Raw genomic sequence first — 230686 nt, forward strand, 5'->3', positions numbered from 1 at the left:
GAGGTCGGCCAGCGCCAGCGCGGCACGGTCGGCCTGCCCGGAGAGCGCCCGGGCGACGGCGGCGTCGGCGGTGGCCGCGGCTTCGACGCGCTCGGCCTGCTCGGAGAGCTTGCTCAGCGCGCCGAGGTCGTACAGCAGGTCACGTGCGTCCTCTCCACCGGTGAGCACGCTCGTCGTGACGTCCGCGCCGCCGGACCTGGCCATCTGTGCGGCGAACTGCCCGGCCTGCGCGGCGCTCTGCTCGGCGATCTCGGCGTGCTCCTGGGCGTCCGCGCGGAGCGTCTGTTCCTTCTCGGCGGCGCGCTGGGCCTTCCGCTGTGCGACCGAGTACTCGTTGCCGCGTGCTTCGGCTTCGGCGACGGCGGCGTCGGCCTTCGCCCCGAGCTGCCCGATCAGGTCCTGGATGTCGGCGATCTGGCCGTTCTTCGCCGACTCCTGCCCGCGGGCGGCGAGGACGTCGTCCCACGAGGGGTAGGTCGCCGCGCTGGCCGGAGGAGCGTCGAGGACGACCGTGCCGGTCAGCCCGAGCAGGGCGAACCCGGTCACCGCCAGGCGCAGACGCAGGGCGGTGAGGGAGTGCGTGGGGCGTTGGGCGGGACGAGTCATCGAGGGCGAGCCTATACATCCGTACAGGGAAGACGCGAAGCCGACGCACCGCTGTGGAGAACTCTCGTCAGAACCCGCGGTCGCGCAGGATCGTCCCGGCACTCCCGACGACGTCCTGCTGGAGGGTCGTCCCACCGGCCGTACCGGCGTAGTCCCAGATGTCGAAGCCGGTGCAGTGCGTCACCGACGCCGGCGGCCCGAGGGAGTCCTCCACCGGGGTGGACCAGACGTCCCCTGATCCCACGACGACGAAGGTCGGCCGCGCGTCGCGGTACGCACCGAGGTCGACAAGCCATGGGTAGGTCTGGAACGTGTCGCGCACCTGGAGCAGTCCGACGTTCTCCGACGAGTAGGCGGCGAGCGGACGGACGGTCCAGAACTGCCCGACGCCGACGACGTCGCGCCCACCGGCCCAGTGGTCCAGGCAGGTCGCGGGGTCGTACGCCGCGGTGCGTACCCCCCGGAGCGTCGACGGCGCCATGGCCACACCCGCGGCGATGACGATCGCCGCGCCGATGGCGAGTGTCATCCGGACGCCACGGAGCGGCCGGTGCACCCGGGTCCGTCTGACCGCGGTCCGCGTCAGCTCGCACACCGCGACGAGTGCCAGGAGCGGGGCGACGACGACGGGTTCCAGGTAGCGCGGGGTCTCCGAGCCGGCGACGACGACCCCGACGGACACGGCGACGATCGTCACGAGCGGCAGCAGCGACGCGACGAGCACGGTGCGCGAGGTCCGCACCCGCCAGGCCCAGACCGTCCCACCGACGGCGAGCAGCACCCCGACGAGCATCAGGACGAGCCCGGCGTCGCCGAGCGCCGTCGCCGCTCGGGCATCGGTGAGCGACGCGAAGAAGCCGAGCGTCGTCGCCGCGCGCTCGGGGTGCACGTACGTCGAGGGGTCGAGCGAGACGAACGGTCGCAGCGGGATGCGCAGGACGTACCCGGCGACGGAGCCCGCGACGACGACCCCGGACAGCCACAGGGCAGGACGCCACGGCACCCGACGCGCGACACCGAGGAGCAGCAGCGTGACGACGAGCGGGGCACCCGACCACGGGACGTACAGGGGGTTCGACGCCGTGGTGCACGCGGCGACGAGCCCGAGCGTCACGAGCACGGCGACGGACGCCCGGCCGACCCGGATCGCCCGGAGCGCGAGCGCCGCAGTGGCGAGGAGCGCGAGGACGACCCCGTAGTAGTAGGTGGTCGTGAGGAGCAGGGACGCGAGCTCGAGCGACGTCGCGGACGCTGACGACTCGGTGAGCACGTGCAGCGTCAGGAACCCGACCGCGAGGGCCGACACCGCGATGCGTGCCGAGCGTCGAGCGGACGGCATGAGCTCGTTCGCCACCGCCCGCATGAGCGCGTAGACGCCCACGAGGACGAGCACGCCGTTCAGGGCCAGCGCCTGCTGCGGGGTCGCGGTGACGGCGGAGCAGACCAGGTAGACGGGCAGCTCCGGGAAGAAGAACAGCGCGGGGGACATCGCCCACTCGAAGGGCTGGCCGAGCTGGATCGACCGGACCACCATCGGCAGCAGCACCGAGTCGCCGTCGTACCAGAGCAGCGTGACCCTGGCCGTCGCCAGGACGTGCCGCAGCGCGATCAGGGCGAGCGCGACCGCGACGAGCGCCCCGATCGCCTCGCGCCCGAGCGCACCGGCGAGGCCGCGGAACCGGGATGCCCCGACCGCTGGGCGCGACGGTGCATCGAGGGACATACCCGGATCGTACCGACGCCGACCCGGGACGAACGGGCGGGCGGCTGACCGTCCGTGCAGGCTGGATGAGCGCTGCGTGGCCCGGACGGGCTACCCTTGTGCGCTGTGACGGACGCGCGCGAGCAGTTGATCGACCACATCACGGCCGAGGCGGTGTTCCACGGCGACTTCACCCTGACCAGCGGGAAGAAGGCGACGTACTACATCGACCTCCGCAAGGTGAGCCTCGACCACCGTGTGGCGCCGCTCATCGGACAGGTGATGACGGACCTCATCGCCGAGGTCCCCGACGTCTCCGCGGTCGGCGGCCTCACCATGGGCGCCGACCCGATCGCGAGCGCCGTGCTCCACCAGGCCGCCGCCCGTGGTGGCACGTACGACGCCTTCGTCGTCCGCAAGGAGCCGAAGGACCACGGTCGCGGCAAGCAGGTCGAGGGCCCCGACCTCCGCGGCAAGCGCGTCATCGTCCTCGAGGACACCTCCACCACCGGCGGTTCGCCGCTCAAGGCCGCCGAAGCGCTCGAGCGCGAGGGCGCGATCGTCGCCGCCGTGGCCGTCGTCGTCGACCGCGACACCGGCGCGAAGGAGAAGATCGAGGCGGCCGGGTACCCGTACTTCGCGGCGATCGGACTGGCCGACCTGGGGTTGTCCGCGTGACCGAGGAGCGTCCGGACGACGCGCACGAGCCCGACCAGACCGGCGGCCCCGACACCGGGGCAGACGGCCAGGAGGCTCGTCCCGCGTCCGCCACGGACGCTCGCTTCACGGGACTCCGCAGTGCCGCCGACATCTTCGGTGCGCCACGGAAGGCCGACGAGTGGCCGTCACGCCGTGAGCGTCGCGAGGCGGAACGCGCCGCCGCCGAGACCGGTGCGCCGCTGCCGGAACCCTTCACACCCGAGGAACCGGTGCCGGCCGAGCCCGCGCCGGCCGAGCCCGCGCCGGCCGAGCGTGCACCGGCCGAGCCCGCGCCGGCCACCCCGCCAGCGTCGTACGACGAGAACGCCACCCAGGCGATCTCGATGCCGGAGCAGCTCGCGGCACCGTCCCAGCCCGCACCGCCGACGTCCGACCCGGACCGCTCACTCCTCGGCAGCCGCATCCCGCCGGCCGCCGCCGTGCCCCCGACGTCGACCGCACCGCACCCCAGCTCGATCCAGCTGCCGACCGCGCAGGCGAACCGGGAGCAGCGTGCCGCCGAGACCCGGGCGATCGAGGACGAACGACGCCGGACGGACCCCCGCGGCGAGGGCCGTGACGACGTCGACTGGCTCGGCCGCGCAACCGGATCGACGCCGACCCCGACTGGCCCCGTCGTCCAGCAGCCCGTCGGTGTGGAGAACACGCTCCCGTCGTCCCAGGAACCCCCGAGCTTCACCGACCTGCTCCGCATCCAGGGCGCTGACGCCTCCGAGCGTCCGAGCGTCGGCCGTCCCTTCGACTGGGCTGTCCACGACGACGAGACCGGCGAGGTCCCGACGACCCTGACCACGAACTCGTTCGACACGACCGCGCTCGGCGCCGGCTCCTGGCACCTGGCGGACGACACCGAGGACGACGTGGTCTCCGGCGAGGTGCCGATCACCCCGGCCCCCGCCGTGTCCGCCCCGGTGGCCGCCGACGCTGCGACCACCGCGCTGCCGGTCCAGGAGACGGTCGAACCCGACCCCGACCGCGACCCCGACCCCACCGACAGCGGCAGCTGGTCGCTCGCCGACGAGGCCGCACGCACCGGCGAGGTCTTCCCCGGCGACACGGTGGACGACGCCGTCGACGACGCGGCCCCGATCGCGCCACCGCCCCTCGTCGAGCCGGCAGCGCCGAAGCCGAGGGCCGACGAGTACCCCGCGCACCTCCCGCCGGCCGTCGAGCAGGACCTCGACCAGTCCGAGTGGGACGGCCGCGAGACCAGCGACACGAGCGCCATCAAGGACCTCTTCGGCACGCAGGCCGTCGACCAGCTCGGCGGGACCGGCTACGACCCGCACGACACCGGCACCCGCATGATGCCCGCGATGGGCGCCCCCGCGCACGCACCGGCGCCCGGCCGCGCCCCGTCCGCAGCAGGCTCGCCCGTGCCGCCGGACGCCGACAGCGGCAACTTCATCAACGAGGGCGTCGCGCGCCTCCGCGGTGAGGGCAAGCGCGGCAAGCAGCTCCTCATCGGCGGTGCGATCGCGATCATCGTCGTGATGCTCGTCGCGGTGTTCCTGCTCAGCCGCTGGATCATCGGCAACAACATCGAGGAGAAGACCGTGCCGCCGACGAAGTCGCCTGCCGCGGCGTCGGCTCAGGTGACGACCGGCTCGTCGACGAAGCCATCAGCGCCCGCGACGGCTGCCGCGGCGCCGACGATCACCTTCGCGTCCTCGACCGCGGCACCCGGCCAGCACCCCTGGTACGAACTCGCCGGCGGGGAGTGCCTGACGCCGTTCGACAGCGCATGGGCCGAGGACTTCACGGTCGTGGACTGCGGCGCGGAGCACACCGCCCAGCTCACGGCGCGCGGGACGATCGACGGCGACGCCTACCCCGGCGTCGAGGCCGTGAAGACCCAGGCGGCGACCCAGTGCCAGTCCGCCGCAGGGCTCGACCTGACCACTGCCGCCCGCTTCGGCGACGTCCAGGTGCAGGGCGTCTACCCGCCAGACCAGGCGGCGTGGGACAAGGGTGACCGCTTCTGGTCCTGCTTCGTCACCCGCTCCGGCGGCGGCGCGCTGACGGGATCGCTCGCGCCGAGCGCGTAGCCGGCCACACGACGGACGGGAGGCTCCCCACCGGTCCGGTGGGGAGCCTCCCGTCCGTCATGTGGTCCGGTTTCAGGCCGTGGCCGGCACCTTCGCGGAGGCGTCGGACAGCGTCTGCAGCTCGTCTGCGGTGAGCGTCAGCTCGGCGGAGGCGAGGAGCGCCGGCAGCTGCTCGAGGTTCCGCGCCGAGGCGATCGGTGCGACCACGTCGGGCTGCGCCTGCAGCCAGGCGAGCGCGACCGTGGCGATCTCGGTGTCGTGTGCGGTCGCGATGGTCGACAGGGAGTCGACGACCTCTAGGCCGGCATCGGTGAAGTACCCGGAGACCTGGCCCTCGCGGTCCTTGCCGGCGAAGTCCTCCTTCGTGCGGTACTTGCCCGTCAGGAACCCGGCGGCGAGGGAGAAGTACGGCACGACGCCGAGGCCGTGCTCGTGGGCGAGCGGCGCGATCTCGGACTCGTAGGGCTCCCGCGTCACGAGGTTGTAGTGCGGCTGGATCGCGACGGGCTTCGCGAGGCCGTGCTCGTCCGCGATGCGGATCCACTCCGCGGCGCGGTCCTTCGAGTAGTTCGAGATCGCGGTGTACCGGACGATGCCGTCGCGCACGAGCTGGTCGAACGCGCGGACGGTCTCCTCGAGCGGGGTGTCCTGGTCGTCGAAGTGCGCGTAGTACAGGTCGATGCGGTCCGTGCCGAGGCGCTGGAGGCTCGCGCGCGCGGCCTTCGCGACGGTGTCGGCGCCGAGACCCTGGAACTCGGGGTGCTGCGAGCCCTTCGTCGCGATGACGACGTCGTCGCGCTTGCCGGACTTCGCGAGCCAGGAGCCGATCACGGTCTCGGACTCGCCGCCCGAGTTGCCAGGAGCCCAGGCGGAGTAGACGTCGGCGGTGTCGATGAAGTCGCCGCCAGCCGCCGTGTAGGCGTCGAGGACCTGGTGGGAGGTCGACTCGTCGGCGGTCCAGCCGAAGACGTTGCCGCCGAGGGCGAGGGGGAACACGGTGAGGTCGCTTGATCCGATGCGGGGCATGGGGGTCCTTTCGTGGTGGAACTGTTCGACCGCTCCACCGTAGGCCTCGGGTCTTGCGAGCGGCTCGGGGTCCGTGACCTCGGTGGCAGTGGGGTCGGTGGCAGTCGGCAGACTGGGGGCATGACCACGCTCTCCGACGTCCTCGCCACCGGCACCGCGTCCGCTCGACTCCGGGCGGTCATGGCGGCGGGGACCACCCCGGACCCGGCCGACCTCGACGTGCTCGTGGAGCAGTGCGCCGTCGAGCCGGACTTCCAGGTGCGGGAGATGCTCACGTGGGCGCTCATCCGGCTCCCGGCGGAGCGCGTCGTGCCGCGGGTGCTCCCGGAGCTCGAGCGCCAGGAGGCCCAGGCGCGGAGCCAGGCGTTGCACACGCTCTCGAAGATCGGGGACGGTTCGGTGTACCCGCAGGTGGCCGAGCGGCTCGGGGACATCGACCCCGGCGTCGTCCGCACCGCCTGGCGTGCCGCGGTCGTGCTCGTGCCCGACGACGGACGCGCCGACCTCGCCCGCCGACTCGCGGTGCAGCTCGGCCAGGGGGACTGTGAGACGCATCTCGCCCTGAGTCGCGCGCTCGTCGGAATCGGCGCGGACGTCGTCGAGCCGGTGCTCGAGGACGCGGCCGGTCGCGGTGAGGCCGTCCGGACGCACGCTGCGGACACCGCGCGGCTGCTGCACGACGCCTCCGCGGGGGCGTCGCTGGCGCTCGAGCGTGCTCGGCGCGAGGTTGCGCTGGGCCGGACGCGTTCCGCCAAGGGCTGAGGGCGTCCGCGGAGTTCCGGGGCGGGCGCACCAAGTCCCGGATTCGGGGTGCCGAACAGGGCCGATCGGCTTGCACATGCGGATCGGCGCGCGCCAGAGTGGGTGTCGAAGGGGAGTAGCTCCCAGCGCGTGCATCGACACACTGGCCATCACGACGATCGGCCCGGTGCACCACCTTCGACTCCGGTCGGGGCGAGCGAGACCTTCGGCCGTTCCGCCATGGCCGAAGCCGCTCCCGTGCGCCGCGTCATGGCTCGACCACGAGGACCACCATGACGAACACCCTGTCTCCTGCACCGGCGCGCGATCTGCCGGTGTCCCGGATGGGCGCGAGTGCCTGGGGTCGCATCGCGATCTGCATCGCCATCGCGCTGCCGGCCGTCGTCTTCCGGGTCGGCGGGTTCGCGCCGAACCCCGTCGTCGACCTGCTCGTCTTCGGCGCGGCCGTCGTCGCCGCGTCGTTCCTGCTCGCCTGGGCCGCCGAGGCCGCACAGAAGGACATCGCCGGCGCGCTGGCCATCGCGATCCTGGCGCTCATCGCCGTGCTGCCCGAGTACGCCGTCGACCTGTACTACGCGTTCCGCTCCGGGTACGACCCGTCGTACGAGCAGTTCGCCGCCGCCAACATGACCGGCTCGAACCGCCTGCTGCTCGGGTTCGGGTGGCCACTCGTGGTGATCATCTCGCTGCTCGTCGCACGGCGCTTCGTCCGCGCCGGGTCCCTGCCCGCCTCCGCCACCCGGGTGCTCGAGCTGTCGCGGTCGTCGCGGGTGGACATCGGGTTCCTGGCGCTCCTCGCCGTCATCGCGTTCCTCATCCCGCTGATGGGGTCCATCCCGATGTGGTTCGGGTTCGTCCTGCTCGCCGCGTTCGTCGTGTACCTGTGGCGCGCGTCGAAGGTGTCGGACGACGACGGTGAGGACGAGGAGATCGTCGGCATGGCCGGGAACATCGCGTCGATGCCGCAGCGCGCCCGGCGCTGGACGATCGTCGCGCTGTTCGTCGTGGCCGCCGCCGTCATCCTGTCCTCGGCGGAGCCGTTCGCCGACGCCCTCGTCGAGTCGGGCAGTGCGCTCGGCATCGACAGCTACTTCCTCGTGCAGTGGCTCGCGCCGCTGGCGACCGAGGCGCCGGAGTTCATCGTCGCGGCACTGTTCGCGCTGCGCGGCATGGGCGGGGCGGCGATCGGCACGCTCATCGCGTCGAAGGTGAACCAGTGGTCGCTGCTCGTCGGGTCGCTGCCGATCGCGCACGTCCTCGGCGGTGGCACGACCGGCGGGCTGCCGCTCGACTCGAGGCAGGTCGAGGAGTTCATGCTGACCGCGTCGCAGACCCTGCTCGGTGTCGCGATCATCATCGCGCTGCGGTTCCACCGCTGGTCGGCGATCGCGCTCGCGGCGCTGTTCGCGGTGCAGTTCTTCGTGACGGACACCAACGGGCGCTGGGTGCTGAGCATCGTGCACCTCGTCGCGGCCATCGTGGTGTTCTGGATCAACCGCCGCGACATCCTGCCGACGATCGCGGCCCCGTTCCGGCGCCCGTCGTCCCCGGCGCTGCGGTAGGGGCGGGGCGGGGCTCCGGGGGCCGGGGCCCGTCGAGGTTCGGTGTCCGTCGAGGTTCGGTGTCCGACACACCGTTCGTGATCGGCGAGTGGTCGGAGAACGTCGGTGCAGGCTGCACCGGGCGACGACTCGTGACCGTTCGGCGGACGTGAACGGGGTGTCGTGACCAGTCGGGTTCGCGCGCGCCGAGCTGAGCCGAGGCGATCGGACGGCACGGGCGGCCCGGCACGGCGGCACGCGCGGGCAGCGCGAGGCGAGCGCGCCCCGGGGTCAGTCGGCGTCGGGGGCCAGCCAGATCGCGGCGGCGGCAGCGGCAGGCAGGTCGACGAGGGACTCCGTGCCGTCCTCCGAGCGCCGGGACACCGCGATGACCCCCGCGTAGTCCCTGACCTGCTCCACGCGGAGGTGGGTGCCGAGCCCGACGCCGAGCTCGTCGAAGTACCGCAGCAGCGAGGGGTCGTCGTCCGACACCCGACCGACGGTCCCGCAGGCGCCGGGCGCGATCGTGCCGAGGAGCGCCCCGGGGGAGTCCGGCAGCGTGCCGTCTGCACGCGGGATCGGGTCACCGTGCGGGTCGTGCGTCGGGTGCCCGAGGTCGGCGTCGACACGGTCGAGGAACGTCTCCGACACCGCGTGTTCGAGCGCCTCTGCCTCCGTGTGCACCTCGTCCCACGTGTAGCCCAGCCGGGACACCAGGAACGACTCGATCAGGCGGTGCCGCCGGACCATCGCCACGGCGACCTGCTGTCCGAGGGGCGTGAGCACGACGCCGTAGTACGGGGTGTGCTCGATCAGGCCGTCGCGGTCGAGCTTCCGGAGGTTGCCCGAGACGGTCGACGCGGACACCTTCAGCGACGCGGCGATGTCCCGGGTGGCGATGCCGGTGTCACCGCGCTCGCGGGCCTTCCAGATGAGCTTGACGTAATCCTCCGCCATCGTGGACAGAGAAGGGAGTCGCATACCGCAATGGTACAAACAGGCATGGCATCCGAACGACGGCGCTGGCCCGTCCCGCCGTCGCTCCTGGTCGGCCTCGCACCCCTCGTGGTGTTCGCCGGCATCAGCGCCTGGCGGTCCCGACCGAGCGACGACTACCCCTCCCTCGGCGAGACGGTCGACAGCGTGGTCCGGGCGCTCGTCGTCCCGGAGGGCATCGCCGCGCTGGCGCTCGCCGTCGTCGTGACGGCGCTGGGCTGGTGGCGCATCGCGACGGTCGACACGACCAGGAGCCCGCTGCGCTGGACGTGGATCGCCCCGGCGCTGATCCTCGTCGTCTGCCTGGTCCGGCTGCCGCTCGTCGACTGGACGGCGCTCCCGTGGCACTACTTCCTGCTGCTCGGCATCGGCGTGCTGTTCGTCGGGGTCTTCGAGGAGCTGATGACCCGCGGCGTGCTGCTCGTGGGGCTCCGGCGGCGGCTGCCCGAGTTCGGCGTGTGGATCGTCTCGTGCGTGCTCTTCGGCCTGCTGCACCTGCTCAACGCCCTCGCCGGCGCCGGCATCGGCCCCACGCTGATCCAGGTCGTGTTCGCGGCGTCCTTCGGCTCCGTGCTGTACGTCGCCCGGCGGCTCTCGGGCGGCCTGCTGCTGCCGGTGCTGCTGCACGCGTTCTGGGACTTCGGGTCGATCGCGGTGTCGGCGACGGCGCGGGGTGACCTCGGCACGATGGCGATCGCCGGCGTCATCGGGATCGGCGCCTTCGCGGTGTTGGCCCTCGGGATCGTGGCCGGTGGGCTCGTCTCGTGGCGGGACGATGCTCCGCGCAGACTCCAGCGGCGGTGGCGCGACGTCCCCCCAAACCCGTTGGCCGAGCAACGCCGCCCCGTACCGGAGTGGTACGACCTGCGAACCCGCACAGACACACCGACCGGTTCACCTGCCTGACCCCGGCCGTTCCTCGGACCGACACCGAGCCTCCATACCGTCACGTCGATCCCAGTCGACACCGACGCCGTCGGTCCACAGAGAGGAGCGCCGTCCGGCTCCGGACGGCAACCACGCATGCGCACATCCGCACGCGCCATGGCCACGGGGGTGATCGTCGCGGGCGTCGCGACGGCCCTGGTCATCGGCAACCCGCTCACGGCCTCCGCCGCGAGCTACCCGAGCGACACCACGAAGCCGGACCTCGTCTCGCTGCTCAGCGGCTACGACGCGTTCTGGAAGTCCAGCGGCGTCAACGACCTGCACGGCACCGTCGTCGACCCCGCGACGCTCGCGAAGAACGACGAGCTGACCTCGTGGATCAACCAGAACGCGACGAAGGCGCAGCAGTTCACGGCGCTGCAGGACTCCGAGTACAACAACGCCACGAACACCGCCTACGACCAGTCCTTCACGGTGGCGCAGGGCCTCGGCGACGCGCTCGAGAAGATCTACGTCGACGGCCGGACGAACGGTGACCTGCCGCTGACGAGCGCCCTCATCAACAGCTCGAACGGCACCACCGGCGCCTACGTCAGCACCGGTGACGCCAAGGCGCACTTCAGCTACCCGCGTCCGTACCTGCCGGGCGCCACGACGGCCACGCTCCCGGCCGGCGACGACCAGACGGGCTGCGCCCCGGCCACCGTGAACGCCTCGTCCGTGACGCCGAACCGGGTCGGCAAGGCGTGGGCCAGCGCCGACGGCACGCTCGACATCACCCGCGTCGCGCCGCAGACCGACACGACGAAGGAGTTCTCGCCGAACGACGTCGTGCTCGACGCCGGCTACGGCACGAAGGGCATCTGCACCGGCGGCTCGTACCCGAGCGGCCACACGACGACGGCGTACCAGGCCGGCATCACCCTCGCGACGCTCGTCCCCGAGCTCGCGCCGGAGATCCTCGCCCGCACGTCGGAGAACGGCAACGACCGCATCGTCCTCGGCGTGCACTACCCGCTCGACATCATGGGCGGGCGCATCGACGGCGAGGCCGCGCTCGCAGCCCGCTGGTCGGACACCCAGTACCGCACGCAGGTCCTCGAGCCGGCCCGGGCCGAGCTCACCGCGTACCTCGAGTCGAAGTGCGGCGACACCCTGGCGAACTGCATCGCCGCGGAGAAGCCGTACGAGAACGACCCCTACGGCGGCAAGGCCATCCCCGGCGGCACGTCCCAGATCGTCACCGACCGTGCGTCGGCCGTCAAGGTCTACCACGAGCGCCTCGACTACGGCTTCGCCGCGACGGGCACGACGGGTCTCGCCCCGAGCGTCCCGACCGGTGCGGAGAACCTGCTCCTCACCGCGTTCCCGACCCTCACCGATGCCCAGCGCACCTCGGTGCTCGCGCAGACCGAGATCGCGTCGGGTGACCCGCTCGACCAGTCCGGCAGCGCGAGCGGCTCGTGGGAGCGGCTCGACCTCGCCGCCGCGACGAGCGCCACGGTGGCGGTCGCTGACGACGGCTCCGTGAAGGTGGTCGCCACCGGCGGGCAGGCCTCGGTCCTGTCCGCGCACCTCACCGCGCCGAACGGCACGTCGGTGCAGGCGGGCTCGTCGCTCGCGCTCGCCGGGACCGGCTTCACCGCAGGCGAGTCCTACCGCGTCGTGCTGCACAGCGACCCGGTCGTCGTCGGCACGCTCACGCCCGACGCCTCCGGCGCCGTCACCGGCAGCGTCGTCATCCCGGCGGGCACCGCTGCGGGCTCGCACACGATCGACGTCGTGGACGCGTCCGGTGCGTCGGTGCTGACCGACCCGCTCGCGATCACCGTCACGGCGGCGCCCGCCGCGGCAGGCGGGACCGGTACCGGTACCGGCACCAGCCCGGTGGCGACCGGCATCCACCTGCCCGTCGTCAGCGGCTGATCCACAGCGACCGGACTGGAGGCCCGGCGCGGCGACCCGACGCCGCGCCGGCCTCCACAGGAAGGCACCTCCACCCCATGCGCAAGCGCACCATCTGGACCACCGTCGGCATCGCGGCAGCGGCCGTCGTCGCCGCCGGCGCCGTCACGATCCCGCTCCTCGGTGGCACGCCCGCGCCGTCCTCCACCGCGTCGACGTCCGCCCGGCCGGTCGCCTCCGCCCCCGCCGTGCCGTCCGTGAGCGACTCCGCGCTCGCGGCGCTCCCGGAGGCGCAGTACTCCGCGGTCATCGGCGGGCTGATGCCGGTGCGGGACACCGTCACGACGGACACCGTCTTCCGGCTGCGAGCGGACGCGCCGCTGTTCGGCTCGGACCGAACGGAGCCCGTCGCCCGCTTCGCCGCGACGGACTTCCTGCGGCAGCCGACGACCGTCGTGGGGCTCCGCCGCGAGGGCCCGTGGGAACTCGTGCTCACCCCCGCCCGGCAGCAGCTGCCCTCCGCAGCCGGGGGATCGGCCGCCGCGCAGACCTCGGCCTGGGTGCCGGTCGCGTCCCTGACGGAAGTGTCGACGCCGACGTCCCGCGTCGTGATCTCGACGAAGGACCAGAGCGTCTCGATCGTCTCCGCGTCGGGCGCCGTGCAGCAGCGCTTCTCGGCCGGGGTCGGCACGGCGGACACCCCGACGCCGACCGACGTGACGGGGTACCTCGAGCAGCGCTACGTCGACCCGTCCCAGGGCACCGGCGACCACCCGATCCAGCTCACCTCGCTGCACTCCGCCGCGGCCGACGAGCCGTACGGCGGACACGACGGCGGGCTCATCGGCATGCACTGGAACGCCGAGACCTCCGGAGCGGTGTCGCACGGGTGCGTCCGCCTCGACGCCGACGCCGTGGCCGCGATCAACGCCCTCCCGCTCGGTACGCTCGTCACCGTGCAGTAGTGCCGCGTTTGTCGTCCAGCTCCCGCGCTCCCACAGGTTGCGCCCCGCTGTGAACACCGCGCCCCGTCGCGCCGGGGCGCGGTGTTCGTGCGGGGGCGCGATCGGGCGTCAGGACCTGCGGGCGACGGCGAAGACGCGCCGGAAGGGGTAGACCGTGCCATGCGGGCCCGTCGGGTACGCCTGCCGCAGACGGGCCGCGTACTCGGACTCGTACGCACTGGACAGCGCGCCGGAGGGATCGGCGGCGTCGAGGGCGGCCAGCGCCGGGCGGAGCCCCGTGCCGCGGACCCACTCGAGCACGGGATCCGGGCCCTGCAGGAGCTGCATGTAGGTCGTCTCCCACGCGTCCGCGTGGAAGCCGTTCGATTCGAACAGCTCGAGGTACCCGGCGGGGCCGAGCACCGGATCGGCGCGCAGGACGCCGTCGAGCACGCTCGCCCACGGACCGTCGGCCGCGACCGCCCGCATCAGCGCGTGTGACGGGGAGTCGAAGTTCCCGGGGACCTGCATCGCGAACCACGACCCGGACGGCATCGCGGCGAGCCACCCCGGTAGCAGCGACACGTGCGACGGGACCCACTGCAGCGCGGCGTTCGTCACGACGACGTCGTCCTCCGCGGTGGGGGACCAGTCCTCGATGGCACGCTGCTCGAACGACAGGTTCGGATGCGCGGACGCGATGCTCGCCGCATCGGCGAGCATCTCCGCCGAGGAGTCCATCCCGACGACGCGGGCCGACGGCCAGCGTTCCGCGAGGGTGGCCGTGAGGGCCCCGGGACCGCAGCCCAGGTCGACGACGCGACGGGGAGCCTCCCGTCCGATCCGGGCGACCAGGTCGTGGAACGGACGCGACCGCTCGTCGCTGAAGGCCGCGTAGCGGTCCGGGTCCCAGCGCACCTACATCTCGACTTCGATGGGTTCGGTGCGGACGAGTTCGTGGACGCCGGAGATGACCTCGCTCGGGCGGAACGGGTAGCGGTCGATCTCGGCCTGGTCGCTGATGCCCGTCATGACGAGCACGGTGTGGAGCCCCGCTTCGATGCCGGCCTGCACGTCGGTGTCCATGCGGTCGCCGATCATGCCGGTGTTCTCGGAGTGCGCGCCGATCCGGTTCATCGCGGAGCGGAACATCATCGGGTTCGGCTTGCCGACCACGTACGGCTGCTTGCCGGTGGCCTTCTCGATCATCGCGGCGATGGCGCCCGTCGCGGGCAGGACGCCCTCGGCGCTCGGGCCAGTCGCGTCGGGGTTCGTGACGATGAAGCGGGCGCCGTCGCGGATCAGGCGGACGGCCTTGGTGATCGCCTCGAACGAGTAGTTGCGGGTCTCGCCGACGACGACGTAGTCGGGGGCGGTCTCGGTCATGATGAAGCCGGCCTCGTGGAGGGCGGTGGTCATGCCGGCCTCGCCGATGACGAACGCGGAGCCGCCCGGCATCTGCGACTTGCAGAAGTCCGCCGTCGCGAGGGCGCTCGTCCAGATACGGTCCTCCGGCACGTCGATGCCGGACCACCGCAGGCGGGCGCTGAGGTCGCGCGGCGTGAAGATCGAGTTGTTCGTGAGGACGAGGAACTCCGTGCCCTCGTCGAGCCACTGCTGGATGAGTTCCGGGGCACCGGGGAGCGCCTGGTTCTCGTGGACGAGGACGCCGTCCATGTCCGTCAGCCAGCACTCGACCTCGTCGCGGGTTGCCATGTTCCTCACCCTAGTGCGCGCCGGTCGCGGCGCCGCCCGTGGCCGGCTCGGAAAAGGCCGGGAGGCTCGGATCGGCTCTTGCGCGCCGCTCGCGGACCCGAGATGGTCGAGACACCGAACGTCGTTCGGCTTTGCCGTACGATTTTCGAGACCCGTACCGAAACTGCGGGACCCGTCCCGAACCAGGAGAACCACCCGTGCTCGTCGAACCCGGAAGCCCGTCCGCCACCCCACGACCGACGGCCGGTGACGCCGTCGTGCCGGCGGCTCCGCGACGACGTCGGGGGCGGCCGAACGTGCTCACCCGCGAGCAGGTCATCGACGCGGCGACGGCGATCGCGAACGAGGACGGTCTCGAGCGGCTGTCGTTCCGTGCCCTCGGCAACCGGCTCGGGGTCGCGCCGATGACGGTGCACCGGACGATCGGCGGGCTCGACGACCTGCACGCGGAGCTCGTGCGCCGGACGGTCGACGAGTTCACGGCGACGTTCGTGTGGCCGACGGACTGGCGGGAGATCGTCCGCGTGTTCGCCACCACCTTCCGGGACCTGATGCGCACCCACCCGCTCGTGCTCGAGTCGCACAGCAGCCGGGCGCCGCTGGTGTCGAGCGAGTCGGACGCGGTCGTCGCGAAGGTCGTCGGCGCGCTCCGCTCCGCCGGACTGTCCGACACCGAGGCGATGTACGCGTTCTTCGTCGTGTACGACTTCGTCGTCGGGCACGCCGGGGTGCAGGTCGGTCGTGGTGACGCCGAGGCCGGGCGCCCGGAGCGGCACGCGCTCGTCGGCGAGATCCTCGGGTCGCACTCGTACGACGACCGGTTCTCCCTCGGACTGGACATCCTGCTCGCGGGGATCGAGTCCCGCGTCCGCTGATTTCCGAGGTCGACGAAACTCCTTGACACGTGGAGTGTGGAACGCCAGGATTTCACACATCAAACAAGAGGGGGGTCTTCGAATGACCGCATTGTCGCCGTCCGCCTGTGCAGCTCAGGTCTCACTGATCAACGCCTGGCGTTCCGCTCACCCCGCTGTTCGATCGAACGGCGTGATCATCCTCGCCACAAGCTGAAGTGAGCGGCGGAATGGCTCTCATGACCACGCAGCGCACACTGTTCGGCTCGTTCCTCGGAGGGCTGTTGGCGCTGCTGTCGGGCGTCGTCATCGACGGCGGGCTGTGGCTGTGGGCGTTCGCGTCCGTGCTCAGTGGCGACGGTGCCGTGACCATCGGGCCCATCGTCCACGCTTCGGCCATGGAGGGGTCTGCGACCACGGTCAGCGGTCCCGGCCTCTTGATCGTCCCGGTGGGTCTCGCGCTCGTCGGCGCTGTGCTCGCCTGGCTCATCTCGCGTCGATCGGCAACGGGTACCCGGGCGGCGGAACCCCGACGGTGATGCATCGCCTGCCTCGAGGGTCCCTGAGCCGGCTCGCCCGTACGCTGGAGCCGTGACCGACGAGCCCGCGCCGACCCATGAGCGCACGACGCAGGGGGTCGGGCCGCACCCGCGGCCGTGGCCCGACGATCCCCGGCTCGACCCGGAGCTGCTCGAACGTGGGGACACCCGCAACGTCGTCGACGCCTACCGGTACTGGTCGATGGAGGCGATCGTCGCTGACCTCGACACCCGTCGACACGGGTTCGACGTGGCGATCGAGAACTGGCAGCACGACCTGAACATCGGGTCGATCGTCCGGTCGGCGAACGCGTTCCTCGCGGGAACCGTGCACATCATCGGGCGCCGGCGCTGGAACCGTCGTGGGGCGATGGTCACGGACCGGTACCAGCACGTGCGGAACCACCCCGACGTGGCGTCCTTCCTGCAGGCGATGCGCGACGAGGGACGCCCGGTCATCGCGATCGACAACACCCCTGGTGCCGAGATGCTCGAGACCGCGGAGGTCCCCGCGCGCTGCGTGTTCCTGTTCGGGCAGGAGGGGCCCGGGCTGACCGACGAGGCCGTCGCCGGCGCGGACGGGCACCTCGAGATCGCGCAGTACGGCTCCACCCGGAGCATCAACGCGTCCGCGGCCGCCGCGATCGTCATGCACGCGTGGATCGTCCGGCACGCCACGCCCCCTCGCTGAACCCGTCCCGGGTCCGGCTGCCGAGTGCACAGAAGTGGCGACGTCCGGGGTGGTCCGGTGACAACGTCTGCGCACTCGATCGGGGCCGGGGCAGCGGATGCCAGCTCCGGCTGCCGAGTGCGCAGGAGTGGCGACGTCCGGGGTGGTTCGCTGACAACGTCTGCGCACTCGATCGGGGCCGGGGCAGCGGATGCCAGCTCCGGCAGATGAGTGCGCAGAAGTGGTGACGTCCGGGGTGGAGCGCTCACATCGTCTGCGCACTCGATCCAGTCCGGCACGAGCGGCACGTGCGGCACGTGCGGCACGTCCGGCACGTGCGGCACCCGCAGCCCCCGCCACCGGACGCGATGGGCGACACCTGTCCCCCGAACAGGGTGAACGGCGGGGTGAAAAACCCCCGAACGAGGGGTCCTCGACCTTCGCGCACCCCAAGATCGGAAGTGCTGGCCATTGAGGCGGTCGGCAATCCCTGATCAAACTGACCTGCACGCGTGGACCCGACCACACGAGGGGGTCTCCTCGTCGTGTCCGGAAGGTCACACACGTGCTGCTCGCGTCCCGTTCCCCTCGGCATCGGTCGGAATCCGTCGCGCGTCCCCGGTGGTTCCGCGGGATCGCGTTGGCCCTCGCCGTGCTCATCCCGACCACCGGCGTTGCCCTGGGCACCACCGGGGTGGCGCAGGCGGCCGTGGTGCAGTGGGGGAGCGGGGCCGATCAGTCACCGAACTACCAGGCGACCGTCAACGGCGACTTCACCATGACGGGCAACGGCGTCCTGGCGTGCTCGGGTACCGCGCTCACCGCGACGAGCACGAGCGGCAGCTGCACCGACCTGCACGCGAACAACCCGGGCACGGGCGTCACGACGTCGTACAACGACTACTTCAAGATGACGAACTCGAACACGGTGTCCGGGTTCACCACGAACTCGTCGACCGGCAGCGTGACGATCCCATCCGGTGCCACCGTGACGAAGGCGTACCTCGACTAGAGCGCGAACACGGGCGTGTTCACCGGCTCGGGCAACGTGACCTGCTCGGGGAACTCCGCGAACGGCTCGCAGTGGTACGCCACGCGACCGGACGCCGCGAACGGGTACCGGACGCAGGGCGTGCAGCTCAAGGTCGGCACCGGCGCGATCCGGACCGTGGCGCCCGATGCCCTCCTCGAGGACCCGACGAGCCAGGCGAGCGCGTTGTACTACTCGGCGAGCGCCGACGTGACGAGCGCCTTCGCGAACGCGACGACCGGTTCCGCGCTGAACGTCAGCGCCGGGAACATCTGGGCCGCGGTCGGCGCCGGCTGCTACGCGGGCTGGTCCCTGACGGTCGTGTACGACTACGGCAAGTACATCCCCGGCAACGCCGCGAGCGCCCCGCACAAGGTCATCTACTACCAGGGCCACGTCCGCGAGGCCGCGTCGGACAACCCGCTGACCGTGAACTTCACCGGCTTCTCGGCGCTGCAGTCGGGCGTGAAGTTCGGGTACACGCTGTACGAGGGCGACCGCGGCATCACCGGCGACTACATGCGGTACACCCCGCAGGGCGGCACCGCGACCGAGGTCCTGAACACCAAGGGCGCGAGCGGCAACATCGGTGTCGGGCAGGCGGACGGCTCGGCCAGGTACACGCAGACGAGCGACACCAGCGCGTTCACGAACCAGAGCGTCGACGTGCACACCCAGACGCTCTCCGGTGTCAACAAGGGCGACACGTCGATGACCCTGACGGTCGGGACGAGCGGTGACTCCTACCTGCTGCAGAACGCCGTGCTGTCCGTGCCGACGGCGGCGCTCAGCGTGTCGAAGACCCTCGACGGCTCGACCAACGACCAGTACCGGATCGCCTCGGAGAACACGGCCTACACGATCACGGTGACGAACAACGGGTCGGTCGCCCTGTCGAACATCCGCCTGACGTTCCCCGACACCGAGACGTGCACGCCGTCGTCCACCATCGCCGGACCGTTGGCGTCGGGCGCGACGGCCACGGTCCAGTGCACCGGTCCGCCGCCCACGGCAGCGTCGACCACCAGCTCGGTGACCGCGACCGGCCAGGTCGCGAGCGACACCACGGTGTCCGTGACCGACACCGCCTCCACGAACACGTACCTCTCCGCCCTCGGCCTGACGAAGACGTCCGCCCTGGCGAACGGTGCGACCGGCAAGGCTGGCGACACCGTGAACTACACCTTCACCGCGACGAACACCGGCACCGGCCCGCTGTCCGGCGTCGCGATCACGGACCCGCTCGCCGGGCTCTCCGCGCTGACCTACGGCTCCTGGCCGTCCGGAACTGCGGGGACGCTCGCCGCCGGGCAGTCCGTCACGGCCACCGGCACGTACACGCTGACGCAGAACGACGTCGACGCCGGCACCGTCACGAACACCGCCTCCGTCACGGGCACCGACCCGGACGGCGGCCCCAAGCCCACCGCGACCGCGTCGCGCACGCAGCCGCTCGGCGCCGCGAACGCGCTCACCCTGACGAAGTCCGGTGCGCTGGCATCCGGAGCGACCGGCAAGGCCGGCGACACCGTGAACTGGTCGTTCCGTCTGACGAACTCCGGTGCCCAGACGATCACCGGTGCGACGATCACCGACCAGCTCGCCGGCGTCTCCTCCATCGCGTACGGCACGTGGCCGCAGGGCACGGCCGGGAGGCTCGGGCCGGGTCAGTCCGTCACGGCAACCGCGACCTCGACGCTGACCCAGGCGCAGGTCGATGCCGGTTCGCTGACGAACACGGCCACCGCCGCCGGACGGAGCGCCACCGGCAGCACCGTCACCGCACCGACCGCGACGGCGACCGTGGCGATCCCCGCCGCGAACGCGCTGACGCTCGCCAAGACCGGTGCGATCGCCGCCGGCTCGACCGGCAAGGCCGGCGACGGCGTGACCTGGTCGTTCACGCTGACCAACTCGGGCAACCAGACCGTCACGTCCGCGAGCATCACCGACCGACTCGCCGGGGTGTCGGCGATCACGTTCGGCACCTGGCCGTCCGGCACGAGCGGCACGCTCGCCCCCGGGCAGTCCGTGACCGGGACCGCGACGTACGCGCTGACGCAGACCGACGTCGACGCCGGCAGCGTCGTGAACACCGCTGGTGCGTCCGCGACGGCCGCCACGGGTGGGACCGTCACCGCGACCGACGCGACGGCGACGGTCCGGGTGACCGATGCCTCCAGTCTGACCATCGTCAAGGACGGGAGCCTGGCGTCCGGCGCGACCGGGCGTGCCGGGGACACCGTGAACTGGACGTTCCGGGTGACCAACGGCGGCAACCGCACCCTCACCGGTGTCGCGATCGCCGACCCGCTGGCCGGGCTGTCCGCGGTCTCCTACGGCACCTGGGCGTCGGGGACCACCGGCAAGCTCGCACCGGGGCAGTCCGTCACCGCGACCGCCACGTCGACGCTGACGCAGGCGCAGGTCGACGCCGGGGCGATCACGAACACCGCGACCGCGAACGGCACGAACCCGTCGGGCACGGCCGTGACGAGCGGCCAGACCTCGAAGACGGTCAACGTGGCCGCGGCGCAGAAGATCGCCGTCACGAAGACCGGTTCGCTCGCCTCGGGTGCGACCGGCGGGGTCGGTGACACCGTGAACTGGCAGTTCAGCGCGACGAACACCGGCAACACCACGCTGTACGGGGTCGCGATCGCGGACGGGCTCTCCGGCATCTCGGCGCTGACGTACACGTGGCCAGGGACCAGTGGCCAGCTCGCCCCGAACCAGACGGTGACCGCGACGGCGACGTACAAGCTGACGCAGGCGGACGTGGACGCCGGCAGCGTCGTGAACACCGCGACGGCCTCCGGGAACACCCGCGCCGACGGCACCGGCTCCCCGGCGTCGTCGACGGGCTCCGCCGCGGTCTCCGTGACCCGTGCGCCCGGCATCGCGATCGCGAAGTCCGGGGCGCTCGCCTCGGGCTCGACCGGTGCGGTCGGGGACACCGTGAACTACACGTTCACCGTCCGGAACTCGGGCAACCAGACCCTCACCGGGGTGGCCGTCAGCGACCCGCTGACCGGGCTGTCCTCGCTGACGTACTCGTGGCCTGGTGCCTCCGGCCGCCTGACCCCCGGGCAGTCCGCCACCGCGACGGCGACCTACAAGCTGACCCAGAAGGACGTCGACGCCGGGGTCGTGACGAACACGGCCACCGCGACCGGGACCGCGCCCGACGGCAGCACCGCGACCAACTCCGCATCGGCCCGCACCACGGTGCCGGCGGCGCCCGGGATCGCCGTGTCGAAGACCGGGGCGCTCGCCGCCGGTGCGACGGGCAAGGCCGGTGACACCGTGGACTACACGTTCACGGCGCGGAACACCGGCAACCAGACGCTCACCGGTGTCACCGTGTCCGACGCACTCGCGGGTGTCTCCACGATCGCGTACGGCACGTGGCCCTCCGGCACCGCGGGCACGCTCGCACCGGGGCAGTCCGTCACCGCGACCGCGACGTACACGCTGACCCAGGCGGACGTGGACGCGGGCAGCGTGGTGAACACCGCGCAGTCGACGGGTCGTTCGCCCGCGGGCACGGCCGTCACCGTGTCGTCCCCCTCGACGCTCGTCGTGCCGGCGTCCGGCGCGCTGTCCTTCACGAAGGCGGGCACGGCGCCGGCGGGTGCCGCGGCCGGGTCGACCGTGAGCTGGACCTTCACCGCGCGGAACACCGGCAACGTGACGCTCACCGGCGTCACGATCACCGACCAGCTCGCGGGGCTCTCCGCGATCACGTCCTCGTGGCCGGGGGCCACCGGGCGCCTCGCTCCGGGGCAGACCGTCACCGCGACCGCCACGTCCACGCTGACGCAGACGCAGGTCGACGCGGGCACCGTCCGGAACACCGCGACGATCGCCGGCACGACCCCGTCGAACACCGTCGTGTCCCAGGCCACCGCGGCCAGCGTGTCGATCGACCGCACGGCGTCGATCACCGTCACGAAGACCGGCTCGCTCGCCGCGGGCTCGACCGGGACCGCCGGCGACCGCGCCGACTGGACGCTCCGCATCACGAACACCGGCAACACCACGCTGACGTCCGTCGCCGCGACGGACTCGCTCGCCGGGCTCTCCTCGTTGACCTACACGTGGCCGGGGACCGCCGGGACGCTCGCACCGGGGCAGTCCGCGACCGCGACGGCGTCCGGCACGGTGACCCAGGCGGACATCGACGCCGGCTCGGTGACGAACACCGCGACAGCGTCCGGGTCCGGTCCGTCCGGCACGACGACTGCGACGGCGCAGGGTTCCGGCACGATCCCGCTCGCGGGCTCGCCGGCGCTCGGCTTCACGAAGAGCGTGGCGACGGGCAGCGGGTACACCGGCCGGGCCGGTGACACCCTCGTCTACACCCTCCGGGTGACCAACTCGGGCAACCAGACCCTCACGAACGTCGCGATCACCGACCCGCACGCCGGCCTCGGTGCGATGACGTCCACGTGGCCGGGCACTGCGGGTCGCCTCGCGCCGGGACAGTCGGCCACCGCGTCGGCGTCGTACACGCTGACGCAGGCGGACGTCGACGCGGGCACCGTCGCGAACCGGGCGACGGCCTCGGCGACGACGCCCTCCGGCACCGCCGTGACGACGCCCGCATCGGCATCGGCGGCGATCACCGCGGCGCCCGGCATCGCGGTCGCGAAGAGCGCCGTCGTCGGCGGGACCGGCCGGGCCGGCGACACCGTGACGTACCGCTTCGACGTGTCGAACACCGGTACCACGACCCTGACCGGCGTCGGCGTCAGCGACCCGCTGTCCGGGCTCTCGACGATCTCGTACGGCACGTGGCCCTCCGGCACCTCCGGCACGCTCGCGCCGGGACAGACCGTCCGCGGTACCGCGACGTACACGATCACCCAGGCGGACATCGACGCCGGCAGCATCGTCAACACCGCGACCACGACGGGCACGACTCCGGGCGGCTCCGCCGTGCGCGGCACCGGTTCGACGACCGTGACGCCGGCCGGTGGTGCGCCCGCGATCGACCTGGCCAAGACCGAGCGGCTCGGCACGACCGCCACCGGTGTCGCGGGTGACACCGTGCGCCTCGGCTACACGATCACGAACTCCGGCAACCAGACCCTGACGAACATCAGCCTCACCGACGCGCAGTCCGGGATCTCCGCGTTCACCTACGGCGCATGGCCCTCCGGCACCGCCGGACGGCTCGCCCCCGGGCAGTCGGTCACCGTCACCGCGACGTACGCGCTGACCCAGGCGGACGTCGACGCCGGCACGATCTCGAGCACGGCGACGACGACGGGTGTCTCGCCGGGCGGGACGACCGTCCGCGACACGGACACCGGCTCCGTCAGCACCAACCGCTCGCCCGCGGTCGCCCTCACCGAGAGCGGCACCGTCACGAGCGGCACCGGCGGCGTCGGGTCCGTCGTGACCTGGACGTACCGCGCGACGAACACCGGCACCGTGACCCTGTCCGTGCCGGAGATCGTGCATGCCCTCGGCGGCACCGTCACCTACGCCTGGCCCAACGCGCCGAACACCCTCGCCCCAGGACAGTCCGTCACCGCGACGACCACCTCCACCATCACGCAGGACGACGTCGACGCCGGATCCCTCGTCGACTCGTCGTCCGTCACCGGGACCGCCCCCACGGGCGTCGACCCCGCGACCGTCACCGCGACGGCGTCGGCCACCGTGACGACGAACGACGCCGCCCCCGGCCTGACCGTCACGAAGGCCGAGACCTTCGCCGCGGACGGCTCGACCACCCGCGCGGCCGTCGCCGGCGACCAGGTCGACATGCGCTACCGCATCACGAACTCGGGCAACGTCACGCTGACCATCGTCGGCGTGCAGGACGCCCAGCGCGGCATCTCGAGCGTCGTCTTCGCCGACGGCGACACCACGATCACGCTCGCTCCCGGCCGGAGCGCCACCGCCACGGCCAGCTACACGCTGAGCCAGTCCGACGTCGACGCGGGCGGCATCAGCTCCGTCGCGACGGCCTTCGGCACGACCCCCGCCGGCACCCGGGTCACCGCGACCGCGAGCGCCGGGGTCACGATCACCCCGACCCCGGCCGTGTCCCTGACGAAGACCGCGCGCTACGACGTCGGCTCGGACGGGGCCGTGCAGAGCGGGAAGGTCGGCGACACCGTCGTCTTCTCGTTCCTCGCGACGAACACCGGCACGGTCACGCTCGACGGGATCGCGCTCCGCGACCAGCTCGTCGGCCTCGCCTCGGCGACCCCGGTCACCGGCACGCCGACCCTGACGAACGTCGAGTGGTCCGGCGGTTCGGCCGGATCGCTCGCCCCGGGGGAGCGCGTCCGCGCCGTCGCCCGGTACACCGTCACCCAGGCCGACGTCGACGCCGGCTCGATCACGAACGCGGCGACGATCAGCGCCACCACGCCGACGGGCACCACCACGTCCGGCGACGCCACCGTCACGATCGCGACCGACGCCGACAACACGGCGGCGATCGGCATCGTCAAGACCGCGACGGTCCCCGGTACCGGCACGCCGAAGCCCGGCGACCCGGTGGACCTCGGCTACACCGTGACGAACACCGGCGACTTCACGCTGACCGGCGTGACGATCCGGGATGCCGGTGCGAACGGCGACGGCATCACGATCGGGACCTGGCCCTCCGGCACCGCCGGGCGCCTGACGCCCGGACAGACCGTCACCGCGACCGCCGTGCACACGTTGACCCAGGCGGACATCGACGCCGGCTTCGTCTCGAGCCCCGCGACCACCACGGGGACGCCAGCGAGCGGCGCAGCGGTCACGGCGACGAGCTACCGCACGGTGCCGATCACGCAGGTCAACACGTTCTCCTTCAGCAAGACGGGCGTCCCGACGGGCAGCGGTGCCGGCGCGGGCGACGAGCTCCGCTTCACGCTGACCGCCGCGAACACCGGCAACACGACGCTCGACCTGCTCCAGATGACCGACCAGCTGCAGGGCGTCGGCGTCCTGTCGTACACCTGGCCGGACCCGTCGAAGCCCGGGACGGTCCTCCCCGGGCAGCAGGCGACGGCGACCGCGGCGTACACGGTCAGCCAGGCGGACGTCGACGCCGGCAGCGTCGTGAACACCGCAAACGCGGTCGCCAGCCCGCCGACCGGAGCCGCGATCACGAAGACCGCAGCGTCGACCACCGCGACCGACGCACCAGCGCCGACGATCACGCTCGACAAGACCGAGGCGCTGACCGACGGGTCGGTCGGTGTCGCCGGGGACATCGTGCGGTTCGGCTACACCGTCACGAACACCGGGAAGACCACGCTGACCGGCGTCGGCCTGACCGACGAGCAGCAGGGCCTGTCCGGTGTCGCGTTCGGCGCGTGGCCGTCCGGCACCACCGGCACGCTCGCGCCGGGGCAGTCCGTCACGGCGACGGCGACGTACCGGCTCACGCAGGCCGACGTCGACCGCGCGGCGGCGGACACCGACGACCACGTGTCGCTCTCGAGTGCCGCGACGACGACCGCCACCGACCGGCGCACCGGTGCGCCGGTGAGCGCCACGTCCGACGGCCGGGTCGTGCTCGACCCGTCGAGCTCGGTCGCCACCAGGAAGACCGCGGCGACGGTCGGCGGCGGCGACATCCGCGCCGTGCAGGTCGGCGACGTCGTCCGGTACACCGTCACCGCGACGAACACCGGACAGACGACGCTCACCGCCGTCGCCGTCGCCGACCCGATCGCCGGGCTCGGTACCCCGACCACCACCTGGCCGAACACCACCGCGGGCACGCTCGCACCCGGGCAGGCCGTCGTCGTCACCGCGGACCGCACGGTCACGCAGGACGACGTCGACGCCGGGTCGATCGCGAACACGGCCACGACGACCGCGTCCACGCCCGCCGGCACCAGCGTGTCCGGCAGCGGCACCCGGACCGTCGTCACGACGAGCGGCGCCCCCGGCATCCGCATCGTGAAGGGCGAGCGACTGACCGACGGCGCCACCGGGGTGGCCGGCGACCTCGTCGACATGACCTTCACCGTGACGAACACCGGCGACGTGACCCTCACCGGCGTCGGGGTCAGCGACTCGCAGCAGGGTGTCTCCGGCGTCCGCTTCGACGCCTGGCCGTCCACGACCGGGCGACTCGCCCCCGGGCAGTCCGTCGTCGCCCACGCCACGTACACGCTCACGCAGGCCGACGTCGACCGTGGCTCGGTCTCGAGCACGGCGATCACGACGGGCACGCCGCCGCGGGGTGCCGCCGTGTCCGACTCCGACGACGGCAGCGCGACCGTCGCACCGCGCGGGTCGATCACCGTCGACAAGACCGCGACCCTCGCCGGGGCGACCGGCGCGGTCGGCGACACCGTCCGGTACGGCTTCCGCGTCGAGAACACCGGCAACGTCACGCTCACGGGCGTCGGCATCGACGACGTCCTGAGCGGGCTGTCCGCCGTGACGATCGCCGACTGGCCGTCCACGACCGGCCGACTCGCACCGGGACAGGTCGTCACCGGCACCGCGACGTACCGGGTCACCCAGGCCGACGTCGACGCGGGGAGCGTCGCGAACGACGCCACCGCGTCCGGCACCACGCCAGCCGGCGACACCGTCACCGCGAGCGACGCGGCCACCGTGCCGCTCGCCGCAGCAGCGCCGGGGATCCGGATCGACAAGACCGAGCGGCTCGCCGACGGGGCAGCCGGCGTCGCGGGCGACACCGTCCGGCTCGGCTTCACGGTCACCAACACCGGCACGGCGACACTGTCCGGTGTCACGCTGACCGACGCACAGCCCGGGCTGTCCGACATCGCGTTCGGCAGCTGGCCGTCCGCGGTCGGGACCCTCGCCCCTGGACAGTCCGTCACCGCGACGGCGACCGTCACGCTGACGCAGGCGGACGTCGACCGCGGTTCCGTCGCCAGCACCGCCGAGACCACGGGGACCGCCCCTCGTGGCACCACCGTGTCCGACACCGCCCGTGGCAGTGTCGCGCTGACGGCCCCGACGGGCGTCTCGGTCCAGAAGCAGGCGGCGTACCTCGGTGGCGGCACGGGCCGGGTCGGTGACGTCGTGGGGTACACGTTCACGATCACGAACACCGGACAGGTCACGCTGACCGCGAGCCGGGTCGCCGACGAGCTCGTCGGCCTCGGCCCGGTCACGGTCGCCGACGGTCCGAACGGCGACGGCACGCTCGCGCCCGGGCAGACGCTGACCGCGAAGGCCACCTACACCGTGACCCAGTCGGACGTCGACGCCGGGTCCGTCGTGAACCGTGCGACGGTCACCGCGACGCCGGCCCGCGGCGACGACGTCACCGCGTCCGACAGTGCAACGATCCGCACGTCCGACGGCGCACCGGCGATCGCACTCACCAAGACCGAGGAGCGCACCGGCACCGGGACGCCGACGGTCGGCGACACCGTGCGCCTCGGCTACACGATCACGAACACCGGCAACCAGACCCTCACCGGCATCGGGGTCGCCGACGAGCAGCAGGGTGTCGGCACCGTCGCCTACGGCGCCTGGCCCGGTGCGTCCGGTCGCCTCGCCCCCGGCGAGTCCGTCACCGCGACGACGACCTACGCCCTCACCCAGGCGGACATCGACGCCGGTCGCGTCGCGAGTGCCGCCACCGCCACCGGGTCCGCCCCGACGGGAGGCTCGGTGCGCGCCACCGACACCGCCGGCGTCGACCTCGTGGCGGCTCCAGGGCTCCGGGTCACCAAGGCGGGTCGGCTCGCGCCCGGTGCCACCGGCGCTGCCGGCGAGGGTATCCGCTGGACCTTCACCATCGCCAACACGGGCAACGTCACGCTGACGGGCGTCTCCGTCGCGGACGGCCTCGCCGGGATCTCCGACCCGACCGTCGGCACCTGGCCCGGCGCGACCGGTGTCCTGGCGCCGGGGCAGACCGTCACGGCGACCGCGGCGTCGACGATCGCACAGTCCGACGTCGATGCCGGGTCCGTCACGAACTCCGCGACCGTCTCCGGCACCGCGCCGGACGGCTCCGTCGTGGACGACTCCGACACCGCGACGGTGCAGACGGCAGCGTCCGGCCCGCGGATCGGCGTCGTGAAGTCGGCGACCCTCGCGGACGGTGCCACCGGTGCCGCCGGTGACCGGGTCGAGTACCGGTACACGATCACGAACTCCGGCAACGTCACCCTCACCGGGGTGACCGCGGCGGACGACCAGGACGACGTCTCCGCGATCGCCTACGGCACCTGGCCGGGCACCGCCGGACGCCTCGCGCCCGGGCAGACCGTGACGGCGACCGCCTCGCACGTGCTGACGCAGGCCGAGGTGGACCGCGGCTCCCTGACGAGCACCGTGACCGCGACCGGGAACCCGCCATCGGGTGACCGTGCCAGCGCCACCGACGCCGCGACCGTCGTGATCGTCCCCGACGCCGCGCTGGCGTTCTCGAAGTCCGCCGCGTACACCGACGGTGGCATCGGCCGCGTCGGCGACACCGTCCGCTACACGCTCACGGCGACGAACACCGGCACCGTCACGCTCTCCGGCGTGACGCTGTCCGACCGCCTCGCCGGGCTGTCCGCGATCGACGCGGACTGGCCGGGCACCGCTGGCACCCTCGCGCCGTCGCAGACCGTGACGGCGACGGCGGAGTACACGGTCACCCAGGCCGACGTCGACGCCGGCAGCATCGTGAACGCCGCCAGCGCGACCGGCAACCCGCCGGCCGGGGCACCGGTCACGGGCGCGGACAGCACCACGGTGCGCACCGCGGACCCGGCCGACGGCATCGCGCTGGTCAAGGACGAGCGGGTGACGAGCGGCACGGGCGTGGCCGGCGACGCCGTCACGTTCACCTTCACGATCGCGAACACCGGCAACCGGACCCTCGACGGCGTCACGCTCGACGACGACCAGGCCCGCCTCGGCACCGTGACCTTCGGCCCGTGGCCGGCACGCGCAGGACAGCTCGCACCCGGGCAGTCGGTCACCGCCACGGCGACGTACGTGCTGACCCAGGCCGACGTCGACCGCGGCTCGATCGAGAGCACGGCGACCACGACCGCGACGACCCCGGCCGGGGACGTCGTGCGCGACACCGCGACGGGTGGGGTCGACACTGTCCGCGCCGGCTCGTGGACGATCGACAAGCGCGGCGCGCTCGCCGACGGCGCCCGGGGCGTCCTCGGCGACCGGATCGACTGGACCTACCGCGTCACGAACACCGGCACGGTCACGCTGACCGACGTCGACGTCACGGACACGCTGCCAGGCGTCTCCGACCCGACGGTGTCCGCGTGGCCGAACGGCACCGCCGGCACCCTGCTGCCCGGACAGTCCGTCACCGCCACCGCACGCTCGACCGTCACGCAGACCGACGTCGACGCGGGCAGCGTGGTCAACCGTGCGACCGCGACGGCGGCGACACCGGACGGCGTCACGGACCCCGGCGCGCAGGACGACAGCGCCACCGTCGTGCTCCGCTCCGCCGAGCAGCGCATCGCCGTCACGAAGACCGCGCGCCTCGCGGACGGCTCCACCGGTGCCGCCGGCGACACCGTCGAGTTCGGCTACGTCGTGACGAACACCGGCACCGCGACGCTCTCCGGGGTCACCGTGACCGACGACCGCGTCGGTGTCTCGACCATCAGGGTCGACTGGCCGGGACGCACCGGGGTCCTGGCACCAGGGGAGTCCGCACGGGCAGTGGCGTCCACCGCGCTCACGCAGGCCGACGTCGATGCCGGGAGCCAGGCCTCCCGTGCGACCGCGACCGGGACCGGACTCGGCGGCGGGACCGTCACCGCGTCCGACTCGGCCGCCGTGACCATCGCACCGAAGCCCGCGATCGCGCTGTCCGAGCAGGGCGCCCTGGCACCGGGCGCGACCGGCGCCGTGGGCGACACCGTGCAGTGGACGTTCACCGTGACGAACACCGGTACCGTGACGCTCGACCAGGCAGCGCTCCGCGCGCAGCTCGGCGACGTGGCGTTCGGGCCGTGGCCGGGGGCCGACGGGGTGCTCGCACCGGGGCAGGTCGTCACCGCCACCGCCACGTCGACGATCACGCAGGCCGACTTCGACCGCGGCAGCGTCGCCAACCCGGCGACCGTCACGGCGACGGCGCCCGACGGCCAGGCCGCGACCGCCGACGCCTCCGCGACCGTGGCGACCGGTCCCGCCGATGCCCGCATCGGCATCACGAAGACCGCGGCGCTGCCGGACGGCGACACCGCGCCGCGGGCCGGCGACGTCGTGACGTTCACGTACCGCGTGACGAACACCGGCACCTCGACGCTGGACGGCGTCGCGGTCACCGACGCGCAGGACGGCGTCGGCACCGTGTCGTACGACTGGCCGGGTGCCGCCGGGGTCCTCGCTCCGGGGCAGACCGTCACGGCGACCGCGACGGTCGCGCTCACCCAGCGGGACGTCGACCGCGGGTCCCTCGGCAGCGCGGCGACCGCCACGGGCACCCCGCCGACCGGGCCGTCCGTCGAGGCGACCGCCGACGCGACCGTGGTGCTGCCCGGAGCGCCGTCGCTCGCGGTGACCAAGTCCGGCGCGCTCCGCGACGGCGCCACCGGATCGGTCGGTGACACGGTCGACTACACCGTCACCGTGCGGAACGCCGGGACCACGACGCTCCACGACGTCGCGGCGACCGACCCGCTGCCGGGGCTCGGCGCGCTGCGCTTCGCCGACTCGTTCGACGGCACGCTCGCACCGGGTGCCGCCGCCACGGCGACCGCCGCGTACACGGTGACCCAGGACGACATCGACGCCGGCAGCGTGCTGAACACCGCGACCGCCACGGCGAACCCGCCGACGGGTGGGCCGGTGACGGCCTCCGGTTCGGCGACCGTCGGACTCGCTGCCGCCGCCGCCGGGATCACCATCGACAAGACCCAGCAGCTCGCCGACGGGGCCGCCGGTCGAGCAGGCGACCGGGTGGCGTACACGTTCAGCGTCACGAACACCGGCACGGCGACGCTCTCCGGTGTCACGGTCGCCGACGGCCAGCAGGGGCTCGGCGCGATTAGCGTGCAGTGGCCGGGTGCGTCCGGGGTGCTCCGCCCCGGGCAGTCCGCGACGGCGACGGCGACCTACACGCTGACGCAGGCGGACGTCGACCGCGGGCGGATCGCGTCCACGGCGACGACCTCGGGCACGAGCGCCGCCGGGGCGACCGTGCGGGCGTCCGACGACGGCGCCACGACGATCTCCGGGACCCCGGGGCTGTCCGTGGTGAAGTCGGGGACCCTCGCGGGCAGTGGCACCGCCGGCAGCACCGTCCGGTGGACGATCGACGTGCGGAACTCCGGCGCGGTGACCCTCACCGACGTCGCCGTCACGGACGACCTCGCAGGGTTCGCCACGACGGGCACGACCTGGCCGGGTGGCGCGGGTGTCCTCGCACCCGGGCAGACCGTCCGGATCACCGGGACCTCGGTCCTCACGCAGGCCGACGTCGACGCGGGCGGGGTCGTGAACACCGCGCGCGCCACGGGCACCGGGCCGGACGGGACCTCGGCTTCGGCCGGCGGGTCCGCCACCGTGCCGACGCCGAGCGCCACGCCGGGCATCACGATCGTGAAGACCGCACAGCTCGCACCCGGGGCCACCGGCGTCGCGGGTGACACCGTGCGCTTCCACTACGTCGTGACGAACGGCGGGGACCAGACCCTGTACGGCGTCTCGGTCCGCGACGCCCAGGCCGGCGTCTCCGCGATCACCTACCAGTGGCCGGGCACCAGCGGCGTGCTGACGCCCGGGCAGTCCGTCACGGCGGACGCCACGTACGTACTGACGCAGGCCGACGTTGACGCGGGTCTCGTGACCTCGCCCGCGACGGCCACCGGGTACGCCCCGGACGGCGTGCCGGTGAACGACTCGTCGAACGCCGGGATCAGCCTGCCGACGGCGCCACACCTGACGCTCGTGAAGACCGGCGAACTGTCGGGGAGCGGCGCGGTCGGCGACACCGTGGACTACACGTTCCGCGTCACGAACGACGGCAACGCGATCCTGACGGACGTCGGACTCGACGACCCGATGGCCGGGCTCTCCGGCGTCACGTGGACGTGGCCGGGGACCCCCGGACGACTCGACATCGGCCAGACCGCCACCGGTACCGCGAGGTACACGGTCACCCAGGCCGACGTCGACGCCGGCACGGTCGTGAACACCGCGACCGCGTCCGGCTCGGGCCCGACCGGCGTCGTCGTCGTGAGTGACCCGTCCGGTGCCACGGTGCCGGTCGGGGACGCCGGAGCGGTCGGCGACCTGACGATCACGAAGACCGTGCAGTACGCCGAGGGCACCGACGGCACCGTCGGACAGCAGCTGCAGTACGGCTTCACGCTCGTGAACACCGGCACCGTGACGCTGCACGACGTGCACGTCGACGACCGGCTTCCCGGGCTCGGCACCGTCGTCTACGGCCAGTGGCCCGGGACGCCCGGCGTGCTCGAGCCGGGGGAGCGCGTCACCGCGACCGCCGCCTACACGGTCGGACAGTCCGACGGCGCCGCGGGTACGGTTGTCAACAGCGCGACGGCGATCGGGACGCCGCCACCCGGGGCCCTGCCCGGTGACGACCCGGTCGTGTCCGCGCCCGACAGCGTCCGGATCACCACCCGTCCCGCTGCGGGGGTCCCTGCCCTCGCGTTCACCGGGGCGGACGCCGCCCCGGCGCTGGCCGCAGCCGCCCTGATGGTGCTGCTCGGCCTCGCACTGGCGGTCGTCGGGAACCGCCGCCGCTCCAGGAAGGAACACCGATGACCCTGCGCCCCACGCGCTCCGTCTCCGTCCGACTGCTCGCCCTCGTCGGGGTCGCCGCACTGGGACTCGGCCTCGCCGGGTGCTCCGGTGACGCCCCGGACGGCAAGGCGTCCGCGTCCGCGTCGGCGTCCGCCACCGAGCAGCCGGCGATCACCGAGGTGCAGACCCCTGCAGGCGGCGACGGCGACTACGTCGGCGCGGTCAAGGACGTCCAGGTCACCTCGTGCAAGCGTGACGGGTCGTCGTGGTCCGTGAAGGGAACGGCCGAGAACCCCGAGGACAGTGCGCAGAGCTACCGCGTCTACGTCTCGCTCCTGAAGGGCGCGTCGGACACCCGGGCCGTCAAGGAGGTCGACGTCGACGGCGTGGACGCCAAGGCCTCGAAGGACTGGGACACCACCATCGACACGTCCGAGAGCGGTCTGTCGTGCGTCCTCCGCGTGGAGCGGTTCGCCGCCTGACGCAGTGACCCCGCTCCCGCGCCCGCAGATCGGCACGACCGGACCGGTGGTCCGGCGTGCCGACGCGCCCGTCGTGCACCGGCCCCGTCTCGTCGACCGCGTCGAGCGCGCGCTCGACGACGGGTGCCCGGTCGTCGTCGAGGGGCCGCCGCGCGCCGGGGTCACGACACTCGTCGAGGACTGGGCCGACCGGACACGACGCACGGTGGTGGTCGTCTCGGCCGGCGCGGGCGACGAGGCGGTCACGTCCGCGGTGGCGGTCGCCGCCGCCGGTGACCCGGACGGGAGGCACGCCCTCCTCGTCGACGACGCGCACCTCCTCGGGGCGGCCGGCTCCCGTGCCGTGGTCGAGTTCGCCGCACACGGTGCGCTGGTGCTGGCGGGCAGGGTCCCCGGGCCCGACGGGATCGACGACCCGGTCCGGATCGGGCCGGGCGACCTCGCCCTCGACGCCGCGGAGACCGCCACCCTGGTCGGCCGTGCGGTCGGCGTCGTCGTGGCACCCGCGGTCGTCGCACGGGCGACGGAGTCCGCGGCGGGCAACGCCGGCGTGCTGGCCGCCGCGAGCGGGCTCCTCGCCGCCGAGGACCGTCCGCCCGTCGACGTGTCCGCCAGGTTCCGCCGAGCCACCGACCGTGCAGCAGCGGAATGGGTCGAGGCGACGCTCGACGACCCGGGGCTCCGGGACTTCGCCGAACGTGCCGCGACCGCCGCGCACGCCCCGGCCGACCTCGTCCGGCACCTGACCGGCGTGACCGACCTCGTCGCGCCGTACCGAGCCGCTGTCGCTGCTGGGCTCGGCGCCGCCGGGTTCGGCGCCGCCGGGTTCGGCGGCGTCGACCAGACCGATGCGTTCACGTGGCACCCCGCGGTCGCCGCCGCACTCCGGCGTGCCGCCGCCCGTCGTGACCCCGAGGGGGTCAGGGCCCGCGCCGAGCAGGCGGTGGCGTGGTCGCTCGAGCACGAGGCGACCGTCCCGGCGATCGACGCCGCCGTGCAGCTCGGCGACCTCGACGTCCTCTCCGAGGTCCTCGTCCGCAACTGGACCCGCATCACCGGACCGGGAGCACCGGCGATCGCCCGCATCCTCGACCCGATCCAGCCGCGCCGAGCAGCCGACCACCCGGTGGTCCTCGCCGCGATCGCCCGGGCAGAGGCGGCCGCCGACCGGCACCACGCACGGGCGTCCCGCGTGAACGCCGCCGTGCTGCCAGCGATCGCCGCGCGGACGTCCGGCCTCCCTGCCCACGAGCTGCCGTTCCTCGCCGCCGTCGACGCCCAGGCGCGACGCATCGCCGGCGACGACCGTGGCGCCCGTCGCGCCGCGGCGACCGTGGGCCGGGCCCTCGCCGTGCTCGACGGTGACGCGCGCACGGAACTGGCACCGCGCCTCCCCTACGTCCTGCAGCAGGTCGCCGCGACCGCGCTGATGGACGGGGACACCGAGGGCGCCCTGGCGACGCTCGCCGGCATCGAGCCGGCGTGGGGGCCGGACGGACCGCTGCAGCAAGCCGCCGTCGACGGGCTCACCGCGTTCGTGCACGCCCTCGCCGGGGAGGTCGACGTCGCGCGACGCCTGCTCGAGGCCGGCGATGCGCTCGACGTGCCCACCGGGGTCCTGGCAAGCGCCGTCGTCGCGCTCGAGGACGGCGACCCCGACCGTGTCACCGGGCTGCTGCGGCGCATCGATCCACTCTTCGGCGCGTTCGAGCACTGGCCGATCGTGCTCGCGCTGCGTGCAAGGGCGACGACCATCTCGGGACGGGTGCCACCGGCGGACCAGCTCGCGATGCACGACGCCGAGGTGCAGCGCTTCCGGCTCCGGAGCGCGGCGACCGGGGTCGCGGCGCGGTTGCTCGCCCGCTCCCGGATCCGCCTGCAGCTCGCGGCGGGGCAGTTGCGGCACGCGGAGCGCTCCCTGGACGCGCTCGGGCCGGTGCGGGCGTGGACGGCGGCGGAGCACGTGGCGCTCGCGCTCGCCCGTGACGAACCGGACCGGGCGCTGCGCGTCGTCACCGCGGTGTCGGTGCGGTCCGGGTACGAGGCCAGGACGTCTGCGGTGCTCGTCCTCTTCCGTGCCGTCGCACTCCGGCGGACCGGCGACGTGCTCGGTGCCGTGGCGTCCTTCCGCGAGGCGCTCGACCTGTTCGAGCGGCACGGCATGCGCGGCGAGCTCCTGACGCCGCCGCGGGACGACGTCCTGCAGCTCGTCGAGGCCGCGGACGACCAGCGTGGGCGCGCCTACCTGGAGCCGTTGCTCGGGCTCAGGTCGGTGATGCCGGGACCGGACATCGCCGTGACGCTGTCGGGGCGTGAGTCGGTCGTGCTCGGGCTGCTGGCGGAGCCGCTCAGCCTGCCGGAGGTCGCGGCGGAGCTGCACGTGTCGGTGAACACCGTGAAGACCCAGGTCAGGAGCGTGTACCGGAAGCTCGGGGTCTCCGGCCGTCGCGAGGCCGTCGAGCAGGCGCACGGCCTCGGGCTCCTCGGTCGCTGAGGGCAGCGCCCCGTGTCGTGCCGCGCTCGTCGTGCCGCGCGTACCGTGCCGCGCGCCCCGCCCCGACTGGTCGCGACACCCCGCCGGCGTCTCGTCCAGTGGTCGCAACCCGTCGGAGCAGGCGACGCGCGCCGACCGATGGTGACCACTCGGCGGAGGTGAGCGGGGTGTCGTGACCGGGGGAGCCTCCAGGGCGCCGCGCGTCAGCGCTCGGCGGTGGTGCGGCGGGCGACCAGGCGGGGCTCCACCAGCAGTTCCGTCGCGGCGAGCGACGGGTCGGCGATGCGTGCGAGCAGGCGTTCGCCGGCGCCTCGGCCGATCTCGACACTGCGGTCGTCGATGCTCGTCAGGCCGACGTACCGCGTCGCGGCGACCGGGGTGTCGTCGTAGCCGATGACGGAGACGTCCTCGGGGACCCGGAGTCCGCGCTGGGCGAGGGAGGACATCGCGCCGAGCGCCATCACGTCGTTCGCGCCGAAGACCGCCGTCACGTCGGGGTGCTCGTCGAACAGCGCGGTGGCGGCACGGAAGCCGGCGTCCTCGGTGAGTTCCTCCGGCAGGGTCGACACGTGCACGGTTGCCGCCTCGCCGACACCGTCGCGGAACCCGGCGAGGCGTTCGGTCGCGGCCGCTGAACGGGCGCCCACGAACCCGAGTCGGGTGTGCCCGAGGCCGATGAGGTGTTCGGCGGCCATCCGTCCGCCCGCACGGTCGTCGTTCGCCACGGTGTCCGCGCGGGGGATCGAGACCCGGCCGCCGGCGATGACGAGCGGGGTCGAGGCGGGGATCGCGAGGTCGGTGTCCGGTTCGCCGGCGATGACGATGCCCTCGACCCGCATGGAGAGGAACCCCTCCACCGGTGAGGCGTCGAGTCCGGTGTTGAGGAACCGGTCGGCGACGACGAGGCGGTGCCCCTGGTCCTGCAGCGACTCGCGGAGCCCGGTGAGCAGGTCCACGAACCACTGGTTGCGGAAGTCGTCGAGCACGACGCCGACGGTGCGGCTGCGGGTACCGGCGAGCGACACGGCGGCGGTGGAGGGACGGTAGTCGAGCTCCTGGATCGCCTTGAGCACGGCGGCCCGTCGTCCGTCGCTCACCCGAGGGGAGCGCTGCAGCACGAGCGAGACGAGCGACTTCGACACCCCCGCCCGGGCAGCGACGTCGTAGATCGTCGCGGGTTTCGCGTCTCCCATAGTCAGCATCGACCTCCGGCTTGCGTCCTTGCGATCGTATCGGTGTCGCGCGCGCTCGCGCGCTCCCGCGCGCGCTCGGCGCTCCCCGCGCCCCGAGTGGCGGGATCGAGGGAACAGAAATCGTCGAGTCGGCATCCACCACCCGACGATTTCTGTTCCCTCGATCCGTGGGGAGCGTGCGCTGGGTGGGTGGCGAGTTCTCCACACGGGAGGCTCGGCGCCGGTTCTCCACGGAGTCGCACCTCCGGCGGATGCTGCGTCCGGAGCTGCGCACCGGTGGCGGGATGCGCCCACGACCGCTTCCACCATCGCTCCGTACGCGGTCGTTCGACGTGCACGCCGCCGACCGTGCGGGGGTGTCGCGCGAACGACTCCGCCGACTCGACCTCGAACGTCCGACCCGCTCCGTCCGGTGGCACAGCGCTGCTCCGCCGCAGGGTGTCGAACGCATCAGGGCGTTCCGCCCCGTGCTCCTGCGAGGACAGTTCGTCAGTCACGTCTCGGCCGCAGCGTTGTGGGAGCTCCCGCTTCCACGCGGCCTCGACGATCGCGTCCACATCAGCAGCATCCGACCGGCGGGGCAGATGCGGCGAAGCGGGGTCGTCGGGCACCGCGCCACTCCCGAACGAGCACAGGTCCGGCAGCGGTGGGGCATGCCGTCCAGCACTCCGGCCTCGTGCTGGGTCGAGTGCGGATCGTTGCTCGGCCTGGACGACCTCGTGGCCCTCGGCGACGCGATCGTCACGGAACCCCGGTGCGCGACGACAGCAGCGGAACTGCGACGGGTGCTCGCGCTGCACGGGTCCTGTCGCGGCGCGCAACGGCTCCGTGCGGCGCTCGAGCTCATCCGGGTCGGACCCAGTTCACCGCAAGAGACCCGGTGCCGCCTGCTCATCGTCCGGGCCGGGCTTCCGGAACCCGACCTGCAGGTCGACGTCTTCGACGAACGCGGGTACTTCGTCGCGCGCGTCGACATGGCGTACCCGGAGCGGCGCATCGCGATCGAGTACGAGGGAGACCACCACCGCACTGACCCAGGGCAGTGGGCGGCGGACATCCGCCGGTACCGGGAGCTCGAACGGTTGGGCTGGACGGTGCTGCGCTGGACGAAGTCCGACCTGACCGTGCACGGGTCGGCGATCCTGGCGCACCTCGCCGCACTGCTGGGCAGGCGAGGGTAGCGTCCGATGCATGGCGACGCTGCTCATCACCGGGGCCGCAGGCAGGATCGGTTCGAGTCTCCGTCCTCGCCTGCGTGCTGCTGGTCACGACCTCGTGCTCCTCGACGAACGGGTCCCCGTCGACGCGGTCGTCGACGGGGAGCGGTTCGTGCCGGGGTCGGTCAACGACGAGGACGCACTCGAGAACGCGCTCGTCGGCGTGGACACGGTCGTGCACCTCGCCGGGATACCCACCGAGGCCGACTGGGACGCACTGGTCGCAGCGAACCTCACCGGCACGAAGAACGTCCTCGAGCGGGCAGCGGCGAACGGCGTCCTGCGAGTCGTGCAGGCGAGTTCGATCCACGCCGTCGGCCGGGTCTCCGAGGACGTGCCCGCCGCAAGCGTGCCCGGTGACCGAGTCCCACGGCCGGATTCGTTCTACGGCGTGACGAAGGCCGGGATGGAACTCCTCGGCAGTCTGTTCGCCGACCGGCACGGGATGTCGATCGTCTCCGCGCGGATCGGTGCGTTCGGGGAGCAGCCCTCGTCGCGACGGGCGCTGCTCATGTGGACCTCGCCCGATGACCTCGTCCGGCTCGTCCTCGCGACCGTCGACCTCACCGAGCCTGGGCACCACGTCGTCTGGGCGCTGTCGAGGAATTCGGGATCTCCGGCAGACCTCGGCGCGGGGGAGGCCATCGGCTTCCACCCGCTCGACGACGCGGGCGCCGTGCTCGACGCCGACGCGATCGACGATCTCCCAGACGAAGACGCCCGGTGGCTCGGCGGTTCCTTGGCGACCACCCCGCTCGGCCGCCGCCCCCACTCCTGACCCGCCCGCGCGCTCCCGCCGCGCCCCCGCCGCGCCCCCCGAGGGAACAGAAAACGTCGGGTAGCGCCTGCCGACCCGACGTTTCCTGTTCCCTCGATGCTCGCTCGGGGACCCGAGGGACCCGAGGGACCCGAGCGCCCCGGCCCCCTACCCGATCAGGCTCGGGCGCAGGTCGCGCAGCGTGCGGGAGCGTCCCTGGCGGGCAGCGACCACGAAGGTGACGAGCAGCGCGCCGACGAGCCAGCACGCGAGCGTCCCCGCGTCCGACCACGCCGCACCCATCGACCCGCCGTACATCGTCTGCCGGAGTGCGTCGACCGAGTACGTCATCGGCAGCGCGAAGTGGAGCGCTGCCAACGGCCCGGGGAGCGTCTGCCATGGGAACGTCCCGCCGGCCGTGACGAGCTGCACGAGCATGAGCACCAGCCCGAGGAACTGCCCGACGGAGCCGAGCAACACGTTGAGCGCCATCAGGATCGCCGCGAACGTCGCCGACGCCAGCACCATCACACCGATCGTCGCCCCGGCGTGCACGACGTTCAGGTCGAGCGCGAACCGCACGATGAAGAACAGCGCCACCATCTGCACGATCCCGAGCACCACGGGCGTGAGCCACCCACCGAGGACGATCTGCAGCGGCTTGCGCACCGCCGTGATGGCCCGCTTGGAGATCGGCTTGAGGATGAGGAACAGCGCGTACATGCCGATCCACGCCGCCAGCGAGATGAAGAACGGCGCGAGCCCGGCGCCGTAGTTGTCCGCAGCCGCCACGTTGTCGTCGCCGACCTTCACCGGGTCGGAGATGACCGACGCCTGCGACTCTCGCTCCGACGCGTTCGACGCCGGGATCTTCGTCCGGCCCTCGTCGAGCTGTGACGCGAGCGTCGATGCGCCGTCCCGCAGCGAGTGCAGCCCCGTTGCCAGGGACTGCGCGCCGTCATCCGCGGTCGCGGTGCCGGAGGCCAGGGTCGCTGCGCCGTTCGACAGCGTCGGCGCAGCGGCAGCCAGCGCCGAGGTCCCGGAAGCGACCTGCGACGCCCCGCCCGACAGCGTCGACGCACCCGAAGCGGCGGTCGCGATCCCGGAGCTCAGGGTGGGTGCTGCGGCAGCGAGCTGCGACGCGCCGTCGGACACCTGCTGCGAGCCGTCCCGCAGCTGGTCGACCTTCTGGAGTTGGGTCTTCGCGGTGGTGAGGTCGGCCTGCACCTTCGGGTCGTCGAGCTGCTGCTGGACCCCTGCCTCCAGGACCGCCTGCACCTCTGGTGTGATCGTCACGCCCTGCTCGGCTGCGCGTGCAGCGACCGCGTCGACGACTTTCTGCGCGGACACGTCGTCGATGAACGCGAGCGCCGGATCGGTGGCGTCCGCCAGCGTCTTGTTGCCGGCAGCGACCTTCGCGGCGCCGTCCGCGAGTGCCGCGGTCTGTGCCGGCAGCGCCGCAGTCTGCTCCTTCGCCGATTGCAGCCCGGACGACAGGGTCGACGCACCGGATGCGACCTGCTGCGCGCCGTCGTTCAGCTTCGTCGTCTGGGCGGGGAGCGAGGCGGTGCCGGACGCGAGCTGGGACGCGCCGGAGCGCAGCTGCGACGTCCCGGAAGCGAGCTGGTCCGCACCGTTCGACGCCGTGGTGGCACCAGAGGCGAGCTGCCCCGCGCCGTCGACCGCGTCCCCGAGGCTGTCGCGCACGTCGGCGAGCCCGACGAGCAGCGTCTTCGCGGCCTTCTTGCCGACCTGCTCGGCCACGGCCGTGCGCATGGTCTTGCCCGCCTGCTCCGCGATCGTCGAGGCGAGGTACGAGTTCGTGTCCGCCGTCGTCATCACGAGTTCTGCGCGCTTCGGGTCGTTCGACTGCGCCGACACCAGGGATTCCGAGAAGTCGTGCGGGATCGTCACGACGAAGTCGTACGTGCCGTTGCGGACCCCGGAGCGGGCGTCCGCCGCCGAGGTCTTCGACCACTTGAAGTCACCGCCGTCGATGGCGCGCTTCGTGACGTCCTTGCCGTAGTTCACGGTGTCACCGTCGAGCGTGGCACCGGCGTCCTGGTTGACGATCGCGGCCGGGACCTGGTCGAGCTTGGCGTACGGGTCGCGGTTCGCCCACAGGTACGCGCCGCCGTAGAGCAGCGGCACGACCATGAGCGCGATGAACGCGAGCCGTGCGAGCGGGGTTGCGGTGAGTCGCGCGAGTTCCGCGCGGATGAGCGAGGTGGTGGTCACGAGCGGGTCTCCAGGGATTCCGACGGGAGGCTCGGCTCGCCTCCGGTGGTGCTGGTCGCGTCATCGGGACCTTCGGGTACAGCCGTGTCCTCAGTGGGCACGGGGATGGTCGCCAGGAGGCGCTCGGCGGTGGCCGCCGCGGCCTTCGAGGTGACGAGCAGGACGGTGACGCCGCGCATCGCGACGTCCCGCACGACGGCGAACCAGCCCTCGACCGAGCCGCCGTGACGTTCCGGGGAGGTGATCACGAGGCCGGTGACCCCGTCGCGGAGCAGTGCGAGCTCGACGAGCAGCCGCACGCGGACGTCGGTCGGCACGCGCTGCACGTGGGTGTCGGCGTACGCGGTCATGCCGAGTTCGTCGAGCACGGTGTCGACGTGCTCGCGGGAGGGACGACGCCCGGCGAACGCGAGCTCTTCGCGCACGATCCGGCGGAGCGTCATCACGGGGAAGGGTTCGGCGATCCCGGGGGTGTCCACGAGCGCGAACGCCCGTCGGATCGCCGCGGGGTCGTCGTGTCCGTCGACGAGCACGCGTCCGGTCTCGGGCTTCATGCGGCCGCCGGCGACGAGCGACGCCAGGACCGGCGCCTGCTCGGTCTCGACGGCGACGATGCCCGGACGGTGCGGTCCGGCGACGGCGGACACGACGGGGAGGGCCGCGCCGGGCTCCTCGCCGATGCCGGCGTGGTCGATCTCGAGCGTGGTCATGCGAGGTCCTCTTCGGAGCTGATGGGTTCGGTGAGGAGTGCGGTGCGCCAGTCGATGCCGGCCATCCCGAGTGCCGAGATGACGACCATCCTGCGCCCCTCGTCGTCCGGGGTGGCGGAGCGGGTGGCTTCGTCGAGGACGGCGATGCAGGCCCCCTCGACCAGCCGGCCGAGCGTGGCGGCGTCGACGTCGTCGCGCATCGAGCCCTCGGCGATCCCGAGCGCACAGGCGTCGCGGACCTGGGCCCTGAGCGGTGCGAACACCTCGGCGACGGACTCGCCGAACGGGCTCCTGACGGCGATGCGGGCCATCGAGCGGACGTGCGAGACCTCTGACCAGAGGGTGACCGCGATGGCGGCGATGCGGGCGGCGGGGGGCAGGTCGCCGAGGTCCGAGGAGGTCGGCATCGCGGCGGCGATCCGGGACGCCCCGGCGGTGACGACGGCGCGGACGAGGTCGTCGCGGGAGGGGAAATGTCCGTAGACCGCACGACGGGAGAGCCCGGCGACGGCCGCGATCGACTCGATCGAGGCGTCCGGGTCCCGCTGCAGGGCGGTCTTCGCGGCGTCGAGCAGTGCGGCCCGGTTCTCGGTCGCATCGCGGCGCGGAGCGCGGACTGGGGCGTCAGGACTGGTCACGCCACCCATCGTAATAACTTGCACACCACTGTGCAAGATCGCAGGAACGGGGTACCCCCGAACGGGGGACGTCCCCCAAAGTGCCGACTCCCGCACCTGAGCAGCAGCACATAGCTTCTGAGCAATTCCCAAGCAACACGGACGGAGCCAGGAGTGCGCCCAGTGAACCGTGCAACACAGGACCCGAACACCCCCAACCCGAGACGCATGACCCGAGTCGTCACCGCACTCGTCGCGGCCGGAGCCCTCGCCTGCGGCGGTCTCGCCGTCGGTGGCACGGCGTCTGCCGCGCCGGCCGGTGTCGCATCGGCCGACCTCAAGCTGTCGGCACCGCTGCGGAGCGCGAAGCCCCAGACGACGATCGCCGCCTTCGTGCGGACGACCGGCGAGGGAGCGCTCGCCGTGGACGCCAAGGCGAAGGGCGGCGACCTCACGCAGTCGAAGAGCCCGTCGGGCGCCGCGAAGCAGCGGCTGTCGGCGATCAAGTCGACGACCGAGGACGTCCGCGACGCCGTACAGTCCGCCGACGCCGACGCGACCGAGCTCTACACGACCGAGTACACCGTCCCCGGTGTCGCCGTCGTGGCCGACGTGGCAGCGCTCCGCAAGGTCGCCGAGCGCTCCGACGTCGAGAGCGTCATCCCGCTCACGCCGAAGAAGATCGTCGACCCGACCGTCAGCGACAGCGCCGACGCGGCCCCGAGCGGCGTCGACCCCGACGTCGTCAAGCCCGGCGCCGACGGCGTCAGCCCGAAGAACGCGGCGAGCGACGTCTACACCCGCGCCCTCGACGCGTGGCAGCAGACCGGCCACACCGGCAAGGGCGTGAACGTCGCCGTGCTCGACACCGGGCTCGACTACACGCAGGCGGACTTCGGCGGCCCCGGCACGACGGAGGCATACGAGCAGGCGCTCGCGAGCTCGAGCGCCCCGGACCCGAGCTGGTTCGACGCGAAGAAGTTCCTCGGCGGCCACGACTTCGCCGGTCCCACGTACAACGCGGACCCGGCCTCCCCGGCGTACGACCCGACGCCGAAGCCCGACGACAACCCGATCGACGGCAAGGGCGGCGACCACGGCACCCACGTCTCCGGCACCATCGCCGGGTACGGCCTCGACGCCGACAAGAAGACCTTCGAGGGGGACTACGAGAAGCTGACCACGCAGTCCGTGCAGGACATGTGGATCGGCCCCGGCACCGCACCGGAGGCCGGGCTCTACGCCCTCAAGGTCTTCGGTGACGGCGGCGGTTCGACCGACGTGACCGGTGCCGCGCTCGACTGGGTCGGCCAGGCACTGACCGAGGGCAAGGACATCAACGTCCTCAACCTGTCGCTCGGCTCCGACTACGGTGCACCGGACGACCCCGACAACGCCAAGATCGACGCGCTCACCGCCCGCGGTGTGCTGCCGGTGATCGCCTCGGGCAACGCCGACGACTTCACCGACATCGGTGGGTCGCCGGGCAACGCCGAAGGAGCCCTGACGGTCGCCGCGAGCGCCACCGGCCAGAGCCTCTACGACGGCGTCCAGGCGACCGCTCCCGCTGACGTCGCGAAGACCTACCGCGCGCAGTACTCGCAGAACTACCAGGGCACGCTGCCGGTCGAGGGTGACGTCGTCGTCCCGACCACGAACGTGGACGGCTGCGCTGCCTTCAGCGCGGACGAGGCCGCGAAGGTCAAGGGCAAGGTCGTCTGGCTGAAGTGGACGGACGGTGCGCTCGAGTGCGGCTCCGGTGTCCGGTTCAACAACGTCCAGGCCGCCGGCGGAGTCGGCGTCCTGCTCGCCGGGACGATCAACACCTTCGACAGCGGGATCGCGGGGAACGCGACCATCCCGGGTGCCGAGCTGACGGCGGACAGTGCTGCGAGCCTCCAGTCCGCTGCCCAGGCCGGGACCCTGCACGTGAAGTTCGCCGACGAGCTCAAGGGCTTCCAGCTCGCGACCGACGCCGACGCCGTGAACACGCTCGCGCAGTTCACCAGCCGTGGTGTCCACGGGTCGTTCGACGACATCGTCAAGCCGGACGTCGCCGGCCCCGGGGTCAACGTGATCTCCGCGGCCAACGGCACCGGTGACGGACGCATGTCGATGAGCGGCACCTCGATGGCGACGCCGGACGTGGCGGGCATCGCCGCGCTGACGTTCGAGTCGCACCCGACGTGGTCGGCACCGGACGTCAAGGCGACGATCATGAACACCGCGACGCACGACGTGCGGGACGGTGACGGGAACGCGACCCTGCTGCGGCAGGGGACCGGTCGCGTCGACGCGCTGCAGGCGGTCACCGCCGGCACCACGGTGCGCAGCGTCGAGAACGACCAGCTCGTCACGGCGTCGTTCGGTGTCGTCGAGGTCGCCTCGCCGACCACCGAGAAGCGCACGCTGCAGATCAAGAACACCGACGGTCGGCCGCACACGTACGACGTGGCCTACGAGTCCCGCGTCGCGCAGTCCGGCGTCGCGTTCTCGATCGACAAGCAGCGCGTCACGGTCGTGCCGCACGGCACCGCCACCGTCACCCTGACGATGACGATCGCCGACCCGACGAAGGTCGGGCGCACGATCGACCCGACGCAGGAGTCGACGACGCTCGGGTACCAGCGCGAGTTCGTCTCCGCTGCCACCGGTCTCGTCACGTTCACGCCGACCGACAAGAAGTTCAACCCGCTGCGGATCGGCACCTACGCCGCGCCGAAGCCGGTGAGCGCCGTGCACGGTTCGGACGTGTCCTTCGAGAGCGACTCGAACGAGACCTCGATCGCCCTGGCCGGCCGCGGTGTGACCGGAGCCCTCGTGGCCCCGTTCGTCCTCGGCGGGACCGACCCCCAGGAGTCGTTCCCGGACGGTTCGGCGAAGCAGTCGCTCCAGGCGGCGGACATCAGGGCCTACGGCGCGAACGCGTCGGACGGCACGCTGGCGTTCGGCGTCCAGACGACCGGTCCCGACGCCAACCCCGGCGCTGTGACCAACGTCGAGGTGCTCATCGACGCCGACCGTGACGGCACGCCGGACTACCTGGTGTACGACGCCAAGTCGGCCACGGTGGACGCCACGTTCGCGACGACGATCGACCTCGCCACCGGTGCGACGCTCGACTCTCAGCCGCTGAACGGGGGTGCGCCCGGTCAGGACGTCAACACGTTCGACAGCGCGGTGAAGGTGCTGACCGTCTCGCAGGAGGCGATCGGTGTCACCGGCGCGTTCGACTACTCGGTGCTCACCGAGTCGGCGTACGCACCGGCACTGGCGACGAGTGGCTCGTACGTGGTCGACGACACGAAGTCCGCGACGTTCGACCCGTCCGCACCGGCGCTGTCGTTCGGGGGAGTCCTCTTCCCGGACAGCGGCTCGATCCCGGTGACCCGCTCCGCAGGCACCTCGTCCGCGAGCGTGCTGCTGCTGCACCTGCACAACGCGGTCGGCGACCAGGTGGACACGGTGTCGGCGACGGTCGCTGCGCCGAAGCTGGCGCTCCGCGAGGGCAGTGCGGTCACGGTGTCCGGTACGCCGAAGGTCGGCAAGAAGCTGACCGCCGGGCCGGGCGACTGGAACGCGCGGGGCGTGAAGTTCTCGTACCAGTGGCTCCGTGACGGGTCCGTCGTGGAGGGTGCGACCACGAAGAAGATCAAGCTGGGCACGTCGGACGTGGGGCACACGTTCCAGGTCCGCGTGACCGCCACGGCGAAGGGGTACCAGGACGGCACCGCGACCTCGGCGTCCACCGCGAAGGTGACGCGCAAGTAGCCGGACCGGAAAGGGCCCGTGGATCGCCTCCACGGGCCCTTTCCATGTCCTCAGATGCGTGTCGCGGATATGTAGTTAGACAAACTAGCGAAACGGTGGCACGGTTGTCCCCATGCAGAACACGTTGTCGCAGCTCCGGCAGAACCCCGTCGAGTGGCGCCGTCGTGGCCTGACCCCGCCGGACGTCATCCAGGCGATGGTCAACGAACGGCTCGCCGAGCCGGGCCACAACGCCCCGATGACGAACCCCAGTTACGCAGACTTCTTCCGGTCCTGATCCCCGGCAGAAGAGACGCGCGGACGCGATCGGGTCGCGGCCGTGGATGAGAGCGACGGGAGGCGCGGTGCCAGCTGGCACCGTGCCTCCTGGTCGTTCCTGCGGTCGCGTCGGCCGCGGGGCGGTCCCTAGGGCACCACCTGCACGACCGTCCCCAGGGGCAGCGCGTCCACCATGTCGATCGCATCGCCGTCGAGGCGCACGCAGCCGTGGGAGACCGCGCCCCGGGCGACCGATTCGTAGTGGACGCCGATCAGCCCGCCGTCGTCCCCGCCGTACGGCTCGTCCGCTGCCGCGGAGTGCAACGAGGTCAGGCTGATGCGGTGGACGGTCTGGTCCTGCGCGGGGTCGAGGTAGCGCGCCTGCACGTACCCGGCGACGCCCGTCGGGGTCGGGGTGTCGCCGGCGCCGATGCCGGCCGGGAACTCGTGGACCGTCTTGCCGTCCGTGTCGATGATCGAGACGGTCTGCGCCCCGACGGACACGACGACGTGGTCGGCCAGCGCGTCTCCGCGGTGCAGCAGATCGCGCCGGATCCAGGCGACGGTCTGTGCGGCGGCCCCGCCCGAGGTCGTCGAGGGGAGCGCCTGTCGGCTCGGTGTCATGACGAGCGCCCAGTCGCCGCTGAACCGCACGGGCACGATGACCGAGGGATCGCCGAGGAAGTTCTTCGCCGCGAACCGCGCCACCGGTGTCGTCCTGTCGTCACCGTAGAGCGGGGCGTCGGCGTCGATCGAGTACGCGTGGTCGGCGGCCTTCGGCACGTCCGGCTCGTACCAGGGCAGGAGTCCGCCGATGACGGCGTCGTACCGCGCCTCGGGGAGTGCGGCGACCGCGTCGGCCGAGGGTGCACGGTACGGGGCGGCCGAGGAGGTCGCACTCGGCGAGGGGGTCGAAGACCTCGTTGCGGCGGCCTCGGCGTCCGCGTGGCAGCCGGTCAGGCCGACCGTGACCAGGACGGCGAGGGTCGCGGTCAAGGTGGCGGTGCGGCGGCGGGTGCCCGTGCTGCGGGTGGGGTGTTCCATCACGATCCCGTCGGGTGGGTCGGTCGGTGCTGGGGAGGGATGCGGAGAGCGGGGGCACGGCGCCTGTCCGCCGTGCCCCCGCTCGGTTCGATCGGGTCAGCCGCTGACGACCGGGAGTGCCGGGGCGCCCGGGTCGGTGCCGGTGACCGTCGCGGTGCCGGAGCCCGTCGTGCCGGTGCCGGAGCCCGTCGTGCCGGTGCCCGTCGTACCGGTGCCCGTGCCGGCGCCGGTGCCAGTACCCGTGCCCGGGGTCGTTCCACCGCCGTCGGTCGGCGTCGTAGCGACCGCCGGCAGCGTGATGGTGAACGCGACCTCGCCCTGGCCCTGACCGCCGCCGATCTGGTTGACGGAGAGGTTCTGCACCGTGGCCGCGGAGTCCGAGAACGTCCCCGTGGTGGTCCACGTGCCGTCGTCCGCGACGAGGACCTGCGGAGCCGCGCGGTTGCCGTCGGCGTCGAGGACGTTCACGAGGTCGCCGGGGGTGCCGGTTCCGGTGAACGTGACCGTGCGCGAGTCGACGGTGCTGCCGTTCTTCGGCGAGACGAGCGAGAACTGCGACGCCGGGGTGGTCGCCTCGGCTGCGGCCGTGAAGGAGCCCTGTGCCTGGATCTGGAAGTTGTTGTTCTCCTCCAGGACCGTGTACTCGTGCGAGTCCGTGTCGGTGCCCGGGATGTCGAACGTGAACGACCAGCTGCCGTCGTCCGCGATCTGGTGGCGGACGATCGGCGCCGACTGCGGGTCGATCTGGACCGTGTTGTCCGGGTTGCCCGTGCCGGAGACCGTGACCGTCCGGCCGGAGACCGAGTGGCTGGTGATCGCGAACTCGGGGACCGGCTGCTCGGCAGCGGCGGTGACCGTGGTCTGGCCGTCCTGGTTGAGCCCGTTCGGCAGCGTCTGCGTCACCGTGTAGGTGTGCGCGGCGTAGTCCGTGCCCGGGATCGTGTAGGTGAGCGTCCAGGTGCCGGAGTCGCCGATCGCGTGACGCGACGTGCGGAAGTTCTCGTCGAGCTGGATGTTCTCGCCGGGGGTACCGGTGCCGTTGATCGTGAGGACACGACCGTCGACGGACTGCGACGTGACCTTCAGGTCCGCCGGGTCGGCGTTCGCGGGGGCGGCGACGAGCGTCATGCCGCCGATCACGATCGCGGCGCACGCCGGGAGGGCCAGCGCCTTCTTGCTCCAGAGAGCCTTGTTCATCGTCGAACTCACTTCTGTGCCGCAGAGGGCACGGTTGTGGGGCGTCCCAGCACGTGGTTCATGCGGGATCGTGTCCGGCTCGGTTGCACGCCGGACGGGCCGCACGGGTCTCGTGCGGCGGTGGTCCGCACGCAGGGACGTGGGACCGATGAGAGGTGCTCCGCCGGGAACGCGGCGCACGATCGTGACGCTACGTCTGTGGAGTTGCTTTAGTACAGCAATGGAACCAAATGTCCCCCGTTCTGGGGACTCCTCGACGGGGCCTCGTCCGGAACCCGCATCAGGGGAGTCGTTCGATAGACTCGGGTGGACCACCGGCCCGACGGTCGCGTGAGGTCCTCCGCGAACGTGAGGAGAACCAGATGCCCGCAGCAGTCATCATCGGAGCCCAGTGGGGTGACGAGGGCAAGGGGAAGGCGACCGACCTCCTCGGCAGCCGCATCGACTACGTCGTCAAGTTCAACGGCGGCAACAACGCCGGGCACACCGTGGTCGTCGGGGGCGAGAAGTACGCGCTCCACCTGCTGCCGTCCGGCATCCTGACCCCCGGTGTGACGCCCGTGATCGGCAACGGCGTCGTCGTCGACCTCGAGGTCCTGTTCCAGGAGCTCGACGCGCTGAAGGCCCGCGGCGTCGACGTCTCGAAGCTCCGCGTCTCGGCGAACGCCCACGTCATCACGCACTACCACCGCACCATCGACAAGGTGACGGAGCGCTTCCTCGGCAAGCGGCAGATCGGCACCACCGGTCGTGGCATCGGCCCGAGCTACGCGGACAAGATCAACCGCGTCGGCATCCGCATCCAGGACATCTTCGACGAGAACATCCTGCGCCAGAAGGTCGAAGCAGCCCTCGACCAGAAGAACCACCTCCTGGTGAAGGTCTTCAACCGTCGCGCGATCGACCCCGAAGAGGTCGTCGAGTCGCTGCTGTCCTTCGCCGAGCGCCTGCGCCCGATGGTCGCGGACACGGCCCTCGAGATCCACCGTGCCCTCGAGCGGGGCGAGACCGTCCTGTTCGAGGCCGGTCAGGCGACGATGCTCGACGTCGACCACGGCACGTACCCGTTCGTCACGTCCTCGTCGGCGACCGCAGGTGGCGCGGCGACCGGTTCCGGCATCGGCCCGGGCAAGATCCAGCGCGTCATCGGCATCGTCAAGGCGTACACGACCCGCGTCGGCGCCGGGCCGTTCCCGACCGAGCTGTTCGACGAGTCGGGGGAGTTCCTCCGCGCGAACGGTTTCGAGTTCGGCACCACCACGGGCCGCCCGCGTCGCTGCGGCTGGTACGACGCCCCGATCGCCCGGTACACGGCGCGCATCAACGGCGTGACGGACTTCGTGCTCACGAAGCTCGACGTGCTGACCGGGCTGGAGACCATCCCCGTGTGCGTCGCGTACGAGGTCGACGGCGAACGCGTGGACGAGGTCCCCGTCTCGCAGTCGGACTTCCACCACGCGAAGCCGATCTACGAGGACTTCCCCGGCTGGACCGAGGACATCACGGGTGCCCGTTCGTTCGAGGACCTCCCCGCGAACGCCCAGGCGTACGTCCTGGCGGTCGAGGCGATGTCCGGCGCGCGCATCTCGGCGATCGGCGTCGGCCCCGGCCGTGACGCGATCGTCGTCCGTCACGACCTGCTCGGCCAGGACGTGGCCTGACGATGCGGATCCTGTTCGTCTGCAGTGGCAACATCTGTCGGTCACCGCTGGGCGCACAGGTCCTGGAGGCTCGGCTCGGCTCGGTGGCATCGTCGTACGTCATCGAGTCGGCCGGCACAATCGCCCAGGACGACATGGCCATGGACGGTGCGGCCGCCGCGCAGTCCGTCCGGCTCGGCGGCGACCCGTCCGCGCATCGGTCGCGTTACCTGACGGAGTCGATCGCCGCCGGCGCCGACCTCGTGCTGACCGCCGAGCGCTCGCACCGGGCCGACGTCGTCCGCCTGGCGCCGCGAGCCGCGAAGCGGGCGTTCACGATCAAGCAGTTCGCGCGGGTGCTCGACGGGCTCGAGCCGTCTGACCTCGCCGATGTGCACTCGCCGCAGGCCCTCGTCGAGCGGGTCGCGCGGCTCCGCGGCACCGTCGCGCCGCCGGCCGACCCCGCTGACGACGACGTCGACGACCCGTACCGCCGCTCGGAGTCGACGCATGCCCGAGTCGCCGACGAGATCGACCGGGCGCTCACACTGATCGCCGACGCCCTGCGCGCGGTCGCGTAGGGCCGGGCCGGGCGGGGCGGGCGGCCGGGCGCGAGACTCGGTCTGAGCGACACATCGCGCGGCTTCGAGCCCGAGGAGTGTCGCTCAGCGCGAAACTCGGGTGGGGGCGTCCGGTGCGGCGCCCCGGGCGAGCACGTGGCGGTCGCGGCTGGCGGCAGCGCCGGCGAACCCCTGGACGACGAGCAAGGCCAGCAGCACCCCGATCGGCACCGTCCACCCGCCCGTCGCGGTGTGCAGCAGCCCGATCCCGAGCGGCCCGAGGCCCGCGAGCAGGTACCCGATGCCCTGCGCCATCGTCGACACGTGCGCCGTGTGCCTGGCGTCCGGTGAGCGCCACACGATGTAGCTGAGCGACAGGCTGATCGCTCCGCCCTGTCCGAGGCCGAGGAGCGTCATCCACACCCATGCCCCGGCGGCGGGCGCGACCGCGAGCCCGACGAACCCCGCCATGCAGAGCACGACGACCACGAGCACTGGCACCCACGACGGCCGGATGCGCCGGGCGATCGCCGGACCCGCGATGCCCGTGAGGATCCCGGGCAGGCTCGAGTACGCCAGCATCAGCCCCGCCGTGTGCGCGGAGACGCCGGCGTCCTGCAGCACCGTCGGCGCCCAGGTCAGGAACGCGTAGTACGACAGGCTCTGCAGCCCCATGAACCCCGTCACGGCGATCGCCACCGGGTCGCGGAGGAGCGCCGTCATCCGGGGCTCGCCGGCCTCGGACGGTGTGTCGGCCGCGCGGTTCCGTCCGGCGACCCGCACGTGCCCCGGGTTCTGCAGCGCACGCGGCAGCCACACCAGGAACGCGAGCACGGCGGGGAGCGCCCAGAACGCCAGCGCCGGTCGCCACGATCCGCCGAACGCCACCATGAGCGGCACGACCGATGCCGACGCCACTGCCGCGCTGAGGAAGAGCATCGTCGAGTAGAGCCCCATCATCAGCCCGACCCGGTGGGCGAAGTCGCTCTTGATCGCCGCAGGCATGAGCACGTTCGCGACCGCGATCGCCGCCCCCGCGAGCACCGTCCCGCCGTACAGCGCCCACCCCTGCGGCTCGAAGCGGAGCGCGATGCCGAGTGCGAGGACGGCCATCGTCAGCCCGAGCAGCCGGTGCAGTCCGACGCGCCTGGTCAGCACGGGCGTCAGGAACGCGAACGCCCCGAATGCGAACACCGGGATCGTGGTGAGCAGGCTCGCCGCCGACGGTGTCAGGTGGAGCGACCGCTCGATCGCCGTGAGCACCGGCCCGACCGAGGCGACACCCATGCGCAGGTTGATCGCGATGAGCAGCAGCCCCGCCCCGACGTACCAGGCGGCGAGCACACGGCGGCGTCCCGCGGGCGGGGGCACGGTCACGGGGAGCGGAACGGAAGCGGTCGAGGTCATGCGTCCATCCGACCACCTGCCGTCCACTGCTCGGAACACGTACACTGCCGCTCGATGTCGAAAACCCGCCGCCTCGAGGACTTCGAGATCGACGACCGCCTGACCGACGGCCGGTCCGAGGCCGCGTTCCTCTTCGACCACGCCGAGACGACGACTTCCCACACCCACACCCGCGGCCACCTGGTGCATGCCGCCAGCGGGGTGCTGTCGCTCATCACCGACGACGGCGCCTGGATCGCCCCGCCCAACCGTGTCGCGTGGGTGCCGGCCGGCGCCGAGCACCGGCACCGGGCCCACGGGGTGACCGACATGCGGGTCGTGTACCTGGAGGCGGATGCGGCCATGTCCCTGCCGACCGGACCTGCTGTGCTGGCGGTCACCCCGCTCGCACGGGAGGCCCTGCTCGCCGCCACCGCGTCGGCACCGCGTTCCGAGGCGGCGCGGTCGCACCTGCGGACGGTCATCGTGGACGAGGTCGCGTCCGCGCCGGAGCAGCCGCTTCACCTGCCGGAGGCGCACGACGTGCGGCTGCGCCGCGTCGTGGTGATCGTCGAACGCGACCTGACCGTGGCGTGGTCGCTCGGTGCCCTGGCGCGGGAGACGGGCGTGGGGGAGCGCACCCTGACCCGGCTGTTCCGCGACGAGACGGGCATGGGGTACCGGCAGTGGCGGCTGCAGCTCCGGGTGCACCGGGCGCTGGTGCTGCTCGCGCAGGGGTGGTCGGTGACGGACACCGCGGCGGCCTGCGGGTGGGCGACGACGAGCCAGTGCATCGAGCAGTTCTCCCCGCTGGTCGGCATGACCCCTGGGGCGTACCGTCGAGACGTGGGGAGCATGGCCGGATGACCGAGCGTCTCAGGTTCAAGGCCGGGACCGCTGCCTGGCTGTGGTGGAGCGCGGTCGGGATCGTCCTCACGTTCGGCGTCTTGGGGCTGTTGAGCCGGTGGCTGCCGACGATGTCGTCGGTCGCCGCGGGCTCTGTGTTCGTGGTGGTCGCCGAGCGTCGGGTTCTACAGGTCTTCCCGAGGCGTGCGCCCCAGTGGCTCGTCACGGTTGCGTACAGCGCCACGTTCGTCGGACTCGGTCTGGTGCTCCCGGCGCTGTGGCCGGACACCTGGCAGCGGGACAGTGCGCTGGTCGGGCTGGTGATCGGCATCGTGGTCCTCTCGTTCGGGGTGGTGACCGCGGTGTTCGCGGAACGGTACGTCCCCCGGCGGCTGATCGATGCGGAGATCGAGCGGTACCGGCGGTCCGTCGAGGATGCGTGATCAGGCGACGGGATCGTGCCCGATCCGTTGACTCGGTGGACTGTCCGCTCCGCGAGTACCCCGGTGGGGGACGTGTACCCCGGAAATGCGTCGCACCGTCCCGCGAATCCGGGAAGTGGCGATGGCCCGTATGAACAGAACCCGTGAATCGACGGGGGTGGCTGGCGAGCGGAGGGGCCGACGCCATACGGTTTGAGGACCGCAGGATGTACCCCGGAACGTGACAGGAGCAGCGCGATGAGCATGACCGACAGCAGCACGAAGACGCAGCGTGACGTGACCCTCGACACCGACACCGTCGACACGATCGCCGTCCTCGAAGCCGAGACCGTCAGCGCCTCGCGGCCGGCTCGCGCCAAGCTCACCTGGACGCAGGAAGACGCCGGCGAGTGGATCGCCAACTACGGCGGCTACTTCGGCGGATCGGTCGACAAGCGCGACGGACACTACGTCGCCTCGGACACGTTCGGCCTCGTCGTCGGCGAGTTCGACTCGCTCGAAGACGCCCAGGGCCACCTCGCCGACCAGCTGCACATCATGCTGCCGCCGGTCATCCGTCCGGTCGAGTAGCCGAACACCACACCCCCTGAGCACCACACCCCCTGCACGTCCTGAGGAAGGAACCATGAGCATCGCCGAGTCCCACCGCCCCGACACCGAGGCGAAGCTGGACACCGAGACGATCGAGGTCATCACCGCGATCGAAGCCGAGGTCGTCACGCCGTCGACCCCGACCCAGGCGCGCATCATCTGGTCGCGCCCGGACACCGGCCTGTGGGCCGCGAACTACGGCGGGTACTACGGCGGCACCGTCGACCAGCAGGGCGCGCACTACTTCGTGTCCGACACCTTCGGGCAGTACGTCGGGGACTACCGCACGCTCGCCGAGGCCAAGGTCGCACTCGCCGACCGCCTCAGCCGAGTGCTGCCGGACGTCATCCGCGCGGCTCGGTAGCCGCAACCACCACGAGCTGACCGCCCGCGCAGCCGTCGCTACGCGCCGACGAGCTGTCCCGGTGCGCCGGTCAGCGCCGGTGCCGCCGCGACGGTATCGCGTCGCAGCGCCACCACGGTGACGTCGTCGTCGTGGTCCATCGACCGGGCGAGTGCGATGAGGCGCTCGACGATCGCTCCGGGGCTCGTGTCCTCGCGTGCGATCGCGGCGACGCGGTCGATCGTGTCGAGTTCGCCGCCGAACAGGTCGAGCACGCCGTCGCTGACGCACACCAGCACGTCGTCCGGTCCGAGTCGGGTCTCCGTCGCCGTCCACACCTCGTCGAGCCCCAGCCCGATCGGCAGATGCGACGACGCGAGTCGCTCGGCCGAGCCGTCCCGTCGCGCGATCACCGTCAGCCCGTGGCCGGCGTCGACCCACCGCAGCACGTCGCCGTCGATCCGGGCGTGGAACAGCGTCGTGAAGCCGGCCGTCGTCTCCACACGATCGGGGTCGATCGCGAGGCCCTGCGACGCCCGGTGCACCGCAGCAGCGGGATCCGGTTCGGTACGGGCGCTCCGCAGCACGGCGCGCACCGCGGCTGCGAGCAGCGCGGAACCGACGCCCTTGCCCATCACGTCGCCGAGCGTCAGTGTGAGGCCGCCGTCCGTCTCGTACCAGTCCAGGAAGTCGCCGCCGACGCTCTTGGCGGGCAGGCACGTCCCGGCCACGCGGTACCCGGGAACCTGCCCCACCGACCGGGGGAGCAGTGAACGCTGGATCTCGGCAGCCCGCTCGATCTCGGCCTGGACCACGGCCTCCCGGTCGCGCGACCGCCGGAGCTGCGCGCCGTGCAGGCGGCTGAGCTGGTTGACCACGATCGCGAGCGTGCCGTACGCGACCAGCACGACACCGAGCCGGACGAACTCGGTGGTGGGGTCGATCACTCCGGCGCCGAACAGGAACGGCGTCAAGATCACGACCGCCGTGCCGAGCGCGGAGTACAGGATGAAGCGCCGACCCTCCTGCGCGGCGAGCCACACCACGGGGAGCACCACGAGCGCGGTGAACACCGACGTGGACGATCCGGTGGACCACCGCAGCATCCCGAGCGCGAGGAAGTCGATCGCCGGCACGACGTTGACCAACGCGGGGACCGAGCGGCCGCGGACGCCGATCACTGCGGACCAGAGGGTGGCGACGATCGTCAGCGCGATCGCGGTGAACAGCCCGCCCTCGTCGCTCACCGTGAGCTGCGGGATCGTCAGGGACAGGACCGTCGCCATCGCGATGAGCAGCGCGAGCGGAGCCTGCTTCATCAGCGGCGTGAGGGACCAGCGTTCGAGGAGTCGGTTCAACGTGTGCATGGGTCGCCTCCGCTCGCTGCCCTGATCCGAGGGCCCGTCGTGCCCTGGTTCGGGGCACGTCTGGTGTTCGGAGTCCTCGCGATCAACGCTAGGTGGCGGTGTCGCGTGGCAGCACCCCCAGAGCGAGTGGGGCGGGCGCGCCAGCACGCCCGCATCGCGACCGGATCGGTCAGCGCGGCCAGGTCGCGACGACCGCCACGGCGTTGAACACCGCGTGCGCCAGGATCGCCCCGCCGATCCGGTCCGTCATCGCCACCAGGGTGCCCGTGAGCAGCCCGAGCAGGAACGTGGTCACGAACACTTCGAACCCACCGAGCGTCGATCCCCCGGTGGTGATCAGCACGTGCACGATCGCGAAGACGAACGCCGTCACGATCACCGCGAGGAACCGTGTCCTCGGCGTGAGCGCGTCAGCGAGTCGGCGCTGCAGGATCCCGCGGAACACGACCTCTTCGATGATCGGGCTCACGACGCAGGTGCCGATCGCCGCGACGAGCAAGAGCGCCGCTGAGGGTGGCCCGAGCGTGGGAACCGGGGTGAGTCCGGTCGTCCCGAAGAACGACAGGGACATGACTGCGTCGACGGCGCGGCAGACGACCACGATGCCGATCGCCGCGACCACGTCGGCGAGGTCGAGCCGGAACAGGGAGCGGACAGCACGCGTCCGCCGCAGGGCGACGACCGCTCCGACCACGAGCGGCACCCACACCGCGAGATCGCTCGCCAGCACCTGCGCGACCGGGTCCGGCAGACCCCCAGTTCGTGCGACACCGCCGACGATCCGTTCGAGCACGACCGCCACCACGATCGCCACGAACACCACGAGAACCGCGCGCTCCCGAGGGCGAGCCTGGACCTCGGGCGACGGCTGCATGGCATCACCGTAGAGGACACGGTGCGCAACCCGACACCCGTCGACCCGAGCCGGACGCATCCGTGTGGCAGTATTTCCCTGCCGATTGCTGGGAAAATCCCGGCTCGCTCGCGCGAGGGACCGCGCGGCCGGCGTCCCACGGGGAAGGCAGGCGCGTGGAACTACGCGACTACATCACGGTGCTGCGCAAGGGATGGGTGCTCATCCTGGTGCTGGCGCTGGTCGGCGTCGCCGCGGCAGCCGGCTTCTCGGTGCTCAAGCAGCCGGTGTACTCCGCTTCGGCCCAGGTCTTCGTCTCCACGCAGACGAGCGGCAGCGCGAGTGACCTCGCACAGGGCAACACCTTCACGCAGCAGCGGGTCCTGACGTACTCGAACCTCGTGACGACGCCGATCGTCCTGCTGCCGGTGATCTCGAGCCTGAAGCTCGACATGAGCGCCGACGACCTCGCGAAGCTCGTCACCGCCGATGCCCCGACGAACACCACGCTCATCGCCATCACCGTCAACGAGACCGACCCCGTGCAGGCCGCCGACATCGCGAACGCGACGTCGCAGAGCCTGACGAACGTCGTGCAGAACATCGAGGCCACCGACGCGAACGGCGCCAGCACGGTGAAGCTGACCCGCGTCAAGGAAGCCCAGGTCCCGAGCACCCCGATCAGCCCGAACGTGCCCGTCAACGTCGTCCTCGGCCTGCTCGTCGGCCTCGCGCTCGGCGTCGGCCTCGCCGTCCTGCGCGAGACGCTCGACAACCGGGTGCGCACCGAGGCGGACATCGAGAAGATCAGCGACAAGCCGATCGTCGGTGGCATCGCCTTCGACAACAAGGCATCGGAGCGGCCGCTCATCGTGCAGGTCGACCCGCGCAGCCCCCGCGCCGAGTCCTTCCGCACGCTCCGCACCAACCTGCAGTTCGTCGACATCGGCAGCGACGCCCGCACCTTCGTGATGACCTCGTCCGTCCAGTCCGAGGGCAAGAGCACCACCGTCGCGAACCTCGCGATCGCCCTCGACAGCGCCGGCTACAAGGTCATCCTCATCGACGCCGACCTGCGTCGTCCCCGCGTCGCCCAGTACATGGACCTCGAGGGCGGCGCCGGGTTGACCGACGTGCTTATCGGCCGCGCCGAGCTCGAGGACGTCGCCGTCCCGTGGGGCCGCGGCAACATGGTCGTCCTGCCCGCCGGCGAGATCCCGCCGAACCCGTCCGAACTCCTCGGATCGCAGGCGATGAGCATGCTCATCGAGCGCCTCGAGGCGCAGTTCGACTACGTCCTCTTCGACGCCCCGCCGCTGCTCCCCGTCACCGACGCCGCCATCCTGTCGAAGAAGGCATCCGGCGCGATCGTCGTGGTGGCGTCCGGCAGGACCATGAAGGGCCAGCTCGCGGGCGCCGTCCAGTCGCTCGAGAACGTCGGCGCCCCGATCGCCGGCTTCGTCATGACGATGATGCCGACCAAGGGACCCGGGGCCTACGGCTACGGCCGCTACGGCTACGCCTACGGGTACGGCACCGACGAGGACGAGGCCCCGAAGCCGCCGAAGCAGGCTCGCCGCGGTCGCGTCGGAGCGCTCCGGAAGGCGGAGCGGTGAGGGTGGTCTCCACGTGAGCCCGCGCCGAGGACCCAGCAGCCTCGGCCGAGCGATCTCGCGTCGCACCCTCGTCTGGGTCGGGATCGTCGTCGTCGCCCTCGTGGTGATCGACGTGGTCCTGGTCGGTCTCGCCGTCGCGCGCACTGCGCCCGCGACCAACGGCACGGCCGGTCCGATCCCCACCTTCTCCAGCACGCCGATCCCGACAGGGACCGGCACGGCTGCTCCGCAGCCCACCGCCACCAGCGGGACCGCGGCGATGGTCACGCCCGGCCGCCACCTGCTGTCCGCCACCAACGGCCTGGAGGCATGGCGAGCCTCCAGTGGGACCTGCGGCGGTGACGAGGCGGTGCTGCAGCACACCGTGGACGGCGGGAAGTCGTGGACCTCCGTCGGTCTCGGTGACGGTGTGAGCACCGTGCTGGCGCTCCGCGCCAGCAGCACGGGTGTCGCCGTCGTCGCCGGCACCGGTGACGACTGCGCCCCCACCGTCCGTACCAGCACGGACGACGGCGCCACGTGGAAGGACGGGACGGAGAGAGCGGCAGGCGCCGCCATCGGGACCGACGGTCTCCTCCTGAAGAGCGGCACCGTCGACGCACCCTGCCCGGACCCGATCGAGGTCTTCGAGGGCACCTACACGACCGCCGTCACCTGCGACGGCGAGGTCCAGTGGCGATCCGGCACCGGAGCGTGGGTTGCTGCGCCGATCGACGGCGTCCGGTCCCTCGCCGACGCCGGCAACACCTACACGCTCGCCCGCACCGGCATCGCGTCGTGCGACGGCGTGCAGATCGCGAGCATGCCCGCGGCGAAGGTCACCGCCACAACCGAGGCCACCGCGGTCGGCTGTGCAGCCGACGCCGATGCCAGCGGTGCGGTCACCGTTGCCAGGAGCGGCCAGCACGTGTGGCTGTGGGCCGGTGACTCGGTGCAGGTGTCGGGTGACGGTGGTGTCACGTGGTGAGCCGGGGCCGACCATGACGACGCAAGCCGAGCGGGCCGCCACCATCGGGCGCTCGACCCACGAGTGGAGTCGGGCGTACGGTCGCCGCGTCATCTTCACCGATCTGCTCGTGCTGATCTGGGTCGTCTTCGGCGTGCAGATCGCCTGGCTCGGCATCGACTCGGACCTCGCCGCGAACGAGAACGACCTCCGCCTGAGCTACACCGGCATCTCGGTTGTGGTCATCGCGGTCTGGATGGCAGCCCTGGCGATGTACGACACCCGTGGCGACCGCGTCATCGGGGTCGGCAGTGCCGAGTACCGCCTGATCGCCGACTCGAGCGTTCGGGTGTTCGGCCTGCTCGCGATCGCCGCTTTCCTCTTCCACGTCGACCTCGCGCGTGGGTACGTCCTCATCGCGTTCCCGGTGGGCATCCTCGTGCTGCTGCTGTCCCGGTGGATCTGGCGCCAGTGGCTCGTGGCCCAGCGAAAATCCGGCAACTACTCCGCGAAGGTCCTGCTCGTCGGTTCGACCGCGAGCGTCATCCACATCGGTGGTCAGCTCGCACGCTCGCCCGAGGCCGGTTACCAGGTGGTCGGTGCGACGGTCACCAGCGGCTCGGTGGGGGTCCTCAGCACCACGGACATCGTCAGCTACGGCGGCCTGGACCAGATCCACGAGGCCTTGGCCGAGAGCGGCGCAGACACCGTCGTGATCACGAGCGCCGACGACCTGCCTCCCGAACGCGTCCGAGAGCTCAGTTGGTCGCTCGAGCCGGGACGGCAGCACCTCGTCGTGGCGCCGAGCCTCACCGACATCGGCGGGCCGCGAATCCACACGCGCCCGGTGCAGGGACTGCCTCTCATCCACGTCGAGACGCCGACGTACGAGGGTCGAAAGCTGTACACGAAGCGGATCTTCGACGTGGTCGTCTCCGCCGTGCTGATCGTCGTCCTGTCCCCGGTGCTCCTGGTGCTGGCGCTCGCGGTGAAGCTGACCTCCCCGGGTCCGGTCCTGTTCAGGCAAGAGCGTGTCGGGCTGAACGGCAGCACGTTCACCATGGTCAAGTTCCGGTCCATGGTCGTCGACGCCGAGGACCGTCTGCAGGAATTCAGCGCCCTGGACCGCGCCGGAGGGAACAACGTCCTCTTCAAGATGAGGAACGATCCCCGTGTCACCCGCGTCGGGGCGTTCATGCGTCGGTACAGCCTGGATGAGCTCACCCAGCTCTTCGACGTCCTGGCCGGGAACATGTCCCTGGTCGGTCCCCGGCCGCCCCTGCAGCGGGAGGTGGAACGCTACGACCTGCACGTGCACCGTCGGTTCCTCGTCAAGCCGGGTCTGACCGGGCTGTGGCAGGTGAGCGGTCGATCGGACCTGTCGTGGGAGGACTCGGTTCGACTGGACCTGTTCTACGTCGAGAACTGGTCGATGACCGGTGACCTCGTGATCCTCTGGAGGACGCTCCGTGCAGTGGTTCGGAGCAGCGGTGCGTACTGACTTCGGAACAGATCGGGGACGGTCATGACGGGCCTCATCGTGCACGACTGGCTCGAGCGGCGAGGTGGTGCCGAGGTGGTGCTGGACGGGATGCTCGACGCGTTCCCCGGAGCACAGATGTTCGCGCTCTGGGACGACTCCGGCGACCGTTTCTCGAGCCGGACGACCGTTGACGAGTCATGGCTGGCCCGGACGCCGTTCCGGCGACACAAAGCAGCAGCGCTGCCCTTGATGCCACTGGTGTGGCGGGACATCCGGCATCCCCGGTCGTTCGACTGGATGCTGGTGAGTTCGAACGCGTTCGCACACCAAGCACGGGTGCGGGGTCAACGTGGCATCAGGAAGTACGTCTACACGCATTCACCCGCCCGGTACATCTGGGACCCGGCGCTCGACCAGCGGTCGGCAAGTCGTGCTGTTCGGGCAGTGCGCCCGCTCTTCCGCGCCTACGACCGTGGCGCCGTCGACAGGAGTGCGTCGTTCGCTGCGAACAGCCTGTTCGTGCAGGACCGGATGCGGCGTGCCTGGGGCGTCGAGAGCCGACTGATCCACCCGCCTGTGCCTGTCGAAGCGATCCAGGCGGTCGACGACTGGTCGACCGAGCTCACGGAGAACGAGGCCGTCGAGCTCGGTTCCCTCCCCACCGAGTTCGTCCTCGGCGTGTCGCGCTTCGTCCCGTACAAGCGGCTCGATGCCGTCGTCGAGTTCGCCGCTGAGGAAGGGATCCCGGTCGTGCTCGCTGGTTCGGGGCCCGACGAAGCCCGTCTCCGTCGGCTTGCGCTGGATCTCGGAGCGGATGCCCACTTCCTCATCGCCCCGTCGACCCCGGTGATCCGCACGTTGTACCAACGGGCGCTCGCGTTGCTGTTCCTCGCGGTGGAGGACTTCGGCATCGTTCCCGTCGAGGCGCTTGCGGCTGGCGGCCGGGTGATCGTCAACGCGTTCGGGGGAGCGGCAGAGTCCGTCGAAGACGGTATCTCGGGTGTGCACGTCCAGGCCGACGACCACTCCCAGATCCGGGCGGCCCTGGACGGCCTGTCTCGGCAGGACATCACCGGCGCTGCCGAGGAACGAGCGCGGCTGTTCGGCCACGCTCCGTTCGTCGATCGCCTCCGCGAGTGGGTCGGAGAGGAAGGCGATGGCTGACGTCTTGCGGCCGCGACTGCCCTCGGTCAGGGGCGGGACGGACTCGGCACTCGACCCGCACGACCGCGGCGCGACGCGCCTCGTCGCGTTCGCACTCCTGCTCGTGCTCTACTACCTCTCGTACCGGTACCCGTTGCAGATCAACTCGTCGACGACGAGCCCGTCCTACAGCGACACTCCGTCGAGCCTGCAAGCTGCGAAGTACCTGCTCTACGCGGTGCTGGTCGGTCTGACCGTCCTCTACTTCGGAACATCTCGATCCGTCAGGTCCTTCGCGCGGACCACTGTTCCGCCAGCGATCGTGCTCGGCGCAGCGAGCGTCGCAGTCTGGCCGGTCGCGCAGGCGATCCTCTTCAAGCGCCCTGACCTTGTCGAGAACGGCATCTTCTTCTCACTCAGCGTCGTGGTGCTCCTCGCAGCGCCGGTCATCCAACCGGCACCCGTCGTCCGGGTGCTGCAGTGGTTCACCGTCATCGCCATCGTCGTGAACGGGATACAGGTCCTCCTCTACCTGGCGATCGGCCGACTTCCTGCCCTCGCCTACGAAGGAACCATCTCGATCCGGTTCGGATCCCTCTGGGACGATCCGAACGGATTCGCGATCGCGATCGCCTTCGTGCTCCCGATCGCTGCGCTCGGCTTCAGGCGGTTCCGGATCCCGATCGTCCTGCTGCTCCTCGGCTCGTTGCTCCTCACCCAGTCCGTCACCGGGGTCGTGTCGACCCTCGCGGCGCTGGTGATCGTCTGGGTACTGCAACTCAAGGTCTCGTCGACATGGATCCCGGCGCTCCTCGTCGTGATCGCGGCCGGCGCTGCTGTGCAGGTTGCTTCGCTGGTGTCGAACCCGGTCGTCGAGTCCTTCGTCCAGGGCAAGGCCGGAAGCGTGCAGGGTCACCTCAACGCGTTCTCGGTCCTCTCCGATCTGGGCGCAGGTCAGCTCTCCGGGTTCGACCCGATGGCCGTCACGGTGGAGAGCGGCTACGTGGACATGATCGGTACCGAGGGCGTCGTCTACACCCTGATCTACGTCGTGATCCTCCTCGCCTTGCTCGTCCGGTCGATGCGCAATGCTCGTGCCTCGGTGATCGGCGGCCCCGGGCGCGCCCTGCACTTCGCATCCGCGACACTCTCCGTTGCGATGCTCGTCGGGCTCACGAACCTGCCCCTGCAGTCGGTCTTCCCACTGAACGCCCTCGTCGCGATCTCGCTGATCATCGAGTTCTGCGCTGAGCCCAGATCGGAGGTCTTGCGGTGAACCCGGTTCTCGACGGCAGATGGAGAGGGCATTTCGGCATCGCCCGGTTCGGCCGGGAAGTGCTTCGGAGGCTTCCGTCCGAATGGCCGCGACTCGATTCAGGGTCGCCATGGTCGCCGTTCCAGGGCGTGTCGAAGACCCGGTACTCGCCGGGATTCAACGTGTCACTGAGCCGGCGACAGATCCTCACCGTCCACGACCTCATCCACCTGGACGAGCCCGCTGAAGCATCGAGGGCCAAGTCTGCGTACTACGAGAGCGTGCTCAAACCAGCGATACGTCGGACCGGAATCGTCCACACCGTCTCCGAGTACTCCAAGCGGCGTATCGAGACGTGGCTTGCTGACGACAAGGTGCGGGTCGTGAACGTCGGGAACTCCGTGGACGTCGGTGTGTTCGGGGCGCTGGAACGGCGAGCACGACAGGAGGAATTCCTCTACGTGGGAAACCTCAAGCCGCACAAGAACGCGCGAGTGCTCTGGGAGGCCCTCCGCCAGCGCCCGGACTACCGGCTCACCGTCGTCACTGGCGACGGCGCCCAGGCGCGCCGTTGGACGGACGAGAGCGGCCTCGGGGAACAAGTGTCTGTCCGGACAGGCATGACGGATTCCGAACTCGCCGGCTTGTACGCCACTTCTGCGGGCCTGGTCTTCCCGTCGAAACTCGAGGGGTTCGGGCTCCCCGCTCTCGAAGCGCGTGTCGGCCGGGTACCGGTGGCCTTCGCTGCGAGCTGCGCGGTGGTCGGGGAGACAGTCGGCGAGTGCGGGGTGGGAGTCGTCGACGACGAGTCTCCGAGCGCTTGGGCCGAGAGCATGGACCAGCTGGCCGGTGGCGAGTGGAGCGGGACGTTCGCCCGAGCGTCCACACCGATCTCCTGGGACGAGGTCGCCGCGAACGTCCAGCAATCGATAGAGAGTGAACTCAGTGCCTGAACCGACCGGCAAGGTGCTCTACTGCACCGTCGTCGCCCAGAACTACCTCCCACAAGCGCTCGCGCTCTACGCGAGCATCCAGGAGATCGAGCCTGACAAGGAACTCGTCATCCTGGTCGTGGACGGTGACCGTCGAGACCTCGAGCAGGGCCGTCCGGGATTGCGTGTCGTGACCACCGAGGTACTCGGCCTGTCCGAGCGCCAGGTCCTGGAGCTCGCGGCGATCTACGACGTCGTCGAGTTCTCGACCTCCGTGAAGCCACTGTTCTTCAAGGCCCTCCTCGAGGAAGCGCCCACGGTCGTCTACCTCGATCCCGACATGATGGTCGTCTCGCCGCTCGCGGAGCTGGAGGGCTTGGTGGCGGAGCACGGCATCGTCCTCACACCGCACTTCCTCCAACCGATCGAGCGATCCGTGGACCACATCACCGAGGGACACGACCTCACGGTGGGGATCTTCAACCTGGGCTTCTGCGCTGTCGGGCGATCTGCGGTGCAGTTCCTCGACTGGTGGTGGTCGCACCTGGAGCGCGAGTGTCTGATCTACCCGCTCCTCGGGGTGTTCGTCGACCAGAAGTGGGTCGACGTCGGAGCGAACTTCTTCGACGCGCACTCGTTGCGGCACGGCGGGTACAACGTCGGACCGTGGAACCTCCACGAACGTCGATTCCAAGCCGAGGGATCGGGATACGCACTCGACTCCGGTGACGACCTGCGGCTCCTGCACTTCAGCGGGTTCGATCCCTCGGACCCGGAAGCGATCAGCGTGCGGCTGTCGGTCGACCTGCGCGAGGTCGGTGACGACTTCCCTGCGTTGCGCGAGGTCAGCCGGAAGTACGCCGGGCTCGTCAACTCCGCCCGCGGGATGCTCGGAGCGTCTCCGGAATACGGATTCGCACGGGATGCGGACGGCGGTGTCCTGACCAAGCGGACGCGTCGCACGTACCGGAAGCACCTGCTGGGCATGCCGATGGGGCGGACGCTCCCTTCTCCGTTCATCGGCAGCGAGTCCGCTCGGTTCCGAGCGTGGAAGCGCCGCGCCATCGGGGCGCGGATCGGACTGACGATCGGTGACGCCTCCCTTGCGGTCAAGTACTCGTTCCCCGATGAGTTCGCAGTGTTCAAAGCCCGCGTGCCGGGCTTCGGCGCGATCCGGAAGCGACTCCTGGACGCTGGCAGGGTCCGGCGATGAGTGCTCGTTCCACCGTCGCGGTCATGCCCGTGTACGACCCCGGCGAGGGTTTGCACGAGCGCGTCGCGGACCTCCGGCGCCAAGTAGCCGCGGTTGTGGTCGTCGATGACGGATCGCGCAAGCCGGTGGGGCAACTGAACGGGATCCCCGGTGTCGTCCTCCAGACCCAGGGCAACGCAGGGATCGCCGCCGCCCTCAACGCCGGCATCCGCAGGGCGCGTACGGAGGTGCCCGATCTCGGGTACGTCCTGACCGTCGACCAGGACTCGGAGCTCGGCGCGGACTACGTCGCCGCATCGATCCGAGCGATGACGGCCGCGCGAGCCCATGGACTCGACGTGGTCGCGACGGCGGCAGATCAGTACAACGACAGGCGAGCGGCGGCGGACGGCCGTGTGAGCGGACTCCGAACGGCCCTCCAGGTCGCGCAGTCCGGGATGCTCTTCTCGATGGAGGGCCTCGACCGGATCGGACTGTTCGACGAGTCCCTCGTGATCGATGCGGTCGAGACGGACTGGGTGCTCCGTGCGCGTCGACGAGGTGGACTCGTCGTCCTCGCAGACGGTGCCTCGATGCTCCATCCGGTCGGAGATCCGATGCCGATCACGATTGGGGGCCGCCCCGTCCGTATCGGCGGACGGACGCGCTCGTACTCCCACCACTCGCCCCTTCGGCGCTACTACATCACGAGGAATCGGTTGCTCGTCTACCCGCGGTTCACGCAGGTGGCCCTGCGGTGGCTTGTCCGCGACACGCTCGCTGAGAGCAAGACGCTCGCCGTGTCGCTCGTGCTCGGTCCTGGCAGGTCGAAGCAGGCGCTCGGGACGGCGATCGGCATCGTGCACGGTGCCCTCGGCGTGCGTGGGAAAGCGGCACCGTCGTTGCAGCGCACGTTGTCTGATCGGCGATGATGGCTCCGGTGCGCTCCCGACACGTCCGGGTCGTGGGGACCTACGCAGCATCCGTCGCGGTCTCAGCCCTCGTCACGCTCATCAGCATCCCGATCGTCATCGCCGTGGCCGGACCGTCGGCGTGGGCAGGTCTGGCAGCGGGACAGTCCATCGGAACCGGAGCCTCCGTGCTCATCGGTTTCGGGTGGGGGACCACGGGACCCACGGACGTCGCTCGGGCGGCCCCTGCCGAGCGTCCGCGGATCTACATCGAGTCGTACCGGGCACGGCTCCTGCTCACCCTGCCGATCGCGGTCCTCGCGGTACTCGTCACCGCGCTCGTCGTACCGTCCGCTCCGTGGGAATCGGCGCTCAACTGTGCCGCGTACGCGTGTACCGGCTTGCTCGCCGGATGGTTCTTCACCGGGACCGCGCAGCCTGGCAAGTTCGTCGCGTTGGACACTGCGCCTCGCGTGCTCGGGGGTGCAGCCGGCGTCGCGGCCGTCGCGATCGGCGCACCCCTGTTCTGGTATCCCGCGCTCCAGCTGGTCGGCATCCTGGTCGGGGTCGCTCTGTCCACCGTCACGATCGCAGGCATCCGTGGCGTGGCCGACGGTGTCCGTGTTCGTCGGTCGCTCACCGTCCTCCGAGGGCAGTCCGACGGACTGGTGCTGGCTCTCGTGTCGGCTGCGAATGCAGCGCTTCCCGCGATCCTCGTCGCGGGTCTGGTTCCGGCGGCGCTGCCCGCCTATGCACTCGCTGACAAGCTCCTGCGCTTCGGCACCACGGCGGCATCCCCCTTCGTCCAGTTCCTGCAGGGGTGGGTCCCGGGAAGCGGCCCTGACCGGGTGCGGAGCCGCGTGCGTCGAGCGGCGATCGTCGGCACCGCGCTCGTCGTCGTCGGCTCGGCGGCCTTCCTCGTCGTCGCCCCGTGGGCAGCCGATCTCCTCAGCCACGGCAGAATCCGGTTGCCCTGGGTGCTCGTCGCGGCGTTCGCTGCCGTGCTCGTGCTCCTGGTCGGCGCACAGGTTGTCGGTCTGGTGTGTCTGCTCGCTTTGGGAGCGGGCCGCCAGCTGGCGCGCTACACCCTGGTCGGCGGCATCGCGACCGTGCCGCTCGTCGTCGTCGGGGTCCTTTCCTTCGGGGCCGTCGGCGCTGCGGCAGCGGTAGCGGTCGGTGAGCTCATCGCGTTCATCCCGCAGTGCGTCTTGCTCGTTCGGAAATCGCGTGGCCCTGTGTCTGTAGCCACCACGCCGACGTCGTCCTCCTAAGCTGACTCCATGTCGGACCTGCCCGAGTCCCGACGCGCCACCCGGCCCCGGAGGTCCCGACCTCGCTACGTCCTGTGGAGCGTCCTCGCTCTGATCCTCTTGCTGCTGCTCGCTGTGGCGTGGGTCGGTGTGCGCGGAGTCATGGCGAAGAACGCTCTCGAGACGTCTGTCTCGAAGGTCGACTCGTTGAAGACCGAGCTGAGCAGTGGTGACGCTACTGGCGCAGAGCGGACAGCAACGGAACTCGAGCAGAGCGCTGCGCACGCGCGGTCCCTCACGGGCGATCCGGTGTGGCGTGCAGCGGAGGCCGTGCCGTTCTTCGGGACGAACCTCAGTGCCGTACGCCAGGTCTCGGTGATCGTCGACAACGTCGCGAAGGACGCAGTCCGCCCGGTCGCCGGTGTCGTCGGAGATGTCGACGTCGACGCGTTCAAGCCGACGAACGGCAAAGTCGACCTCGCACCCATCGTGAAGGCACAGCCCGCAGTGGCGAAGGCGACCACGACGCTCGCCGCGGCGTCGCGCGACGCCGACCGCATCGACACGAGCGGCACCCTGTCAGCGGTGACCGACGCCGTCAACCGGCTCCGAGCCTCCTTGTCGAGTGTTTCGACGCAGGCCGACACTGCGAACCGCGCGGTCGCGCTGGCGCCGAGCATGCTCGGCGACGGTGGTGCGAAGCACTTCCTGGTGCTGTTCCAGAACAACGCGGAGCTGCGTGCCGGCGGTGGGATCCCCGGCGCGGTCGCCGAGCTGACGGTCGACGATGGCGCGATCTCGCTCGGGCGGCAGGCGTCGACGTCGGACTTCGCGATCGCCGACCAGCCGGTGCTGCCGCTCGCGACGGACACGCAGGGGCTGTACGGCGGGATCACGGGAGAGTACATCCAGGACGTCACCCTGACGCCGCGCTTCGAGACGTCGGCGCAACTCGCGCGCGAGATGTGGAAGCAGAAGTACGGGGAAACGGTGGACGGTGTCCTCGCGATCGACCCGGTGACGCTCGGCTACATCCTCAAGGCGACGGGCCCGGTGCAACTCGCGACGGGGGACACCCTGACGTCGGACAACGCGGTGCAGCTGCTGCTGAGCGACGCGTACGCGAAGTACCCGGACCCGACGGTGCAGGACGCGTTCTTCGCGTCGGCGGCGAGTGCCGTGTTCTCGAAAGTGTCCGAGGGCGGATTCGACCCGAAGGCGTTCATCGCTGCGCTGGGTACCGGTGTGGACGAGGGGCGGGTGCGCCTCTGGAGTGCGAACGCCGATGAGCAGGAGCAGCTCGCTGGCACGGCGGTGTCGGGAGACCTGCCGAGGAGCGACAAGGACACGCAGCGTTTCGGTGTGTACCTCAACGACGCGACCGGCGCGAAGATGGACTACTACCTCGACAAGACGGTCGGACTGGGCAGCCAGGTGTGCCGGAAGGACGGCCGTCCGACGTGGGTCGTCGAAGTCACGCTGAAGAACACCGCGCCAGCCGACGCGGCGACGAGCCTGCCCGAGTACGTGACCGGGGGCGGAGAGTACGGCGTCACACCCGGCGCGATCCGGACAAACGTCGCCGTGTACGCCCCCACTTCGGGTGTCTACGTCCAGGCCTCTCAGGACGGAAAGGTCGCGTCCCCACAGACCGCAACGGACGGCAAGTACCCCGTCGCACAGTTCCAAACCCTGCTCTCACCTGGGGAAAGTACCACCTTGAAAGTGTCCTTCCTCGGCCCGGCCAGCGCAGCGCGCACCCCTGTCGACGTCACGAGCACACCAGGAATTAACGTGAACGATACGAAACACGTGGCAATTGACTGTGAAGACCCGGTAGGTTGAGACAACTTCGCCATAGCGACTGCATGGAGTTCCGGGCAGACCCGCATCGTCCTCGCGAAGCCATAGTTCTCAGGGGAGCCTCATGAAGAAGATCATCGCTGCCATCGTGCTCGCGTCCGCGGCACTGATCGCCACGCCGGCCGCCGCCAACGCTGCGGGTTACGTCCCGGCCTCGAATGTCTCGGTCTCCGGTTCCGCCGTGGCCGGTGGCACCGCGACCGTCGGCTTCGCGGCCGGCTCCTTCATCGCCGACGAGACCGTCACGGTATCCGTCACGGGTGCTGGCGCCGCCACGCTCGGCGCGCTGCCGACCACGACCGTCTCGAAGACCTACGTGGCCTCCTCGACCGGTGCCGCGACCGTCCGCGTGACGCTCCCGGCCGGCGCTTCGGGTACCTACTCGCTCACCGCGACCGGCGCCACGTCGGGCAACGTCGCGACCACGGCGCTCACTGTCGTCCCGGCCGACGGCGCTGCTGCGACCGCTGCCTCGGGTAACGGCACGCTCGCCTTCACCGGTGGCACCATCTCCGCGCTGGCCCTCTGGGTCGCCGGTGGGGCCGTCGTCCTCGGCGGTGGCCTCCTCGCGGTGCGCACCTCGGTGCGTCGCCAGCGCACGGCTGCCTGACCTCTGCTTGACACCACAAGGCCCCCGGAGCGTCCGCTCCGGGGGCCTTGTGGTGTCCTCACGATCGCATCTGCCCTGCCCAACCGAAACGAGCGGCGATGACCAACACCACTTTGCCGCGAAACGGCGTGCTGTCCGACGTGAGCATGCCCTCGACCACGGGACGTATCGCTTCGTTGCTCGGGCTGCGAGGCATCGCCGCACTCGTCGTCGTGATCCATCACTGCATGCTCCGCTTCCCGATCTACACGTCCACCTACTCGGAGCCCGCAGCCGTCCCTTCGGGCCATCCGCTCGCATGGCTGATGGTGCACACGCCGCTCCACCTCGTGTGGGGCGGAGGAGAGGCCGTGTTCGTGTTCTTCGTGTTGAGCGGCCTCGTGCTGACGCTCCCCGTCCTCCGGTCGGCGAAGTTCCGCTGGATCGCCTACTACCCAGCACGGCTCATCCGGCTCTACCTGCCCGTGTGGGTCGCGATCGCGTGGGCACTGAGCTTGTTCCTGCTGACCCGATCGATCGATCCTGCCGCGGGCGCAGCATGGACCAGTGAACGTGGCACGACCATCGACGTCAGACAGCTCATCGAGCGGTCGATTTTCCTCCACGACTCGAACTTCTACAACGGACCGCTCTGGTCGATCGTGTGGGAGGTGCTCTTCTCCCTGCTACTCCCGCTGTACGTACTGGTGATCGTCCGGTTCCGGATCGGTTGGGGCTGGAAGCTCGCCGCATCCCTCGCCGCAACGACCGTCGGCGCCTACCTGCGCAGTTCCCACCCACCGATCGGGAACCTGCTCCTTTTCATGTCGATGTTCGCCGTAGGGGTCCTCATGGCGGCTCATCTCGACGACCTCCGGACGCTGGCCGAACAGATCGCCCGCAGCAGGCGACCGAACCTGGTCTGGACCCTCGTGCTCGCGGTCAGTCTTCTCGGCCTCTGCACCTACTGGTTCGCGCTCCTCACGACTGGCAACATGCACTTCCTCGACATGACCGACACGGTGCAACTCGTCGGTGCGGCCGGACTGGTCTTCGTCGTGATTTTTGATCGACGACTGCGTCACGCCCTGGAATCCAGAGTGGTCCTGCTGCTCGGGACCGTGTCGTTCAGCCTTTACCTCGTGCACGACCCGATCATTGCGACGGTCGACTACCTCGGTGGTAACCGGGCGATCGACTTCCTCGTCGGCATCCCGGTGTCACTCGCCGTCGCGACGGCGTTCTACTGGTCGGTTGAGCGTCCGAGCCACAAGCTGGCACGGTGGGTGGCGCGTATTGTCCCGTCGCAATGAGCCGATTTGCGGGGCGGACGGGTGGTCAGTGCTTGCTCTGACGCGATGGCGCCGACCGGGCACGCGACAAAGTCGATGTCGTACGACAGCGGTTCTGTCGTCCGAACGCGCCTGCAACAGTTGCACGCGCGCGCCAGCGACAGATCCGCTGTCGTACGACAACGAGTCGTCGTTCCGAGTCGGGCGGCGCCCATCACCCAGCACGGCAGCCCTCAGCGAGCGCGACGCCGCGCACCCCACCCGAGCACCACGACCCCCACCAGCGCGCCGATCACCGCCCCACTCGTGTTCGACAGCACGTCGTCCAGCGACGCGAACCGCGCCGGCAGGAACACCGCCTGCCCGGTCTCGATGCACGCGCTGACGACGAGCCCGGCCGCCGCGCCGACCCACCACCGCCGCGCGCCGACGAGCAGCACCACGAGCAGCCCGAGCGGCACGAAGAAGAGCACGTTGGCAGTGAACTCGAGCGCCCCGTACCCGAACCAGTCCGGCACGCCGACCCGGTGCGCAGCGTCGAGCGCCCGGATGATGAGCGGATGCGCCCCCGCGTCCACAGGGGAGCCGGCGAACCCCACGATCAGCACCCCGACGCCGTAGACGACGATCACCCACCCTGCGACCCGACGACTGCGCGGCGTCGCCGGCGCAAGCGGCGCCCGCATCGCGGCGAGCACGAGCCACCCGAGCGCCAGCCCGACGACGATCGCGATCACGACCGACACCCACGTCGTGCCCGGAGTCGACGTGCGGAGTGCGAGGAGCCCGCCGAGCACCATCGCTCCGAGTGCAGCCCAGCCCGTCGCCCGCCGGGAATCGGTGGGCACCGCGAAGGCCACGAGCGCGGGGAACGGGATGGCCACCGCCGTCACGGCCATCGCCGTGACGAAGCCGTCTTCAACGGACAGGAGGCCGTGCCCGGCTCCCCGGAGCACTGTCACCACCGCGCGGAACGCCTCCACCGCCGCGGTCGCGACCCATGGCAGGGACGCCAGGGCGATCAGCACCGCGGTACCCGCGGCCAGCACCGCGCGGGCGAACGAGGTCCGCGCCGACGCCGTGCGGAAGGCCGAGGTCATGTCGGCCGACGTTACCGTGCCGGACCGTGACCGCTGCGTGGCACCAGTTCGGGGAGGGTCCCCCCTATTGGGGACCGCGATGTCCCCATCAGCGTGCGGGGAACTGCCAGGATCGGAGACGGCGGAGGACGCCCGAGCTCGCAACCGGAGCCCGGTGCGCGTCCGTCCGCCGAGCACGTCCCGACCCGAAAGAGACCGATGCGCCATCCCCAGGACACCCGTGTGCCCCGAGCCCGCCAGGGGCTCCGACTCATCGCCATGCTCGGCGCCACGCTCCTCGTGGGCGCCGGGATCACCGCGACGACCGCGGCCCTGACTGCAGCTCCCGCATCGGCCGTCACGGCGACGTCCAACGGCGCGTTCATCTGCGACCAGAACACGGTCTACGCGATCGACTCGACCGGCAAGGTCCTCGCCGTGGACGTCACGAACACCGCGAGCGCCGGCACCACCGCGGACGTCACGACGCTCGGCACGGACGCGAACAACGGGCTCGGCATCTCCCGCGAGGGCCTGAAGATGTACGCGACCTCGAACGGGCAGAACAACACCCTCAAGGAGTACGTCCCCGCCAAGGCTGATGGCACCGCGGCGGTCACGAAGACGATCCAGACCGACTCGACGCGCAACATCCTCCGCGGCGCAGTCGACCCGACGACCGGCATCTACTACTACGGCAGCGACACCGGGTGGCTCGGTGCCTACGACCCGAACACCGGCAAGAACATCGGCCAGGTCGGGCAGATCCCGATCGACCAGACCGGCGGCATCAAGTCCGGCAACGGTGACTTCGCCTTCAGCTCCCGCGGCCAGATGTTCGTCGTCGCCGCGGACAAGATCTACCGGGTCAACGTCCCGAAGCTCCCGACGACCGCCGGCGCGCCGACCATCAACGCGACGGAGATCGCGACGCTGCCGAGCGGCACCAACAGCCCGGGCATCGCGTTCTCGTCCGACGGCTACCTCTACGTGTCGAACTCTCCGTCGAACACCTCGACGGTGCTGTACCAGCTCGACCCGACCACGGGACAGTCGCTCCGGAACTTCTCGGTCAACGCGTCCTTCCGTGCGAGCGACCTCGCGACCTGCAACTACGCCGACACGGTGACCGGTGCCTCGAGCGTCGACGACCGGTGGAACTCCGGCGACCAGTTCGGCCTCGCCGTCACCGGCGGCGGCATCTCCTCGACCAACAGCGGCACGACCGCGACCACCAGCGGTTCGAAGAACGGCGTGCAGGACCAGCAGGCCGGCGCCGTGCTCACCACGCCGGGCAAGGACTACACCGTCACCCAGACCGCTGCGGGTACCACGAACCTCGCGAACTACGCCACCACGTGGCGGGCGGTGAACGTCAACAGCGGCGCCGAGGTCGCGAAGGGCACGGGGAACACCGCGACCTTCACCTTCCCGGCCGCCACCTCCTCCGACGGCACCGACGTCGTCGTGACCTTCGCCAACGTGCTGCAGCGCGTCCACGTCGCGACGGCGGCGGACACGTACTCCACCCCGGTGGACACGAAGCTCGACGTCGCGGCCCCCGGTGTCCTCGCGAACGACACCGGTGACGGTCTCTCGGTCACGAGCCACACCGACCCCGCGAACGGCACGCTCACGATGACCGCGAAGGACGGGAGCTTCTCGTACGTCCCGAACAACGGCTTCTCCGGCACGGACCAGTTCACCTACACCGCGACGGACGGCGGTGGCCGGACCTCGACGAGCACCGTGACGATCACCGTCGCGCCGAAGGCCGTCGACGACGCGTTCAGCGTGCACGCCGGCTCGACCGCGACCACCACGACGAAGCAGACCGGCGTCCTCGGTAACGACCGCGGCACCGGCCTGACGGTCACGAACCACACCGACCCGACGAACGGCACCCTGACGCTGAACACGGACGGCACCTACTCGTACACGCCCAAGGTGGGCTTCTCGGGCGGGGACTCGTTCACCTACACGGCGAAGGACACCGCGGGCTCGACCATCACGGGCACCGTGACCATCACGGTCCTGCCGACGGCGAAGACCGAGACGATCACCGCGACCTCCGGCTCCTCGACGAGCGCGACCGCCCCCGGTCTGCTCGGCAACGACCTCGGGTCCGACCTGGTCGTCACCGGCAACACGAAGCCCGCGCACGGTGACGTCACCGTGAACCCGGACGGCTCGTACACGTACACGCCCACCACCGGGTACTCCGGCCAGGACTCCTTCGACTACACCGTCACCGACGGCAACGGCGCGGGGAAGTCCGACACCGTGACGGTCACGGTGACCGTGCTGCCGAAGGCCGTCGACGACACCATCACGATCGGCGCGGGCTCCACGGCGACCACGACCACCCGCGAGACCGGCCTGCTCGGCAACGACCTCGGGACTGGCCTGACCATCACGAGCACCACCGCGCCGACGAACGGCACGCTGACCGTGGACAAGGCGACGGGGACGTACTCGTACACCCCGAACGACGGATTCTCGGGCTCGGACTCCTTCACCTACACGGCGACGGACAAGGCCGGGAACCTGACGACCGCCACCGTGCGGATCACGGTCACCCCGACCGTGACCGACGACACCGCGACCACGCCGGCGAACACCCCGCTGACGGTCGACGTGCAGCACAACGACCACGGGAAGGACCTCGCGACCTCCGTCGTGACGACCCCCACGAACGGCACCGCCGTCGCCCAGCCGGACGGCACCGTCCAGTACACGCCGAAGGACGGCTTCTCGGGCACCGACACGTTCACCTACACGGTGACCGACGGCCCCGGCCGCACCACGCAGCCGGCGACCGTGACGGTCTCGGTGACCCCCGTCGCGAACCCGGACACCGCCTCCACCACGGCCGGAGCCACCCTGACCATCCCGGCGGGGGACCTGACACGCAACGACGTCGGCACGACGCTCCAGGTCACGGGTGCGACCAGCACGAAGAACGGTGACGCGTCCGTCGACCAGGCGACCGGTGCCCTCACCTACACGCCGAAGGACGGCTTCTCCGGCACCGACACCGTGACCTACGAGGTCACGGACGCCTCCGGCCAGAAGAGCACCGGCGTCGTCACGATCGTGGTCGGTCCGACCGCCGCGCCGGACACCGCCACCGCGACGGCTGGCGAGACCCTGACCGTGTCGAAGGACGACGGCGTGCTCGCGAACGACAAGGGCACGGGCAAGCAGGCCGCGGTCGACCAGAAGCCGACGAACGGCGACCTCGACCTCGCGACCGACGGGTCGTACACGTACACGCCCCACGACGGCTTCTCCGGAACCGACACCTTCACGTACACGCTGACGGACGGCTCCGGCCGGACCTCCACGGGCACGGTCACCATCACGGTGGACCCGGGCACCGAGAAAGACGCGATCTCGACGAAGGCGGGCCAGCCCGTCTCGGTGACCTCCGGCGAGCTGACGAAGAACGACCACGGCGACGGCCTGCAGGTCATCGGCGCCCAGGGCGCTGCCAACGGTGACCTCTCGGTCGCCGACGACGGCACCGTCACCTACACGCCGCACTCCGGGTTCTCCGGCACGGACACCTTCACGTACACGGTCATCGACGCCCACGGCAACAAGGGCACCGGCACCGTCACCGTGACGGTCACCCCGGTCGTCGCGGCGAGCACCGGCTCGGCCACCACCGACGAGCCCGTCACGGTCTCCGACGAGGACGGCGTCCTGAAGGACTCCGACGGCACCGGCCTCGAGGTCACCGACAACACGCAGCCGGAGCACGGCGCCGCCACCGTCGGCGAGAAGGGCGGCTACACCTACACGCCGAAGCCCGGCTACTCCGGTCCGGACTCGTTCGACTACACCGTCACCGACCAGGACGGCAACACGACGACCGGCACCGTGACGATCACCGTGCTGCCGAAGGGCGTCGCCGACACCGGCTCGACCCCGGCCTCCACCCCGGTCGACGTCCCGGTCACGAAGAACGACTCGGGCACGACGCTCACCGTGGCGACCGTCACGAACGGCACGAACGGGACCGTCGGCATCACCGGACCCGGCACGGTGACGTACACGCCGAAGGACGGCTTCTCCGGAACGGACACCTTCACCTACACGGCGAAGGACTCGACGGGCGGCAGCACGCAGCCCACGACGGTCACGGTGACCGTGTCGCCGACCGCGAAGCAGGACCTCGTCACGACACCGGCCGGCACCCCGCTGCCGATCGCGAGCACCACGCTCACGGCCAACGACAACGGCTCCGGCCTCACCGTCACCGGCCACGGCGACGCGGCGCACGGCGACGTGACCACCGGCACCGACGGCGGCCTCGTCTACACGCCGGCCCCCGGCTTCTCCGGCACGGACGAGTTCACGTACACGGCCACCGACAGCAGCGGCCAGACGACGACCTCGACGGTCATCGTGATCGTCGGTGCGGTCGCCATGCCGGACTCCGGGACGACCACGACGAACGGCACGCTCACCGTGACCACGGCGAACGGCGTCCTCGGCAACGACCTCGGAACCGGTCTCACGGCGACGCTCGACCGGAAGCCGACGCACGGCGACGTCGAGCTCGGCGCGAAGGGTGGCTACACCTACACGCCGAAGAAGGACTGGTCGGGCACGGACACCTTCACCTACACGGCGACGGACACCGACGGCAACACCGCCACGGGAGTCGTGACGATCACGGTCACCCCGACCGCGGGAGATGACAAGACCAGCACCCCGGCCGGCAAGACCGTCACCGTCACGGGCCCCGGCGTCCTCGGCAACGACCACGGCACGAAGCTCACGGTCGTCGGCTCCGGCACCCCGGAGCACGGCACCGTGACGATCGCCGCCGACGGCACGTTCGTCTACACCCCGGCCGCCGGTTTCTCCGGCACCGACCACGTCACCTACACGGTGCAGGACGCATCGGGGCAGCGCACCAGCGCGACGGTCACCATCACGGTGGGCATCATGGCCAAGGACGGCAAGGCGACCACCATCGCCGGCACCGCGGTCGGCCGTGACGGTGCGCACGGTGTGCTCGCAGGCTCGGACGGTGTGGCGCTCTGGGCGAAGATCGACCGGAAGCCCGCGCACGGCACCGTCACCCTGCAGAAGGACGGCGCCTGGATCTACACCCCGGCCGCCGGCTTCACCGGGGTCGACTCCTTCACGGCCATCGTGACGGACGAGAGCGGACAGACGACCACCGTGACGACGACCATCACCGTCCTCGCCCACGCCGTCGCGACCGACGACAAGGCGACCGGCACGGCGAACCAGCCGGTGACGATCGACCCGCTCACGAACGACAAGCCGACCAGCGGAGCGACGTTCGACCGCGGCAGCCTCCACCTGGTCGACCCGAAGGGCGCACTCGTCGACAGCATCACGGTCGACGGCAAGGGCACCTGGACGATCCGGGACGGCAAGGTCGTCTTCACCCCGGTGGACGGCTTCACCGGCACCGTGCAGGTCGGCTACAGCATCGTCGACAGCGACGGCCAGCAGGTCCTCGCGACGATCACCGTGGTCTACCCGGTCGGACTCGCGGCGAAGGTCCACGCGGCCGAGCTCGCCTTCACCGGCACCACCGGCCTGGTCGGGCTGTCGCTCGCAGCGCTCACGCTGCTGCTGGCAGGTGTCCTGCTGATCGTCCGCCGCCGGATCCGCGGAACCGACTGACGCACCGGACGGGAGGCCCGGATCACGTCCGCCACACGGCGGACGTGATCCGGGCCTCCCGTCCGCTCCCCGGGCGCACCTCCAACGGGCCGAGACGCCGCCGACCCGCCGAGACGCCGCCGACCGGCCGAGACGCCGCCGGATCCGGCGGCGTCTCGGCGGGACCGAGGTGTGTCGCCGAGTGGCCGGGGCGTCAGGCGACGGGCTCGATGAGCTCCGGGCCGTTGTTCTTCACGCTGTTGACCGTGCGCGAGACCTCGTACTGCTCGAGGCCCGCCGCGACCGCGAGCGACTCGTGGTCGAGCAGGGACAGCAGGTCGTCGGTGTGCAGGTCGCCGCCGAGCCAGTCGTCGTAGCCGTCGGGCGTGAGGAACGCCGGCATGCGGTCGTGTACCTCGCCAGGAGCCACGTGGGCGTCCCGCGTGATGATCGCCAGGGAGAGCTTCCACTTGTCCGGGTCGCCCTCGGGCTTGGTCGGGTCCGGCCAGGCGCTCACGACACCGGCCATCGCCAGCGCGCCACCGGGTTCGTGCACGAAGTGGGGTTCCTTGCCGTCCTCGCGCACGACCCACTCGTAGTAGCCCTGCGCGGGGACGATGCACCGGTTCGTGGCGAACGCCCGCTTGAACATGCCGCTCGTCGCCACGGTCTCGATCCGGGCGTTGATCGGCTTCGGGCGCTGCTTGACGAAGTCCTTCGCCCAGCTCGGCACGAAGCCCCAGCTGATCTGCGGGAGTTCGCGCTCGCCGTGGCGCTGCCGGACCGCGAACACCGGGTCGGTCGGGGCGACGTTCCAGCTCGGGACGAGCCCGGTGCCGACGACGCCGGTGTCCTCGTCGACGTGTTCGGTGCGATCGGCGAGTTCACCGATGAGCTCGGGGAGCAGGTCGGCGGTGGTGTCGGAGACGACGAAGCGGCCACACATGCGCCCAGTCTGCCCCGCGCCCCCGACAGTGCGCCCGCGGACGTCAGTCGCCGGGGAGGCGGATCTTCGAGCCGTTCGGGGTGCGTCGGCGCTCGCGGGAGTGCGTCGCCGCAGGAGGAACATCGGGGAGGGTCGCCGCGAGGGCCCTGGCCCGCTCGACCTTGCCGAGCCGGATGACGTTCGCCACGGTCCGGGCTGCGGCGAGGATCCCGAGCCAGACGGGGAAGACCGCAGGAGCGTGGAGCAGGAGGAGCGCCCCGAACACGAGCACCGCCACCGCCGCGAGGACCAGTCCGCGGAACACCTCGGGCACCATCCCGGCGCGCACCGCTTCGGCGTCACGGAGCACGTCGTCCCGGTCGTGCGGGTCGATCGTCGGAGCGCTCTTCGCGCGGAAGTACTGCTCGATCGGGTCCGGCGCCGCCATCTGCGACCCCGACCAGTACAGGCGCGTGCCGTCGGCCGCTCGGGGTCGGAGCGGGACGACCGCCGCGCCGACGGCACCGGCAGCGAGGGCGAGCAGCGCTGCGCCGACCCAGGCGGCCGGGCTGTGGACGTTCGGCCACGGGACGAGCGAGCCGACGACGACGAGCACGGCGGCGGCGGCCACGGCGGTCAGCACGCCGACGAGCACCATCCGGCGGCGGCGCTCCGCGGGGACCGCCCCACCGACGTTCGCTCGGAAGACGGACCACCCGAGGGAGTGGGGGCTCATGCGGGCTCGCGGGCCGGTTCCAGCGTCTCGGCGACCGTCCGTACACGCTCGGCCCGCCCCAGACGGTGGAGCCATGTGACGATGTTGCTCGCGTAGACGACAAACCAGACCGGGATGAACCAGGAGAACGTCCCGAGCAGCAGTGCGGCGAGGCTCGCGAGCAGCCCGCCGACGACGAGCGGTGTCCACTGGGTGACGTCCTTGATCACGCCGCGGCGGTACAGCAGCGTGTCGGTGAGCACCGCCTCCCGGTCCTCCGGCCGCATCGCGGGCATCGTCCGAACGAGGTACCGCTGGACGCTGCCGCGTACCGTGCGAGCGGTGTCCGGTCGGACCTGCCGGCCGTTGATCGTCGCGGCGGGGTCGAGCGGCCGGCCGATCGGGCAGCAGGCGATGGCGACGAGTCCGACGCCGAGGGACAGCAGCGCAACAGCCAGCGTCGCGCGACCGGCACCGGGCCCGGTCCAGTCGAACGCGAGGTCGAGCCCGGTCATCACCGCGGCGGCGACGACCGTGGAGACGGCACCGAGCACGCGCGCGCGACGGACCTTGACGACGGACACGGCGTCATCGAAGTGGGCGCGGTAGGCCTGCCATCCGAGTCGGAACACGCCGTCCGTTCTACTCGGTGTCCCCGAGGATCGCTCGGACACGCCCGAGTCGGCGCGACCTCGACGGGTGTGGTCCCCGGAGTGGAGCCGCTCGTCAGGAATCGTCCAGCCTGGAGCGGTCACCTGCTGCCATGAGTCTCGACATCGTCTACACCGCCGTCGCCCACGCCTCCGGGGGCGGCCGCGACGGCCACGTCCGCAGCGAGGACGACCGGCTCGACCTGGACACCCGTCCGCCGAAGGAGATGGGCGGCAGCGGCGAGGGCACCAACCCGGAGCAGCTCTTCGCCGCCGGGTACGCTGCGTGCTTCCTCGGGGCGCTGCACGCGGCGGGTCGCGAGCTGTCGCTCGACACCACGGACGCCGAGGTCTCGGCCGAGGTCGGCATCGGCGGGAACGGGAACGGCGGGTTCGGGCTCGCGGTGGAGCTCGACATCTACGCGCCGGCGGTCGACCGTGCCTCGCGGCAGCGACTGGCGGAGCGGGCGCACGAGATCTGCCCGTACTCGAACGCCACCCGCGGTAACATCACCGTGACGCTCTCTCTCGTCGACTGACATGGACGTGCCCTCGCGCTGCCCGTGCCTGAGCGGCAACCCCTACGGCGAGTGCTGCGGACCCCTGCACGCGGGTGCCGTGGCACCGACCGCCGAGCGGCTCATGCGCTCGCGGTTCTCGGCGTTCGCGCTCGGGCTGCCGGAGTACCTGCTCCTGTCGTGGCACCCGAGCACGCGTCCGGCATCGCTCGAGCTCGACGAGGACCAGCGGTGGACACGGCTCGACATCCTGTCGACCCGGGACGGAGGCCCGTTCGACTCCCGGGGACAGGTCACGTTCCGCGCGTGGTGGCGGACCGACACCGAGCGTGGCACGCTCGAGGAGACGAGCGACTTCGTCCGTGAGCAGGGCCGCTGGTTCTACCTCGACGGAGTCGTGGCGTCCTGACAGGGAGCCCCATGCGCCGCGACATCACCGCCTTCGGCGCCCACTCGACGGCAGCCGACGTCCTCGACGGGATCGACCTGACGGGCCGCACCGCGATCGTGACCGGGGCGGCCTCGGGCATCGGTGTGGAGACGGCCCGCGCGCTCGCCGGAGCCGGAGCCACCGTGACGTTGGCCGTGCGAGACGTCGCGGCCGGGCGCCGCGTCGCCGATGACATCGCCAGCACCACCGCCCGGGCTGCCCCCGCGGTCGCCGAGCTGCACCTGGACCAGCCGGCGTCGATCGAGGAGTTCACCGCGGCGTGGGACGGTCCGCTCGACGTCCTCGTGAACAACGCCGGCATCATGGATGCTCCGGAGGACTACACGCCAGCCGGGTGGGAGTCGCAGTTCGCCACGAACCACCTCGGCCACTTCGCCCTCGCGCTCGGGCTGCACGACGCCTTGGCGGCGGCAGGTGCGGCGCGCATCGTGTCGGTGTCCTCGAGCGGTCACGGCTCCTCACCCGTGGTGTTCGACGACCTCTTCTTCCGTCGTCGGCCCTACGAGCCCGGCCTCGCGTACGCCCAGTCGAAGACGGCGAACGCGCTGTTCGCGGTCGGTGTCGGCCTCCGCTGGGCAGCGGACGGCATCACCGCGAACTCCTGCATGCCCGGTGGCATCTGGACCGGGCTGCAGAAGCACTGGGACCCGGACGTCCTGGCTGCCACGAAGATCGCCGCCGCGGACGTGGTGAAGACACCGGAGCAGGGCGCGGCGACCTCGGTGCTGCTCGCGACGGCACCCGAGCTGGCTGATGTGACGGGTCGGTACTTCGAGGACTGCCACGAGGCAGCCGTGGTCGACGCCGTACAGGACGGGCTGTACGGGGTGCTGCCGTGGGCGCTCGACACGCGTGACGCCGACCGCCTGTGGGACGTGTCGGTCGCGCTGCTCGACGCCGAGGCGCGCTCCCGGGCGTCCTGACGGCCCTGGCCCTCAGGCGCCGATCGTCTCCGGCAGGCCGACGGACACGCGCATCGCACGCCGGACGAGTGCCTCGGACGGCAGGAGCTCGTCCTCGTCCCCGGTCAGGAAGAACCGGATCTGGCCGATGGCCTGCTCGGTCAGCATGTCGAGGCCGTTCAGCACGCGACCACCTGCTGCCTCCCAGCGCGACGCGGCAGCGGTCGGCCACGGCTCGTACGCCACGTCGAACAGCAGCGCATCGGGGCCGGACGGCACGAGCGGCAACGAATCCGCGGCACCACCTGGGAGCGTCGACACGACGAAGCCGAGCGGTCCCGCCTGCTCGAGGTCCGCCAGGGGATGGACCTCGAGCGAGACGCCGAGTCGCGTGGCGAGGCCCACGAGGTCCCGTGCCTTCGTCGTGTCGCGGAGGAACACCCGGACGAGCCGGGCGCCGAGTCGCAACGACGCGGTGAGCGCACTCGCAGCGGTGGCACCGCCGCCGAGGATCGTGGCCTCGCCGGGGACGTGCCCGAGCGCCTCGACCGGACGGACGATCCCCTCGACGTCGGTGTTCGCACCCGCGCGGACGACCCGGCCGGCCTCGTCCCGGAACGCCAGGGTGTTCGCCACCCCGAGCTCGTCGACGAGCGCCGTGGTGCGATCGAGCATCGGCAGGACTTCGCGCTTCAGCGGCATCGTCAGGCTGAGCCCGCGCTGTTCCGGACCCAGCCCCGCGACGAACGCGTCCAGTCCGCCGGAGGCGACCTCGTGCCTCCCGTACGTGAACGGCACCCCGAGCACGTCGTAGGCCGCTGTGTGCAACGTGGGCGAGAGGGAGTGTGCGATCGGCGAGCCGAGCACCGCGAGGTGCGTGCGGGCGGGGTCGGGGAACGAGAGGGCCACATCGCCAGCCTAGTGTCGCGCGGTATTAGGGTAGCCTTACCTACGTGATCCGATCCTCCCTCCCCAAGCAGCGCTTCCGTCGCGTGCTCGCCGCGGCCGGTGCCGTCGTGGCCGCCTCGCTCGTCCTCGCCGGATGCGCTGGCGGCAGCCCGTCCGACACGTCCTCCTCCGGCTCGTCCGGCGACGGCGCCTTCCCGGTGTCGATCACGACCGGGCTCGGCACGACGACCATCAAGTCCCAGCCGAAGCGCGTCGTCGCCCTCGGCTGGGGTGACGCGGAGACGGCGCTCGAACTCGGTGTGCAGCCCGTCGGCGCGAGCGACTGGCTGGCGTTCGGTGGCGACGGTGTCGGGCCGTGGCTCAAGGGTGCGTACGACAAGTCCCCGAAGATCATCAACACGCTCGAGCCGAGCTACGAGGACATCCTCAAGCTCAAGCCGGACGTGATCCTCGACGTGAAGTCCTCCGGCGACAAGGACCGCTACGACAAGCTGTCCGCGATCGCGCCGACCGTCGCGATCCCGAAGGGCGCGTCGAACTACCTGGCGTCGACGAAGCAGCAGACCACGATGATCGCGAAGGCGCTCGGCAAGGAGGCCGAGGGCAAGAAGCTGCTCGCCGGCGTCGACTCCGCCTACGCCGCCGCACGCAAGGCCCACCCGGACTTCGCGGGCAAGACCGCCGTCATCGGTGCGTACACGTCCGAGGGCTTCGGCGCCTACGCATCGGCCGACAGCCGTGCGCAGTTCATGCAGGAGCTCGGCTTCACGATCCCGTCCCGCATCGACAAGGAAGCCGGCAAGGAGTTCTCGGTGCACCTGTCGAACGAGAACCTCGACCTGCTCGACGCCGACCTGACCGTGATCCTGCCGATCTACGTCGAGGCCTCCGCTGCCGAGTCCGACCCGCTGTTCCAGAAGGTGCCGTCGGTCGAGGCCGGTCACTACATCGTCTTCGACGACAAGGACGTGTCGTCGGCGTTCTCGATGGGGACCACCGCAGCGATCGAGTGGGCGCTCAAGCGCCTGCCGGACCAGTTCGAGTCCAAGCTGGGCTGACGCCGCCGAACCGACTGGAGGCCCGACTCACCATCTGCAGGACCGCATCCGGTCTGCACGTGGCGAGTCGGGCCTCCAGTGCGTTGCGGCCGGCGGTCTGCCGGACCGGTGCTGCGCTCCCGGCGCTGCTCGGATCAGCTGACGAACATCGAGCCGAGGAAGGCGAAGAGCAGGGTGATGAGCGGGAAGGCCCCCTGCACGAACGCGGAGTTGAGGTAGCGGCGGCCGGTACCGACGAGGACCACCGCGGCGCCGAGCATGCTCGCGGTCGCGAACACGATGAGCGTCCAGCCCGTCGCGCCGTTGCCCGTCAACGCGAAGACGACACCGAGGATCGCGCCGATCGCCAGGAACAGGTTGTAGAAGCCCTGGTTGAACGCGAGGGACCTGGTCGCCCGGGCTTCGGAGTCGGACGCGATACCGAAGATCTTCCGCACGCGGGGGCTGGTCCACGCCACCGACTCGAGGAAGAAGATGTACACGTGCACCAGCCCGGCGAGGACTGCGAACACACTCGAGATGACGAGGAGCACCGACATGGACTCCATTGTCCCAGGCTTCGCGCTCCCGACGTAACCGACACCTGGTGGCCAGGGTCCGGCCGTTAGGCTCTGGACATGAGCGAGTACGACGAAGCGGCCGTGGTTGAACTGCAGAGCATCCGGCAGAGCATCGACAACATCGACGCCGCCGTCATCCACATGCTCGCCGAGCGCTTCAAGTACACGCAGCGCGTCGGGTACCTCAAGGCCAGCGCCGGCATGCCGCCGGCCGACCCGGCGCGCGAGCAGATCCAGGTCGCACGCCTGCGGTCGCTCGCTGCGGAGTCGCACCTCGACCCGGCCTTCGCGGAGAAGTTCCTGAACTTCATCGTGGCCGAGGTCATCCACCACCACGAGCAGATCGCCGAGGGAGAAGCGTGACGCTGCCTGCCCTCCCGCCGCTGCTCGTCGGCTCGTACACGGCAACAGGGGGCGGTACCGCGACCGGGATCTCGTTCGTCGAGTCCGGGGCGGCGTCGACCGTCGCCGTGCTCGACGACCCGTCCTTCCTCGCCGTCTCGGGTGACCGTGTCTACGCCGTGTCCGAGACCGCCGACGGCTCCGTCAGCGCGTTCCGTCGCACCGGCAGCGCGCTCGAGCACCTCTGGGACGCGCCGTCCGGTGGCGACGCGCCGTGCCACGTGCGGGTCGACCCGTCCGGTGCGCTCGTCGTCACGAACTACGTCTCCGGCACCGTGACCGCGGTGTCCCTGGCCGCGGCCGAGTCGCTCGCCGCGTCCGTGCTCGCGAGCGACGGGGTCGTCGGGACGGCGGTGCACGGGGCAGGTGACACCGTCGTGGTGCCGTCCGCTGCCGTCGTGACCGCGGTGCTGCCCGACGTCACGGGGCCCGTCGAGGACCGGCAGGAGGGGCCGCACGCCCACCAGTCGGTCGCGACGCCGGATGGGACACTGCTCGTCGCTGATCTCGGCGGGGACGCCCTGCACGAGTTCCGGGTGGGGGCCCCTGGGGCTTCGGCCGGGTCGTCGTCTGCGTCGTCGTCTGCGTCGCTGTCGCTGTCGCTGTCGCTTTCGCTGGATCTGGTGCGGGTGCATCACGTGGCGCCCGGCGTCGGCCCGCGCCACATGGCCTGGTACGACGGTGACCTCATCGTCGCCGGCGAGCTCGACGGCAGGGTGCACCGCCTGCGCCGTGACGAATCAGGGGCGTTCCGGGTGATCGCATCGGCCCCGACGTTCGAGGGGGCCGTGGGGGAGTCGCTCCTCAGCCACATCGAGGTCGACGAGGCCGGTCTCGTGTTCGTCGCCGTCCGCGGGCGTGATCTGATCGTCACGCTCTCCGCGGCGGACGGGGGCCTGTCCGTCGTGGGATCAGGGTCGTGCGGCGGTGTCTGGCCGCGACACTTCGCCCTGGTGCCCGGGTACCTGCTCGTCGCCAACCAGATGTCCGACGCGATCGCCGTCCTCCCGCTCGGCGATGACGGCGTGGTGGGGGAGCCCGCCGGTCAGATCGCCGTCGGCAGCCCCGCCTGCATCGTCCCGCTGTAGCGGTCGCTCCGCGCTTCAGACCTCGATGAGGTTCTCGAACGTGCGGCCCTCGGACAGCGCTGCCACCTGACGGCGCATGAGCTCGATCGACCGCGGCACGCTGAGGTCCGTGTTGCCACCGACGTGCGGCGTCAGGACCGTGTTCGGCGTCGTCCAGAGCGCGTGCCCCTCGGGGAGCGGCTCGGGGTCGGTGACGTCGAGTCCGGCAGACAGTCGACCGCTCGTGAGCTCCGCGACCAGCGCGTCGGTGTCGACGACCTTGCCCCGTGCCACGTTGACCACGAGCGCACCGTCCGGCAGCGCCGCGAGCAGGTCGGCGTCGACGAGCCGTTCGGTCTCGTCGGTGAGCGGGGCGATGAGCACGAGGACGTCGGTCGTCCTGGCGATCTCCGGCAGTTCGCCGAAGGCGTGCACCTGCCGGCCGTCCTGCTCGCGGGCGGTGCGGGCGACCACCGTGACGTCGGTCCTGAACGCCTCGAACCGGGTCGCGATCGCGCTGCCGATGGCGCCGTAGCCGACGACCGTCACGCGTCGATCCGCCAACGACCGCGTCTGCCGGGCGTCCCAGACGCCGTTCGCGCGGTCGAACTGGAACTGCCCGATGTCCCGCAGCGACGTCAGGGCCAGGCCGACCGCGAGCTCTGCCGTCTCGTCGTCGTGGATCCCGCGACCGTTCGCCAGCAAGGCGTGGCCGGGCACGTGCGGCACGGCGTGCTCGTAACCGGCGCTCGGCAGCTGCAGCAGTTCGAGGTTCGGCAGGTCGTGGACGTACTGCCAGCGGTGCCGTCCCTGGAAGTAGAACGGCAGGAACGTGATGGCGACCTCGCCCGCGCGCGGGTACGGCGCTTCGACGTCCCACACGTCCAGCTCGATGCCGTCCGGCACGGGGCCGAACCGGTCGACGAGCTCGGCGAAGGGCAGCGTGACGATGCGATTCTGACTCACGGCGTTCGGATCAGCCGTCGGTGCGCGGCGAGAAGGTGCCGTCGGACGCCAGCGGGCCGCGGCCCAGGACGCCCTCGGTCACGGTCTCCTCGATCACGTCGCCGAACCGGGTCGGCAGGGTCGCGCCGTGCGTGCCGCGGAGTTCGTCCACGGAGGCCTCGAACGCGCCCTGGACCTCGAGCGCCTGGGAGGTGCCGTCGGTCACGCCGATGCGCAGGACCGGGAAGCCCCGGCCGTTGCAGAGACCCTGGAAGCGGACGTCGTCCTCCCGCCGGACGGTCACGATGACACGACCGGTCGACTCCGAGAACAGTGCCGTCGCGGTGTCGACACCGTCACGGCTCTCGAGCTCGTCGAGCACGACCCGGGCGCCGACGCCGAAGCGGAGCACCGACTCGGCGAGCGACTGGCCGAGGCCGCCGTCCGCCAGGTCGTGCGCGCTCGTGAGCAGCTGCTCGTCCGAGGCGGCGCGGAGCAGCTCGGCGAGGGCCTTCTCGCGGCCGAGGTCGACCGCGGGGGGACGTCCGCCGAGGTGTCCGTGCACCGTGCCGGCCCATGCCGAGCCGTCGAGCTCGAGGCTCGTGGTGCCGAGCAGGTAGATGTTGTGGCCGTCGTCCTGCCAGCCGGACGGGACGCGCTTGGCGACGTCGTCGATGACCCCCAGGACACCGACGACCGGGGTCGGGTGGATCGGGGTGGTGCCGGTCTGGTTGTAGAACGAGACGTTGCCGCCGGTGACCGGGATGCCGAGCTCCATGCAGCCGTCCGCCAGGCCCTCCACCGCCTCGGAGAACTGCCACATGACCTCGGGGTTCTCCGGGGAGCCGAAGTTCAGGCAGTCGGTGACGGCGGCCGGGACCGCGCCGGTGACCGCGACGTTCCGGTACGCCTCGGCGAGGGCAAGACGGGCGCCCTGCTTCGGGTCGAGCTGGCAGTAGCGGCCGTTGGCGTCCGTCGCGACGGCCACGCCGAGCCCGGTCTCTTCGTCGACGCGGATCATGCCGCCGTCGTCGGGGAAGGAGAGCGCGGTGTTGCCCAGCACGTAGGTGTCGTACTGGTTGGTGACCCAGTTCTTCGAGGACAGGTTCGGCGAGCCGAGGAGCTGCAGGAACTGGGCCTTGATCGCGGGGCCGGTGTCCGGGCGGTCGAGCGCGGACGCCGAGTCGGCCTGGAGAGCGTCGATCCACGTCGGGTAGGCGACCGGGCGGTCGTAGACCGGGCCATCGACGGCGACGGTGCGCGGGTCGACGTTGACGATCTCCTGGCCCTGCCAGTCGATGACGAGGCGCCCCGTGCCGGTGACCTCGCCGAGGACGCTGGTCTCGACCTCCCACTTGTTCACGACCGCCAGGAAGGCGTCGAGCTTCTCGGGGGTGACGACCGCCATCATGCGCTCCTGGCTCTCCGACATGAGGATCTCCTCTGCCGTGAGCGTGGGGTCGCGGAGCAGGACGTCGTCGAGCGAGATGTGCATGCCGCCGTCGCCGTTGCTGGCGAGTTCGGACGTGGCGCACGAGATGCCCGCGGCGCCGAGGTCCTGGATGCCCTCGACGAGCTCCTTCTGGAACAGCTCGAGGCAGCACTCGATGAGGACCTTCTCGGCGAAGGGGTCGCCGACCTGGACCGCCGGACGCTTGGTCGGGCCGCCCTCGGTGAAGGTGTCGGAAGCGAGGATCGACGCTCCGCCGATGCCGTCGCCACCGGTGCGGGCGCCGAAGAGGACGACCTTGTTACCGGCACCCGAGGCGTTCGCGAGGTGCAGGTCCTCGTGCCGGAGGACGCCGACCGCGAGGGCGTTGACGAGCGGGTTGCCCTGGTACACGGCGTCGAAGTAGGTCTCGCCGCCGATGTTCGGCAGGCCGAGGCAGTTGCCGTAGAACGAGATGCCACCGACGACGCCGTGCACGACGCGCGCCGTGTCCTCGTGCTCGATGGCACCGAAGCGGAGCTGGTCCATCACGGCGACCGGACGGGCACCCATCGAGATGATGTCGCGGACGATGCCGCCGACACCCGTGGCCGCGCCCTGGTAGGGCTCCACGTAGGAGGGGTGGTTGTGCGACTCGACCTTGAAGGTCACCGCCCAGCCGTTGCCCACGTCGACGACACCGGCGTTCTCGCCCATGCCGACCATCAGGTTCTCGGTCATCTCCGGCGTGACCTTCTTGCCGAACTGCCTGAGGTAGTTCTTGCTCGACTTGTACGAGCAGTGCTCCGACCACATCACGGAGTACATCGCCAGCTCACCAGAGGTGGGGCGGCGGCCGAGGATCTCGCGGATCTTGGCGTACTCGTCCGCCTTGAGCCCGAGGGCCTCGTACGGCTGGTCCTTGTCCGGCGTCGCGGCGGCGTCCTGGACGGTGTCGGGCTTGGGGCGCACGAAGGTCGTCACGGTGTTGTCGTTCCCTGCTGCAGTGGAGTCGGTCACGTCGGTCGGTGCCGTCACTTGACGAGCGTCGACTCGATCACGGAGGTGAAGAAGGTGAGGCCGTCCGTGCCGGAGGCCATCGCCGCGGGGGTGTCCGGGCCGAACCCGGGCTCCGTCGCGTGCTCGGGGTGGGGCATCAGGCCGACGACGTTGCCACGCTCGTTGGAGACGCCCGCGATGTCGTCGATGGACCCGTTCGGGTTCACGCCGACGTAGCGGAACACGACCTGGCCGTTGTCCTCGATGCGCTTGATCTCGTCGGCGTCGGCGACGAAGCGCCCGTCGGCGTTCTTCAGCGGGATGGTGATCTCCTGCTGTGCGGCGAAGCCGGACGTCCACGCGGTGTCCGCGTTCTCGACGCGGAGCTTCTGGTCGCGACGGATGAACTGCTGGTGCGCGTTGCGCGTGTGCGCGCCGGGGACCAGGCGGGCCTCTGCGAGCATCTGAAACCCGTTGCAGATGCCGAGCACTGGCATGCCCTTGCCGGCGGCGTCGATGACCTCGGCCATGATCGGGGCCTTCGCCGCGATCGCGCCGGCACGGAGGTAGTCGCCGTACGAGAACCCGCCGGGGAGCACGATGGCGTCGACGCCCTGCAGGTCGTGGTCGCCGTGCCAGAGCGCGACGGGGTCGGCTCCGGCGAGACGGACCGCGCGCTGGGCGTCGCGGTCGTCGAGCGAACCGGGGAACGTGATGACACCGATGCGCATGGAGGTCACTCCGCGTCGGCGACGGTGGTCTCGGCGACACTGACCGAGACGACGTCTTCGATCACGGCGTTCGAGAAGATGTCGGCCGCGATCTCGCGGACCTCGGCGAGCTTGGCGTCGTCGACGGGGCCGTCGACGGTCACCTCGAATCGCTTGCCGATGCGGACGTTGGTGAGGTCGTTCTTGCCGAGGCGGGCGAGGGCGTTGCCCACCGCCTTGCCCTGGGGGTCGAGGATCTCGGCCTTCGGCATGACCTCGACGACGATCGTTGGCACGTGTTCACTCCAGCACGGGGGGTCGGGTGGGACCCGACCAGTCTATGCGGCGCGCGCGGCGCGCCGGACCGGGTTGTGGAGAACTCCTCCAAGGCGTATATTCCAAGTCGAATAGTCCGTATGGAACACCGACTGGAGGCTCGGATGCCGTCGCTCACGCCGCTCGCGTTCGCCGCGCTCGGACTCCTCAACGAGGGGCCGATGCACCCCTACGAGATGTTCCAGACCATGACCTTCCGCGGTGACGAGCGGAACGTGAAGGTCCGTCCAGGCACCCTCTACCACCAGGTCGGTCGGCTGACCGACCTCGGCTACGCCGAGGCCGTCGGGACCGAGCGCGAGGGCAACCGACCGGAGCGCACCACGTACGCCATCACCGACGCCGGCCGCACCGCGCTCGCCGAAGCACTCCGGCAGATGGTGGCGGAACCCGCGGACGAGTACCCGGAGTTCCACCTCGCGCTCGCCGAGCTCGAGAACCTCCCGGTCCCGGAGGCGGTCGATGCCGTGCGGGCCCGTGTCGTCGCCCTCGAACGCGAGCGCGACGACATCGACACGGCACTCGCCCGCGTCCACGAACGTGAACTGGCAGAGCGCTACTGGCTGGACGTGTCGTACGTCCATGCCATGCTCACCGCGCAGATCGAGTGGCTCTCCGCCACCGTCGAACGCATCGCGAGCGGTGACATCCCCTGGGACGGCCCGGCCCATCCCGACGACACGACTTCCCCCCACAGCAAGGAACCCTCCGCATGACCACCGCAACGAACCCGCCCACGACCGAGAAGAAGCCCTGGCCAGCGCTCTGGGCCCTCGTCGTCGGGTTCTTCATGATCCTCGTCGACTCGACCATCGTCTCCGTCGCGACCCCCACCATCGCCGCGAAGCTCGACGCCGACATCAACGCCGTCATCTGGGTGACGAGCGCGTACCTGCTCGCCTACGCCGTGCCGCTGCTGATCACCGGACGCCTGGGTGACCGCTTCGGCCCGAAGGTGCTCTACCAGACCGGTCTCGTCGTGTTCACGCTGGCCAGCCTCTGGTGTGGCCTGTCCGGCTCGATCGAGATGCTGATCGTCGCCCGCGTCGTGCAGGGGCTCGGCGCCGCGATGATGACGCCGCAGACCATGTCCGTCATCACGCGCATGTTCCCGCCGCAGAACCGCGGCGCGGCCATGGGCCTCTGGGGTGCGACCGCCGGCATCGCCTCGCTCGTCGGACCGATCGCGGGCGGTCTGCTCGTCGATGGGTTCGGCTGGGAGTGGATCTTCTTCGTGAACGTCCCCGTCGGCGTCGTGGCCTTCGTCCTCGCGCAGCGCCTCGTGCCCTCGTTCGACCGACACCAGCACCGCTTCGACGTGCTCGGGATCGTGCTCTCCGCGGTCGGCCTGTTCCTGCTCGTCTTCGGCATCCAGGAAGGCGAGACCTACGACTGGGGCACCATCACCGGTCCGATCTCGGTCTGGTCGCTCATCATCGCCGGCATCGTCGTGCTCGCGGCCTTCGTCGTCTGGCAGGGCGTGCAGAAGTCCGAGCCGCTGCTGCCCCTCGGGCTCTTCAAGGACCGCAACTTCACGCTCGCGAACATCGCCATCACCGCGGTCGGCGTCGCGATCTCCTCGTTCGCGCTGCCGCTCATGCTGTGGGCGCAGGACGTCAAGCAGTTCAGCCCGACCCAGGCGGCCCTGCTCCTCGTCCCGATGGCAGTGATCTCCGCGGCGTTCGCCCCGCTCGTCGGCAAGAACCTGAACCGCTGGAACCCGCGCTGGGTCGCGGCGTTCGGTCTCGCGTGCTTCTCCGGCGGGCTGTTCTGGTTCGCCGGACTCGTCGCCGCGAACGCCGGGTGGCAGGTCATCCTGCTGCCGAGCGCGCTCCTCGGCATCGCGAACGCCTGCATGTGGGGGCCGCTGTCCGTCTCCGCGACGCGCAACCTCTCGCCGCGCCTGGCCGGTGCCGGCTCCGGCGTCTACAACACCACCCGGCAGATCGGCGCAGTGCTCGGTTCCGCGGGCATCGCCGCGCTGATCGAGGCCCGCATCACGGCGAACTTCCCGGCACAGTCGAGCGGGGCGTCGGCGGGCGGCGCCGAGCAGCAGGTCGGCACGCTGCCGTCGTTCCTGCTCGACCCGTTCTCGAAGGCGATGGGCCAGTCGCTCATCCTGCCGGCCGCGGTCCTCGTGGTCGCGATCGTCGCGGCGCTGTTCCTCGGCAAGCCGAAGCAGACCGTGGCGTGGGCCCAGACCGGTGCGGTCGCGACGCAGCCCGAGCCCGAGGCCGAGCCGGTCGCCGCGCACGGGTCGCACGCAGCGGCTCCCGCGCCGACCAGCCCGGAAGAGGAGCTGGCCTCGACCGACCACCACGGTCGTCACGCCGGCGCCTGACCCGCACGACCGAGAGCCCCCGATCGCCCAGCGGTCGGGGGCTCCGTCGTGCGTGCGCAGACCCTCCCGACCCCGAGTCTGCCCGACCCCGAACGACAGGATCGCTGTCGTACGACCTCGGTTCTGTCGCTCCCACGCGTGCGCAACAGTTGCGCACGCGGGGTTGCGACAACGTCGTTGTCGTACGACAGCGACGTCGTCGTTCCGAGTCGGCAGGGGGAGGGGCGAGTCGGCAGGGGGAGCGCCCGCGCCACCTCAGCCCCGCCGCGACAAGTGCGCCCGCGTGAGCTCGTCCATCTCCTCGTCGGAGAGCGCGTCGACGGCGCGGGCCTCGCGGCGATCGGTGCGCTGCCATCGCACGAACAGCGAGATGAGCACCGGGATGTCGGCGATCTCCGCGATGAACCAGAGCAGGTCGCCGGCCAGGTGCTGATCGCGGAGCGGCGACGGGAACCAGGCCGGACCCGATGCCATCACGGTCGCTCGATCGAGCACGTGGTCGGTGATCCGCATGACGATGCCCGGGATCGCGTCGAGCATGAGCTCCACGAACGCCAGCAGGAACTCCGCCGTCACGAAGGTGGAGGAGCGCAGCGCTCCCGCCTCGGACAGCGGTGCCAGCAAGCCGAACCCCAGCATCGGCACGAGCACCGTGATCGCGACCGCCCACACCGGGGACGTGCGGATCACTGCGGACAACGGGGTGAGCAGCACGCAGAAGAGCGCCAGCGCGACCAACGGCGAGACGATCGCGTTGCCGAGCACGCGCACCGGACGCGACCCCATGACCACGGAGGCTGCGTGGGCGAGGTGAGCCGGGCCTCCCGTCCGGAGCAGCGCGAGCGGCGCTGCGAACGCGGCGAACGTCGGGACCGCGAAGAACAGCAGCGCCAGCCGCAGCACGAACGCCCATCGGAGTGTCTGGTCGTACTTGCCGACGATGCCGAACTGCAGGATGCCGAACAGCACCAGTGCCGCCGCGAACGACAGCGTCCGCCACCAGGGCCAGCGTGTGCCGCGTCGCCGAGCGGTGACGACCCACGAGCCGTACGCGACCGCCGCGACGACGATGAGCGCGGCGGCGAACGGGTCGAACTGCCAGGTGCTCCAGAACTCGGACGGTGACGGCGTGGGGTGCCTCCTGCGGATCGCGCTGCAGGATCATCCTCGACCCGGTCGTCCGGCACGGACGGTCGGATGCGGTGAGAACCGGTTCAGATACGCCGGACCCCGACGGCGGGGACCGTCCGCGACAGGCACCACACCCCCATCGGGATCAGCACGGCGCCGACGGCGGCGAGCCAGAACGACAGGTGCAGCTGCATGACCGCGAACGCCGGTCCGATCGTGCAGAGCACGGCCAGGGCGATCACGGGCCACGCAGGGCGGTCCGAACCGGGGACCAGCCGGGGGAGCGGGCGGTCGAACCGGCGGAGGCCCCTGGCGACCCCGAGTGCGGCGGCGAGCACCACGACGAGTGCGATCGCCCGGGTCGCCCACCACGTCGCCGATCCCGGGTCGGGGAACGGCACGCCGATGAACAGTGCGATCCCGTTCAGTGCGATGAACAGCGGCAGGTGCCAGAGGTAGATCGCCATGCCGTCGCGCCCGAGCACGAAGACGGTGCCCTGCGCCGCCCGGGTGCGCATCAGCCGGGTGAGCGGCGCGTGCACGAGCTGGACGAGACAGGCCTGCGCGATCGCCAGGAACGCCAGCGGCAGCATCGGCGGGTTGAGGTCCTGCAGCATGTCCGGCGCCCAGAGTCCGATCGAGGTCATCGGGACGAGCACCGCGTAGACGGCCGCGGCGATGCCGAGCAGCAGCACCTTCGAACGTCGGGCGAACCATCCGTCGGCCCACAGGAACCCGAGCTGCTGGGCGAAGAGCCACACCGGGCCGAGGTTGAGGAGCCCGACGTCGGCGACCCCGGTGGCCAGTCGGACACCGTCGACCGCGGCCGCGAGGACGAGGAGTCCGGCGAGCGTCGCCCACGGTGCCCGCTCGTGCAGCCGTGCCATCAGCGGGACGCAGCACTGGGTGATGCCGTACGCGGCGAGGAACCAGAGCGGCGACCCGATGCCGAAGGCGACCTCCGCCAGCAGGTCAGTCGGGGTGCCGAGCAGTGTCGCGGTGCCCAGCCCGATCGCCAGCACGAGGAAGAGCGGGATCGCCGGGCGGAACAACCGCACGAGCCGCGTGGCCACGTAGTCGCGAGGACCCCCACCCCGCTCGACGGTGCTCCGCCAGCCGACGGCGCTCGCGAACCCGCCGACGACGAAGAACAGCGGCATCACCTGGCCGATCCAGGTCGCCGCGACGTACCAGTCGAGCTCCTGGAGTGGGCTCGTGACCCGGATGCCGGCGTCGTCGGCCGCGACTCCGACCATCGTGACGTGCACGAAGACGACGAGGACGACACATGCCGTCCGGATGAGGTCGACGACCAGGTCACGCTTCGCGATGATCCCCCGGACGTCCACGCTGGTCAGTGCCTGCTGAGTGGACATGCCGGGACGCTACCGGCGGATCAGCGACTCCCAGGCCCGTTCCAGGTGATCGCGACCAAACCGTGACACATCGTATTCCGGTGTGGGAATGTGTCTGGCTGGTGACCAGCCGCGAGAACTCGTTGTACAGTGGTGCTTGTCTTGACCGCTGCAAAAGAAGGGTTCGTGATGGACGTCGATGCCGACCTGCTCCGCGACGCCGGTCTGCGCGTCACGACGCCGCGACTCGCGGTCCTCCGTGCCACCGCCACGATGCCGCACGCCACCGCGGACGACATCGTCACGGCGCTGACCGCCGAGTTGCCCACGACGAGCCACCAGGCGGTCTACGGCGTGCTCGCGGCGCTCACCGGCGTCGGACTCGTCCGTCGCATCGAGCCGGCGGGCAGCCCGGCGCGCTACGAGCGGCGTACCGGTGACAACCACCACCACATCGTGTGCACCATGTGCGGCGCGATCGAGGACGTCGACTGCGCCGTCGGGCACTCGCCGTGCCTGACGCCGTCCGACACGCACGGCTTCGCCGTGACCACCGCAGAGGTCACCTACTGGGGGATCTGCGAGCGGTGCGCAGCGGCCGAGCGCGACGACGCCACGACCGTCATGGCCTGACCCCGCGCCGCGCGAGCGGCCTGACCCCGCGCCGCGCGAGCGGCCCGACCCCGCGCAGCACGCGCCAGGCGGTCCACCCGCCCCACAGACAACCCGAGCATCCCTGACCGAACCAACCGTTCCACCAAGGAGGAACCGTGTCCGAAGAGAACACGCCGACCGGCACCCCCACGACCACGACGAACAGCGGCGCGCCCGTCTCGAGCGACCAGCACTCCATGGGTGTCGGCGCCGACGGCCCCCTCGCGCTGCACGACCACTACCTGGTCGAGAAGCTCGCCCAGTTCAACCGCGAGCGCGTCCCGGAGCGCGTCGTCCACGCGAAGGGCGGCGGCGCCTTCGGTACCTTCACCGTCACGCAGGACATCAGCCGCTTCACCCGCGCGGCCTTCCTGCAGCCGGGCAAGCAGACCGAGATGCTCGCGCGCTTCTCGAGCGTCGCCGGTGAGCAGGGATCCCCGGACACCTGGCGCGACCCCCGTGGCTTCGCGCTGAAGTTCTACACCGAGGACGGCAACTACGACCTCGTCGGCAACAACACCCCCGTATTCTTCATCCGCGACGGCATCAAGTTCCCCGACTTCATCCGCTCGCAGAAGCGCCTGCCGGGCTCGCACCTCCGCGACCACGACATGCAGTGGGACTTCTGGACCCTGTCGCCGGAGTCGGCGCACCAGGTGACGTGGCTCATGGGCGACCGCGGTCTGCCGGCGTCGTGGCGGAACATGGACGGCTTCGGCTCGCACACCTACCAGTGGATCAACGCCGAGGGCGAGCGCTTCTGGGTGAAGTACCACTTCCAGACCCAGCAGGGCCACAAGACCCTCACGCAGGAGGACGCCGACCGCATCGCCGGCGAGGACGCGGACTTCCACATCCGCGACCTCCACGAGGCGATCGAGCGCGGCGACAACCCGCGCTGGACCCTCAAGGTGCAGGTCATGCCCTACGAGGACGCCGCGAGCTACCGCTTCAACCCGTTCGACCTGACGAAGGTGTGGCCGAAGGGCGACTACCCGCTCATCGAGGTCGGCACGATGGAGCTCAACCGCAACCCGGAGAACTACTTCGCCCAGATCGAACAGGCGACCTTCGCACCGTCGAACTTCGTCCCCGGCATCGCGGCCAGCCCCGACAAGATGCTCCTCGCCCGCATCTTCAGCTACGCGGACGCGCACCGCTACCGCGTCGGCACGAACCACGCGCAGCTGCCGGTGAACGCCCCGAAGAACGAGGTCCACTCGTACTCGAAGGACGGCGGCATGCGCTTCGACTTCCAGCAGTCCGAGGTCCCGGTCTACGCACCGAACTCCCTCGGTGGTGCACACGCCGACCCGAACGCGACGGACGACGTCCCCGGCTGGGAGTCCGACGGCGCGCTGCAGCGTTCCGCCGCGACGCTCCACCCGGAGGACGACGACTTCGGCCAGGCGGGGACCCTCGTCCGCGAGGTCCTCGACGACGCGGCCCGCGAGCGGCTCGTCGGCAACATCGCCGGGCACGTCTCGAAGGTGACGCGCGACGACCTGCGCGAGCGGGTGTTCCAGTACTGGACCAACGTCGACGCCGACCTGGGTGCGCGCGTGCGCGCCGCGGTCGCGCCGAGCGCGCCGGGATCCAACGAGGACCCGGAGAAGGTCGCGGTCGAGGCGTAGTCGCCGGTCCCCACGAGACGGACGGGAGGCACGGTGCCAGCTGGCACCGTGCCTCCCGTCCGTCTGTTGGGTGCGTCTCGAGCGCCTCCGCGCCTTGCCGACAAATGCACACGCGGGCGCGTGCGCACTTGTCGTCCTGCTGCGCAGGAGCCGCTAGACCTGCTGGCCGTTCAGCCAGATGTCTCCGGCCGGCCAGTCTTCGAGTGCTGCGGCCACCGGCCGCACCATCCAGCCGCCCTGCTCGGTGTTCGAGATGCCGGCGCCCTCGGCGGTGAACGCCGAGAAGGTGCCCACTGCGTCGGGGAACTCGTGCCAGCCGAGCTTCGCGTAGAACGGGATGCGGTTCTCGCCGGCGCCGAGGAAGCCGTAGGGGACGCGGAGTCCCTCGAGGACGGCGTGCGCGCGCTCCATGAGTTCGCGGCCGACACCCGTTCCCTGCAGGCGGGGTGCCACGGCGACGAGGCCGGTGTCCCCGACGAGGACGTCCTCGCCGCCGACCGTGATGTACATCCGGCGGATCCCGACGTGTGCCAGGACGACCCCGTCCGCGTCGCGTGCGATCACCCGGCGTTCGGGCTGCATGCCGGACCAGCTCCGGCCGCCCACGTACCAGTGCGACCAGTCCGGGAACGCCTGCCCCAGCATCGCCGCTACGCCCTCGTGGTCGGGGAGCGTCAGCGTGCTCTCCTCGACCACCTCCCACCGGATGTCGTCACTCATGGGTCCATCCTGCCCGCCGCCGTCTGGCCGGGGCGAGGGGCGGCGGCGGGCGGCGGGGCGGCGGCGGGCGAGGGGGCGGCGGGGCGGGCTGGTGTGGTCCGCCAAAGCGACAGTCTTGCGCGGCCCGAGCGAGTGCAGTCCGCGAAAGCGACAGATTCACGGAGAAGTTTCGCGGCGTTCTGTCGCTTTGGCGGACCGCGGGCGGGCGGGCGGGCGGGCCGCGCGGCGGGCGAGCCGCGCGGCGGGCCGGCCGCGCAGGTCAGCCGCGACCGGGGGCCGTCACCTCGATGCGGTTGGCCCACGGGTCCTCGAACGCGACCGTGCGGCCGTCGTCGGCGGTCTGCACGCCGGTGTCGTGCATGCGGGCGACCAGCGCGCCGAGGTCGTCCGCGGCCGGGACCTCGATCCGCACGAGCCCCAGCCCGAGCGCGAGCTGCCGACGTCCGGCGCCGCGGGAGTTCCACGTGTTCATCGCCATGTGGTGGTGGTAGCCGCCCGCGCTGACGAACAGTGCCTCGCCCCAGCCCGCGGTGGTCTCGAAGCCGAGCGTGTCGACGTAGAACGCCCGGGCCGATGCGACGTCCCCGACGGAGAGGTGCACGTGGCCGACGCGTCCGGGTCGGGCCGCGGCGTCCTGGAGTGCCTGCTGGGTGAGGTGCTCCTGCAGGAACGCGTTCGGGTCGACGTACTTCGTGTCCATGTCGACCATGCCGTGCGTCCACGACCACGCGGTGCGGTCCCGGTCCCAGTACAGCTCGACGCCGTTGCCCTCGGGATCAGTGCAGTAGAACGCGATGCTCACGAGGTGGTCGGCGCTGCCGGTGAACGTCTGCGGGTACTTCGTCGCGACGGAGTACAGCGCAGCCGCCAGGTCCGCGCGACTGTCGAAGAGGATCGCGGTGTGGAACAGACCGGCCTCGTGCGGTCCGGCGTGCTGCATCGCGGGTGCGTGCTCGAGGATGACGATCGGCGTGGCGCCCCGACCGAGCACGGCGATGCCGCCCTCGTTCGAGAAGAGCGACAGGCCGATGCCCTCGCGGTAGTAGCCGATCATCCGGTCGAGGTTCGCGACGCGGAGGGTGACGGCACCCATCCCGGTGTCGGCGGCGAGGAGGTCCTGCGTGTGCATGGGATCAGTGTGCGCTCATTTGGTTGACGCGTCAACCAAATGGCATCGCACTCGGCGTCCTGTCGGCGAGGTGCGCCCGGACAGGGCCAAGATGGTGGGATGCCCCGCTCACGACCTGCGCGCGACCGCGGCCGCGCGCCCGACCGTGTCCGCGGTCGTCGACCGGACCCGGGGGCGTTCCCCGTCGAGCAGATGCGCGACCGGATGTCGTCGTACATCTACGGCAACATCACGGTCCTCGCCGCCGCGATCGCCGTCGACCCCGCAGCGATCCACCACGGTTCGGCGGTCTGGGCCGTCCTCGCGACCGCGGTGCTGACCTACCTGGCGCACGTGCTCTCGCACCTCGTCGCGCACGGGATCGGCGACGACGAGACGGACGACGACGCGCGCCGGGAGTCCGTCGTGACGATCGTGCGCAACGCGAACCCGATCGCGACGTCCGGGCTCATCCCCGCCGTGCTCTACGCCGCGGCCTGGGTCGGGTGGATCCCGGCGCCGTGGGCGCAGACCGCCGCGCTCGTCATCCTGGTCGTGCGCATCGGCATGGTCGGCGTCTTCATGCAGCGGTTCAGTGGGAAGCGTCCGACGTTCCTCGGGCTCTGGGGCGGCATCGTGCTCGCCGCGGTCGCCTTCGTGATCGGACTCGTGAAGGTGGTGCTGACGCATTGAGTGAGACGTCGACCGAGCGGAAGCGCCCCGGGTGGAAGTTCCTGCGGGACCTGGTGATCATCGTCGTCGCGGCGCTGCTCGCCTCGTTCCTCGTGAAGGCGTACCTGGTGCGCTCGTTCTACATCCCCTCGGCATCGATGGAGAACACGCTCCTGGTGGGGGACCGGGTGCTCGTGAACGAACTCGTGCCGAAGGCGGTCGGCCTGCAGCGCGGGGACGTCGTCGTGTTCCAGGACCCGGGCGGGTGGCTCGGCCCCGGAATGGGCGACGACCTCATCAAGCGCGTCATCGGGCTCCCCGGCGACACCGTGTCGTGCTGCGATGCCGATGGCCGGCTGCAGGTCAACGGACACGCGGTCGACGAGCCCTACGTGGTGCTGCGGAGCGGCTCGAACCGTGTCTCCGGCCAGGACTTCACCGAGAAGGTCCCGGCCGGGCAGATCTGGGTGATGGGCGACAACCGCTACGACTCCGCCGACTCCCGTGTGCACGGGACGGTCCCCGAATCGGACGTGGTCGGGCGGGCGTTCGTCATCACCTGGCCGGCGAACCGGTGGTCGGTGCTGTCCCGGTACGGCGACGAGTGGGACCAGGTGCCCGACGCGGGCTGATCCGGTAGCGTTCCCTCGGACTCTGCGGACGGGAGGTCAGCGATTGGCGGACCAGGATCCCTTCGAGTACGTCACGGGCGGCGACGACGACGTCATGCTCCGGCGGATCGGGACGAGCGGACCCCAGACCGGCACCATCGGGCCCCGACCGACCCACGTGCTGTTCTGGCTCGCCGACGGGCACGCCGTCGTGACCGCCGACTCCGGTGACCGGTGGGAGGTCGGACCGGGACGGCCGCTCATGCTCTCCGCCCCCGTCGCGTACGCGTTCGACACGGACGCGAGCCGGATGACCCTGCTCCACCTCTCGCCGGCGTTCCTCGCCGCGGTGGCCGCACGAGGAGAGGACGTCGTCGATCCCGAACCGGGCGAATTCGTCCAGCCCGAGGCCTCCGACGTGCGACTCGAGCCGCTCCGGACCCTGCTGCGGGAGCTGACCTCGCAGATCCTCGACCCGGAACTGCCCGATGCCGAGCGACGCGCGGTGAACCGCCGGGTCGCCCGGGTCGTGCTCTCGACGTTCACCCGCTCCCGGGCCGACGTCGAGAACCGACTCCGTCGCGCGGTGCGGTTCGTCCACGACCACGCCGGAGACGACGTCACGGTCGGTGACCTCGCACAGGCTGCGGGGCTCAGCGAGCGCGGCGTGCAGGACCTGTTCCGCCGGACCCTCGACGTCACGCCGATGCGGTACCTCCGCGAGGTGCGACTCGACCGGGTGCACCTGGAACTCCTCGCCCGCCCGGCGCGCGGTGTGGTGACGGTGCGGGACGTCGCGGGGAAGTGGCAGTTCGCGCACCTCGGGCGGTTCGCTGCCGCGTACCGGGAGCGCTTCGGGGAGAGCCCGCACGAGACCCTGGTGCGGTCGGAGCCGCGCGACCGGGTCTGAGGGGCGGTCAGCAGCCGCTGGACGTCAGCGTGACGTCGGTGACCTCGCCGCTGTGCACGGTGGCCTCCTGCGGGCAGAGCTCGTCCGCGCGGACGGTGACCTTGCCCACGGCGACGCCGGCGAAGTCGACCGTGCCACCCGCGAAGACCCGCTGGTGCGCAGCGATCCGGCCGTTCGGCACGGAGACCTTCACCTCGTACGGGTGATCCGCCTCGTTGCCGGACACCGTGACGGAGATGCGACCGGTGGAGTCCTGGGCGCCGCACCCCGTGAGGGTCATGGCTGCCGCGAGACCGAGGACGAGGGCAGCGGGTGCGGAGCGGCGGAACACCCCACCAGCCTAGGCGTCAGCGAGCGGATGCCGAGCCCGAGCCGGAGCCCGAGCCGGAGCCCGAGCGCGACCCGAGCAGCCACCCGTTGTCGGCGGCGACCCGCAGCGCCTCGGTGGCGTTCCTCGCCGCGGTCTTCCCGATCGCCGCGGAGAGGTGGTTCCGCACGGTGCCCTCGGACAGGTGGAGCGCCCCCGCGACCCCGGCGACGGTCGGCGCCGTGCGGAACGCGATGAGCACGTCGGTCTCCCGCGGGGTCAGCGGCGACGGTCCGGCGGCGAGGGACTCGGCCGCGAGCACCGGGTCGACCACGCGGAACCCACCGGCGACCCGGCGGACGGCGTCGGCGAGCTGTTCAGCGGGGGTGTCCTTCACGACGAATCCGGACGCGCCGGACTCGAGCGCGCGTCGGAGGTACCCGGGACGCCCGAACGTGGTGACGATGAGCGACCGGCACGAGGGCAGCGACGCGGCGAGCTGGGCAGCGGCGGTGAGTCCGTCGGCCCCGGGCATCTCGACGTCGAGCAGGGCGACGGTGGCACCGGATGCACGTGCGGCGTCGAGCACCTCGTCGCCCCTGGCCACCTGCGCCACGACGTCGATGTCGCGCTCGAGGGACAGCAGGGACGCCAGCGCTCCCCGGACGAGCGCCTGGTCGTCGGCGAGGAGCACCCGGATCGCTTCGGTCATCGTCGTCCTCGCTCGACCCGGAGCAGGAAGCCGCCGAGGTCGCTGGTGCCGGTGGTGATGGTCGCCCCCACCGCGTCTGCGCGTTCGTGGAGCCCCCGCAGGCCGTTGCCGCCGAGCACCGGACCGCCGCCGAGCACCGGACCGGCGGCGAGCACCGGTCCGCCGCCGAGCACCGGACCGCCGCCGAGCACCGGCCCGGCGGCCGGGACCGCGAGCAGGCCGGTGCCGTCGTCCTCGATCGTGAGCGCGGTGCGGGTGAGCGTGATGCGGACGGTCGACGCCGATGCGTGCCGGATGACGTTCGTCACGCCTTCGCGGAGGACCCAGGCGAACAGGCTCCGCACGTCGGTGGCGGCGACGGTCTCGTCCGACGCCGGCGGGACCGTGCCGGTGATCGACGCGGCGGACAGCGCCGCGCGGGCGGACACGAGCTCGGCGCCGAGCGACGCCTCGCGGTAGCCGCTGACCGCCTGCCGCAGCCCCTGGAGCGCTTCGCGGGCGAGTCGTTCGACGTCCTGCATCTCGGTCTTCCCGCGCTCGGCGTCGACGTCGACGAGGCGTGCGGCGAGCTCGGACTTCATCGCGACGACGGTCAGCGAGTGCCCGAGGACGTCGTGCAGGTCGCGCGAGAACCTGGCGCGTTCCTCGACCACGGCGAGCCGGGTGATCTCGTCCTGGGCGACCCCCAGCCGGTCTTCGGCTTCGCGCTGCCGCCCGAAGAACAGCATCGACGCTCCGATGGACACCGTCACGACGGGTGCGAAGAGGATGCCGTTCGCCGCGGCCGTGCTCCAGCCGATGGCGGTCACGACGGCGAACTCCGCGAGGCACACCGCCGCCACCATGACGACGACCAGCCAGAGCCGCGCCGCGACGAACCCGCAGAGCGCGACGACGAGCAGCCAGGACCACACCGCGGCCGGCCCCACCGGGACCAGGAGCAGCCCGGCGAAGAGCGCCATGCCCGCGAGCACCACAACGCGGCCCGACAGGGAACGGCGCCACAGCAGCTCCGGGACGAGCATGTACGCCGCGTAGAAGCAGAGCAGCGCCGCCGTCGCCACGACGCGGTCGGCGACGGACCCGCCGTTCGTCCACACCGCGACGAGGAGCAGCGCCTGCCAGAGCAGCCCGAAGACCGCGCCGCCGTACCAGCGCTTCCGCGCGACCCGGACCTCGTCCTCGGTCGGCCCCGGTGCGACGGCCCAGGGGAAGGACCGGTCGAGACGCGGACGGGAGGCCCGGTGCGCGTCCGCCGCGCCCCGTGCCTCCGCCGTCCCGGTCGCCTGGTCCATGTCGGCCAGCGTAGAGCGCAGCGTCACTGGCACATCATCACCGGCACATCATCACTGGCGCGCCGCGTCGCGGCGGTAGCGCCACATGATGACGGCCCCCAGGACGATCGCCCAGCCGAGGAGCACGAGCGCCGGTTCGAGCATGCCGCTCGTCCCCGTGGCGCCTGCGCCCATCTGCCCGATGCGGTTGAGCCAGTACGACGGCATCAGGTGCGCGACGTCGCCCATCCAGCTCGGCATGATCGACAGCGGGACCCACAGCCCGCCGAGGATCGCCAGGCCCATGAACACGACCATGAACAGCGGCTGCGCGAAGTTCGGCTTCGCGAACTGCCCGATCAGGATCGCGATGAGGGCGAACGGCACGACGCCGCACCAGATCCCGAACCCGGCGGCGAACCAGCGCATCGGGTCGAGCGAGGCCCCGAGCGCGAGCACCGAGACGAGCGTCGTGATCGTGATGGAGATCGCGGCGAACGCCATCGCGGCGATGACCTTCGACACCAGGAACCCCCAGCCGGACAGCGGCGTCACCCGGAGCTGGCGGTTCCAGCCGATCGAGCGTTCGTTGACGATCGCGAACGCCTGGCTGAGTGCCGCCATCATCGCGCCGTACGCGGCCATCTGGAGCGTCGTGACGACGAGGTACTGCAGCCCCGTCGTCGGGTCCTTCGTCGAGCCGTAGGCGGCCCCGAAGACGAGGAGCATGACGACCGGGACGGCGAACGTGAACACCATCGCGCGGACGTTGCGCATCTGGCGCTTGGTCTCGAGGAGCACGTACCGGATCGGCATGCGTCCGCGGACGTCGGTGGTGGGCAGCGGGGCGGCGATCGCCGCGGCGGTGGTGGTCATGCGCTGATTCCGGTCTCTTCCGACTGTTCTGGCTGGTCTGCCGTGAGGGCGAGGAAGGCGTCGTCCATCGTGGAGGCGACCACCTCGATGTCGTGCGCCTCCGGGAACGAGGCGAGGAGGGCTCTGAGCGTCTGGTCCGAGCGGTCGGTGCGGAGCGTGACGGAGCCGTGACGGGCCTCCAGTCCGACCGTGCCCGGCAGACCGCGGAGCGCGACGTGCGCGGACTCCTGCACCCCGCCGAAGCGGATCGTACGCGTCGCGGCGATCGCCTTGATCTCGGACGGCGTGCCGTCGGCGACCACACGACCTGATCGCATGATGACGATGCGGTCGGCGAAGGTGTCGGCCTCGTCGAGGTAGTGCGTGGCGAACACCACCGTGCGCCCGGCGTCGGTGAACTCGCGCATCGACGACCAGAACACGTGCCTCGCCTCGACGTCCATCGCCGCGGTCGGCTCGTCGAGGACGAGCAGGTCGGGGTCGGAGATCACGGCGACCGCGAAACGTGCGCGCTGAAGCTGCCCGCCGGACAACTTGTTCACCCGGCGACCCGCGATCTCGGTGCACCGTGCGCGCCGGAGCGCCTCGTCGACGGGCATCGGGTTCCGGTGGGCGGCGCCGACCAGCGCGACGATGTCCCGGACGGTCATGTCGGGGAGCAGCGCACCACCCTGCAGCATCGCGCCGACCCTCCCGTCGACGACGGCGGCGCGGGGGTCCTCGCCGAAGAGCCGGACCGAGCCGGAGGTCGGCGTGGAGAGCCCGAGGGCGAGGTCGACCGTGGTGGTCTTGCCGGCGCCGTTCGGACCGAGGAGGGCGACGACCTCGCCCGGACGGATCGTGAGGTCGATGCCGTCGACGGCGGTCACGGCGCCGAAGCGCTTGCGGAGACCGCTCAGCTGGATGACTGGTGTGCTGTCCATGACCCCAGCGTCGTGCGGGCGGGCGCCCCGTGCCTCTGCCGGGCGTCACGGATCGACCGTGACATCCGTCACGGGTGACCCGTGCACCGGTTGTCCCGTGCACTGCTTGTCCCGTGCACTGGGGGCACTGGTCCGCAGGACGGGGGACAGGCGGTGTCCGGAAGGCGCGTTAGCGTTGGTGCATGACCGGTGAGACCGCGACGATCCTGACGCCCGACTCCGCATCGGAAGCCGTGCGTCGCGGGGCGCTCCTCGCCGCGCTCGACGTGGTGAACGGCAGCGCCGAGGAGCGGTTCGAGCGGATCACCCGCATCGCACGAGAGGCCTTCGGCGTCTCCGGGTCGTTCCTCAACCTCGCCGGTGAGACCCACCTGCTCCTGAAGTCGCAGCAGATCGAAGCGCGGTTCGACCCCTTCATCCCGCTCGAGGACACGTTCTGCGGTCGCACGCTCGGGCAGGACGGGCCGGTCCTCGTCCCCGACGCGAAGGCCGACCCGCGCTACGCGGACCTGCCGTCGGTCACCGGCGACCCGAACGTCCGGTTCTACGCCGGCGTCCCGCTGCGCGTCGGTGCGGACCAGCTCAAGGTGGGCACGCTCTGCCTCGTCGATCCCGTCCCGCGGACGCTCGGTGCCGACGACCTCGCCCTGCTCGAGGAACTCGGGACCTGGGCGGAGCGCGAGCTCGCCGCCGGCGTGGACGAGGACCGGATGCGATCGGTGCTCGCCGGGCTGTCGCCGCGGGAGGTGTCGGTGCCCGGCTACGCGATCTCCGGGCTGTCGGTGCCGCACGGCGTCGTCTCCGGGGACTTCCACGAGTGGCACGTGTCGGACGGTGCGCTGTACGTGACCGTCGCGGACGTGATGGGGAAGGGCATGTCGGCCGGGCTCCTCGCCGCCGGCATCCGCGGGGCCGTGCTCGCCCGCGGTACCGCCGAGCCGTCGGCGGCGATCACCGGGGTCGAGGCCCAGGTGGCGCCGGAGCTCGGTCGCGCGTCGTCGTTCGCCACGCTGTTCCACGGACGGCTCGACCCGGCGTCTGGCCGACTCGACTCGGTCGATGCCGGCCACGGGCTCGTGCTGCAGCTGCACGCCGACGGCACCGAGACGATCCACCGGTCGCTCGACCTGCCGATCGGCCTGCACCCGTCCGGGGTTCCGCGTTCGACGGGCTCCGTGCTCCTCGAGCCGGGTGACACGCTCATCGTGGTCAGCGACGGGGCGCTCGAGCTCTTCGACTCCACGCTCGCGTCGCTCTCGAGGCTCGGCGGCGTCTACCGTGCGTCCGGGTCGTCGCAGGAGTTCCTCGAGCGGGTGCGAGCGCGTGCGGCGTCGCACGACCCGGGCGACGACCTCACCGTCGTCGTGCTCTCCCGCGACGCCTGACGCGCGACGCGCGACCCTGGCGGACGGGCGCGGTCAGGCGCCGAGGCGCTCGATGAGCTCGCGGTAGCGGGCGGCCGTGCGCTCGACGATCTCGTCGGGGAGGACCGGCGGCGTGCCCTGCTTGTTCCAGTTGGCGCTGAGCCAGTCGCGCACGATCTGCTTGTCGAACGAATCGGTGCGGTTGCCCTCGGCGTAGGTCGTGGCGTCCCAGTAGCGGCTGGAGTCGCTCGTCAGGACCTCGTCCCCGATGCGGATCTGACCGTCGGCGTCGTGCCCGAACTCGAACTTGGTGTCCGCGATGATGACACCGCGCTCGAGGGCGATCGCCGCCGCCTCGGAGTAGACGTGCAGCGAGCGGTCCCTGAGCTGCGTCGCGACCTCGGCGCCGACGAGCTCGACGGTCCGCTCGAACGAGATGTTCTCGTCGTGCTCGCCCTGGGGCGCCTTGTACGCGGGCGTGTAGATCGGCTCCGGCAGACGGTCGCCGTTCGAGAGCCCGGCGGGGAGCGGCACGCCGCAGACGCTGCCCGACTCCTGGTACTCCACCCAGCCACTGCCGACGAGGTAGCCGCGGACGACGCACTCGACGGGGAACATCCGCAGGGGCATGACGTGCATGGAGCGGGAGGCCACCGAGTCGGGCACCGGGGAGCTGGTCGCCGTCGGGGTCAGCAGGTGGTTCGGGACGTCGCCGAGCTGGGTGAACCAGAACCGGGACAGGCGCGTGAGGAGCTCGCCCTTGCCGGGGATCGGCGGCTCGAGTGCGAAGTCGTACGCGCTGACGCGATCCGACGCGACGAGGAGCAGCTCGGTCGCGGTGGCGACCGAGGCGGTGTCGGCCGGGACGTAGAGCTCGCGGACCTTGCCGGAGGAGACGTGCTGCCAGCCGTCGACGGCGGGCGCGCTCATCGGGTGACCTTCGCGGCGATGTCGGTGCGGAACTGGGCACCGTCGAGCGTGATGTCGTGCAGGCCGGCGTAGGCACGGTCGCGGGCTTCGGTGAAGTCGGAGCCGGTGGCGACGACGCTGAGCACGCGCCCGCCCGTCGCGACGAGGTCGCCGTCCAGCAGGCCCGTCGCGGCGTGCAGCACGGCGACGCCGTCTCGGGCGTTCGCCGCGTCGATGCCGGTGATCGGACGGCCGGTCTGCGGGTTCTCGGGATAGCCCTGGCTGGCGAGGACCACCGTCACCGCGGCGTCGTCGCGGAACTCGGGCTCCGGAGCGCCGCCGAGCTGACCCGTCGCGGCCGCCAGCATCAGCGCGCTGAGCGGGGTCGCGAGGCGGGGGAGGACCACCTGGGTCTCCGGGTCGCCGAAGCGCGCGTTGAACTCGATGACGCGGACGCCCTGCTCGGTGACGATGAGCCCGCAGTAGAGGAGTCCGACGAACGGCGTGCCCTCGTGCTCGAGTCGGCGGACCGTGGGGAGCGCGACGAGGTCGGCGACCTCTGCCACGAAGGCGGCTTCTGAGCCCCATCGGTCGGCGAGCCACGGCAGCGGCGAGTACGCGCCCATGCCGCCGGTGTTCGGACCGACGTCGCCGTCGCCGAGACGCTTGTAGTCCTGTGCGGGGCTGAGTGCGCGGACGTCGTGACCATCGCTGAGGAAGAAGAGCGAGACCTCTTCGCCGTCGAGGAACTCCTCCACCACGATCGGGCCGTGCTGGAGCCAGTAGGTCGCGTGGTCGATGGCGGCCTGACGGTCCTCGGTGACGAGGACGCCCTTGCCGGCGGCGAGCCCGTCGGCCTTGACGACGTGGGGTGCGCCGAGTTCGTCGATCGCGGCGACGGCTTCGTCGATGGTGCCTGCGGAGACCGGGCGGCCCGTCGGCACGTTCGCCGCCGACATGATGCGTTTGGCGAAGGCCTTCGATCCTTCGAGCGCTGCAGCGGCCTTGCTCGGCCCGAAGACCGGGATGCCGCGGGTGCGGACGGGGTCCGCGACACCGGCGATGAGCGGCGCTTCCGGACCGACCACGACGAGTTCGATGCCGTTCTCGATGGCGTACTCGGCGACGAGGGGACCGTTCGTCGGGTCGAGCGACACGGTCTCGACGTCGGCGGCGATGCCGGCGTTGCCCGGTGCCGCTGTGATGACGTGGCCGGCCTGTTCTGCCAGGAGCGCCGTGATGATCGCGTGCTCGCGGGCACCGGAACCGAGGACGAGGATTCGCACCCGATCACCCTACCGAGCCCGACCGCCGCCTCGCGATGCACCGGCTAGCCTGTGGACATGCCGAGCAGGACCATCGACGACGCCGAGGGAGCCGTGGCGCTCCGAGCCGTGCTCGCCGGTGCGACGGACCGGCCGACGACGGCGACGGCGGTCAGGTGGACGCTCCAGCGTCTCGCCGAGGACGTCCCCGGGAACAGCGTCGAGGTGCGGGTCCCGCCGTTCGCAGCCGTCCAGGCGGTCCCGGGTCCGAGGCACACGCGCGGGACACCGCCGAACGTGGTCGAGACCGACGCGGCGACGTGGATCGCCCTGGCGACGGGCACGCTGACCTGGACCGAGGCGGTCTCGGCAGCGCGGGCGAGTGCGTCGGGCGCGCGGGCGGACCTCACGGCATACCTGCCGGTGCGGACCGGCGTCTGACGACACGCCGAGTGCATACCGATCGGCATCGAATTAGGTAGTCCCTACCGATGTGGCACAGCGACCCGGGCACGTAGCGTGGGAACCGAGTTGAAGTCGCCGGGATTCGGACCCGACCCGAACGGGTCCGAACCCGGCGACAGCGACCACCGTACGCGATGTCCGGCCCTTCGTGTGCACCATTCGGCGTGGCGTGCTGCATTCCGCAACGGAACTGCGGTTCCCGGCCCGCAGAGCGCGCATCAGAGCAGCTCGGCGAGTTCCGACCGTGCGTGCAGGTCCCACTTGCCGAACACGCGCGACAGGTGGGCGTCGATCGTCCGGATCGACAGCCCGAGCTGCTCGGCGATCCGCCGGTTCGAGAGCCCCTGGGCAGCCAGTACTGCGACCTCGTACTCGCGGTGGGTGAGCGGAGGACGCTGCGCCCGACCCGCCGTGACGGCCATGCCGTGCGTCGCGAGGACGGCTTGCGCGTCGGCGATCCGCGTGCGGTCCCGCGACCGGATGGCGTCCGCGTACTCGACGATCGCGCTCGCGAGCGGGCCGTCGACCCGCGTCGCTGCTTCGCGCATGCGGTCGAGCGACGCGGTGGAGTCCCGCCCGTTCAGCATGTCCATCGTGTAGTGCAGCGTCTGCGCGTACAGGACGTGCATCCACGCCCCGCTCGCGGCCGCCCGGTCCATCAGCTCGTCGGCGTGCCGGAGCCCAGCGGGGTTGCCGAGCACCGCCTCGGTCCAGCAGATGGTCGTCGCGATCTGTTCCCCGGTGATGCGCATCGCCCGGGGCGGGGTCGCTCGGGCGTGCTCGAGTGCGGCGTTCGCCTCCTCTGCCCGGCCCGAGAACGCGTACGCCATGGCGAGCCGTGCCCAGGGGTAGGCGCCGAAGCCACCGTGGTCGGCCACCGCGTACCGCTCGCACGCGGCGGAGAATGCCGTGATCGCGTCGTCCCATCGGCGCTGCCCGATCGCGAGGTTGCCGGCACCGATGAGCTCGAGGGTGAAGTCGTACTTCAGGAACGGGCTCGAGTGGTTGAGCGAGACCTGGGTGATGAGGCCGTCCATGTCGCCCCGCCACACCTGGACCTGGTGCAGCACGGACATCAGCTCGCCCACACTCCACGGTGCCTCTTCGATGTGTGCGGTCGCGGTCGTCAGCGCCGCCGTGCCGAGGCGCATCGCGTCGTCGAGCCGGCCGGCCGTCGCCAGTGCCATCACGGCGCACGGCGCGAGGCAGAGGAACGACATCGGCACGGTCGGGGCGTCCACGATCCCGGAGCGTTCGATCTCGGCACGGATCTCCGCGAACCGACCGCCCCAGCCGAGGTGCGACAGACGGAGCAGGCGGAGCCGTTCGGCGGCGTCGGGACCGACGAACCCGATCGCGACGTCGGTCAGGGCGACGGCCGCCAGGGTGTCGTCGTCGTGGAACTGCCGGATGTTCGCGAGCGTCTCGCACGCCTCGATGACGGCGTCGTCGTCGACAGCGCCGGCACCGGCGATCGCCCACGCCGCCTCGGCATCGGCACGTCCGGCCTCTCGACCGTCGCTGTAGCCGTGGGCGAGCGACCGCAGGCAGAGCGCGGCCACCCGCTGGGTCGGCGAGAGCTCGGCCCGGAGTGCGGCGGTGGCCAGGGCGACCGCGCTCTCGAGCTCCTGCAGCCGCACGGCGACGTGTGCCGCGTCCAGCAGCTGCGGCACCGGCGGCAGCACCCCGCACTCGAGCGCCCACAGCGCAGCCCGGAGCCGAGCGGCCGGCAGTGCCCCGGAGTCGAGGTCGGCACGGAAAGCGTTCGCGCGGGCGAACAGCATCGTCCGGCGCGCGACCGGCACCAGGGACCGGACGACCTCGCCGACGAGGGGGTGCGACGGCCGGACCGCTGGGGCGCCCTCGTCGAGCGAGTCGATCCGGACGAGTCCGAGCGCCACGACCCGGTCGACGTCGCCGCCGCTCACCAGCCCGAGCAGTCGGGACAGCGGGATCGGGTCGGCGAGCGCGACGATGTCGACGACGTCGCGGAGGTCCTCCGGCAGTGCGCCGAGTTCCGTGCGGTACATGTCGGCGAGGCTGTTGGACGCGGTGATGCGCCCGCGCCAGTACCAGCCGGACGCCGTGTGCTCGAGGGCCCCCGACGTCAGCGCGGCACGGACGACCTCTCGGAGGTAGAGCGGGTTCCCGGCGGTCGCCCGGTGCACCCGTTCGACCGACGCCGCCTCGAGCGGGGCTCCCAGCGCCTGGCCGATGAGCGCCGCGGTGTCGTGGACGTCGAGCGGGTCGAGGTCGATCCGCTCGAGGACGTCGTCTTGCCACAGTGCGCGGAGCGGCTCGGCGAGCGCGGCGAAGTCGCGGCAGGTGAGCACGATCCTGGCGCCCTGGTTCCGCACGAGCCACGCGACGTACCTGGCGGAGATCGCGTCGAGGTGGTCGGCATCGTCCACCCGCAGCAGCAGGTCGCGGTCGGCGAGGTCCGCCGCTTCGCGCAGCCGTTGTTCGGCGCCCGCCTCGTCGGCGAGGAGCTCCTCCGGGAGCTCACCGAGGCGCTCGGACACGGCGCCGAACGGCATCGACGCCGCGGTCGCGACGGCGGTGATCGGCACGACGAGCGTCCTGCACTCGGTATCACGTCGTGCGACCCGGTCGGTCACCCGTGCGGCAGCGGTGCTCTTCCCGAGCCCTGGTGCGCCGACCAGGGCGACGCTGCACCGGTGTTCGGCGACGACGGCGACGGCGCGGTCCTCTTCCCGCCGCTGCGCGATCGGCCACGAGATGCGCGCCGGGACACCAGGGTGTCGGTCAGCCGCCGTCGATCCGTTCACCCCGCGTCACCTCCACCCGTGGGATACCACTCGATCCGCTCCATCCTCTCGCGGATCCGCGCGCGAACACAGGCCGGAGCACGTCCCACAGTGGGGGACAATGGACTCGTGAGCAACACCGATCGACCCGACGACGCTCCGGTCCCGACGCCCGGCACCGTCTCCTCCTCCGACGAGGTCACCATCCGACGCGCCCCGAAGTTCGGCGTCTTCATCGTCGGTGGAGCGCTCCTCGGCTTCGTCGTGACGCTGATCGTGATCTCGCTCACCATGAACCTCGACCGCGGCGACCAGCAGGAGACGCAGAGCTTCGGCAGCCTGGTGGGGTACTTCGGCCTCTGGGGCGTCGCCATCGGCGGGTTCGTCGGCGCGGTCGTCGCGATCGTCCTGGACCGCGTGCTCTCGCGCCGTGCGGCGCGGCTCACCGCGGAGCGCGTCGAGGTGGAGATGCCGCCGGAGACCGTGGAGGGCGAGATCGAGGACCACGGCGACCAACGGCCGTAGCCGCAACCAGACCGACCGACGGGAGGCTCGGTGCCAGCTGGCACCGAGCCTCCCGTCTTTCTGCGGTGGCGTGAGCCGCCGGATCAGCTGAGCTGGTTCGCCTCGACCCAGGACAGGTACTCCGGGCTCACCGTGCCGGTGACGTACTCACCGGTGAAGCAGCTCATCTCGAGGTCCGTGACGTCGGAGCCCTCGATGATGGCGTCCCGCATGTCGCCGATCTCCTGGTAGATCAGGTGGTCGCTGCCGAGCACCCGGTTGATCTCGGGGATCTTGCGGTCGTGCGCGATGAGCTCCGCGCGGGTCGGCATGTTGATGCCGTACACGTGCGGGTAGCGCACCGGGGGAGCGGCGGAGGTGAACGTGACCTCGTTCGCGCCGGCGGCACGGGCCATCTCGACGATCTCCTTGCTCGTTGTGCCGCGCACGATGGAGTCGTCGACGATGAGGATGTTCTTGCCCTTGAACTCGGACGACATCGCGTTGAGCTTCTGGCGCACGGACCGCTTGCGCTCCGCCTGCCCCGGCATGATGAACGTCCGGCCGACGTAGCGGTTCTTGTAGAAGCCCTCGCGGTACTCGATGCCGAGCTTCTGTGCGACCTGCATCGCTGCGGGGCGGCTCGAGTCCGGGATCGGCATCACGACGTCGATGTCGCCGGTCGGGGCGTGCTGCGCGATCGTGTCAGCCAGACGGTTGCCGAGGCGCAGGCGGGCGTCGTAGACGGAGATGCCGTTCATCACCGAGTCCGGACGGGCCAGGTAGACGTACTCGAACGAGCACGGGACCAGGCGCGGGTTCGCCGCGCACTGGCGGGCGTGCATCGTGCCGTCCATCTCGACGAAGATCGCCTCGCCGGGAGCGACGTCGCGGACGATGTCGTACCCGCCGGACTCCAGCACGAGCGACTCGGACGCGACGACCCACTCGGACTTGCCGGCGTCGTCGAACTTGTGGCCGAGGATCAGCGGGCGGATGCCGAACGGGTCGCGGAACGCGAGCAGTCCGTGCCCGGCGATCGTCGCGATGGCGGCGTACGAGCCCTCCACCCGCTGGTGCACGCGCTCGACGGCGTCGAACACCTGGCCCGGGTCGAGGTCGGCCCCACGCACCTGGCCCTGGAGCTCGTGCGCCAGGACGTTCACCAGGAGCTCGGTGTCCGAGCTCGTGTTGAGGTGCCGGCGGTCGATGTCGAAGAGTTCACGCGTCAGTTCCCGCGTGTTCGTCAGGTTGCCGTTGTGGACGAGGACGATGCCGTACGGCGCGTTCACGTAGAACGGCTGCGCTTCTTCCTCGTTGCTGGCGGCACCCTTCGTGGCGTACCGGACGTGGCCCAGTCCCATGGTCCCGAGGAGGGCGCGCATGTCACGGGTGCGGAAGGACTCGCGGACGTGCCCGCGGGTCTTGTGCATGTGGTGGATGTGACCCTCGACCGTGGCGATGCCCGTCGAGTCCTGTCCCCGGTGTTGCAGGAGGAGCAGAGCGTCGTAGATGGATTGATTAGCAGGCCCCTGCGCAACGAGGCCGACGATGCCGCACATTCGCGGTGTGCTCCAGACCGTAGAATCGGGTGGTACCGAACAAGTCTGCCATGCCACGACGGAGGACTCCGCATGCCCAACCCGTACGCAGAGGCCGGGGTCGACACCGCCGCAGGTGATCTGGCCGTCGAGCTGATGAAGTCCGCAGTCGCGGCGACGCACAACGACTCGGTCCTGGGTGGTGTCGGTGGGTTCGCCGGGCTGTACGACGTCTCCTTCCTGAAGGACTTCTCACGGCCGCTGCTCGCGACCTCGACCGACGGCGTCGGCACGAAGGTCGCCATCGCGCAGGCGATCGACAAGCACGACACCATCGGTCAGGACCTCGTCGGCATGGTCGTCGACGACATCGTCGTGGTCGGTGCGAAGCCGATGTTCATGACCGACTACATCGCGTGCGGCCGGGTCGTGCCGTCCCGGATCGCGGACATCGTCGCGGGGATCGCTCGCGGCTGCGCCGAGACCGGCACCGCGCTGGTCGGCGGGGAGACCGCTGAGCACCCCGGGCTCCTCGGGCCGGACGACTACGACGTCGCGGGCGCGGCGGTGGGCGCCGTCGAGGCCGACTCCGTGCTGGGCGCCGATCGCGTTCTCGACGGCGATGTCGTCCTGGCGATCGCGTCCTCTGGTCTGCACTCGAACGGGTACTCGCTCGTCCGGCACATCCTCTCGACCCGCGGGGTCGGGTACACGGACTCCCTGCCGGAGTTCGGCGGGCTCGTGGGTGAGGCGCTGCTCGAGCCGACCCGGCTCTACACCTCCCCGCTGCTCTCCGTGATCTCGTCGAACGTCGGTGCGGTCCACTCGCTCTCGCACGTGACCGGTGGCGGCATCGCGGCGAACCTGGCACGCGTGCTGCCCGTCGGCTCCTGGGTCGAGGTCGATCGTTCGACGTGGGAGCCCCTCCCCGTGTTCCGCGTGCTCGCCTCCATGGCGGGGACGCCGATCGAGGACACCGAGAGCACGTGGAACCTCGGCATCGGCATGTTCGCGGTCGTGTCCGCCTCGGCTGCTGCGTCGGTCGTCGACGCGCTCGGGGCGGCCGGGCTCGCGGCGTGGCAGGTCGGCACGGTGTCGATGTCCGCGCGGGACCTCGACGGGTTCGAGCAGGGGGCGAAGGGCGTCGACGGCGGCGCTGTGCGGCTCGTGGGGAGTTACGCCGGCTGAGTCCGCGCGGGCGTCGTCGGGTCGCGGTGCTGGCTCGACGTGGTCGCCCTGTCGACGCAGAACGACACCGCCGTTGTCGTACGACAGCGAGCCTGTCGTTGGTTGCGGGCGCAGGTTGTTGCGGGTGCAAGGTGCGACACATCCGTTGTCGTACGACAGCGAGCCTGTCGTTCTGGGTCGCGAGGGCGAGCGCCACGCGGAAACGCCGCGTCACCCCGGAGGGTGCGCGGCGTCAGCTGACCGGGAGGTCAGGCGGACTTGTTCTGGTCCTGCTGGGGCTCGAACTCGTCGTCACCCTCGAGCTGGTCATCCCCGTATTGGTCTGCCCAGCGGTCGACGTAGGAGTTCTCGTCCGAGTCGTGCCCGGCGGAGAGCTCGCGTTCGAGCGCACCGTAGTTCGTCTCCGGGCTGAAGTACTTCAGCTCCCGGGCGACCTTGGTGTGCTTTGCCTTCTGACGGCCGCGCCCCATGCGTGACCCCCTCGTGATCGGCTCGTGTCCGGTGCTACGGGAGACGAGTCATCACCCGGAGAATCCGAACGGTTCGTGGTTGGAAATCTGCCGATCACTCTACCATGTACCCCTATCTGGACATGGCCGAGCGGTGCGCGCGTCCAGCAGAATCGGATGTGATGACGGACGCGACACCGACCCCTGACGACCAGCACGCCCGGGTGGTCGTGATCGGTGCGGGGCAGGCCGGTCTCTCCGTGGCCTACCACCTGCGCCGGCTCGGTCTGCGGCCGGGGAGCGACGTGGTCGTCCTGGACCGGGCGCCGAGCACGGGCGGCGCGTGGCAGTACCGCTGGGAAGCGCTCCGGCTCGGGTCGGCCCACCGCGTGCACGACCTCCCCGGCATGCGGGCGATGGGCCTGCGGTTCGACGACGCCGATCGGTCCCCCCCGCGCGCGACGTCGTCGGTGAGTACTACCGCCGGTTCGAGCAGCACTACGACCTCCAGGTCCGACGGCCGGTCACCGTGACGAGCGTCACCCGTGCGGGAACCGGACTGTGCGTGACGACCCGGACGCCCGACGGCCGTGTCGCCCGGATCACGGCGGATGTGGTCGTCTCCGCGGCTGGAACCTGGGGCACGCCCTTCGTCCCGTGGTACCCGGGGCGCGACACCTTCCGCGGGCGGCAGATCGACACGACCGAGTACCGGTCGGCTTCGGAGTTCAGCGGGCAGGACGTCGTCGTGGTCGGCGGTGGGACGAGCGCGATCGGCTTCCTGCTCGAACTCGACGGTGTCGCGCGGTCGACCAGGTGGTTCACCCGTCGACCCGTGGAGTGGTCCCACACCGCTGGGCTCGACCTGGAGTCGGCGGTCGCCGCGGTGGACGAGCAGGACCGCGCGGCCCGGGCGGGGGAGACCCTGCCGAGCATCGTCAGCGGCACGGGCGTCCCGGTGTCACGCCGCATCCGCGCGGGGATCGACCGCGGGGTCCTGCACCCGGAACCCGTGTTCGTCGCGATGGAGCCGGACGGGGTGCTCACCCGCGAGGGCGAGCACGTGCACGCCGACGCGGTGATCTGGGCGACCGGCTTCCGGGCCGACCTCCGGCACCTCGCACCGCTGCGGCTCCGGACATCGGGCGGAGGTGTGGTGGTCGCCGACGGGCGGTCGGCGGACGAACCCCGGCTGTTCCTCGCCGGCTACGGTCCCCAGGCGTCGACGATCGGCGCGAACCGGGCCGGCCGGCTCATCGCACGCCAGGTGATGGACGCGCTCTCGCGCTGAGCGACAGTTCTCGGGCGCGAACCCACGAGAAGTGTCGCTGAGCGCGAAACGGGGGTGGGGGCGCGAGGCGCGAAACGGAGCCCGGACGGCGCCCCTACGCGGGCAGCGGCTCCGCGACACCACGCCGACGCCGCGACGCCCGCAACACCAGCGCATCGAGCGACAGGCGGCCCGGGCCGGTCAGCGCCACGGCGAGGGCACCGGCGGCCAGGACGAGCACGTACTCGAACCCGCCCTCCTGCGAGAAGAACCCGGCGGACGCGTGCGCCAGGAACCCCGCGACGACCATGTCGACCGCGAGCAGCACACCGACGACCCTGGTGGCGACCCCGAGCACGAGGAGCGCACCACCGACGAGCTCGAGCCCGGCGACCAACGGCGCCGCGATCGATGCGAGCGGGACCCCCATGCCGGCGAAGCCGTCGGCGACGGCGGGGATGCCCTGCCCGAACTTCTGCGCGCCGTGGGCGATGAACACCACGCCGAGGACGACGCGGAGGACGGTGAGGCCGATCGAGGTCGATGTCGTTCGCATGGCCCCGACCGTAACCAGTGACGTGTCATCGATCGCCCCTCGTTCGGGGGTCTGCCCGGGTATCGCCAGGACATGCCCAGCCCCGGGTCCCCAGAACGACGGACAGCGCCGACGACGGACAGCGCCGACGACGGACAACGCCGCCGCCGGCGCGACGCGTCAGGAGTCGCCGCGCCCCGTCTTCGACTGCAGTCGGTCGATGTGCTCCGAGGCCTCGGCCTTGGTCAGGTCCGCGGGGAGCTCCTCGCCGGCTTCGCGCGCCAGCGTGTCGAGGTAGCTCCGCTGCGGCCCGGTCATCGGCTCGTCACCGGTGACCCAGGTCTCCGGGTCCTTGCTCGCGTCGGTCGTGGGGTCGGGGCGGGCGCCGCCGAGGGTTTCACCAGTGCTGTCACTCATGCGCGGGACGCTACGCGCGACCCACGACACCACGGTCAGCCCGAGCGCCCTCACGGGGGACAAACGACAGCCGGACAGCCGGACAGCCGGAGAGCCGTCAGACCGGTACCGCCGTGTACCGCACCAGGTCCGGCCCGACCTCGTTCGCCGCGATGGGCACCGACCGCCCGTCCCGGGTGATCCAGAGCGTGTTGCCCGGCTCGTCGAGCCGCTCGACCGGGGACAGCGACCCGTCCAGCAGCACCGCGGCGGACACGCTCACCCGTCCGGACGCGGGCCGCGGCGGGAGCCCCGGCACGTCGTCCGCGTACGCCGGGTACGCCCCCGGAGCCAGGAGCGGGCTGATCGGTGTCGTCACGATCTCCACGCCGGCCGCGCCGGAGGCGGTCACCGCGTCAGCGGTGACGACGACCAACCGGACCACCTGGTCCTTCGGCAACGGCAGGTCCACGACCCCCGACCCGGCCAGTGTGCGGAACGCGGGCCGACCGTCGGGGCCGAGGTGGGCCTCCAGGCCGTCGATGCGGACGCGACCGCGTCCACGCGTGTCCGCGTAGGTGCCGGGCTGCAGGTCGGAGCGACGCGCCTCGAGCGACGACACCACGATCCGGTCGGGTCGGTACCAGTCGCGGAGGGTGGCCGGGTCGACCCAGCCGATGCTCGCAGAGCCGACCGGCCGCTCGTCGAGCGCGCCGATCGGGTGCTCGCCGCGCACCGCGACGAGCCCCTCGTACCGGTCGTCGGAGTGGTCGAGGACCTCGACGCGCTTGGACACCTTGCCGCCGTGGCCGTCGAACGTCGCGAAGGTGCGCAGGTCGGGTGCGTCGGTCATGGGTTCAGATCGTATGCCGGGAGGCGCGGATCACTCCGCAGACGTCGGCGTGCGTCCGGGGGACGCCGGCACCAGGACCTGCATCTCACCGGTGCAGAGGGCCGGGTCCACCCCGTCCGCCGGTCCGGCCGGGCGGCTCGCGCGACGCGACTGCATGCTGGCGCGCTGCGCGGGACTGAGGAGGTTGTTGCGCTGGTCGGAGCGGAGGACGCGGTCCTCCTCCTCGCTGCGGAAGACGCCGTTCGGCGAGCGGCGGAGTGCCGGTCGGACGGGCTCCCCACGGCGCTCCTGGCCGGGGAACGGTCGCGAGCGGCGGCCGTAGAGCAGTTCGGACGAGTCGAGGAGCCACGGCACCAGCGCCACGGTGACGCCGTGCACGAGCAGGAGCTTCTTGCGGATCCGACGGCCGCGGTGGTTGTGGAGGAGTCCCTCCCACCAGTGGCCGACGACGAAGACGGGGGTGTAGACCGTGACGACCTCGGAGCCGTGCTCCATCCGGTGTGCCTTGATGTACTTGATCAGCGGCATCGAGATGTCGCGGTACGGGCTCGGGACGATGGTGAGCGGGACCTCGATGCCGTGCTCGGCCCACTGTTCGACCAGGAGTGCGGCTTCGGCCTCGTCGATGGAGACGTGCACCGCCTCGAGGCCGGCGTGCTTCGCGGCGATGGCGTAGTCGAGCGCCTTGAGCACCGGCTTCTGCAGCTTGTTCACGAGGACGATCGCGTGGTCGCCCGTCGCGCCGAACTCCGTCTCGACGTCGGCTTCGATCTCGTGCTTGACGTCGCGGTAGTAGCGGTTCACGCCGAGCATGAGCACGAACAGGACCGGCATGATGACGAAGACCAGCCACGCCCCGTGCGTGAACTTCGTGATCGTGACGATGACCAGGACGACGAAGGTGAACGTGGCGCCTGTCGCGTTGATGAGCCGGGAGCGGATGACCTGGCCGCGGTTCAGCGGTGGTTCGCCGTCGGCCGCGGCGGTGTCGTCGTTGCGTTCGCGGTCCTCGCGCAGCAGCCGGGTCCAGTGCCGCACCATGCCCGTCTGCCCGAGCGTGAACGACACGAAGACACCGATGATGTAGAGCTGGATGAGGCTCGTGACGTTCGCCCGGTAGACCACGAGCAGCGCGGCCGCGACGAGCGCCAGCACGATGACGCCGTTCGAGTAGATGAGGCGGTCGCCGCGGGTGGAGAGGGCCTTCGGCGCGTAGGAGTCGCGCGCCAGGATCGAGCCGAGCAGCGGGAAGCCGTTGAACGCGGTGTTCGCGGCGAGGAGCAGGACGGCAGCGGTCGTCGCCTGGATGACGAAGAACAGGATCGTGTTGTTCCCGAACGTCGCCGACGCGATCTGGGCTATGAGGGAACGCTGCGGTGTCGTGGCGCAGTTCGCGAAGCCCTGCAGGTCGCACGCGCTCTCGGCGTAGTGCACGCGGGACACCAGCGCCAGGGTGATGAGGCCGACGAACAGGACGATCGCGATGCCGCCCATGAACACGAGCGTCATCTGGGCGTTCTTGACCTTCGGTCGGCGGAAGGCCTGCACGCCGTTCGCGATCGCCTCGACGCCGGTCAGCGCCGAACAGCCGGACGCGAAGGCACGGAGGAGCAGCAGGATGAACGCCGCCTGCGTCGTGTGCTCGACGTTCTGCACCGTGTACGCGGCGGACTCGGCCACGGGGGCGTTCCCCGCGAGCACCCGGATCAGGCCGGTCACCACCATGACGAACACGCTCGCCACGAACAGGTAGGTCGGGACGGCGAAGGCCTTGCTCGACTCCCGCACGCCGCGGAGGTTCGCGGCTGCGAGCAGGATGACGAAGACCAGCGCGAGTTCGACGCGGAACTCGTTGAGCACCGGGAGCGCGGAGATGATGTTGTCCACACCGGAGGCCACCGACACGGCGACCGTCATCACGTAGTCGACGAGCAGGGCACTCGCGACGACGAGCCCGGCCTTCTCGCCGAGGTTCCGGTGTGCGACCTCGTAGTCGCCGCCGCCGGACGGGTACGCCTTGATGAGCTGCCGGTAGGAGGCGACGACCACCAGCAGCAGCAGGACCACGAGCGCGGCGACCCACGGCGCGAAGGTGAGGAACGACATCCCGCCGAGCAGCAGGATCATCAGGAGCTCCTGCGGCGCGTACGCCACGCTGGACAGCGGGTCGCTCGCGAAGATCGGCAGTGCCAGGTGCTTCGGGAGGAGCTGTCCTTCGAGCTTCTCGGAGGGGAGGGGATCCCCGATCAGTCGCGACTTCAGCGACCGGATCTCGTTCGTCACGAGCGGCAAACCTACTCAATTCCGGGCGCGAGTCAACACGGGTCGAGGGGTCGGTATTCCGCTTCCGTCGAACGCGACCTCGGCGGATCCCCCGAAACCCCTTGCGGTTGACGCAGCGTCAACCTCTACCGTCGTCTCCATGAGGGAATCGACAGACACGGCGTCGCCAGCTGCCAAAGCCCCGCACGGCATCGCCGACGTGGCGCGTTCGGCTGGGGTGTCGAGCAGGACGCTCCGGCACTACGACGCCATCGGACTGCTCCCGGCCACGGCGGTCGGCGACGGCGGACTCCGCCGGTACGACGACCGTGCGCTCGTCCGGTTGCAGCGCATCCTGCTGCTCCGGGGCCTCGGGCTCGGGCTGCCGGCGATCCGCGAGGTCCTCGACGGCGAGCTCGACGACGTCGCCGCCCTCACCGCGCACGTGGCGTGGCTGGAACGCGAACGGGACCGTCTCGCTCGGCAGCTCGCCGCGGTGCGCACCACCATCACGAGACTCCGGAAGGGAGAGGACATGAACACGGACGACACGTTCGACGGTTTCGACCAGTCGCGGTTCCGCGCCGAGGTCGAGGAACGCTGGGGTGCGGACGCGTGGCAGCGCGGCACGACCTGGTGGGACGCGAAGGACGCAGCCGGCAAGGAGGCGTTCCAGGCCGAGCAGCGCGCCATCGCCGTCGACGCGGCAGCGCTCGCCGCATCCGGTGACGGGCCGGCGTCCTCGCGCGGGGTCGCGCTCGCGCGGCGCCAGTTCGCCTGGCTGGCGCAGGCGACCCCGCCCGCCGAGCTCACCGCGGAGCGCTTCCGCACGCTGGCCGACATGTACGTGGCGGACGAGCGGTTCACCCACGCGTACGAGTGGGCGGGCGCCGGCGCGGCACGAGCGCTCCGCGACGCGATGCACGCGTTCGGCGACGCGGAGCTGTAGGCGGGGGCGTGGGACGGTTTGCTCCCGCACAACCGAAAACACTCCGCACCACGGGTTTCCGTGGTGCGGAGTATTTCCGGTTGTGCGACGAGCGGACGGGAGGCGGGGGCCGCCTCCGCCCCGCCGGCGTGGGACTCAGAGGGACTTGCGCAGGTCCTCGAGGCCGTCGCGCAGGCGCGTCACGGTGTCCGCGGTGAGCGTGCCACGTGTCGCACGGCGGCGCAGGTCGGCGCGGACCTGCTGCCGGAACGACGACAGTGCCATCTCGAGCTCGCGGAGGGCGCGGGCGCTCTCGGACGGGACGGAGACGGGTTCCTCGGTGTTCGTCGACTGCGCGTTCGTCGACTGCGCTGACGCGGCGAGGTCGGCGCGGAGGGACCGCATCGCGTCGCTGACCGAGGCGCGGACACCGTCGGCGAGGGACTTCACGGAGTCGTTGACGCCGGCCTCGAGCGAGGCGATCTCCTCCGCGCGTGCGGTGAGCTCGGCGCGCCCCGCATCGGTGATCGCGTAGACGGTCTTGCGGCCGTCGGCGGTCTTGGAGACGAGGCCGTCCTCCTCCAGCTTCGCGAGGCGCGGGTAGACCGTGCCGGCGCTCGGGACGTACGTGCCGCCGAAGCGGTCCCCGAGGGCCTGGATGACCTCGTACCCGTGCATCGGGTGGTCGGCGAGCAGGACGAGCAGGTACAGCCGCAGGTGGCCGTGAGCGAAGACCGGACTCATTCGAACACCTCGCTCTCGGTGTCCGCTGCCGTCGTCACGGGCGGGGCGTGCAGCACGGCGATGTCCCCGGACACCGAGTTCACCCGGAGGTCGAGCCACTGGCCGGAGAGCTCTCCGCCCTGCTTGACGTACGAGCCCCTGACGCCCTTGATCTCGGCGTCGTCGAACTGGAGCTTGCCGGACGCCGTGCTGACGGTGCACCGGAAGGCGACGCCGTCCTCGAGTCGGACGCTCACCGAGCCGGACACCGTGTTGACGCGCGCCGAGTCCGGCGTGCCGTGCAGGTCGAGCACGACGTCGGCGGACACACCGTCGGCCGAGAACCGCGGGATCGCACCGGTCGCGACGACGTCGCCCGAGACGGTGTGCACCGTGAGGGCGCCGTCGAGGTCGCGCATGGTGGTCGCGCCGGACACCGCGTTGACGGTGACGTCACCCGCGACGCCGTCCACGACGACGTCCCCGGAGACGGTGTTGAGCGTCGCGCCGCGGTTCGTGCCGGACAGCAGTGCGCCGGCCGAGACGACACCGAGGGTCACGCCGGCGTCGCGGGGGACCAGGATGCTGACGTCGGCGTGGGCCTTGCCCCGGAAGGACTTCAGGAACCCGATCGGGTCGTCCCAGCGGATCTGCGGGTGGTCGACCGTCAGGGTGTCACCGTCCAGTTCCACCTTCAGCGGCTTGCCGGACACGCTGTGGACCTCGACGCGTGCGGTGGGTTCGTCGTGTGCGACGACGTCGACCTGCCCGCCGACGAGGCCGACGCGCAGTGACCGGACGATGCCGGTGTCGATGACCTTGGGCTCCTCGACGAGCCACTTCTCCTGAGCCATGTTGTCTCCTCGAACTCGCGATGTATCGCGTCTGGTGACGACACGTTATATCGCGTCTCGCGGATCCGCAAGAGCCGCCTGGAGCTCCGACGTCGTCACGGCCCTGGAGCCGTCACGGGACGGGCGTGGGCTCCGTGGCGGGGGTGGGGCGGGCCTCCAGGCCGGGTGCCCGGTCGGGGCTCCACGGGAACCGGCGGAAGAGCGGCATGAGCGGCTGGACCATCGGGCCGATCGCGAACGCCGCGATCACCGTGCCGACGCCGACGTCCCCGCCGAGGAACCAGCCGACGATCACGACCGTGACCTCGACCAGGGTGCGCGCGAGCCAGATCGGCCAGCCGAGTCGCTCGTGCAGCCCGACCATCAGCCCGTCGCGTGCCCCCGTGCCGAACCCGGCGCCGATGTAGAACGCCGTCGCGACCGCCAGCAGGAGCAGTCCGGCGACGAAGAGCCCGATCCTGCCGAGGAGGTCCGCCGGCGTCGGGACGAGCCAGAGCACCAGGTCGGCCGACGGGCCGATCGCCAGGGCGTTCAGCAACGTGCCGATGCCGGGCTTCTGGCGGAGTGGGATCCAGAACAGCAGGATCACGCCGCTCGAGACGACGGTGATGAGGCCGAACGACCACGGCACGACGTTCTCGAGGCCCTCGGTCAGGACCGTCCACGAGCTCACGCCGACGATCGCCCTGACCTGCAGCGCTGTGGAGGCGCCGTAGAGGAACAGGCCGACGAAGAGCTGGACGAAGCGGAGCGTGAGGGCGGTGGGGCGGGACATGGCTCTGATGCTCGCGGTGATTGGACTGCTGGTCGAGAGCCAATTGCGCTAGCGTGGATCCATGACGCCGGTCCTCCTCAGTTCCCGCTCCGCAGCGCTCCTGCTCCACGAGTGGCGCGACGGCTCCGACGCCCCCGCGTACGAGGCCCTCGCCGATGCGATCCGCGTGCTCGTGATCGACGGCAGGATCCCGCTCGGCGCCAGGATGCCCGCCGAGCGTGGGCTGGCGGAGGCGCTCGGTGTGTCCAGGACCACCGTGGCGAACGCGTACGCCCGGCTGCGCGACTCCGGGTACCTGGTGTCCCTGCGGGGCTCTGGCAGTGTCGTGCGGTTGCCGCGGGACCTCGCGGGGCGGCCGGACCCCGAACGGCTCGGCGGGGTGGTGTCCGGCGACGTGCTCGACCTCCGCAAGGCGGCCCTGCACTCCGCGCCCGGTGTCGCCGAGGCCGTCGAACGGGCGATGCGCCACGTGCCGGCGGCGCTCGCCGGCATCGGGTACGACACCGTCGGGGACCCGGGGCTGCGTGCGGCCATCGCGGCGCGCTACACCGCTCGCGGTCTGCCGACCGACCCGTCGGAGATCGTGGTGACCATCGGGGCGCAGCACGCGATCGCCCTGCTCGCGCGGGTGCTCGTCCGTCGCGGCGACGCCGTCCTCGTCGAGTCGCCGACCTACCCGCACGCGCACGAGGCCTTCCGCGAAGCCGGCGGGCGACTCGTCGGCGTGCCCGTCGACGCGCGCTCGGGATGGGACGTCGGGGTGCTCGAGACGGCGTTGCGGCGGTCGGCGCCCGCGGTGGCCTACGTGATGCCGGAGCTGCACAACCCGACGGGGGCGACGATGTCGGCGTCGGTGCGGTCCGTGCTGCTCTCCGTCGCGGCGTCGACGGGCACGACGGTGATCGCGGACGAGACGATGGGGGAGCTGCGGATCGACGGGGACGCTGCTGTGCCGTTGGCGGCGTTCGCCGGTTCCGGTGCTTCCGGTGCGTCCGTCGGTTCCGGTGGGTCCGCCGGTTCCGGTGCTTCCGTCGGTTCCGGTGGGTCCGCCGGTTCCGGTGCTTCCGTCGTGATGATCGGGTCGGCCGATAAGGTCTTCTGGGGCGGCCTGCGGATCGGTTGGATCCGCGCGTCGCCCGACCTGCTGCAGCGTCTGTTACTCGCCCGGCCGACGGGCGACCTGGGCACGCCCGTCCTCGACCAGTTGGTCGCCAGGGAGCTGGTCCCGCGGACCCACGCCGTCCTGGAGGCTCGGCGCGAGTACCTGAGACAGGGTCGCGACGAGGTCGTGGGGGCGTTGCGCGCGCGGCTCCCGGAGTGGGACGTCCCGTCCCCGGCCGGCGGCTTGACGACGTGGGTCGGGCTCGGCCGGCCCGTGTCGAGCGCGCTGGTGCTCGCGGCGCGTGCCGAGGGGGTGGTGCTCGCGTCCGGTGGGGTCTTCGGGCCGGACGGTGGCTTCGAGCGGTTCCTCCGGGTGCCGTTCACCATGCCGCCCGCGGACCGGGTGCGGCTCGTCGACGTGCTCGAGCGGGCGTGGGACCGGGTCGGTGGGGCGTCGTCGGGGGTGCAGGGGTCGTTGGCCGCTGTGGTGTGACGTGGTCGGTCGTGGGCTCTGGGTGCGCAGTGGTGGGTCATCCGATGGGGTGACGTCGGTTCGGCCCGTGGGGTGATGTCCTCGTGTCCGGGTTCCGTCATGCTCGACGGCATGACCCCGCTCGTGTCCTCCCGCCCCGTTGCTCCGGTGCCGACCGTGCCCGCGTTCGCCCGGCTGACGATGGCGCTCGGTGGCGCGCTGCTCGCCGGGGTGCTCACGTCGTACGGGCAGGCGGTGCCCGGGCTGTCGACCGTCTCGAACTCGGCGGGCCCCTGGTTCGTCGTCGCGGTCGCGTTGCTGCTGCTCATGGGGGTCCGCGTCGGCCGCGTGGGGCTGCCCGTCGCGATGGTGTCCGGGGTGGTGCTGCTCGAACTCATGCACGTCGGCTACTGGGCGACGTCGAACCTCCGCGGGTACCCGGACTTCCTGTCGATCACGAACTTCTGGGTGCTGATGGCGGTCCCGGCCGGGGCGCTCGCGGGCGCGGTCGCCGTACTCGTGCGCTCGGCTGACGGACGGTGGCGCGGAGCCGCGTTCGGCGCCGTCGCCGCCGTGCTCATCGGTGAGGGGATGCGCGCGCTGCTGCGGGTCGCGGCGACCACCGGGGTCGTGGCCTGGGTCGTCGAGATCGCGGTCGGCGTCGCCGTGCTGATCGCCGGGGTCGTCGTCGCGCGCTCACCCGCCGGACGGGTGGTCGCACTCGGCGTCGGTGTCGTCGGCACGGTCGGGGTCCTCGGCGCGTACCTGTTGCTCGGCGGGTAGCTGGCCGTTCTCCACCGATCTGCTCCCCCGTGAACCGCGGCAGGGACTTGCTGCGAGGATCGGACCGTGCACCTCCTCTCGGTCTTCAGCCTGCGCAACCGTGCGCTCATCGCGCTCGTGACGATCGTGGTGGCGATCTTCGGCGGGATATCGCTGTCGAGCCTCAAGCAGGAGCTCATCCCGAGCGTGCAGTTCCCGCAGATCGCGATCGTCAGCGCGTACCCGGGGGCCACGCCGGAAGTCGTCTCGAACGACGTCTCGACCAAGATCGAGCAGGGCATCCAGGCGGTGCCGGACCTGAAGTCCACCACCGCGACGTCGTCGACCGGCCAGAGCGTCGTCTCCGCCGAGTTCGACTACGGGTCCAACTTGGCGAGCGCCGAGGACAAGATCCAGACCGTCGTGAACGCCCTGTCCCTGCCGGACTCGGTGCAGACGCAGATCGTCACGGGGTCCTTCGACGACCTGCCCGTGATCCAGCTGGCGGTGTCCGGCGGCGGGGACCAGGAACAACTCGTCGACCGACTGAACGCCACGGCGGTGCCCGACCTCGAGAAGCTCGACGGGGTGCGCGAAGCCGATGTGTTCGGCAACCCGGGTCGCCGTGTGCTCATCACACCCGATCGCGACGAGCTGGCGGCGCGTGGGCTGTCCGAGACCGCGATCTCCGATGCGCTCGACGACAACGGCACGCTGATCCCCGGCGGGACGATCACCCAGGACGGCTCGACGCTCTCGGTGCAGACCGGGCAGCGGATCGCCTCGGTCGCGGACATCGAAGCGCTGCCGCTGACCGGGGGTGCTGCGGCGTCCACGATCGGCGACGTCGCCAAGGTCGCCATCACCGAGTCGCCCCGCACCTCGATCAGCCGGGTCGACGGCGAGGAATCGCTGACCATCGCGATCACGAAGACCCAGCAGGCCAACACCGTCGACGTCTCGAAGACCGTCCGCGACGCCCTGCCCGGCATCGAGTCGAAGATCACCGGGGACCCGGAGTTCACGGTCGTGTTCGACCAGGCGCCCTACATCCAGCAGTCGATCGACTCCCTCGCCGAAGAAGGGCTGCTCGGCCTCGGGTTCGCGGTGGTCGTGATCCTGGTGTTCCTGCTCTCCGTCCGGTCGACGATCGTCACGGCGATCTCGATCCCGACCTCGGTGCTGCTCGCCGCGATCGGCATGCGCGCGGCGGACTACACGCTCAACATCATCACGCTCGCCGGACTGACGATCGCGATCGGCCGCGTGGTGGACGACTCGATCGTCGTGATCGAGAACATCAAACGGCACCTGCAACCCGGGGTCGATCGGCGGCAGGCGGTGCTCGACGGGGTGCGCGAGGTCGCCGGCGCGGTGACGGCGTCGACGCTGACGACCGTCGTCGTGTTCCTGCCCGTCGCCTTCGTCGCGGAGCTCGTGGGGGAGCTGTTCCGGCCGTTCGCGCTCACCGTGTCCATGGCGCTCATCGCGTCGCTGCTCGTCGCGCTGACGATCGTGCCGGTGCTGGCGTACTGGTTCCTCCGCGCGCCCAAGGGGCACAAGCACGCGGGCACGGGGACCGCCGTCAGCGGCTCGGCCACGGACTCCACGCTCCGCTCCGCCGACGACCTCCACGACGCCGGGGCTCCAGACCGCCTGCGCCGCGGCTACCTGCCGGTCCTGCACTGGGTGCTGCGGTTCCCGCTGCTCGTCGTGCTGCTGGCCGTGCTCGTGCTCGGCGGAACCGCGGCGGCGGTGCCCTTCGTGAAGACGAACTACCTCGGCGACTCCGGGCAGAACACCTTCACGGTGACGCAGGACCTCGACCCCGGTGCCTCGCTCGACGTCCAGGCCGACGCTGCCCGCAAGGTCGAGGCGCAGCTCCGGGCGGTGAGCGGCGTTGACACCGTGCAAACCACGATCGGGTCGAGCGGGCAGTCGATCCAGGCGGCGTTCGGGGGCTCTGGCACGGCGTCGATCCAGTACGCCGTCACCACCGACTCGGACGCCGACCAGACCCGCATCCAGTCGGACACCCGCAAGCGTCTCGACGGGCTGTCGGACGCCGGCACGATCTCGCTGTCCTCGTCCGGCGGCGGCTTCGGCGGCAGCAGCGACATCGAGGTGGACGTCACGGCGCCGAGCCAGGCGCAGCTCAGGACCGCTGCGGACAAGGTCCTCGCCACCATGCGGGACGTCGCGCACACCACCGGGGCGTCGAGCAACCTCTCGGCGGCCGAGCCGTACCTGGCCGTGCGGGTCGACCGCTCGAAGGCGGCGGCGCTCGGGCTCACGGAGACCCAGGTCGGCGGGATCGTCGCCGCGGCAGTCTCCCCGCGGGACACCGGCACGGTCGAGATCGGCGACGCCTCGCTCGACGTGTACATCGCCGACCCGGAACCGCCGACCACCGTGCAGGCGCTCCGCGACCTGTCACTGCCGACGTCGACCGGCGTGGTGCCGCTGTCCGACGTCGCGACCGTCGAGCAGGCGGACGGCCCGACGTCCGTCACGACGTCGGACGCCGTCCGCACGGCGACCATCACCGTGACGCCGGACTCCGCGAACCTCGGGGCCGCCGTGCAGTCGGTGACGTCTGCGGTCGACGACCTCGACCTGCCGAAGGGTGCCTCGGCCACGATCGGCGGCGTTGCCTCGAGCCAGTCGTCGGCGTTCAGCCAGCTGCTGCTCGCCGCGCTGGTCGCGATCCTGATCGTCTACGTGGTGATGGTGGCGACCTTCCGGAGCCTGCGGCAGCCGCTGCTGCTCCTGGTCTCGGTGCCGTTCGCCGCGACCGGGGCGATCCTGCTGCAGATCGTCTCGGGCATCCCGATCGGGGTCGCGTCGTTGATCGGGGTGCTCATGCTCGTGGGCATCGTCGTGACGAACGCGATCGTCCTCATCGACCTCGTGAACCAGTACCGGCGCCGAGGACTCCGCGTGCGGGAGGCCATGATCGAGGGCGCGACGAGACGACTCCGGCCGATCCTGATGACGGCGCTCGCGACGATCTTCGCGCTGCTCCCGATGGCCGTCGGGCTCACCGGGCAGGGCGGCTTCATCTCGCAGCCGCTCGCACTCGTGGTGATCGGCGGACTGGTGTCCTCGACGCTGCTGACGCTCGTGGTGCTGCCGGCGCTGTACTTCCTCGTCGAGCGGGGGTTCGAGCGACGAGCGGACCGTCGGGCAGCGGCGGAAGGTGGAGCGGCAGACGGTGCAGGTGCCGACGGTGCTGGTGCCGACGGTGCTGGTGCCGAGGGTGCTGGCGTCTAGCGGTCGCCCTCGGCGGGGTCGCCCGCGCCGGAGAACCACGACACGAGGACGCAGGTCAGCGTCGTCAGGAACACGATCGCGCTGAGGCCAGCCACGATCGAGGTGTGACCGGTCGCCGCACCGTACCCACCGAACGCCATCGTCACGAAGAACGACAGCCCGAGGAGCAGCTCCGCGGCGGTGCGGACGGGGGAGTGCTGCTCCCAGGTGGTCGCCGGGCGTGCGGGGCTGGTCGTGGTGTCGGTCACCCCGGAAGTCTCCGCCGACCTCGGCTCGACCGGCAGTCCCGACTCCGGGTGCCACCCACCCGGGGTACGCGCGCCGTCCGCACCCCTGCCGACCGCCCGCGCCGCCGCGACCCTTCCGCCGCGACCCTGCCGCCAAAGCGACTGTGTCCTCGCAGTGTTCGGCGTGCAAGTGTCGCTTTCGCGGAACCCTCCCCGCGTCACGCCTGCCGACACGCGCCGCGCCCGCGCCCGCGCCGCCCGCTCAGCCCAGGTGCCGCCGCAAGAACGACACCACGCGCTTGCTCATCGCCTCGTCGAGCTGCGCGATCGAGTGCGCCGTCCCCCGCACCGCGACGAACGTCACCGGGACGTCGTGGGAGCGCAGCGTCGCCGCGAAGTCCTGCGATTCCCACAGCGGGATGAACTCGTGCGTCGAGTGCCCGATGAAGAACGGCGCCGTCTCCGACGTCACGTTGTACGAGGGCGACGCCCGTTGCGCCGCCGGGCACGCGTCGTACGCGCTGCACCCGAGGTACAGGAGCTGCTTCCGCTGGAACGACGCAGACACCCCGTCCGGCTCCGTCGACCGCGTCGTCAGGTCCGTCGGGCCGCTCAGGTCGACGACCGCGCGGATGCGATCCCCGGCAGCGTAGGCGGGGGAGGCGTGGTCCTCCACGGCCAGCATCGCGGCGAGGTTCCCGCCGGCGCTGCCCCCGAACACGCCGATCCGGTCGACGTCGACGTCGTAGGTCTCGAGCGTCGTGGGCCGGTACACCCAGTCGAGTGCCCGTCGCACGTCGTCGAGCCCGGCCGGGAAGGGGTCCGTCGGCGCCAGCCGGTAGTCCACGTTGAAGGTGACGAACCCCTCGGACGCGAGGTACTGGCAGACCGAGCGGTACGCCGCGGTGGCCTTGTCGCCGTGGGACCAGCTGCCGCCGTGCACCATCAGGACGGCGGGGCGGGTGCCGGCCGACGCCTTCTCGAGCGCCGAGGGATCCGGCGTGGCGGACGCCGAGGCCCCGGTCGCCCTGGACGCGGTCCTGGTCGGCGTCGTGGTCGTCTCCGGTGCGCTGTCCGCGGGCAGGCACACGTCGAGCTGCTGCAACCGGTCCGACCCGTACGGCACGTCGGAGACGACGTCGATGCCGTGGTACCGGAGCGACAGCGGGTAGATGACGGGATCGGCGGTGACGGTGGCGTTCTCGTCGCCCGTCGGATCCGCGCTGCACGACGCGATCGCGCCGAGCGCCACGACCGCGGCGACGAGCGCGAACAGCGTGCGACGGCCTGACCTCATCGCCGACAACGGTAACCCGAGCGAGCGGACGGCGCATGACACCGTTCACCGACGAGTGCCAGGATGAGCGGACACCCACCGCTGGAGGACCCGTGAGTCGACGCAAGGCCTGGAACGCCGATCCGGAACCGCTCCTGCGCGTCGACGAGGGCTTCCGCCTCGCCGACGTCGACCCGGAGGGCACGCCGGGCTTCCCCGGCCGCAAGATCGACGGGCTCGAGGCGCTCGCCGCCGGCGCCGACCGCCTGGCCGCGCTGCAGGAACGACTCTGGGCAGCGGCGACGAGCGGAGACGAACGCCGTGTGCTCCTCGTCCTGCAGGCGATGGACACCGCAGGCAAGGGCGGCATCGTGTCGCACGTGATCGGTGCCGTGGACCCGAACGGTGTGCACTACGCGGGCTTCAAGGCGCCGACGGCCGAGGAGCGCGAGCACGACTTCCTCTGGCGCATCGAGCAGCAGCTCCCGTCCGCCGGGCAGATCGGCGTGTTCGACCGCTCCCACTACGAAGACGTCCTCATCCAGCGCGTCCGCTCCTTCGCCCCGCCGGAGGAGATCGAGCGGCGCTACGGCGCGATCGTCGACTTCGAGAACCGGCTCGCCGAGCAGGGCACCACGATCGTCAAGGTGATGCTGCACATCTCGAAGGACGAGCAGCGCGCCCGGCTCGGCGACCGCCTCGACCGCCCGGACAAGCACTGGAAGTTCAACCCGGGCGACATCGACGAGCGCCTGCTCTGGGACGACTACCAGGACGCGTACCAGATCGTCTTCGATCGGACCTCGACCGCCGTCGCGCCCTGGTACGTCGTGCCGGCGAACCGCAAGTGGTACGCCCGCCTCGCCGTGCAGCAGCTCCTGCTCCGCGCGCTCGAGGACATGCACCTCTCGTGGCCCGCCGCCGACTTCGACGTGGCCGAGCAGCGACAGCGGCTCGCCGAGTCCTGATCCGCACCGGCCTGGAGGCCCGGATCACCTCCGCCACGGACCCTCGGACACCGGCGGGGCTGGTTTCCGGGCGCGTGGTCGCGTAGACTCGCTCGGTCGGCCTTCGACACCGCGGCCAGTGAGCCGCGGACGTGTTTGGGTGTTGTGTAGTTCGAGGGCTGGAATCACGTCGATCCGACGACGGGATGAACCCCCTCTCCACGAACCGCCCCCGCCGATGTCGCTGCCGGGCTGCGTGGCATGTCCGCACCCCGGAAAGCAACCATGGCCCCGTACGACAAGGGCGCGAACTCGCGCGCCTCCGACCGCCCCCGTCACCCGAACGGCACCCCTGCCGCCCGCAGCAGCAAGCACCGCGGCTTCCGCGCTGCCGAGCCTGCCGCACCGCGCCAGAAGCAGCGCTGGGACGCCGAGGACCGCCGCAACCGCTCGTCGCAGGGCGAGCGCACCGGCCGTCCGAACTGGGAGCCCCGCGACGGCGGACGTTCCTCCTGGGAGCCCCGCGGCGCCGGCCGTCCGGCCCGTGGCGACGACCGCGCGCCCCGTCGTGACAACGACGACCGCGCCCCGCGCCGGTTCGACCGCGACGACCGCGCGCCGCGTCGCTTCGACCGTGACGACCGCGCTCCCCGTCGTGACAACGACGACCGTGCCCCGCGTCGCAACTTCGATCGAGACGACCGCGCTCCGCGTCGCTTCGACCGTGACGACCGCGCTCCCCGTCGTGACAACGACGACCGCCCGCGTCGTTTCGACCGCGACGACCGTGCCCCGCGTCGCTTCGATCGTGATGACCGTGCACCGCGTCGCTTCGACCGTGACGACCGTGCCCCGCGTCGTGACCAGGACGACCGTCCGCGTCGCAACTTCGACCGCGACGACCGCGCTCCCCGTCGTGACAACGACGACCGTGCCCCGCGTCGCTTCGACCGCGACGACCGCGCTCCCCGTCGTGACAACGACGACCGTGCCCCGCGTCGCTTCGACCGCGACGACCGTGCGCCGCGGAAGTTCGACCGCGAGGACCGCGCCCCGCGCAAGTTCGACCGCGACGACGCCCCGCGCAAGGGCTTCGTCCCCGCGGACGACGTCAAGCTCGAGAAGCTCCAGGCCGAGGCGACCGTCGCGGCCGACGTCGAGGGCGTGACCTTCGCGGACCTCGGCATCGGCGGCAACATCTCCCGTGCGCTCGGTGAGCTGGGCGCGACCAGCCCGTTCCCGATCCAGGCCGCGACGATCCCCGACGTGCTCGCCGGCAAGGACGTCCTCGGCCGCGGCCGCACGGGCTCCGGCAAGACCATCGCGTTCGGAGCGCCCCTCGTCGAGAAGCTCATGGAGCACGGCGGCGGCACGAAGCGCAAGATGGGCCGCGCGCCGCGTGCGCTCATCCTCGCCCCGACCCGCGAGCTCGCGCTGCAGATCGACCGCACCGTGCAGCCGATCGCCCGCTCGGTGGGCCTCTTCACGACGCAGATCTACGGCGGTGTCCCCTACGGCCGCCAGGAGGGCGCGCTCGAGCGCGGCGTCGACATCATCGTCGGCACCCCCGGTCGCGTGCAGGACCTCATGAACAAGGGGAAGCTCGACCTCAGCGAGGTCGTCATCTCCGTGCTCGACGAGGCCGACCACATGTGCGACCTCGGGTTCCTCGAGCCGGTGCAGGAGATCCTCGAGGCGACCGCCCAGGTCACCCCGCAGGGCAACCGGGCGCAGAAGCTGCTGTTCAGCGCGACGCTCGACACCCAGGTCGCGGCGCTCGTCGAGCAGTTCCTGCACGAGCCGAGCGTGCACGAGGTCGCCGGCGAGGACCAGGCGTCCTCGACGATCGACCACCGCGTGCTCGTGGTCGAGCAGCGCCAGAAGGACCAGCTCCTCGAGGAGCTCGTCGCCGGCGACGGCAAGACGATCGTCTTCGCCAGGACCCGGGCCTACGCCGAGCGGCTCGCCGACCAGTTCGAGGACGCCGGCATCCGCGCGACCTCGCTCCACGGCGACCTGAACCAGTCGCGCCGGACCCGCAACCTGCAGCTCCTCACGAGCGGTCGGGTGAACGTGCTCGTCGCCACCGACGTCGCCGCCCGCGGCATCCACGTGGACGACGTCTCGCTCGTCGTGCAGGCCGACGCCCCGGACGACTACAAGGCGTACATGCACCGCTCGGGCCGCACGGGTCGTGCCGGCAAGGAGGGCACCGTCGTGACGATCGTCCCGCGCGGACGTGTCCGCAAGATCGAGGGCATCCTCGAGCGCGCCGAGATCGAGGCCGACCTCGTCCAGGCAGCCCCCGGCGACGGCATCGTGTCCGAGCTCGCCGCGCGGTAGCTCCCGTCGGAGTCGAGACGCCCCAGGCACGACGAAACGCCGCCAGAAATGGCGGCGTTTCGTCGTGGAGTGAGTGTCTCAGGAACGGGACGGCGTACCGGGGAGCCGAGCCGAGCCTCCAGGCCGCACCGCTCAGCGGTTGAAGAAGAGCAGGCCGCGCACGTAGCCGGCCTGGCCAGCGTGCTGCGTGCAGTCGTTCAGGATGCTGACGATCCGCGCGCCGGCGGTGACGGGCGGGTCCCACGCGTCGTCGACCACCGGGTCGAGGTCGTCGGGCCCGAGCGTGCCGAGGTAGGCGACCGTGCGTTCGTGCACCGCATCGAGGTACCCGGTGAGCAGCGAGGCGGACGCGCGCACCTTGCCGACGTCGTCGCGGGACATGCCGTACCCGAGCGCCTCTGCGGGGAACGGCAGCCCGAACCGGTCGTACCAGCCGTCGGCGGTCCAGACCTGCTCGCTGCCGGCGAGGTCGGCGATCTGCGCGTCCTGGCCCCTGGCGATGTGCCATGCGAGCCACGCGAGGGTGTTCGCCCCGGCTGCCGGGCGTGATGCGAGCTGGTCCTCGGAGAGCCCCTCGACGGCACGGGCGACGGTCGACGGGACGCGGGAGAACGCTTCGATGAGGACTTCGGAGGGGGTCATGCCCCCGAACCTACGCCCGGCTGTGGGCGGCCAGTTCGGCGTCGAAGGCCTCGAGCACGTCGGCGAGGAGCCCCATCTGCGCACTCGGCACCGCGGCCGTGAACGCGTCCCGGTAGATGTCCTTGACCTCGTCGACGGCACGGACTCCCTCGTCGAGGATGACGACCTCGACACTGCGCCGGTCGTTCGGGTTCGGGACGCGTCGGACGAACCCACCGCGCTCGAGCCGGTCGACGAGCGACGTCATCGCGCCGGTGGAGAGCCCGAGGTACGCGGTCGCCTCCTTGGGGAGCACACTGCCGCCGGGACGTGCGGCGACGGAGAACAGGAACCGCAGGTCGGTGAGCCCCAGGCCCCTGGCGGATGCTTCGTCGTGGACGAGTCGGGCGTGGTGGATCTGCAGGCGGCGGTAGACCTCGAGCACGCGCTCCAGGTCGGTCGACGGCGCAGCGCCGGTGACGGGGGAGAACGGCGCCGTCGGGTCCTCGGGGACGACGGCGGTCACGCGGAGGCTCCCGCGTGCAGTCCGGAGCGGCGTTCGAGCGCGTCACCGAGCCGGGCGAGCGCGTCGGCAAGGGGCTGCCGTTCCTCTGGCGTGGTCACCTCGCGGAAGGCCGCCGTGTAGCGCGCACCGATCTGCTGCGCGACGGCGGCACCGGAGGCCGTGAGGTGGATCAGGATGCTGCGACGGTCGTCCGGGTTCGGGCGGCGCTCGAGGTGGCCGCGCTTCTCGAGCCGGTCGATCAGCGACGTCATCGCCCCGGTGGACAGCTCCAGGTACTCGCCCGACTGCTTCGGGGTGACACCCTCGCCGTCGGCCGCCGCCAGGAAGAACACGAAGCGGCTGTCCGTCGCGTTGAGGCCGCGCGCGACGCTCTCGTGGTGGAGGACGCGTGCGTGCTGCATCTGCATGAGGCGGAAGGCGGTCAGGAGTCGGCCGAGGTCGGTGTCCTCCACCCCGTCGGTGGTGCGGCGCCCGACGGGCACGGGCGACGCGATCACGGGCGACGCGATCACGGGCGACGCGGTCACGGGGGAGGTGGGTGCGGGGGAGGTGGGTGCGGCTGGTGCGGTCGGCGCGACTGCGTCGACTTCGAGTGTTCGGGTGTCCGTCATCGGGCGGCTCTTCTCGGGTACGTGTGACGCCGACGCCACGGGTCTGCCGTCGTGCTGCTCATTGAACAAGTATCTCACTCGTCGAACTACCCCCAGCAGTGGGGGGTTGTCTCGGCTTGTGAGTGGCTTGGTTGGCAAGTAGCTTGATCGTCGTAGCAACGGAGCACAGCACCACCACGGCACGTAGCGCGGCCAACCACCGCGGCCCCGGCCGAACCAACCGATCAGATCTCTCGACTTCCGGAGTACCGCCATGTCTCGTGTCACCCCTCGCGCCGCTCGTCTGGCCGCCTGGATCGCCATCCCCGCCGCACTCGTCGCATCGGGTGTCGTCGTCTCCACCGCCTCGTACTCGGCGTTCTCCGCCACGACGGTGAACCCGACCAGCAACTGGACCGCAGGCAGCGTGGCCCTCACCGACGACGACAACAACACCGCGCTGTTCACCGCGACCGGCCTGAAGCCCGGCTCGACCGGCTCCAACTGCATCACCGTCACGTCGACCGGCTCGCTGGCCTCCACGGTCAAGCTCTACGGCACGAACGCCGCCACCACGAACGCCCTCGCGTCGAACATCACCATCTCGATCGACCAGGGCACGGGCGGGGGCTTCGGTTCCTGCACCGGCTTCACCCCGGCGAGCACGAGCGGCAACCTCTACTCGGGCACGCTCGCCGCGTTCGGCACCGCGTCCACCAACTTCGCGACCGGCGTCGGCACCTGGGCCCCGACCGGGTCCGCGTCCGAGTCGCGTGTCTACCGCGTGACCTACACCGTCCCCACCTCGGCCCCGAACTCGATCCAGGGCGGCACCGCCTCCCTCGGTCTCACGTGGGAGGCCCAGAACAGCTGAGGCTCGGAACCGACGCCGGGCGCGTGATCAGCACGCCCGACCGGCTCCACCGGTGACGTCCGGGACCGGACCCGATACGGGCCCGTCCGTCACCCCCAGCACGCCCCCAGTCGAAGGCAGTCATGGTCAGCATCGAAGTCAGCGGTGGACGCACACCGCACGATGCGCTCCGTGACGTCGTCGACTGGGGGCGTGTCGTCGTCGCCACCCTCGCCCGCGGCATCGTCGCGACGCTCCTCGGCCTCGCCCTCTGGGCCGCCGCGCCCGCCGTGATCGGCTGGCACCCCACCACCGTCATGACCGGCTCGATGGAGCCGCGGCTCGCTCCCGGCGACGTGGTCGTCTCCCGCCCGGTCGCCCAGGCGGAGATCCGGCTCGGGCAGATCCTGCTCGCCGACGACCCCGACCAGCCGGGGCACCTCCGCATGCACCGCTTCGTGCAGGCCGGACCGGACGGCACGCTCGTCACCAAGGGCGACGCCAACCCGCAGCGCGACTCCACCGCGATCGACCGGGCGGCCGTGCACGGGGTCGCCTTCCTCCGCATCCCGTCCATCGGCGCCCCCATCGTCTGGCTCCGTGACGGCGAGTGGCACAGGGTGGTCCTCCTCGCACTCGCGGTCACCGCCGCCCTGTTCCTCTGCACGATCGACGGCTCGCTGCGTCGGCTGGCATCCTCGTCCTCCGATGGTGACGACGGTGACGGTCCGGCTGCTGCCGACGGCCTGGAGGCTCGTCCCACCTCCGCCCCGTCCGGCGCCGCCGACGGCCGGTCCGGTCGTCACGCGCAGTCCGGTCGTCACGCCCAGTCCGGTCGTCCTGCGCAGTCCGGTCGGCACCTCCTGTCGCGTCGCGCGCTCCGCCGTCGTGTCCGGTGGGTGCGGCGCCTCCGTCGTGCCGGTGGCGCCGCCGCGGTGGTGCTCGTCGCTGGCGGCCTCGGGGTGCTCCTCCCCGCGCAGGCCGTCGCGGCACCGTTCGCGACGACGACGGTGAACCCGACGTCGTCGTTCGCGGCCCTCACCGTCCCGCAGGCGACGACGCTCGCGTGCACCGCCAACGGCGACGGTTCGGTGAACATCGGGTTCGCGTACGGCGGTCCGACCGCGACGTCGTTCTCGGTCATGAACGGCACGACGGTGCTCGCGACGGGCACGACCACCCCGGTGAAGGTCGTCGGCTCCGGGATCCTGAGCCTCGGCCAGGTCTACACGGTCACCGTGCGGGTCAACTTCGTCGGCAACTGGACGTCGACCAGCACCGCGACCGCCCGGATCCAGACGGCCCTCGTCGGCACGAACCTCAGCTGCGCCTGACTTGTCCACAGCCGGTGGCGCGGTGCCCCGGGATGTCCGAGGACGGCGCTACCGTGACGGGCATGCGCATCCTGCACACCGGCGACTGGCACCTGGGCCGCACCCTGCTCGGCGCCGATCTGCTCGAGCACCAGGCGGCGTTCCTCGACCACCTCGTCGGGGTCGTCGTGCAGCGGTCGGTCGACCTGGTGGTCATCGCCGGGGACGTGTACGACCGTGCGATCCCGCCCGTCGACGCCGTGCGCATGCTGTCCTCGACGCTCGAACGACTCGCAGCGGTCGCGACCGTCGTGGTGACACCCGGCAACCACGACTCCGCAGCCCGGTTGGGGTTCGGTTCCGGAGTGATGAACGCCCGCGTGCGGATCCTCGCCGAGCCGGCACGCATCGCCGAACCGGTCCTCGTGGACGACGCCGACGGGCCGGTCGCGGTCTACGGCATCCCGTACCTGCAGCCGGACATGGTGCGGTACGCCCTCGCCGACGTCCCGGACGAACCCCTCGCGCGATCGCACCATGCAGTGGTCGGCGCCGCGATGGACCGGATCCGTGGCGACCTCGCACAGCGGCCCGGCACCAGGAGCGTCGTCGTCGCGCACGCCTTCGTCGGCGGTGCCGAACCGAGTGACAGCGAGCAGGACATCCGCGTCGGGGGAGTCGACCGCGTGGCCGAATCCGCGTTCGACGGCGTGGACTACGTCGCCCTCGGTCACCTGCACGGACCCCAGCGCGTCGGGGCCTCCGACCGGATCCGCTACGCCGGGTCGCCCCTGGCGTTCTCGTTCGGTGAGCGGCACCACACCAAGTCGGTGACCCTCGTCGACCTCGACGCCGCCGGCACGGTGACCGTCGAACTCGTCCCGACACCCGTGCCCCGCCGACTCGTGGACGTCCGTGGCTCGCTCGACGACATCGAGTCCGGGGTGTTCGCCGAGCACGCCGATGCCTGGGTCCGCGTCGCCGTCACCGACACCGTCCACCCGGAGCGGATGTACGCCAGGGTGAAGGACCGGTTCCCCCACGCACTCGCGATCACCCACGAACCCGCCGACGCTCCGGCGCGCTCGGCGTCCAGAGCGGTGACCGCGACGTCCGACCCGGTCGAGGTCGCTGCCGACTTCGTGACGTTCGCGACCGGCGGGGCCCCGACGGCCGAAGAACTCGTCGTGCTGCGCGAAGCGTACGAATCCGCTGCCGCCGCCCTGTCGCAGCAGGACGGCGCCGTGCACGAGGGGACCGTGCGCTGATGTACCTGCACCACCTCGAACTCCGTGCCATCGGCCCGTACCCGGACCTGGTCTCGATCGACTTCGCCGCGCTCGCCGCGTCGGGTGTCTTCCTGCTCGAGGGACCGACCGGATCCGGCAAGTCGACCATCATCGACGCCGTCGTCTTCGCGCTGTACGGCGGACTCGCCGGCTCGGACGCCAGCTCCGACCGGCTGCACAGCCAGCACGCCGACCCTGCGGTCGAGCCGTTCGTGGAGCTCGTGTTCGAGACCGGTGCCGGCGTGTTCCGTGTGCGGCGCACGCCGCAGTACGACCGCCCGAAGCAGCGTGGCACCGGCACGGTCAGACAGCAATCCTCGGCGCAGCTCGTCCGGCTCCCGCACCCGACGGACCCGGCGGGAGAGCCGATCTCCGCCCGCGCGCAAGAGGTCGGCGCCGAGATCGCCCGGATCGTCGGACTCGACCGCGCGCAGTTCCTGCAGACGGTGGTGCTGCCGCAGGGCGAGTTCGCCCGCTTCCTGAAGTCACCCGGTGAAGAGCGCAGGAAGCTCCTGCAGTCACTGTTCGGCACGGAGATCTACGACCGCACCGCCGACGAGCTCGCGGCACGGCGGCGGGCAGCGGCAGCCGAAGTGGAGTCAGCCGACGCACGCGTGCGAGACGCCCTCGCGCGCTTCGCCGAAGCCTCCGGTCGGACCACGCTCGATCTCCCCGGGGTCGACGAGTCCGAGGTCCCGGCGATCGTCCTCGAGCTCCGGCGGATCGCCGATGCCGCGGTCACGGCCCGGACCGCGGCGGCAGCGGCGGCCCGTGCAGCCGTCGAGCACGAGCAGTCGGTCGTCCAGCGCCGAACCGCACTCGATCGCCGCAGTGCCCTGCTCGCCCGGTCCGCGGCACTCGACGAACGAGCGGACGCCGTCGCCGAGTCCCGGGCCCGACTGTCCCTCGCCGAGCGGGCAGCGCGGGTGGTGGCGGTCGCGGACGGCCTCGATGCCGCTCGAGCACGTGCCGACACCGTCGCCGAGGAGCTCGCGGCGCTCCGGCTCCAGCACGACGTCACCGCCGACGACACCGCGGGGGAGCGTGACCGCCTCTCGGAGCTCGTCGGAGCCGTCCGACACCTCGTCCCCGTCGCGCTCGCCCTCCCTGAACGGCGACGGGCCGTCGACGACGCCCGCGCGCAGGCCGAGCGACTCGGCACTCGGCTCGCCGAACTCGACGCGGCGCTCGAAGCCCGTCCGGCGGAACGTGCGCGCATCGTGGAGGCCTCTCGCGCTGCTGCCGAGACGGCCGCTGACGCCGAAACCGCCCGTCACGAAGCCGACGTTGTGCGCGACCTCCGTCGGCTGGTCGTCGACCTCGCGGCGGCGCGTACACGCGTCCAGGCAGCGGAGACATCGGTGGCGTCGGCGCGATCGGCGGCGCAGGACGCCCTCGTCGCCGAGCAGCACCTGCGCGAGCGGCGCATCGCGGGGCTCGCCGGAGAGCTCGGTCAGGCACTCCAGCCAGGCGACGCCTGTCCCGTGTGCGGCTCGGTGGAGCACCCGGCGGTCGCCACGCCGCAGGACGACCACCCGACGCCGGCGCAGATCGCCGAGGCAGCGGCGACCGCGCGACGGGCGGACGATGCCCTCGCCACCGCGGCGACCACCCTCGCCGTCGAGCGCGCGGAGCAGGAACGGCTCACCGCCGCGGTCGGCAGCATCGAGCCTGAGGAACTCGATCGCCGTGCGGCCGTCGCGGACGAGCGGGTCCGGGCGGCGCGGACGGCGGCCACGACGGTCGCCGAACGCGAGCGGGACCGGGCCGCGCACGACGACGTCACCCGGGCCCTCGAACAAGACCGCAACGACGTCGACGCCCGTCGGCAGGTGCTCCTCGCGACGACCGCGAACGACTCGGATCGCGTGGAGCAGGACACCACTGCCGTCGTCGACGCCCTCGCCACCCTCGCCGGACACCTCGACGTCGAGCCGAAGGGACTGCCGGAGGCGGTGTCCGCCGTCGACGACCGGATCCAGGCACTCCGCGCGGTCGCCGAGGCGGTCGAGCGGGTCCGGATCGCCACCGCGGCCGTCGCGGAGCGTGCGACCGAGGTCACCGCGGCCGTCCGTGCCCAGGACTTCGCGGATGTCGCCGCTGCTCGTGCAGCGGTGCTCGGAGCGGACGACGCCGAGCGGCTCCGGACGATCGTCGACGATGCGGATCGCGAGCGCGCGGTCGTCGATGCCGGGCTGGCGGAGCCCGCCGTCGTCCAGGCTGCGGATGACGATCCGGCCACGATCGACCTCGACGCCGCCGGTGCCGAGACGTCCCGCACCGCGCAGGTCCTCGACGAGGCGACCAGGACGGCGGCGACGACTGGTGAGCGGGCGGACGCGAGCGAGCGGTGTGCCGGGGATTTCGAGCGTGCCGTGTGCGCGCGGGAGTCCACCTCGGCACGCAGCCGAGCGGTGGTGCGGCTCGCCGACATCGCTGCCGGGGTGCCCGGGCAGAACCCCACGGGGATCACCCTCGGCACGTACGTGCTCATGCGCCGCTTCGAGGACGTCGTCGCCGCCGCGAACGACCGACTCCGGACGATGCTCGGCGGCCGCTTCACGCTCGAGACCTCGGACGAACGAGAATCCGGTGCCCGAGCTCGACGGACCGGTCTCGCGCTCGCCGTCCGCGACCACACGACCGACACGACGCGTGATCCACGGAGCCTGTCCGGGGGCGAGACCTTCACGTTCTCGCTCTGCCTGGCGCTCGGGCTCGCCGACGTCGTCCAGGCCGAAGCCGGTGGTGTCGCGCTCGGCACGTTGTTCGTCGACGAAGGGTTCGGCACGCTCGACCCCGAGACGCTCGACGGCGTCATCGGTCAGCTGTCCAAGCTCACCGCCGGCGGCCGGCAGGTCGGCATCGTCAGCCACGTGGAAGAGCTCAAGCAGCGCATCCCGGAGCGGATCGCTGTCCGCCGTGCTCCGGGTGGTGGCTCACAGGTCAGCACCACGGTCTGACCCGAACACGAAGGCCCGGACACGAAGGTCCGACCTCAGGGCGTCGGCGTCGCCGAGGTGTCGACGGTGCCGTCGGGTGGGGGCAGGATGTCGGCTGCGACCCAGGGGAACACCCAGGTGAAGAGGACGAACACGAGTGCGGTGAGCAGCACGATCAGTTCGAGGACCTTGAGGGCGGTCGGGCCGGGCAGGAGTCGCCACACGAGCGGGAAGATCACTTGGGCGTCTCCGAGAGTTCCTTCGGCGTCCCCTCGGACGCGGGCATCCAGTAGTCGAGCTTGGCGTGGGTGATGTAGCGCTCCTTGGCGGACCACATCGGGTGGCAGGCGGTGAGCGTCAGCCAGCGGTCGTCGGCGGTGGGCTGGACGCCGGGCTTGTTCGGGACGGGTGCGATCGTCTCGATGTGGTCGGGTGTGACGATCTGGCTGTCGGTGACCTTGTAGACGTACCAGACGTCGAAGTTCGTGGCCTTGTCGGTGACGCGGACGACGATCGCATCGTCGGTCGTGAGTTCGGCGATCTGGTTGAGCGGCTTGCCGTAGGTGACGCGGTGGCCGGCGACGGCGAAGTTGCCTTCGGCGCCGGGCATCGCGGTGTCCTGGTAGTGGCCGAGTCCGATGGTGTTGAGGACCTTCTCGCGGTTCGTGCCCTCGCCGATGGGACGGTTGTAGTCGGCTCCGAAGCGCGGGATCTGCATGGTGCCGAAGACGTCCGTGACGTTCGGCGGCTCCGCGAGGACGGGTGCCGTGCCGCGGTGCTCGGTCCCGACGGTCGGCTTCGCCTTGGTCTGCCCGAGGTCCTTCACCAGGGAGGTCTGGTGCTGGTTCGCCACGACGTCGGTCCACCAGCCGGTCCACACCACGTACAGCCCGGTGACGGCGCCCGCGATGATGAGCAACTCCGCGATGAGCGACACGATCGCGCCGCCGACGGTCTGCCGAGGGCGAGGTCCCCGCTTCGTCCGGGCACGCTCGTCCCGCGCGCTGCGGCGCGAGGGAAGGGTCTCGTGTGCGGTCACGTGGCTCCCGATCCGGAGGGGACAGTCGTCGCGGTCCGACGACGCTCAGGTCTATCAGACCACGAGGACGCCGCGCTGACGGAGTTCTGCACACCCCAGTTAGCGTGGTGTCGTGCAGTACGTCATCCGGCAGTTCACCCCTGACGACACCGAGGCCGTGGTCGCCCTCTGGGAGACCTGCGGCCTGGTCCGACCCTGGAACGACCCGCGGAAGGACATCGCGCGCAAGCTCTCGGTGCAGCCGGAGCTCTTCCTCGTCGCGACCGACCCGGAGGGCGCCGACCGGCTCGTCGCCGCCGGCATGGCCGGGTTCGACGGGCACCGCGGTTGGGTCAACTACCTCGCCGTGCAGCCCGACCTGCAGGGATCGGGGCTCGGGCGGACGTTCATGGCCGAGTTCGAGCGGCTGCTCGCCGACATGGGCTGCCCGAAGCTGAACCTGCAGGTGCGCGCCGGCAACGAGCAGGTCATCGGCTTCTACGAGGCCCTCGGCTACGCGGACGACCACACGGTGTCGATGGGCAAGCGCCTCATCCCCGACGCCTGACGCCGCCCCGCCCGCCGCCCGCCCGCCTCCTGCCCCCGCCCCGTGCCCCGCCCCGTCCTCCGCGAAAGCGACAGATCCCGGCCGAAGTCCGGCGGCAGGCAGTCGCTTTCGCGGGGTGCACGGGAGTGTGTGGGCGGAGACCGTCGTTTCGGCGGGACGAGACCCCCGCCGGGGACGAAGCCGGTCAGGACAGGGCGAGCGCGACCGACGCCGCCAGCGCCAACCCGATCCCGAGCCCCTGCAGCACGGTGAGCCGCTCCCGGAGCACCAGGCCCGCGAGCACCACCGTGCCGATCGGGTAGAGCGCGTTGAGGACGCTGATCACCGGCAGCGTCGCCGGGTCCGTACTCGAGTGCAGTCCGGCCTGGATGAACACGTTCGCCATCGCGTCGAACACCCCGCACGCCACGATCACCAGCGCGAGCCGACGGACCGAGCCGCCGCGGGCCGTGGACCCGGCCACCCCGTCGGCCGCGGCCGACGACGCGACGACCACCGAGCCTCCAGACCGAGCCGGCCGAGCGGGCCGCGCGGGCCGCGCCGACCGAGCCGCCCGCGCCGACCGCGCCGCCGCCGCCGACCGAGCCGCCCCCGCCGACAGCACCGCCGCCGCACCCAGCAGGAGCGCCTGCAGCACCCGCGCGACCAGCAGCGGCGCGACCCCCGAGTCCCCAGGGGTCTCGTTGAACGCGAGCACGATCCCGCCGAACCCGCACCCCGCGACCGCCGCCGCGAGCACGCCACGCGTGGTGAGCCGAGCGCCCCCGGCGTCCCGCACCGACGCGACCAGCACGACCGCGACCACCGCGACCACCAGCGCGCCGATCGCCACCGGCGACAGCACCGTTCCCCTGATCAACGCGACCACCACGGGGACGACGGCGGAGAACACGGCGGTCAGCGGTGAGAGCACGCTCATCGGCCCGATCGCGAGGGCGGCGTACAGCAGCAGCACCCCGACGCCGCCGGAGACCCCGCCGACCGCTCCCCACAGCGTCGCCTGCCACGAGAACCGTGCCCCGACGACGACCAGCCCGACCAGGAGCGGCGCGATGCCCACGGCGGCGGCGATCGCGGCGACCGTCACGGGTCGGACGCGCCGCGACGCGAGCCCACCCAGGAAGTCCGCGAACCCGTACACGAGCGCGCCGCTGAGGCCGAGCATCACGGTGAGCACGGGTCCCATCCTGCCCCGCCCGGTAGCCTGCCCAGCGTGAGTGTTCCCTACCAGCGCATGTTCCGGGTCGACGGCCGTTGGCGCTGGTGGCGACCGCTCCTGGCGTTGACAGTCTTCCTCGGGTTCTACCTGGCGACGCAGGTCCTCATCGCGGTCGCGTACCTCGTGCCGATCGGCGTGCAGCGCGGCCCGGACGGGCTCAGAGCGTTCCAGGACCAGCTGTCGTCCGGCGCGCTCGACCCGACCGACCCGGTCGTCCTCTCGATGACGATCGTGTCGCTGGTGGTGCTGCTGCCGTCGATCATGATCGCGGTGCGGATCGCCCGACTCGGACCGATCGGACAGCTGTCGAGCGTGCGGATGCGGGTCCGCTGGGGGTGGATGGCACGCTGCCTGCTGCCGCTCCTCGTCCTGGCACTCATCATGGTCGGCATCCAGACCGCCGGCACGTACACGGTCGACGGGTCCGGGGTGCACTGGAACACCGACGCGATCGGTCAGTCCACCGTGACGCTCGGGACCCTGACGCTCACGATCGTCCTCGTGGTGCTGCTCGTGCCGTTCCAGGCCGCAGCAGAGGAGTACGTCTTCCGCGGCTTCCTCATGCAGACGATCGGCGCGTGGATCCCGCTGCGGAAGGCCGGCGCCGTCATCGCCGTGCTGGTCTCGACGGTGGTGTTCGCGATCCTGCACGTCCCGAACGGCTACAACATCTGGGGCATCCTCGACGTCGGGTCGTTCGGGCTCATCGCGGCGATCATCGTGCTCCGCACCGGAGGCCTCGAAGCCACGATCCTGCAGCACGCGCTCAACAACGTCACGATCTTCGTGCTGCAGGCGCCCGGGTGGTCGAAGATCGACCTCGACTCGTCGAACGGGTCCGCCGTCGGTTGGCTCATCACGCTCGGCACCTCGCTCCTCTACTGGGGGATGATCGAGTTCACGGCCCGGCGTTCCGGCCTCGACCGCCGGTTCCCAGGATCCGAGGCGCCGCGGTTCCGCGGCCCGGTGCCTGCCTGGGCAGGCGGGTCGCGCTGGGTCCGGCCGGGAGGCACGGGCTGGTCGGGCGCGCCCGCTCGCTCCGAGGGCGTGGCCGGCTCCACCGCCGTGGCCGACCCTGTGGACAACGCACTGGGTGTCGCCGGTCGCCCGTAGGCTCGTGGGCATGAGCACCACCTCGGCCGCTGCCGCGCCCCCCGCGGTGTCGCCGTCGCGCGCCGCCGCACTCGACGTCCTGCACCGGGTGTGGGGCTACGACGACTTCCGCGGCGAACAGGCGGCGATCATCGACCGCGTCGTCACCGGTGGGGACGCCCTCGTCCTGATGCCGACCGGTGGCGGCAAGTCGCTCTGCTACCAGGTGCCCGCGCTCGTCCGCGACGGCGTGGGTGTCGTCGTGTCGCCGCTCATCGCGCTCATGCAGGACCAGGTCGACGCCCTCGCGGCGAACGGCGTTAAGGCCGCGTTCCTCAACTCCACGCAGGGCCCGGACGAGCGTGCCAGGGTCGAGCGCGCCGTCGTCCAGGGCGAGGTGGACATGCTCTACCTCGCGCCGGAACGGCTGCGGCTCGAGTCCACCCGTGCGCTGCTCGACCGTGCGCAGATCGCGCTCTTCGCCATCGACGAGGCGCACTGCGTCGCGCAGTGGGGCCACGACTTCCGTCCGGACTACCTCGAACTGAGCGTGCTGCACGAGCGCTGGCCGACCGTGCCACGCGTCGCCCTGACCGCCACCGCCACGCCGCAGACCCACCGCGAGATCTCCGCCCGCCTCGGGTTGGACGACGCGGCGCACTTCGTCGCGGACTTCGACCGGCCGAACATCCAGTACCGCATCGAGCCGAAGACCGGGGCGCTGCAGCAGCTCCTCACGTTCATCCGGACGGAGCACAAGGGCGACGCCGGCATCGTCTACTGCCTGTCGCGCAACTCCGTCGAGCGCACGGCCGCGGCGCTCGTCGACCAGGGCATCCCGGCGCTGCCGTACCACGCGGGCCTCGACGTGCGGGTGCGGGAGCGCAACCAGTCGCAGTTCCTCCGCGAAGAGGGCATCGTGATGGTCGCCACGATCGCGTTCGGGATGGGCATCGACAAGCCCGACGTCCGGTTCGTGGCGCACCTCGACCTGCCGAAGTCGGTGGAGGGCTACTACCAGGAGACCGGTCGTGCCGGTCGTGACGGGCAGCCGTCGACGGCGTGGCTCGCCTACGGGCTGAACGACGTCGTGCAGCAGCGCCGGATGATCGACCAGTCCGAGGGGGACGCGGCGCACCGTCGGCAGCTCAGCGCGCACCTCGACGCCATGCTCGCGCTGTGCGAGACCATCGAGTGCCGCCGGGTGCGGCTGCTCGCGTACTTCGGGCAGGAGTCCACGGCGTGCGGCAACTGCGACACGTGCATCGCCCCGCCGGAGTCCTGGGACGGCACGGTCCCCGCACAGAAGCTCCTGTCGACGATCGTGCGGCTCGATCGAGAGCGCGGGCAGCGGTACGGCGTCGCGCACCTCGTGGACATCCTCGTCGGCAAGCAGTCGCCCCGCGTGCAGGAGCTCCAGCACGAGTCCCTGGCGACCTTCGGCATCGGGTCGGAGCTGTCCGAGGGCGAGTGGCGGACAGTGGCGCGGCAGGTCCTCGCGCAGGGGTACGCCGCGGTGTCCGGCGACGGCTACGGCACGCTCGTGCTCAGCCAGAGCAGCGCCGAGGTGCTCGGTGGACGCGTGCAGGTGCTCATGCGTCGTGACCCGGTCAGGGCGCCCCGTGCCGGCCGATCGCGCCGCCAGGTGGTCTCCGACATGCCGCAGGAAGCGCTCGGCCTGTTCGAGGCGCTCCGTTCCTGGCGTGCGGCACAGGCCCGCGAGCAGGGCGTCCCGGCGTACGTGGTCTTCAACGACGCGACCCTCAGGGGCATCGCGGCCGTTCGACCGTCCGACGTCGACCAGCTCGCCGAGATCTCCGGTGTCGGTGCCGCGAAGCTCGAGTCGTACGGACGTGCCGTGCTCGACGTGGTGGCCGCCGCCGAGTGACCCGCCGTTCCATGCCCCGCGCGGCATGGAACCCGTGGGCGCCTGACTACACTCGGAACCTCCCGCCACGAGGAGGCAGCAGGTGCCCGGTTCGACGATGTTCACCACCGTGCTCGCGCGTGCCGTGGTGGCGCCGCTCGCTCGCGTGGTCTGGCGCCCGAAGATCATCGGCCGCAAGAACGTCCCGAAGCGCGGCGCGGTGATCCTCGCGAGCAACCACCGGTCGTTCATCGACTCTCCGGCGATCACGATCATGGCGCCGCGCAAGGTCTCGTTCCTCGCGAAGCAGGAGTACTTCACGGGCAAGGGGCTCCGCGGCGCGCTGTCCCGCGCGTTCTTCGGCGGCATCGGTGCCATCGGGGTCGAGCGGGGAGCCGGAGCAGCGGCGCAGCACGCCCTCGACCTCGGCCTCGCACGGTTGCACGAGGGCGAGGCCTTCGCGATCTACCCCGAGGGCACACGCTCCCTGGACGGCCGGATCTACCGCGGTCGGACCGGCGTGGCATGGCTGGCGCTGACGAGTGGTGCGCCCGTCGTGCCCGTCGCGCTCACCGGCACCGAGGACGTCCAGCCCGTCGGTTCTCGGATCCCGAAGCTCGCCCGCGTGACGATCGAGTTCGGCGAGCCGATCGACCTGTCCACCTTCGGTGAGGCGTCGTCCGGTCGGGCGAGGCGTCACGCCACCGATGCGGTGATGGCGGCCATCCAGGAGATGAGCGGGCAGGAGCCGGCGAACGCGTACAACAACCCGCCGGCGACGATCGTCGAGCGGGTGCGACGCGTGTTGCACCGCGACGACCCGAGCGAGGCTGTCGAACCAGACTGATCGACGCGTCCTCGACGACTCCTATTGCACATACGAAATATCAGTGATTGAATAGGGCTGTGCCGATCGGCACCGCCTGACCGCCCGAACCGGACCAGGCGCATCGCAGACCTGACCCGGAAGGCACGCAGCATGTCGACCACGCCCCTCTTCGACTCGATCGCCCGCCACCGCGAGCGCCCCGTCGCCGTCCGCGCCACGGTCACCCCGGCGCCGACCTCGCCGACGACGGCCCCGGTCGACGCGCCGTCTGCGCTCGTCCCGGCCGCCCTCGTCGCCGCCATCGACGACATCCCTGCCCGCATCGGTGCCGCGCTCCCGAAGGGGTACGCCGTCGGCACCGAACAGCTCGCCCTCGTCGAAGCCGTCGCCGACGCCATCACCCGCGCCGTCGTCGACGCCGTCGTGACCGAGCTCGACCGGATCGTCGCCGACGGCGTCGTTCGTTCCTGAGTTCCGTCACGGCACCCGACATGACGATCGACGGCCTCCCGATGCGTCCGCGTGGCCCAGCTCGCGACGCGGCGAACGCAGCCGTCGCGTCCTCGATGTCCGGAGCGGCGGTGCCGACTCCCGCCGTTCCGGAACCCACGCCCGCAGAACGCCTCCGCCGGCGCGACACCGCGCGTGCTGCTGCGCCGACGATGCGGGTGACGCACGGATCCGGGGCGGAGTGGATCCGAGCCTCCCGTCCGGCCACCGTCGCGACGCCACTCGCCCGTCCCGACACCGTCCTGCCGCGCCGTCGTGACCTGCGTCCGGCGGGTCCCGCCCCCACCGTCCTGCCGAGCCGTCGTGACCTGCGTCCGGCGGGTCCCGCCCCCACCGTCCTGCCGAGCCGTCGCGACCTGCGTCCGGTCAGGCCCGCACCTGCCGCCCTCGCACTGCGGACGGCCAGACAGGCGCTCACGATCCCGCTGCGCAGCATCAGCAGCGCCATCGGCACCCCCAGGACCGTTCCGATCACCGCGACCGCGGTCGCTGCGTGCCTGTTCGTGACGGTCGCCTCACCGCAGTCCGCGATGGCGGCGCCGCCCGAAGACCGGGGGATGGCGGTGATGGACACGCAGGAGTACGTCGCCCCCGACGGCGTCGCCCTCTCCGTCGACCGCGACGGCTTCTCGATCGCTCGTGCTCCGCAGGCCGCCCGGGGTCTGGTCGGGGCTGCCGGCGTGCCTGCTCCTGGCGTCTCGGTGGTGCGACCGGTCGCCGGGACGATCCCGGCGGCCGGCGGCTTCGGCGGGCGCTGGGTGCAGGGCTGTGCCGCGTGCTCGACCAACCACCAGGGGCTCGACTTCGCAGCACCGACCGGGACCACCGTCGTCGCGGCGATGCCCGGCACGGTCGTCTCGGCCGGGGTGTTCGGCGGGTACGGCAACCAGATCCTCCTGCAGCACGCCGACGGCACCCAGACGCGCTACGGGCACCTGTCCCAGATCGGCGTCCGCGTCGGCCAGGTCGTCGCTGCCGGCGAGCGGATCGGCGCCGTCGGCAGCACCGGGGTGTCGACCGGGTCGCACCTGCACTTCGAGGTCATCGTCGGAGGCGTCCCGCGCGACCCCGCCGCCTGGCTCGGAGCCCGCGGCTTGCTCTGACCCGCGGCGCGTAGCGTGCGATGCGTCGACGACAGGGTGTCGCGACGGAACGGAGGACGCACGTGCGCGTGACGGTACTGGGAACCGGGGCCATGGGAGCCGGCGTGGCGGGGTCGCTGCTCCGCGACGGACACGAGGTCACCGTCTGGAACCGCAGCCGCGAACGTGCGCTGCCGCTCGGCGACCAGGGAGCGACGGTCGCCGACGACCCGGGCGCTGCCGTCGCGGACGCCGAGGTCGTCCTGCTGACCCTGTTCGACACCGACGCGGTGGTCGACGTCCTCGAGCAGTCCGCCGGCGAGGCACCGGCGACCGCGGTCTGGGTGCAGTGCTCGACCGTCGGGGTCGACGGCACCGAGACGATCGTGCAGATCGCCGCGAAGTACGGCATCACCCTCGTCGAGGCGATGATGCTCGGCACGAAGGCACCCGCGGAACAGGGCAAGCTCACGATGCTCGCGGCCGGTCCCGCCGAGGTGCTCGACCGCATCGATCCCGTGCTCGACGCGATCGGCGCGAAGACCGTCCGAGCCGGCGACCGTGTCGGCGAAGGGACCGCGCTGAAGCTCGCCGCCAACGCGTGGATCGCCTCGATCACGGCCGCGACCGGGCAGTCCCTGGCGATCGCGAAGGGGCTCGGCATCGACCCGGAGCTCTTCCTCCGGGCGATCGAGGGATCGGCGAGCGACTCCGCCTACGCCCACACCAAGGGGAAGTCGATGCTGTCGGGGGAGTACCCGGCGCAGTTCGCGCTGGACGGCCTCCGGAAGGACATCGGCCTCATCACCGAAGCGGCACGGTCTGCCGGCGTTTCCACGACGCTCCTCGACGCACTCGGCCGGGTCTACGCGGACGCGAGTGCCGCCGGGCACGGAGGCGACGACATCGCGGCGGTCGGGACGGCCTTCTAGCGGGAGCGGCGGAACCAGCCCCTGACACGGGCCCCGAGTCGCCCGACGGCCTCGTCGTTCATGGTGTTCGCGAGGTCGAACGCCTCTCGGGTCGGGTCGCTGCCGTCCCGGATGCGGCGGAGTGCGGCCTCGGCCCGCGCCCGGTTGTCGAGTTCGGCGAAGGGCATGTCGTCCTCGGGCACGTGCGTCCGAGGGTGATCGGTGTCCCGCGCCTCGCTCATGCGATCAGGCTACGCGCGGGATCCGGAGTCGACAGCGTCGACCATCGCGGTCATCTCGTCGAGGAACCCGACGATCACAGCGGCATCCTCGGTGGAGAGCCGATCAGCGACCCCGAGGGTCCTGGACTCGAGGTCGTCGATGACGAGCAGTGCCCGGCGCATCGCGGGTCCGGACGCGCTGAGGATGACGCCGCGTCGGTCGGTCGGGTCCGGGTGGCGTTCGACGTGACCGGTGCGGACGAGTCGGTCCACGAGTGCTGAGGTCGACGCGGCGGTGATCCCGAGCCGCTCCGCGAGTTGCTTGGCGTTCACCGTCCGGCCGGCGGCGTCGGCGTCGACGAGGACCCGCAGCGCCGCCATCGCGTTCTCGCCGATGCCGAGGGCCTCGCGCGCCCGGCGCTGGGATGCGCTCTCGGCGGTGCGGTACCGCCGGAGGGCGTTCAGCACGTCGACCGCGTCGATCCGGGATCCGTCGTCGTACCAGAACCCGGTGGCGCGTGTCGTCACCTCCGTCGTCATGGCGACAATGCTAGACGATCTAGTTAGAGCGTCTAGTGATGACGGCACGGGTTTCGGGCGCAACACCCGTGACGCGGCCCGGAAACACCGTTGCAACGAGGGGTCAGTAGGTTCGCGACATGCAGGAGCCGCGGTGCTGAGCCGACTCGCCGGGAGTGTGTTCCGCGTCGGTGCCGCGATCGAACGAGCCGATGTGCTCGCACGGCTGCTCGACGTGTACCTGGCGCGGTCCGACGCGGCCTCCGGTTCGGGGGAGCGGATCGTCAGCCGTGAGCTCCGCGTGGTCGCCGGTGCCACCGTCCGTCCCGCCACGGCCCTCGATCGGCACGCGACCCTCGAGTCCCTGGCCCTCGACCGGCACCAGCCCGCCTCGATCGCCGCAGCGGTGGCCGTGGCACGGGACGATGCTCGACGGGCCCGTGACGTCGTCTCCACCGAGCTGTGGGACTGCCTCAACGTCACGAGGTCCCGGATGCCGCGCAAGATCGCCGCCGGCCGGGAGCACGAGTTCCTGGGGTGGGTCCGCGAGCGCAGTGCCCTGGCGATCGGTGTCGTCGAGGGTGACGCCAGCCGCGACGAGGTGTGGGAGTTCTTCACGCTCGGCCGGTCCCTCGCACGGTGCGCCGCGACCGCGAGGCTCCTGGCCTCCGACCTGCTCGACCCGGAGTCCGCGGCGTCCTGGGGGACCGCGCTCCGGGCCTGCGGGGCGGGCGAGGCGTTCCAGCGGGCGACTGGGTCGGGAGCCCCCGCGTCCGAGGCGGCCGCGTTCCTGCTGCTCGACGACCGCAGCCCCCGCTCGATGCTCTTCCTCACGCTCCGCGCCGAGGAGTGCCTCGCCGACGTCGCGCCCGCCGCCGTGACCGAGGAGCTCGATGACCTCCGCGGTGCCCGCCGCGCGCTCCAGGCGCTGGCGCCGGCCGAGGCGATCGACGCGGCCCGCGCAGCGGGACAGCGGCTCGCGGCGGTCGCCGACCGCGTCGCCGGAGCGCTCGACGCACGCGTCTTCGCGGCGGCGGAACCGACGCACTGAGCGCAGGCCGCGCCGGACGGGAGGCTCGTGGCGGCCCCGCCCCGAGCCTCCCGTCCGGTTCCTGGCCGGGTCAGACGGCGCTGGAGCGGTCGGCGACCGCCTCGTCGCGCTCGAGGTCCTGCCGGATCTCGGCGCGCGATGCGCGCGTCCCGACCACCGGGATCGAGTGGGTGACGGCCATGTGCAGGCGGTTGTCGGCGTCGTAGCGCACGCGGTAGTGCTGGAACCGGACGAGCCAGACCAGGGCGATGGCGAGCGCGACGAACCCGGACGCGGCGCCGACGCCGATCGCCCACCTGGGGCCCCACGCGTCCGCGACCGCGCCGACGATCGGGGCGCCGATGGGGGTGCCGCCCGCGAAGATCGCCATGTACAGCGCCATCACCCGGCCACGCATCGCGGGCGCCGTGGTGGTCTGGACGAGGGCGTTGGCGGTCGTCATGAAGGTCAGTGACGCGAGCCCGACGAACACCAGGACGATCGCGAACGTCCAGTACGTCGGGGCGAAGGCAGCGGCCGTGCACGCCAGGCCGAACCCGGCGCTGGCGAACACGAGCAGCCGCATCCGTGGACGGTCCCGTCGTGCCGACAGCAGCGCGCCGAGCACCGAACCGATCGCCATCACGGAGTTGAGCAGACCGAACTCGCCTGCACCCTTGTGGAATTCCACCCGCGCCATCGTCGAGGTGAAGATCGGGAAGTTCACGCCGAACGTGCCGACGACGAAGATCATGCAGAGCACCACGATGATGTCGGGGCGTGTGCGGACGTACCGGAAGCCGGCGGTGATCTGCCCCTTGCCACGCTTTGCACGGACCCGGTCCGCGAGCTGTTCGGGGTCGACGAAGCGCAGGGCGCCGAGGACCGCGGCGAACGAGGCCGCGTTGATGATGAACACCCAGCCGGAACCGATCGCGGCGATGAGCACGCCGGCGACTGCCGGCCCGATGAGTCGGGCGGCGTTGAAGGACGCGGAGTTCAGCGCGACGGCGTTCGCGACGTGCTCGCCGGTGACGACGTCGGAGACGAAGGCCTGGCGCACCGGGGTGTCGAACGCGGCCACGATGCCGAGTGCCAGGGCGAAGGCGTAGAGCCACAGCAGCGTGGCGGTGTCCGTCACGACCATGATGCCGAGCCCGAGGCCGAGCATCCCCATCAGGGCCTGGGTCACCATGAGCGTGCGGCGGCGGTCGAAGCGGTCGGCGACGAGTCCGGTCCAGGGCAGCAGGAGGAGTTGCGGCCCGAACTGCAGTGCCATGGTGATGCCGACCGCGATGGCGTTGTCGTGCGTGAGCTGCGTCAGGACGATCCAGTCCTGCGCGGTCCGCTGCATCCAGGTGCCGACGTTCGACACCAGGGCACCTGCGAACCAGATGCGGTAGTTGCGTCCCGAGAGGGACCGGAACATGGCCGTCACTGGTGGGCCAGCCTCCTCATGATCTCGGTGGCCTCGGCGAGGACGCGCCGTTCGGCCGGGGTGAGTGCGGCGATGCGCGGTGAGAGCCAGCCGTCGCGGCGGCGGCGGGTCTCGACGACGAAGTCGGCACCGGCCGGGGTGGCGCCGATGAGGACCTTGCGGCGGTCGTCGCCGTGCCCGCCCTTGGACAGCAGCCCGCGGTCGACGAGCGCGGCGACGGTCTTCGTCATCGACGGGGGTGTGACGCCCTCGTTCCGGCTGAGTTCCGCGAGGGTCATCGGGCCGTCGCGGTGCAGCCGGGCGAGTGCCGAGAACATCGCGTCGCTGACCGTCGTGTCGGCCTTCTGCGCGCGGAGGGTCCGCGACAACCGGTTCACCGCGATGCGGAAGTCCGTGCTGAGCGACGCGTGCGGCGCGGAGCGTTTGGTGGTCTCGGGCATGGTCACGATCGTTAGCCTAGCAAATTAGTTCAGCGAACGAACTTGTTGCCGTCGGGAATCATCTATGCAGGTGTATCGTTCTGGACCGTAGACAACAGGTGTTGTCGAGGAGATTGGAGCAGTTCATGTCCGAGTTCGAGGGCAAGGTCGCCATCGTCACCGGTGGTGGCAGCGGTATCGGCGAGTCCATCGCGAAGGAGCTCGCCACCGCGGGCGCGAAGGTCGTCGTCACCGACATCAAGCTCGACGCAGCACAGCGGGTCGTCGGGGAGATCGAGCAGGCCGGTGGGACCGCCACCGCGTTCGAGGCGAACTCGGCCGTCGCCGCCGACAACGAGCGCGCCGTCCAGTTCGCGGTCGACACGTACGGCGCGCTGCACCTCGCCGTGAACAACGCCGGCATCGGCGCCGCCCCGCAGAAGATCGGCGAGTACGACATCGCCGCGTGGGACCGCGTCCGTGCCGTGGACCTGGACGGTGTCTTCTACGGGCTCCGCTACGAGATCCCGGCGATGCTGGCCTCCGGCGGCGGCTCGATCGTCAACATGGCGTCCGTGCTCGGCACCGTCGGCATCGCGCAGAACGCGGCCTACGTCGCGTCGAAGCACGCGCTCGCCGGGCTCACCAAGGTCGCCGCGCTCGAGTACTCGGCCCAGGGTGTCCGCACGAACGCGGTCGGCCCCGGCTTCATCGACACCCCGCTGCTGCGGAACGCGATGACCCCGGAGGCGATCAGCGCCCTCGAGGAGGAGCACGCCACGAAGCGCCTCGGCACCGACGCCGAGGTCGCAGCGCTGGTCCTGTTCCTGCTGAGCGACAAGGCCTCGTTCATCACCGGCAGCTACCACCTGGTCGACGGCGGCTACTCCGCCCACTGACCGTTCCGTGTGCAGGCTCTTTCGCGCGTAGGAAGTCGAATCGCGCGTAGGAGGTCGGAAGTTCCGACCTCCTACGCGCGATTCCGCTTTCCACGTCGGGCGACATGGGCAGGAACGCGCGTGGTTTCAGGCCGTGATCGCGTCGTGGGGGAGCAGGGCGTGCACTCCCCACGTCCGGTTCGCGACCTGGGTGACGCGCATGCTCACCGCGACGCTGGCCATCGCGAGCGCCTCGGAGCGGGTGATGCCGTGCAGGCCGGCGATCCAGTCGACCATCCGGTCGAGGGCGGTCGTCGTCGCGGCGTTCAGGTCGGCGTCGAAGCCGAACGTGATGCGCCCGGCAGGGGTGTCGGCGTGGATGCCGTCGACCGGAGCCTCGTCGAGGAGCGACAGCGTCACCGTCGCCGTCATGCCGCACTCGATCGCCGTGCCGGAGACCTCGCCGTCGCCCTGGGCCGCGTGTCCGTCGCCGACGAAGAGCAGCGCGTCCGGAACCGTGACCGGGAGGTACAGGGTCGACCCGGCGACGAGTTCGCGGCAGTCGATGTTCCCGCCGCCCAGCGGTCGCGGTGGGATGGTCGAGTGCTCACCCGTCGGTTCCGGCGGGACGCCGACGACCCCGAGGAACGGCGCCGTCCGGACGCCGAGACCGAGTTGGTTGCGGGCGACACCCGTGCCGGCGTCGATGTCCCAGAGGAGTGGGCCGCGCTCCTGGGTCAGACCGAGCGCCCGGTTGACGGGTGTGTCCACGCCGCCGGAGCCCGTGTAGCCCCAGTCGTCCGGGACGAGGTCGTCGAACCGCACGGTGAGGACCTGTCCCGGCCGGGCACCCTCGACGGCGATCGGGCCGACCAGGCAGTGCCCTCGCCGTCCGTCGATGAGCGTCGGCGGGTGGTCGCCCGCGTGCTGTTGGCGCTCCGTGTAGCCCGCCGCGCTCAGTGTGCGGATCGTCGCGGTGTCTCCGGGCGCGACGCGGAGCACCGGATGCCGTTCGGCGGTGAAGACGTCGATGGCGGTGTCGAGCGAGGCGTCGATGCGATGGGCGGTCACGGTCCGATCATCGCAGGCGAGCGTGCCGCCGGCTCGACAGGCGTTCCGCTGCGTCTCCGTCAGTGGAACTGGGGGATCGTCATCCAGATGCCGTACAGGACGGCGGCGATGCAGACGGCGAAGCACAGGCCGGCGCCGGCGAGGGCGATCGGGGGTGTGTGCCCGGACCGCGGGGTCTCCTCGCTGTACTGCGTCCGCTCGCCGCCCGTGTCGACCGGCTGCCCCGTCCCGAGCAGCCGCAGACCGAGTGTGTAGACCAGCACGACGCCGACCGCCGCCACGAACCCGACGCCCGCGACGATCGCGATGCTCCCGAAGTCGATGTCCATCGTCGTCTCCCGTTCAGCCCTTGGCCTCGACCGGCTCGCGCTCGGTCTCGTCCGTCGTGATGTCCTCGTGCGAGACCGGCCGGCGCTTCGCCAAGGTGGAGAAGGTGAGCCCGGCCGCGAGCGCCAGGACGGCGACGGCGATCAGCCCGATCACCGACGTGGACGCGAGCCAGGTCGCGAGCGCCCCGACGACCGCTGCAGCCGGGAGCGTGATCACCCACGCGACGACGATCCGGCTCACCACGTTCCAGTGCACGTCCGCGAGCTTCTTGCCGAGCCCGGAGCCGATCACCGAGCCGCTCGTGACGTGCGTGGTGGAGAGCGCGAACCCGAGGTGGGAGGACACCAGGATGGTCGCGGCCGAGCTGGTCTCCGCGGCGAAGCCCTGCGGGGACTGCACGTCGGAGATCTTCTTGCCGACGGTCTGCATGATGCGCCACCCGCCCATGTAGGTGCCCAGGCCGATCGCGAGGCCGCACGCCAGGATCACCCAGAGCGCTGGTCCGGTGCCGGCGTCCTGGTAGTTCGCGGCGATGAGGGTCAGCGTGATGACGCCCATCGTCTTCTGCGCGTCGTTCGTGCCGTGCGCCAGGGACACCAGCGAGGCCGAGATCGTCTGGCCGTGTCGGAACCCCGTCGCAGCGCCGTGCGTCGTGGCGTTCTTCGTGAGGGCGTACGCCAAGTAGGTCGCGACCAGGGCGATGACGCCGGCGATCACGGGGGAGAGCAGCGCGGGCAGCACGACCTTCGACACGACGGTCGCCCAGTCCACCGAGTTCAGGCCGGCGCCGATGATCGACGCCCCGATGAGCCCGCCGAACAGCGCGTGCGTCGAGGACGACGGCAGCCCGAAGTACCAGGTGGCCAGGTTCCAGAGGACGGCGCCGACCAGCCCGGCGAAGATCATCGTCGGCGAGATGTGGATGCCGTCCTGTCCCTCGCGGATGATGCCCTGCGAGACGGTCTTGGCGACCTCGGTGGACAGGAACGCGCCGACGATGTTGAGCACGGCGGAGATGAGCACGGCGGTCCGGGGCTTGAGTGCACCCGTGGCGACCGACGTGGCCATGGCGTTGGCGGTGTCGTGGAACCCGTTCGTGAAGTCGAACACGAGCGCGACCACGATCACGAGCACGACGATGACGAGGACGTCCATGGCGGCGACGGTAGGCCCGCGGCGACGCGCTCGGGTGAACGCCCGGTGAACACGTCAGGCCGTCTGGCCGTCCGGTCGGTCCGGTCGTCTGCGAGGATGCTCACGTGCCCACGTTCTCTGCCGCCCGCGGCGACTCCTCGTTCGTCGACGCGCACGGTGTCGAGATCGTCTACTCGACCTGGCGCGCCGGGCGGCCGAAGGGGATCGTGCAGATCGCCCACGGCGTCGGTGAGCACTCGCTCCGGTACGAGCGGCTCGCGCAGGAGCTCGTCCGTGCCGGCTGGACGGTCGTCGCGAACGACCACCGCGGTCACGGTCGGACCGGGCTCGGGCAGTGGGACGGCGACCACGCGAAGCTCGGCAGGCTCGGCGTCGGCGGGCTCCGGGCCGCGATCGACGTCGTCGAGCAGATGACCTCCGTGGCGCGGCAGGAGACCCCCGGTGTCCCGCTCGTGCTGTTCGGGCAGTCGTGGGGGTCGCTGATGGCGCAGCGCATCCTGAACACCTCGAGCGAGTCGTACGACGGCGTCGTGCTGTCGGCCACCGCGTACCGCCTGCCCGGGTGGATGAACGGCGGCGACCTCAACAAGCGGCACGCCGCGCTCGGTCCGACCCGGTTCGAGTGGCTCAGCCGGGACCGGGCGGTGGCCGACGCGTTCGACGCGGACCCGCTCACGGTCGATGCCGACGTGATGGGGCTGTTCGGGCTGCCGGACACGCTGCGTCTGCTCGGGGTGCCGCGCCGGGGGATCCCGCACGACGTCCCCGTGTTGCTGCAGGTCGGGTCCGACGACAGCCTCGGTGGTCCGCGCTCCGTCGAGAAGCTGGCAGCCGCGTACCGCCGTCGCGGCGGGCTGACCGACGTGGTGGTGCGGGTCTACGAGGGCGCTCGGCACGAGATCTACAACGAGACGAACCGGGACGAGGTCGTCGCGGACCTGGTCGCGTGGCTGGGGCGCGTCGCTCGCTGACGGGGCGCTCGCTGACCGGCCGCTGCGCGTAGGGTCGAACCGTGCACGGTGAGTACAAGGTCCCAGGCGGAAAGCTCGTCGTCGTCGACCTCGACGTGGTCGACGACACCATCCAGGAGTTCCGGCTGGCGGGTGACTTCTTCCTCGAGCCGGACGACGCGCTCCCGCTGATCGACGCCGCCGTGAACGGGCTGCCTGCCACCACGGACGCCGCCGGCATCGCCGCAGCCGTCCGCGCTGCCCTGCCTGCTGATGCCGTGCTGCTCGGCTTCACGCCGGAGTCCGTCGGCGTCGCCGTCCGCCGGGCACTCTCCCGGGCGTCGACGTGGCGCGACTACGACTGGCAGATCATCCACGAGGGGCCGATCAGCCCGAACGAGCACCTCGCCCTCGACCAGGTCCTCACCGAGGAGGTGGGTGCCGGCCGACGCGGGCCGACCCTCCGCATCTGGGAGTGGGACCAGCCCGCGGTGGTCATCGGCTCCTTCCAGTCGCTGAAGAACGAGGTCGATCCCGAGGGCGCCGCGAAGTACGGCGTCGAGGTGGTCCGGCGGATCTCCGGCGGCGGCGCGATGTTCATGGACGCCGGCGCGATCATCTCGTACTCGCTGTACGTCCCGACCGACCTCGTGCAGGGCATGACGTTCGCTGACTCGTACGCGTACCTCGACGAGTGGGTGATCGAGGCGCTGAAGTCCCTCGGCATCGACGCGTACTACCAGCCGCTCAACGACATCACCTCGACCAAGGGCAAGATCGGCGGCGCCGCTCAGAAGCGGCTCGGCACCGGGGCGCTGCTGCACCACGCCACCATGAGCTACGACATGGACGGCGAGAAGATGGTCCAGGTGCTCCGCATCGGTCGCGAGAAGATGAGCGACAAGGGCACGACCTCGGCCGCCAAGCGCGTCGACCCGTTGCGGTCGCAGACGGGGTTGTCGCGGGCGGCGATCATCGAGTCCTTGATCGGGACCTTCACGACGCTCTACGGCGCGACGCCGGGAGCGGTCACGGACGCCGAACGACAGCGGGCGCAGGAGCTCGTCGAGTCGAAGTTCGCGACCAAGGAGTGGCTCCAGCGCGTCCCGTAGATCGTCGGGAAAGGTGGTCGGCGGCCGGGAGAGGGGGGTTCCCGGCCGCCGCACTTCGAGTGTGGACGTCATCCCCAAGAACGAGACGTGTGGATCATGAGAATCCTCCGCGCGGCTGATCCGCCGACCAGAGGCGCCACGTAGCCTCGCTTGCGTGAACTGGTTGATCCTGTTGGGGGCGGTGGCCGCTGCGGTCGTCGTGACGTGGATCGCCGATCGTCTGGGGTGGATCGACCTGTCGAACAAGTCGACCAGCAGCGGGGGATCCGGTGGAGTCGTCTCGATGATGGACGAGGTCTTCGCGCCGACGCGCCACGAGACCCAGGCGGAGTACGAACGGCAGGCCCGCCTGCCCCGTGAAGCACCGACGCCCGCCGATGACGACCACGACCTGCTGAGCGGGACGGTGCTCATCAAGGTGCCGACGGTCAGGGGGACCGGCGGCCGACACGAGGCACGCGCCGGGACCCACGACCGGCAGTACTGACGGCCCACCCAACTGACGGCCCACCCAACTGACGGCCCACCCAACTGACGGCCCACCCACCTGACGGCCGCCTGACCGACGACGTCAGCGGGTGGTGAGCTCCTGGTAGTCGGGGTGCCGCTCGATCCACGCCGCGACGTAGCTGCACTGCGGCACGACACGGCGCGAGGAGCCCGAGCGGACGTCGTCGAGCGCGTGCTGCACGAGGACCGAGGCGTGGCCCCCTCCCCGGTGCGCGGGGTCGACCTCGGTGTGCACGAAGCGGATCTCGTCGTCGGCGATCTCGTAGGCGGCGAACCCGATCACGGTGTCGTCCTCCACCAGGGAGTACTGCTGCTGATCGGTGTCGTTCCGGACGTCCAGTGCCATGTCGACGACGCTACGCCGCGGCCCCGAAGAGGGGCCTGTGCGCCCGCTGTGTGCCTCGCTAGCGTCAGCGGGTGACCGACCACCGCCCGCCATTCCGCTTCCGGACGCCTCCGGGGTGGCCGACGCCGTCCACCGAGTGGGTCGCGGCGCACCAGCTCGCCGAACCCGGTCCGGGGTTCTCCCCTGGCCCCGGGATCCCGCCCGCGCCGTCCGGGTGGCGCTTCTGGCGTGCCGACCGTCGGGCGTTCCGGGCCGCGATGCCCACGCGGCGGCGGCGGATCGAGCTGCTCGGCGTGGCGGGACTCGTGCTGCTGGTCCTCGGGATCGTCGGCGTCGTCGTGCTGACGGCGGCGGACGTGCCGGCGGTGTTCGCCGTCGCCCCGATCGCGGCCGGGGGAGCGCTGTACGTCGTGTCCTGCGTGCGGTGGTGGGACCTCGCCACGGACACGGCGCGGTCGATCGCCGCAACGGCCGGGGTGTGGGGATCGACCTCCGTCTCGGCCCCGGCGGCACGGGCCGGCTTCGGGAGGTCGGCCCGCGTGGCCACCGGCATCACGGCCGCCATCGCCGCGGCCGCACTCGTGGTCGGCGCATCGGCCGGCGTCGCCCCGGTCGTGACGGACGCCGGGCAGTCCCTGGCCGGTGTCGTCGGGAGCGCTCGTGGCGACCTCCCCGAGGACGAGGAGCTCGCGGCTCCCTACACCTCGGACGACGGGCAGATCGACATCACCCAGGTCAGCGACGACGCGTGGGACGCCACCTGCGCGGCGACACCCGGTGACTCGAACTGCTGGAGCTGGGAGGTCGACGCGCTGACGGACTGCGACCTCTCCGTGACGATCGGGTTCGCCGACACCGCGCTCGGGGACGACACCAGGACCGTGACCCGTGCCGTGCACGTCTCCGCGGGCCGACCCCTGTACATCGCTGAGCTCGGGGACGAGGACTACAGCGGCATCGACACCGCCTCGTGTCTCGGGGACGTCCCGCACCGGGTGGACGTCGACCAGACACCGGCCGACGACTTCGCCTACGAGGAGCAGCCGGACGGGTGTGACCTCACCGGGTGCATCGGCTGGACGCTCCGTCCGGGCGAGGACTGCGCGGACGCCTCGGTCCAGTTCCTGGTCACGGACGAGTGGCGCGACGTGCCGGATCCCCACGACCTGGTGATCGGTGCGCCGTTGCAGAGCAGCGTCCCCGTGACCGTCTTCGCCGGCGGGGTGGAGTCCTTCGCCGGCGACGCGACGATCACGCAGATCACGTGCTCGTCGTCGGACGCCCCCGACGCGGACGCCCAGCCGGGGGCAGCGGCACGCACCTGACCAGCGGACGCCTCGCCCTGCGAGCCCGAAGCCCTGCGAGCCCGAAGCCCTGCGAGCCCGAAGAGGGGCCTGTGCGCCTGCCGTGACGACCGCTACCCTCGGCGCGTGACCGAGCAGCACCCCGTCGACGTCGAGCCCCGATTCCGCACCCCACCCGGTTGGCCGACGCCGTCGGCCGCATGGGTCGAACGTCACCACCTGGCGGAGCCGGCTCGCGGCTGGGTCCCGGCCCCGAGCCTCCCGGCTGCCCCGCAGGGTTGGCGCTTCTGGGAGGCGGACCGGCGCGCGGTCTGGCGCGATCGACGGACCCTGGTCGGACTCGCCCTCGTCCTGGTGGGCATCGCCGTCGTCGTCACCGTGTCCGTCCTCGGCGGAGAACTCCGCGGGCTCGCCGGACTCGGTCTGGTGCCGGTCGTCGGCGGAGCCGCCGTCGCGATCACGAGCAGCGTCCGTCGTGCCGCCTTGGCCGACCGCCTCGTCGCCGTGGCCCGCGAGCGTCGCGCAGCGGACCCGATCGACCCCGAGGCCGCTTGGGGCGTCCCCGGAGCCCTCCCCTTCGTCGAGGCGTCCGGGGACGAGCGCCGCTCGCCCGTGCGACGTCGGAACCGGATCGCGGTCGCCGTGACGGCAACGGCCACGGCGGTCGTGACCATCGTGGGTGCCTCCGTGGCCGTCGTCCCGCTCGTGCAGGAGACGGTCGGCGGGGTCGGCCAGACGCTCGCCCTCGGGCTGCAGGACGACGCCCCGGCGCCGTCGACCGCATCGGCGTCGCCGGATCCGGACACCGACCCCGCCCCGGACACCGATCCGACACCGGCGCCCGCCCCGTCGACGGTCGCGGTCGACGCCGTCCTCGAGGACGGTACGGCGCTGCAGGCCGACTGCGCGGTCGCGATGGCGGGCCGGACGGACCCGGCGCACTGCTGGGCCTGGTCGCTCACCGCGCCGGCCGCATGCGAGGCGAAGGTCACGGTCCGGTTCGGCCCGGATGCGAACGCGCCGGCGACCCGGACCGAGGAGCGGTTCGTCTCGCTGTCACCTGGCGTGCCGCTGTCCCTCGTGCTCCGCGGCGGAGAGACCATCGCCGGGCTCGACCACCCGACCTGCGTCAGCGCGGGGTCCGCGCCCTACCCGATCGGCACCTACGACGCCGGGGTGGAGCTGCCCGACTCGGACTTCCCGGCCGCCTGTGACGACTGGGGGTGCGACGGGTTCGTCTTCGACGCCGAGTCCGCGTGCGACGCCGCGACGATCGAGGTGCACGTGTTCGACGAGGTCGCGGACCAGCACTCGCGGGATTACGTGGTCGTGCAGCCGCTCGCCGACGGGACGAGCACGACCCACAACGAGGTCTTCGTGCCGTACGACCACGGCCGACAGCCGGCCGACGCCGAGGTGTCGTCGGTGACGTGCGAGAGCTGAGCCCGTGTGCGCGACAATGATCGGGTGAACAGGGGAGACGAGGCACCGGACCGGGTCGTCCTCGGCGACAACCTCGACGCCCTCGCCACCCTGTCCGACGGCACGTTCACGGTCGTCTACCTCGACCCGCCGTTCAACACCGGCCGGTACCAGCGCCGGCACGCCAGCTCAGCGGTCCCGAGGGCCGACGGACCCGTGATGGGCTTCCACGGCCGGAACTACGAACGCGTCCGCGGCGACCTGATGCGCTTCGACGACCGCTTCGAGGACTACTGGTCGTTCCTCGAGCCCCGCCTGCTCGAGGCGTGGCGGGTCCTCGCGCAGGACGGCACGCTGTACCTGCACCTGGACTACCGCGAGTCGCACTACGCGAAGGTCCTCCTCGACGCGCTGTTCGGCCGTGACGCCTTCCTCAACGAGATCATCTGGGCGTACGACTACGGCGCGAAGTCCCGCTCCCGCTGGCCGACGAAGCACGACACGATCCTGGTGTACGTGAAGGACCCGGCCCGGTACCACTTCGACTCGACGGCGGTCGACCGCGAGCCCTACATGGCACCGGGGCTCGTCACTCCGGAGAAGCGGGAGCGCGGCAAGCTCCCGACGGACGTCTGGTGGCACACGATCGTGTCGCCGACCGGCCGCGAGAAGACCGGGTACCCGACGCAGAAGCCCGAGGGGATCCTCCGGCGCATCGTGCAGGCGTCGTCGCGTGAGGGCGACTGGGTCCTCGACTTCTTCGCGGGCAGCGGCACGACGGGCGCGGTCGCCGGGGCGCTCGGCCGCCGCTACGTGCTCGTCGACGACAGCCCGACGGCGTTCGAGGTGATGCGGAAACGCCTGCCCGGCGCGACCTTCGAGGTGCTGCCCCCGGCGACGATCGCCGCGGGCCCCGCCGTGTGAGGTGGCTGGGGCGCGTTGGGGCCGACTCGGAACGACAGGATCGCTGTCGTACGACAACGGTTCTGTCGCTGCCGAGCGCGCGCAACTGTTGCAGACGCGTGGGAACGACGAAGTCGCTGTCGTACGACAGCGACTTCGTCGTTCGGGGTCGGCACGCGGGGCGGCGCGGCGACCCCCGGCGCGGCTACTCGGCCGAGTGCCGGCCGTGCGCGTGGTCGCCGTCGGCCGGACGGGAGGCCCGGCTCGCGTCGTGCGCGTCCGTCCCGTCCGTCGGGGCCTCGGCCTCCACGGGTGCAGCGTGCGCGGCACGGCGGGTGCGGATGGCACCGGTGGTCGTGGCGGGCTCGTCCACCGGCGCAGCGGCCGAGTGCGCGCCGTGCGTCGGCGCGTCCGGCAGCGGGGCGCGGGTGCCGTCGGTCGACACGTCGTCCGGCAGCACCGACACGTCGGACGTCCCGGTGGACCGGGCCGAGCGCGGCTGCGCCGGGACGTCGGGTGAGGTGGGGACGATCCCCATCCGCCCGGAGTCGGGGGACACGAGCGATCCGGTGTTCGTCGCGGCGCCCTGCGCGTCGACGGCGTGGCGATCGGGGTCGTTGCCCGCAGCTGCGGCCCGGGCGGTGTCCGCCTGCTCCTGCAGCGCCGACGTCTTCCGGAGCGGCGGCACCCGGAAGAACCACGTCAGGACGAACGCGATGAGGATCACACCGAGGCCGACGTAGTACACCGTGACGGCCGAGCTGCTGAACCCGACGAGGAACGGCCGGGTCAGCCGCTTGTCGGCACCGTTGAGGAAGGAGGTGTCGCTCGTCGCGGAGCTCGTCGAGGAGTCGGCCTTCGAGTTGCCGCTCTTGAGCTGCTCGATGAGCGTCGGGGCGACCTCGTCGACGACGTTCTTCCGCTGCGACGCGTTCGAGTAGTCGACCTGCAGCGTGCCGTCGACGACGTCGGCCTGGGCCTTCGACGCAGCGGTCTCGAGCGCCTGCTGTTCGGCGTCCGGCTTCGCGGCCGCGACCTGCTCGTCGATAACCGACTGCGCCTGTGCGGCGGGGAGCGCACCGGCGGCGACCTGCTGTTGGACGCCCGCGGTGACCTGCTTCGTGACGGCGGCGTCGGCGGCTTCCTTCGCCTGCACGGCGCCCTTGTTCAGGCCGTCCTGCACGTTCTGCTTCACCGGGTCGGTGATCGGCGTCCAGATCTGGTCCATCACGCCCTTGTTGTCCTTGGCGTTCGCCACGGACGGGGTGAGGGCGGCGTTCAGGGCGCTCGTGAGGTCGGACTTGTCCTGCATCGCCGTCGTGATGTTCGTCGGCATCAGGGTGAACAGCACGGAGAGGAGCACTGCGGTGCCCATCGTGCCGCCGATCTGGCGGAAGAAGGTCGCGGCGCTGGTGGCGACACCGATGTCCCGAGGGGACACCGAGTTCTGCGCGGCCAGGGTCAGCGTCTGCATGAGCTGCCCGAGCCCGAGGCCGATGCCGAACATGCCGAGCATCAGGAACCACAGCGGGCGGTCGGCGGTGAGGAACGTCAGGACGGTGAACCCGATCGCGGTGAACGCCGTCCCGGTGATCGGGAAGACCTGGTAGTTGCCGGTCCTGGAGATGATCTGACCCGAGGCGATCGACGCGATCATCAGGCCGAGGACCATCGGCAGCATCGCGAAGCCGGACTCGGTCGGGGTGACGCCCTTCACGATCTGCAGGTACAGCGGGATCGTCAGCATCGCGCCGAACATCCCGAAGCCGACGAGCACGGACAGGATCGCGGACATCGAGAACACCCGCGAGCCGAAGAGCTTGAGCGGCAGGATCGCGTCGTCCTTCATGGCGCGCTCGACCAGGATGAACGCGATGAGTCCGACGGCGCCGGTCACGTAGCAGGCGATCGAACCGGCCGAGCTCCAGCCCCAGGTGCGGCCCTGCTCGGCGACGAGCAGCAGCGGCACGAGCGTCACGATGACGAGCGCGGCACCCCACCAGTCGATGCGCGGCTTGGCCTTCCGCTCGCCGACCTTCGGCAGGTGCAGGAACGTCAGCACCATGATCAGCGCGATGATGCCGATCGGCACGTTGATCAGGAAGACCCAGCGCCAGCCGGCGATGAACACGATCTCGCTCGCGCCGGCGAAGAGGCCACCGACGAGCGGCCCGATGACGCTCGAGATGCCGAACACCGCGAGGAAGTAGCCCTGGTACTTGGCGCGCTCGCGGGGGGCGAGCATGTCGCCCATGATCGCGAGCGGCAGCGACATCAGACCTCCGGCGCCGAGGCCCTGCAGCGCGCGGAACCCGGCGAGCATGAGCATCGAGGTCGAGAACGACGCGGCGAAGGACCCGACGATGAAGATGCCGATCGCGGTGAGGAACAGCGGACGCCGCCCGAAGATGTCGGAGAGCTTGCCGTAGATCGGCGTCGTGATCGTCGAGGCGATCAGGTACCCCGTCGTGACCCAGGCCTGCTGGTCGAGCCCGTGCAGGTCGTCGCCGATGGTGCGGATGGCGGTGCCGACGATCGTCTGGTCGAGGGCGCCGAGGAACATACCGGCCATCAGGCCGTAGATCACCAGCAGGATCTGCCGGTGGTTCATCACGACGTTGGATGCCGTGGTGGGTCCCGCTGGAGCGGTCGCCGTCTGGGTCATGTGCAGGGTCTCCCGGGTACCGAAGCGCCGATGACAAGAATTTTGCGCTGTCTGCAAAGTTACAACTGCCGCAAGCGATGCGGTCACGCAGGTGCGGCTTCCTGTGTGGATCGGCAGCGTTCCGCGGGACGAACAGTAAGGTCGCCCCCATGAGCACGCCCGACGGCATCACGGTACGCCCGACCTCCGTCGGCGGTTCCCGTCCGGCCGTGATCGTCCTCCCGGGTGGCGGCTACGAGGAACACGGGCGGGCGAGTTCCGAACCGATGGCGGACTGGTACGCCGGCATCGGCCTGCACGCGTTCCTGTTCCGCTACCCGCTCCGCACACCAGAGACCGTCGGCCCGTTGCACCCGGCCCCGATCGACGCGACCCGCGCGGTGTTCACGTGGCTCCGCTCGGGACGGGCCGGCGCGGACACCGGACTCGACATCGACACGGAGCGCATCGGCGTCGTCGGGTCGAGCGCCGGCGGGCACCTGGCGGCCTCGCTCGCGAACGGCATCGACGACCCCGCTGCCGACCGGCCGGCGTTCTGCGTCCTGAACTACCCGGTGATCTCGATGGAGCACCCGACGCGGCCGCGTCCGATGCTCGGGCTCCTCGGCGATGACCCGCCGTGGCGGACGCGCCGCGAGCTCTCGATGGAGACGCGGGTCGACGAGCGCACGCCGCCGACGTTCGTCTGGACGACGGCGGATGACCGGATCGTGCGCGCGTCGAACGCGCTGTCCTACGCGGACGCGCTGGTCCGGAGTGAGGTGGACGTCGAGGTGCACGTGTTCCCGCACGGCCGGCACGGACTCGGCACCGCCGTGCGCGAACCGCACACGTCCCAGTGGACCCGGCTCTGCGAGGACTGGCTGCGGTACCAGCGCGTGCTGACCGACACGCCGCCGAACTGCTGAGACGCCCCCGAACTGCCGAGACGCCGCCGGATCCGGCGGCGTCTCGGGGAGCGTGCGGTGTCTCGAGCGCTACCGCTACGCGCCCAGGGCGGCGTCGACGATCTCCTTCGCCTCGCGCTGCACCTGCTCCAGGTGCTCCGGGGAGACGAAGCTCTCGGCGTAGATCTTGTAGACGTCCTCGGTTCCTGACGGACGCGCGGCGAACCACGCCTTGTCCGTGACGACCTTGACGCCACCGACCGCCGCGTCGTTCCCCGGTGCCTTCGAGAGCTTCGCGGTGATCGGGTCGCCCGCCAGGGTCTCGGCGGTGATGGCGTCGCCGTCGAGCTTCGACAGCCGTGCCTTCTGCTCCTTGCTGGCTGCCGCGTCGACCCGCTGGTAGACCGGTGCGCCGAAGCGGTCGGTCAGCTCGGCGTAGAGCTGCGAGGGGGTCTTGCCCGTGACCGCGACGATCTCCGACGCCAGGAGCGCCAGGATGATGCCGTCCTTGTCCGTCGTCCACGCGGTGCCGTCGGTGCGGAGGAACGAGGCGCCGGCCGACTCCTCGCCACCGAAGGCCACCGAGCCGTCGATCAGGCCGGGGACGAACCACTTGAAGCCGACCGGGACCTCCCACAGGCGACGGCCGAGGGACTCCGCGACGCGGTCGATGATGCTCGACGAGACCAGGGTCTTGCCGATCGCCGCGTCCTCGCGCCAGGCCGGACGGTGCGCGTAGAGGTACTCGATCGCGACGGCGAGGTAGTGGTTCGGGTTCATCAGCCCGCCGTCGGGCGTGACGATGCCGTGCCGGTCGGAGTCCGCGTCGTTGCCGGTCAGCACGTCGAACTCGTCCTTGTGCGCGAGGACCGATGCCATCGCGGACGGGCTCGACGGGTCCATCCGGATCTTGCCGTCCCAGTCGAGCGTCATGAACGACCAGGTCGGGTCGACGTCGGGGTTCACGACGGTGAGGTCGAGGCCGTAGTGGTCGCGGATCGCGTTCCAGTACGGCAGCGACGCGCCGCCGAGCGGATCGGCGCCGATCTTCACGCCGGCTCGCTTGATCGCCGGGATGTCGATGATGTTCTCGAGGTCCGCGACGTAGGTGTGCAGGAAGTCGTAGCGGTCGGGCGTCGCGTGCTCGGTGCGCTTGACCTCGGCGTTGCCGCCCTCGATGATCGCGTTCGCGCGGTTCGCGATCCACGACGTGGCGTCGCTGTCCGCGGGACCGCCGTGCGGGGGGTTGTACTTGAAGCCGCCGTCGCGGGGCGGGTTGTGGCTCGGCGTGATGACGATGCCGTCAGCGGTGTCCGGGTTGCCCGCGCGGTTGTAGCGGATGATCGCGTGGCTGAGCGCCGGCGTCGGCACGTAGCCGTTCTCGCTGTCCGCGAGGACGTGCACGTCGTTCGCGGCGAGGACCTCGAGCGCGGTGCGTTCGGCCGGGCCGGAGAGCGCGTGGGTGTCGCGGCCGATGAAGAGCGGGCCGTCGGTGCCCTGCGACTGCCGGTACTCGACGATCGCCTGCGTGATGGCGGCGATGTGGGTGTCGTTGAACGCGGTGTCGAGTGAGGAGCCGCGGTGCCCCGAGGTGCCGAACACCACCTTCTGCTCGGCGATCGAGACGTCCGGGACGCGCTCGTAGTACGCGGCGATGAGGGCGTCGAGGTCGACGAGGTCGTCTGCGGTCGCTGGGGTACCGGCGCGGTCGTTCATGCCCCCATCCTGGCATCGCCGCGAGCGGCGCGCTCAGGTGCGGCGCGCGGTGCGCGCCGGACAGGCGGACGGGAGGCTCGTGGCGGGCCCGCCACGAGCCTCCCGTCCGCCACGACGTGAGCGAGCGGCCGCCCCGGCCCGGGTGAAAGGGGGGAAACCCGGGAGAGGGGCGACCGCTCGCGGTCAGTGTGCGCCGTGCGCGCTCATGCCGTCCGGAACGAACCCGTCGCGGTGCGGAACGAACCGGTGACGGTGCGGTTCGATGACGTCGACGTGCCGAGGCGTGCGGACTGTGTGTCCACGAAGCGCCCGAGCCGGCTGCCGGTGGGCACGCCCGTGTAGGTGCCCACCGTCTGGTGGGTGCGGGCGGTCGTGCCCGTGTAGCTGCCGAGCTCGTCGCGCTCGCCGAGTCCGGACACGAAGGTGCCGCCGAACGGGAAGGTGCTGTTCGTCATGGTGGTCTCCTCGATGTGTGATTGGCAGCATCGGGAACGCCGCTGCCGACGAACCTGACGCCGTCGGCTTACGGGGATGACACTACGCCCTTGTCTTGCAGAATGCAAAAGAAGAGCGGGTCTCAGGCGACGAGCTCGCAGAAGCTCCGACCGGCAACCGTCCAGCTCTGTCGGGCGACGAGCCCGGCGTCAGCGGCGTGCCGGTGCAGGGCGTCGAGGCCGACCTCGGCCCACGGGAACTCGGCGCTCTCGTGGCCGTCGGTGTCCACCACGCGGGCCCGGTAGGTGCGGTCGGCGGTCGGGTCCGTGTGCGTCTCGACGACGACGCGACCGCCGGCCCTGACGATGTCGCGACAGCGCGCGAGGAGTGCGGCGGGGTCGCCCCCGATGCCGATGTTGCCGTCGAGGACGAGCGCGGTGTCCCAGCGTCCCTCGTCGGGGACGGGGTCGAACACGGAGCCCTGGATCGCCCGGCCGCCGGAGCGCTGCGCGATCGCGACGGCCTCGGCGGAGACGTCGACCCCGAGTGCGGGGATGCCGAGCGTGCGCGCCGCGACGAGCATCCGCCCGGGGCCGCAGCCGATGTCGATCACGGGGCCGTCGACGTCGTCCAGCAGGGAGCGGTCGACCCGGTCGGCGGCAGCACTCCACCGTCCGACGTCCATCGTGATGGCGACGCCGGGGCGGTCGGGGTCGGTGAGACGGAGGCGGCCGTCGCTCCGGAGTGCCCGTGCGTAGGGTTCGTCGCCGCCGGTGCCGAAGGTGACGGCGGTCTGGGTGATGTCGCTCATCGGGCGCCTCCGGCGGTGAGTGCGCCGTCCTCGGCGCGCAGGGCAGCAGCGAACCCGGAGTCCGGCGCGAGTCCGGCCACGACACCGGCATCGTCGATCGTGTCCACGTCGAGCAGCTCGGTGAGCATGCCGACGTCGAGCCCGGCCGCCGTCAGACGTGCCAGCTGTACGGCACCCGTGTCGTCCTGGGACATCGGGACCCCGCGCAGCAGGTCGCCCGTCGGTTCACGGAGGTACAGGGACCAGAAGCCGCCGTCCTCCGCCGGACCGAACCAGGCGTCGCGGTCGGGGGCGTCGAGCACGGGTGTGACGTCGTCGACCGAGACCTGCGGGGTGTCCATGCCGACCAGCAGCGTGGGGCCGGTCATCGTGTCGAACAGGAAGCCGAGGCGCTCGTCGAGGCCGCCGCCCGGCTGGTGCAGGACGTCGAAACCGGCAGCCGCTCCCGGGACGACCGAGCCGTCGAAGAACAGCACGCGCCGCTCGACGGGCAGCGCGGCGACGGTGCGGAGCGTGTCGTCGAGGCTCGCGCTCGCGACCCGGGCGGCAGCCTCGGGGGAGAGCGCCGGCGTCAACCGGGTCTTCACCCGGCCGGGCAGGCACTCCTTGGCGATCACGACGACCGTGATCGGGGTGGTCGCGGTGACGCTCATGAGCGCACCTCCTCGACGTCGGAGGCGGAGGCGGAGGCGGAGGAGGTGGGGGCGGTGGAGCCGGCCGTGCGGCGGACGGGACCCGGCGCGACGGAGCGGGTCCGGGCCTCCTGGCGGTACTCGCGCAACAGGCGCGTCATGTCCCGCACCGCGTTGATCGTGCCGCGGAGCGTTCCGGTGACCTTGCTGTCGCCGACGCGCTGGGCGTAGCCGATGTCCGACTCGTCGACGCGCCAGCCGGCGGCGTGGGCGGCGAGGACCATCTCGAGCGGGTAGCCGCTCCGGCGGTCCTGCAGGTCGAGTGCGACGAGGTCCTCGCGGCGCATCACGCGCATCGGGCCGAGGTCGCGCAGGCGGTACCCGGTCGCCCGGTGCATGAGCACGGCGAGGACGCGGTTCGCGAAGCGAGCGTGTGGGGCCCAGGCGCCCGGGGTGGTCGGGACGCGGCGGCCGAGTGCCAGGTCGGTGCGGCCCTCCGCGACGCGGCGGACCAGCGGCGGGAGCTCCGCCGGGTCCATCGAGGCGTCGGCGTCGCAGAAGGCGACGTACTCGGCGGTGGCGGCCTCGACGCCGGCGGCGCAGGCGCTGCCGAAGCCGCGGCGGGACTCGGTGACGACGAGGGCTCCGAGCGCGCGTGCGATGTCCGCGGAGCCGTCGGTCGAGCCGTTGTCCACCACGATGGCGCGGTAGCCGTCCGGCAGACGACCGATGACCGTCGGCAGGGCATCGGCCTCGTCGAGACAGGGGAGGATGACGTCGACCTTCATGTCCACCATTCGGTGCGGTCGGCCGTTGCGACTGGAGGACGTTGCCATGCGCACCACTCAACCGGCGAGTCGCTGGGGATGTGCAGGTCCTTCGTACCCCGTGTCCGGTGCGCGCACAGGAACGGCCCGGCGCGCGGGCGCGCGGGCCCCGGGCCGGGCCGGGCGGGCCGCCCCGTCGTCGAGTGGTCACGACTCCCCGCTCAGTTCCGTCGGGCGGTCATGACCTGTCGCTTCCGGGCTTCGCGGGCAACGGCTTGTGACCAGTCAGCGTCACGCGGACGGGGTGTCGTGACCACTCGGCGAGTGGGCGAGTACCGGACGGGAGGCTCGTGGCGGGGCCGTCACGAGCCTCCCGTCCGGTGGTGGGGAGCGTCAGCGCACGGCTGCGCGGAGCGGCGCGTCCGCGAACTCGCGCATGCCGCGCTCGAAGTCGACCTCGGCGCGCCAGCCGAGCTCGTCCGCGATCCGCGCGGACGACGCCGTGACGTGCCGGACGTCACCCAGCCGGTACTCGCCGGTGACGACGGGAGTGAGCCCGGCCGTCCCCGCGATCGCCGCGGCCATGTCGCCGATCGTGTGCACGGTGCCCGACCCGACGTTGTACGCGAGGAACGAGTCCGGGTCCATGGAGTCGGTCGCCCCGATCGACGCGAGGTTCGCTCCGGCGACGTCGTCCACGTGCACGAAGTCACGACGCTGAGCGCCGTCCTCGAAGACGCGAGGGGCCTCGCCGCGAGCGATGGCACTCCGGAACAGCGAGGCAACACCGGCGTAGGGGGTGTTCGCGGGCATGCCCGGTCCGTACACGTTGTGGTAGCGGAGCGCGACCGCGCGGCCGCCGGTGGCGCGGGCCCACGACGACGCGAGGTGCTCCTGCGCGACCTTCGTCTGCGCGTACACGTTGCGGGGGTCGAGCGGCGCGGACTCGTCGATGAGCCCGGGGACGAGCGGCTCGCCGTCCGGTCCGATCGGGTCGAAGCGGCCGGCGTCGAGGTCCTCGCGGCGACGAGCAGGCGGACGCATCGGCGTGCCGTCGGAGGTCGTGTACGCGCCCTCGCCGTAGACGACCATCGAGCTCGCGACGACGAGCCGGCCGATGCCGGACCGGTCCATGCCGGCGAGCACGTGGGCGGTGCCCGCGTCGTTGCTCGAGACGTAGTCAGGGGCGTCCTGGAAGTCGACGCCGAGACCGACCTTCGCGGCCTGGTGGCACACCACGTCGACGCCGTCGAGTGCGGCGTCGAGGGCCACGCGATCGCGGACGTCGCCGTGCACGAACGCGATGCCGCGCCGCTCGTGGTCGGCGACGACGTCGGCGGGGTCCCCGTGCACGTCGGCGCGGAGGGAGTCGAGCACCCGCACCTCGTGGCCGTCGGCCAGGGCGCGGCGGACGATCGCGGAGCCGATGAAGCCCGCGCCGCCGGTGACGAGCAGGCGGGTCATGCCGTCCTCGCGATGATCGTGGCGCTCGCCGCTGCCGGGACGAGTTCCCGCGGTGTGAAGTCGTCGGGGATCGAACCGACGATGCTCCCGATCGCGCCGACGATGACCTCGTTCGCGCGGGCGAGGCGTTCCATCACGAGGGCGTGGGTCACGGGGGCCTCGGTGCTCTTCGCCGCGTCGGCTTCGCTCGGCGCCAGCCCCGCGTCGGCGTCCGTCACGAACGACAGGTTCACCGTGCCGATCCCGAGCTCGGCGGCCAGGGGGACCTCCGGCGTCATCGTCATGTTGATCGTGTGCCCGCCGGCCTCGCGCATCCACACCGACTCGGCTCGGGTCGAGAACCGCGGCCCCTGGATGACGACACAGGTGCCGGTCGGTCGGAACGGGACGTCCAGTGCAGCGACCGCGTCGACGGCGACCCGACGGAGGACGGGGTCGAACGGGTCGGCGAACGACAGGTGCTGCACCTGGTCCTCGAAGAACGTGTCGGCGCGGCCCCAGGTCCGGTCGATGAGCTGGTCCGTCACCACGAAGGTCCCGGGGGCGTAGTCGGGGTGCAGGCCGCCGACGGCGCTCGACGACACGATCGCGCGGACGCCGAGGGACCGCAGCGCCCAGACGTTCGCGCGGTGGTTGATCAGGTGCGGTGCCACCGAGTGCTCGCGGCCGTGCCGGGTGAGGAACGCGACGCGCTTGCCCGCCATCGTCCCCACGGTGACGGGGGAGGAGGTCGGCCCGAAGGGCGTCTCCACGTCCATCTCGTCGGCGGTTCCCGGTGCGAACAGCTCGTACAGGCCGGAGCCGCCGATCACACCGATGGTCGCGGTCACGTCGTTCTCCACAGGTCCTCCGAATCGTCCAAGGCGCGCGATGCGCGCTCGTTACGCTACTGACACGCGCCCGTCCGGGCCCGCATCGAACTCATTCGGAGGCCCCCGTGCGAACGATCGGTCAGCACCGCGACGACGTGGAAGCGTTGATCGCGCCGGTCCTGTCGCTCGGACAGGAGGCACGACTCGTCGACGACCTCGCCGCCGACACCGGCGCGGGGCACGGGTACCGCGTGCTCGGTCGTGCCGTCGTCGCACCTGGTCCGCTGCCGGCGTTCGACAACAGCCAGATGGACGGGTTCGCGGTGCGGTCCGGAGATGCCGGGACGACGCTGCGCGTCGTGTCGCCGATCGCCGCCGGGGTCGTCCCGGTGCCGTTGCTCGCCGGGGAAGCCGCCCCGATCATGACCGGGGCGCGGATCCCGGACGGTGCCGACGCGGTGTTCCCGGTCGAAGCAACGCCGCCCGGGTCCTTCCCCGCGGCACTGGCGCTCACCGAGGTCGAGGTCCCCGCCGACCTCACCGCCGGCACCTTCGTCCGGACCGTCGGCTCCGACCTCGCCGCGGGTGCGGTCGTCGTCGACGCCGGAGCGCCGCTCACGCCCGCGGTGCTCGGGGCGCTCGCCGCTGCCGGTGTCGACCAGGTCGAACTCGTCAGACACCCCAGGGTGCTCGTCGTGTCCACGGGATCCGAACTCGGTGGTGACGGCGGGGCCGCGATCAACGACGCGAACGGCATCGCGCTGCGGGCCGCGCTCGCCGAAGTCGGGGCCGAGTCACGCGTGGTGCGCGTCCCCGACGACGAAGCCCGGTTCCTCGCCGCGCTCGACGACGCCGTGGGGGACTGGGCCGACCTCGTCCTGACGACGGGCGGGATCAGCGCCGGTGCGTACGAGGTCGTCAGGCAGGCACTCGAGCCCCGGGGCCTCGCCGTGACCCCGGTCGCGATGCAGCCCGGTGGTCCGCAGGCCTTCGGCACGGTCACGATCGCCGGGCGTCCGGTTCCGGTCGTCTCCTTCCCGGGGAACCCGGTGTCGGCGCTCGTCTCGTTCGAGGTCTTCCTGCGCCCCGTCCTCGCCCGTGCCGCACGGATGCCCGACACCCGCCCGACACAGGTGCTCCCCGCGGCGTCGTCAGCGGTCTCGCCGGACGGCAAGCACCAGGTCCGCCGCGGCACCGTGGTCGACGGGGCCGTGCACTTCGTCGGCGGCCCGAGCTCGCACCTCCTCGCCCACTACGCCGACGCCACCCACCTGGTCCACGTGCCCGTCGGCACGGCAGCCGTCGAACCCGGCGACCCCCTCACCGTCTGGAGCATCCGATGACCGACCTGTCCGACTCGTCCGACCTCTCCCACGTCCGGGCAGACGGCAGCGCGCACATGGTCGACGTCTCCGCGAAGGACGTCACCGACCGCTCGGCCACCGCGACCGCGACCCTCGTCACCCGGCCAGACGTCGTGACCAGGATCCTCGACGGGTCGCTGCCCAAGGGCGAGGTCATCGGCACCGCCCGGATCGCGGCGATCATGGCTGTGAAGAAGACCTCCGACCTGATCCCGCTCTGCCACCCGCTGCCCATCGGCGGCGTCCAGGTCGACATCACCGGGGCGGACGACCGCGTGGTCGTCGAGGTGTCGGTGCGCACCACCTCGCGGACGGGCGTCGAGATGGAAGCCCTGACCGGGGCGAGCGTCGGCGTGCTGACCGTGTACGACATGGTGAAGGCCGTCGACCGAGCGGCCACCATCACGGACGTCCGGGTGCTCGAGAAGCACGGCGGACGATCAGGGGACTGGAGCGCACGATGACCGCAGCGCCGAATCGAGCGGGACCGACGAGGGGCCGCGCGGTCGTGGTCGTCGTGTCGACACAGGCCGCCGCCGATCCCGCCCTCGACCGCACCGGGCCCGTCATCGCCGGGTGGCTCCGCGAGCGCGAGTTCACCGTCCCGGAGCCGGTCATCGTCGCGGACGGCGGCCCCGTCGCCGAGACCGTGACCAGTGAGCTCCTCGCCGATGCGCGCGTCGTCATCACCACCGGCGGCACCGGGGTCACCCCGACCGACCGCACCCCGGAAGCTGTCGCACCGCTCCTCGACCTCGAGCTCCCGGGCGTCATCGAGGAGATCCGCCGCCGAGGACTGGCGGGGGCCGGGCCGACGGCGCTCCTCAGCCGCGGGGTCGCCGGCATCGCCTCAGGGGGAGCGTTCGTCGTCACGCTCCCCGGATCACGCGGCGGTGTCGCTGACGGGCTCGCCGTGCTCGACGGGTTGCTCGACCACGTCCTCGCCCAGGTGCACGGCGAGGGACACGCGCCGCGGAGCACCTCGTGACCGGCGGCACGGATCGTGTGGTGCTCGCGGACGTCGTCGGACGGCCGATCTCCGTCGACGAGGTGTCTGCCGTCGTCGCCACCGACCAGGACGGCGCCGTGGTGACCTTCGCGGGCGTCGTGCGCGACCACGACGACGGCAAGGGCGTCACCGCGCTGCACTACGAACGGCACCCGAGCGCCGGTGACGTCATCGCCGAGGTCGCGGCCACGATCGCCGCCGAGCACCCCGAGGTCCGGATCGCCGTCCTGCACCGCGTCGGGTCCCTCGGCGTCGGGGACGTCGCGCTCGCCGCGGCCGTGTCCTCCGCGCATCGCGGGCATGCGTTCGCCGCGTGCGGGGCGCTCATCGACCTCGTCAAGGAACGGGTGCCGATCTGGAAGCACCAGCGCTTCACGGACGGCTCCGACGAGTGGGTGGCGTCCCTCTGACGCGGGCGTAGCGCTGGCTCCAAGGCGTTCCATAGAATCCGGGACATGAGCGTGCTGTTGCCCGGGCTGACGATCGTCCTGCTGGTGTTCGCCCTGATCGACATCCTGACGAAGACCGACGACCAGATCCGCGGGCTGCCGAAGATCGCGTGGGTGATCCTCGTCGTGCTGGTCCCGGTCGTCGGCAGCATCGTGTGGTTCGCGATCGGGCACGACTGGGCGCCGGGCGACCGGAACCACGGCCGGTACATCGAGCCCACCCGCCACGAGGACTCCTACGCCTCCCTCGGGCACGCCCGGGCAGCGCACGGCGACCGGCGGGTGACCACCACCGAGCAGGAACTCGCGGACCTCGATCGCGAGATCGAGTTCTGGGAGGCGAAGGCGCGCCTGAAGCGTGCCAAGGAGGCCGCCGGCGAGGGCGAGCCGACCCCGGGGAGCTGACCCGAGCCTCCCGTCCGGTGCCCGCGTCACCCGCGCCGCGCCGCCCGCACCGCCCGCGCCGACTGCCCGCGCCGCCACTCGCGGACTGACCCCGAACGACGAAGTCGCTGTCGTACGACAACGATCCTGTCGCTCCCACGCGCGTGCAACAGTTGCGGGCGCGCGGTTGCGACAACGTCGATGTCGTACGACAGCGATCCTGTCGTTCCGAGTCGGCACCCGCACCCGTCGTTCCGAGTCCCCACCCGCGCCACCTACCCTTGACGCGTGGCACATCTCCTCGGCGCCGAGAACCTGCATCTCGAGTTCCCCACCCGCACCGTCTTCGACAGCGTCACCATCGGCATCGACGAGGGTGACCGCATCGGCGTCGTCGGCCGGAACGGCGACGGCAAGTCGACGCTCCTCAGCCTGCTCGCGAAGCGCCTCGAACCCGACACCGGCCGTGTGACGCACCGCGGCGGCGTGACGGTCGGCGTGCTCGACCAGCGCGACGCCCTGCCGGAGGGCCAGACCGTCGGCGCCGTCGTCGTCGGCGACCGCGAGGAGCACGAGTGGGCCGGCGACCCGAAGATCCGCGACGTCATCGGCGGACTCGTCTCCGACATCCCGTGGGACGTCCCCGTCGACGACCTCAGCGGTGGACAGCGGCGCCGTGTCGCCCTCGCGCGCCTGCTCGTCGGCGACTGGGACGTGCTGTTCCTCGACGAGCCCACGAACCACCTCGACGTCGAGGGCATCCAGTGGCTCGCCGAGCACATCAACCGGCGCTGGTCGCCGAGCCAGGGCGGACTCGTCGTCGTGACGCACGACCGGTGGTTCCTCGACGCCGTGTCGACCGACACGTGGGAGGTCCACGACGGCATCGTCGAACCCTTCGAGGGCGGCTACGCGGCCTACATCCTGCAGCGCGTCGAGCGTGACCGGCAGGCCGCCGCGAGCGAGCAGCGCCGCCAGAACCTGGCGCGCAAGGAGCTCGCGTGGCTCCGCCGCGGTGCCCCCGCCCGAACGAGCAAGCCGAAGTTCCGCATCGACGCGGCGAACGCCCTCATCGACGACGTCCCGCCGATCCGCGACACCGTCGCCCTGTCGCAGATGGCCACCGCGCGCCTCGGCAAGGACGTCGTCGACCTGATCGACGCCGGCGTGACCTTCCCCGGCGCGCCGGAGCCCACGATCCGGAGCATCGAGTGGCGCATCGCACCGGGGGAGCGGACCGGCATCCTCGGACCGAACGGCGCCGGCAAGTCGACGCTCCTCGGCCTGGTCTCGGGGCGCATCCAGCCCACCAGCGGGCGGGTGAAGACGGGCAAGACCGTGCAGGTCGCGGTCCTCGACCAGCAGCTCGCGGACCTGCAGCAGTACGCGGACGACCGTGTCCGCGAGGTCGTCGCCCGCAAGAAGACCAGCTACGTCGCCGACGGCAAGGAGATGACGCCGTCACAGCTCCTGGAGCGCCTGGGCTTCACGTCCGAGCAGCTCTCCACACCCGTCCGCGACCTCAGCGGCGGGCAGAAGCGTCGCCTGCAGCTCATGCTCATCCTGCTCGACGAGCCGAACGTGCTCATCCTCGACGAGCCGACGAACGACCTCGACACCGACATGCTCGCCGCGATGGAGGACCTCCTCGACACCTGGCCCGGCACGCTGTTGGTCGTGAGTCACGACCGGTACCTCCTCGAGCGGGTCACCGACCAGCAGTACGCCGTGCTCGGCGGGCACCTCCGGCACCTGCCGGGCGGCGTCGACGAGTACATGCGGCTCCGGGCGTCCGGCACCGGCGGGTCCACGGCTTCAGCGGCTGCCGCCGCGACGGCCGGGAGGCCCGACACGGCCGGGGCGGGCTCGTCGCCTGCTCCTGTGGCCGGGTCCAGTGCGTCGGGTGCGTCCGGCTTGTCCGGTGCTGATCGTCGCGCCGCGGAGAAGGAGATGTCGGCCCTCGACCGCCGCATCGCCCGCGTGGGTGCCGACCGCCAGACGGTGCTCGACCTGTTCGCCGCGCACGACCAGTCCGACTACGCCGGGCTAGGGGAGCTGCAGACGAAGCTCGCGACGCTCGAGGCCGAGATCGAGCAGCTCGAGGAGCGCTGGCTCGAGGTCGCCGAGCAGCTCGGGGTGTAGCGCTCCGTTACTCGGGCGTGGCGTCGGACGGCGCGCCCATGCCCGGGTTCGCGACAACCTCCCACAGATGCCCGTCCGGGTCCTGGAAGAAGCCGGAGTACATGCCCCACGGGCGTGTGTACGGCGGCTCGAGCATCGTCGCGCCAGCCGCCCGTGCCCGCTCGAGGAACGCGTCCGCGTCGGCGCGAGACTCCACGAAGTGCCCGATCGTGGCGCTCGGGTCGGTCCCGAGTTCCACGCTCGAGTCCTTCCGCATGTCGTCCCGGCCGTAAACGGACACGATCAGCCCGTCGTCGAGCGTGAACATCGCCGTCGCACCACCCGCGACGGTGTCGGTCGGGGCGTACTCGGTGCCGATGATGCCGCTGCCCTCGGAGCCGAAGAGCGCGGTGTAGAACGCGGCCGATCGCTCGAGGTCGGCGACGGCGAGGGTGATGGCGTGCATGCGCCGCAGCGTAGTCGCGGCGCCGATTGGTCGTGACGCCGGCGCTCGCCGGTCCAGGCGATCGTTCGCTCTGGCAGAGTCGAGGGATGACGTGGAACGGGGCCGACGCGCAACGGTACGGAGGGACGCTGCTCGAGGGGGACCGTGTCCGGCTCCGCGCGCTCGAGGACGACGACCTGCCCGACCTGGTGCGCTGGTGGCAGGACCCGGAGTGGGCCGTGCTGCAGCAGGTCATCGTGCGACCCCGGCCGGCCGAACCGCTCGCCGAGCAGTTCCGCAGCTGGAGCGGCAACGGCAGCGGCGGATCCGTCGGCTTCAGCGTCGTCGACCGCTCGTCCGGGATCCTCGTCGGCCACGTGACGCTCTTCGGCGCGACACTCCCCGTCCGTGCCGCCACCCTCGCCGTGATGATCGGGAGCGAGCACGTCGACCAGGGCTACGGGACGGAGGTGGTCCGGCTGATCACGGCCCACGGGTTCCGCGAGATGGGCCTCAACCGCATCGAGATCCGCGTCCACGCGTTCAACGAACGCGCGCGAGCCGTGTACGCACGGTCCGGGTACCAGCAGGAGGGCGTGCGACGCGACGCCACCTTCCACGACGGTCGTTTCCACGACGAGATCGTCATGTCCGCGCTCGCCCGCGAGTGGCATGAGCCGCCGGTGCGTCCGGTCTAGTCGCCGAGCCCGAGGATGAGGCGTCGGAGGAGCCCCGCGAGCTGGTCTTGCTCATCGTCGGACACCCCGGCGAGGATGGCCCGCTCCGCACCGAGCAGATCCGCGATCGCCGAGTCCACCGCGCTCCGACCGGCGTCGGTCAGCGACACCAGGATGCCGCGGCCGTCCTTCGGGTCGGTCCGCCGTGCCACGAGCCCACGTGCCGTCAGTCGGTCCACCCGGTTCGTCATCGTGCCGCTCGACACCAGGGTCTGCTGCAGGAGCGTCTTCGGGCTCAGCTCGTAGGGTGCACCCGCACGCCGCAGTGCCGACAGCACGTCGAACTCCCACGGCTCCATGTCGCTCGCGTCGAACGCCGCCCGACGTGCACGATCCAGGTGCCTGGCGAGCCGGTCCACCCGCGACAGCACCTGCAACGGTGCGAAGTCGAGGTCGTCGCGCTGCCGCCCCCACGCCGCGACGATTCGGTCGACCTCGTCCTCATGCGGCATCCCTCCATCTTGGCCGAACGCCGCGCGCACGGCCACCGTTCCGGTCATGGGAGGATGGACGGGCCCTCCGTGGGCGTTCCGCCTTGGTGTAATGGCAGCACGACGGCCTTTGGTGCCGTTAGGTCCGGGTTCGAATCCTGGAGGCGGAGCTACGCGTCGCTCGCGCACGTGTGGAGGCGCCTCTGCCGACCTGCTTGCCTTCCGTCTCGCGCCGCGTACTCGGCGTCCACAACGCGAGACGAGTCCGTAGGCTTGACGACGGTCCCGCCGCCGGGACCTGATCATGGACATCACCGCCGATGTGCCGCCCGCCGACGCATCGAAGGACCCGCATTGCCCACGAACACCGATCGGACGCGCCGTCCGCGCACCCGCACCCCAGAGGACCGCAGCGCGTACACGGTCGGGATGGAGACGACCGCCATCCCCGTGCTCCCGCCCGACGCCGCGGCACGGAAGCGGTTCGTCCGCGTCGTCGCCGCGGTCGCCGCGGTCGGCGGTGCGCTCTTCGGGTACGACACCGGCGTGATCTCCGGCGCCCTGCTCTACGTGTCGTCGGACTTCACGCTCAGCGTGTTCGAGGAGGGCATGGTCACGAGTGTCCTCCTCATCGGCGCCGCGGTGGGCGCGCTCGCCGGTGGTCGGGTGGCGGACCGGGTCGGCCGCCGACTCGCGCTCGTGCTGGCGGGCGTCGTGTTCACCGTCGCGACCGTCGGGTGCGCCTTCGCGCCCGACTACGCCGTCCTGCTCGTCAGTCGCGTCGTGCTGGGGCTCGCCGTCGGGGTGTCGTCGATCATCGTCCCGCTGTACATCGCGGAGATGGCACCCGCCGACATCCGCGGACGCCTGGTCTCGCTCAACTCGCTGATGATCGTCACGGGGCAGCTCCTCGCGTACCTCGTGAACGCCTGGCTCGCGCAGTACGGCGCATGGCGCTGGATGCTCGGTCTCGCTGCGATCCCGGCGGTGGTCCTGGTGGTCGGCATGCTCCTGCTGCCGGACACCCCCACGTGGTACCGGATGCGGGGTCGCGCGGACGACGCACTGCAGGTGCTGCGCCGCACGTACCCGGAGCGTGAGGCGCACCGGCAGCTGCGCACGATCCGCGAGACCCAGGAGTCGCAGTCCGCGGAACGCCAGGGATGGAGCGGCTTCCGGGAGCCGTGGGTGCGTCGCTCGGTGCTCATCGCCGTCGGCGTCGCCGTGCTGCAGCAGGCGACGGGCGTCAACACCGTCATCTACTTCGCGCCGACGCTCCTCGTCGACACTGGGCTGCCGTCGTCTACCGCGGTCGTCGCGACGATCGCGATCGGCGTCATCAGCGTGGTGGCCACGATCGTCGGCCTGCGGCTCGTCGACCGGGTCCCGCGCAAGAAGTTGCTCATCGGCGGCTCGCTCGGTGGCGTCGTGTCGCTCGTCGCGCTCGGCTGCACCTTCCCGCTCACCGAACGCGGCCCCGGTTTCAGCTACCTGACGCTCGGCGTGATGGTGCTGTTCCTGGCATTCCAGCAATCCGCCGTCGCCACGACGACCTGGCTGATCATCTCCGAGCTCGTTCCCTCGGCGGTCCGGGGGATCGGGATGGGCGTCGCCGGGGTGTTCCTGTGGCTGGCGAACTGGGCCGTGTCGCTCGCGTTCCTGCCGGTCGTGCACGCCATCGGCGGCGCGTGGACGTTCGTCGCGTTCGCGGCGATCGGCGTCCTCGGTGTCGTGTTCGTGTGGCGCGCCGTGCCGGAGACCGGCGGCAAGTCGCTGACCGACATCGAACACGAGATGCAGGACGCGACCGACTGACCGCCGGAGGTCGCCGCGGTGGGCGGTGGCGATGACGGACGGGAGGCCCGTGGCGATGCCGCCACGGGCCTCCCGTCCGTCTGGTGCAGGTTCTCGGGGTGCCGGCCGACGGCCGGTCAGGCTCCGGGAACGACCTCGGCCGCCCGGATCTCCTCGATGCGCTCGGTCTGCCCACCGACCTGCTCGAGCTCGTGGGCGAGTTCCTCGAGTTCGGCGCCGCCGGCCATCATGCCGGTCAGTTCGGCGAGGGTGATCCCGCTCTTCTCGAAGTAGCCGATGCTCTTGCCACGGCGGAGCAGCAGGAAGCGGTCGCCGACGGGGTAGGCGTGGTGCGGGTTGTGCGTGATGAAGATCACGCCGAGCCCGCGGTCACGTGCCCGGAGGATGTACTTCAGCACGACGCCGGACTGCTTCACGCCGAGGGCGGCGGTCGGCTCGTCGAGGATGAGCGCCTTCGCCCCGAAGTACACGGCGCGGGCGATCGCCACGCACTGCTTTTCACCACCGGAGAGGGTGCCGATCGGCTGGTCGACGTCGCGCAGGTCGATGCCCATGTCGAGCAGTTCCTGCTTGGTGATCCGCTTCATCGCCGGGACGTCGAGAATCCCGAGCTTGTTCCGGAGTTCGGAACCGAGGAAGAAGTTGCGCCAGATCGGCATCAGCGGGACGACTGCCAGGTCCTGGTAGACCGCGGCGATCCCGGCGTCGAGGGCGTCGCGGGGCGAGGAGAGCTTGCGGTCCTCGCCCATGATCGAGAACGTGCCGGCGTCGTGCTGGTGGAGCCCGGCGATGATCTTGATCAGGGTCGACTTGCCGGCGCCGTTGTCGCCGAGGACGCACGTGACGCGGCCGGCGTCGACGTCCATCGTGATGTCGGAGAGGGCGATCACGTTGCCGTAGTGCTTGCCGACGTCGCGGAGGGCGATCAGGTGCGGGGCGCCGGCGACGGTCTCGGAGGTCTCCGTGACCGGGACCTCGACGACCTGCGTGGTGGGGTTCGCGGTTTCGGGCATCACTTCTGCTCCGCTCGTTTCTTGACGATGAGGTTGATGATCGTGGCGAGCAGCAGCATCAGGCCGAGGAAGAACTTGAACCAGTCCGGGTTCCACTGCGCGTAGACGATGCCCTTGTTCGCCATCCCGAAGATCAGGGCACCGATCGCACCGCCGACCGCCGAGCCGTACCCGCCGGTGAGCAGGCAGCCGCCGATGACCGCGGCGATGATGTAGAGGAACTCGTTTCCGACGCCCTCACCGGACTGCACGACGTTGAACGCGAACAGGTTGTGCATGCCGCCGATCCAGGCGCAGAAGCCGACGCCCATGAACAGGCCGATCTTCGTCTTGGTGACCGGGACGCCGACGGCACGCGCCGCGTCCTCGTCGCCGCCGACCGCGAAGATCCAGTTGCCGACCCGGGTCCGGAGGAGCACCCACGAGGCGATGAGCACGAGCGCGATCCAGATGAACACGGTGATCTTCACCGTGATGCCGAAGACCGGGACGTCCGCCGCGAACATCTGTTCGGCGACACCGAAGCCGTCGAGCTGGGAGATGTCGAGCGTCGACACCGATCCGGACACCAGGCGGGTGATCGCGAGGTTCAGGCCCGTGAGCATCAGGAAGGTCGCGAGGGTGACGATGAAGGACGGCAGCTTCGTGCGGACGAGGATCCACCCGTTGACGAAGCCGACCCCGAGCGAGAACACCAGTCCGAGCAGGACGCCCACCCACACATTCGTGGAGAAGTACCAGGCGAACAGGCTCGCGGTGAGGGACGAGGAGATCACTGCGACGCCGGCGGAGAGATCGAACTCGCCGCCGATCATCAGCAGGGAGACACCGACCGCCATGATCCCGATGGTCGACGAGCCGTAGAGCACGGTCGAGATCGAGTCGGGCTGCACGAAGACCGGGGCGATGATCGCGAAGAAGACGAACATCGCGATCGCGCCGACGACCGCTCCGACCTCGGGGCGGCCGAGGAGCTTCCGGACGGGGCTCCGGGCGGCGAGGCGCTCGTCCCCGGCGGGGACGAGGCCGGCGGCCGTCATCGCAGACCGTCCTCGGCGTACTGCAGGACCTTGCCGATGTTCGACTTGTCCACGATCGCCGGTCCGGTCAGGGTCGGCTTGCCACCGCCGAGCACGAATCCGCCCTGCTTGTAGAGCACGATCGAGTCGATCGACTCGTAGCCCTGCATGAACGGCTGCTGGTCCACCGTGAACAGGACGTCGCCGGATTTGATGCTCTTCGCGAGCGTCGCGTTGAGGTCGAAGGACGCCACCTTGATGTCGCTGCCGGCGGCCTTCACCGCCTTGAGGATCACCGCGGTGTACGGAGCGCCGAGGCCGACGATGACGTCGGCGTCGCTGTCCGCCTGGAGCTTCGCGGTGACGGTGGACTGCACCGCGCTGTTGTCCGTGCCGTTGACGTAGAGCGTCTGGGTGTCCGGCAGGACCTTCTTGATGCCGCCGCAGCGGGCTTCGAGTGCGACGTTTCCCTGTTCCTGGATGACGCAGATCGGCTTGGCGAGTCCCTGCTTCTTCAGCTCGTTGCCGACGGCCTCACCGGCGACGGACTCGTCCTGGCCGAAGTGCGCGAGGATCCCGAGCGCCGAGTAGGCGTCGCTGCCGGAGTTGAACGAGACGACGGGGATGCCCGCCTTCTCCGCCGCCTGCACCGAGCTCTTCAGAGCGTCGGGCTTCGCGAGGGAGACCGCGATGCCGTCCACCTTCTGGTCGGTGTACTGCTGGACGAGCTGCGCCTGCTTCGACCCGTCCGGGTCGGACGCGTACAGGAGCTTGACCCCGTCCTTCTTGGCGGCGTCCTCGGCGCCCTTGCGGACGATGTCCCAGAACGTGTCGCCGGGAGCGGCGTGGGTGACGAGGGCGATCGTCAGCCCGGAGTCCTTGCTGGTCCCGCCGGCGGAGTCGTCGCCGCTCGACGCGACACGACCCCCCTGCGAGGAACAACCGGCGAGGACGAGGGCACTCGCCGCGACTGCGACGGTGATGCCCATGACTGCAGAGATGCGCTTCACGGAAGACTCCTTTGTCCTGTGGTTCCGCTGTGGTGCACGGGTTTCGACGGTCCGCCACGGTGCTGTCCGAGAACCGGCAACCCTGCTAATTCTCACCTGACGGTTTGTCTGTCCGGCGTACGGTATAACGAATCACCCTGGTCCACAAGCATCCGTTTTCACTTCCCGGCCGCACGCGTGCCCTGTTACAGTGTGAACAGTTCGTCCGCGGTGTGAGAACTGCTGGACACATCTCGCCGAACACCAGTCCACCATGACGAAGGGGTCACAATGTCTGGACAAGGACAACCGCGCGGAACGCTCGAACTCCCGCCGTTGACGACCGGACCGCACCGCAAGCGGATCGGTCTCATCTCGGTCGTGGCCTGCCTCGGCGGCCTGCTCTTCGGGTACGACACCGGCGTCAGCAACGGCGCCGAGATCTCGATCCAGTCGCAGCTGGGTCTCGACGACATCGGCCTCGGTGTCGTCATCTCCTCGCTCGTCTTCGCGGCCGCGGTCGGTGGCCTGGTCGGAGGCCCGGTGTCCGACCGGATCGGACGCCGGTCGACCATCATCGTGATGGCGGTCTTCTTCTTCTGCGGGACGCTGCTCGCGGTGTTCTCGCCCAACTTCGAGGTGCTGCTCGCCGGCCGCATCGCGGTCGGGCTCGCGGTCGGCGCAGCGTCGATCGTCGTCCCCGTGTACCTGGCCGAACTCGCGCCGCTCGAGATCCGGGGCATGATCACGGGCCGCAACGAGCTGGCGATCGTGAGCGGGCAGCTCGCCGCGTTCGTCATCAACGCGGTCATCGGGATCGTGCTCGGCGACGAGGGCGGCGTCTGGCGCGTGATGTTCTTCATCTGCGCGATCCCGGCGGCCGCACTCTTCATCGGCATGCTCCGGATGCCGGAGTCCCCGCGCTGGTTGGTCGAGCACGGCCACGACGAGCGTGCCCTGGCGGTGCTGAAGACGGTCCGGAACGAGGACCGCGCGGCGGTCGAGCTCGAGGAGATCCGCCAGATCACCTCCGAGGAGCCGAGCGAGACGCGGCTGAACGGGCTGAAGGCGCTGCTCTCCAGCCGCTGGCTCATCCGGATCGTGCTGATCGGCTGCGGCGTGGCCATCGCCCAGCAGGTCACCGGGATCAACTCGATCATGTACTACGGCCAGCGCATCTTGATCCAGTCCGGCTTCGGGGCGAATGCCGCCCTGATCGCGAACATCGCACCCGGGATCCTGGCGGTCGTCGGCGGGATCATCGCGCTCCGCAACATGGACCGCGTCGACCGGCGGAAGACGTTCATCCTCGGCCTGTCGCTCACGACCACGTGCCACATCCTGATCGGTGTCTCGTCGCTGGTGATCCCGGACGGCAACCCGATCCGGCCGTACGTGCTGCTGTTCCTGATCTGCGCGTTCGTGCTGTCGATGCAGTCCTGCCTGAACATCGCCGTGTGGGTCTGGCTCGCCGAGATCTTCCCGTTGAACATGCGCGGACTCGGGACCGGCATCGCGGCGTTCGCCGGCTGGCTGATGAACGGCGTGCTGGCGCTCTACGTGCCGTCGCTCATCGAGGGCATCGGCATCACCGGGACGTTCTTCCTCTTCGCCGTCATCGGCGGCATCGCGCTCCTGTTCATCGTCACCCAGGTCCCCGAGACCCGCGGCTGGTCGCTCGAGAAGCTCGAGGAGGAGGTCACGACCGGCGCGATCTACATCGACACGATCAAGGGCAAGGCGAAGCGGGCCGGTCGCGACGATCACTGACCGTGCTGCAAGATGTGGAGCATGGCTGACGACGGGTCCACAGGAACGGCGCGGCGCGCGACCATGCGCGACGTCGCCGTCCGCGCGGCCGTGTCGAAGTCGCTGGTGTCGCTCGCGTTCAGTTCGCCGGAGTCGGTCAGTCAGGAGCGGCTCCGGCGGATCCTGGACGCGGCGGACGCGCTCGGGTTCCGCCCGAACCGGGTCGCCCGGTCGTTGAACGGGGCGCGGGACGACTTCGTCGGGATCCTCGTCGCCGATTCCCGGAACCCGGTGTTCGCCGAGGTGGTGGATGCGGCCAGGCTCTCGTTGTCGGCCGGTGGCCGCCTCGGGCTGATGACGAGCGCGGTGCTCCCCGGCGCGGGTGCCCGCCTGGACCTCGAGGCGGTCGCCATGCTCGGCGACCTGCAGCCTTCAGGGCTCATCGTCGTGGGGTCGGTGCCGAGCATGGACCGCGTGGTGGAGGCCATGGGGTCCGCCAGGATCGTCATCGCCAGTGCCAGGCCGGAGCGGCTCGCCGGCGCCGCGACCGTGCGCGGGGACGACGAGGTCGGAGTCCGGCTCGTCGTGGACCACCTCGCCGCTCTGGGCCACCGTCGGATCGGGCACGTCGGGGGCGCCGGCGGTCGGGTGGCATCAGGGCGCGCCGATGCGTTCGTCGCGGCGATGCGGGAGCGTGGCCTCGACGCCGAACTCGTCGCCGAGAGCGACTTCTCCGAGGCGGCCGGCTTCCGTGCGGCGCAGGCGCTCCTGGACCTCGACGGTCCACCGACCGCGATCACGGCGGTGAACGACCTGGCCGCGATCGGGGTGACGGCCGCGCTGCGGCAGCGCGGCCTGACGGACTCGGTCGCCGTCACCGGGTACGACAACACCTACCTGGCCGCACTGGGGGCCGTCGAGCTGACCTCGGTCGACCCCGACAACGCCACGATCGGACACCGCGCGGCCGAGCTGCTGCTCTCCGACGAGAACCCGGGCGAGGTGCTCGTCGCACCCACCCTGCGGATCCGGGCGTCGTCCGTGCCCGTGCGCGGCTGACGTCGACCAGCAGTTGACACCGCTCGATCGACGGTCGTACATTGAACCGGTCCAAGATTTTGGACCGGTTCAAAACCAGGAAGCAAAGGAGCCCCTGTGGCAGAGAACAGCGCGCCCCGCACCGTCGGTGTCGGACTCATCAGCGTCGGGTGGATGGGGCGACTGCACTCCCGCTCCTACGCCCTCCTTCCGATCCTCTACCCGGAGCTCGGCATCCGCCCGCGCCTGGTCGCCGCCGCGGACGTCGCACCAGCCGGCCGGGACTACGCCGCGGACGTCCTCGGGTACGAGAAGGTCGTCTCCGACTACCGCGAGGTCCTGAACGACCCCGAGGTCGAGGTCGTCTCGATCTGCGCCCCGAACTCCCTGCACGCGGAGATCGGCATCGCCGCCGCCGAGGCCGGCAAGCCGTTCTGGATCGAGAAGCCCGTCGGCCGTGGCGCATCCGAGACCGAGGCCGTCGCCGCCGCCGCGGACGCGGCCGGGGTCGCCACGACGATCGGCTTCAACTACCGGCACGTACCCGCCGTGCAGCACGCCCGCCAGCTCGTCCTCGACGGCGCGCTCGGCCGGATCACGAACGTACGGGGACGGTTCTTCGGAGGGTTCTCCTCGAACCCCGAGGACCCGCTGACCTGGCGCTTCGTCCGTGCCACCTCGGGCAGCGGCGTCCTCGGCGACCTGATGGGGCACCTCGTCGACCTCATGCACTACGTCCTCGGCCCGATCGGATCGATCTCCGCCGCCACGGGCACCTACCTCACCGAGCGACCCGGGCTCCCCGGCACGCCCGACGCCGGCAAGCTGCTCCCCGTCGAGAACGAGGACTACGCCACGATGCTCGTCCGCTTCGACGAGTCCGCGGTCGGGGCCGGTGCGATCGGCAACCTCGAGGCGTCACGCATCGCGGTCGGTCCGCGCTCCGAGTACGCGTTCGAGGTCTTCGGCACCGAGGGGTCGGTCCGGTGGGACTTCGAGCGGCTCAACGAGCTCGAGGTGGCCCTCGCCCGGACCGGGCAGCACGTCGGCTACACCCGCGCGTTCGCCGACGGGTACTTCCCGGACTACTCCCGCTTCCAGCCGAGTTCCGGCACGAGCATGGGCTACGACGACCTCAAGGTGATCGAGGCCGCCAAGTTCCTCACCGCCGCGACCGGAGGCGAGGCCACCGGGTCCAACATCCACGACGCCGTCGCCTCGGCCCGCGTGCTGAGTGCCGCCGAGGAGTCCGCGGAGTCCGGCCGCTGGGTCGACCTGCCCGTCGAACCCGGTGCCACCGCCAACGTCCGCGCGACCGCTGTCCACGCCGCAGAAGGGGCACGCGCATGAGCCTCCGCATCGCCACCGCACCGATCTCCTGGGGAGTCAGCGAGGTGGACGGCTGGGGCTACCAGCTGCCGCCGGAGCGCGTCCTGGCCGAGATGACCTCCCTCGGGTTCGAGGCCACCGAGCTCGGCGCCCAGGGCTTCCTGCCCCCGGCACCCGAGGACAAGGCAGCCCGCCTGGCCGAGTTCGGCATGACCGCGATCGGCAGTTTCGTGCCGGTCATCGCGCACCAGCCCGGCATCGACCCGCTGCCGCGCATCGAGCAGGAGCTCGCGGACTACGCGGCTTCGGGGGCGACCGTGCTCGTGGTCTGCGCCGACAGCGAGCAGACCGGGTACGACGCCCAGCGCGAGCCGCTCACCGACGAGCAGTGGGCCACCCTGTTCGCGAACCTCGACCGCATCACCGAGGCCGCGGCGGCCGTCGGCGTCACCGCGACGCTGCACCCACACGTCGGCACGGTCGTCGAGACCAAGGAGGACGTCGACGCCGTCCTCGCCGGCTCCACGATCCCGTTCTGCTTCGACACCGGGCACCTGTTCCTCGGCGGGACGGACCCCGTCCGCTTCGCCGCCGAGCACACCGACCGCATCGCCTACATGCACCTCAAGGACGTGTCGCTCGACGGCATGCGCCGGGTCGCGGACGGCGAGATCAGCTACTTCGACGCGATCAAGGCCGACCTGCTCTACCGCCCGGTCGGCCAGGGCGACGTGGACATCCGCGCGATCCTGACGAGCATGGTCCAGGCCGGCTTCGACGGCTGGATCGTCCTGGAGCAGGACAAGGTCGTGCTCGAGGAGCCGGCCGCCGGTACGGGCCCGATCGCGGACGCCCGTGCAAGCGTCGAGTACGTCCGCGCCCTCGTCGCCGAGCTCGAGGCCGCCGAGGTCGCACGGTGAGGATCGGCGTCGCCGGGCTCGGCCGCATCGGCACGATGCATGCGCGGAACCTCGCGCGGACCGCGGGCGTCGACGAGGTCGTCCTCGTCGGCCGCGACCCCGGCAGGACCGAGGCGGTCCGGAAGCATCTCGACGAGCAGCGCGGAGACGAGCAGGGCTGGGCGGCGCTCTCCACCACGGTCGACCCGCTCGCCGACGTGCTCCCGTCGCTCGACGGTGTGCTCGTCGCATCCGCGACCGACACGCACGCCGAGCTCGCCCGTGTCGTCGCGGACTCGCACACCCCGCTGCTCATCGAGAAGCCCCTGGCACTCGGCGTCGACGAGCTGACCGAGCTCTCCCGCGACCTCGACGCGACGGGGACGCCGATCATGGTCGCGTTCCACCGTCGCTACGACCCGGGCTACCAGCGGCTCCGGCAGCACGTCCTCGACGGCGACGTCGGGACGCTCCGACTCGTCCAGGCGACGGAGAACGACCACTACGCCCTGCCGATCGACTACATCCCGCAGTCGCACGGCATGTGGCTCGACCTGCTCGTCCACGACTTCGACATCATCCCCTGGACGGTCGGCGACCCGATCGTCGAGGTCTCGATGATCGGGTCTGTGCTCGACGAGCCGGTCTACGGCGAGCACGAGGACACCGACACCGCGATGGTGACGCTGCGCTTCGCTTCCGGCGCGGTCGGCAGCATCGGCGCACTCCGCCGCAGCGACGCCGGCCAGGACGTCCGGCTCGAGGTCACCGGCTCGAAGGGCGCGTTCGGCGCCGGCTACGGCCCGCGCACCCCGATCACCTCGACGGAGCCGGGCGGGACCGCGCCGTCTGACCCGTACGACACGTTCGGCGACCGCTTCGTCCCCGCGTTCGAGGAGGAGATCGCCCACTTCGTCCGGATGGTCCGCGGAGCGTCGGAGAGCCTCACGCCGCCCGCAGCCGGACTCGTCGCCACCGCGCTCGCCGAGGCCGCCGCGGAGTCGTTCCACACCGGGCGTCCCGTCCGGCCCCGCACCACCGCGTAGACGCGGCACAACCCACCACCCAGGAGATTGCAATGACGCAACAGACCCGGATCGGCCTCTTCGGCACCGGTCGCATCGGACAGGTCCACGCCATGAGCGTCGCCGCCATCGACGACGCGGAGCTCGCGTGGGTCTGTGACCCGTTCGTCGAGGGCGCCGAGCGCACGGCAGCCGAGTACGGCGGCAGGGTCAGCACGGACCCGGCCGAGGTGTTCGCCTCGGGGGAGGTCGACGCCGTCATCATCGCGGCTCCGACCGCGACGCACGTCGACCTCATCGACGCTGCGATCGACGCCGGTGTCCCGGTGCTCTGCGAGAAGCCGATCGACCTCGACCTGGCTCGCGTCGACCGGCTGCGCGAGAAGGCAGCGGCGGCGACCGTGCCGATCGTGCTCGGGTTCAACCGCCGGTTCGACCGGCACTTCGCCGAACTGCACCGCCGGGTGACGGCGGGGGAGATCGGCACGCTCGAACAGCTGCTCATCACGAGCCGCGACCCCGCCGAGCCGCCGGCGGCGTACCTCGCCGCATCGGGCGGGATCTTCCGGGACATGACCATCCACGACCTCGACATGGCGCGGTTCTTCGTGCCGGAGATCGTCGAGGTCACCGCCCGCGGTGCGAACACCTTCAGTGCGTCTGCCAGGGAGTTCGGGGACTTCGACTCGGCGGTCGTCACCCTGCGCGGGGCGAACGACGAGCTGGTCGCCATCACGAACTCGCGGCATGCCTCGTACGGGTACGACCAACGGTTCGAGGTCTTCGGCTCGGAGGGGCTGCTCCAGGTCGGCAACCAGACGGACACCCTCGTGCGGCACTGGGGAGCGGGAGCGGTCGAGTCGCTCGAGCCGTACCAGAACTTCTTCCTGCAGCGGTACGCCGAGGCGTACCGGCTCGAGGTCGTCGAATTCCTGAAGGCGGCCAGGGGCGAGCCGTCGCGCAGCCCCGGCTTCGAAGACGGTCGCGCGGCGCTCGTGCTCGCCGACGCCGCCGACCGGTCAGCGCGGACGGGTGCGTCCGTCGCGGTGGACCTGTCACGATGAGCCGGGTCAGCCAGGACCTCGTCGCGACGTGCTGGACGACGGCCGGGACCGCGGTGCCGGACGGTCCGTCGGAGCGGAGCTCGTTCTCGGCGCGCGAACGGGTCAGCGCCGCGGCCGACGCCGGGTTCGTCGGTCTCGGGTTCGTCGTCGACGACCTGGAGGTCGTCCGCGACTCGATCGGGTTCGAGGCGCTCCGCGAACACGCCGAGCGGGTCGGCATCCGGCATCTCGAGGTGGAGCTGGTGAAGGACTGGTGGCGTGACCCGGACGAGCGTCCGTGGCGTGCCCGGTGGGAGCTGCTGGCCGAGGCCGCACGGGTGTTCGGCAGCCCGATGGTGAAGATCGCACCGCCGCCCGCGCCCACGGTGGACTCGCTCGAACCGTACGTCGGACCGTTCCGGCGCCTGGCCGACGAGGCTGCGGGGATCGGCACCCGTCTCGCGCTCGAGCCGCTCCCGTTCGCCGGGATCTCCTCGATGCCGCAGGGATCGGAGCTCGTCCGTGCGGTCGACCACCCGCACGCCGGGTTGGTCGTCGATTCGTGGCACGTCTTCCGGGCGGGGACGTCCCTCGACGAACTCCGTCACACGCTCGATCCGGCGACCGTGGTCGGGGTCGAGGTGAACGACGCCGACGCACTGCCGCAGCCGGGTCTGAGCCTGTTCGAGGACACCCGCGACAACCGGCGGTACCCAGGAGAGGGCGCGCAGGACGTCGTCGGGTTCCTCCGCACGATGGCCGAGGTCGGGTGGTCGGGGCCGTGGGGTGTCGAGATGCTCTCCACCGAGCATCGTGCGAAGTCGCTCGCCGATGCGCTCGACGCCGCACGGGACACGACGCTGCGGTGCCTCCGGCTCGCCGGGGCCGACCGCCAACCAGCCTGAGACGCTTTTCTCACAGCGGACGGTTCGTCCAGCAAGCGATAAAAGCGCTATGCTCGTCCTGTCCGAACGCAACGACGCAGAGAGGATCACAACATGGTCGACCCGCAGGTGCTCAAGCACGGCGCATGGGACGTCATCACCCCGGAGATCGCCGGATGGGAGTACGTCACCTTCCAGGTGAAGACGTTCGGCGACGGCGAGACCGTCGAACTGGCAGCCGACGGCAACGAGCGGGCGTTCGTGAACCTGCACGGTGACCTCGTCCTCACCGTGGGTGGGGTCGAGTACCGCATCGGCGGCCGGGACACGGTCTTCGACGGACTCGGGCACACCCTCTACGTCCCCCGTGACACCGCCGTGACGGTCACCGCGACACCGGGTGCCGAACTCGCGATCGCGAGCGCACCGGCCACCGAGCAGCACGAGGTCGTCCTCGTCACGCCGGACGACGTCGGCTCCGCGACCCGCGGCGCCGGGAACGCGACGCGGCAGGTCTCGACGCCGATGTCGCCCGACTTCCCGGCCGACCGTCTGCACGTCGTCGAGGTGTGGACCCCCGGCGGCAACTGGTCGAGCTTCCCGCCGCACAAGCACGAGCACGACGTCGACGGCGAGGCGCAGCTCGAAGAGGTCTACTACTACCGCACCCGTGACCCGGAGAACGGGTGGGCACTCCAGCGGGTGTACAGCCCGGAGCGCGACTTCGACCTCGACGTCCCCGTCCGCGACGGTGACATCTGCCTGATCCCCTGGGGTTACCACACCACCGTGGCGGCGCACGACCAGGACCTCTACTACCTCAACGTCCTCGCCGGACCCGCGCCGAAGCGCACGCTGCAGGCCGCCGAGGACCCTGCCCTCGCTCCGGCCCGCGCCAAGTGGGACGACCTCGGCACCGACCCCCGCGTGCCGTTCGTCCCGGTCCGCCCCTGACCCACCACAGAAGGAAGTCCGCAATGGCGCAACATCCTCAGCCGACCCGCCGCCTCACGGTGGGCCAGGCGATCGTCGAGTTCATGCAGGCCCAGCACGTCGAGCGCGACGGCGTCACGACGCCGTTCTTCGGGGGTGCGTTCGGCATCTTCGGCCACGGCAACGTCGCGGGTCTCGGCCAGGCGCTCCTGCAGTACCAGGACGTCTTCCCCTACTACCAGGGGCGCAACGAGCAGGGCATGGTCCACATCGCGACCGGCTACGCGAAGATGCGGAACCGCCTCGGCGCGCTCGCCGTCTCCACGTCGATCGGTCCGGGCGCGACCAACATGGTCACGGGTGCCGGCACCGCGACGGTGAACCACATCCCGGTCCTGCTCTTCCCGTCCGACGCGTTCGCGACCCGGTCGACCGGCGCCGTCCTGCAGCAGCAGGAGCACCCGTACGCGATGGACGTCACCGCGAACGACTCCTTCCGCGCGGTCTCGCGCTACTTCGACCGGATCAACCGGCCGGAGCAGCTCGCGTCGGCACTCCTCGAGGCGATGCGGGTCCTGACCAGCCCCGCCGACACCGGTGCCGTGACCATCGCGGTCCCGCAGGACGTCCAGGCCGAGGCGTACGACTTCCCGGAGGCGTTGTTCTCGCACCGCGTCTGGCACGTCGCCCGCAACCGCCCGGACCGTGCGGCGATCCAGCGCGCCGCCGAGCTGATCAGGAGCGCCGACAACGCGGTGGTGATCGCCGGTGGCGGGGTCGTGTACTCCGACGCGACGGACGAGCTCGTCCGCTTCGCCGAGTCGACCGGCATCGGCGTCGGTGTCACGCAGGCGGGCAAGGCGGGCATGCCGTGGGAGCACCGCCTGGCGCTCGGCGCGCTCGGCTCGTCCGGGTCGGCGTACGCGAACGCCATCGCGAACGGTGCGGACGTCGTGATCGGCATCGGCACGCGCTACACCGACTTCACGACGGCCTCGAACACGATGTTCCAGAACCCCGACGTAGCGTTCGTCAACATCAACGTCGCCGAGGTCGACGCGTTCAAGGAGTCCGGCATCCCCCTCGTCGGCGACGCCCGTGAGACGCTCGCCGAGCTCCGCGCCGCGCTCGACGGCTTCGCGCTCGACGCCGACGTCGTCGCGTCGAACGAGCGGGCCGCGAGCGACTGGCGTGCCGAGGTCGACCGCATCATCGAGGTGCAGGACGGCCCGACGCTGTCGCAGGCCGAGATGCTCGGACTGCTCAACACCTCCGCTGAGGACGACGACGTCGTCATCAACGCCGCCGGTTCGATGCCGGGGGACCTGCACCGGCTCTGGCGACCGGGCAGCACGAAGGGCTACGACATCGAGTACGGCAACTCGTGCATGGGCTACGAGGTCGCAGGTGGTGTCGGCGCGCAGCTCGCCGCCCCGGACCGACGTGTCCACGTGCTCGTCGGCGACGGCTCGTACCTGATGATGTCGCAGGAGATCATGACCGCGGTGCAGGAACACCTGCGCATGACCATCGTGATCGTCGACAACTTCGGGTACGGATCGATCGCAGCACTGTCGGAGACGCTCGGCTCGCAGACGTTCGGCACCCGCTTCAACGAGCGCGGTGAGGCCCTGCGTCACGACGGCCGGCGCCTCGAGGTCGACTTCGTCGCGAACGCCGCGAGCTACGGCGCCGAGGTGTTCTCCGCCGACACCGCAGACACCTTCCGGAATGCACTCGACGACGCCCGTGCGTACGACGGCACCAGCGTCGTCTACGTCCGCGTCGACGCCCAGGGCCGCTTCGGCGGCTCCGGCGCCTGGTGGGACGTCCCCGTCGCCGAGGTCTCGACCCTCGACAGCACGAAGGACGCCCGCGCCGCCTACGACGAGCACAAGCGGGACCAGCGGCTCTACCTGACGCAGTCCGCCCCGCATGTCCGAGAACTGGAGCACTCATGACCGACGCGACCGACGTCCTGGACTCGACCACGGACTCGGCGACCATCGTGGCCGGGGTCCCCACGGGCCTCCTGATCGGTGGGGTCGAGCGAGCCGCGTCGGACGGCGCCACGTTCGACGTCCACAACCCCGTCGACGGCAGCGTGATCGCGACCGTCTCGAGCGGGACCCGGAACGACGCGCAGGCGGCGGTCGACGCCGCCGCCGACGCGGCGGCCGACTGGGCGGCGACCCCGCCCCGGAAGCGTTCCGAGATCCTGTCCCGCGCGTACGACCTGATGATCGAGCGCGCCGACTGGTTCGCCAGGCTCATCACGGCGGAGAACGGCAAGGTGTTCGTGGACGCCCGCGGCGAGGTCGTCTACGCGGCCGAGTTCCTCCGGTGGTACGCGGAGGAGGCCGTCCGGATACCCGGTGCGCTGCAGACGGCACCAGGGGGTGCGAACAAGATCCTCGTCGAGCACCGCCCGATCGGGATCGCGATCCTCGTCACCCCGTGGAACTTCCCCGCGGCGATGGCGACCCGCAAGATCGGACCCGCACTCGCCGCAGGGTGCACGACGGTCCTGAAGCCGGCCAGCGACACCCCGTTGACCGCCCTCGCGATCGGTGCACTCTTCGCCGAGGCCGGACTGCCGGCCGGGGTCCTCAACGTGTTGCCGAGCCGGTCCTCCGGCACCGTGGTCGAGCAGATGGTGCGCGACCCGCGAGCTCGGAAGCTGTCGTTCACCGGCTCCACCGAGGTCGGCGTCAAGCTCATGAAGCTCGCGGCGGAGTCCGTCGTGAACACGTCGATGGAGCTCGGTGGCAACGCGCCGTTCGTGGTCTTCGACGACGCGGACCTCGACGAGGCAGTGGCCGGCGCGATGATCGCGAAGATGCGCAACGGTGGCGAGGCCTGCACCGCCGCGAACCGCTTCTACGTGCAGGAGGGCATCGCGGCCGCGTTCTCGGAACGGCTGGCCGAGGCAATGGGGGCACTGCGCACCGGCGACGGTCTGGCCTCCGACGTCCAGCTCGGTCCGATGGTGAACGAGGGCGCCCGTGACGACATCGCCCGTCTGGTGGACGGCGCGAAGGAGGACGGCGCGACGGTGCTCACCGGCGGCGCGTCGCCCGACGGGCCCGGCTGGTTCTACCCGGCGACGGTGCTGAGCGACGTCCCCGAGCATGCTCGCATCCTCAAGGAGGAGATCTTCGGGCCGGTGGCGCCGATCGTGACGTTCCGCACCGAGGACGATGCGGTGCGGCTCGCCAACGGCACCCCGTTCGGGCTCGTCTCGTACGTCTACACGCAGGACCTCGCGAGGGGCCTGCGCGTCAGCGGCAGGATCGAGTCCGGCATGGTCGGTCTGAACCGTGGACTGGTGTCCGACCCGGCGGCGCCGTTCGGGGGCATGAAGGAGTCCGGCATCGGCCGCGAGGGCGGTGCCGAAGGGCTCCTGGAGTACATGGAGTCGCAGTACATCGCGGTGAGCTGGTAGCCGGAAGCCGGCAGGTGCGCTACTGCAGCGGGGTCGTCAGTTCGCTGGCGACCCCGCGCTCCAGTTCTGCCACGGCCCCGAGTGCCGCGTCCACGAACTCGTCCGCACGCTCCCGGATGTCCACCGACCGACCGGCGATCGACAGGCACCCGATGAGTTCGCCGGCCGAGCCGAGCACGGGGAACGCGAGGGCACCGATCCCGATGGTCGCGTCGTCGAGCGAGAGCGTGTGGCCCTGGGCGCGGGTGCGGCGCACGTCCTCGCGGAGCGCGTCGGCGTCCACCATCGTCTTGCTGGTCAGCGGACGACGATCCGGGCCGTCCGACAGGTACTCCTCGACGTCGCGGGTGTAGGCGAGGACGAGCCGGCCGGCACCCCCGGCGTACAGCGGGAGCGACCGACCAGGGGCGAGCGTCAGGACGCCGATGCCACGACCGGGCGCCCAGTCGATGCAGACCGCCTCGTCGCCACGAGGCACCGTCAGGAACGCGGTCTGCTCCGTGCGCTCGGCCAGGTCGTCGAGGACCCGGCGTGCCGACGCCCACTCGGTCATGGCGTCACGCGCGGCATCCGCCAGGTGCAGCCACTTCACGCTGAGCCGCGCCCGGTTCTCGTCCGTCGTCGTGGCCATGCCGACTGCCTTCAGTCCGTCGATGAAGCGGTACACGCTGGGTCGCGGGAGACCGGTGGCCTCGGCGAGTTCGGCGGGGGAGAGGTCGCCGCGCTCGGCGAGTGCTTCGACGACCGCCATCGAGTTGGCGAGGACGCGCATCGGTTTCCGGTCAGCCACGTCGTCCTCCGTCGTACCCGAGATCGGCGCTGATCGCCGCGGCGGTGGACACCACGAGTGCCCCGAGTTCCGGTTCGCGGTCGATGAGACGCTCGCGGAGCCCGCTGATGGACACCGCCGCGACGAGCTCGCCGCGGTGGTTGAACACGGGGCTGCCGAACGCCGCGATCCCGATCGTGACGTCCTGGTCCGAGCGGGCGTACCCCCGTCGCCTGGTCGTCTCGAGCTCGGCTTGCAGGTCACCGCGGGACGGCACCGGGTAGGCCGGGTCCGTCGCGGCGACGAGCTCGTCGATGACGGCGTGCTGTTCGCCGGCGGGCAGGAACGCCAGGAGCGCCCGGGGCGCTCCGCCGACGTGCAGCGGGAGCGCGTCACCGACCTGCATCGCCACGGAGCGGACGTCGTGCCCCTCGAGGCGTTCGACGCAGACGGCCCGGGTCCCGCGGCGGTAGCACAGCAGCGCGGCGACGCCCGCGGTGGAGCGGAGCTCCCGCATCCTCGGCAAAGCCAGTCCGCGCACGTCGAGGGAGTCCTCGAGAACGCCGCCGATCTGCATGCACGCGAGTCCGAGCCGGTACGTCCCGCGTACCGGAGCCGGGTCGACCCAGCCCATCGCGATGAGACTCTGCAGCAGCCGGTAGGTGGAGCTCGTGGGCTCGTCGACCGCGTCCGCGAGGGCACTCACGGTCAGTGCCTCGGCGTCCGCCAACGCGTCGATGATCGCGCCGGCCTTGCTGAGGATCTCGATCCCGCCGTCGTCGGAGGCGCCGTCTGCCATGTCGTCATCTTCCCATGACCGATGCGCTCGTTGAATCTCACTCAGTAGACATGTCGTTCACGGAGTGATAGTTTTGGCGCACCACCGCAGAGCAAAGGAGTCGCCGTGACACGCAACGACGCGAGAGACGTCGAACACCTCGAGACCGTCGCCCGAGAAGGGCGATGGCGCGTCCTCGAGACGGTGGCTGCGAGCAAGGCCGGCCACGTCGGCGGGCCCATGTCGGCCATGGACCTGATGGTGGCCCTGTACTTCCACCAGCTCCGGATCGACCCCGAGCGGCCGCACGACCCCGATCGCGACCGGTTCATCCTGTCCAAGGGGCACTCCGCGATCGGCCTGTACTCGGTCCTGGCGCTCCGCGGGTACTTCCCCGTCGAGGAGCTCGCCACGTTCGACCACGGCGACTCGCGCCTGCAGGGTCACCCGGACATGAAGCTCACCCCGGGGGTGGACTCCTCCACTGGTTCGCTCGGCCAAGGACTCTCCGCCGGCTCCGGCATGGCGATCGCCGCCAAGATGCAGGGCAAGGACTTCCACACCTGGGTCGTGCTCGGCGACGGCGAGATCGAGGAGGGCATGGTCTGGGAGACCGTGATCCACGCCCCTCGGTACGGCCTCGACAACCTCACCGCGATCGTCGACCTGAACGGCCTGCAGCAGTACGGCTGGCCGGCGGGCGACCATGACCGGTACGACCGCAGCGAGCCGATGGGGCACGTCAACCTGCCAGCGGTGTTCCGAGGGTTCGGATGGAACGTCATCGAGATCAACGGGCACGACTTCGAGGAGATCCTCGATGCCTACGCCGAGGTCGACGCCGCCCGCGGCACGACCGGCAAGCCGACCGCGATCATCGCCCACACGGTGAAGGGCAACGGCGTCTCGTTCACCCGCGCGACGTTCAAGTGGCACAACGGCGTCCCGACCGCGGAACAGCTCGACACCGCTCGCGCGGAACTGCTCATCGACCAGAAGACGGAGGCCCTCGCATGAAGGCGCAGCGCGCAGTGTGGGGCGACACCCTCACCGAACTCGCCGAGACGGACGACCGCATCGTCGTCGTCGACGGCGACCTCGCCACCTCGACCATGGCCGTCACGTTCGCGAACGCGCACCCGGAGCGGTTCATCCAAGCGGGCATCGCCGAGCAGAACATGGTCGGGATCGCCTTCGGCATGTCCACCCTCGGGTACCGCCCGTGGCTGTCGTCGTTCGGCGTCTTCCTGACGAACCGGGCCCTCGACCAGGTGCGCATGCTCGTCTCGCAGACCAAGGCCCCGGTCCGTCTGGCCGCCGCCTACACCGGGCTGCTCAACGGCGCGAGCGGCAAGACCCACCAGGACATCGAGGACCTGTCCGTGATGCGGGCGCTCCCGAACATGACGGTCCTCGCGCCCGCCGACGAGACGGAGGCGGCAGCGATCATCCGGTGGGCAGCGGACCACGACGGCCCCGTCTACCTCCGACTCGCCCGCGACGCCGTCGCCGACGTCTTCGACAGCGGCTACGAGTTCCGGATCGGCCAGCCGGTCCTGCTGCGGGACGGCGGCGACGGTGCCGCCGCGGAGGTGACGGTGGTGTCGACGGGGGTGCAGACGTCCCGGACCCTCGAGGCGGTCTCGGCGGTCGAGACCTCCGGCCGCAGCGTGCGGCACGTGCACCTGCCGACGATCAAGCCCCTCGACGACGACGCGCTCTGGGCGCTGCTGGACGGTGCGCGCACCGTCGTCACGGTCGAGGAGCACTCGGTGGTCGGTGGCCTTGGCGACGTCGTCGCCGCCGTCCTCGCCGGACACGCCAGCGGCGCTCGACTGACGAAGGTGGGGCTCGCCGACTCGTGGGCCGAGTCGGGACCGAACGACTTCCTCCTGGAGAAGTACGGTCTGTCGGCCGACCGGGTCGCCGCGCGCATCCGCGACGCGGTCGGCGAGCGGGTGCCGTCATGAGCGTCGTCGACGCGACGGCCGCCGGCACGACCATCGAGCCGGGTCCCGGACGGGAGGCCCTGCATCGTTGGGTGGACCAGGTCGCGTCCCTGACGGAGCCCGACCAGGTCGTCTGGTGCTCCGGCAGCGACGCCGAGAACCGCGCGTTGCTCGACGCGATGGTCACGTCCGGTTCGCTGATCGCCTTGGACCCCGGCCTCCGGCCGGACAGCTACCTCGCCAGGAGCGACCCCGCGGACGTGGCCAGGGTCGAGGACCGCACGTTCATCTGCTCCGTCGACGAGGCGGACGCCGGCCCGACGAACAACTGGCGGGATCCCGCCGCGATGCGCGCAGACCTCACCGACCGGTTCCGTGGCTCGATGCGCGGCCGGACGATGTACGTGGTGCCGTTCTCGATGGGTCCGATCGGGGGCGCCATCTCCCAGGTCGGCGTCCAGGTCACCGACTCGCCGTACGTCGTCGTCTCGACCCGCATCATGACCCGGATGGGGGACGACGCCCTCACACAGATCGACGAGGACACGGTCTGGGTGCCGGCAATGCACAGCGTCGGCATGCCCCTGGTCACGGACGACGGCGACCGGATCACCGACGTCCCGTGGCCGTCCAACGAGACGAAGACCATCGCGCACTTCCCGGAGACCCGGGAGATCTGGTCGTACGGCTCCGGGTACGGCGGCAACGCGCTGCTGGCGAAGAAGTGCTTCGCGCTCCGGATCGCGTCGTCGATGGCGCGTGACGACGGGTGGCTCGCCGAACACATGCTCCTCATCCGCGTCACGACACCGGCGGGCAAGGTCCTGCACGTCGCGGCCGCGTTTCCGTCCGCGTGCGGCAAGACGAACTTCGCGATGATGACCCCGACGGTGCCCGGGTGGAAGGTCGAGACGATCGGGGACGACATCGCGTGGCTCCGGCCGGGTGCCGACGGACGACTCTGGGCGATCAACCCGGAAGCCGGCTTCTTCGGTGTCGCTCCGGGAACCGGCCCGGACACGAACCCGGCGGCCATGTCGACCGTCCGGTCCGGCACGGTCTTCACCAACGTCGCGATGACGCTCGAGGGCGACGTGTGGTGGGAGGGCGCATCCGAGACCCCGCCGCGGCACCTGATCGACTGGCGTGGCCAGCCGTGGGAGCCGGGGAGCGCGACACCGGCAGCGCATCCGAACGCGCGCTTCACGGTCGCCGCGGAACGGTGCCCGACGATCTCCGACGACTGGGACAGCCCGGACGGGGTCCCGATCGACGCCATCGTGTTCGGCGGGCGGCGCGCGACGAACGTGCCGCTCGTCGCAGAGGCCGAGGACTGGGAACACGGCGTGTTCTTCGGCTCGACGATCTCCAGCGAGCAGACCGCTGCCGCCGAGGGCCCGGTTGGCGAGCTCCGCCTCGACCCCTTCGCGATGCAGCCGTTCTGCGGCTACAACATGGCGGACCACTGGGCGCACTGGCTCAGGGTCGGCGACCGTCTCGGGACGAAGGCGCCCCGCGTCTTCCGTGTCAACTGGTTCCGCAAGTCCACCGACGGCGACTACCTCTGGCCGGGCTTCGGCGAGAACGTCCGCGTCCTCGAGTGGATCGCCGGTCGGCTCGACGGGAGCGCCGACGTCCGCTGGAGCCCCGTCGGCGGGCTCCCCGGTGTGGGCGACCTCGACCTCGACGGACTCGACCTCGACGGCTTCGCACTCGACGCCCTGTTCGCGGTCGACCCCGCAGCGTGGACCGACGAGGCCGAACAGCTCCGCGAGCACTTCGACCGGTTCGGTGCCCGCGTCCCGGCGCGACTCCGCGCGCGACTCGACCAGCTCGTCCGCCGGCTCGAGGAGGCGGCGTGAGCACCGACGGCGAGCTCTGGGACGACTGGGACGCGCAGCTCGGGCTCGCCGAGCAGATGATCCCCTTGATCGGTCGCCTGCACCGACGCGACGGTGTGGTCGCCGGGGTGCACGGACGCCGCCTCGTGAACCGATCGGCGATCGACATCGTCAGGGCCCACCGGTTCGCCCGACACGTCGACGGTGCACCGCTGCCACTCGCCGAGTCGCTGCGGATCCTGCGCGCGGCCGTCGACACCGGTGCCCCCGGCCCCGCGTCGCTCGACGTCGGCGCGCTCGCCGCACGGCTCAGGGCCACGGAGGACGACGACGTGCACCACGCGACCGCGATCGCGGAGCTCGTGCGGGACGCTGCCGCCGGCGGTGCGCTCCCGACCACCGACGTCGTGCTCTACGGATTCGGGCGGATCGGTCGCCTCCTCGCTCGCATCCTCATCTCCCACCAGTCCGGCGGGTCAGGACTCCGTCTCCGCGCGATCGTCCTCCGAGCGTCGTCGGGCCCGGACGACCTCGTGAAGCGTGCCAGTCTGCTCCGACGCGATTCCGTGCACGGGCCGTTCGACGGCACGATCACCGTCGACGAGCACGCCGAGACGATCACCGCGAACGGCACGCGCATCCAGGTCATCCGCGCGTCGGACCCCGCCGCGGTCGACTACGCCGCCTTCGGGATCGAGGACGCGATCGTCATCGACAACACCGGGAAGTGGCGCACCGAAGCAGAGCTCCGTCGACACCTGCTCGCCCCTGGGGCCGGGCGGGTGCTGCTCACCGCTCCGGGCAAGGGCGATGTCCCGAACATCGTGCACGGCATCAACAGCGAGCAGGCCGAGCGCGCCGACGTGGTCGCGGCGGCGTCCTGCACGACCAACGCCGTCGCACCGGTCCTCGCGGCGCTGCACGCGGAGTTCGGCGTCGTGCGCGGGCACGTCGAGACGGTGCACTCCTTCACGAACGACCAGAACCTCACCGACAACTTCCACAAGGCCGATCGCCGTGGTCGGGCCGCGCCGCTCAACATGGTCATCACGGAGACGGGTGCGGCGCAGGCGGTGGCGAAGGCCGTTCCAGGACTCGCTGGTCGGCTCACGGGCAACGCGATCCGGGTCCCGACCCCCGATGTCTCGCTCGCGATCCTGCACGTGACGACCGAGCGCCGGGTCACTCGGGACACGGTGAACACGTTCCTCCGCCGGACGTCCCTGGAGTCGGACCTCCGGTCGCAGGTCGACTACGTGGAATCGCCCGAGTTCGTGTCCTCCGACGTGCTCGGCTCGCGGTTCGCCGGCGTGGTCGACGGGCTTGCGACGCAGACGAACGGTGATCACGACGTCGTCGTCTACGTCTGGTACGACAACGAGTTCGGGTACTCCTACCAGGTGATCAGGGTGGTCGAGACGATGAGTCGCGCGCTGGCGGTCTCCCGGGTCGCCGTGGCGTGACTGACCGAGCGTCCGGCCGCGATCTCCTGCGTGCGCCGGGCTGCCGGGAGGGGGCCGCCGCCCCGTACGGTCCCCTCCCTTCCAGCGGTCACCTCGTGAGCACCGCCGCGACCTCCGGGATGCGGTCCACGTAGCCGCGGACCAGGTCGCGCGCCACGGAGACGCTGTCGACGAGCGGGTGCAGTGCGAACGCCTTGAGCGCCTCGTCCTTCGACCCGGTGAGCGCCGCCCGGATGGTGTGCCGTTCGACGGCCTTCACCTGCGACATCAGCCCGATCTGGTGCAGGTCGGGCTGGTCGGTCGTCATCGGGTGCACGCCGTTGGCATCGACCATCGTCGGGACCTCGACCACGGCGTCGCGGGGCAGGCCGGCGATGGTGCCGTTGTTCCGGACGTTGAGGATCATCGTCTGGCGCTCGTTCCGGCTGATCGCGGCCATCACACCGAGGGCGACTCCCGCGTAGCCCTGGTGCGACGGGTCGGTCTCTCGTTCCTTCGGGTCGAGCGGCTCGTCCTGCGTGCCGCCCTTCGCCTCGGCCATGTAGGAGGCGCTCCGTCGCTCGACGGTCTCGCGCCAGAGCTCGGCGACACCGTTGCCCGCAGCGCTCGCCCGGTCGTAGAACGCGGACTGGCTCTCGGCGAGGAAGTCCCCACGGGTCTTGCCGGAGCCGACGATGGAGCGCACGGCGTCCCGGTTGAAGTAGTAGTAGAAGAGGTACTCGTTCGGGATCGCGCCGAGGGAGCGGATCCAGTCGAGGCCGAAGACGTGCCCCTCCTCCATGGCACCGAGTCGCTCGTCGTCCGCCATGAGATCGGGCAGGACGTCGCGGCCGTCGTACATGACGCGGCGCATCCAGCCGAGGTGGTTCAGGCCGACGTAGTCCATCTGCACGCGGGTGTGGTCGAGGCCGAGCATGCCGGCGACGCGGCGGCCGAGCCCGGACGGGGTGTCGCAGATGCCGAGGACGCGGTCGCCGAGGACGCTCTGCATCGCCTCGGTGATGATGCCCGCCGGGTTCGTGAAGTTCATCACGTAGGCGTTCGGGGCGAGGTCGCGGATGACCTTCGCCGCCTCGACCATCACGGGCACGGTGCGGATCGCGTAGGCCAGTCCGCCGGGGCCGGTGGTCTCCTGCCCGAGGACGTTCAGGTCGAGCGCGACGTGCTCGTCGCAGCGACGGCCCTCGAGCCCCCCGACGCGGAGCGCGGCGAAGACGTAGTCGCTGCCCTCGACGGCGCGGTGCAGGTCCGTCGTCGGCTTGAGGACGGGCGCGTCGGGGAACTCGGCGGCGAGCTCGGTCAGGATCGCGACCATCGCGTGCAGCCGGACCTCGTCGACGTCGTACAGGGCGACCTCGTCGACGCGCGGTGAGCCGGTGTCGCGGAGCAGCGCCTGGTACACGTACGGCGTGCGGAACCCGCCGCCTCCGAGGATGCAGAGCTTCATGTGATGATGACCTCTCCGCCGGCGTTCCGGCTGTGTGCGAGTGTTTCGTCGGGGGCGCCGGTCGTCGTGATCAGCGTGTCGACGTCGGTGAGGGAACAGAGGCGGAGCGCCCCCGTCCCGGGGAACTTGGTCTCGGATGCGAGCAGGACGACGCGCTCGGCGGCGGCGATCATCGACTGCTTGATCGGGGCCTCGACGGCCATGTTGTCGACGACGTGGCCGTTCGCGCGGACGCCGGTGCACGACAGGAAGACCACGTCGGCGCTGACGTGCTCGAGTGCGGCCTCTGCCAGTGACCCGACGAGCGTGCGGTAGTTCCGGCGGACCACGCCACCGAGGAGCACCAGACGCACGGCCTCGTCGTCGCGCAGGACGTCGAACACGGCGAGGTTCGTCGTGATGACGGTGATGTCGCGCCCGCGGAGGAGCTCGGCGATCTGCGGCGTGGTCGTGCCGATGTCGAGGATGACCACCTGGCCGTCGGTGACCATCGCGGCTGCGGCGGCGGCCATGCGGCGCTTGAGGTCGATGTCGCCGGCCTCTTCGAAGGGGGTCTCGACGGGTTCGCCGTCGTCGCCGTCCTGCGCGGTCTGCCGTGGTGCGAGGACGGCGCCGCCCCAGGTGCGGACGAGTTCGCCGTTGCGGTCGAGCATCTCGAGGTCACGGCGGATCGTCGCCGGACTCACGGAGAGGGCGTCGGCGAGTTCCTGGACCGAGGCCGCACCGTCGAGCCGGAGCGCCTTGATGATGCGGTTCTGCCGTTCTCGCAGGATCATGCCGTCACCATATCCGAAATCGCGCACGATCACGCAAGATCAATCATGCAAACTGCGATTCAGATCAGACTTAACAAATCTGGAGCAATCAGGTAACGTCCTCGCAACACGAACCACGCAGGCTTGAGCACCACCAGCGGATCGGAATCCCGAATCGCGCAGACCTGCGCAGGGGTGATCCGCAATGACGAGGAGAAGCCGTGCCCGAGGCGAGCCCGACCACCGATCCCGGCGCCCTGCTGTTCGCCGGCGACGTGTTCTGTGACCTGGTGTTCTCCGGTGTCACGGCGCCTGAGCAGGGCGCCGAGGTCTACGCAGACGCGTTCGCCGTCACCCCGGGCGGCGTCGCGAACCGTGCGGTCGCCGCGGCCCGTGCCGGCGCGCCGACCCGTGTGCTCAGCCGCCTCGGCGACGACGTCCTCGGGCGGCACGTGCACGGGCTGCTGACCGCGGAGCCCCTGCTGGACACGAGCCTGCTCGAACTCGTGCCCGGTCACCAGAGCTCGGTCTCCGTCGCGCTGACGGGGCCGGAGGACCGGAGCTTCATCACGTACGAGGAGCAGCTCGAGCCCCTGACCATCCCCGACGACATCGGCCGGGTGGCCGCCACGCACGTCGGCATCGCCCGTCCGCTGCCGGCGTGGGTCGCGACGCTCCGCGCATCGGGGACCACGGTCGTCGGCGGCGTCGGGTGGGACCACACGGGCGAGTGGTCCGGCGAGGTGCTCGACCGGCTCTCCGAGGTCGACGTCTTCGTGCCGAACGACGTCGAGGCGATGCGCTACACCAGGACCGACACCGCGCTGGAGGCCGCGAAGCTCCTGGCGGAGCGGGTCCCGCTCGCCGTGGTCACCCGCGGCCGGGACGGCGTCGTCGCGGTGGACTCGGCGAACGGCGTCGTCGCCACCGCCGAGACGATCCCCGTCGACGTGGTCGACCCGACCGGCGCTGGTGACGTGTTCGTGGCCTCGTTCATGGCCGGCACGCACCACGGCTGGGACCTCGACACCCGTCTCCGGTTCGCCGCCGCGAGTGCCGCGTACGCCGTCACCGGACTCGGCGGCGCCGCGAGCGCCCCGCACCCGGCCGAACTCGTCGCCTTCCTCCGCCGCACCGCCGCCCCCGGTGACTGGTCGTTCCTCGACGCGTCCGTGCCCACCCGCGCCTGACCCCACCGACCCTCCCCAGCACCATCCACCCACTCGCAGAACTGGATGACCATGAAGCACATCAGCAAGACGACGATGCTCATCGGCGTCGCCGCGGCGGTCGCGCTCGGCCTGACCGCGTGCACCCCCGGCGGATCCGCGGCACCTGCGGCATCACAGAGCCTCGGCCCCGTCTCGAAGGACGTCGGTTCGGGGAAGACGACGCTGACCGTCTGGGACCAGAACACCGACACCGGCATCAACGACGCGCAGCAGGTGCTCAACGACGAGTTCGAGAAGGCGCACCCGAACATCACGATCAAGCGGGTCTCGCGGTCCTTCGCCGACCTGAAGACGACGCTCAAGCTCGCACTCTCCGGGGACAATCCGCCGGACGTCGTGCAGGCGAACCAGGGCTACCCGGACATGGGCGCCTTCGTGAAGGCCGGGTTCCTCCGTCCCGTCGACGACTACGCGAAGCTCTACGGCTGGGACGACTACTACCCGTCGAGCCTGCTCAAGCTCAACTCGTTCTCCTCCGACGGCAAGACCTGGCAAGGGGACGACCTCTACGGCGTCTCGCAGACCGGCGAGCTCGTCGGGCTGTACTACAACAAGGCGGTCCTGAAGGACGCCGGCATCGACTCGCCGCCCACGACCGTGGCCGAGCTGACCGAGGACATGCAGAAGGTCAAGGCGGCGGGCACGCTCCCACTGAGCTACGGCGACGTCGAGAAGAGCCCCGGCATCCACCTCTACGGCCTGGTGCTCTCCGCGCTCGCCGGTCACGACGCCGTCAACGACCTCGTCGCCGGCAAGTCAGGCAGCTGGACCGGTGACGACGAGGTGAAGGCTGCGCAGACCATCACGGACTGGGTCGGCAAGGGCTACGTGACCGAGGGCGCGAACGGCGTCTCGCGCGACGACGCCGTCGCGGCGTTCGGCAAGGGCGAGTCGGCGTTCCTCATCACGGGCACCTGGTACCAGGCGACCCTCGAGGCCGCGGCGAAGGCAGACGACATCGGCTTCACGGCGCTGACCCCGCCCGATGCGTCGAAGCCCGTCACCATGGGCGGCGAGGGGCTGGCGTGGGCCATCACCTCGAAGACGAAGAACGCGAACGCGGCCGCCGCGTACATCGACTTCGTCACGAACGCGAAGGCCTCCGAGACACTCGTCCAGAAGGGCAACCTGCCGACGGTGGTCCCGGACGACGACACCCCGGCATCCGGCACGATCGCGGGCGACATCACGAGCAACTACAAGTCGATCTCGTCGTCGAACAGCATCACGCCGTACCTCGACTACGCCACCCCGACGTTCTACGACACGATCACGGCGGCGATGCAGGACCTGGTCGCCGGCAAGGCCAGCCCGGAGCAGTACACGAAGACGCTCCAGGACGACTACGCCGGCTTCGTGAAGAAGTAGCGAGGACCCCGTGACCCAGTTCACCGGAACCACGGCGGGTGCTGCCGAGCGCAGCGCCCGCCGCGGGCGGACCCGCCGGACGGCCGGCGCCGTCCGGAAGCGGCGGCGGAGCCTCGTCGCGTACCTCTACATCCTCCCCGCGTTCGTCGTGTTCGCGGTGTTCCTCGGGGTGCCGTTCCTGCAGAGCATCCAGTACTCGTTCTACGACTGGGACGGGCTCTCGGCCGCGACGTGGGCCGGGTTCGCGAACTACGCGGGCGTCTTCACCGACGCCCAGCTCCGAGCGTCGTTCGGGCACGCACTCGTGCTGATGGTGTTCTACGCGGCGATCCCCGTGGTCGTGGCGCTGTTCCTGACCGCGCTGATCTCGCGGGCGAACGGCCTCCGTGGGATGTCGTTCTTCCGCACCGTGCTCTTCCTCCCGCAGGTCATCGCGTCGGTCGTCGTCGCGACCATCTGGGTCTCGATCTACTCGTCCGACGGCCTGCTGAACGACGCGCTCCGGCTCGTCGGGCTCGGGCAGTTCGCGCAGGTCTGGCTCGGCGGCTACGACACCGCCCTCCCCGCGATCGGCTTCGTCGGCACCTGGCTCAACGTCGGTCTCTGCCTGGTGCTCTTCCTGTCCGGTGTCGGCAACATCCACCCGAGCCTGTTCGAGGCCGCGCGCATCGACGGCGCCGGGGCCGCTCGGGAGTTCTTCTCGATCACGCTGCCGTCCCTCCGCGGGCAGATCGCCGCAGCGCTCACCCTCACAGTGGTGTCGGCGCTGAAGACCTTCGACCTGGTCTACGTCACGACGAGCGGTGGGCCGGGCAACTCGACGTCCGTGCCCGCGTTCGAGGCGTACAACCGGGCGTTCCAGACCGGGCAGGTGGGGTCGGCCGCCGCGGTCGCCGTCTCGCTCACCGTCGTCATCATGATCGTCACGGCCCTGATCGGCCGTCTCCAGCCGAAGGACGTCGCATGAGGATCTCCGTCCGCGAGAAGACCGTGAACTACGTCATCCTGACGCTGTTCGCGCTCTTCGCGATCATCCCGCTCATCGGGGTGCTGCTGTCCTCGGTCACCCCGTCGGCGCAGAACTCCGGCGGGTTCAGCGTGCCGACGTCGATCGACCTCGGGAACTTCGGCGCCGCGTGGAACCAGGGGCACTTCGCGAGCTACATGTTCTCGAGCGTGCTCGTCACGGTGTCCGTCGTCGTCCTCACGACCGTCCTCGCGGTGTTCGCCGGGTTCGCGTTCGCACGGCTGGACTTCTTCGGCTCGAACGTGCTCTTCTTCGTGATGCTCGCCGGCCTGATGCTCCCCGCCGAGGCGTTCATCATCCCGCTGTACTTCAACCTGCGGAGTGTCGGGCTGACCGACACCTACACGAGCCTGATCCTGCCGCAGACCGCGCAGTCGTTGGCGTTCGGGATCTTCTGGATGCGCAGCCAGTTCCGGAGCTTCCCCGGGGAGGTCATCGAGGCTGCCCGGCTCGACGGCGCCCGGGACGTGCGGCTGCTCTGGCAGGTCATCGTCCCCGCGGCCGTCGCCCCGATCATGACGATGGCGCTCCTCATCACGATGTGGACCTGGAACGAGTTCCTGCTGCCCCTGGTGCTCATCACGAGCGAGGACCACCGGACCGCGCCGCTCGGCCTCGCCTTCTTCAAGGGCGCTCACCTGACCGACTACTCGCTGCTGTCCGCCGCGGGGGTGATCGTCGCCCTGCCGATCGTGGTCCTGTACTTCTTCCTGCAGAAGCGGTTCATCTCCGGCATGCTCGGCGGCTTCGCGGACCGCTGAGGAGCGCCGACGTGGAGATCGTCATCCTGCCCACGCCCGCTGAGGTCGGTCGCGTCGCTGCGGCGAAGATCGCCGCGGTCGTGGCGAAGAAGCCATCAGCCGTCATCGGTCTCGCGACCGGGTCCAGCCCCCAGGGCATCTACACCGATCTGCAGCGCCGCGTCGACGCGGGGGAGATCTCCTTCGCCGAAGCGCGCGGGTTCGCCCTGGACGAGTACGTCGGGATCCCGCTGGAGCACCCCGAGTCGTACGCGTCCGTGATCGCGCGTGACGTGGTGGTGCCGTTGGGCTTCGACGCGTCGCGGGTCCGGGTGCCGGACGGTCGGGCTGCGGACATCGAGTTCGCGGCGAAGGAGTACGACGCCGCGATCCGTGCCGCCGGGGGGATCGACGTGCAGATCCTCGGGATCGGAGCGAACGGGCACATCGGCTTCAACGAGCCGACGTCCTCGTTCGCGTCACGGACCCGCATCAAGACGTTGGCGCCGTCCACGCGTGAAGCCAATGCCCGGTTCTTCGACAGTCTGGACCAGGTGCCGACGCACTGCATGACGCAGGGGCTCGGCACCATCCTCGAGGCGCAGCAGCTGGTGCTCGTGGCGCAGGGGTCGGCGAAGGCCGACGCGATCGCGGCCGCGGTCGAGGGGCCGCTCAGCTCCTTCGTGCCCGGCAGCGCGCTGCAGCTCCACGAGCACGCGACCGTCGTGGTCGACGAGGAAGCAGCAGCCGGCCTGCAGCTGTCGGATTACTACAAGTACACTTACCGCAGCAAGCCCGCCTGACCGTCGGACGACCGCCCGGCACACCACTGTGCGGGCGACTCGTAGGCTTGCCGGGTGATTGCTCGCGTCCTCGGTGCTGGTCGTCCGCTCGTCGCCCTCCACGGATTCGGTGTGGACCACCGGATCATGCTGCCTCTGGTAGGAGCGGCGCAGGACCTGCCCTGGCGACTGGTGTTCCTCGACCTCCCGTGGGCCGAGGCCGCCGCGGGGACCTCGACCGCGACGAGCGCGGGCGAGGTGGCCGACGGTGTCCTCGCGGAGATCGACGACCACCTCGGCGACGAGCCGTTCGCCGTCATCGGGAACTCCTTCGGCGGCATGATCGCCCGTCACGTCGCGCACGAACGCCGGGACCGTGTGCTCGGTGTCGCGACCCTTGCGGGTGTCGTGCAACCAGCACACGCGGACCGTGCCGTCCCCGAGCGCACCGTGCTCCAGACCGACCCGTCCGTCCTCGAGGCTGCCGGTGACGCGCGAGAAGCGTTCGAGGAGGTCAGCGTCATCCAGGACGCGGCCGCGTTCGCAGCGTTCGAGCAGTACGTGTTGCCCGGTCTCCGCGGCTCGGACGCAGCGATGATGGAGCGCATCGCCGCTGACTACGCGCTGGAGGCCGTGCCCGAGGAACGTCATCCGGCGCCGTTCACCGCGCCGGCGCTGCATCTGTTCGGTCGGCAGGACGACGTCGTCGGGTACGAGGACGGCCTCGCACTCCGGGATCACTACCCACGAGGGAGCTTCGTCGTCCTCGACGCCGCCGGACACAACGTGCACCTCGAGCAACCCGAGGTCACCACCGCCCTGGTCCGCGACTGGCTCGCACGCATCGACCGGTAGCCCGTCCGTTGCCGGGGCACCGATCAGGGACGGAAGACGGCCCTGACGCATCCGTCGGTCTTCTCCTTGAACATGGCGTAGCCGCCGGGTCCGTCGTCGAGTGGCATGACGTGCGTGGCGAGGTGCTCTGTGACGATCTCGTCCCGCGCCATCCGCTCGAGGAGCATCGGGATGTACCGGTGTCCGTGCTGCTGAGCGGACCGGAGCGTCAGGCCCTTGTTCATCACCGCCCCGAGGGGGAACTTGTCGACGAAGCCCCCGAAGACGCCCAGCACGAAGATGCTGCCGCCCTTGCGCGCAGCGAAGACCGCCTCACGGACGGCAGTCGGTCTGTCCGTCTGCAGCCGCAGCTGCTGCTTCAGCTGGTCGAAGGCGAAGTCGGGCCCGTCGCGGTGTGCCTCCATGCCGACTGCCTCGATGCACACGTCGGGGCCGCGGCCACCCGTGCGTTCTCGGAGCTCGGCCGTCACCTCGGCCGTCTCGTAGTTCATGGTCTCTGCACCGATGACCTGCTCGACCTGCGTGAGCCGTTCCTGGAAGCGGTCGATCACGATGACGCGTTCCGCGCCGAGCAGCATCGCACTACGCGCAGCCATCTGGCCGACACCACCAGCGCCCCAGACGGCGACGGTGTCGCCGGGCCGCACACCCCCGAGGTCCGCTCCCATCCATCCCGTCGGGGCGGCGTCGGACGCGAAGAGCGCCCGCTCGTCGCTGACCCCGTCCGGGACGGGGAAGGCGCCCTGGTCCGCGTACGGCACCCGGATGTACTCCGCGTGACTCCCGGCCCATCCGCCCAGTGCGTGCGAGTAGCCGTAGCAGCCGCCGGGTGCCTGGCCCCAGAGCATCTCGGGGATGCCCGCGTTGGGGTTGCCGTTGTCGCAGAGCGAGAACAGTTCGTTGCGGCAGTACCAGCACTTCCCGCAGCTGATGAACGAGCACACCACGACCCGGTCACCGACCTTGTGCTCGGTGACGGCCGATCCGACGTCGACGACCTCGCCGATGAACTCGTGTCCGAGCACGTCGCCTGCCCGCATGGTGGGGACGTACCCGCCGAGCAGGTGGAGGTCGGACCCGCAGGTCGTGCTCAACGTCACCTTGACGATGGCGTCCTGAGCGTTGAGGATCTCCGGGTCATCGACGTTCTCCACCGAGAGTTCGTTCACCCCGGTCCAGCACAGGGCCTTCACAGCACACCCCCGCCCTTCGCATCGTCTTCTGCTTCGTCGACCGCGTGGCCGAGCAGCGTGCGTGGACGGTCGCCGTGCGGTCTCGGGGTCGCGCGCAGGACCTCGCCTGTCTCGAAGACCTGCTTGGCATCGCGCAGCGCTTCCCGCAGGGTCCGGTTCGGATCGCTGCCGTCCACTCCGAGGTCGGCACCGTCCCGCACGCGGGCATGCACCTCGAAGCCCTTGTCGCCCGGAGCGGGCTCGACCCGGATCTCGAGCGCCGCAGCCAGACGTCCGAGCGGCTCTGGGTAGCCATCGCGCTCGAACGCATCGGCATCGCCCAGGACGGTGACCGCCTTCCATCCTTCCGGGTGCGCCGCGTCACCGTCCGATCCACGCGGCTTCGTCACCAACGACCGGGCGACCAGGCCGACGGCGATCCCCGCGACCCCGACCGCGGCGGCGGCTCTGCCCACCATGATCAGGACCGCTTCCCGGGCTTGAGGACGACCTTGGTCCACCCGTCGTCCCGCTTGTCGAAGTGCTCGTAGGCGTCGGGAGCACCATCGAGCGGCAGCTCGTGGCTGACGATGAACGACGGTGTCGCCTTACCGGCAGCGATGAGGTCGCGGAGCGGCCGGTTGTACTTCTTGACCGGCGCCTGTCCGGTGCCCATGGTCTGGCCCTTGAACCAGTGCAGTCCGATGTCGAATGCGATCTGGCCCTGCTTCGCCAAGTCGTCGGGGCCGCCTGGGTCCTGCGGCACGAAGACGCCGACGGTTCCGATCCGTCCGGTGAACCGGACCGACTGCACCAGACGGTTGAGCGTGAGGTTCGGCTGCTCGTCACCACCGGGGTCGTGCGCCTGGTAGCCGACGCATTCGCAGCCGTTGTCGGCGCCGAGCCCCATCGTCTGCTCGAGGACGGCCTGCACGGGGTCGACCTTCGAGTCGTCGATGGCGATCGCGCCGATGGACTCCGCCAGTCGGAGGCGGTCCGGATGCCGGTCGACGACCATCACCTTGCTCGCTCCCCGGATGGTGGCCGACAGGGCGGCCATCAGTCCGACCGGGCCGGCGCCGTAGATGACGGTCTGGTCGCCCGGCTGCACTCCCGCCATCTCGGTGGCGTGGTAGCCGGTCGGGAAGATGTCGGCGAGCATCACGTAGTCGGATGCCTTCTCCTCAGCGTCCTCGCCCAGTCGGAGACAGTTGAAGTCGCCCCAGGGCACCCGCAGGAGTTCGGCTTGTCCGCCGGCCCATGGGCCCATGTCCGCGAATCCGTACGCCGCACCCGCCCACTCGGGAACGGGCTGAGCGGTGAGGCAGTAGTTGGTCAGCCCGCGCTCGCAGTTCTTGCAGTGCCCGCACGCCACGTTGAACGGCAGGACGACGTGGTCCCCGACCTTGACCTTGTCCACACCGCCGCCGACCTCGATCACCTCGCCCATGTTCTCGTGACCGAACCAGCGGCCGGTCTCGAAGCTGGTGCGCCCCTCGTACATGTGGAGGTCGGATCCGCAGATGTTGGTCGTGGTGACGCGCACCAGCACGTCGGTCGGGCGCTCGATGCGCGCATCGGGGACGTCCTGCACCGTGACCTTGCGCGGCCCCTCGTAGACAACGGCTTTCATGTTCGTCTCCTCTCGTGCGGGACGTGCCCTGGCTTGCGCCGCGGGCCGGTCTGCCGCGCGACACCCTCATGGCACGCCACCCGGAGCGGGAGCACCATCGGCAGACATGCCCATCCGACTTCGCGCAGTGTGGGCACGCGTACCGCATCACCGTGCTAGACCGGCGATAGACGGTTTTCGGACAACTCCTTCGATTCCCGCCGCCGATGGTCATGAGGTGGTCGAACCGTGACACGCACTGCTGCACTGCTGCTCGCTGAGATCGCAGCGCGCCCGGGTCCCGTCCACGATCGAGCGCAGGCGCTGCTCGATGAACTGCACCACCACATCCCGTTCGACGGCGCGTGGATGGCACTGGCCGAACGGGGGAGCACGGGGTACAGCGCGGTCGCGAGCACGGACCTCGACGAGTCGAGCGTCCGCTACCTGAGCGGTCCCGAGGTGGCACGCGACATCGAGCGGACCGGTCTTGATCGCGCACGGCCTCCCACCAGTCTCTCCGACCTGCCCTATCCGTCGGCGGGCCTGCAGACGTGGGCGGAGTGCCTGCTCCCCGCAGGATTCCACGAGGCGTTGTCCGTCGCACTGTTCGAGGACGGCGGTCGGCACGTGGGCTTCATGACGGTGCTGTTCCGGAGCGCGGCCCCGCCGTCGCGGACACTCCGCCGGCGACTCACTCGGCTCCTGCCCGAGTTCGCGTCGGGCATCGACCCGGTCCGGTCGCTGGCGACGTCGGCAGCCTCCGTCAGCGGAGCCCGGTCGGGCGTGGTGCTGCTTCCCGGGTCCGGGGTCACCCGCATCCCGGGTTTGTCCGATGACGTGCTCCTCTCCGCCGATTCCGCGCTCGTCGATGCGGCCAGGGACGCCATCGGCGAGGGGCAGCGCTACGCCACGTTCCTGTGGCCGCGCGGGGGCCGACAGCTGCCGGACGGTTACACGCGGGTGACGGTGCTCGCCTGCGATCGAGATCTCCAGACAGCGGCCCGAGGGGTCGTCGTGCTCTCACCCGCCGGGCGCCTGCGGGGCTTGACGCCACGCGAACTCGAGGTGCTGGGCCACGTGATCGAGGGGTGCTCGAACCTCGAGATCGCCCGAGCGCTGATGATCGCCCCCCGCACGGTCGCTGCGCACATCGAGCACATCCTGTTCAAGCTCGATGCCACGTCGCGCACGCTCGCCGCCGTGCGCGCGGAGCGTGCCGGTCTCTACGTGCCGCTCTCGCGCGCCCGGCAGGGCTGAGCGACACGTGGTGGTCTCGAAGATGCATGCGCGACAGGACGAAGAACCACTGTTCAGGAAGGAAGGGTCATGTCCCACCTGTCGATGAAGGCCGGTGTCGGCGCGATCGTCGGGGCAGTGGTCGCGGTGATCGCCGCTCTCCTCGGTGTCCCCGATCTGTCGCCGTTGTTGGGCTGGGCGATCGCCGCAGGAGTGTTCCTCGTCTGGGCGTGGTCCGCGGCCTGGCCAGCAGATCCCGAGCGGACCCGTGCCCTCGCTCGCCACGAGGACCGGTCACGGAAGCTCGTCGACGTCCTCGTCATCGCCGCGACGTTCCTCAGCCTCGTCCTGGTGCTCTTCGCGCTCGTCCGCAGCCAGCAGAAGGACCCGGTCGGGTCTGCCGCTGCGATCCTCGCGGTCGTCGGCGTCGTGGCGGCCTGGGCAGTCGTGAACACCGTGTACGCCTTCAAGTACGCGCGCATGTACTACATCGACGACAGCCACCGTTTCGACTTCGACCAGGACGAGGACCCGTCCTACAGCGACTTCGCCTACACGGCCTTCTCGATCGGGATGGCCTACAACGCGGGCAACATCACCCAGTCGTCCACCCCGTCACGCCGGATCGCCCTGGGTCACGCGCTGCTGTCCTACTTCTTCGGCACCTTCGTGGTCGCGGTCGCCATCAACCTGATCACCGGCCTCGCCCAGGGAGGGTGAGGACGATGCCAGCGGAATGGGCGAGCGGCACAGCACAACGCCCCGTCGCGGGTGCGACGGGGCGTTGGCTTTTCCGGTCTGTCATGCGCAGACGGAAACCTGCGCCAGGCGTGCTTACTTGATCTTGGCGGTGATGGTGGCGGTGCCGACGAGGAGGCCGCTCTTGACGGCGTCGGTCTTGAAGGTGCTGTTGAGCAGCTTCGCGGCGTCGGCGGAGACGTGGACGGTGGTGCCGGTGAGGATCGCGTTGTCACCCTCGAGCTGCAGGGGCTTGAGCGTCCCACCGTGCAGGGAGAACAGGTACGCGTTCGCTGCGGCGACCTGCCCGTTGACCAGGACGTCACCGTAGAGCTTGGACGAGCCCGGGTTCACCACGAAGTTCTCCAGCGTCACGGTCGTGTCCCCGGCCTTCAGGGTCAGACCCGAGTCGTCGTGGTTCAGCAGGCCCTGCACGTACGGACGGTACTTGCCGTCCGGGCTCCAGTAGGTGACCGAGCCGGAGGTGATCGGGAACGACACGGCGCCGTCGGCGAGCTTGGCGTTGCCGGACACACCCGGGGTCAGGCCCAGCGAGGTGAGGGCGTCGGTGAAGCCGGAGTCCAGCGCGACGGAGGTGTCACCACCGAGGACCTCGGGAACCGACGCGACCGGTGCGGGGATCTTCGACGACGACGAGGCGACGGTGTGGATCGCCGGGGTGGAGGCGTTCGCGGCGGAGACGCCGAACGCGGCACCGCCGAGGACGAGGGCACCCGTCGTGGCGAGGGTGATGGTGGTCTTGAGGGACTTGCGCATGATGGTCATTCCTTTGCTGTGTCGCGCTCGGCGCGGCGTACTGAAAGCGCGCCGAACACACTCCGACAAGGAGTGGAGAACCAGCTATCTGCGGCTGGTGAGCGCTCCGGGTGTTTCCCGGTCTGTGCATGGGATTCGGCACCCCACCGGAAACGGTTTGGACCGGTTCCCTCTCGTTACCGTTCCGTTATGCAACAGGCTTCGCCCTTCGTGTGCCCCGGACGTGCGGTAGCGGTGGCCTGACACGCTCCGCGAAGATCGGGCGAGGCGAAAGGGGGCGCAGGTGCAAGCGAGATGGGTGGTCGTCGTCGCGGTCGTGGCGGCCCTGGTGGGTGGCGGGACGTGGATCGGGGTCGCTGTATCGGATGACGGTGGTGTCCGTCGCATCGCCGACCGGGTCGCGGTGCCGTCGGGGTGGGAGCTCGAGGACGAGGAACTGACGCGCGGGGCCGGACTCTGCCTCCAGCTGTCCGGGTTCGGGCATCCGTGTCCGTCGGTGACGAGGACGTACTCGGCTCCGCCGACGCTCGACGACGCCGCCTTCCGTGGCATCCTCGATCGCTCCGATCTGGTTCTCCGACAGACCGGCTCGTGCACCCCCGCCGACGGCGCCGGTCTCGAGCTGACGTGCGGCGCGGAGGGCTCCGACGAGCGCTTCACCGTGCGGGTGTCGTACACAACCCCGTACTCGGGGTCGAAAGACGGATCGCTGCGGGTCTCGGTGACCCCTGCGGCCCGGCCGCGGTGAGCGGGGTGGACAGCGTAATTGCAACGTTGTAGCGTCGAGGCGACCCCCGGTACCAACTCAAGGAAGAGCCATGACCACGACCTCCTCGACGCCCCGCCCCGAGTACCCCCGGCCGCAGTGCACCCGCGAGCGGTGGATGAACCTCAACGGCCGGTGGGGCTTCGACTTCGATCCGGGTGACTCGGGCTTCGAGCGCGGCCTGTCGTCCCCTGATGCCGAGCTGTCGCTGGAGATCACGGTGCCCTTCGCGCCGGAGTCGACGCTGTCGGGCATCGGCGACGTCGACTTCCACCACGCCGTCTGGTACCGCCGGCAGGTCTCGGTGCCGACGGACTGGGACGGGCGGATCCTGCTGCACTTCGGCGCGGTGGACCACGACACGACCGTCTGGGTCGACGGGCGAGAGGTCGGTCGGCACCGCGGCGGGTTCACGAGCTTCACGTTCGACCTCACCGCCCGCGCCGGGGTCCGCGCCGGCGACACGGTCACCCTGACGGTCCGCGCCCGTGACTCGAAGGACGCACCGCAGGCCCGCGGGAAGCAGTCCACCGAGTACGCGAACCACGATGCCGACTACACCCGCACGACGGGCATCTGGCAGACGGTCTGGCTCGAGCCGGTCCCCGAGATCGCCATCCGCCGCCCGAGGATCACGCCGGACCTCGAGGGCGAGCACTTCGCCGTCGAGGTCCCGCTCAGCACCGGGCTGCCGGGCGGTCGCGTCCGCGTGACCGTCTCTGACGAGCACGGTGTGGTGGGGGAGCGCGAGGTCCGTGCCGATCTCACGCTGACGCCGCGGCTCACGGTCGCGATCGTAGCAGGCCGCGTCCGGCCGTGGTCGATCGCCGACCCGTTCCTCTACGACGTCCGCGTCGAGTTGCTGGACGCAGACGGTGCCGTGGTCGACCAGGTCGGCAGCTACGCCGGGCTCCGCAGCGTCGCGATCGTCGGTCGGTCGGTGCTGATCAACGGCGAGACCGTCTTCCAGAGCCTCGTGCTCGACCAGGGCCTCTACGCCGACGGACTCCTCACCGCGCCGTCCGACGGCGCTCTCGTGCACGACATCGAGCTCAGCATGCAGGCCGGGTTCAACGGTGCGCGCCTGCATCAGAAGGTCTTCGAGGAGCGGTTCCTGTACCACGCCGACCGTCTGGGCTACCTCGTGTGGGGCGAGTTCGGGGACTGGGGCTGCAAGACGACCGGTCCGAGCGACGACCGGCAGCAGCCCGACGCCAGCTACGTCGCCGAGTGGCTCGAAGCGCTCGAGCGCGACTACTCGCACCCGGCGATCATCGGGTGGTGCCCGCTCAACGAGACGCGCCAGCACATCTCCGATCGGATCACCGCGCTCGACGACGTCACCCGTGCGATGTTCCTCGCCACCAAGGCGATGGACACGACCCGCCCGGTGCTCGACGCGTCGGGCTACGCGCACCGCGTGTTCGAGACCGACGTCTACGACTCGCACAACTACGACCAGGACCCGGCCACGTTCAGCGCGACGCTCGGGATGCTCGACCCCACGACCCGGACGGCGTTCGTCAACACCGAGGACGACGGCGACCGCCACGTGGAGGGCGCTCGCCCGTGGAGCCTGCCGTACAACGGCCAGCCCTACTTCTGCAGCGAGTTCGGCGGCATCTGGTGGAACGCCGACGCCGCTGCCGCCGCTGATGCCCCGGAGCAATCAGGCACGACCTCGTGGGGGTACGGGGAACGGGTCCGCTCGCTCGACGACTTCTACGCACGCTTCGAGGGGCTCGTGACCGCGCTCCTCGGCAACGAGCACATGTTCGGGTACTGCTACACGCAGCTCACCGACGTGTTCCAGGAGCAGAACGGCGTGTACGACTTCGCCCGCGGCCAGAAGTTCGACATCGAACGCATCCGCGAGATCCAGACCCGGGTCGCCGCGATCGAGGCAGCTGCTCGTCCCTGAACGGCCCCGACCGGCAGGCGCGTGCAGCCACGTCTGTCACTACAACGATGTACCACTTCACGAAGGAGTGAACCCGAATGTCCCCCCTCTCCCGCCGGCAGTTGCTGGTCGGCGGCGCATCGATCCTCGGCGGCGCGGTGCTCGCCGGCGGCCTCACCGGCTGCGCGACCGGATCGACCGCCGCCTCCGGCGCCGACCGACTCCAGTTCTGGCACCTGCTGACCGGCGGTGACGGGGCGAAGATGGCCGACCTCGTCAAGCGTGCCGACGCAGCGACCGGTGTCGCCGCCCAGCAGACGGTCCTCGCCTGGGGAACGCCGTACTACACGAAGCTCGCGATGGCGAGCGTCGGGGGCCGTGCACCGGACCTCGCGATCATGCACGCGAGCCGCCTCGAGGGCTACGCGCCCGGCGGCCTGCTCGACACGTGGGACGACGACCTGCTCGCCGAGTTCGGCGTCCGTGAATCGGACTACCCGGCGGCGGTGTGGAAGAAGACCTTCGTCGACGGCAAGCACTACGCAGTGGCGCTCGATGCCCACCCGTTCGTGCAGTTCTACAACACCGACATCCTCGACAAGGCCGGTGCGCTCGGCAGCGACGGGCGCATCGTCGACATCTCGAGCCCCGACCAGCTGCTCGAGGTCGGCCGAGCGGTCAAGGGCGTCACGAAGACCCACGGCATCTCGTACGGGTACCTCAACGACGGCGCGAACCTGTGGCGGATGCTCTACACGCTCTACCGGCAGCAGGGCGCCACGATGGTGTTCACGCCGGGCAGGAAGGCCGAGGTCGAGAAGGACGCGGCGATGGCCGCGCTCGACTTCATGAAGACGATGCTCGACGGCGACATCGCGGCGAACGCCGCCGACGGCGGCACCGCCCTCGCCGAGTTCGTCACGCAGAAGTCCGGGATCATGTTCACCGGCGTCTGGGACACCCCGTCGATGAAGGACGCGAAGATCCCGTTCGACGCGCAGCCGATCCCGACGATGTACTCGGAGCCCGCTGCGTACGCCGACTCGCACACCTTCGTGCTCCCGCACCAGAACGTCGTCGACGAGCAGAAGCGCCGTGACGCGCACGAGTTCGTCGCCGCGATCGTCAAGCGGTCCCTCAGTTGGGCGCAGGCGGGACACATCCCGGCGTACAACCCGGTCACCGACAGCGCCGAGTACAAGAAGCTGCTGCCCCAGGCGCACTACGCGGGCGCCGCGGACATCGCGAACTACGACCCGCAGGCGTGGTTCACCGGCGCCGGCAGCGACTTCCAGACCGCGGTCGGGAACGCACTGCAGGGCGTGCTGCTCGGTCAGACCAAGCCCGAAGCCGGTTGGGACCAGCTGATGGGCGTCGTGAACAAGAAGCTCTCCGAGCCGAACCCGGCCGGCTGACGGACGAAGGAGTCCAGAACATCGTGGCATCAGCAACCGCAGGTCCGACACCGCACGCAGTCAGTGCCGGGGAGCGCGACGCGTCCCGCGCCAGGGGCCGGACCGTCAAGCGCAGGCGCGACAACCGCGCGGGGTGGGCGTTCGTCGCCCCCTTCGTCGTGTTCTTCGTCGCGTTCCTCGTCGTCCCCATCGTCTGGGGCCTCTACCTCAGCTTCACCGCGACCAGCCTCACCGGGGCCGGCAACCACCTCGTCGGGTTCGCGAACTACTTCGAGGCCTTCGGCGACGCCGACATGTGGCGCTCGATGGGCAACACCGTCTGGTTCACCGTCCTGTCGACGATCCCGCTCGTGGTCGTCGCCCTCGCGATGGCGCTCCTGGTGAACACCGGCCTGCCGGGACAGTGGCTCTGGCGACTGTCCTTCTTCATGCCCTACCTGCTCGCGTCGACCGTCGTCTCGCAGATCTTCCTGTGGCTGTTCAACCCGCAGCTCGGGCTGTTCAACCACCTGTTGACCTCGATCGGACTCCCGCCGAGCAACTGGCTCAACGACCAGGACATTGCGATGTACGCCGTCGTCGGCACCACGGTCTGGTGGACCGTCGGGTTCAACTTCCTGCTGTACCTGGCCGCCCTGCAGAACATCCCGGAGTCGCAGTACGAAGCGGCGTCCCTCGACGGAGCCGGCACCTGGCGGAAGCTCTGGTCGATCACGCTCCCGCAGCTCCGCGGCACGACCGGACTCATCGTCGTCCTGCAGATCCTGGCGTCCCTGAAGGTGTTCGACCAGATCTACCAGATGACGACCGGCGGACCGAACGGCTCCACCCGGCCGATCGTCGAGTACATCTTCGAGTCGGGGTTCACCGGGTACCGCTTCGGCTACTCGTCCGCGATCTCGTACATCTTCTTCGCGATGATCGTCATCATCTCGATCGCACAGTTCACCGCCGGGCGTCGTGGTGACGCCATCGCCCGTGCCGATCGGGCCGACGCGCGTCGCAGGCGCGCCGCCGTCCGTGCCGCCACGAAGGGACAGGCAGCATGAGCACCGCCACCATCGACCCGCAGTCGCTCCAGACGAGCACCCCCACGACGACCGTCCGGGTCCGGACCACGAAGCACCACGGGCCGAAGTGGGGGCCAGCACGCATCGGGGCGCTCGTCGTCCTGATCGTGCTGGCCGTCAGCTGGCTGCTGCCGATCCTCTGGGCGATCGACACCTCGCTGAAGTCCGAGACCGACGCCGCGGCCGCGCAGCAGTCCTGGATCCCGGCCGGTGGCTTCACGATCGACGCCTACGTCAAGGTGCTGACCCAGGGGCAGATCCCGGTCTGGATCTGGAACTCGCTGTTCACGTCCGTCGTCGTCACCCTGGTCACCGTGATCCTGTCGACGCTGGCGGCGTACGCGTTCAGCCGCCTCGACTTCTCCGGTCGGAAGTGGCTCTACGCCGCGATCATCGGCTCGATCATGGTGCCGCCGCAGGTGCTGATCATCCCGCTGTTCTACGAGATGCTGGCGATGAACCTCGTCGACACGTACCTCGGCATCATCCTGCCGCAGGTGATCGCGCCGGCCATGGTGTTCATCCTCAAGCAGTTCTTCGACCAGATCCCGGTCGAGCTCGAGGAAGCGGCGCGTGTCGACGGAGCCGGGCGCCTCCGGGTGTTCTTCACGATCGTGCTGCCCCTGTCGCGACCGATCCTGGCCGCCGTGGCGATCTTCGTGTTCATCGGGGCGTGGAACAACTTCCTCTGGCCGTTCCTCGTGACGAACCAGGCGAACCTCATGACGCTCCCAGTGGGGCTGCAGACCGTGAAGAGCGCGTTCGGCATCCAGTACGCACAGAACATGGCGACGGCGATGCTCGCGGCTGCGCCGCTCATCATCGTGTTCCTGTTCTTCCAGCGACAGATCATCAAGGGCATCGCGACTACCGGGTTCGGTGGGCAGTGACGTCCTGAACCGGGACCACGACTGACGGGAGGCACGGTGCCAGCTGGCACCGTGCCTCCCGTCAGTCCCGCTCAGCGCACCGTCAGCACGATCCGGCCGAAGACGCTCCCGGCGTCCATCCGTCGATGTGCCTCGACGGCGTCGGCGAGCGGCAGGACCGCCTCGACGACCGGGGTCAGACCGTCGGCAGCGGCCGTGGCGAGGAGTGCGGCGCGGGCGTCGTTGCGCTCGGCGCGAGGGACGGTGTCGAGACTGAACGTCGCGAACGAGAGCGACCGCTGGAACAGCCGCATGAGCGTCATGCCGAAGTCGGCCGGCGGGTGGCCGCCCACCACCCCGATCGAGACCGCGCGCCCGTTCGGGGCGAGCATCTCGAGGAACGACGGCAGCTCGGGGCCGCCGGCGACGTCGACCAGGACGTCGAAGTCCGACGGAGCCGGGCTGTCGTCGAGGGGGCGACCGGAGCGATCGAGGACGTGGGTGGCACCGAGGTCCAGCAGTCGTCGGCCCCGTTCGGGCGACGACGTCGTGACCGCGATGGTCGTGGCGCCGGCCTGTGCTGCGAGCTGGACGGCTGCGATCCCGAGACTGCCGGCCGCGCCACGCACGAGGACCGATTCGCCTGCCGTCAGGTGTGCGTGCCGGAGCGCGAAGTGGGCGACCGTGGCGGCGCTGCCGACCGCGACCGCGTCGACGGCGGACAGGTCGTCCGGGAGCACCGTGACGTCCTCGAGCCGGGCCACGGCCAGCTCCGCGTACGCACCGCTGGTGCCCGTGAAGCCCCACACCCGCCGGCCGACCCATGCGCCGTCGATGCCGTCGCCGACCGCGGTGACGGTCCCCGCGACCTCGCTCCCCGGGACCATCCCGACGGGGAACGAGCTCCCGAGGGTCCCGCGGCGGATCACCGCGTCGACCCCGCCGACCCCGATCGCCTCGACCTCGATCAGCACCGAGTCGGGGCCGGCGACGGGATCAGGGCGCTCCGAGACGACGAGGCCCTCCGCTGGGCCGTACTCCTCGATCGACACTGCGCGCACGACGTCCTCCTCTGGTCCTGCCGGCACCGATCGGCCGGCGCGATCGACGGTAGTGGACGCAGGCGTCCACTTCCGTAGAGTGAGAGACATGCCTGCCCCGATGCCTCACTTGCGCTCCGACGCGCTCGACAACCGCGACCGCCTGCTCGACGCGGCCAGGACGCTGTTCGACGAGGTCGGCCTCGGGGTGACGATGCGCGAGGTCGCACGACGCGCCGGCGTGGGACCGGCCACGCTCTACCGGCGATTCCCGACGAAGCAGGACCTGGTCGGCGCGGCGTTCGCGGAGGAGCTCCGGGAGTGCCGGGCGATCGTCGAACGCGGGGCGGCCGATCCGGATCCGTGGCGTGGGCTCCGGAGGGTGGTCGTCGACTCGAGCGAGCTGAACGCCAGGAACCACGCGTTCGTCGAGGCCTTCACGAACGACTTCCCCGATGCCGTCGACTTCGCGCGCCACCGGGCCGAGCTGCTGCGGATCCTCGCCGGCCTCGCTCGGCGGGCGCAGGCAGCCGGTGCGCTCCGCGCGGACTTCGTCCTCGACGACCTCGTCCTGGTGCTCCTCGCCGGAAGGGGCGTCTCCCGCGCGCCCGCTGCGCAGCGGCTCGCGGCCGCGCGGCGCTTCGCGGTCATCGCCGTCGACGGCCTCCGCGCGGATCGGCGGACGGACGACCGTGCGGACCGCCGGACGGGCGACCGCGCGGACCGGCGGACGGACGACCGCGCGGACCGGCCGGCAGCGCGTCGCGCGGCGACCAGCTGACGGACGGGAGGCTCGTGACCGGCCCGCCACGAGCCTCCCGTCCGTCAGTGCGCGGTCTGGTGCCGCGGACCGCGCAGCCGGCCGATGCCGGTCACCACCGCGACCACGACCAGGCCGAGCGCCAGGCCGGCCACGGCCGACAGTGCGGTGTCGACGATCCAGGTGACGACGGGGCCGGCGGCCTCGATCGCGTGCTCGACGACGTGCAGCAGGTCCAGCGGGCCGTGCCAGAAGGTCTCGGCGAGGTTCGCGATCACCAGGTGGCCGCCCACCCACAGCATCGCGACGGTGCCGACGATGCTGATCACGCGGAAGACGGCCGGCATCGCGGCGACGATCCTGGCGCCGAGTCGTCGGGTGCGGCGGACCGGGTTCTTCATCATCTGGAGGCCGACGTCGTCGACCTTCACGAGCAGCGCGACGGCACCGTAGACGACCCCCGTCATCGCGAGGGCGATCACCGCGAGCGCGCCGAGCGTCGCCCAGAACCCGAGGCCGGTGTCGAGGCTCGCCAGGGCGATGAGCATGATCTCGGTGCTCAGGATGAGGTCGGTCCGGATCGCGCCGAACACCAGCTTCGGTTCGGTCGTCGTCTCCGCGGCACCGCTCTCGTGGTGGAAGCCGAACCACTCCATGACCTTCTCGGCACCCTCGAAGCACAGGTACGTGCCGCCGAGGACGAGCAGCCACGGCAGCACCCACGGGGCGAACGCCGTGAGCAGGAGCGCCAGGGGGATGATGATGACGAACTTGTTGAAGAGGCTGCCGAGGGCGATGCGCCCGACGACCGGCAGTTCGCGCGCGGGTTCGAGGCCCTGCACGTACTGCGGGGTCACCGCGGCATCGTCGATCACGACGCCGGCGGTCTTCGCGCTGGCCTTGAGGGCGGCCGACAGGATGTCGTCGACGACGGCGAGCAGGCCGACTGACATGCGTGGTCCTCCTGGGGATCGTGGCTGTCGGGACGCTCAGACTACTGGTCGTGGCCCGCGACTCACGTCGTGACGACACCCCACGGCGTGTGCAGCGCGGCGTGCACCCCGTGCAGGACGGGTGCGAAGCGGGCGTCCGCCTCGCTGCGGGCGAGCGGGTCCACGCCGCACGCCAGCATGGGAAGGAGCAGGACCGGACCGGCGGACCACGGGTGGCACAGGCTCTGGTCGTCGTCTCCGGCGTCGGGTGACCACCGTTCCCACCACGTGCCGGCGCCGGCGTCGAGCATGCGGCCCCAGTGCTCGTCGAGGCGGTGTCGTGCTGCCGTCGGCGCGCCGAGCACGACGAGCGCGCGGCAGAGCGCGAACGCGAAGTACCCGGTCTCGGGGACGAACCCCTCGAACACGGTGGTGTCGACGAGCCGACGGGCGTCAGCGGTGTCGAGTGCGCATGCGAGGATCGCCGCCGCGTGCGGGTGGTGGAGTCGCCCGGTCAGGCTCCGGAGGACCTCCTCGAGCCGCGCTCGGTGCTGCGCCGCCCGCTGGGGACGACCCGCGCGGTCGGCCAGTGCGCACGCCGACCGGAGCGCCGCGGCGTACTGCGCGTCCATCGCCGCGCTGCGTGCCTGGGCCGTGAAGTCCCACCAGTCGATGAACGACCACCAGCCGGGTTCGTCGGTGTCGAACCGGCCGTTGCGCCACCGTCCGTCCGCCCAGTCCGTCGTCCGGTCGAGGGCGGGCTCGAGCTCGGCGAGCAGAGCGTCGTCGCCCGTGAGCCGGACGTGCTCGTCCAGGTGGCACACCCACTGCAGCGAGAAGTCCGGGATGCGGTGGTGGGTGCCGCTCGGCGAGAGTGCCGGGATCATGCCGTCGGGGTCCTGCGTGCCCGCGAACTGCCGGAGCGACCGTCGCGAGGTGTCCGCGACCCCGGTCGTGGTGAGGTCGAACAGTGCCTGCAGTCGGGCATCCGCGACGTAGTGCCCACCCTCTCGGAGCGGGCAGTCCTCGTACAGGTCCTGCCGGCCGACGCGGACCGTCGCCGTGCTGACGGCGTGCATGCGTGCGTACCGATCCTCCTCCGCGACGAAGACCGGGTCCGGGCGGTCGGCG

At 71.1% G+C, this 230686-nt stretch carries 203 protein-coding genes, 1 tRNA gene and 1 pseudogene (2 of these 205 only partly in view); 119 read left to right on the forward strand and 86 right to left on the reverse strand.

Going from position 1 to position 230686, the window contains the following annotated elements:
* Both QK288_RS05645 and QK288_RS05650 read right to left on the reverse strand, forming a co-directional pair.
* A protein-coding gene (locus QK288_RS05645; RefSeq protein ID WP_281266828.1) for a M23 family metallopeptidase crosses the window boundary here: on the reverse strand, positions 1-606 show its beginning. It extends 702 nt beyond the left edge of the window; the window shows 606 of its 1308 coding nt (coding positions 1-606); the start codon lies at positions 604-606; the stop codon falls past the left edge of the window.
* Between the two features lie 67 nt (positions 607-673).
* Positions 674-2329, reverse strand: coding sequence for a hypothetical protein (locus tag QK288_RS05650; protein ID WP_281266829.1), 1656 nt, complete (start codon positions 2327-2329; stop codon positions 674-676).
* 105 nt (positions 2330-2434) lie between these two features.
* Here QK288_RS05650 and pyrE point away from each other — a divergent pair, with 105 nt between their 5' ends.
* Positions 2435-2986: an orotate phosphoribosyltransferase gene (gene pyrE, locus QK288_RS05655; protein WP_281266830.1), complete on the forward strand. Its 552-nt coding sequence runs from the start codon at positions 2435-2437 to the stop codon at positions 2984-2986.
* Positions 2983-5076 carry a septum formation family protein gene (locus QK288_RS05660; RefSeq protein WP_281266831.1) on the forward strand — a complete coding sequence of 698 codons (2094 nt, stop codon included), beginning with the start codon at positions 2983-2985 and terminating at the stop codon, positions 5074-5076. Before pyrE ends, QK288_RS05660 begins: the two co-directional genes overlap by 4 nt.
* A 72-nt stretch (positions 5077-5148) precedes the next feature.
* Here the strand turns inward: QK288_RS05660 and QK288_RS05665 are convergent, their stop codons facing one another.
* Entirely contained in the window at positions 5149-6102 is a 954-nt protein-coding gene (locus tag QK288_RS05665; protein WP_281266832.1) for an aldo/keto reductase, read from the reverse strand.
* Positions 6103-6222: 120 nt separating this feature from the next.
* On the opposite strand from QK288_RS05665, the gene QK288_RS05670 reads away from it, so the two are divergent.
* Positions 6223-6864, forward strand: coding sequence for a HEAT repeat domain-containing protein (locus QK288_RS05670; RefSeq protein ID WP_281266833.1), 642 nt, complete (start codon positions 6223-6225; stop codon positions 6862-6864).
* A gap of 272 nt (positions 6865-7136) precedes the next feature.
* Complete coding sequence (locus tag QK288_RS05675) at positions 7137-8426, forward strand: sodium:proton exchanger (protein ID WP_281266834.1); 1290 nt, start codon at positions 7137-7139, stop codon at positions 8424-8426.
* Between the two features lie 270 nt (positions 8427-8696).
* Here QK288_RS05675 and QK288_RS05680 read toward each other — a convergent pair whose 3' ends face one another.
* A complete protein-coding gene (locus QK288_RS05680; RefSeq protein WP_281266835.1) occupies positions 8697-9386 on the reverse strand; it encodes a metal-dependent transcriptional regulator in 690 nt (229 codons plus the stop codon).
* 21 nt (positions 9387-9407) lie between these two features.
* Here QK288_RS05680 and QK288_RS05685 point away from each other — a divergent pair, with 21 nt between their 5' ends.
* The 3 genes from QK288_RS05685 to QK288_RS05695 all read left to right on the forward strand — a co-directional run bounded on the left by QK288_RS05685 (position 9408) and on the right by QK288_RS05695 (position 13159).
* Complete coding sequence (locus QK288_RS05685; protein WP_281266836.1) at positions 9408-10307, forward strand: CPBP family intramembrane glutamic endopeptidase; 900 nt, start codon at positions 9408-9410, stop codon at positions 10305-10307.
* Between the two features lie 117 nt (positions 10308-10424).
* Entirely contained in the window at positions 10425-12215 is a 1791-nt protein-coding gene (locus QK288_RS05690; protein WP_281266837.1) for a phosphatase PAP2 family protein, read from the forward strand.
* A gap of 77 nt (positions 12216-12292) precedes the next feature.
* The gene (locus tag QK288_RS05695; RefSeq protein ID WP_281266838.1) at positions 12293-13159 is read left to right on the forward strand and encodes a L,D-transpeptidase; all 867 of its coding nucleotides are present in this window, start codon (positions 12293-12295) and stop codon (positions 13157-13159) included.
* Positions 13160-13267: 108 nt separating this feature from the next.
* Here the strand turns inward: QK288_RS05695 and QK288_RS05700 are convergent, their stop codons facing one another.
* Positions 13268-14056 carry a trans-aconitate 2-methyltransferase gene (locus tag QK288_RS05700; RefSeq protein WP_281266839.1) on the reverse strand — a complete coding sequence of 263 codons (789 nt, stop codon included), beginning with the start codon at positions 14054-14056 and terminating at the stop codon, positions 13268-13270.
* Entirely contained in the window at positions 14057-14854 is a 798-nt protein-coding gene (locus QK288_RS05705; RefSeq protein WP_144756338.1) for an HAD-IIA family hydrolase, read from the reverse strand.
* A gap of 197 nt (positions 14855-15051) precedes the next feature.
* On the opposite strand from QK288_RS05705, the gene QK288_RS05710 reads away from it, so the two are divergent.
* From QK288_RS05710 to QK288_RS05740, 7 genes are all read left to right on the forward strand, one after another.
* Positions 15052-15729 (forward strand): TetR/AcrR family transcriptional regulator C-terminal domain-containing protein, encoded by a 678-nt coding sequence (locus QK288_RS05710; RefSeq protein WP_281266840.1) that lies wholly within the window; start codon positions 15052-15054, stop codon positions 15727-15729.
* Between the two features lie 218 nt (positions 15730-15947).
* Positions 15948-16247 (forward strand): hypothetical protein, encoded by a 300-nt coding sequence (locus QK288_RS05715; protein WP_281266841.1) that lies wholly within the window; start codon positions 15948-15950, stop codon positions 16245-16247.
* 52 nt (positions 16248-16299) lie between these two features.
* On the forward strand, positions 16300-16938 hold the full coding sequence (locus QK288_RS05720; RefSeq protein WP_281266842.1) for a TrmH family RNA methyltransferase: 639 nt from the start codon (positions 16300-16302) through the stop codon (positions 16936-16938).
* A gap of 631 nt (positions 16939-17569) precedes the next feature.
* Complete coding sequence (locus tag QK288_RS05725) at positions 17570-17929, forward strand: hypothetical protein (RefSeq protein ID WP_281266843.1); 360 nt, start codon at positions 17570-17572, stop codon at positions 17927-17929.
* 15 nt (positions 17930-17944) lie between these two features.
* On the forward strand, positions 17945-32668 hold the full coding sequence (locus QK288_RS05730) for a hypothetical protein (protein WP_281266844.1): 14724 nt from the start codon (positions 17945-17947) through the stop codon (positions 32666-32668).
* Positions 32665-33129 (forward strand): hypothetical protein, encoded by a 465-nt coding sequence (locus QK288_RS05735; protein WP_281266845.1) that lies wholly within the window; start codon positions 32665-32667, stop codon positions 33127-33129. The genes QK288_RS05730 and QK288_RS05735 overlap by 4 nt, the downstream gene beginning before the upstream one ends.
* Positions 33130-33133: 4 nt before the next feature.
* Positions 33134-35623: a LuxR C-terminal-related transcriptional regulator gene (locus tag QK288_RS05740; protein WP_281266846.1), complete on the forward strand. Its 2490-nt coding sequence runs from the start codon at positions 33134-33136 to the stop codon at positions 35621-35623.
* A 203-nt stretch (positions 35624-35826) separates the two neighbouring features.
* On the opposite strand, the gene QK288_RS05745 is transcribed toward QK288_RS05740, so the two are convergent.
* The gene (locus QK288_RS05745) at positions 35827-36816 is read right to left on the reverse strand and encodes a LacI family DNA-binding transcriptional regulator (RefSeq protein WP_281266847.1); all 990 of its coding nucleotides are present in this window, start codon (positions 36814-36816) and stop codon (positions 35827-35829) included.
* 167 nt (positions 36817-36983) lie between these two features.
* Between QK288_RS05745 and QK288_RS05750 the strand changes: the two genes are divergently transcribed.
* A complete protein-coding gene (locus QK288_RS05750) occupies positions 36984-37997 on the forward strand; it encodes a DUF559 domain-containing protein (RefSeq protein ID WP_281266848.1) in 1014 nt (337 codons plus the stop codon).
* A 10-nt stretch (positions 37998-38007) separates the two neighbouring features.
* Complete coding sequence (locus tag QK288_RS05755) at positions 38008-38811, forward strand: NAD(P)-dependent oxidoreductase (protein ID WP_281266849.1); 804 nt, start codon at positions 38008-38010, stop codon at positions 38809-38811.
* 147 nt (positions 38812-38958) lie between these two features.
* Here QK288_RS05755 and QK288_RS05760 read toward each other — a convergent pair whose 3' ends face one another.
* The 3 genes from QK288_RS05760 to QK288_RS05770 are packed head-to-tail and all read right to left on the reverse strand — an operon-like array spanning position 38959 to position 42385.
* The gene (locus QK288_RS05760) at positions 38959-41028 is read right to left on the reverse strand and encodes a YhgE/Pip domain-containing protein (protein ID WP_281266850.1); all 2070 of its coding nucleotides are present in this window, start codon (positions 41026-41028) and stop codon (positions 38959-38961) included.
* On the reverse strand, positions 41025-41738 hold the full coding sequence (locus QK288_RS05765) for a hypothetical protein (protein ID WP_281266851.1): 714 nt from the start codon (positions 41736-41738) through the stop codon (positions 41025-41027). Before QK288_RS05765 ends, QK288_RS05760 begins: the two co-directional genes overlap by 4 nt.
* Positions 41735-42385, reverse strand: a complete 651-nt coding sequence (locus tag QK288_RS05770; RefSeq protein WP_281266852.1) for a TetR/AcrR family transcriptional regulator — start codon at positions 42383-42385, stop codon at positions 41735-41737. The genes QK288_RS05765 and QK288_RS05770 overlap by 4 nt, the downstream gene beginning before the upstream one ends.
* A gap of 198 nt (positions 42386-42583) precedes the next feature.
* Between QK288_RS05770 and QK288_RS05775 the strand changes: the two genes are divergently transcribed.
* Positions 42584-46126: a S8 family serine peptidase gene (locus QK288_RS05775; RefSeq protein WP_281266853.1), complete on the forward strand. Its 3543-nt coding sequence runs from the start codon at positions 42584-42586 to the stop codon at positions 46124-46126.
* Positions 46127-46238: 112 nt separating this feature from the next.
* A complete protein-coding gene (locus tag QK288_RS05780; protein WP_281266854.1) occupies positions 46239-46403 on the forward strand; it encodes a hypothetical protein in 165 nt (54 codons plus the stop codon).
* Between the two features lie 128 nt (positions 46404-46531).
* On the opposite strand, the gene QK288_RS05785 is transcribed toward QK288_RS05780, so the two are convergent.
* Entirely contained in the window at positions 46532-47428 is an 897-nt protein-coding gene (locus QK288_RS05785) for a L,D-transpeptidase (protein ID WP_281266855.1), read from the reverse strand.
* 96 nt (positions 47429-47524) lie between these two features.
* Entirely contained in the window at positions 47525-48625 is a 1101-nt protein-coding gene (locus QK288_RS05790; RefSeq protein WP_281266856.1) for an isopeptide-forming domain-containing fimbrial protein, read from the reverse strand.
* A 362-nt stretch (positions 48626-48987) separates the two neighbouring features.
* Here QK288_RS05790 and QK288_RS05795 point away from each other — a divergent pair, with 362 nt between their 5' ends.
* Positions 48988-50286, forward strand: coding sequence for an adenylosuccinate synthase (locus QK288_RS05795; protein WP_281266857.1), 1299 nt, complete (start codon positions 48988-48990; stop codon positions 50284-50286).
* 2 nt (positions 50287-50288) lie between these two features.
* Positions 50289-50846 carry a low molecular weight phosphatase family protein gene (locus QK288_RS05800; protein ID WP_281266858.1) on the forward strand — a complete coding sequence of 186 codons (558 nt, stop codon included), beginning with the start codon at positions 50289-50291 and terminating at the stop codon, positions 50844-50846.
* A gap of 84 nt (positions 50847-50930) precedes the next feature.
* On the opposite strand, the gene QK288_RS05805 is transcribed toward QK288_RS05800, so the two are convergent.
* The gene (locus QK288_RS05805) at positions 50931-52232 is read right to left on the reverse strand and encodes an MFS transporter (RefSeq protein ID WP_281266859.1); all 1302 of its coding nucleotides are present in this window, start codon (positions 52230-52232) and stop codon (positions 50931-50933) included.
* Positions 52233-52286: 54 nt separating this feature from the next.
* On the opposite strand from QK288_RS05805, the gene QK288_RS05810 reads away from it, so the two are divergent.
* The 4 genes from QK288_RS05810 (at position 52287) to QK288_RS05825 (ending at position 54455) form a co-directional block, all read left to right on the forward strand.
* Positions 52287-53078 (forward strand): helix-turn-helix transcriptional regulator, encoded by a 792-nt coding sequence (locus QK288_RS05810; protein WP_281266860.1) that lies wholly within the window; start codon positions 52287-52289, stop codon positions 53076-53078.
* The gene (locus tag QK288_RS05815) at positions 53075-53500 is read left to right on the forward strand and encodes a hypothetical protein (RefSeq protein WP_281266861.1); all 426 of its coding nucleotides are present in this window, start codon (positions 53075-53077) and stop codon (positions 53498-53500) included. The genes QK288_RS05810 and QK288_RS05815 overlap by 4 nt, the downstream gene beginning before the upstream one ends.
* A gap of 237 nt (positions 53501-53737) precedes the next feature.
* Positions 53738-54070, forward strand: coding sequence for a hypothetical protein (locus QK288_RS05820; RefSeq protein ID WP_281266862.1), 333 nt, complete (start codon positions 53738-53740; stop codon positions 54068-54070).
* Positions 54071-54125: 55 nt separating this feature from the next.
* Positions 54126-54455 (forward strand): hypothetical protein, encoded by a 330-nt coding sequence (locus QK288_RS05825; RefSeq protein ID WP_281266863.1) that lies wholly within the window; start codon positions 54126-54128, stop codon positions 54453-54455.
* Between the two features lie 38 nt (positions 54456-54493).
* Here QK288_RS05825 and QK288_RS05830 read toward each other — a convergent pair whose 3' ends face one another.
* Together QK288_RS05830 and QK288_RS05835 are read right to left on the reverse strand one after the other, a co-directional pair.
* Positions 54494-55801 carry a SpoIIE family protein phosphatase gene (locus QK288_RS05830; protein WP_281266864.1) on the reverse strand — a complete coding sequence of 436 codons (1308 nt, stop codon included), beginning with the start codon at positions 55799-55801 and terminating at the stop codon, positions 54494-54496.
* Between the two features lie 169 nt (positions 55802-55970).
* Positions 55971-56675 carry a CPBP family intramembrane glutamic endopeptidase gene (locus tag QK288_RS05835; RefSeq protein WP_281266865.1) on the reverse strand — a complete coding sequence of 235 codons (705 nt, stop codon included), beginning with the start codon at positions 56673-56675 and terminating at the stop codon, positions 55971-55973.
* Between the two features lie 155 nt (positions 56676-56830).
* Between QK288_RS05835 and QK288_RS05840 the strand changes: the two genes are divergently transcribed.
* The 12 genes from QK288_RS05840 (at position 56831) to QK288_RS05895 (ending at position 71147) form a co-directional block, all read left to right on the forward strand.
* Positions 56831-58270 (forward strand): polysaccharide biosynthesis tyrosine autokinase, encoded by a 1440-nt coding sequence (locus tag QK288_RS05840; RefSeq protein ID WP_281266866.1) that lies wholly within the window; start codon positions 56831-56833, stop codon positions 58268-58270.
* Between the two features lie 13 nt (positions 58271-58283).
* The gene (locus QK288_RS05845) at positions 58284-59237 is read left to right on the forward strand and encodes a hypothetical protein (RefSeq protein ID WP_281266867.1); all 954 of its coding nucleotides are present in this window, start codon (positions 58284-58286) and stop codon (positions 59235-59237) included.
* Positions 59238-59250: 13 nt separating this feature from the next.
* Positions 59251-60717, forward strand: a complete 1467-nt coding sequence (locus QK288_RS05850; protein ID WP_281266868.1) for a sugar transferase — start codon at positions 59251-59253, stop codon at positions 60715-60717.
* Between the two features lie 24 nt (positions 60718-60741).
* Complete coding sequence (locus QK288_RS05855) at positions 60742-61863, forward strand: glycosyltransferase (protein ID WP_281266869.1); 1122 nt, start codon at positions 60742-60744, stop codon at positions 61861-61863.
* Positions 61856-63118 (forward strand): hypothetical protein, encoded by a 1263-nt coding sequence (locus QK288_RS05860; RefSeq protein ID WP_281266870.1) that lies wholly within the window; start codon positions 61856-61858, stop codon positions 63116-63118. Before QK288_RS05855 ends, QK288_RS05860 begins: the two co-directional genes overlap by 8 nt.
* Positions 63115-64050, forward strand: coding sequence for a glycosyltransferase (locus QK288_RS05865; protein WP_281266871.1), 936 nt, complete (start codon positions 63115-63117; stop codon positions 64048-64050). Before QK288_RS05860 ends, QK288_RS05865 begins: the two co-directional genes overlap by 4 nt.
* Positions 64043-65242 carry a hypothetical protein gene (locus tag QK288_RS05870; RefSeq protein WP_281266872.1) on the forward strand — a complete coding sequence of 400 codons (1200 nt, stop codon included), beginning with the start codon at positions 64043-64045 and terminating at the stop codon, positions 65240-65242. The genes QK288_RS05865 and QK288_RS05870 overlap by 8 nt, the downstream gene beginning before the upstream one ends.
* Entirely contained in the window at positions 65239-66153 is a 915-nt protein-coding gene (locus tag QK288_RS05875; protein ID WP_281266873.1) for a glycosyltransferase, read from the forward strand. Before QK288_RS05870 ends, QK288_RS05875 begins: the two co-directional genes overlap by 4 nt.
* Before the next feature lie 8 nt (positions 66154-66161).
* A complete protein-coding gene (locus QK288_RS05880; RefSeq protein ID WP_281266874.1) occupies positions 66162-67403 on the forward strand; it encodes a hypothetical protein in 1242 nt (413 codons plus the stop codon).
* A gap of 141 nt (positions 67404-67544) precedes the next feature.
* Positions 67545-69227 (forward strand): DUF4012 domain-containing protein, encoded by a 1683-nt coding sequence (locus QK288_RS05885; RefSeq protein WP_281266875.1) that lies wholly within the window; start codon positions 67545-67547, stop codon positions 69225-69227.
* Between the two features lie 82 nt (positions 69228-69309).
* Positions 69310-69855, forward strand: a complete 546-nt coding sequence (locus QK288_RS05890; protein WP_281266876.1) for a sortase — start codon at positions 69310-69312, stop codon at positions 69853-69855.
* A 98-nt stretch (positions 69856-69953) separates the two neighbouring features.
* Positions 69954-71147 (forward strand): acyltransferase, encoded by a 1194-nt coding sequence (locus QK288_RS05895; protein ID WP_281266877.1) that lies wholly within the window; start codon positions 69954-69956, stop codon positions 71145-71147.
* 212 nt (positions 71148-71359) lie between these two features.
* Here the strand turns inward: QK288_RS05895 and QK288_RS05900 are convergent, their stop codons facing one another.
* Positions 71360-72226, reverse strand: a complete 867-nt coding sequence (locus QK288_RS05900) for a VanZ family protein (RefSeq protein WP_281266878.1) — start codon at positions 72224-72226, stop codon at positions 71360-71362.
* Between the two features lie 198 nt (positions 72227-72424).
* Here QK288_RS05900 and QK288_RS05905 point away from each other — a divergent pair, with 198 nt between their 5' ends.
* Positions 72425-77878, forward strand: coding sequence for an Ig-like domain-containing protein (locus QK288_RS05905; protein WP_281266879.1), 5454 nt, complete (start codon positions 72425-72427; stop codon positions 77876-77878).
* 193 nt (positions 77879-78071) lie between these two features.
* Here QK288_RS05905 and QK288_RS05910 read toward each other — a convergent pair whose 3' ends face one another.
* Genes QK288_RS05910 through QK288_RS05920 form a run of 3 tightly spaced genes read right to left on the reverse strand, consistent with a single transcriptional unit; the run spans position 78072 to position 80129 of the window.
* Positions 78072-78803: an SOS response-associated peptidase gene (locus QK288_RS05910; protein ID WP_281266880.1), complete on the reverse strand. Its 732-nt coding sequence runs from the start codon at positions 78801-78803 to the stop codon at positions 78072-78074.
* Between the two features lie 43 nt (positions 78804-78846).
* Positions 78847-79518, reverse strand: a complete 672-nt coding sequence (locus QK288_RS05915) for a hypothetical protein (protein WP_281266881.1) — start codon at positions 79516-79518, stop codon at positions 78847-78849.
* The gene (locus tag QK288_RS05920; protein WP_281266882.1) at positions 79515-80129 is read right to left on the reverse strand and encodes a hypothetical protein; all 615 of its coding nucleotides are present in this window, start codon (positions 80127-80129) and stop codon (positions 79515-79517) included. Before QK288_RS05920 ends, QK288_RS05915 begins: the two co-directional genes overlap by 4 nt.
* Positions 80130-80260: 131 nt before the next feature.
* Here QK288_RS05920 and QK288_RS05925 point away from each other — a divergent pair, with 131 nt between their 5' ends.
* From QK288_RS05925 to QK288_RS05935, 3 genes are read left to right on the forward strand one after another with little or no spacing between them, the layout of a single operon-like run.
* Positions 80261-80686, forward strand: a complete 426-nt coding sequence (locus QK288_RS05925; RefSeq protein ID WP_281266883.1) for an organic hydroperoxide resistance protein — start codon at positions 80261-80263, stop codon at positions 80684-80686.
* Between the two features lies 1 nt (position 80687).
* Positions 80688-81074 (forward strand): YchJ family metal-binding protein, encoded by a 387-nt coding sequence (locus QK288_RS05930; RefSeq protein ID WP_281266884.1) that lies wholly within the window; start codon positions 80688-80690, stop codon positions 81072-81074.
* An 11-nt stretch (positions 81075-81085) separates the two neighbouring features.
* Entirely contained in the window at positions 81086-82039 is a 954-nt protein-coding gene (locus QK288_RS05935; protein WP_281266885.1) for an SDR family NAD(P)-dependent oxidoreductase, read from the forward strand.
* Positions 82040-82051: 12 nt separating this feature from the next.
* Here QK288_RS05935 and QK288_RS05940 read toward each other — a convergent pair whose 3' ends face one another.
* Entirely contained in the window at positions 82052-82927 is an 876-nt protein-coding gene (locus tag QK288_RS05940) for a shikimate dehydrogenase (RefSeq protein ID WP_281266886.1), read from the reverse strand.
* A gap of 44 nt (positions 82928-82971) precedes the next feature.
* Here QK288_RS05940 and QK288_RS05945 point away from each other — a divergent pair, with 44 nt between their 5' ends.
* Positions 82972-83985, forward strand: a complete 1014-nt coding sequence (locus QK288_RS05945) for an iron-siderophore ABC transporter substrate-binding protein (RefSeq protein WP_281266887.1) — start codon at positions 82972-82974, stop codon at positions 83983-83985.
* A 134-nt stretch (positions 83986-84119) separates the two neighbouring features.
* Here QK288_RS05945 and QK288_RS05950 read toward each other — a convergent pair whose 3' ends face one another.
* On the reverse strand, positions 84120-84524 hold the full coding sequence (locus tag QK288_RS05950) for a DUF1304 domain-containing protein (RefSeq protein ID WP_281266888.1): 405 nt from the start codon (positions 84522-84524) through the stop codon (positions 84120-84122).
* A gap of 78 nt (positions 84525-84602) precedes the next feature.
* Between QK288_RS05950 and QK288_RS05955 the strand changes: the two genes are divergently transcribed.
* Positions 84603-84908 carry a chorismate mutase gene (locus QK288_RS05955; protein WP_281266889.1) on the forward strand — a complete coding sequence of 102 codons (306 nt, stop codon included), beginning with the start codon at positions 84603-84605 and terminating at the stop codon, positions 84906-84908.
* Positions 84905-86035 carry a beta-propeller fold lactonase family protein gene (locus QK288_RS05960; protein ID WP_281266890.1) on the forward strand — a complete coding sequence of 377 codons (1131 nt, stop codon included), beginning with the start codon at positions 84905-84907 and terminating at the stop codon, positions 86033-86035. Before QK288_RS05955 ends, QK288_RS05960 begins: the two co-directional genes overlap by 4 nt.
* A 15-nt stretch (positions 86036-86050) precedes the next feature.
* On the opposite strand, the gene QK288_RS05965 is transcribed toward QK288_RS05960, so the two are convergent.
* Genes QK288_RS05965 through purS form a run of 4 tightly spaced genes read right to left on the reverse strand, consistent with a single transcriptional unit; the run spans position 86051 to position 90393 of the window.
* Positions 86051-86980, reverse strand: a complete 930-nt coding sequence (locus tag QK288_RS05965; protein WP_281266891.1) for a 2-hydroxyacid dehydrogenase — start codon at positions 86978-86980, stop codon at positions 86051-86053.
* 10 nt (positions 86981-86990) lie between these two features.
* On the reverse strand, positions 86991-89372 hold the full coding sequence (gene purL / locus QK288_RS05970; protein ID WP_281267664.1) for a phosphoribosylformylglycinamidine synthase subunit PurL: 2382 nt from the start codon (positions 89370-89372) through the stop codon (positions 86991-86993).
* A gap of 50 nt (positions 89373-89422) precedes the next feature.
* Positions 89423-90118, reverse strand: coding sequence for a phosphoribosylformylglycinamidine synthase subunit PurQ (purQ, locus tag QK288_RS05975; protein ID WP_281266892.1), 696 nt, complete (start codon positions 90116-90118; stop codon positions 89423-89425).
* A 5-nt stretch (positions 90119-90123) separates the two neighbouring features.
* A complete protein-coding gene (gene purS, locus QK288_RS05980; protein WP_281266893.1) occupies positions 90124-90393 on the reverse strand; it encodes a phosphoribosylformylglycinamidine synthase subunit PurS in 270 nt (89 codons plus the stop codon).
* A 120-nt stretch (positions 90394-90513) separates the two neighbouring features.
* Between purS and QK288_RS05985 the strand changes: the two genes are divergently transcribed.
* Entirely contained in the window at positions 90514-91149 is a 636-nt protein-coding gene (locus QK288_RS05985; RefSeq protein ID WP_281266894.1) for a PadR family transcriptional regulator, read from the forward strand.
* Positions 91146-92774, forward strand: a complete 1629-nt coding sequence (locus QK288_RS05990) for a DHA2 family efflux MFS transporter permease subunit (protein WP_281266895.1) — start codon at positions 91146-91148, stop codon at positions 92772-92774. Before QK288_RS05985 ends, QK288_RS05990 begins: the two co-directional genes overlap by 4 nt.
* 255 nt (positions 92775-93029) lie before the next feature.
* On the opposite strand, the gene QK288_RS05995 is transcribed toward QK288_RS05990, so the two are convergent.
* Together QK288_RS05995 and QK288_RS06000 are read right to left on the reverse strand one after the other, a co-directional pair.
* Positions 93030-93845: a cytochrome c oxidase assembly protein gene (locus QK288_RS05995; RefSeq protein WP_281267665.1), complete on the reverse strand. Its 816-nt coding sequence runs from the start codon at positions 93843-93845 to the stop codon at positions 93030-93032.
* A gap of 143 nt (positions 93846-93988) precedes the next feature.
* Positions 93989-95281, reverse strand: a complete 1293-nt coding sequence (locus tag QK288_RS06000; RefSeq protein ID WP_281266896.1) for an acyltransferase — start codon at positions 95279-95281, stop codon at positions 93989-93991.
* A 168-nt stretch (positions 95282-95449) separates the two neighbouring features.
* Between QK288_RS06000 and QK288_RS06005 the strand changes: the two genes are divergently transcribed.
* Positions 95450-95893 carry a Fur family transcriptional regulator gene (locus tag QK288_RS06005; RefSeq protein ID WP_281267666.1) on the forward strand — a complete coding sequence of 148 codons (444 nt, stop codon included), beginning with the start codon at positions 95450-95452 and terminating at the stop codon, positions 95891-95893.
* A 137-nt stretch (positions 95894-96030) separates the two neighbouring features.
* Positions 96031-97548 carry a catalase gene (locus tag QK288_RS06010; RefSeq protein ID WP_281266897.1) on the forward strand — a complete coding sequence of 506 codons (1518 nt, stop codon included), beginning with the start codon at positions 96031-96033 and terminating at the stop codon, positions 97546-97548.
* 153 nt (positions 97549-97701) lie between these two features.
* Here the strand turns inward: QK288_RS06010 and QK288_RS06015 are convergent, their stop codons facing one another.
* Positions 97702-98268: a GNAT family N-acetyltransferase gene (locus QK288_RS06015; RefSeq protein ID WP_281266898.1), complete on the reverse strand. Its 567-nt coding sequence runs from the start codon at positions 98266-98268 to the stop codon at positions 97702-97704.
* A gap of 259 nt (positions 98269-98527) precedes the next feature.
* Positions 98528-99397: a VOC family protein gene (locus tag QK288_RS06020; protein ID WP_281266899.1), complete on the reverse strand. Its 870-nt coding sequence runs from the start codon at positions 99395-99397 to the stop codon at positions 98528-98530.
* A gap of 99 nt (positions 99398-99496) precedes the next feature.
* On the opposite strand from QK288_RS06020, the gene QK288_RS06025 reads away from it, so the two are divergent.
* The 3 genes from QK288_RS06025 to QK288_RS06035 are packed head-to-tail and all read left to right on the forward strand — an operon-like array spanning position 99497 to position 101569.
* Entirely contained in the window at positions 99497-100069 is a 573-nt protein-coding gene (locus QK288_RS06025) for a hypothetical protein (protein ID WP_281266900.1), read from the forward strand.
* The gene (gene lepB, locus QK288_RS06030; RefSeq protein WP_281266901.1) at positions 100066-100680 is read left to right on the forward strand and encodes a signal peptidase I; all 615 of its coding nucleotides are present in this window, start codon (positions 100066-100068) and stop codon (positions 100678-100680) included. The genes QK288_RS06025 and lepB overlap by 4 nt, the downstream gene beginning before the upstream one ends.
* Before the next feature lie 43 nt (positions 100681-100723).
* The gene (locus QK288_RS06035) at positions 100724-101569 is read left to right on the forward strand and encodes a helix-turn-helix transcriptional regulator (protein ID WP_281266902.1); all 846 of its coding nucleotides are present in this window, start codon (positions 100724-100726) and stop codon (positions 101567-101569) included.
* A 7-nt stretch (positions 101570-101576) separates the two neighbouring features.
* Here the strand turns inward: QK288_RS06035 and QK288_RS06040 are convergent, their stop codons facing one another.
* Genes QK288_RS06040 through QK288_RS06060 form a run of 5 tightly spaced genes read right to left on the reverse strand, consistent with a single transcriptional unit; the run spans position 101577 to position 105661 of the window.
* On the reverse strand, positions 101577-101900 hold the full coding sequence (locus QK288_RS06040; RefSeq protein WP_281266903.1) for a hypothetical protein: 324 nt from the start codon (positions 101898-101900) through the stop codon (positions 101577-101579).
* A gap of 16 nt (positions 101901-101916) precedes the next feature.
* Positions 101917-102588, reverse strand: a complete 672-nt coding sequence (locus tag QK288_RS06045) for a response regulator transcription factor (RefSeq protein ID WP_281266904.1) — start codon at positions 102586-102588, stop codon at positions 101917-101919.
* Complete coding sequence (locus tag QK288_RS06050) at positions 102585-103910, reverse strand: histidine kinase (RefSeq protein ID WP_281266905.1); 1326 nt, start codon at positions 103908-103910, stop codon at positions 102585-102587. The genes QK288_RS06045 and QK288_RS06050 overlap by 4 nt, the downstream gene beginning before the upstream one ends.
* Before the next feature lie 24 nt (positions 103911-103934).
* Complete coding sequence (locus QK288_RS06055; protein WP_281266906.1) at positions 103935-104738, reverse strand: ABC transporter permease; 804 nt, start codon at positions 104736-104738, stop codon at positions 103935-103937.
* Positions 104735-105661 (reverse strand): ABC transporter ATP-binding protein, encoded by a 927-nt coding sequence (locus tag QK288_RS06060; protein WP_281266907.1) that lies wholly within the window; start codon positions 105659-105661, stop codon positions 104735-104737. The genes QK288_RS06055 and QK288_RS06060 overlap by 4 nt, the downstream gene beginning before the upstream one ends.
* A 182-nt stretch (positions 105662-105843) precedes the next feature.
* Here QK288_RS06060 and QK288_RS06065 point away from each other — a divergent pair, with 182 nt between their 5' ends.
* A complete protein-coding gene (locus QK288_RS06065) occupies positions 105844-107046 on the forward strand; it encodes a GAF domain-containing SpoIIE family protein phosphatase (protein WP_281266908.1) in 1203 nt (400 codons plus the stop codon).
* Positions 107047-107079: 33 nt separating this feature from the next.
* Here QK288_RS06065 and QK288_RS06070 read toward each other — a convergent pair whose 3' ends face one another.
* Positions 107080-107955, reverse strand: coding sequence for a phosphoribosylaminoimidazolesuccinocarboxamide synthase (locus QK288_RS06070; protein ID WP_281266909.1), 876 nt, complete (start codon positions 107953-107955; stop codon positions 107080-107082).
* Positions 107952-109220 carry a phosphoribosylamine--glycine ligase gene (gene purD / locus QK288_RS06075; protein WP_281266910.1) on the reverse strand — a complete coding sequence of 423 codons (1269 nt, stop codon included), beginning with the start codon at positions 109218-109220 and terminating at the stop codon, positions 107952-107954. Before purD ends, QK288_RS06070 begins: the two co-directional genes overlap by 4 nt.
* A gap of 57 nt (positions 109221-109277) precedes the next feature.
* On the opposite strand from purD, the gene QK288_RS06080 reads away from it, so the two are divergent.
* Entirely contained in the window at positions 109278-109640 is a 363-nt protein-coding gene (locus tag QK288_RS06080; RefSeq protein WP_281266911.1) for a sterol carrier family protein, read from the forward strand.
* Between the two features lie 242 nt (positions 109641-109882).
* Here the strand turns inward: QK288_RS06080 and QK288_RS06085 are convergent, their stop codons facing one another.
* Positions 109883-112453 (reverse strand): LuxR C-terminal-related transcriptional regulator, encoded by a 2571-nt coding sequence (locus tag QK288_RS06085; protein ID WP_281266912.1) that lies wholly within the window; start codon positions 112451-112453, stop codon positions 109883-109885.
* Between the two features lie 108 nt (positions 112454-112561).
* Here QK288_RS06085 and QK288_RS06090 point away from each other — a divergent pair, with 108 nt between their 5' ends.
* Positions 112562-112957 (forward strand): hypothetical protein, encoded by a 396-nt coding sequence (locus QK288_RS06090; RefSeq protein ID WP_281266913.1) that lies wholly within the window; start codon positions 112562-112564, stop codon positions 112955-112957.
* Positions 112958-113040: 83 nt separating this feature from the next.
* Here the strand turns inward: QK288_RS06090 and purF are convergent, their stop codons facing one another.
* Positions 113041-114498 (reverse strand): amidophosphoribosyltransferase, encoded by a 1458-nt coding sequence (gene purF, locus QK288_RS06095; protein WP_281266914.1) that lies wholly within the window; start codon positions 114496-114498, stop codon positions 113041-113043.
* A gap of 72 nt (positions 114499-114570) precedes the next feature.
* Here purF and purM point away from each other — a divergent pair, with 72 nt between their 5' ends.
* Positions 114571-115665, forward strand: a complete 1095-nt coding sequence (gene purM / locus QK288_RS06100; RefSeq protein WP_281266915.1) for a phosphoribosylformylglycinamidine cyclo-ligase — start codon at positions 114571-114573, stop codon at positions 115663-115665.
* A gap of 248 nt (positions 115666-115913) precedes the next feature.
* Here the strand turns inward: purM and QK288_RS06105 are convergent, their stop codons facing one another.
* Positions 115914-116135, reverse strand: a complete 222-nt coding sequence (locus QK288_RS06105) for a DUF3073 domain-containing protein (RefSeq protein WP_281266916.1) — start codon at positions 116133-116135, stop codon at positions 115914-115916.
* Positions 116136-116296: 161 nt separating this feature from the next.
* On the opposite strand from QK288_RS06105, the pseudogene QK288_RS06110 reads away from it, so the two are divergent.
* Positions 116297-116415, forward strand: a pseudogene (locus QK288_RS06110) (pyridine nucleotide-disulfide oxidoreductase); the annotation flags it as partial.
* A 42-nt stretch (positions 116416-116457) separates the two neighbouring features.
* The gene (locus tag QK288_RS06115; RefSeq protein ID WP_281266917.1) at positions 116458-117405 is read left to right on the forward strand and encodes an NAD(P)-binding domain-containing protein; all 948 of its coding nucleotides are present in this window, start codon (positions 116458-116460) and stop codon (positions 117403-117405) included.
* A 94-nt stretch (positions 117406-117499) separates the two neighbouring features.
* On the opposite strand, the gene QK288_RS06120 is transcribed toward QK288_RS06115, so the two are convergent.
* The 4 genes from QK288_RS06120 to QK288_RS06135 all read right to left on the reverse strand — a co-directional run bounded on the left by QK288_RS06120 (position 117500) and on the right by QK288_RS06135 (position 121460).
* Positions 117500-117940, reverse strand: coding sequence for a DoxX family protein (locus QK288_RS06120; RefSeq protein WP_281266918.1), 441 nt, complete (start codon positions 117938-117940; stop codon positions 117500-117502).
* Between the two features lie 159 nt (positions 117941-118099).
* The gene (locus QK288_RS06125) at positions 118100-118336 is read right to left on the reverse strand and encodes a DUF3072 domain-containing protein (RefSeq protein ID WP_281266919.1); all 237 of its coding nucleotides are present in this window, start codon (positions 118334-118336) and stop codon (positions 118100-118102) included.
* Between the two features lie 97 nt (positions 118337-118433).
* Positions 118434-119168 (reverse strand): hypothetical protein, encoded by a 735-nt coding sequence (locus QK288_RS06130; protein WP_281266920.1) that lies wholly within the window; start codon positions 119166-119168, stop codon positions 118434-118436.
* A 30-nt stretch (positions 119169-119198) separates the two neighbouring features.
* On the reverse strand, positions 119199-121460 hold the full coding sequence (locus tag QK288_RS06135) for an APC family permease (RefSeq protein WP_281266921.1): 2262 nt from the start codon (positions 121458-121460) through the stop codon (positions 119199-119201).
* Between the two features lie 130 nt (positions 121461-121590).
* On the opposite strand from QK288_RS06135, the gene QK288_RS06140 reads away from it, so the two are divergent.
* Complete coding sequence (locus tag QK288_RS06140; RefSeq protein WP_281266922.1) at positions 121591-122379, forward strand: MerR family transcriptional regulator; 789 nt, start codon at positions 121591-121593, stop codon at positions 122377-122379.
* A gap of 135 nt (positions 122380-122514) precedes the next feature.
* On the opposite strand, the gene QK288_RS06145 is transcribed toward QK288_RS06140, so the two are convergent.
* The 3 genes from QK288_RS06145 to QK288_RS06155 form a co-directional block, all read right to left on the reverse strand.
* A complete protein-coding gene (locus tag QK288_RS06145; protein ID WP_281266923.1) occupies positions 122515-123102 on the reverse strand; it encodes a PadR family transcriptional regulator in 588 nt (195 codons plus the stop codon).
* Positions 123099-123935, reverse strand: coding sequence for a DUF4097 family beta strand repeat-containing protein (locus tag QK288_RS06150; RefSeq protein ID WP_281266924.1), 837 nt, complete (start codon positions 123933-123935; stop codon positions 123099-123101). The genes QK288_RS06145 and QK288_RS06150 overlap by 4 nt, the downstream gene beginning before the upstream one ends.
* A 112-nt stretch (positions 123936-124047) precedes the next feature.
* On the reverse strand, positions 124048-124710 hold the full coding sequence (locus QK288_RS06155; protein WP_281266925.1) for a hypothetical protein: 663 nt from the start codon (positions 124708-124710) through the stop codon (positions 124048-124050).
* Positions 124711-124771: 61 nt separating this feature from the next.
* Here QK288_RS06155 and QK288_RS06160 point away from each other — a divergent pair, with 61 nt between their 5' ends.
* The 3 genes from QK288_RS06160 (at position 124772) to QK288_RS06170 (ending at position 130318) form a co-directional block, all read left to right on the forward strand.
* Entirely contained in the window at positions 124772-126304 is a 1533-nt protein-coding gene (locus QK288_RS06160) for a PLP-dependent aminotransferase family protein (protein WP_281266926.1), read from the forward strand.
* Positions 126305-126403: 99 nt separating this feature from the next.
* Entirely contained in the window at positions 126404-127066 is a 663-nt protein-coding gene (locus QK288_RS06165) for a DUF6518 family protein (RefSeq protein WP_281266927.1), read from the forward strand.
* Between the two features lie 66 nt (positions 127067-127132).
* On the forward strand, positions 127133-130318 hold the full coding sequence (locus QK288_RS06170; RefSeq protein ID WP_281266928.1) for an efflux RND transporter permease subunit: 3186 nt from the start codon (positions 127133-127135) through the stop codon (positions 130316-130318).
* Here the strand turns inward: QK288_RS06170 and QK288_RS06175 are convergent.
* Positions 130315-130566 carry a hypothetical protein gene (locus QK288_RS06175; RefSeq protein WP_281266929.1) on the reverse strand — a complete coding sequence of 84 codons (252 nt, stop codon included), beginning with the start codon at positions 130564-130566 and terminating at the stop codon, positions 130315-130317. The two genes, QK288_RS06170 and QK288_RS06175, sit on opposite strands and share 4 nt — an antisense overlap.
* A gap of 241 nt (positions 130567-130807) precedes the next feature.
* Entirely contained in the window at positions 130808-131842 is a 1035-nt protein-coding gene (locus QK288_RS06180; protein ID WP_281266930.1) for an alpha/beta hydrolase, read from the reverse strand.
* Positions 131843-131934: 92 nt separating this feature from the next.
* Here QK288_RS06180 and QK288_RS06185 point away from each other — a divergent pair, with 92 nt between their 5' ends.
* A complete protein-coding gene (locus QK288_RS06185; RefSeq protein WP_281266931.1) occupies positions 131935-132789 on the forward strand; it encodes a polyphosphate kinase 2 family protein in 855 nt (284 codons plus the stop codon).
* A 264-nt stretch (positions 132790-133053) separates the two neighbouring features.
* Positions 133054-135111, forward strand: a complete 2058-nt coding sequence (locus QK288_RS06190; RefSeq protein ID WP_281266932.1) for a DEAD/DEAH box helicase — start codon at positions 133054-133056, stop codon at positions 135109-135111.
* 132 nt (positions 135112-135243) lie between these two features.
* Here QK288_RS06190 and QK288_RS06195 read toward each other — a convergent pair whose 3' ends face one another.
* Genes QK288_RS06195 through QK288_RS06205 form a run of 3 tightly spaced genes read right to left on the reverse strand, consistent with a single transcriptional unit; the run spans position 135244 to position 136869 of the window.
* Positions 135244-135753, reverse strand: a complete 510-nt coding sequence (locus QK288_RS06195; RefSeq protein WP_281266933.1) for a DUF664 domain-containing protein — start codon at positions 135751-135753, stop codon at positions 135244-135246.
* A gap of 10 nt (positions 135754-135763) precedes the next feature.
* Positions 135764-136258 (reverse strand): MarR family transcriptional regulator, encoded by a 495-nt coding sequence (locus QK288_RS06200; protein ID WP_281266934.1) that lies wholly within the window; start codon positions 136256-136258, stop codon positions 135764-135766.
* Positions 136255-136869 carry a MarR family transcriptional regulator gene (locus QK288_RS06205; RefSeq protein WP_281266935.1) on the reverse strand — a complete coding sequence of 205 codons (615 nt, stop codon included), beginning with the start codon at positions 136867-136869 and terminating at the stop codon, positions 136255-136257. Before QK288_RS06205 ends, QK288_RS06200 begins: the two co-directional genes overlap by 4 nt.
* Positions 136870-137122: 253 nt before the next feature.
* Here QK288_RS06205 and QK288_RS06210 point away from each other — a divergent pair, with 253 nt between their 5' ends.
* The 4 genes from QK288_RS06210 to QK288_RS06225 all read left to right on the forward strand — a co-directional run bounded on the left by QK288_RS06210 (position 137123) and on the right by QK288_RS06225 (position 143266).
* Positions 137123-137722: a hypothetical protein gene (locus QK288_RS06210; RefSeq protein ID WP_281266936.1), complete on the forward strand. Its 600-nt coding sequence runs from the start codon at positions 137123-137125 to the stop codon at positions 137720-137722.
* 122 nt (positions 137723-137844) lie between these two features.
* Positions 137845-139035, forward strand: a complete 1191-nt coding sequence (locus QK288_RS06215) for a S24/S26 family peptidase (RefSeq protein WP_281266937.1) — start codon at positions 137845-137847, stop codon at positions 139033-139035.
* Positions 139036-139097: 62 nt separating this feature from the next.
* Complete coding sequence (locus QK288_RS06220) at positions 139098-140282, forward strand: exonuclease SbcCD subunit D (RefSeq protein ID WP_281266938.1); 1185 nt, start codon at positions 139098-139100, stop codon at positions 140280-140282.
* Complete coding sequence (locus QK288_RS06225; RefSeq protein ID WP_281266939.1) at positions 140282-143266, forward strand: SMC family ATPase; 2985 nt, start codon at positions 140282-140284, stop codon at positions 143264-143266. The genes QK288_RS06220 and QK288_RS06225 overlap by 1 nt, the downstream gene beginning before the upstream one ends.
* Positions 143267-143301: 35 nt before the next feature.
* On the opposite strand, the gene QK288_RS06230 is transcribed toward QK288_RS06225, so the two are convergent.
* Both QK288_RS06230 and QK288_RS06235 read right to left on the reverse strand, forming a co-directional pair.
* Positions 143302-143484: a hypothetical protein gene (locus QK288_RS06230; protein ID WP_281266940.1), complete on the reverse strand. Its 183-nt coding sequence runs from the start codon at positions 143482-143484 to the stop codon at positions 143302-143304.
* Positions 143481-144284, reverse strand: a complete 804-nt coding sequence (locus tag QK288_RS06235; protein ID WP_281266941.1) for a class E sortase — start codon at positions 144282-144284, stop codon at positions 143481-143483. The genes QK288_RS06230 and QK288_RS06235 overlap by 4 nt, the downstream gene beginning before the upstream one ends.
* Before the next feature lie 112 nt (positions 144285-144396).
* Here QK288_RS06235 and QK288_RS06240 point away from each other — a divergent pair, with 112 nt between their 5' ends.
* Positions 144397-144831, forward strand: coding sequence for a GNAT family acetyltransferase (locus QK288_RS06240; RefSeq protein ID WP_281266942.1), 435 nt, complete (start codon positions 144397-144399; stop codon positions 144829-144831).
* 184 nt (positions 144832-145015) lie between these two features.
* Here the strand turns inward: QK288_RS06240 and QK288_RS06245 are convergent, their stop codons facing one another.
* Positions 145016-146008 carry a hypothetical protein gene (locus QK288_RS06245; RefSeq protein ID WP_281266943.1) on the reverse strand — a complete coding sequence of 331 codons (993 nt, stop codon included), beginning with the start codon at positions 146006-146008 and terminating at the stop codon, positions 145016-145018.
* 36 nt (positions 146009-146044) lie between these two features.
* Between QK288_RS06245 and QK288_RS06250 the strand changes: the two genes are divergently transcribed.
* The 6 genes from QK288_RS06250 to QK288_RS06275 all read left to right on the forward strand — a co-directional run bounded on the left by QK288_RS06250 (position 146045) and on the right by QK288_RS06275 (position 152362).
* A complete protein-coding gene (locus QK288_RS06250; protein ID WP_281266944.1) occupies positions 146045-147163 on the forward strand; it encodes a CPBP family intramembrane glutamic endopeptidase in 1119 nt (372 codons plus the stop codon).
* A 10-nt stretch (positions 147164-147173) separates the two neighbouring features.
* Positions 147174-149030 (forward strand): DNA helicase RecQ, encoded by a 1857-nt coding sequence (gene recQ, locus QK288_RS06255; RefSeq protein ID WP_281266945.1) that lies wholly within the window; start codon positions 147174-147176, stop codon positions 149028-149030.
* A gap of 97 nt (positions 149031-149127) precedes the next feature.
* Positions 149128-149856, forward strand: coding sequence for a lysophospholipid acyltransferase family protein (locus tag QK288_RS06260; RefSeq protein ID WP_281267667.1), 729 nt, complete (start codon positions 149128-149130; stop codon positions 149854-149856).
* A 132-nt stretch (positions 149857-149988) separates the two neighbouring features.
* Positions 149989-150309: a hypothetical protein gene (locus tag QK288_RS06265; protein WP_281266946.1), complete on the forward strand. Its 321-nt coding sequence runs from the start codon at positions 149989-149991 to the stop codon at positions 150307-150309.
* Between the two features lie 20 nt (positions 150310-150329).
* Positions 150330-151451 carry a peptidoglycan DD-metalloendopeptidase family protein gene (locus tag QK288_RS06270; RefSeq protein ID WP_281266947.1) on the forward strand — a complete coding sequence of 374 codons (1122 nt, stop codon included), beginning with the start codon at positions 150330-150332 and terminating at the stop codon, positions 151449-151451.
* 68 nt (positions 151452-151519) lie between these two features.
* The gene (locus QK288_RS06275) at positions 151520-152362 is read left to right on the forward strand and encodes an NAD(P)-dependent oxidoreductase (RefSeq protein ID WP_281266948.1); all 843 of its coding nucleotides are present in this window, start codon (positions 151520-151522) and stop codon (positions 152360-152362) included.
* Here the strand turns inward: QK288_RS06275 and QK288_RS06280 are convergent.
* Together QK288_RS06280 and QK288_RS06285 are read right to left on the reverse strand one after the other, a co-directional pair.
* Complete coding sequence (locus QK288_RS06280) at positions 152359-152583, reverse strand: hypothetical protein (protein ID WP_281266949.1); 225 nt, start codon at positions 152581-152583, stop codon at positions 152359-152361. The genes QK288_RS06275 and QK288_RS06280 overlap by 4 nt on opposite strands.
* 9 nt (positions 152584-152592) lie before the next feature.
* Positions 152593-153102 (reverse strand): MarR family transcriptional regulator, encoded by a 510-nt coding sequence (locus QK288_RS06285; protein ID WP_281266950.1) that lies wholly within the window; start codon positions 153100-153102, stop codon positions 152593-152595.
* Positions 153103-153235: 133 nt separating this feature from the next.
* Here QK288_RS06285 and QK288_RS06290 point away from each other — a divergent pair, with 133 nt between their 5' ends.
* The gene (locus QK288_RS06290; protein ID WP_281266951.1) at positions 153236-154132 is read left to right on the forward strand and encodes an alpha-E domain-containing protein; all 897 of its coding nucleotides are present in this window, start codon (positions 153236-153238) and stop codon (positions 154130-154132) included.
* Positions 154133-154202: 70 nt separating this feature from the next.
* On the opposite strand, the gene QK288_RS06295 is transcribed toward QK288_RS06290, so the two are convergent.
* The gene (locus QK288_RS06295) at positions 154203-155549 is read right to left on the reverse strand and encodes an MFS transporter (protein WP_281266952.1); all 1347 of its coding nucleotides are present in this window, start codon (positions 155547-155549) and stop codon (positions 154203-154205) included.
* Positions 155546-155989, reverse strand: coding sequence for a MarR family transcriptional regulator (locus QK288_RS06300; protein ID WP_281266953.1), 444 nt, complete (start codon positions 155987-155989; stop codon positions 155546-155548). The genes QK288_RS06295 and QK288_RS06300 overlap by 4 nt, the downstream gene beginning before the upstream one ends.
* Before the next feature lie 125 nt (positions 155990-156114).
* Between QK288_RS06300 and QK288_RS06305 the strand changes: the two genes are divergently transcribed.
* Positions 156115-156867, forward strand: coding sequence for a glucose 1-dehydrogenase (locus tag QK288_RS06305; protein WP_281266954.1), 753 nt, complete (start codon positions 156115-156117; stop codon positions 156865-156867).
* 126 nt (positions 156868-156993) lie between these two features.
* Here the strand turns inward: QK288_RS06305 and QK288_RS06310 are convergent, their stop codons facing one another.
* From QK288_RS06310 to QK288_RS06320, 3 genes are read right to left on the reverse strand one after another with little or no spacing between them, the layout of a single operon-like run.
* Positions 156994-157917: an acetamidase/formamidase family protein gene (locus QK288_RS06310; protein WP_281266955.1), complete on the reverse strand. Its 924-nt coding sequence runs from the start codon at positions 157915-157917 to the stop codon at positions 156994-156996.
* A 59-nt stretch (positions 157918-157976) separates the two neighbouring features.
* On the reverse strand, positions 157977-158246 hold the full coding sequence (locus tag QK288_RS06315) for a hypothetical protein (RefSeq protein WP_281266956.1): 270 nt from the start codon (positions 158244-158246) through the stop codon (positions 157977-157979).
* A gap of 13 nt (positions 158247-158259) precedes the next feature.
* Positions 158260-159402, reverse strand: a complete 1143-nt coding sequence (locus QK288_RS06320; protein WP_281266957.1) for an inorganic phosphate transporter — start codon at positions 159400-159402, stop codon at positions 158260-158262.
* Positions 159403-159506: 104 nt separating this feature from the next.
* Here QK288_RS06320 and QK288_RS06325 point away from each other — a divergent pair, with 104 nt between their 5' ends.
* The 3 genes from QK288_RS06325 to QK288_RS06335 all read left to right on the forward strand — a co-directional run bounded on the left by QK288_RS06325 (position 159507) and on the right by QK288_RS06335 (position 161951).
* A complete protein-coding gene (locus QK288_RS06325; protein WP_281266958.1) occupies positions 159507-160373 on the forward strand; it encodes an alpha/beta hydrolase in 867 nt (288 codons plus the stop codon).
* A 41-nt stretch (positions 160374-160414) separates the two neighbouring features.
* The gene (locus tag QK288_RS06330; protein ID WP_281266959.1) at positions 160415-161464 is read left to right on the forward strand and encodes a biotin/lipoate A/B protein ligase family protein; all 1050 of its coding nucleotides are present in this window, start codon (positions 160415-160417) and stop codon (positions 161462-161464) included.
* A gap of 154 nt (positions 161465-161618) precedes the next feature.
* Positions 161619-161951, forward strand: coding sequence for a hypothetical protein (locus QK288_RS06335; RefSeq protein WP_281266960.1), 333 nt, complete (start codon positions 161619-161621; stop codon positions 161949-161951).
* An 84-nt stretch (positions 161952-162035) separates the two neighbouring features.
* On the opposite strand, the gene QK288_RS06340 is transcribed toward QK288_RS06335, so the two are convergent.
* Complete coding sequence (locus QK288_RS06340) at positions 162036-162320, reverse strand: GNAT family N-acetyltransferase (RefSeq protein WP_281266961.1); 285 nt, start codon at positions 162318-162320, stop codon at positions 162036-162038.
* 71 nt (positions 162321-162391) lie between these two features.
* Between QK288_RS06340 and QK288_RS06345 the strand changes: the two genes are divergently transcribed.
* From QK288_RS06345 to QK288_RS06355, 3 genes are all read left to right on the forward strand, one after another.
* Entirely contained in the window at positions 162392-163645 is a 1254-nt protein-coding gene (locus tag QK288_RS06345; RefSeq protein ID WP_281266962.1) for a hypothetical protein, read from the forward strand.
* A 105-nt stretch (positions 163646-163750) separates the two neighbouring features.
* The gene (locus QK288_RS06350; RefSeq protein WP_281266963.1) at positions 163751-165067 is read left to right on the forward strand and encodes a hypothetical protein; all 1317 of its coding nucleotides are present in this window, start codon (positions 163751-163753) and stop codon (positions 165065-165067) included.
* A gap of 24 nt (positions 165068-165091) precedes the next feature.
* Complete coding sequence (locus QK288_RS06355) at positions 165092-165970, forward strand: DNA methyltransferase (protein ID WP_281266964.1); 879 nt, start codon at positions 165092-165094, stop codon at positions 165968-165970.
* A 184-nt stretch (positions 165971-166154) separates the two neighbouring features.
* Here QK288_RS06355 and QK288_RS06360 read toward each other — a convergent pair whose 3' ends face one another.
* Positions 166155-168614 (reverse strand): MDR family MFS transporter, encoded by a 2460-nt coding sequence (locus QK288_RS06360; RefSeq protein WP_281266965.1) that lies wholly within the window; start codon positions 168612-168614, stop codon positions 166155-166157.
* A gap of 149 nt (positions 168615-168763) precedes the next feature.
* Here QK288_RS06360 and QK288_RS06365 point away from each other — a divergent pair, with 149 nt between their 5' ends.
* Complete coding sequence (locus QK288_RS06365) at positions 168764-169522, forward strand: alpha/beta hydrolase (RefSeq protein WP_281266966.1); 759 nt, start codon at positions 168764-168766, stop codon at positions 169520-169522.
* Between the two features lie 75 nt (positions 169523-169597).
* Here the strand turns inward: QK288_RS06365 and pgm are convergent, their stop codons facing one another.
* The 7 genes from pgm to QK288_RS06400 form a co-directional block, all read right to left on the reverse strand.
* Positions 169598-171217 carry a phosphoglucomutase (alpha-D-glucose-1,6-bisphosphate-dependent) gene (gene pgm / locus QK288_RS06370; RefSeq protein ID WP_281266967.1) on the reverse strand — a complete coding sequence of 540 codons (1620 nt, stop codon included), beginning with the start codon at positions 171215-171217 and terminating at the stop codon, positions 169598-169600.
* Positions 171218-171420: 203 nt separating this feature from the next.
* Positions 171421-171672, reverse strand: a complete 252-nt coding sequence (locus tag QK288_RS06375; protein ID WP_281266968.1) for a hypothetical protein — start codon at positions 171670-171672, stop codon at positions 171421-171423.
* Between the two features lie 122 nt (positions 171673-171794).
* Entirely contained in the window at positions 171795-172463 is a 669-nt protein-coding gene (locus tag QK288_RS06380) for a methyltransferase domain-containing protein (RefSeq protein WP_281266969.1), read from the reverse strand.
* Positions 172460-173116 carry a DUF2064 domain-containing protein gene (locus QK288_RS06385; RefSeq protein WP_281266970.1) on the reverse strand — a complete coding sequence of 219 codons (657 nt, stop codon included), beginning with the start codon at positions 173114-173116 and terminating at the stop codon, positions 172460-172462. Before QK288_RS06385 ends, QK288_RS06380 begins: the two co-directional genes overlap by 4 nt.
* Entirely contained in the window at positions 173113-173931 is an 819-nt protein-coding gene (locus QK288_RS06390; protein ID WP_348639038.1) for a glycosyltransferase family 2 protein, read from the reverse strand. The genes QK288_RS06385 and QK288_RS06390 overlap by 4 nt, the downstream gene beginning before the upstream one ends.
* Before the next feature lie 324 nt (positions 173932-174255).
* The gene (locus QK288_RS06395) at positions 174256-175326 is read right to left on the reverse strand and encodes an NAD-dependent epimerase/dehydratase family protein (protein WP_281266971.1); all 1071 of its coding nucleotides are present in this window, start codon (positions 175324-175326) and stop codon (positions 174256-174258) included.
* Positions 175323-176156, reverse strand: a complete 834-nt coding sequence (locus tag QK288_RS06400) for an MTAP family purine nucleoside phosphorylase (RefSeq protein WP_281266972.1) — start codon at positions 176154-176156, stop codon at positions 175323-175325. Before QK288_RS06400 ends, QK288_RS06395 begins: the two co-directional genes overlap by 4 nt.
* Positions 176157-176263: 107 nt before the next feature.
* Here QK288_RS06400 and glp point away from each other — a divergent pair, with 107 nt between their 5' ends.
* The 6 genes from glp to QK288_RS06430 all read left to right on the forward strand — a co-directional run bounded on the left by glp (position 176264) and on the right by QK288_RS06430 (position 181486).
* Positions 176264-177481 carry a gephyrin-like molybdotransferase Glp gene (gene glp / locus QK288_RS06405; protein WP_281266973.1) on the forward strand — a complete coding sequence of 406 codons (1218 nt, stop codon included), beginning with the start codon at positions 176264-176266 and terminating at the stop codon, positions 177479-177481.
* Positions 177478-177966: a cyclic pyranopterin monophosphate synthase MoaC gene (gene moaC, locus QK288_RS06410; RefSeq protein WP_281266974.1), complete on the forward strand. Its 489-nt coding sequence runs from the start codon at positions 177478-177480 to the stop codon at positions 177964-177966. The genes glp and moaC overlap by 4 nt, the downstream gene beginning before the upstream one ends.
* Positions 177963-178490 (forward strand): molybdopterin-binding protein, encoded by a 528-nt coding sequence (locus QK288_RS06415; RefSeq protein WP_281266975.1) that lies wholly within the window; start codon positions 177963-177965, stop codon positions 178488-178490. Before moaC ends, QK288_RS06415 begins: the two co-directional genes overlap by 4 nt.
* Positions 178487-178921 (forward strand): molybdenum cofactor biosynthesis protein MoaE, encoded by a 435-nt coding sequence (locus tag QK288_RS06420; RefSeq protein WP_281266976.1) that lies wholly within the window; start codon positions 178487-178489, stop codon positions 178919-178921. Before QK288_RS06415 ends, QK288_RS06420 begins: the two co-directional genes overlap by 4 nt.
* 45 nt (positions 178922-178966) lie before the next feature.
* A complete protein-coding gene (locus QK288_RS06425; protein ID WP_281266977.1) occupies positions 178967-179365 on the forward strand; it encodes a PLDc N-terminal domain-containing protein in 399 nt (132 codons plus the stop codon).
* 267 nt (positions 179366-179632) lie between these two features.
* Positions 179633-181486 (forward strand): ABC-F family ATP-binding cassette domain-containing protein, encoded by a 1854-nt coding sequence (locus tag QK288_RS06430; protein ID WP_281266978.1) that lies wholly within the window; start codon positions 179633-179635, stop codon positions 181484-181486.
* A gap of 7 nt (positions 181487-181493) precedes the next feature.
* On the opposite strand, the gene QK288_RS06435 is transcribed toward QK288_RS06430, so the two are convergent.
* Positions 181494-181931 carry a VOC family protein gene (locus tag QK288_RS06435; RefSeq protein WP_281266979.1) on the reverse strand — a complete coding sequence of 146 codons (438 nt, stop codon included), beginning with the start codon at positions 181929-181931 and terminating at the stop codon, positions 181494-181496.
* Positions 181932-182017: 86 nt separating this feature from the next.
* Here QK288_RS06435 and QK288_RS06440 point away from each other — a divergent pair, with 86 nt between their 5' ends.
* Entirely contained in the window at positions 182018-182608 is a 591-nt protein-coding gene (locus QK288_RS06440) for a GNAT family protein (protein ID WP_281266980.1), read from the forward strand.
* Here the strand turns inward: QK288_RS06440 and QK288_RS06445 are convergent.
* Positions 182605-183099, reverse strand: coding sequence for a MarR family transcriptional regulator (locus tag QK288_RS06445; RefSeq protein WP_281266981.1), 495 nt, complete (start codon positions 183097-183099; stop codon positions 182605-182607). The genes QK288_RS06440 and QK288_RS06445 overlap by 4 nt on opposite strands.
* Before the next feature lie 77 nt (positions 183100-183176).
* Between QK288_RS06445 and QK288_RS06450 the strand changes: the two genes are divergently transcribed.
* A tRNA-Gln gene (locus QK288_RS06450) sits at positions 183177-183248 on the forward strand.
* Between the two features lie 184 nt (positions 183249-183432).
* Positions 183433-184893 (forward strand): sugar porter family MFS transporter, encoded by a 1461-nt coding sequence (locus tag QK288_RS06455; RefSeq protein WP_281266982.1) that lies wholly within the window; start codon positions 183433-183435, stop codon positions 184891-184893.
* 116 nt (positions 184894-185009) lie between these two features.
* Here the strand turns inward: QK288_RS06455 and QK288_RS06460 are convergent, their stop codons facing one another.
* The 3 genes from QK288_RS06460 to QK288_RS06470 are packed head-to-tail and all read right to left on the reverse strand — an operon-like array spanning position 185010 to position 187935.
* Positions 185010-185906 (reverse strand): ATP-binding cassette domain-containing protein, encoded by an 897-nt coding sequence (locus QK288_RS06460; RefSeq protein WP_281266983.1) that lies wholly within the window; start codon positions 185904-185906, stop codon positions 185010-185012.
* Positions 185906-186946, reverse strand: a complete 1041-nt coding sequence (locus QK288_RS06465; protein ID WP_281266984.1) for an ABC transporter permease — start codon at positions 186944-186946, stop codon at positions 185906-185908. Before QK288_RS06465 ends, QK288_RS06460 begins: the two co-directional genes overlap by 1 nt.
* Positions 186943-187935 (reverse strand): substrate-binding domain-containing protein, encoded by a 993-nt coding sequence (locus QK288_RS06470; RefSeq protein WP_281266985.1) that lies wholly within the window; start codon positions 187933-187935, stop codon positions 186943-186945. The genes QK288_RS06465 and QK288_RS06470 overlap by 4 nt, the downstream gene beginning before the upstream one ends.
* A gap of 270 nt (positions 187936-188205) precedes the next feature.
* Here QK288_RS06470 and QK288_RS06475 point away from each other — a divergent pair, with 270 nt between their 5' ends.
* The 10 genes from QK288_RS06475 (at position 188206) to QK288_RS06520 (ending at position 200259) form a co-directional block, all read left to right on the forward strand.
* Positions 188206-189684 (forward strand): sugar porter family MFS transporter, encoded by a 1479-nt coding sequence (locus tag QK288_RS06475; protein WP_281266986.1) that lies wholly within the window; start codon positions 188206-188208, stop codon positions 189682-189684.
* A gap of 21 nt (positions 189685-189705) precedes the next feature.
* Positions 189706-190722 carry a LacI family DNA-binding transcriptional regulator gene (locus QK288_RS06480; RefSeq protein WP_281266987.1) on the forward strand — a complete coding sequence of 339 codons (1017 nt, stop codon included), beginning with the start codon at positions 189706-189708 and terminating at the stop codon, positions 190720-190722.
* A 96-nt stretch (positions 190723-190818) separates the two neighbouring features.
* Positions 190819-192051 carry a Gfo/Idh/MocA family oxidoreductase gene (locus QK288_RS06485; protein WP_281266988.1) on the forward strand — a complete coding sequence of 411 codons (1233 nt, stop codon included), beginning with the start codon at positions 190819-190821 and terminating at the stop codon, positions 192049-192051.
* Positions 192048-192950 (forward strand): sugar phosphate isomerase/epimerase, encoded by a 903-nt coding sequence (locus tag QK288_RS06490; protein ID WP_281266989.1) that lies wholly within the window; start codon positions 192048-192050, stop codon positions 192948-192950. The genes QK288_RS06485 and QK288_RS06490 overlap by 4 nt, the downstream gene beginning before the upstream one ends.
* Positions 192947-193975, forward strand: coding sequence for a Gfo/Idh/MocA family oxidoreductase (locus QK288_RS06495; RefSeq protein ID WP_281266990.1), 1029 nt, complete (start codon positions 192947-192949; stop codon positions 193973-193975). Before QK288_RS06490 ends, QK288_RS06495 begins: the two co-directional genes overlap by 4 nt.
* A 32-nt stretch (positions 193976-194007) precedes the next feature.
* A complete protein-coding gene (gene iolG, locus QK288_RS06500; RefSeq protein WP_281266991.1) occupies positions 194008-195018 on the forward strand; it encodes an inositol 2-dehydrogenase in 1011 nt (336 codons plus the stop codon).
* Positions 195015-195902 (forward strand): sugar phosphate isomerase/epimerase family protein, encoded by an 888-nt coding sequence (locus QK288_RS06505; RefSeq protein WP_281266992.1) that lies wholly within the window; start codon positions 195015-195017, stop codon positions 195900-195902. The genes iolG and QK288_RS06505 overlap by 4 nt, the downstream gene beginning before the upstream one ends.
* Before the next feature lie 93 nt (positions 195903-195995).
* Positions 195996-196835 (forward strand): 5-deoxy-glucuronate isomerase, encoded by an 840-nt coding sequence (gene iolB, locus QK288_RS06510; RefSeq protein ID WP_281266993.1) that lies wholly within the window; start codon positions 195996-195998, stop codon positions 196833-196835.
* 23 nt (positions 196836-196858) lie between these two features.
* The gene (gene iolD / locus QK288_RS06515; protein ID WP_281266994.1) at positions 196859-198775 is read left to right on the forward strand and encodes a 3D-(3,5/4)-trihydroxycyclohexane-1,2-dione acylhydrolase (decyclizing); all 1917 of its coding nucleotides are present in this window, start codon (positions 196859-196861) and stop codon (positions 198773-198775) included.
* Positions 198772-200259, forward strand: coding sequence for an NAD-dependent succinate-semialdehyde dehydrogenase (locus QK288_RS06520; protein ID WP_281266995.1), 1488 nt, complete (start codon positions 198772-198774; stop codon positions 200257-200259). The genes iolD and QK288_RS06520 overlap by 4 nt, the downstream gene beginning before the upstream one ends.
* 19 nt (positions 200260-200278) lie before the next feature.
* On the opposite strand, the gene QK288_RS06525 is transcribed toward QK288_RS06520, so the two are convergent.
* Together QK288_RS06525 and QK288_RS06530 are read right to left on the reverse strand one after the other, a co-directional pair.
* A complete protein-coding gene (locus tag QK288_RS06525) occupies positions 200279-201049 on the reverse strand; it encodes an IclR family transcriptional regulator (RefSeq protein ID WP_281266996.1) in 771 nt (256 codons plus the stop codon).
* Positions 201042-201827 carry an IclR family transcriptional regulator gene (locus tag QK288_RS06530; protein WP_281266997.1) on the reverse strand — a complete coding sequence of 262 codons (786 nt, stop codon included), beginning with the start codon at positions 201825-201827 and terminating at the stop codon, positions 201042-201044. The genes QK288_RS06525 and QK288_RS06530 overlap by 8 nt, the downstream gene beginning before the upstream one ends.
* Before the next feature lie 105 nt (positions 201828-201932).
* Between QK288_RS06530 and QK288_RS06535 the strand changes: the two genes are divergently transcribed.
* The 4 genes from QK288_RS06535 to QK288_RS06550 are packed head-to-tail and all read left to right on the forward strand — an operon-like array spanning position 201933 to position 207059.
* The gene (locus QK288_RS06535) at positions 201933-202823 is read left to right on the forward strand and encodes a transketolase (protein ID WP_281266998.1); all 891 of its coding nucleotides are present in this window, start codon (positions 201933-201935) and stop codon (positions 202821-202823) included.
* A complete protein-coding gene (locus tag QK288_RS06540; RefSeq protein WP_281266999.1) occupies positions 202820-203776 on the forward strand; it encodes a transketolase C-terminal domain-containing protein in 957 nt (318 codons plus the stop codon). The genes QK288_RS06535 and QK288_RS06540 overlap by 4 nt, the downstream gene beginning before the upstream one ends.
* Positions 203773-205617 (forward strand): phosphoenolpyruvate carboxykinase (GTP), encoded by a 1845-nt coding sequence (locus tag QK288_RS06545; RefSeq protein WP_281267000.1) that lies wholly within the window; start codon positions 203773-203775, stop codon positions 205615-205617. Before QK288_RS06540 ends, QK288_RS06545 begins: the two co-directional genes overlap by 4 nt.
* Positions 205614-207059 (forward strand): glyceraldehyde-3-phosphate dehydrogenase, encoded by a 1446-nt coding sequence (locus tag QK288_RS06550; protein WP_281267001.1) that lies wholly within the window; start codon positions 205614-205616, stop codon positions 207057-207059. The genes QK288_RS06545 and QK288_RS06550 overlap by 4 nt, the downstream gene beginning before the upstream one ends.
* 88 nt (positions 207060-207147) lie before the next feature.
* Here QK288_RS06550 and QK288_RS06555 read toward each other — a convergent pair whose 3' ends face one another.
* Together QK288_RS06555 and QK288_RS06560 are read right to left on the reverse strand one after the other, a co-directional pair.
* Positions 207148-208506 carry a 6-phospho-beta-glucosidase gene (locus tag QK288_RS06555; RefSeq protein WP_281267002.1) on the reverse strand — a complete coding sequence of 453 codons (1359 nt, stop codon included), beginning with the start codon at positions 208504-208506 and terminating at the stop codon, positions 207148-207150.
* Positions 208503-209282 carry a DeoR/GlpR family DNA-binding transcription regulator gene (locus QK288_RS06560; RefSeq protein WP_281267003.1) on the reverse strand — a complete coding sequence of 260 codons (780 nt, stop codon included), beginning with the start codon at positions 209280-209282 and terminating at the stop codon, positions 208503-208505. Before QK288_RS06560 ends, QK288_RS06555 begins: the two co-directional genes overlap by 4 nt.
* A 200-nt stretch (positions 209283-209482) precedes the next feature.
* Here QK288_RS06560 and QK288_RS06565 point away from each other — a divergent pair, with 200 nt between their 5' ends.
* Genes QK288_RS06565 through QK288_RS06590 form a run of 6 tightly spaced genes read left to right on the forward strand, consistent with a single transcriptional unit; the run spans position 209483 to position 215265 of the window.
* The gene (locus QK288_RS06565; RefSeq protein ID WP_281267004.1) at positions 209483-210451 is read left to right on the forward strand and encodes a carbohydrate kinase family protein; all 969 of its coding nucleotides are present in this window, start codon (positions 209483-209485) and stop codon (positions 210449-210451) included.
* Between the two features lie 45 nt (positions 210452-210496).
* On the forward strand, positions 210497-211861 hold the full coding sequence (locus tag QK288_RS06570) for an extracellular solute-binding protein (RefSeq protein ID WP_281267005.1): 1365 nt from the start codon (positions 210497-210499) through the stop codon (positions 211859-211861).
* Positions 211862-211871: 10 nt separating this feature from the next.
* Positions 211872-212828 (forward strand): sugar ABC transporter permease, encoded by a 957-nt coding sequence (locus tag QK288_RS06575; protein ID WP_281267006.1) that lies wholly within the window; start codon positions 211872-211874, stop codon positions 212826-212828.
* The gene (locus QK288_RS06580; protein WP_281267007.1) at positions 212825-213649 is read left to right on the forward strand and encodes a carbohydrate ABC transporter permease; all 825 of its coding nucleotides are present in this window, start codon (positions 212825-212827) and stop codon (positions 213647-213649) included. The genes QK288_RS06575 and QK288_RS06580 overlap by 4 nt, the downstream gene beginning before the upstream one ends.
* An 11-nt stretch (positions 213650-213660) precedes the next feature.
* Complete coding sequence (gene nagB, locus QK288_RS06585; RefSeq protein WP_281267008.1) at positions 213661-214431, forward strand: glucosamine-6-phosphate deaminase; 771 nt, start codon at positions 213661-213663, stop codon at positions 214429-214431.
* Positions 214432-214485: 54 nt separating this feature from the next.
* The gene (locus QK288_RS06590; protein WP_281267009.1) at positions 214486-215265 is read left to right on the forward strand and encodes an alpha/beta hydrolase; all 780 of its coding nucleotides are present in this window, start codon (positions 214486-214488) and stop codon (positions 215263-215265) included.
* Between the two features lie 23 nt (positions 215266-215288).
* On the opposite strand, the gene QK288_RS06595 is transcribed toward QK288_RS06590, so the two are convergent.
* Genes QK288_RS06595 through QK288_RS06605 form a run of 3 tightly spaced genes read right to left on the reverse strand, consistent with a single transcriptional unit; the run spans position 215289 to position 218070 of the window.
* Positions 215289-216419 carry a zinc-dependent alcohol dehydrogenase gene (locus QK288_RS06595; RefSeq protein ID WP_348639039.1) on the reverse strand — a complete coding sequence of 377 codons (1131 nt, stop codon included), beginning with the start codon at positions 216417-216419 and terminating at the stop codon, positions 215289-215291.
* Between the two features lie 35 nt (positions 216420-216454).
* Positions 216455-216958, reverse strand: coding sequence for a hypothetical protein (locus tag QK288_RS06600; protein ID WP_281267011.1), 504 nt, complete (start codon positions 216956-216958; stop codon positions 216455-216457).
* Positions 216919-218070: a glutathione-independent formaldehyde dehydrogenase gene (locus tag QK288_RS06605; RefSeq protein WP_281267012.1), complete on the reverse strand. Its 1152-nt coding sequence runs from the start codon at positions 218068-218070 to the stop codon at positions 216919-216921. The genes QK288_RS06600 and QK288_RS06605 overlap by 40 nt, the downstream gene beginning before the upstream one ends.
* Positions 218071-218298: 228 nt before the next feature.
* Here QK288_RS06605 and QK288_RS06610 point away from each other — a divergent pair, with 228 nt between their 5' ends.
* Together QK288_RS06610 and QK288_RS06615 are read left to right on the forward strand one after the other, a co-directional pair.
* A complete protein-coding gene (locus QK288_RS06610; protein WP_281267013.1) occupies positions 218299-219309 on the forward strand; it encodes a LuxR C-terminal-related transcriptional regulator in 1011 nt (336 codons plus the stop codon).
* A 69-nt stretch (positions 219310-219378) separates the two neighbouring features.
* The gene (locus QK288_RS06615) at positions 219379-220008 is read left to right on the forward strand and encodes a DUF1345 domain-containing protein (RefSeq protein ID WP_281267014.1); all 630 of its coding nucleotides are present in this window, start codon (positions 219379-219381) and stop codon (positions 220006-220008) included.
* Positions 220009-220122: 114 nt separating this feature from the next.
* On the opposite strand, the gene QK288_RS06620 is transcribed toward QK288_RS06615, so the two are convergent.
* A complete protein-coding gene (locus QK288_RS06620) occupies positions 220123-220803 on the reverse strand; it encodes a hypothetical protein (RefSeq protein ID WP_281266657.1) in 681 nt (226 codons plus the stop codon).
* Positions 220804-221086: 283 nt separating this feature from the next.
* Here QK288_RS06620 and QK288_RS06625 point away from each other — a divergent pair, with 283 nt between their 5' ends.
* The 5 genes from QK288_RS06625 (at position 221087) to QK288_RS06645 (ending at position 226844) form a co-directional block, all read left to right on the forward strand.
* Positions 221087-221551: a hypothetical protein gene (locus tag QK288_RS06625; protein ID WP_281267015.1), complete on the forward strand. Its 465-nt coding sequence runs from the start codon at positions 221087-221089 to the stop codon at positions 221549-221551.
* Positions 221552-221621: 70 nt separating this feature from the next.
* Complete coding sequence (locus QK288_RS06630; RefSeq protein WP_281267016.1) at positions 221622-223490, forward strand: sugar-binding domain-containing protein; 1869 nt, start codon at positions 221622-221624, stop codon at positions 223488-223490.
* 77 nt (positions 223491-223567) lie between these two features.
* Positions 223568-224884: an extracellular solute-binding protein gene (locus QK288_RS06635; protein ID WP_281267017.1), complete on the forward strand. Its 1317-nt coding sequence runs from the start codon at positions 223568-223570 to the stop codon at positions 224882-224884.
* Between the two features lie 23 nt (positions 224885-224907).
* Complete coding sequence (locus QK288_RS06640; protein ID WP_281267018.1) at positions 224908-225933, forward strand: sugar ABC transporter permease; 1026 nt, start codon at positions 224908-224910, stop codon at positions 225931-225933.
* Positions 225930-226844 carry a carbohydrate ABC transporter permease gene (locus QK288_RS06645; protein WP_281267019.1) on the forward strand — a complete coding sequence of 305 codons (915 nt, stop codon included), beginning with the start codon at positions 225930-225932 and terminating at the stop codon, positions 226842-226844. Before QK288_RS06640 ends, QK288_RS06645 begins: the two co-directional genes overlap by 4 nt.
* Positions 226845-226915: 71 nt before the next feature.
* Here the strand turns inward: QK288_RS06645 and QK288_RS06650 are convergent, their stop codons facing one another.
* A complete protein-coding gene (locus QK288_RS06650; protein ID WP_281267020.1) occupies positions 226916-227884 on the reverse strand; it encodes a zinc-dependent alcohol dehydrogenase family protein in 969 nt (322 codons plus the stop codon).
* An 88-nt stretch (positions 227885-227972) separates the two neighbouring features.
* On the opposite strand from QK288_RS06650, the gene QK288_RS06655 reads away from it, so the two are divergent.
* A complete protein-coding gene (locus QK288_RS06655) occupies positions 227973-228644 on the forward strand; it encodes a TetR/AcrR family transcriptional regulator (protein ID WP_281267021.1) in 672 nt (223 codons plus the stop codon).
* A 44-nt stretch (positions 228645-228688) separates the two neighbouring features.
* On the opposite strand, the gene QK288_RS06660 is transcribed toward QK288_RS06655, so the two are convergent.
* A complete protein-coding gene (locus QK288_RS06660; RefSeq protein WP_281267022.1) occupies positions 228689-229576 on the reverse strand; it encodes a DUF808 domain-containing protein in 888 nt (295 codons plus the stop codon).
* A 62-nt stretch (positions 229577-229638) separates the two neighbouring features.
* Positions 229639-230686: the 3' portion of a hypothetical protein gene (locus tag QK288_RS06665; protein ID WP_281267023.1), read on the reverse strand. The gene runs 980 nt beyond the window's last position; the window shows 1048 of its 2028 coding nt (coding positions 981-2028); its start codon lies beyond the right edge, outside the window — the gene reads right to left on this strand; it ends in the stop codon at positions 229639-229641.

It is taken from the genome of Curtobacterium sp. 9128, assembly GCF_900086645.1.
Taxonomy (GTDB): domain Bacteria; phylum Actinomycetota; class Actinomycetes; order Actinomycetales; family Microbacteriaceae; genus Curtobacterium.

Bases quoted from the DNA above. Each gene is read 5' to 3' on its own strand.
- QK288_RS06265 (WP_281266946.1), top strand. From the start codon at position 149,989: ATGTCGACCACGCCCCTCTTCGACTCGATCGCCCGCCACCGCGAGCGC.
- QK288_RS06445 (WP_281266981.1), bottom strand. From the start codon at position 183,099: ATGCCGCATGAGGACGAGGTCGACCGAATCGTCGCGGCGTGGGGGCGG.
- pgm (WP_281266967.1), bottom strand. From the start codon at position 171,217: ATGAACGACCGCGCCGGTACCCCAGCGACCGCAGACGACCTCGTCGAC.
- QK288_RS05685 (WP_281266836.1), top strand. From the start codon at position 9,408: ATGGCATCCGAACGACGGCGCTGGCCCGTCCCGCCGTCGCTCCTGGTC.
- QK288_RS06660 (WP_281267022.1), bottom strand. From the start codon at position 229,576: ATGTCAGTCGGCCTGCTCGCCGTCGTCGACGACATCCTGTCGGCCGCC.
- QK288_RS06505 (WP_281266992.1), top strand. From the start codon at position 195,015: ATGAGCCGGGTCAGCCAGGACCTCGTCGCGACGTGCTGGACGACGGCC.
- QK288_RS06105 (WP_281266916.1), bottom strand. From the start codon at position 116,135: ATGGGGCGCGGCCGTCAGAAGGCAAAGCACACCAAGGTCGCCCGGGAG.
- QK288_RS06435 (WP_281266979.1), bottom strand. From the start codon at position 181,931: ATGCACGCCATCACCCTCGCCGTCGCCGACCTCGAGCGATCGGCCGCG.
- QK288_RS05705 (WP_144756338.1), bottom strand. From the start codon at position 14,854: ATGGCAACCCGCGACGAGGTCGAGTGCTGGCTGACGGACATGGACGGC.
- QK288_RS05990 (WP_281266895.1), top strand. From the start codon at position 91,146: ATGACCACCGCAACGAACCCGCCCACGACCGAGAAGAAGCCCTGGCCA.
- QK288_RS05810 (WP_281266860.1), top strand. From the start codon at position 52,287: ATGTCGAAAACCCGCCGCCTCGAGGACTTCGAGATCGACGACCGCCTG.
- QK288_RS06045 (WP_281266904.1), bottom strand. From the start codon at position 102,588: ATGACCGAAGCGATCCGGGTGCTCCTCGCCGACGACCAGGCGCTCGTC.
- QK288_RS06425 (WP_281266977.1), top strand. From the start codon at position 178,967: ATGAGCGTGCTGTTGCCCGGGCTGACGATCGTCCTGCTGGTGTTCGCC.
- QK288_RS05675 (WP_281266834.1), top strand. From the start codon at position 7,137: ATGACGAACACCCTGTCTCCTGCACCGGCGCGCGATCTGCCGGTGTCC.
- QK288_RS06460 (WP_281266983.1), bottom strand. From the start codon at position 185,906: ATGCCCGAAACCGCGAACCCCACCACGCAGGTCGTCGAGGTCCCGGTC.
- QK288_RS06465 (WP_281266984.1), bottom strand. From the start codon at position 186,946: ATGACGGCCGCCGGCCTCGTCCCCGCCGGGGACGAGCGCCTCGCCGCC.
- QK288_RS06605 (WP_281267012.1), bottom strand. From the start codon at position 218,070: ATGAAAGCCGTTGTCTACGAGGGGCCGCGCAAGGTCACGGTGCAGGAC.
- QK288_RS05900 (WP_281266878.1), bottom strand. From the start codon at position 72,226: ATGACCTCGGCCTTCCGCACGGCGTCGGCGCGGACCTCGTTCGCCCGC.
- QK288_RS06555 (WP_281267002.1), bottom strand. From the start codon at position 208,506: ATGAAGCTCTGCATCCTCGGAGGCGGCGGGTTCCGCACGCCGTACGTG.
- QK288_RS06205 (WP_281266935.1), bottom strand. From the start codon at position 136,869: ATGACGGACACCCGAACACTCGAAGTCGACGCAGTCGCGCCGACCGCA.
- purF (WP_281266914.1), bottom strand. From the start codon at position 114,498: ATGTGCGGCATCGTCGGCCTCGTTGCGCAGGGGCCTGCTAATCAATCC.
- QK288_RS05815 (WP_281266861.1), top strand. From the start codon at position 53,075: ATGACCGAGCGTCTCAGGTTCAAGGCCGGGACCGCTGCCTGGCTGTGG.
- QK288_RS06630 (WP_281267016.1), top strand. From the start codon at position 221,622: ATGACCACGACCTCCTCGACGCCCCGCCCCGAGTACCCCCGGCCGCAG.
- QK288_RS05885 (WP_281266875.1), top strand. From the start codon at position 67,545: ATGGCGAAGAACGCTCTCGAGACGTCTGTCTCGAAGGTCGACTCGTTG.
- QK288_RS06000 (WP_281266896.1), bottom strand. From the start codon at position 95,281: ATGTCCACTCAGCAGGCACTGACCAGCGTGGACGTCCGGGGGATCATC.
- QK288_RS06150 (WP_281266924.1), bottom strand. From the start codon at position 123,935: ATGGCTCAGGAGAAGTGGCTCGTCGAGGAGCCCAAGGTCATCGACACC.
- QK288_RS06220 (WP_281266938.1), top strand. From the start codon at position 139,098: ATGCGCATCCTGCACACCGGCGACTGGCACCTGGGCCGCACCCTGCTC.
- QK288_RS05755 (WP_281266849.1), top strand. From the start codon at position 38,008: ATGGCGACGCTGCTCATCACCGGGGCCGCAGGCAGGATCGGTTCGAGT.
- QK288_RS06180 (WP_281266930.1), bottom strand. From the start codon at position 131,842: ATGAGGTCAGGCCGTCGCACGCTGTTCGCGCTCGTCGCCGCGGTCGTG.
- QK288_RS06480 (WP_281266987.1), top strand. From the start codon at position 189,706: ATGGCTGACGACGGGTCCACAGGAACGGCGCGGCGCGCGACCATGCGC.
- QK288_RS06545 (WP_281267000.1), top strand. From the start codon at position 203,773: ATGAGCGTCGTCGACGCGACGGCCGCCGGCACGACCATCGAGCCGGGT.
- QK288_RS05765 (WP_281266851.1), bottom strand. From the start codon at position 41,738: ATGACCACGCTCGAGATCGACCACGCCGGCATCGGCGAGGAGCCCGGC.
- purQ (WP_281266892.1), bottom strand. From the start codon at position 90,118: ATGCGCATCGGTGTCATCACGTTCCCCGGTTCGCTCGACGACCGCGAC.
- QK288_RS06655 (WP_281267021.1), top strand. From the start codon at position 227,973: ATGCCTGCCCCGATGCCTCACTTGCGCTCCGACGCGCTCGACAACCGC.
- QK288_RS06365 (WP_281266966.1), top strand. From the start codon at position 168,764: ATGAGCACGCCCGACGGCATCACGGTACGCCCGACCTCCGTCGGCGGT.
- QK288_RS06385 (WP_281266970.1), bottom strand. From the start codon at position 173,116: ATGAGCGTCACCGCGACCACCCCGATCACGGTCGTCGTGATCGCCAAG.
- QK288_RS05770 (WP_281266852.1), bottom strand. From the start codon at position 42,385: ATGGGTGGCGTGACCAGTCCTGACGCCCCAGTCCGCGCTCCGCGCCGC.
- QK288_RS06060 (WP_281266907.1), bottom strand. From the start codon at position 105,661: ATGGACAGCACACCAGTCATCCAGCTGAGCGGTCTCCGCAAGCGCTTC.
- QK288_RS06315 (WP_281266956.1), bottom strand. From the start codon at position 158,246: ATGGACATCGACTTCGGGAGCATCGCGATCGTCGCGGGCGTCGGGTTC.
- QK288_RS06210 (WP_281266936.1), top strand. From the start codon at position 137,123: ATGTCTCGTGTCACCCCTCGCGCCGCTCGTCTGGCCGCCTGGATCGCC.
- QK288_RS06530 (WP_281266997.1), bottom strand. From the start codon at position 201,827: ATGGCAGACGGCGCCTCCGACGACGGCGGGATCGAGATCCTCAGCAAG.
- QK288_RS06280 (WP_281266949.1), bottom strand. From the start codon at position 152,583: ATGAGCGAGGCGCGGGACACCGATCACCCTCGGACGCACGTGCCCGAG.
- QK288_RS06390 (WP_348639038.1), bottom strand. From the start codon at position 173,931: ATGGCAACGTCCTCCAGTCGCAACGGCCGACCGCACCGAATGGTGGAC.
- QK288_RS05795 (WP_281266857.1), top strand. From the start codon at position 48,988: ATGCCCGCAGCAGTCATCATCGGAGCCCAGTGGGGTGACGAGGGCAAG.
- QK288_RS05735 (WP_281266845.1), top strand. From the start codon at position 32,665: ATGACCCTGCGCCCCACGCGCTCCGTCTCCGTCCGACTGCTCGCCCTC.
- QK288_RS06380 (WP_281266969.1), bottom strand. From the start codon at position 172,463: ATGAGCGACATCACCCAGACCGCCGTCACCTTCGGCACCGGCGGCGAC.
- purM (WP_281266915.1), top strand. From the start codon at position 114,571: ATGCCCAACCCGTACGCAGAGGCCGGGGTCGACACCGCCGCAGGTGAT.
- QK288_RS06020 (WP_281266899.1), bottom strand. From the start codon at position 99,397: ATGCACACGCAGGACCTCCTCGCCGCCGACACCGGGATGGGTGCCGTC.
- QK288_RS06490 (WP_281266989.1), top strand. From the start codon at position 192,048: ATGAGCCTCCGCATCGCCACCGCACCGATCTCCTGGGGAGTCAGCGAG.
- QK288_RS05775 (WP_281266853.1), top strand. From the start codon at position 42,584: ATGACCCGAGTCGTCACCGCACTCGTCGCGGCCGGAGCCCTCGCCTGC.
- QK288_RS05935 (WP_281266885.1), top strand. From the start codon at position 81,086: ATGCGCCGCGACATCACCGCCTTCGGCGCCCACTCGACGGCAGCCGAC.
- QK288_RS05890 (WP_281266876.1), top strand. From the start codon at position 69,310: ATGAAGAAGATCATCGCTGCCATCGTGCTCGCGTCCGCGGCACTGATC.
- QK288_RS06015 (WP_281266898.1), bottom strand. From the start codon at position 98,268: ATGAGTGACGACATCCGGTGGGAGGTGGTCGAGGAGAGCACGCTGACG.
- QK288_RS05800 (WP_281266858.1), top strand. From the start codon at position 50,289: ATGCGGATCCTGTTCGTCTGCAGTGGCAACATCTGTCGGTCACCGCTG.
- QK288_RS06440 (WP_281266980.1), top strand. From the start codon at position 182,018: ATGACGTGGAACGGGGCCGACGCGCAACGGTACGGAGGGACGCTGCTC.
- QK288_RS05670 (WP_281266833.1), top strand. From the start codon at position 6,223: ATGACCACGCTCTCCGACGTCCTCGCCACCGGCACCGCGTCCGCTCGA.
- QK288_RS06635 (WP_281267017.1), top strand. From the start codon at position 223,568: ATGTCCCCCCTCTCCCGCCGGCAGTTGCTGGTCGGCGGCGCATCGATC.
- QK288_RS06125 (WP_281266919.1), bottom strand. From the start codon at position 118,336: ATGAGTGACAGCACTGGTGAAACCCTCGGCGGCGCCCGCCCCGACCCC.
- QK288_RS06130 (WP_281266920.1), bottom strand. From the start codon at position 119,168: ATGACCGACGCACCCGACCTGCGCACCTTCGCGACGTTCGACGGCCAC.
- QK288_RS06195 (WP_281266933.1), bottom strand. From the start codon at position 135,753: ATGACCCCCTCCGAAGTCCTCATCGAAGCGTTCTCCCGCGTCCCGTCG.
- QK288_RS06165 (WP_281266927.1), top strand. From the start codon at position 126,404: ATGCTCGACGGCATGACCCCGCTCGTGTCCTCCCGCCCCGTTGCTCCG.
- QK288_RS06580 (WP_281267007.1), top strand. From the start codon at position 212,825: ATGAGGATCTCCGTCCGCGAGAAGACCGTGAACTACGTCATCCTGACG.
- QK288_RS06005 (WP_281267666.1), top strand. From the start codon at position 95,450: ATGGACGTCGATGCCGACCTGCTCCGCGACGCCGGTCTGCGCGTCACG.
- QK288_RS05985 (WP_281266894.1), top strand. From the start codon at position 90,514: ATGGAACACCGACTGGAGGCTCGGATGCCGTCGCTCACGCCGCTCGCG.
- QK288_RS06215 (WP_281266937.1), top strand. From the start codon at position 137,845: ATGGTCAGCATCGAAGTCAGCGGTGGACGCACACCGCACGATGCGCTC.
- QK288_RS06080 (WP_281266911.1), top strand. From the start codon at position 109,278: ATGCCGAGCAGGACCATCGACGACGCCGAGGGAGCCGTGGCGCTCCGA.
- QK288_RS05915 (WP_281266881.1), bottom strand. From the start codon at position 79,518: ATGAGCCCCCACTCCCTCGGGTGGTCCGTCTTCCGAGCGAACGTCGGT.
- QK288_RS06300 (WP_281266953.1), bottom strand. From the start codon at position 155,989: ATGCCCGAGACCACCAAACGCTCCGCGCCGCACGCGTCGCTCAGCACG.
- QK288_RS06415 (WP_281266975.1), top strand. From the start codon at position 177,963: ATGACCGCAGCGCCGAATCGAGCGGGACCGACGAGGGGCCGCGCGGTC.
- QK288_RS05835 (WP_281266865.1), bottom strand. From the start codon at position 56,675: ATGCAGCCGTCGCCCGAGGTCCAGGCTCGCCCTCGGGAGCGCGCGGTT.
- QK288_RS06070 (WP_281266909.1), bottom strand. From the start codon at position 107,955: ATGAGCGCGCCCGCCGTCGACGGCTGGCAGCACGTCTCCTCCGGCAAG.
- iolB (WP_281266993.1), top strand. From the start codon at position 195,996: ATGGTCGACCCGCAGGTGCTCAAGCACGGCGCATGGGACGTCATCACC.
- QK288_RS06560 (WP_281267003.1), bottom strand. From the start codon at position 209,282: ATGATCCTGCGAGAACGGCAGAACCGCATCATCAAGGCGCTCCGGCTC.
- QK288_RS06160 (WP_281266926.1), top strand. From the start codon at position 124,772: ATGACGCCGGTCCTCCTCAGTTCCCGCTCCGCAGCGCTCCTGCTCCAC.
- QK288_RS05820 (WP_281266862.1), top strand. From the start codon at position 53,738: ATGAGCATGACCGACAGCAGCACGAAGACGCAGCGTGACGTGACCCTC.
- QK288_RS06615 (WP_281267014.1), top strand. From the start codon at position 219,379: ATGTCCCACCTGTCGATGAAGGCCGGTGTCGGCGCGATCGTCGGGGCA.
- QK288_RS06395 (WP_281266971.1), bottom strand. From the start codon at position 175,326: ATGACCCGCCTGCTCGTCACCGGCGGCGCGGGCTTCATCGGCTCCGCG.
- QK288_RS05790 (WP_281266856.1), bottom strand. From the start codon at position 48,625: ATGAACAAGGCTCTCTGGAGCAAGAAGGCGCTGGCCCTCCCGGCGTGC.
- QK288_RS06475 (WP_281266986.1), top strand. From the start codon at position 188,206: ATGTCTGGACAAGGACAACCGCGCGGAACGCTCGAACTCCCGCCGTTG.
- QK288_RS06190 (WP_281266932.1), top strand. From the start codon at position 133,054: ATGGCCCCGTACGACAAGGGCGCGAACTCGCGCGCCTCCGACCGCCCC.
- iolG (WP_281266991.1), top strand. From the start codon at position 194,008: ATGACGCAACAGACCCGGATCGGCCTCTTCGGCACCGGTCGCATCGGA.
- iolD (WP_281266994.1), top strand. From the start codon at position 196,859: ATGGCGCAACATCCTCAGCCGACCCGCCGCCTCACGGTGGGCCAGGCG.
- QK288_RS06140 (WP_281266922.1), top strand. From the start codon at position 121,591: ATGAGGGAATCGACAGACACGGCGTCGCCAGCTGCCAAAGCCCCGCAC.
- QK288_RS05950 (WP_281266888.1), bottom strand. From the start codon at position 84,524: ATGTCGGTGCTCCTCGTCATCTCGAGTGTGTTCGCAGTCCTCGCCGGG.
- recQ (WP_281266945.1), top strand. From the start codon at position 147,174: ATGAGCACCACCTCGGCCGCTGCCGCGCCCCCCGCGGTGTCGCCGTCG.
- QK288_RS06025 (WP_281266900.1), top strand. From the start codon at position 99,497: ATGCCCCGCTCACGACCTGCGCGCGACCGCGGCCGCGCGCCCGACCGT.
- QK288_RS06570 (WP_281267005.1), top strand. From the start codon at position 210,497: ATGACCATGAAGCACATCAGCAAGACGACGATGCTCATCGGCGTCGCC.
- QK288_RS06285 (WP_281266950.1), bottom strand. From the start codon at position 153,102: ATGACGACGGAGGTGACGACACGCGCCACCGGGTTCTGGTACGACGAC.
- QK288_RS06360 (WP_281266965.1), bottom strand. From the start codon at position 168,614: ATGACCCAGACGGCGACCGCTCCAGCGGGACCCACCACGGCATCCAAC.
- QK288_RS06260 (WP_281267667.1), top strand. From the start codon at position 149,128: ATGTTCACCACCGTGCTCGCGCGTGCCGTGGTGGCGCCGCTCGCTCGC.
- QK288_RS06055 (WP_281266906.1), bottom strand. From the start codon at position 104,738: ATGACCACCACCGCCGCGGCGATCGCCGCCCCGCTGCCCACCACCGAC.
- QK288_RS06270 (WP_281266947.1), top strand. From the start codon at position 150,330: ATGACGATCGACGGCCTCCCGATGCGTCCGCGTGGCCCAGCTCGCGAC.
- QK288_RS06620 (WP_281266657.1), bottom strand. From the start codon at position 220,803: ATGCGCAAGTCCCTCAAGACCACCATCACCCTCGCCACGACGGGTGCC.
- QK288_RS05875 (WP_281266873.1), top strand. From the start codon at position 65,239: ATGAGTGCTCGTTCCACCGTCGCGGTCATGCCCGTGTACGACCCCGGC.
- QK288_RS05695 (WP_281266838.1), top strand. From the start codon at position 12,293: ATGCGCAAGCGCACCATCTGGACCACCGTCGGCATCGCGGCAGCGGCC.
- QK288_RS05650 (WP_281266829.1), bottom strand. From the start codon at position 2,329: ATGTCCCTCGATGCACCGTCGCGCCCAGCGGTCGGGGCATCCCGGTTC.
- QK288_RS05955 (WP_281266889.1), top strand. From the start codon at position 84,603: ATGAGCGAGTACGACGAAGCGGCCGTGGTTGAACTGCAGAGCATCCGG.
- QK288_RS05830 (WP_281266864.1), bottom strand. From the start codon at position 55,801: ATGCACACGTTGAACCGACTCCTCGAACGCTGGTCCCTCACGCCGCTG.
- QK288_RS05690 (WP_281266837.1), top strand. From the start codon at position 10,425: ATGCGCACATCCGCACGCGCCATGGCCACGGGGGTGATCGTCGCGGGC.
- QK288_RS05745 (WP_281266847.1), bottom strand. From the start codon at position 36,816: ATGGGAGACGCGAAACCCGCGACGATCTACGACGTCGCTGCCCGGGCG.
- QK288_RS05905 (WP_281266879.1), top strand. From the start codon at position 72,425: ATGCGCCATCCCCAGGACACCCGTGTGCCCCGAGCCCGCCAGGGGCTC.
- QK288_RS05785 (WP_281266855.1), bottom strand. From the start codon at position 47,428: ATGGAACACCCCACCCGCAGCACGGGCACCCGCCGCCGCACCGCCACC.
- QK288_RS06120 (WP_281266918.1), bottom strand. From the start codon at position 117,940: ATGCGAACGACATCGACCTCGATCGGCCTCACCGTCCTCCGCGTCGTC.
- QK288_RS05715 (WP_281266841.1), top strand. From the start codon at position 15,948: ATGACCACGCAGCGCACACTGTTCGGCTCGTTCCTCGGAGGGCTGTTG.
- QK288_RS05780 (WP_281266854.1), top strand. From the start codon at position 46,239: ATGCAGAACACGTTGTCGCAGCTCCGGCAGAACCCCGTCGAGTGGCGC.
- QK288_RS05855 (WP_281266869.1), top strand. From the start codon at position 60,742: ATGACGGGCCTCATCGTGCACGACTGGCTCGAGCGGCGAGGTGGTGCC.
- QK288_RS06340 (WP_281266961.1), bottom strand. From the start codon at position 162,320: ATGGCACTGGACGTCCGGAACGACACCGATCAGCAGCAGTACTCCCTG.
- QK288_RS06065 (WP_281266908.1), top strand. From the start codon at position 105,844: ATGACCGGTGAGACCGCGACGATCCTGACGCCCGACTCCGCATCGGAA.
- QK288_RS05850 (WP_281266868.1), top strand. From the start codon at position 59,251: ATGACGACGCAAGCCGAGCGGGCCGCCACCATCGGGCGCTCGACCCAC.
- moaC (WP_281266974.1), top strand. From the start codon at position 177,478: ATGACCGACCTGTCCGACTCGTCCGACCTCTCCCACGTCCGGGCAGAC.
- QK288_RS06225 (WP_281266939.1), top strand. From the start codon at position 140,282: ATGTACCTGCACCACCTCGAACTCCGTGCCATCGGCCCGTACCCGGAC.
- QK288_RS06540 (WP_281266999.1), top strand. From the start codon at position 202,820: ATGAAGGCGCAGCGCGCAGTGTGGGGCGACACCCTCACCGAACTCGCC.
- QK288_RS05910 (WP_281266880.1), bottom strand. From the start codon at position 78,803: ATGTGTGGCCGCTTCGTCGTCTCCGACACCACCGCCGACCTGCTCCCC.
- QK288_RS05680 (WP_281266835.1), bottom strand. From the start codon at position 9,386: ATGCGACTCCCTTCTCTGTCCACGATGGCGGAGGATTACGTCAAGCTC.
- QK288_RS05895 (WP_281266877.1), top strand. From the start codon at position 69,954: ATGACCAACACCACTTTGCCGCGAAACGGCGTGCTGTCCGACGTGAGC.
- QK288_RS06520 (WP_281266995.1), top strand. From the start codon at position 198,772: ATGACCGACGCGACCGACGTCCTGGACTCGACCACGGACTCGGCGACC.
- QK288_RS06155 (WP_281266925.1), bottom strand. From the start codon at position 124,710: ATGTCCCGCCCCACCGCCCTCACGCTCCGCTTCGTCCAGCTCTTCGTC.
- QK288_RS06645 (WP_281267019.1), top strand. From the start codon at position 225,930: ATGAGCACCGCCACCATCGACCCGCAGTCGCTCCAGACGAGCACCCCC.
- QK288_RS05825 (WP_281266863.1), top strand. From the start codon at position 54,126: ATGAGCATCGCCGAGTCCCACCGCCCCGACACCGAGGCGAAGCTGGAC.
- QK288_RS05925 (WP_281266883.1), top strand. From the start codon at position 80,261: ATGAGTCTCGACATCGTCTACACCGCCGTCGCCCACGCCTCCGGGGGC.
- QK288_RS06305 (WP_281266954.1), top strand. From the start codon at position 156,115: ATGTCCGAGTTCGAGGGCAAGGTCGCCATCGTCACCGGTGGTGGCAGC.
- QK288_RS06145 (WP_281266923.1), bottom strand. From the start codon at position 123,102: ATGAGTCCGGTCTTCGCTCACGGCCACCTGCGGCTGTACCTGCTCGTC.
- QK288_RS06320 (WP_281266957.1), bottom strand. From the start codon at position 159,402: ATGGACGTCCTCGTCATCGTCGTGCTCGTGATCGTGGTCGCGCTCGTG.
- QK288_RS06375 (WP_281266968.1), bottom strand. From the start codon at position 171,672: ATGACGAACAGCACCTTCCCGTTCGGCGGCACCTTCGTGTCCGGACTC.
- QK288_RS05860 (WP_281266870.1), top strand. From the start codon at position 61,856: ATGGCTGACGTCTTGCGGCCGCGACTGCCCTCGGTCAGGGGCGGGACG.
- QK288_RS05805 (WP_281266859.1), bottom strand. From the start codon at position 52,232: ATGACCTCGACCGCTTCCGTTCCGCTCCCCGTGACCGTGCCCCCGCCC.
- QK288_RS05665 (WP_281266832.1), bottom strand. From the start codon at position 6,102: ATGCCCCGCATCGGATCAAGCGACCTCACCGTGTTCCCCCTCGCCCTC.
- QK288_RS05930 (WP_281266884.1), top strand. From the start codon at position 80,688: ATGGACGTGCCCTCGCGCTGCCCGTGCCTGAGCGGCAACCCCTACGGC.